Below are 230,686 nucleotides of genomic sequence, written 5' to 3'. Positions count from 1 at the left end.
TCCCCAAAGTACAAAATGCTCACTATGGTTAAAAATATTCCGAAAACCGGTATGGATATTAATAGTATCGAAGTCCGTAAAGGAATTGAAACCGATAAAATCCCACGTCGTGAAAAATGCCAGGGGTAATACCGCTATACCTAATACAATGCTGTAGAGTAATATGCTTACCTGAAAATTAACAGCCTGCTTACCGTGATGCTCCACAAAGGAAGATGTCTTTTTATTGGACATCCAAAGTACCAGCGGCAGCAAAAAATTTCCGAAAGGGACAAAGTACTTGGAAAAGGTAGAAGCATGTATAAGCGCTGCTACGTTTTTATGATTCTGAGTGATAGTCGATTCCATAACCTATTATTTTCTTATGCAAATATATATCTAAAAAAAGGTATTATGCAAAACATAGTACTGTAAATTAACATAATATTAACATTTGCAGTCATGTTGTAACCAGCTAATTTACCGGTTTTTATATGCTTTCTGCTCCGTTTACGCATGGTTTGGCTTAGGGGTAAGAGCCCGTGAACATTAGGTTTAACCTGCTTGTGGTTGATGATATATTTGTCTCGGGAATATTCCCGTAACAATATTTTCAATATCTTGTAACATAAAAACAGATATATGGAAATCAGCCCTAAAAAGTTGAATACGTTCACCATGTTCAAACTACCTTCAGCCTGGTTTTGCGGTGTCCGCGTACGGCATATGAATGAAAAGAGCTGTGTGGTAACCGTGCGTCACCGCTGGATTAATCAAAACCCTTTTAATTCCATGTTCTGGGCCGTTCAGGGTATGGCGGCAGAATTGTCTACCGGGGCGATGGTGATGTCCAAAATACAGGCAACCGGGAAAAAAATATCCATGCTGGTGGCCAATAACAATGCCAATTTTTCCAAAAAGGCAAAAGGGAGGATTACCTTTACCTGCAATGACGGCCAGCTTATTGAAGAAGCCCTGCATAGAACCATTGAAACAGGAGAAGGGCAGACTTTCTGGATGCAATCTGTAGGTACCGATGAAAAAGGAGACGTGGTTTCCACATTTAATTTTGAATGGACGGTGAAGGTGAAGTAGTTCTGGAAGGACCGACCGGCAGGTTATGGAGTTTGGGCGGTGATGGATGCTGCCGGATTTGTGATTATATCTTTTCCGAAGGAAAATGTATCGAAGCAACCGGGGTTTCGATACAATCGCCTTTGGCGATCACTCAACCACCTCTGTGTAGTCCGGATACTATGAAAAGGACTTAAAAAAATATACAGAGAACGATACATAGCTAAAACAGAGGTTGCTGAGTGCCCCAGCGAAGCGAAGGGTGTATCGAAGCGACCGAATAGAATCAATCCCTGCTACTGTCAAAAGAACGTTTTCCGCCAAGTATTTCAAAGAAGAGTTTGAAATCGGATATCAGGCTCCAGAGGGGATATTTGAATGTTGCAGGCTTGTTTTTTTCGAAAAAAGCATGACCGATCCATGCAAATCCGTAGCCCACTACCGGAACAAAAAGCCATTGCCAGCTACCACCGGTCGCAATAAAAATAACAACCAGGGCAAAAACCAAGAAGGTACCGGTGAAATGGAGAATACGACTGGTTTTATTCCGGTGTTCCGTAAGGTAGAACCTGTAAAATTCCGGGAATGATTTTATCCTTTCTTCCATGACAGAAAAAGCTTGAAATAGCTTTAAAAGGTACGAAAAAAACGATAATATGTACACATTCAGTCTGTTATTTTTCTAGGGATACCCTTGGAAAGCCTTGCCAGAAGTTCGTAGTTGAGCTGGTCACTATATTCACTGAATGATGCTATGGACATATCGTCCTGGCCCTGGGGACCGATCATCATTACTTCATGTCCTTTTTTAAGGTTGGTAATTTCAGAGACGTCCACGATCATCATGTTCATGCCCACAGTACCAATTACCATACATCTTCGACCGTGTATCAGCACCCGTCCCTGGTTGCTGAGAGAACGGCTGTAGCCATGGGAATACCCCACGGGCACCACGGCGATCTTCATTTTCTGCCGGGCCATGAACGAGGTGCCATATCCTATAAAATCCCCGGTTTTAACCTTTTTAATGCTCATGACCTCACTTTTCCAGGAAATGACCCTGTGCAAGGGGTCGGTTTTGATCTTTCGCTTGTTCAGAAAACTGACAAAGGTCTCCGGGCTGGGCCATAATCCGTATTGCATAATACCTATTCGCACCATGTCCATACGGGTTTCCGGGTACACCATTGCGGCGGCAGAGCATGCTGTATGCCGCATTTCCGGGGTAAGTCCTTCCGTACCAAACAGGCTGTGTATTTTTTTATAAACTTTTATCTGTTCCGTAACCCGGTAATAATTGGTTACACTTTCCGCCCCGGCGTAATGTGTGCAAAGCCCTTTGAATTTAAGATGTTCTTCTTCTTTTTGCAACAACCGTATGAGCCCGGGTATTTCCCGTATACCGAACCCGGTACGGTTCATGCCGGTCTCCACTTCGATATGTATCCCCGCTTTTTTGTTTAATTTCTTTGCTGCCCTGATGGCTTTTTGCAGCCGGTCCTTTTCAAAGACAAAAAAGGAAATGTCATTGGCAACGGCCCAGGATATGGCATCGTCTTCCATAAATCCCATAATCATGACCTCCGTAGTTTTTTTCGTGACCTCTTTTACCTTTCTGGCTTCGTTGGAATCGAAAACGGAGAAGTGATCTATACCACAGCGGGATGCCATATGAACAAATTCCTTTATACCATGACCATAGGCATTACCTTTGACCACAGAAGAGATCTTAACATCCCGGCCGAAAGTTCTTTTCAGGAAATACAGGTTTTTTTTCAGAGCGGAAAGGCTAAGTTCTATAGTGGAATTGGTGTGCATGTTATCTGTGAGAAGTTACTTTTTGAATTATTTCATAAAACATTCGTACACCTACGGAAATTACCCCGTCCGGAAAATCGTAATCCGGATTGTGCAGGGCAGGGGTGTTTTCTCCTGCTCCCAGCCCGAACAGTGCTCCCGGATATTTCCTGGTAAACAATCCGAAGTCTTCACCCCAGCCAAAAGGCGTGTCTTTTTCATACAGGTCAAACCCCTGTTCTTTGGCTACTTCACGTATCCATTGCGTCGCTTTCGGATGATTTTCATTTGCGGAAAATTCCTGGGTCCAGGAAATATCTTCTTTCAGCCCGTATTGTTGTGCCGTGTCCCTTACGATCTTTTCGGCGGTTTTGGTCGTGTTTTCCATCCGGTTGTTGTCTTTACAGCGGATGGTAAAATGGACTTCGCCTTCTCCGGCGGAAATACCATAGGCTTTTTCTCCCATCCGGAAGTGTATGGGCGTTACCTGGCAGAAGTCGTCCGAAGCTATATCCGGCTGTACCAGGGCCCGGAATTTCCTGATGATATCGGCAATAGCATAGGCGGGATTAATACCTTTTTCCGGCTCGCCCGCATGTGCCGTCTTTCCTTCCAGCACAATGACGATACTATGGACCGCCGGGGTAAACACTCCTTCTTTAATAACGATCTGCCCCTCGGGAAACGAAGGAAGGTTGTGCAGGGCAAAGACGTAATCCGGATTAATATTTTCAAACCCTTTGTCGGCAAGAACGTTCTTTGCTCCGTTACCATCCTCTTCCGAAGGCTGGAACAGCAGGACGACCTTTCCCTTTTCCGGGCGATGGCGGTGCATGAGTGTGGCCAATCCGGCAACCACAGCCATATGGCCGTCGTGGCCGCATTTGTGGGAAACACCCGGACTTTCCGAACGATGAGAAAATGTATTGACTTCGGGGATAGGCAAAGCATCCAGTTCACAACGAATGAGTATCGTTTTTCCTTTTTTTGCTCCTTTGTAAATGGCGGCTATACCGGTCCCGCCCAATTTTTCTATAACCTGGTCCGGGACGTATTCACGGAGGAAGGACAGGATCGTTTTTGCCGTTTTATATTCTTTTCCGGATACTTCCGGATGGCGGTGAAGATATTTCCGGAGCCGGGTAAGTTTTTCCGTATCGGTTTGGATTTCGGTTATCATAAAGGATGTTTTTTCAGGAAGGACCTGGGGGCAATCGGATGCCGGTCCCACTAAAATAACAAATTAAGAGAGAACGGGGCAAGGATCGGGAAGAAAAGTCAGTTTCCCGTATTTTCGGGTATCAGCAGCCCGTATTTTCGTGTTTTTTCCGTATTTTATTGGCAAACAAATACTTTTGCTATGAAAATATCCCTGAAAAATCTCAAACAATTTATATTGCCCATCCTGATCTTTATCGCTTCTCTCACCATTTCCATACTAAAAACCACATTTTACGATATGGGAATGGAATTGGGAAGGATAATGGAAAAAGCGGGAGCTATTCTGCTCATTGCGAGTTTTGCCTGGGCGGCAATAGTGGCTACAGGTATCGCGAAAAAGATATTTCTGCGACATACGGACATAACCGTGGCAGACAATTTACATTCCCGCAAACTCTATACGCAATATACTATTATCGAAAGGATTATCGTGTTTATTGTCATTCTTGTAGCTATAGCCCTGGTACTTATGTCCTTTGAGAATATCCGAAGGATAGGTGTCAGTATTTTTGCATCTGCCGGGGTAGCGGGTATCATACTCGGCCTTGCGGCGCAGAAAGTTTTCGGTTCCATGCTTGCCGGTCTGCAAATAGCCTTTACCCAGCCTATACGGGTGGACGACGTGGTAATTGTAGAAGGCGAATGGGGGCGTATAGAAGAAATTACGCTTACTTATGTGGTCATAAAAATATGGGACCTGAGAAGACTGGTGGTGCCGTCTGTTTATTTTATTGAACACCCTTTTCAGAACTGGACACGCACAAGTGCAGAACTGCTGGGTACGGTCTTTATCTACACCGATTATTCCGTGGATTTTGACCGGATCCGGGAAGAGCTTACACGGCTCCTGGAAAGTTCGCAATTATGGGACGGTAAAGTAAATGTACTTCAGGTCACCGATGCTAAGGAAAACAGGGTAGAGGTACGTGCCCTGATGAGTACCCGGAATTCTTCGGATGGCTGGGATCTGCGGGTATACGTCCGCGAACACCTGTTGCTTTTTCTGCAAAGGGAATTTCCGGACAGTCTTCCCAAGACCAGGGTGTATGTGGAGAATGATAAACCGGAACGTCAGAATGCCGGTACGGGATTACCTTCCTGACCGGAGATCAAAAAAATTTTAGTATATGACAAAATTAGATTTTGGCACTATTTGTCGGAAAATCAGTTTTACCCTAGCCCTAAAGGGAACCCGATTTTCCTCGATTTCTCCCTTTAGGGCGGGGGTCAAATCCCGAAAGCTTTCGGGAGAGGAAAATCCTGCGGAATTGAATTTTGTCATATACTAAGCAAAAAAATACTTGTCAATTTTTCGGTTGCAGGCCGGTACCGTATTTCGTCCCTTTGCTTTAAAATGGAAATCATGAGCAAGTACGAAAAATTTTTACGGTTACATCATCAGTCCGTACCTTTACTTCTCGGGAATATCTGGGATGCAAAAAGCGCTGTTATAATGGAACAACAGGGATTCAAAGCCCTCGGGACATCGAGTGCTGCCATTTCTCATATGCTGGGATATGAAGACGGAGAAAACCTGTCTTTTGACGAATTGCTGTTTGTGGTAAAGCGGATCGCCGCAAAAACCAGCGTACCATTATCTGTCGATATTGAAGGAGGATACGGAAGGAAGATATCCGAAATCATCGGGAACCTGGACAAACTCCACGCATTGGGAGTTGTAGGGATAAATATAGAGGACTCCCGCGTGGAAAAGGAGAGAACATTGCTTCCTGCCGAAGATTTCAGCGATCAAATCCGGGAAATAAAAGCATACCTGGACCGGAAAGATATGAATATGTTTATCAATGCGAGAACAGATACTTTTCTCCTCGGAATTCCCTCCGCCCGGGAAGAAACGTTGAGAAGGATCAAACTATACGAAGATGCGGGAGCAGACGGGGTGTTTGTACCCTGTATTGTTAAGGAAGAAGATATACGGCGTGTTGTATCTGCTACCGCTCTCCCGGTGAATGTCATGTGTATGCCCGGCTTACCTCCTTTTGACCTGCTGGCCGGATTGGGGGTCAGGCGGATAAGCATGGGAAATTTTGTGCATTCCCTGTTAATGGATATATTTAAACATCAGGCAGACAAAATACGAACGGACGGTTCGTTTAAAAACATATTCGAAAATGCTGGTCACGGAGAATAATAAAATAGAACGGTTTTACAAAGCCCTTATAGAAAGGGATAGCAGTTATCTGGGAACCTTTTATGTGTGTGTAAAGACCACGAGGATATTTTGTATTGCTACCTGTCGTGCCAGGAAGCCCAAACAGGAAAACGTATTTTTCTGCACTTCTGCCAAAGATGCCCTGTTGCACGGTTATCGCCCGTGTAAAGTATGTTGTCCTACGGAGAATGTAGATGAACCTCCCGAAGATGTAAAAGAACTGATGCGGATGACCGCGGCAAATCCTGAAATGAAAATTTCGGATGGGGACATTCGTCAAATGGGATATACCCCGGAAAAAATACGCAGGTGGTTTAAGAAACACCACGGCCTTACCTTCCAGGCATACCAGAGGATGATCCGGGTAAACACGGCGTTTGTCGAATTAAAAAACGGTAACCGGGTAACGGATTCTGCTTTCGGTTCGGGCTATGAATCCTTAAGCGGCTTTGGTTCGGCATTTAAAAACATCTTCGGAGTTCCCCCGGAAGACGCTTCCGGAAGAAATGTTATTTATATGCACCGGTTTACCACACCGCTGGGACCTATGTTTGCCTGTGCTACGGATGAAGGTCTTTGTCTTCTTGAATTTACGGACCGCAGAATGCTGGAGTTTGAGTTCCGGGATCTGTCCAGCCGGCTGCGGGCAGTTATTATTTCCGGCAGTAATGTCCACCTGGAATCTACAGAGCAGCAGGTAAGTGAATATTTCAGGGGAGAGCGAAAAGAATTTGATATACCCCTGCTAACTCCCGGAACGGATTTTCAGCAAAAAGTATGGCAAAAGCTTATTGAAGTACCTTATGGAACTACCAGTACTTACGGGCGACAGGCTGTGGTTATAGGGCAGCCCACTGCTACCAGGGCGGTGGCAAGGGCAAACGGCTATAATCGCATATCCATTATTATCCCCTGTCACCGGATAATCGGGGCGGACGGACAGTTAACCGGTTACGGGGGAGGTATTCCCCGAAAACAATGGTTGCTGGAACATGAAAAACAAAGCAAATAAATGGCAGGAGCTGTAACAATTTTATTTTTCTTTATACTTATATTGTATTAACCTTAGAAATAAAACCAATGACAGCACACGAAATTGATTACCATATTTACGGCGAGGAAATGCAATATGTGGAAATAGAGCTGGACCCGCAGGAAGCCGTTGTTGCCGAGGCAGGCAGCTTTATGATGATGGATAACGGTATAAGTATGGATACCATCTTCGGAGATGGGTCTAACCAGGAAAAAGGAGTATTGGGAAAACTGTTCTCCGCCGGAAAGCGCTTATTGACCGGGGAGAGCCTTTTTATGACCGTTTTCCTGAATGCGGAAACCGGAAAGAAAAAGGTAAGTTTTGCTTCTCCCTATCCGGGAAAGATCGTTCCCATAGATCTTACCAATTACGGTGGTAAATTTGTATGCCAGAAGGATGCTTTTCTCTGTGCGGCAAAAGGAGTGAGTGTCGGGATTGAATTTTCAAAGCGCCTGGGGAGAGGTTTCTTTGGGGGCGAAGGTTTTATTATGCAGAAGCTCGAAGGAGACGGTATGGCCTTTGTTCATGCCGGAGGAACTATGGCTAGAAAGGAACTTGCCCCCGGTGAGGTTTTAAAAGTAGATACGGGTTGTATTGTAGGCTTTACCAAAGATGTGGATTATAATATCGAATTTGTAGGCGGAATAAAAAATACGGTTTTCGGGGGTGAAGGACTTTTCTTTGCTACGTTACGTGGTCCCGGAGTGGTCTATGTACAATCGCTTCCGTTTAGCAGGCTTGCCAGCAGGGTATGGGCAGCAGCGCCACAAGGAGGAGGAAAGGATAAAGGAGAAGGAAGTGTACTCGGTGGTCTCGGAGATATTATCAGTGGGGATAACCGGTTTTAAAAATGTGGTAATTGGTTAATGAGGTAATTTGATTGGTCTCAAAAATAATTCAAACTATATACTTTAATTTCTAAAAAGTATAGGTTAGGTTGTTATTTTGTTGATTTTAAGAGTGTTGCCTAAATAACTCAATAACCCATTAACCAATAACCAAAAGATAATTTTATCGTTCGTCAAAACCTATGGATGTCAAGGTGATAGTAGTTTAGTTACAGACCGGTCAATGATTTTCATTATCACATTAACTAATTATCAAATCGGCACATTAACCCGTTTATTTCGTCACCCTTACGGTGTCCGGTACCAGTCCGGTATAATCACCACCATTGCGGATAACATCCCGTACAATGGAGGAACTGATATACGATTTTCCGGAAGAAGTAAGCAAAAACACCGTCTCTATTTCTGATAATTTCCGGTTGGTATGCGCAATGGCTTTTTCAAATTCGAAATCTGCCGGATTGCGTAATCCTCTCAGGATAAACTGGGCGTTTATTTTTTTACAGAAATCCACGGTAAGCCCTTCATATGTCATTACCTTGATATTGGGAATATCCCGGAAAGCTTCGGCTATAAACTGTGTTCTCTCTTCAATGGAGAACATATACTTTTTTTCGGCATTGATGCCTATGGCAATAACAAGTTCATCAAACAAGGTGAGTCCCCTGGTTATTATATCGTAGTGTCCTAAGGTAATGGGGTCGAAAGACCCCGGAAAAATAGCTCGCTTCATGGTTTCCGGATCGGAGTTATTGTCTTTTTCTTATTCTAAATATAACTATTTTTTCAGAGTCTCTTCCACCGCATTGTTAAAAAGTTCTTCCAGGGAGATTCCCGCGACACCTGCCTGCTGTGGTAAAATGCTTTCCGCGGTAAGTCCGGGGATCGTATTTATTTCCAACAAGTGCGGAATATCGTTTACAATAATGTACTCGCTCCGGCTGAAGCCCTTTAATTTCAGGATCTCGTAAACCTTCTTCGCTATTTCCGACACTTTTGCGGCCATTTCATCGGATAATCGTGCCGGGGTTATTTCCTGGGACTGCCCGAGATATTTGGCATTGTAATCAAAAAAATCGTTTTCCGAAACGATTTCCGTAATAGGGAGCACTGTGGTTTTTCCCTGGTACCGAATAACCCCTACGGAGACTTCTGTCCCGTCGAGAAAAGATTCTATGATAATTTCGTCATCTTCCTTAAAGGAATATGCTATTGCATTGAGGAGGTCTTCTTCCTTATGTACTTTAGACACCCCGAAGCTGGACCCTGCCCTATTGGCCTTTACAAAACACGGGAGACCTATTTTGGTCACGATATCAGCGGTATTAACAGCATCTCCTTTATTGATATAGAAAGAAGTGGCACATGGAATACCATAAGCTTTCAGCACGGAGAGACAATCCCTTTTGTTAAAGGTAAGGGCAGCCTGGTAAAATCCGCAGGAAGTATGCCGAATGTTCAGGAGGTCCAGGTAAGCCTGAATGTAACCATCCTCCCCGGGTGAGCCGTGTATGGCGATGAAAACACCGTCAAAATTTATCTTTTCACCCTTCGGCGAAATGCTGAAATCGTGTTTGTTTACCGGGAATTCGGCTTCATTATCGTCTACATATACCCATTTATCTCGAAAAATGTGGATACGGAAAAGATTGTAAACTTCGCGGTTCAGGTGTTGGTATACTACGTTACCGCTTTTTAGGGAAATCAGGTACTCACTGGAATACCCTCCCATCAGGATAGCAATATTTTTTTTCATCGGCTACACGAAAGAGTTCCGTAAATTCGTTTAATCAAAAGTATCATTAATAAATCAAAAGATAAAAAAACTTTTCGGATTAAATTTTGGCGGAAAGTTGGAAGCATGAAGTTAAGAGTTAGAAGATTTTACCGCGCCTTTCACACAATACGTCCGTACTTCGGACTCTTGGATTCGGGCTCCTAACTTCAATCAGTTTTCATATCTTTGTCAACTAAATAAAGGACATGAGTATTTTTAAATTCCTGGGGAGCAAAACTTTTCTGACCCAGATTATAATAGGAGTGGTGGTATTGGTAGCATTGGTTCTCCTTGCATTGCAATGGCTGAAGATCACTACCAATCACGGTGAGTTTGTCACTGTGCCCGATCTTTCCAAGAAAACCCTGAATGAGGTCAAGGAGACCCTGGAGAATGCGGACCTCCGTTTTGAAGTGCTGGATTCGGCCAATTTTAATCCCGGGTATCCCAGGTATTCCGTTATAGAGCAGGAACCCATAGGTGGGAGTACCGTAAAACAGAACAGAAAGATATACCTTACCATAAACCCTTCGGGATACCGGGATGTAAGTGTACCCAATATCATACAGGTTACCCGGCGGAATGCGGAATCTATGCTCCGTGCCGTAGGACTGGAAGTCGGAAGGGTGGAGTATATAGACGAGATAGGTAAAGATATGGTTTACTATATACAATACCAGGGGAAAAAGATCGCCCCCGGAGACCAGTTTCCCAAAACAACTAAAATAGACCTCGTATGCGGGAACGGGGGAGAAGAAGAGCGGAAAAAAGAAGAAGCGGCAAAAGCGGCTGAAGAAACGGAGGAAACAAATAACGAAGGCGATGACGGAGCATAACGATATTGAAGAGCAGGATGACGAATTATACGAACACTACAATTTTAAGGCAGGAAAAGGACAGGAACCGCTTCGGGTAGACAAATTTTTGATGAACTTTATAGAAAATGCAACCCGGAATAAAATCCAACAGGCGGCCAAGAACGGTAATATATGGGTTAACGGAACAGCTGTTAAATCTAATTATCGCGTCAAGGCCGAAGATGAGGTAAAAGTACTGTTCGAACACCCGCCGTACGAGTACCTGCTTACCCCCGAAAATATTCCGTTAGATATCGTTTATGAAGATGATGAGCTGCTGGTGGTCAATAAACCGGCAGGTATGGTCGTACATCCTGGTCATGGTAACTATAGCGGAACGCTTATCAATGCCCTTGTCTATCATTTTGAGCACCTTCCGAAAAACAGTAACGAACGTCCCGGACTGGTTCACCGCATAGATAAAGATACCAGCGGACTCCTCGTTATTGCCAAAACGGAACAGGCCATGACACACCTGGCAAGACAGTTTTTCGATAAAACCAGTGAAAGAGAATATGTAGCCCTGGTGTGGGGTAATATAGAGGAAGACGAAGGCACGGTGGAAGGACATATAGGCAGGCACCCTAAAAACCGTTTGCAAATGGCGGTTTTCGAAGACGGTGCACACGGTAAAGAAGCCGTGACCCACTACAAAGTAATAGAACGGTTCGGTTATGTTACCCTGGTGTCCTGTAAACTGGAAACCGGGCGTACACACCAGATACGGGTGCATATGAAGCACATAGGACATACGCTCTTTAATGACGAACGTTACGGAGGAGAAAAAATACTCAAAGGGACCACCTTTACAAAATACAAACAGTTTGTAGATAATTGTTTTAAAACATTACCACGCCAGGCCTTACATGCCAAAACCCTGGGCTTTGAACATCCGGTCACCGGCAAGTTTATGAGTTTCAATTCTCCCCTTCCGGAAGATATGATGACGTGCATTGAGAAATGGCAGAATTATGCCCGGCATATGGAATTGTGATTTTTACAATTTTAGTATCAGAATTTGTTAGCGTTTTCCTATTTTTACATGAACCCTAAACAATTAACCACCCCATGAAAAAAACACTTTTTTCTCTGGCAGCGCTTATGCTTGTTTTTAATTCCTGTAAAAAGAAAGAACCCGTAGACATTGTAGTTACCAATGCCAATGTATATACGGTAAACAATGCTTTTGACATAGCCGGATCTTTTGCTATAAAAGACGGAAAATTTGTCGCTGTAGGCAGTGTAAAGGAAATAGGAGATAAGTATTCCGCAAGGGAGATCATAGATGCAAACGGAAAAACCGTGATTCCTGGGCTTATAGACGCCCATTGCCATTTTTACGGACTCGGACTTAATCAACAGAATGCGGACCTCAGAGGAACGGCAAGTTTTGATGAAGTAGTACAAAGGATCGTTTCTTTTCAGCATGAAAAACAACCGGAGGTAATTTTCGGACGGGGGTGGGACCAGAACAACTGGAAAATTAAGGAGTTTCCGGAAAAAGACATACTGGATTCCCTGTTCCCGGATATTCCCGTAGTACTGGAGCGTATTGACGGGCATGCCTATATTGTAAACGACAAAGTATTGCAAATGGCCGGTGTAGACGGGCAAACGGTTTCGGATAACGGAGAGATAGTAATGAAAGACGGGGAACCTACGGGGGTCTTGATTGACGGCCCTATGGCCCTTGTAGATGCCGTGCTCCCCCCGCCGAACAAGGAAACGCAGATACGGGCATTGCTGGATGCGCAGGAAATATGTTTCAGATTCGGATTGACCACGGTAAATGACGCCGGACTCACCCGGCAAACCATAGAGCTCATAGATAGCTTACAACGTATGAATGCCATGGATATGCGTGTGTATGCCATGGTGAGTAACAATAAAAATGATGTCGTTTACTTTTTGTCCAGGGGAGTTAAAAAAACCGATAAACTGCATGTAGGTTCTGTAAAGGTATATGCAGACGGTGCTTTAGGATCGAGAGGGGCAGCCCTTAAGGAACCCTATACGGACAAACCGGGACATTACGGGGCTATAGTAACTCCTGTCGCCGATATCGAAGCACTTGCTATAAAAATAGCCTCTTCGGATTTTCAGATGAATACCCATGCTATAGGAGATTCTGCCAATGTTGCCGTATTGCGTGCATATTCCAAGGCATTGAAAGGGAAAGAGAACAGGCGATGGAAAATAGAACACGCGCAGGTGATAAGCCCGGAAGATTTTGATTATTTTAAACAGGGTATCATACCTTCCGTACAACCCACACATGCCACCAGTGATATGTACTGGGCTCAGGACAGATTGGGTAAAGAACGTGTAAAGGGAGCATATGCTTATAAAACACTTCTGGACAAAGCCGGTATTATAGCACTTGGAACCGACTTTCCGGTAGAACAGGTCAATCCGTTTTACACTTTCTATGCGGCGGTGGGACGAAAGGATCTCGAAGAATATCCTGACGGAGGGTTTCAGATCGAAAATGCACTGAGCAGGAAAGAGGCCCTGAAAGGTATGACCATATGGGCGGCGTATTCCAATTTTGAAGAAGAGGAGAAGGGAAGTATAGAAATCGGTAAACTGGCCGATTTTATCATTCTGGACAAGGATATTATGCAGGTACCCCTGGAAGAAATCCCCGCAACAAAGGTGGAAGGAACTTTCATAGGAGGGAAGAAGGTGTACTAAACCATTCCTGACTTTTTTCGTGCATATCAAAAATCCGCTTATATTTGTAAGAAGCTGTATGTGATTTATGTACGACCTTCCGGATATAAGAAAACATTTCCAACCCCTTCAGCCTGCTGTGGGAGGTAAGGATTCGGGCGTTACTTATACTGAACTTTTCCCGCATTTACACCTGGGGAGTTATATTTACTGCTACTGGGAACTGAAAACTACCCGAAAACCGAAAGCCCCTTTCGCATATAAAGTGGTAGCCGATGCCTGTACAGATATATTTTTTGAGGTGGAAAATCCGGAAGAAATGTTCGTTATGGGCTTTTCCACCGATTATACCGAATTTCCACTTGACGTTAAATTTCGTTATATCGGCATCCGTTTTCTGCCCGCCGCATTTCCGTTATTATTTCGTATAGGTGGTGGTGAGCTCGCCGGACGGGTAGAAGCATTACGGTATCTTTTACCTCACCTGTTTAACGGATTGATACCCCGTATTTCCGATAATATGACTTTTTTCGAATATGCGGAAGTATTCGATTGTTATTTCAGGGAAGTAGTGGGGGTGGCAAACCTGAATATAGACCACCGTTTTTTCAATGCCCTGGATATTATAATTAAAAAGCAGGGTATACTACAGGTACAGGAAGAACTGGATACGGGGATCAGCCCGAGACAATTGCGTCGCCTGTTCGATTTTTATATTGGAAGTACACCCAAAACATTCAGTAAGGTGGTGCGTTTCCAGAATATTCTGCAAGCTAAACCTTCCATACAAAGTCTGCGTGGGAACAAGTTGTTTTTTGATGCCGGATACTATGACCAGTCCCATTTTATCAAGGAATTCAAAAGTATGTATGGGATGACGCCTTCCCTGGCCCGGAAGTTCCGGCCATAAAAAAATCCGGAAAATTTCCTTTGCTGGAAAATTCCCGGATTTTCCGGGTATAATTAAAAAAAGCTCTATCTATCTTTCGCTGATCGGAACCTTGACTCTTGTGGTATCCCATCCCAAATACATATCGGCGCCGTTATCTCCGGGTTCGAAAGTAATGGAAAAAGCTTCCAGCGATTTACTGTCCCTATCCACAGGAACCGTAGTCCTGGCTATATCGTTGGATTCTTTATAATCAAAAGCTCCCCATACATCCGTATCCTTGTTCAGGATAACCACCCATTCTTTTACTCCCGGAATGGAGAACAGGGTATATGTGCCGGCTTCAACCTCTTTATCTCCGAACATAACGTCTTTGAAAAAAGTGATCTCCGTAGCTTCATTAGCTCCTGTACGCCATACCTTGTCAAAAGGTACGAGGGTCCCGAAAACCGGTCTGTCTTTTTTCAAGGGCCTTCCGTAAACGACTTTTGCGATAGGCGGGGCTTTTCGGTCTGTGCGGTAATACGCTATATCACATGGACTTTTGTCCAGTCCGCTGAATTTTTGTGCATTGGCTTCCGGAGCAAAAATCAGTGCCACCACCAGTATCAATAAGCTGATATATTTCTTCATAACAGGAAAAATGGATTTTTAAGTTGTTATGCTCTAAATTAGCAAATCTTTTTGAATCTCGCCCCGATGATCCGGAAACTTTGGGATATTTTTATAAGTTGTAGGAAATAACCTGTTACGATGATAAAGCCTGGTCCAGGTCCGCAATAATATCCGCCACGTTTTCCAGTCCTACCGAAACCCTTACCAGTCCGTCCGTTATACTCACCTGCAAACGATCTTCTTCACTGAGTTTACTGTGTGTGGTAGATGCCGGATGTGTTACTATGGTCCGGGTATCTCCCAGGTTAGCGGACAGTGAGCACATTTTTATGGAATTCAGGAATTTCCTGCCTGCTTCCACACCGCCTTTAACCTCAAAAGCGACAATACTTCCGCCGGCTTTCATTTGTTTTTTGGCCACTTCATATTGCGGATGGGATTTGAGGAAAGGGTATTTTACCCAGTTTACCCGAGGGTGATCTTCCAGGAATTCCGCCACTTTAAGTGCGTTTTCACAGTGCCTGTCCACACGTACCGCCAGGGTTTCCAGGCTTTTGGACAGTATCCACGCGTTAAAAGGGGACAGGGATGGCCCGGTGTTACGGGAAAAGAGGTAGATCTCCCGGATAAGATCTTTTTTCCCCACCGTAACACCTCCCAGTACACGGCCTTGTCCGTCTATAAGTTTGGTAGCGGAATGGATCACCAGGTCGGCACCGAATTCTATGGGATTCTGGAGATAAGGTGTAGCGAAACAGTTATCGATAACCAGGATAAGGTTGTGTTTTTTTGCTATTTCACCCAGTAGTTCCAGGTCCAGGATATCTACTGCCGGATTCGTCGGGGTTTCCGCGAAAAGTATTTTGGTGTTCTGTTGTATGAGCGATTCTATCTTTTCAGTTTCGTCTACCCTGAAATAGGAAGTATTGATGTTCCACTTCGGTAAAAATTTGGTGAACAGGGTATGGGTAGAGCCGAATACCGACCGTGCAGCGACAATATGGTCACCGCTGTTCAGCAGGGCGGCAAAGGTAGAGAAGACGGCAGCCATCCCGGTAGCGAAGGCATAACCGCTTTCCGCTCCTTCCATTTTACATATTTTATCTACGAATTCGGATGTATTGGGGTTGGTAAACCTGCTGTAAATATTTCTTTCTTTTTCCTCTGCGAAAGAAGCTCTCATGTCTTCCGCGTCTTCGAAGACAAAACTGGAAGTAAGATATAAGGGACTGGTGTGTTCCAAAAACTCCGTTTTTTCTATTCGCGTGCGAACGGCGTCGGTTTCAAAATGGGATTTACTCATTATCTTATGTTTTATTTTTATCTGTTAGGGATGTCTTTTTTATAAAATATTTTCAGCAATACGGTCTATTTGTTCTGTAATTACGGCTACATCTTCTTTAGTAGTCATCCAGTTTACAAAAGCTGCCCGGATACCTTTTTTCCCTTGGTATACCGTTGGGGTCATAAAGACTTTCCCGGTGCGGTTGAGGGCAGTTAGGAAAGGATGGACTTTCTCCTGGTTTTCTTCCCTACTCAGTGTAAAGCATACGGTGTTAAGCCGTATTGGGGCCAGCAGTTCAAATTTAGGGTTTTGTGTTATAAAATCTCCTAAAATCCTTGTCATTTCCACGGAATTCTCTACAATGTACCTGTAGCCTTTTTTACCGTAAGCCATCAATGTAAACCAAACGGGAAGGGCCTTGAGCCTCCTGGAATTCTCCGGCAGAAAGTTGAGGTAGCTGAAATTTTCCATGGGGTCGCCCAGGTAAGGGGCATCGGAATTCTGAAAGGTCTCTGCCTGTAACAGGTTATGCTCCTTACGTACCAGGAAAAAGGCATTTTCGTAAGGTACATTCAGCCATTTATGGCAATCTACGGTAATACTGTCTGCTGCTTCCCAGTCTTTGAGCAGGTGTTTGTACGTCGGGGAACAGGCGGCAAAACCACCGAAAGCGGCATCAATATGCCACCAGAAAGTATACTTTTTCCGCAGTTTCCCGATCGCTTCGAAATCATCAAAATCTACGGTATTTACCGTTCCTGCACTAGATATCAGTATAAATGGATCACCTTGCAGAGCCCGGATCTTGTTTTCCAGGTCATCCGGGTCTATGGCTTCCCGGTTTCCCTCCAGGGTATTTACTTTCAGAATATTCCTGCTTCCCAGTCCCAGCATGGCCAGTGATTTTACGGAAGACGAATGCGGAGTAGCCGTTAGTATATGCACTTTGTTCCGGACACCGTCTTTGGCATAGTCTTTCCCCAGTTGTTTGCCATACCACTGTCTTGCCACGGCCAGGCAGGTGAAATTGGACATGGTAGCGCCGGTAACAAAACCACCGAAAAAGTCGGAGGGAAGACTAAAGAGGTCCAGTGTTAATTGTATGGTTTCTTCTTCAATGACAGCCGAAATATCGCCTTCTCCTTTGGTTACCTGGGTATTCTGGTCATACACCGTAGCCAGCCAGTCACCTGCTATGGATGCCGGGGTGGAACCCCCGGTAACAAAACCCAGGTACCTGGGGCCGGAAGAGGCGACAATGAGAGGTTCGAGCCTGGTGTTAAATTGTTCCAGAGCCTTTGCCGAGCCAAGTCCTTCTTCGCTCAATTGTGGTAGTTTACCAACCTCAAAAGTTGTGGATACCGGCCTGTGCCGCAGATTGTCCAGGTAATCCGTAGCCTGTGCTTTTACTTTGTCAAGTATGGCATCCAGCCCGGTGAGGTCCTTATGTAAATACTGGTACATGAAATCGTTGCTTTTTTGTCTATATCCTTATCCTGTATTATTCTCCACGGTCCGCAAGCCGGAGTATATCTCCGAAGACTCCCCTGGCCGTTACATTGGCCCCTGCACCTGCTCCCTGAATGACCAGTGGTCTTGTGCCGTAGGACTCGGTGTATATTTCAAATATGGAATCTGAACCTTTTACCTGGCCGAGAGCGCTTTGTTCGGGTACGGAAACGAGTTTTACTTCCAGGATACCCTTGTCCTGCTGCAAGTCGCCGGAAAGCTCCCCGATATAGCGGAGTACGTGACCGGGTTCCTGTTTTGCCTTTATCTCCGTGTAAGTATTGTCCAGTTCTCCCAGGCTGGAGAGAAAATCCGTTGCTTTTCCTTCGCGAAGGCCCGAAGTTTCGGGGATCAGGTTCTGTATCCTGATGTCTTCAAATTCGTTGTGCAGGTCCAGTTCCCTGGCCAGGATAAGGAGTTTCCTTCCCACATCGTTACCCGAAAGGTCTTCCCTGGGGTCCGGTTCGGTAAATCCTTTGTCTATGGCTTCCTGCAATACCTCGCTGAAAGGCCTGTCTTCCACTGAAAAGCTATTGAAAAGGTAACTCAATGATCCTGAGAATACGCCTTTGATCCCGGTGATATTCTCCCCGGAAAGGTGGAGTAGTTTTATGGTATCTATAAGTGGCAATCCGGCGCCTACATTAGTTTCGTAAAGGTATTGTTTCTGGTTTTTGTCCAGGGTTTCCCTTAATTCTTTATAGAAACTGTAGCTGAGTGTGTTAGCGATCTTGTTGGACGAAACTATATCAAACCCGTTATTGATGAGTTCTATATAATTTTCCACAAAATCCACACTGGCTGTGTTATCTATGGCAATGAGGTTTTCCAGGTGATGTGTTTTGGCGTATTTAATAACGGCATCAGCACCAGAGGATTGGTCACTGTTGCCAATAACTTCTTTCCAGTTGTCTCTTATGCCGTTTTTGTCCAGGAGCACCTTTTTGGAGTTGGACACGGCAAAAATATTCAGACGTATATTCTTGCGCTTTTCGATACTGTCGGCTGACGAAAGTATTTGTTCGATAAGTGTTCCTCCTACCAGTCCGTGACCGAAAATGGCGATATTGATCTTTTTGGAGATACCGAATATTTCCCCGTGTATGACATTCAGGGCCTTATGCAGACCGGATTTTTTTACGACCAGGCTGACGTTCTTCCCGGTTACGGTGTTGTTAAACAGCAGGGGGACAACCTGGTTTCTTATCAAGGCATTGTATGGCTTGTGAAACGTGCTGAGGTCCTGCCCGACAATGGAAATAACCGATACATCATCTACCGCGGATATCTTGTTGACGTCTTTGGAGTAGAAGTCTTTTTCAAATTCTTTTTCCAGTTCCACGATAGCCTTGGTAGCGTTTTCCGCATCTACTACGAGCCCGATCCCCCTTTCAGAAGATCCCTGTGAAATAATGCTCACACTGATATTGCTGTCACCAAGCGCCCGGAAGATGCGCGCATCTACTCCTGCTTTTCCGAGAAGCCCTCGTCCTTCCAGGTTAAGCAAGGCCACATTTTCCAGTACGGATAACGATTTAATACCTTCTTTATTGGGTTCGGAAGTAATGAGCGTACCTTTGTTATCGTTGTTAAAGGTATTGAGTATCCGCAGCGGGATGTTCTTTTCAATAAGCGGGATAATGGTTTTGGCGTGGAGGATGGTGGCGCCGAAATTGGCCATTTCATTCGCTTCGTTATAGGACAGTTGTTCTATACGCTGTGCATCGGGTACCAGTTCCGGATTGGCGGTGAATATACCGTCTACATGTGTATAGCTTTGCAGTTCTTCCGCGTCCAGGAAGTTAGCTATAAGGGAAGCTGTATAGTTGCTGCCGTTCCTGCCCAAGGTCGTGGTCTCATTTCTGGCGTTGGAGCCGATAAACCCGGTGACGATGTTTACCGTATCGTGATTGTGTTCTTCGAAATGCGCGAGGACATTCTCCTTGGAAAGTTTTTCCAGGGGCTGGGCATTTCCGAATTTCTCATCCGTTTTGATGAGTTTTCGGGTATCGGTAAACAGGGCGTTAATGCCTTTGTGTTTTAGTACTTCCGTAATGAGCTTAGCTGAAATAACTTCTCCTTTGGAGAGTATCTGATCTTTTATTTTGGAGCTGTAATCTCCCAGCAGGCCTACGCCTTCAAACAATTTTTCAAGCTTGGTGAATTCCTCGGAAAAATCCACATAGTCAAAATCAGCTTGTTGATAGGCTTTGAAGGTTTCTAATTGTGGAATGTAATCCTCTCCTTTTCCAGCTTTTTCTAGTATTTCTTCCAGTTCATTAGTGGCATTACCCCGTGCGGAGACTACCACGGTTATCCTTTCTCCCTGTTCTATTTTGTCTTCGATAATGCGCAGCGCATTAGTAATGCCTTCTCCGTTAGCCAGCGATTTACCGCCAAACTTCAATACTTTCATCCTGTTGTTTTTTCCTTTTTGAAATATTCCTCCTATGAGTTTTTCCAGTTGTTCGAATTCTATTAAAAAAGCGTCATGCCCGTGCACGGAATGTATCTCGCCGTAGGTAACCCTGTCGTGGGCCTGTGCCAGTTGTTTGTGCGTCTCCCGGTTTTCTTCGGCTGTGAAGAAGAGATCGGAATCCACTCCTATGATGTGAATGTTGGCATTTATAGATTCCAGCACATTGAAATGCTCTTTGTGCCCCCTGGTCACATCTATGGTTTTTAACAGTTGGTTCATCAGCCTGTATGCGGCAACCTGAAAGCGTTCCTGTAATTTATTGCCGTGATGCAATAGCCAGCTTTCTACATTAAAAACCTTAAGTTCCTGGTTAGTGGTCCGGTTGAAACGGGTCTTGAAAGACTCCGGTGTACGGTAACATAACATGGCATGCATACGTGCATCGTGTACGGGTTGACGGGAATTTACCAGGAATTGCTCCTGTACCTGGCAGTTGGCAATAAGCCAGTCCGTTGATTTCCAGTCTGAAGCAATAGGAATGAGATGTTCGGTAATATCAGGATTCAATACAGCCATTTCCCAGGCAATACCACCTCCCATAGACCCCCCTATCAGGGCAAAAAGTTTTTCGATACCCAGTTTTTCCAGACTTGTAAGGAATATCCTCGCTATGTCACGGGCTACGAAATCCTTGTAATTGTCTATGACAAATCCGTCATAACCATTACCGGGGACATTGAAGGCAAGAATGGTATAAATGGAAGTATCTATGCCTTTGCCTTCGCCAATAAGGTCTCTCCACCAACCTGTCTCCCCGGCAACATCAGAATTTCCGGTAAGCGCATGGTTGACCAGTATTACCGGGGCTTCTCCCAGTGTTCTTCCGAAAACCTGGTAAGACAGCGGGATACGTGGCATTTTCACACCGATCCCGGTGATAAAACCTGTAATTTCAAGCTTATTTAAATTGCTTTTCAATGTAACCGTTTTTTTATTTGTATGCTATATGTTACCAGAAAAGCTATTACGGAAAGTAATTACCCTGTAAATCGTGTTTAATGTAAAACACGGGGTTATCTTTCCCCATTCGGGGTAGAACGTAGCACCTTCTCCATGAGGGAGGGTTGCTAAGGCTTCAACGGGTCTATTCCCTCAGCCTTTCTTGATAACATATGAATTATTTTTCTGAACTTTTATTTCTACGCGCCATTACGGAGCATTGAAACGAAGGGCAAAGTAATGGAATAATAATGAAACAGGCAATACTTTTATATCAATTTTTATATTTCGGAACAAAAGAAACCAGATTAAATGGTACCGAGTATTTTATCCATGATCCATGCCGTATGTACTGCCGTCGGCCCTGTAGAAGGGTGTACGGCTTGTCCTTCCAGGTGTTTCTTTATATTTTTTACGTGATATAACTGTATGTTTTCCGGGTGGTTGATAAAAAGTTCCTGCGTGCCTTTATCGTTACTCAGGACAACAGGAGCCTCATCAAAGACCGAAAATGTTACTTTCCCTTTACTGCCAAGTATTTCCACCTTGTCCTCACGGGTATGACAGCCGAAATTCCAGCTTCCGGAGCCGGTAATGCCGTTTTTGTGCAGCCAGCATGCTGTCATGGCATCCTTTGCAGCGTAAAGTCCCTGTTGGTTAAGACTTATACCGTGTACGTCTTTGATATCGCCGAGGATAAAGGTAAACAGGTCCAGGCCGTGGCTCGCCAGGTCGTCGAAATAACCTCCGGGAGCTATTTGTACATCGGTACGCCAGTTGTACGCGCCGGAAAGATCCTGCTCGTTCGGTGGTTTGCTGAGGTGCCAGTTTATATGTCTTATATCGCCTGCCTCACCATTATCCAGCCATGTTTTTATTTGGAGGAAACGGGGCAGAGAGCGCCGGTAATAGGCTACAAACAAAGGTATCCCTGCTTTTTCAAAGGCTTCCTGAATGGCCAGACAGTCCTGGTAGGAAGGGGCAAGGGGCTTTTCTATGCAACAGGGTTTGCCTGCCGCGGCTACCCGGAGCCCGTAGTATTTATGTGTATCGGGGGGCGTAGCGATGTAAATGGCATCAATTTCATTATCATTGATAAGTTCGTCCGCATCTGTGTAATATTTTTTCACATGATGGCGTTGAGCATAATCACGGACCTTGTCCGCATTGCGCCGCATTACGGCGGCCAGTTCGAACCCTTCGGTCTTGCTATAAGCAGGCCCGCTCTTTTTTTCGGTGACATTGCCGCATCCAATGATGCCCCAGCGAAGGAATTTATGCATTATTTCTTTTTATTTTCTATAAATTTTAGTCACTGATTCACGGATAGCAGGATTAGTTCTCTAACGGTATCCTTAAGCCTTATCCTTTTTGTCCTGTCTCTTTCTTATTTTCCTTTTCTTCAGCCGGCCCTCTCATGTGTATGATCAGTCCGTTGAGGAAATTTCGCAGAAACTGATCGCCACACTCCATGTATTTGGGATGGTCTTCTCTGCGGAAAAGAGCCCCCAGTTCGGATTTGGATACGTTGAAACCAACCAGTTTCATGATTTCCACGATGTCATCATTGGTTAACTTCAGCGCTACCCGCAATTTCTTTAAAATGTCGTTATTGGTCATGAGTTGTTGTTAAATATTTAAAAAGTATTATTTTCCTGTCGCAGTCTCTATGGTGAACAATTCGGAAAACGCTATCGAGGCCGTTTTGCGATCAAAGAATGCCGAAGCAATACCCAGGCTTCCGGCTTCCACCTGTTCCCTGATAAAAGGGTTTTCACGCATTATTTTTTCTTTGGAAAATTCGAGATTAAACCGGGTAATGGCATCCGCTATATCTTCAGGGTCCTTGTTTTTTAGATCTTCTTCACTGAATTTTTTTGAGATCAACGCATCCTCGATCAATGGTTTTAAATAAGATTCCGTTCCGGCCAGATGGGCTTCAATAGCTTCTTTTACAAAGGAGTTTCCGGAATTACCCATCAGGAGGATGAGTTTTGCACCCTGGTTACGGCAAGCTATTTCTATACTGCGGATAATGGGAGCACTTACCGCGTTTCCGGCGGATCTGATAGGCACCAGGTCGCCAATACCGGTATTGAGGAGCATGTTTAAAGGTTCTCTGAGGTCAATACAGTTTACGACTACGGCAAGCGGACAAGTACTGAGGAAGTCGGTAAGTTCTTTGTTTCTCAGCCGGCGGGAGATAAGGTTACCTTTAACGTAACTCTTGTTACCTTCTTTTAAATAATTCAGAATTTCCCCCGGGGATGACTTCAATATGGCTTTTTCGAGGTTTTTGCCCTCGAAATCGATTTCTTCACCTTTATCATAACTTTCCTTCAGGCCAATTATATTTACATCGATCTGGTGTTCCCTGGCAAAAGTACTTTCGAAATCCCGGAGAATTTCTACTACATCCTGGTCTATATAGCTGGAAAAAGTAGCGTCAATGATCACCTTACTGTTGTCGGGAACACTCCAAAGCGCATTTTTAATAGAAGCCCGGTTAAGGAAGGAAACCTCGTTGGAAAGTTCGAGTTTAATGGCTTCACCCTGCATGAACCTGGTGTTTTCGATAAAGAACGGATTGTAATAATTGTTCCGTAAAAGAAAAAAAACACTTAGTGCCGAACCGATCAATACACCTATAAGTACATCTGTTAGCAGAATGGCAATAACGGTGGTAACAAACGGCAGGAACTGGCTCCAGCCCTTGGCATACATTTTCCGTAACAAGGAGACAGATGCCAGTTTATATCCCACTACCAATAATATGGCAGAGAGTGAAGCCAGGGGAATGAGATTGATAACGGAACTTATAAAAAGTACGCTCAACAGCAAGAGGAGAGCGTGGAGTATGGTAACGAGTTTGGTCTGTCCCCCGGCTTCTATATTTACCGTACTACGCACGATTACCGAGGTAATGGCAATTCCGCCGATCAGGCCGGATAGGGTGTTGCCAATGCCCTGGGCTATAAGTTCCCGGTTCGGAGGTGTTTTTCGTTTGTGCGGATCTATATTATCTGTGGCTTCGATGTTCAGCAAAGTAGACAGGGAAGCTATAATGGCAACGGTTATTGCCGTAGTCCAAATCTTCATATTGCCTATGGCACTGAAATCCGGGGTTGTAATGAGGGAGGAAAGATCGTCTACCCTGGGAATACTTACAAGATGAACACTGTCGAGATACAAGCCCGGAAAAAGATATTTAAAAATAAAGTTCAGGACAACACCGAGAATAACCACGATCAGGGCCGGGGGGATCAGTTTGAAATTCTTTAAGGGTGTCTTTGCCCAGAAAAGCAATATAAAAAGAGAGATCAGGGTGAGAATAATGGACCCGGGGGTGAAGGACTTGAAAAAAAGTGTAATGATTTTCCATGCGTTGTCCAGGTAATCTTCTGAAAAACTTGAAAAACGGTCATGGTCGAGCTCCATGCCCACGGCGTATTTGAGTTGCGAAAGGATAAGAATGATACCTATGGCAGCCAGCAGTCCTTTAATAATGCTGGTGGGGATATAATCGGCGATAAGACCGGCTTTCAGGATGCCGAAAAGTAATTGAAACAGTCCTGCAATGACCAGTGCGGTCAGAAAAATATTAAATCCGCCTAGGTCCTGGATAGCAAGGAATACCACAGCCGAAACACTGGCAGCCGGTCCGCTGACACTGGTCCCGGATTTACTCACCGTCCCGATAACAAGTCCGCCTATGACCCCGGAGATCAATCCCGAAATGAGAGGCGCTCCACTGGCCAGGGCTATCCCCAGGCATAAGGGAAGCGCCACGAGAAACAAGACAATACCGGCAGGAATATCCTTGTTCAGGCTGGAAAATAACGGGTTATGGGATTCTTCCCGCCCGGGCCTGTTGACAAATTCTTTTAAATTAGGTAGTTTTCTCAAGTCAATTTCTTTTCAGCTACAAAGGGAAAAATTTTTCGTTAATATATCGTTTTTTTCGCGAATAATACATGCTATCTGCAAAGGAACTATACCTTTATTTTTAATTTTTACCGGGTTTGACTGCAGTTGAATATCGGTGAAAGTACGAAAATAAAACCCGGTAAATTTCAATTTACTATAAATGAGTTGTTTAGGTTGTGTGTTGTTTGGAAATATTGTAAATTAACTCTTTCAATCACTTACCAAATACTTTAAAAGATGAAAAGAAGAATTTTCACCGCCCTTTGTGTTATTTTGATGGTTTTGGGGATGCAAAACCATATCGTAGCACAGGAAAAGGAAGCAATTTCTGTTTCCGATGACCCACAGGCAGCCATGATGGAAGCCTGGAATGCTTACCGTACCCCCGGAAATACACATAAAATGCTCGCTGTGGACGAAGGTGAGTGGGATGCGGAAATAACTCATTGGGCAGATCCTTCCGCACCACCTCAAAAGGCAAAGGGTACGGAGACTTGTAAAATGGTTATGGGAGGGCGTTACCTCAAAATATCCTTTAAAGGGGAATTTATGGGAGAGCCCTTTAACGGACTTGGATTTATGGGATATGACAATGCAAAAAAGGAATTTTTCAGCACCTGGATAGATGATATGGGCACCGGGATTATGGTAATCCGGGGAACTTCAACTGAAGAAGACAATAATACTTTGGAAATGAAGGGTACCATGGTTGATCCTATGACCGGAAATGATTTAAATATCAGAGAGGTGATCTCCCGGGTTGATGAAAATAACCGTACGATGGAGATGTTCATGGAGCATAATGGGACGGAGATGAAAACAATGGAAATAAAATACAGCCGCAAAAAATAGATGTTGTTTTTAGATATTGTGCTCATTCTGGCCGGATTGACCTCTGCATTGATGGCCGGACTCTTTTACGCTTTCAGTATTGCCGTGAACCGCGGTTTGGAACAGCTGAACGACATGGAGTTTGTTAAAGCTATGCAGTTTATAAATTCCCGGATACTGAATCCTTTGTTTTTCCTGGGTTTTTTGGGTGCGCCGCTATTATTGTTGCTGGCCACGGTCCTTCATGGAGAAGAAGGAGGAAAACCATTTGTTTTCCTGCTTGCTGCTACCGTACTATATCTTATAGGCGTATTTGGTGTTACGGTAGTAAAGAATGTTCCTATGAACACCAAACTGGGGAAATTCATCCCGGAAACGGCTTCGGAAGAAGAAATTTCCGGGATGAGGACGGCTTTTGAAAAGCCCTGGACGCGTTGGAACCATGTTCGTACTGTGGCCTCTTGCCTGACCGTGATACTGGTTCTTATCGCGATTTATTTTTCCGGATGTATTTAAAGAAGTGAAATAGCGACTTTATCTACGGCATTTATAGTGAAATCCAGATCCTCATAGCTCAGGGCATCATTAAGGAACCAGCTTTCGAACGCGCTTGGCGGCAGGTGAATGCCTTCGTTCAGCATGCCGTGGAAGAATTTTTTAAAATTATCATTATTTCCGGTTGCCGAACTGGCGAAATCTTTTACTTCTTTGTCCGTAAAGTGTACAGATATCATGGAGCCCATCCGGTTGATGCGATGGGGTACTCCGTGTTTGGTCAGTATCCTGGTGATACCTTTGTGGAGGTACAGTGTTTTTTCTTCCAGGCTTTTGAATATTTCCGGGTTTTTGTCGAGTTCCGAGAGCATGGCCAGTCCCGCACTCATGGCAAGCGGATTACCGCTAAGGGTACCGGCCTGGTATACCGGGCCGAGCGGGGCCAGGAGGTCCATAATCTCATTTCGGGAGGCAAAAGCCCCTACGGGAAGTCCGCCGCCTATAACCTTACCAAAGGTGACTATATCGGCCTTTATGTCAAAGACTTCCTGCGCCCCGCCCCCGGCAAGACGGAAACCTGTCATTACTTCATCAAAAATTAGCAATGTACCGTATTCATCACAAAGAGACCGGAGCCCTTGCAGAAAACCTTCTTCAGGGAGTATACACCCCATATTTCCGGCAACGGGTTCTATAATGACAGCTGCGATCTCGTTCTTATTGGCTTCAAACAGCGTTTTTACGGATTCGAGATCGTTGTAAGCAGCCAATAGGGTGTCTTTAGCCGTTCCCTGTGTAACCCCGGGGCTATTGGGAGAACCAAAGGTAACCGCACCGCTTCCGGCCTGGATAAGGAAAGCATCGGAGTGGCCGTGGTAACAACCGGAAAATTTAATGATCTTTTCCCTGTCCGTGTATCCCCGGGCCAATCGCACTGCACTCATACAAGCTTCTGTACCGCTGTTTACAAAACGTATTTTATCGATATTCGGCACCATAGAAACCGCCAGCCTGGCAATTTCTGTTTCTGTTTCGGTGGGCATACCGAAGGAAGTACCTTTTTCTGCTTTTTCGGTTACCGCTTTGATTACCGGTTCGTGTGCGTGTCCGAGGATCATTGGTCCCCAGGAAGCAATATAATCGATGAGCCGGTTGTCGTCCGCATCATATAAATAGGCTCCCTTCGCCCTGTCTATAAAAACAGGGGTTCCTCCGACGGATTTAAAAGCTCTTACGGGAGAGTTAACGCCTCCCGGTATATATTTTTCGGCTTCTGCAAATAATGAGCTGCTTCTTTGATATATCATGTTGTGTAATTTTTTCTTTTTTGGCTGCCTTTCCCGGTTGGGCCACGTGGCCCTTTCCAGTTGAGACCCACAACCGTGCGTCTTTACTAAAATACTATCGTATTTTTAGTTCCTGGCCTACGGCGATATTGTTGTTTCTCAGTCGATTTGCTCTTTTGAGGGCCTCTACGGTCGTATTATATCTTTTAGAAATAGAGTATAACGTATCACCACGACGAACAATATGTCTTTTGTTGTTGTCGGAAACTACCTGTTTCCTTCTTCCCGAACTGCCGAGTACCTGCTCGTCATAGGTGTATAACCGGTACTTATCTATTAGACTTATGAGTTTTTGAGGATAGCGGGGATCGGTAGCATATCCTGCTTTTCTTAGTCCTTTTGCCCATCCATTATAATCGTCTTTACGGAGATCGAACAAGGAGGCATACCTGCTCCTGCTGGTAAGGAAAAGGGAGTGGTCTCTGTATGAGGCCATGGGATGATCGTACTTCCGGAAGCATTCCCCTTTTTCATCATCATCATGATATTCCATGCCGCCGGACCAGCCGGTGTGGCATTTAATACCGAAGTGATTATTGGTTTTCAGTGTCAGTTCTCCCATACCCGATCCGCTTTCCAGGATACCCTGAGCGAGGGTAATACTTGCCGGGATACCAAATTCCCGCATTTCGTCCTGCGCGATGGGAGCGAACATTTCGATGTATTCTTCGGTAGAACCTATCCGTATGCGGGTAAAACCTGTACTTTTGGTATCGTCATATTTTTTTACCGGTGTTTTGGGCTCTACTCTTACCGTTTTGGTTTTGTCCGCGTTTCGTTTCCTGGCCGCTTTTTTCTTGGAACCACAGGAAGAGGCCACCAGCCCCAGAATGATAAGTGCAAATAATATTTTTCGCATGCGTTTGTTGGTTATCTTATTGTCCTTTTATGCCAGGTACAGGATCATAAATATTGACTTTTATCGTATTAGGGGCAGTTTCTTTTTTATCAGCGCTGTATTCATTCCGGGAATTCCCTGTAAGCCCCCGGTATGAATGGCAAGCACTTTCGAACCGCTCTTAAAATAACCGTTGTTTATGAGTTTTAGTATACCATATAGCATTTTACCCGTATAAACCGGATCCAGCGGAACTCCGGTTTTTTGTCTGAAATCGTTTATAAAACAAATCAGCTCTTTATTTACTTTGGCATATCCGCCGAAATGGAATTCATTTTGTAAACGCCAGTTCTCTTTCTGCGCAAATTTACGAATATCATCGGTTAAAAAATCACCTTTCAGAGCCGGGAATCCCAATACTTTCTGATTTTCTCCGGAACTATTGATCAAACCGGCTATGGTACCGCCCGTGCCGACAGCACAACAAATATAATCGAAACCGGTATCTTCAGTTCCCAGTATTTCTTCACAACCCTTTACGGCAAGCCGGTTGGTGCCTCCTTCGGGGAGCAGGTAAAAAGGCCCTGATTCTTCCTGTAATTTTTCCAGAAATTCCGGAGTATCCTTCTTGCGAAAATCGGACCGGGAGACGAACTTTAACCTCATGCCTTTCTTTCGGGCAAAGCTGAGCGTGGGATTTTCATCCGCTTTTTCCTCAAGTTCTTCCCCTCTGATTACACCAATAGTCCCAAAACCGTATTCTCTGCCTGCGGCTGCGGTCGCGGCAATATGGTTGGAATAGGCCCCGCCAAAAGTAAGAAGGGTATGGTGATTTTTCTCCTTAGCTTCCAGTAGATTGTATTTCAATTTTCGGAATTTGTTTCCCGAAATCAACGGATGTAAAAGGTCTTCACGTTTTATTTCCAGCCTTATATTCTTTTGCCGGAGGATATCCAATACTATTTCCTGGTTCAAAATATATTTGTTAGCGATACAAATGTAGGGAAGAAGGAGCAGGAAGCAAAAAAGAGAAAAACCCCGGATAGAGATCAGTTTTCTAGACTTCCGGGGCTTTTCCCGATGATAATATTCATATTTTATTCATCTTATCGAAAGACTCCACGGAATTCCGGTGCAAAGAGTCGGCCCTGCGCATCATGTCCCGGAATAATTTGTGCCGTTGTTCCATGCTTTGGCGGAACAGACTGTCATTACTGAAAGGATGGAGGAATATAGAATCGGAGGGAAAGGAATTGAAAAAATCTTCTCCGAAGGCGTCCGGTATACCGGCGCCGAAGTTTTGCCGGAAATGATTCATCAGGCTGTCCATAGTTTCGGGAGACAGTTCTTTTCCGTCCGAAGAGAACGACCAGGTATAGGTAGAGTCCATATGGATAACATTGCCGTTTTCGTCTACCTCTTTGTTTACTTTCCAGCTTTCCTGTGGTTTCGGATCACTGGTTTTAGCTTGTTCCTTGTTATACAGGTCTGAATTATTGCTTTTGGAAGTTTCTTGTCCGCTACAGGAAACCATTGCGAACAGCACTGTGCACAGAAAAATAAATGGTCTCATTTTTTTAAGTTTTTTGCTGAAAAATACAGCAAAAAAAGTGCCATCCGGGTGTTAATGACCGTTAAAAATATAGCGCAAAAATTGCCAGGGATTCCTGCTTTTCAGATAGTCATTATTAGTTTCATTGGCATAAGCTTCTCTTTCGAAACTGATATTCTTGTACGCGATGTAAGCGCTGCGGTATTTTATCAGTCCGATGAGCCATTCTATGCCGTAAACCAGGTAGAAAGGAAGGATCAGAAGTTCCAGCTGTTGCCGCAAATGAATCCTTTCGTGGTTAAGAAGTACTGGGTCATCTTTCAGTTCCGGCGTTTTGAGAAATATTACGGGCCAGAGTGTTAAGCCGACATAGCGTTTGGGGAACAGGTATTTGGAAATTAAAATCATACGTAGCTTTCAGGAATGGAATCAAAAAATTACCTTTGTAAATATAACAAGATATGTGCCAAAATAGTGTACCTCTGACAAATAATTAGCAGAGTCAGGAAATTGGTCTTGTCGATTTTTCAGGATTTGATTAAAAAAATTATTCCCATAGAAGAAGGAGATTATTACCTGTCGCCCGAAGGGTATAAAGTGTTTACGGAGCAGTATCACCGCAAAAGAGGGTATTGCTGCGAAAGCGGATGCAGGCACTGCCCTTATGGATATGATAGAAAAACCAATAAAAAACGCTGATGGACAGAGGTAATATGCAATATAAAATAAAAATTGCCTATACCCATCACAGGGTAGATATACGGTATCCCTAGCTTTTTGTTTACCGGTCCGTGATCTTTACGGAACGTTTTTGTTATTCTGAGCAATAATCTTATTATCTTAATTACGAATACTTTACATTTAATACGGTCCGGGCAAGGTGTGTTCGATCATACCAGGTCGCACCGTTAAATCTTATTATCCTATGACATTTCAAGAACAAATATCAGTAGGAATTCCTATGGAATTACCCGCTACCCAAACATACGATCCCGGCGTAAATCACGCTCCGAAACGCAAGGACATACTCACACTCAAAGAAAAGAAACTTGCATTGCGAAATGCGCTGCGCTATTTCGATAAAAAGCATCATGCCCTTTTACTACCGGAATTTGCGGAGGAACTTGAAAGGTATGGGAGGATCTACATGTACCGTTTTCGTCCGGATTATCCTATGTATGCCCGTCCAATAGACGAATATCCGGCGAAATGCCGTCAGGCTGCAGCTATAATGCTGATGATACAGAATAATCTGGACCCCGCAGTGGCCCAACATCCGCATGAACTTATAACTTATGGCGGTAACGGGGCTGTTTTTCAGAACTGGGCGCAATACCGGCTGGTGATGAAATATCTGTCCGAAATGACAGAAGAGCAGACCCTGGTTATGTATTCCGGCCACCCGCTGGGCTTGTTCCCGTCACATAAAGAAGCCCCGAGAGTGGTGGTTACCAATGGCATGATGATACCCAACTATTCCGCACCGGATGACTGGGAACGGTTCAATGCGCTGGGGGTAACCCAGTACGGGCAGATGACCGCGGGAAGTTACATGTATATAGGTCCCCAGGGAATTGTGCACGGAACAACCATTACGGTAATGAATGCCCTGCGTAAAATAGGAAAAAGTCCTTCCGGTCCCGGAGAAAAAGGAACAGGAGCGTTGTTTGTTACTTCCGGACTGGGAGGGATGAGTGGTGCGCAACCCAAAGCCGGTAGCATTGCGGGATGCATAACCGTTTGTGCGGAAGTTAATCCCAAAGCCGTACATACACGGCATTCCCAGGGCTGGGTAGATGAGGTTACGGACGATCTGCACGTTCTTACAGAACGGGTAAAAAAGGCAAAGATGGCAAATGAAGTGGTTTCCATAGCTTACCAGGGCAATGTGGTTGATGTATGGGAATATTTCGATAAGGAAAATGTACACATTGACCTGGGTTCCGATCAGACCTCGCTGCACAATCCCTGGGCAGGAGGATATTACCCGGCGGGACTCCCTTTCGAAGAAGCCAATACAATGATGGCAGACGCCCCGGAAAAATTCAAAGAGCATGTGCAGGAAAGTTTAAGGCGCCAGGCGGCTGCGATAAACAAACATGCGGTACGCGGAACCTATTTCTTTGATTATGGCAATGCCTTTCTCCTGGAAGCATCCAGGGCAGGGGCGGATATCTGGGCTCCCGGAGGTAAAGAAGTGGGACCGGAAGAAAGAGAGTTCAGGTACCCTTCTTATGTACAAGATATCATGGGGCCCATGTGTTTTGATTATGGTTTCGGACCTTTCCGTTGGGTATGTGCCAGTGGTAAACCGGAAGATCTTTCCCGTACCGATGCCATTGCCTGTCAAGTACTGGAAGAGATACGACGTCATTCTCCGGAGGAAATACGGCAACAGATGGCCGATAATATCCGGTGGATACAGGGAGCGCAGGAAAACAAACTGGTGGTAGGGTCACAGGCACGTATTCTCTATGCGGATGCCGAAGGAAGAATGAAAATAGCAGAAGCATTTAATAAAGCGATAGCCGTAGGAGAAATAGGAGAAGTAGTTCTCGGACGTGACCATCACGATGTGTCCGGGACAGATTCGCCATATCGGGAAACCTCAAATATTTATGATGGTTCCCGCTTTACGGCAGATATGGCCATTCATAATGTGATAGGTGATAGTTTCCGTGGGGCTACCTGGGTAAGTATTCACAACGGCGGAGGTGTCGGTTGGGGAGAAGTAATCAATGGCGGATTCGGCATGGTTCTTGATGGTACAAAAGAAGCTGCAAACCGTCTGAAATCCATGTTGTTCTGGGACGTGAACAACGGTATTGCAAGACGTAGCTGGGCACGGAATGAAGAGGCTGTTTTTGCTATAAACAGGGCTATGCAGATGGAGCCGCGATTAAAAGTGACACTTCCCAACCGGGTTGATGATACGCTTTTAGAAAATATTTAACAACAGGGAACAGTGTGTTTGTGGTGAAACCAGAGTGAAAATTTGTATTTTTATATGTGAATCGGATATTGCCGTAGAAATGCGGGCAAAGTCTAAACAAGATTAATCTTAAAAAAAGCAATATGAAAGCAATAAAACTATTACCGGTACTTTTACTGGCAGTCGTTACAGGGGCTTGTTCCTCGGTCCGGGTGGCTGCCGATTACGACAAACACGTGAACTTTAACAGTTATAAGACTTTTGCCTTCTTTAAACCAGGAATAGATAAAGCCGAAATATCTGACCTCGACAAAAAGAGGATACTCCGGGCTATCGAAACCCAGTTGACCACCAAAGGGATGATCAAATCGGAGAATCCGGATATGCTGATCAGTATATTTACCACAGAGAAAGAACGAGTGGATGTTTACAACAACTACGGCTGGGGCTGGGGTTGGAATCCTTACTGGTGGGGCATGTCGTATCCCAATGTATCTACCTCTACAGAAGGATCACTCTTTATCGATTTTATCGATGCCGGAAAGAACGAACTGGTATGGCAAGGTAAAGGTACCGGCTACCTGACCGATCGGATGGATAAGAAAGAAGAACGTATCAATGAGTTCGTACAAAGTATACTGGAAAAATATCCTCCCGGAATGGAAATAGCAAGTAATAAATAACCACGGATAAAATAAAATTTTTGAATAGATCCCCTGCAATCTCCTGCGGGGGATTTTTTATGCTTTTATTTGTTTGGAAAACGATCTGTTGTGTTAGAAAATGTTGCGATAATGTTATTTCGGGGTGTTTTTTGATTATAGTATAGGTGTTATTGAGTTAAAATATTATATTTATTGCTGTAAATAAAGAATTTGTTTAATGACATCGAAGCAAAGAGCAACAGCTTACTGGAAGGAAAATATTAAATACCTCTGCATTCTTCTTTCTATCTGGTTCCTGGTATCCTACGGAGCAGGAATACTATTCAAAGATCTTCTGAATCATATTCGTATCGGCGGTTTTGAACTTGGATTCTGGTTTGCCCAGCAAGGAGCCATTTATGTTTTTGTGATCCTCGTTTTCGTATATATCCGTTTGATGAACAAACTGGACAAGAAATACGGGTATGACAAGTAAGTCGCATAACTGTATGTATCCCTGTTAGACTAAATCTCTCTTTTTCCATTTTCGGGCTGTATCAAACGTGTCCCGGGATAAAATTCGGCATAGTACTGTTTTTATGCTTCTTTGTTTGCAAAACACATAAACCCAACCAACCATGAGTGTACAGATCTGGACGTATGTCCTTGTTGCCGTTTCATTTACCATTTACATTGGCATAGCCATATGGTCCCGTGCGGGATCTACAAAAGAATTTTATGTGGCCGGAGGAGGGGTTTCCCCACTTGCCAACGGAATGGCCACCGCTGCGGACTGGATGTCCGCGGCCTCTTTTATATCCATGGCCGGTATCATTTCCTTTATGGGATATGACGGGGCCGTATACCTTATGGGATGGACCGGAGGTTATGTACTCCTGGCATTGCTCCTGGCTCCTTACCTCAGAAAATTCGGTAAATTCACAGTCCCCGATTTCATTGGCGATCGTTATTATTCCGCTACGGCACGTACGGTAGCGGTTTTATGTGCTTTACTGGTGTCTTTTACGTATGTGGCCGGGCAAATGCGTGGTGTGGGAGTCGTATTTTCCCGCTTTCTGGAAGTAGATATCAATACCGGGGTAATTATAGGTATGGTGATCGTGCTTTTTTATGCGGTGCTGGGAGGAATGAAGGGAATAACCTATACCCAGGTGGCCCAGTATTGCGTTTTGATTTTTGCCTTTATGGTGCCTGCTATTTTCATTTCCATTCAGATGACCGGGAATCCTGTCCCGCAACTAGGTATGGGAGATACGCTTGCGGACGGCTCCGGAACATATCTTCTGGATAAACTGAACGGCCTGTCCGAAGAACTGGGTTTTGCCAAATATACTGATGGTACCAAAAGCATGGTGGATGTCTTTGCCATTACCCTGGCCCTGATGGTCGGAACAGCAGGTTTGCCCCATGTTATTGTGAGGTTTTTTACAGTTCCGAAAGTAAAGGATGCCCGGAAATCGGCCGGATTGGCATTGCTTTTCATTGCTATTCTATACACGACAGCGCCGGCGGTTTCTGTCTTTGCAAGGACCAATCTGATAGAGACAGTCAGTGATCGGGAATATGCGGATATGCCGGAGTGGTTCACAAATTGGGAAGCTACGGGATTGTTGATGTTTACAGATAAAAATAAAGATGGCCGCATACAATACCTGGCAGATGAAAAAGCTAACGAACTTCAGATAGATAATGATATCATGGTGCTGGCCAATCCGGAGATTGCGAGATTGCCTAACTGGGTGGTGGCCCTGGTTGCGGCGGGAGGACTTGCCGCAGCGCTTTCCACCGCGGCAGGATTGTTGCTGGTGATCTCTACTTCAGTAGCGCATGATCTGATAAAAAAACAAATAAGACCTGATATTTCCGATAAAACAGAATTGTGGATAGCCAGGGGGAGTGCCGCACTGGCCGTTATCGTAGCGGGATATTTCGGTATTAACCCTCCGGGTTTTGTAGCTGCAGTAGTAGCCCTGGCATTTGGACTGGCTGCTGCTTCGTTCTTTCCGGCGATTATTCTCGGGATTTTTTACAAGCGAATGAATAAGGAAGGAGCAGTGAGTGGAATGATCGCGGGCATATTGCTTATGTTGTTTTATATGATGAAATTCAAATTTGACATGTTTGGCGGAGGTAGCGAAGAAGACTGGTGGTTTGGTATTTCCCCGGAAGGGTTCGGCATGGTGGCCATGATCGTCAATTTTATCGTTGCCCTGCTGGTGAACAGGTTTACTCCCGAACCTCCGCAAGAAGTACAGGAGATCGTGGAAAATATCCGTATTCCGGGTGGAGCGGGAGATGCGGTTTCACACTGAGTCATAACCCTGGAAACATGGTTGTTTTATGAAAAATATTTACAGATCGTAAATTGTTCGGATGACAGTTAAGATTATAAGATAAAAATATGCCTGAAGAAGATTTTAATTATATATTTGATATGTTTTTGCATTTTTAGACGGTAAAATAGCAAAAAGCGAATACAATTAATAATGCGATGTCAACGATAAGGAAACCATCAGGATGGTTCCGTTCCGCACATTCTTCGGATACGATATCGTTCAGGTCCGGCCTGTTCCTGGTCCCTGCGGTTGGCATTGATAGAGTGCAACTATAAAAAAGAAAAAACTGACTATGGGTGTTTACGAAGTAAAAAGTTTGGAACAATATTTTAAGGTTTACAAAAGATCGGTCCGGGAACCCAGGAAATTCTGGTCTAAAGTAGCTGAAGACTTTGTTTGGTACAAAAAATGGGATAAGGTACTGGAGTACCGACTCGAGGAAGCAGAAGTAAAATGGTTTGTAAACGGAAAACTCAATATTACTAAAAACTGTATAGATCGTCACCTGGCAAAACGCGGTGATAAGACCGCTATTATTTTCGAACCTAACGATCCGAACGAACCCGCAGAGCATATAACCTATAATGAACTGTATAATAGGGTATGCAAGATGGCCAACGTTCTCCGGGAACAGGGAGTGGAAAAAGGGGACAGAGTATGTATTTACCTGCCTATGATTCCCGAACTGGCTGTTACGGTACTGGCCTGTGCGCGGATCGGAGCTGTTCATTCTGTGGTTTTTGCCGGCTTTTCGGCATCTGCCCTTGCAGCCCGGATACAGAACTGCGAATGTAAGATGGTCATTACTTCCGACGGTGGATTCCGTGGAAATAAAACCATAGACCTGAAAGGAATTGTAGATGATGCCCTGGAATCTTGTCCTACTGTTAAAAAGGTCTTGGTGGCCAAACGTACCAATGCGGATATTCCTATGAAGGAAGGCAGGGACGAATGGTTGGCACCCTTGCTTGAAAAAGCTTCCAGCGAATCCATTGCAGAAGTCATGGATGCCGAAGACCCGTTGTTTATTCTTTATACTTCGGGATCTACCGGAAAACCCAAAGGGATGCTGCACACTATCGCAGGTTATATGATTTACACGGCATATACCTTTAAAAACGTATTCCAATACGAAGAAAAAGATGTGTTCTGGTGTACGGCGGATATAGGCTGGATTACCGGGCATTCTTATATTTTATACGGCCCCCTTGCCAACGGAGCTACTACAGTGATGTTCGAAGGAGTGCCTTCTTATCCCGATTACGGAAGGTTCTGGGAAGTGGTGGACAAGCATAAGGTGACACAATTTTACACGGCACCGACGGCTATCCGCGCCCTGGCAAAAGAAAGCACGGACTGGGTCACCAAATATGACCTTTCTTCATTAAAAGTACTGGGATCTGTAGGGGAGCCGATCAACGAAGAGGCATGGCACTGGTATAACGATCACGTGGGGAATAAAAAATGTCCTATCGTGGATACCTGGTGGCAAACAGAGACGGGAGGACTTATGATATCGCCCATCGCATTTGCAACACCTACCAAGCCTACATATGCTACACTACCTTTGCCGGGAGTACAGCCGGTACTGATGGATGATAAAAGGAATGAAATAGAAGGAAACCAGGTCGTAGGGAGCCTGTGTATCAAATTTCCGTGGCCTGCTATGGCCAGGACCATCTGGGGAGACCATCGCAGGTATAAAGAAACGTATTTCTCCGCTTATCCCGGCAAGTATTTTACCGGTGACGGAGCGCTCAGGGACGAGGTAGGATATTACAGGATTACCGGGAGGGTGGACGATGTGGTGATCGTTTCCGGTCATAACCTGGGTACGGCGCCTATAGAAGATGCTATAAACGAACACCCGGCGGTGGCGGAATCGGCCATCGTAGGATTCCCGCACGAAATTAAAGGGAATGCGCTTTACGGCTTTATCATCCTCAAGGAAACGGGAGAAACCCGGAACAGGGAAAACCTTACCAAAGAGATCAATCAGTATATCTCCGAACATATTGGTCCTATTGCAAAACTAGATAAAATTCAGTTTGTAGATGGTCTGCCCAAAACTCGTAGCGGTAAGATCATGAGACGTATACTGCGCAAGATCGCATCCAGGGATACCAGTAATCTCGGGGATACCTCTACTTTACTCAATCCGGAAGTGGTGGAAGATATTATAGAAAATGTAGTCTGATCATAAGAGCATGCGATGGTATTGTCTCTGCCATCCGCATGCCTGGATTTTTATCGCTGTAATTAAACCGTTTGCCTATGACTAAAACGATAGGCCTGATAGCAGGACCCTTATTGTTTACCATTTTGTTGCTCACTTTGCAATTCAATGCCCTGGAGCCCGGTGCCCCGCAGGTGGTAGCCCTTGCTGCATGGATGGTTATCTGGTGGATTACAGATGCGGTTCCTCTTCCTGTAACGGCCTTGTTGCCCCTGGTGCTTTACCCTGTTTTCGGGATTTTTACCATGGAGGAGGCTGCTGCACCTTATGCCAGTCCTATCGTATTTTTATTCATGGGGGGCTTCCTCATAGCCCTGGCTATGGAAAAACAAAACCTGCACCGTCGTATAGCCCTTAATATACTCAAGATTACCGGAACCAATGCTAATGGCATTATCCTCGGTTTTATGCTGTCTACCGCTTTTCTCAGTATGTGGATATCCAATACCGCCACTGCCGTAATGATGCTCCCCATTGCATTGTCTATTGTGAAACTTCTGGAGGAAGGAAAATCAGATGAACAGGAAAAAGGGTACAGGCGCTTTAAACTCGGCCTGATGCTGAGTATAGCTTATGCGGCAAATATCGGGGGAGTAACTACTATTGTGGGAACGCCGCCCAATGTGGTTTTCGTGGGATTTATGAAGGAGTTTTACGGGCAGGAAGTAGAATTCGGACGATGGCTGCTTATCGGGGTCCCTGTTTGTTTTATTATGCTGCTTATAACCTATCTTATGATCACCAGGGTACTTTTTCGGCATAAACTGGGAAGACTGGATGGTTCCGGGGCTTTGGTGCAGACAAAATTAAGGGAGTTGGGGAAAATGAACCTGGCGGAAAAACTGGTAGCTATAGTATTTTTCCTGACCGCCAGTTGCTGGGTCTTCAAGTCACAGATCAACGGTCTACTGGGTGGGGCTTATCTCAATGATACTATAATTGCGATGGGGGGAGGAATACTCATGTTTGTGATGCCGGTGAAACTTAAAACACACGAATACGTACTTAACTGGAGCTATACGGAAAAATTGCCATGGGGAATCCTTCTGCTGTTCGGAGGGGGGATATGTCTGGCCAAAGGCCTGGAAAGTACGGGGATTGTGGAATTTATGGGGAACCTGATCGCGGGGGACGGAAGTATGCCTTTATGGCTTCTTATTCTTCTGCTAACAACATTTACCCTGTATGTCACTGAACTGATGAGTAATGTAGCCCTGATCGTTATTTTTATGCCTATTGTGCTGGGTATAGCAAGGACATTGGATATCAACCCGATGTATCTGGCCGTTCCTGTGGCTATAGCCTCCAGTTGTGCCTTTATGATGCCTATATCTACACCTCCTAATGCCATTGTGTTTTCCAGCGGGTATATCAAAATGTCCGATATGGTCAAAGCCGGATTTTTTCTGAACCTGATTAGTGTGATCGTTCTGGTTATTGTGGCATTGACCCTGGTGCATTGGGTATACGGATAATATTATTCTTCCCAGGGAAATTCCTGTCCAGGTAAATATAATACATCAAAAAGAAAACGGCCAGCGCGCCAAAACTGTGCCATAGCCAATGTGTTCCCATGGGAAAGAAGTCCGAACGGACATCCAGGTACCTGTAGTATATGGCCAGGGAGAAGCTGAAAACAGCCAGGAGTACCCACAGTCCGTACAGGAATTTTGTGAAATACAGGTACAAAGCTATCGGTAAAATAATGCCCAGGGCAGCGGCAATATATCCCACAGATATGGAAATACTTCCCGGTAAGCCTACAAAACGTGTACCGAACATCAGTAATAATACCAAAATTAGCAAGATTAGTCTTGACCAGGGATTTTTACCGGCCTTGATGCAGAAGTAGACGGAAGTGGCCAGACATAGCAGTAGAATAGGGACCCAATCCAGTAATAACCATATTTCATGACTCCTTGTAGCGTGATAAAGGGTGCCTCCTATAAATCCGATAAACAGCACGGGAAGTATAAAAGCCAGGAACAAATGCTGCCGGTAATTTCTGTGGATCTTCCATGTAAAATAAATAATGATGGCCAGGAAAATAAAATTGCTAAGGGTATTAAACGGCTCTACAGGCAATCTTCCTTCAATGGTTTCCCGGTATATGGGTCCGCTGTCTTTAGGGAAATCGGATATAAAAGTAAGGATGTTCATCATAACTAAGGTAACAATAGTTTGAAGTATGTTATACGGAAAAAGCGGTTGATTTTACCATGCTGAAATTACGGAAATATCCTTTATGTTATAATATCAAAGCAGACTTAAAGGAGTTCCTTGGTTTTGTAGATACCCTTTTTTTCCAGGCGTGATAATATTTTAAGAAATACCAGGGCCGTGATATAGGCATCGCCTGTCGCTGTATGACGATCGTTCTTGGCTACATTGAGTGTGTCGGCCAGTTCGTCGAGAGCGTAGTTTTTGTTGTAGTCTATAAGGTTGGAAGTTATTCTGGACCTGGTATACAGGGTAGAGGTATCCAGGACCCGGTTTTTTAGTCTTGGCAGTCCGAGACGTTTAAGGGCCGTGTTAATCATGGTGAGGTCAAAATTTGCGTGATGAGCCACGAGAATAGCGTTACCGACATATGCGAGGAATTGTTTGACAGCTTCTTCTTCACTGACAGCTTCCACACGCTGATCCTCACGGAGTAAACCATGTATTTTTACTGTTTCAGGATTAAACGTATCTTGTTTTATATATACTTCTAAAATGCCTGCTATGGAGATCGTGTTTTGTATAACGGGTACCGCTCCTATACTCAATATTCGGTCACTCTTGTAGTTAAGCCCGGTGGTTTCTGTATCCAGGACCACAAACCTGGTATCCGTAATTTCCGGTTTGGGTTTGTCGCGGAAACGCTGCTCGTAAGCAACCCAGTAATCGGGGTAATCCGTATGTTTTTTTTGAAAGAAACTAAACATTTTTTTTCGTTTTTCCGATTTAACCTGTTTTAAAACACACTATCGCTATTTTTTCATCATTCCTGTTGGTCGTGAAAAATATATAGCGGTTTCCACCGTCCTTAATACCGAACTTTTTCCGTATCTGTGCAACGCTTTCCGGAAAGTTTCGGGTAGTAATGTTGGCCTGGCTGTTGCTCAGCATCTTTTTTAAGGTCTTTTTATTATTATAGGTATACAGACCTGTAATACGAAAGCTCCTACCCGGAAAATCCGGATAAAGCTCTTCGGAGGTGTACAGGTGGGAGTGCCGGTGTAACTTTCCCAGGCCTGTTTTTTCGGAGAGCGATTTAAAACCTCCCGATTTCAGTATGGCCGCATTCGGTTCGTAAAGATATCGGAGCGGGAGTGAATACGATACTTCCGCATGGCTTTCTTCGTCTTTGGTGAAATCAAATCTCTTTTCATCTCCTCCCGTGATGTTTACGGTTTTCAGGATGCAGTTTCCGGAAAAGCCTTTTTGCATTATCCAGAGTAATTCTTTTACCTCATTGTTTACCGCTACTACATGCACTTCTTTTACAAAACGGAGTTCCTGCAGGCCATTGGTAATATCCAGGATAGGGGAGGTTTTGATAAGAATGTTTTCGGAACGGGCGAAAAGCTGGTCCAGATGTGCCGGGATATCCGGAAGGCAATCGGCAAGCATAAAGACCTTTCCTTTTGCGTCATTTCTCCGGGAAGGGTCGGCATAGATCCAGTCGAATTGCATTGCGTTTTTTTGCAAGTAACCGATACCATCCCCGGAAACCGTAGTAATGTTTTTTATTCCCAGTACTTCGAAATTATGGGATGCTATTTCCGATAGTTCCGGGTTCATTTCGCAATGAATAACCCGGTCGAACTTCTCCGCAAAAAAGCGGCAGTCCACACCAAAACCTCCCGTAAGGTCGATAAGCGTTTTGCCATAAACAAGATCCGCTTTGTATGCTGCTGTTGTCTCTGATGAAGTTTGCTCTATCGACAGTTTCGGAGGATAATATATACCGGGAGTGCGGAACCATAAAGGTAGCTTTTTTTCCGCCTTTTTTCTGGATTCCAGCTGGTTGGCTATATCCTGCATGCTTACATCCTGAAAAGGACTCTTTTTTAACAGGAGTGACACAATGTCAGTATTGTGGTTTTTTTGTATAAAATATTGTATACCAGTATTTAATATTTTTTTATTCAAAGCTTTACTATAAGTTTTTAGTCAATGACTTAACAATCTTATTTTCAGCGAGAAATTCCTTTAAAATTACCTTTATAGCGGTATATGCAGGCACAGCAACGATCATTCCGCTTACCCCGAAAAGTAATCCTCCTATGATGATGATGAGAAAGATTTCCAGGGGGTGCGATTTTACGCTGTTGGAGAAAATTAAGGGCTGGCTGACAAAATTATCGATAAGCTGACCAATGACAAAACCGATAAGAACATAAATACTTTTAGGTAATATCACGGTGCTGAAATCTTCTCCCAGGTTACCTGTCATTGTGAGGGTGATCATCAGTGCTCCACCTATAAGGGGACCGATATAGGGAATGAGGTTGAGCAGGGCACAAAGGAAAGCGATAACTATGGCATTTGGAATGCCCAGGATAAGCAGAATAATGGTGTAAATGATAAACAGTACCAGTATCTGAAAAACCAACCCGATAAAATACCTGGATAGCAGATTTTTTATTTTCTCCATGGATCTCCTGGCTTTTTCTTCCTTATCATCGGGCACAAGGGTAAAGACCGATGCGTCAAATAGCCTGCTGTCTTTCAGGAAAAAGAAGGAGATAAAGATTACGGCAAACAGTCCTGCACCAAAATTGCCGAGGGTGCCTACGAAAGAATTGAGAAAGTTCGGAATGGCAGATATACCCAAGCCGGAAAACAAATTGGAATCCTGGATGGACCGTGAAACATCTATTTGCCGTATAGCCAGGTATTCGCTTATCTGCCGGTACAGGTTTTCCAGATTTTTCTGAAGTTCATTGATGTTGAGGAGCGATAAATTGTACCCTTGTTGTATAACGAGAGGTATGAACATAGCTATTAGTCCGACAAGAATAGAGACCAGCAGCGCCATGGCAATTACAACGGAAATCGTATTACCGAATTTCAGTCTGTATTTGAAAAAACGTACTATAGGTCTTCCTATAAGTGATATGACCACAGCAAAGGCAATGTATATCAATACGGATTGTATTTTGTAGAGAAAAAAAGATAAAACAGCGATACCGGTCAGTATGCCTACAGCCCGGAGTATACCGTTCGCAATAATTTTTGAGTTCATTATAGATGTTTTTTGTGCTTCTCCGGAAAGTCAGGACTTCCGTCGGAAAAAGTAAATGTAACAATTTTCCGTTTTAGAATAAATAAAAAGGTAAGCAAGGTGTACCTGTTCTAAGAAACTGTTTAAGTTTCCGGACATACAGGAGAGGAATAGATATTGCATTGCAAATGATTGGGGAGCATAAAGACAAAATACTTTCCGTCATGTAGAAAAAGAAGGAGACAGATTTTTTACGGAAAACAGCTTTTTTATATCTTTATACACTAAAATACAGAAACATGGCCTGGATACGATATATATTGTCCTTCATTTTGTTTGTACTCATGGGAATATTCACGGCCTTCGGCCAGGAAGAAAACCTTGCAGTACAGTGGTTAAGCTGGGAAGAGGCTATTGAAAAAGCGGAAAGAGACAATGTGCCCAAAAAAATATTTGTAGATGTATATACGGACTGGTGCGGATGGTGTAAAAAGATGGACAAAAATACTTTTGCCAATCCGGAGGTTGCAACTTACATGCGCGATAAGTTTTATATGGTGAAACTGGACGGGGAGGGTAAAGAAGATATAGAATATAACGGTCGTACCTTTAAGTTTGTCGAGGCGGGCAGAAGAGGATACCACGAACTGGCAGCAGCATTACTTCAAAATCGTTTCAGTTATCCTACGGGAGTTTTTCTGAATGAAAAACAGCAGCTGCTTTCCCCCGTGCCCGGTTACCAGGGCCCCGATAACTTCCTCAGGGTAGCCAGATACTTCGGAGATAATATCTTTGAAACAACTCCCTGGGAAGAATACAAGGATAGTCCCGGTAAATAGTCATTTTCTTTTATAGGTTAATGTAATTTCTTTCGCTATTAACGTAAAGTTTAGTTTTAATTGGAAATAAATTGTTAAATTTACTTCAATGTCAAGGCTTTACTACTATGGTTCGAATTTTATGCTGTGCTTTTTTTCTTGTCTTAATAACAGGTGCCTGTAAAAAGGATGTTGCAACGGATACGTCGGCACCACTGGAAACGGTTCTTTCTTCGGACCTGCCCAAGATACGAAAGGTAATGGATGACCCGGATGTATATGGAGTCCAGATTGTTTTTTCGCGTATCACCAATGACTCTTTGGGTAAGCCTGTTTTTGAAGATTTTTTTTATCATGCAGATGATAGCGTATATTTTTATCCCGCGAGCACAGTGAAATTTCCCATGGCGATATTAGCTCTCGAAAGGGTGAAGGAAAAGAAATGGATGAACCGTAATACCAGGTTTTATCTGGAAGAGGATACGGTAGAAACTACAGTGGCCGAGGAAGTAAAGAAAATATTTGCCGTAAGTGACAATGAGGCTTTTAACCGCCTTTTTGAATTCCTGGGGACGGACTATATGAACCAGAAGATGGAAGATAAGGGATTGACGCCTTTCCGACTTTCCCATCGTCTATCTGTCGAAGATGCCGCGAATATAGCCACCAGGCCGATAGTAGCTTATAAGAACGACACTACGCTGGTACAATTGTTCTCCAGTTATAATAGAGCCCCGGACTCCCTGAAGTTAAAGGAAGTGTTCAAAGGAAAGGGGTATATGAAAGACAGTGTGCTTGTGGAAGAGCCCATGGATTTTTCCCTGAAAAATTACTACCCGGTAAAAACGCTTCATAACACGATGAAAAGGCTTATTTTTCCTGAAGTATATCCGGAGGAACAGCGTTTTGACTTAAGGGAAGATGACCGTAAATATTTGCTGGCGGCCATGAAGGCAACGCCTGCCCAGGCCGGTTATGATGCCGGAACATACCCGGATAGTTTTGATCGTTTTTTTCTTTATGGTGATACCATTACCACGATTCCGAAACATCTGGAGATTTACAATAAGGTCGGGTATGCTTACGGGACCCTTACGGATTGTGCATACATAAAGGACAAGGATAGCGGAGTGGAATTCATTCTTACCGCTACCGTACTGGTTAACGAAAATGGTATATTCAACGATGGCGTTTATGACTATGAAAAAACCGGCCTGCCGTTCCTGGCGGAGTTGGGCAGGCAGATCTATAAAAATGAATTAGCTGCCAGGCCATAGGCACATCGGCAGTAATTACCTTATTTTCTATTATATCACCTTGGTTTTGCCGGGAATGGCATGCGGATAATATCCGTCATCTCTGGGCAGTACTTTAGGGTTTGCATTCCAATCTAATTGATCCGGCATTAGGCTTACTTCAGAATTCAGTGCATCCTCCCAGTTAATAATCTTACCGGAGTAGGAGGCATACCTTCCCATAATAGCGGTCATGGTACTTTTCGCGGCATTTTCGGCATCTGCGAATTTATATTCACCTTTTACGATAGCAGCAAAGAGCTCGTCGTGTTCCTTCTGGTACGGATTAGGGTTGTTCTCCCCGTTGTGTTTATACAGCTCGTTGCCTTTGGTATCCCAGATAACTCCATGATTCCCCGCATGCATAAACGTACGTCCTTTAGTGCCCTGGAAGCTCTCGTCCACACGGTTATGGGCCCCGGGGAAATGTCTGCATTCACTATGTATAACGGTACCATCGTCGTAAGTAAACAATATAACATGATGGTCATAAATTTCCCCGTTATCTTTTCCTGTTCGTACGAGGCGCCCACCCGTACCTTCGGCTTTTACAGGGTAGCTGCCTTTAACCCAGTTGGCCACATCTATATTATGTACATGTTGTTCCACAATATGATCGCCGCATAACCAGTTAAAGTAATACCAGTTACGCATCTGGTATTCCATTTCGGTTTGGCCAGGTTGTCTTTCACGCACCCATACGCCGCCGCCGTTCCAGAATACCTGTCCGCCTACGATGTCCCCAATGGCACCGTCGTGTATTCTTTTTACCGTTTCAATATAATTATCCTGGTATCTTCGTTGTAAACCGACAACCACGTTTAGTTTTTTTGCTTTGGCTTTTTCCGCAACTTCGAGCACCTTACGGATACCAATGGCATCTGTGGCCACGGGTTTTTCCATGAACACCTGTTTGCCCTGGTTTATGGCTTCTTCAAAATGATAGGGACGGAAGCCGGGGGGAGTGGCAATAAGTACCACATCTGCTTCTTTGATAGCATTTTTGTAAGCATCAAAACCTACAAATTTCCTTTCTTCCGGAACATCCACCTTTTCCTTACCGAATTTCTTCAGAATTTTCGAGTGACTGTCTTCCAGCTGATCTTTAAAGGCATCGGCCATGGCAACGAGTTTCAGGTTATGACCGGTCTCGAAAGCCTGGAAGGCAGCACCTGTGCCCCGTCCTCCGCAACCTATAAGGGCTATTTTTATAACATCGCTTCCGGCAGCATATGCCCCCGGAATGTTAAGTGGGTTTAACATGGTAGCACCGGCAGTGGCCAAGGCGGCAGTTTTCATAAAATCTCTGCGACTATTTGTATTGGATGGTTTCATAAGAAAGGTATTTGTTTAACGGTTAACATAAGGTTGAAATTCAGAATTTATTAGTAATCTTCAATGGGTTCCTGGTTGTAATAAGCCATAATCTCTTCTTTGGAAGGCGGATTTAAGGGGCGTACTACACGAATTCCCAGGAAAGGAGCTTCCGGGAACCACCAGTTGCTTTTCGGCATTTGCGGATCTATCTGTTTCCAGGAAGGAGTGGAAGCGAAACGTCTGGCTGATCGGAGATCTTCGGCTTTACTCTTATAGCTGCCGCCACGTATAGAACGGGGATAAAGTTCGGTTGCTTCGACAACGGGATTATCTGTGGTTTTTCCCGCAAATTTCTGGTAACTATCTTCCGCGTACTGGTCAGCCGTCCACTCCATTACATTGCCCAGTATATCGTATAGCCCCCACGGGTTAGGCTTTTTTTGTCCTATGGGGTGGGTTTTATCCTCACTGTTGCCCGCATACCAGGCATAATCGTCAAGTTTTTCCGGGGAATCACCAAAAAAGTAAACAGAGGAAGCCCCGGCGCGGCAGGCATATTCCCATTCCGCTTCGGTAGGTAAACGATAGAATACACCTGTTTTTGCATACAACCATTTACAGAACTTTATGGCATTATACTGTGTCATCCCTATGGCGGGCATATTTTCCTTTCCCATGCCAAAGGTCATATCCAGGTAAGGAGTGGTAGGACGGGATACGGCATCTACTTCATCCGTGATGGGGCTGTCACTCATGGTTTGTTCATAATCCTTGTTGAGGAACATTTCATAAATATCCCAGGTAATTTCATGGGTTCCCATCCAGAAAGGGGATATTTTCACTTCATGCCGGGGGATTTCGTCTTCGCGGTTTACAGCGCTATTTTCTGGGCTTCCCATATTGAAAGTCCCTTCCGTTATGGGGGTCATATCAAACGAAACAGAGGCTCCGGGAATGTTTTGGGTATAAGGGTCAAATTTGTCTTTTCCTGATTTTGGGGTCCATGATGTTATCGTGAACATTATTACGGAAAGCCCCATGAAAAGGAGGGAGGCATAGATTCGGCTACGGAGCATTTTTGGTTTAGATTAATTATAATTACTTGTAAGTTCTCCGAATATTATACAATTATTCTCTCTTTTTTTAGGAATTAACATTATTTAACAAAAAAACAGGTTCTGTTAGGAATACGACTTATACTACATTGCCTGTTCTCAAACCGGAGACAGGTTTTTAAAGCGTTTTTACCTTATCCTGGAGTGCTTTTATTTCATCTCTCAGTTTTGCAGCCTGGAGGAAATCCAGGTCTTTAGCAGCTTTTTCCATAGTTTTTCGCTTTTCGCGGATTATTTTTTCCACCTGGTCTTTGGATGCATATTCCATACGTGGTTCTGCTGCGGATGCCAATCCGCTTTGTGTATCGTTATAATACACTTCGGAAATCGGACTTTTGCCCAGGTTGTTGTCTATCCTTTTGTTCAGGGCTTTCGGAGTGATATTATTGACTTTGTTGAATTCTATTTGTTTTTCCCTGCGATAATTAGTCTCATCCATAGTCTTTTGCATGCTGTTGGTTATCTTATCGGCATACATAATGGCTTTTCCGTTGAGGTTCCTTGCTGCACGTCCCACGGTTTGGGTCAGGGAGCGGGCACTTCGGAGGAAACCTTCTTTGTCGGCATCCAGGATAGCTACTAGAGATACTTCCGGCAGGTCAAGCCCTTCCCGGAGGAGGTTTACACCTATGAGCACGTCAAACAGGCCTTTTCTCAGGTCCTGCATAATTTGCACGCGTTCCAGGGTGTCCACGTCACTGTGAATGTAACGGCACCGTACCCGTATTCTTGTCAGGTATTTCGAAAGTTCTTCTGCCATACGTTTGGTAAGGGTGGTCACCAACACACGTTCGTCTTTTTCTACCCTTATCTGTATCTCTTCCACCAGGTCATCGATCTGGTTCTGGCTGGGGCGTACTTCGATCACCGGATCCAGAAGGCCGGTGGGACGGATCACTTGCTCCACATACACACCGCCGGTTTTCTGAAGTTCATAATCTGCCGGGGTGGCGCTTACATATATAACCTGGTTTTGCAGGGCTTCGAATTCCTCGAATTTCAGCGGACGGTTGTCCATGGCTGCCGGTAAGCGGAATCCGTATTCCACCAGGTTTTCTTTACGGGAACGGTCCCCGCCGTACATGGCGTGTACCTGGGGGAGGGTAACGTGGCTTTCGTCCACGACCATCAGGAAATCTTCCGGAAAATAGTCCAAAAGACAGAAAGGACGGGTTCCTGCCTCACGACCGTCCAGGTAACGGGAATAGTTTTCAATACCGGAACAGTACCCCAGTTCCCGGATCATTTCCAGGTCAAAGTTGGTCCGTTCTTCCAGGCGTTTTGCTTCCAGTTGTTTGCCTGTTTCGTTAAAATAGGTAACCTGTTTTACCAGGTCGTCCTGGATATGCTTAATGGCATTCTGCAATACGTCCGGGGAAGTGACAAATATATTGGCGGGATAGATATTCAGTTTTTCGTACTTTTCCAGTATCTGGTTTGTCTGCGGGTCAAAGGCTTCGATATCTTCTATTTCATCGCCAAAAAAGTGAATGCGAAAAGCATTGTCCGCATAGCCGGGAAATACATCTACCGTATCGCCTTTGATACGGAACGTACCGCGAGTAAATTCTCCCGTGGTCCGCGAATACAAACTCTGTACGAGCTGATGTAAAAACCTGGTTCGGGATATGACCTGGTCGCGTTCTACGGGAATGACATTCTTCTGAAATTCCACGGGGTTACCTATACCGTACAAACAAGATACGGAGGCCACTACCAGGACGTCCCTTCTTCCGGAAAGGAGGGAAGAGGTAGTGCTTAACCGTAGTTTTTCTATTTCCTCATTAATAGAGAGGTCCTTTTCAATATAAGTTCCGGTAACGGGAATATAAGCTTCCGGCTGGTAGTAATCATAGTAGGAAACAAAATATTCCACTGCATTGTCCGGGAAAAACTGTTTGAATTCCGAATAGAGTTGTGCCGCCAGGGTTTTGTTGTGGGCAAGTACCAGGGTAGGACGTTGTACTTCCTGGATAACGTTGGCAACTGTAAAAGTTTTTCCCGATCCCGTAACTCCCAGTAACGTCTGGTATCTCTCTTGGTCTATGATCCCCGAAACCAACTGTCTTATGGCTTCCGGCTGATCCCCGGTCGGTTGGAATTCTGATTTTACATGGAATTTCATAGGGTAAATATACAAACAAAGTCGGAAATTTAAGCCTGATATTCCGAAGATGAAAAGGGAAAAGTTTTGGGTTTTTTAGTTTGTGAGTTGTTAGTTTTGGAGTTGGTTAGTACAACCCGTAACTTTCTAGCCTCCCCCCAAAAAAAACAAACTCCCACCGAAGTGGAAGTTTGGGGCTAAATCAAACACAATCTCAAAAATGAGAACTTGAAAAAATAGAATACACAGTTTGTTGTCTATGAAACAAGTTTCTCTGTATTCTGTAATAGTAACGCTCTTTTTTGTGTGATATTTTGTGAAGGGTCAAAAAAAATGTAATTTTTTTGACCCCTGTAATATGAAAATCAAGTTAAGTTTTGATTATCATTATTTTAACCTCTTTTTTAGTTTTGTTTTTTATTTCAATACAAAGCTAATCCTTGCAAAAAGAAAACGTCCGCCAATACCAAACTGCTGTGCCCGTCGTGACCAGTCGAAGCGGCCACTGCTCCTGTTGGCTTCTATGGCCCGGTCCGGATAGATATCGAACAGGTTATTGGCTCCCAGGGTAAGGGTCAGTTCTTCTGTGAATTTATAGCCTACGGAAAGATCGGTTACCAGTTTGGTACCGAATTCCTGCTGGTTTTCAATGATATTAGTGGCCTCCGTGACCTTTCCGAAGAAAACATTTCTCAGAAATATGTTGAATTTATTAGTGGACAGGTTGTTGGTCAGGTTGATCTTGGTCCTGGGAACAGCTTCTTCGAGATAGATACGGCTTTCTTCCGAAAAATAGGTGCCTACCTGTTGGGCTTGCTCTAGTATGGGGGAGGCTTTGATATCACCGACCCTCCTGGTTTGGGAGAAGGTGGCGGAAAGATCGTTTTTCAATTGCAGATTTTCACCCAAAAAAGCTTTATGGGTAACTACCACATCCAGCCCTTTGGACTCTGTATTAATAGCGTTAGCAAAGAATGCAGCCTTTGAGGCATTGACCTGATTGAAGTATATTTGTAGTTCTTCATTATCACCGGGCTCGAACTGACCGGTATACACGATTCGGTCGTCTATAGCTACAAAGTAACCGTCTACGGTAATACTTATGTTGGCATCCGGAAGTTTTGCGGTAAAACCGACACTGATACTTTTAGAAGTTTCTTCCTTCAGTTTAGGAATACCAAGTAATTTGGCCACACGGCTGTCATTAGAAAAGGTACCTACTTCCTGCGGATTTCCCTGGTTGTCAAAGATGGTAGAAGTAGAATTAAAATAAAGCTGGTGCAGGGAAGGTGCACGGAACCCGGTGTTCAGTGCGGCACGCAGGTTCAGGTTGTCCGTAGCTTTTACACGGGTGGCAACTTTAAAGTTGATGGTCGATCCGAAATCCGAATAATTCTCAAACCTGGTAGCAAAGTTGACCAGGAACTTTTCGGTAAAATCGGCTTCTACATCAAAATACCCGGCTATACTGCTCCGGTCACGAGACAAGGCGTTGGTCTCCGTAAAACCGGGAAACACCTGGGAACCTCCAGGTCTCTCTTCTCCGAAGAAATCTGTTCTTGAAGTTTGAGAATCTGTTGTAATCGGCATGCCATTTACATCATACTTAGCATACGAGGCGAGTTCTCCCTCGGTGATCTCGTAGTTTTCAAAACGGTGTTCTGCTCCGAAAGCTACGTTAACCCCTGCAAAAACATCTTCGAAGAAGCGGTTTATGTCCAGGTTGGTGGTGTTTTGTGCGAAGGCAAATCCCCCGGCATCGAAACGGGTAGGGGAAGCATTCAGCATGGAGGCGTTGGAAGTGTTGGAAATTTCATAATCAAAGGAGTTTTTTCCATAAGTATTGCTGAAATCTACATTCCAGTCGCCTATTTTTCCTTTTATCCCCGCAGAGAGAGAACGGTCTTTGATCTTGGAGTTGATCTCCGGGAGAAAACCATTGATATACGCCGGGGTATAGGTCCGTGACTCATTGGGCATACGGTAGAATCCGGCAGAGTTCCCGTTCCTGGAGCTGATCCCTGCAAAGGAATAGAGTTCCGTACCGTTATCGTCTAACGGAAGGGAGAAATTGGCCATAAACCGTCCGCCCCGCAATGCGGATTGCCCGACGCGCATGTTAAAGTCCGTGCGATTCATGCCCCTGGCAGCAAGTTCCTGGTCGGTTACATCTGCATCTAAAATACCCTGCAAGTCCTCTATACTATTGGCAGAGGCTATCTGACCTTGTAATTCCGAAGAAAAGTACGGGACTTGTGCACCGTATTGTTTTATGGCGTCAACATCGGTAAAAAGATTGCTAATGTCATAATTGCTGGCATTAGCTACATTTTCTATGGCATTGTATGCATTAAAAACAGAGCCTTCCCATTCTTTCATCCGGTTATAATCATCCCGGTAATCAAAGTCCCCGGTAAAGTTTATGTAACCACCCTTGTCTCCCAGGGCCAGGCCGTAATTTGCGCTTATATTGGTTGTAGCACCATCTACACCCCCGGTCTGTTCTTCGGCATTTTTGGAAAAATTCGCGCCGGTTGTGGCGATTACGGTAAGTTCGTTTACGCTTTTCTTTAATACGATATTGATAACCCCGGCAATAGCGTCCGAGCCGTATTGTGCGGCGGCACCGTCACGCAGGACTTCAATGCGTTCAATGGCCGCAGCCGGAATGGCATTGAGGTCGGTCCCGACATTACCTCTTCCGAAAGTACCATTGATGTTGATAAGAGAAGAAGTATGCCTTCTTTTTCCATTGATGAGTACCAGAACCTGGTCCGGTCCGAGTCCTCTCAGTGAAGCCGGGTCTACGTGGTCCGTTCCGTCCGAGATGGTTTGGGTATTGGAGGAAAAGGAGGGAGCAACGTAATTGAGGATCTGGTTCAGGTTTACCTGTGGTCCTTGTGAAGTAAGTTCACTCACATCAATAACATCTACCGGTACCGCGGTTTCGGTGGCTGTCCTTGCCGGGTTCCTTGACCCTACGACAACTACGTTTTCCAGGGCTACCCCCGATTCCAGTTGCACGTCCAGGTCGGAAGAACTTACGGTGATCTGTTTGCTTTCAAAACCGACGTAAGAAAATATAAGGATATCTCCGGCAGATGCATCTATAGCATAATTTCCGTCAAAATCTGTAGTACTGCCACGGGTTGTTCCTTTAACAGCAACTGATACGCCTATGAGTGGCTCCCCGGAATCATCGGTTACAGTTCCGGTTACCGTCATATCCTGGGCAAAACCATATGTAAAGCATAAAAAAAGACTTAAAATTGGTAGGATTTTCTTCATAAGTAAAATTTTTAGTGTTAGTACTACCAAAAATATGTTAAATAATTGTAATAAAATACTTTTTAAAATATAAAATATAATCTTATTTTCCGTGTACGTAGCTGATATGGCATATATGTGTGTTATGTATTTAAGGTGGAGAGATCTTTAATTTAGTATACAAGGAAGTGCGATAGTATATCTGAATTAATCTATCAGGAATGGATTATAAATTAAAGATTGTCATAGGATGGACGTACAAGATGAAGAAAATTATATGCCCCTCCTTTAAAATATTTAGGCGTTTTCGAGAATTACCACAAGTAATCCTTTGGTTTTTATATTTCTATGATTTCGAGTAAGGCTTTCACGATTTTTGTTTTCTGACATAAAATGGGAGCATATGACAATTGTCATTTTCTGCCCGGATGGATCATCGCATCTTTAGCGCTTATTCTCTATTAAAACAGCGAAACAAGGATGAACAACCAGACATTGCATACTTTTCATATTCCCGTAATGGGACTGGCATTTACCATAGACACACCTGTTCGTGTAGCACAATACGGGATTGATTCGGTGATATCTATCGTGGATGATGAGCTTGTAGAACGCATGAATGCCTTTTACAGTAAAAAGTTCAATTTTCCTTACCGGGAAACGACCAAAAAGGTACTGGATTACCGGGCAAAACGAATTACCAATTACCTGAACCTCGTAGAAAACATAGTACAGCAAAAATTCAACACATTTAAGCAGGAACTGGCTACGAGCAGTTCCGTGCAGGAGTATTTCCATAGTATCTTACCGGATGGGAACAGTATAAAGAAAAGACTTCAGGAGTTAACGGAAGGCGGTATGATTTTAAAGGAAAGTATTGCAGAATACCTGAGCAAAGTATTGTATCCCGGGGCTATTGATGTCAATATAATGACTAAAGTAGATAAAGAGAACTATAGCAATGGAGAGGTGCTACCTGTCGAATTCAACGATGCCCATGCAGCGTTACGGGGTTTTGCGCAGAGCAATTTGAATTCGTCGCTGATCCTTTCCGCGGGGATGAATCCCCGGTTGTACTCTTATATGGAGAATTTCGAAGATTTTTTTCCGGACACGGACGGAAACCTGAAAAAGAAAATTGTTTTAAAGGTAAGCGATTTCCGGTCGGCCCAAGTGCAAAGTCGTTTCCTGGCGCAAAAGGGATTGTGGGTATCGGAGTTCCGTATCGAGTCCGGGCTCAATTGTGGCGGGCATGCCTTTGCCAGTGATGGCTATTTGCTGGGGCCTATCCTGGAAGAGTTCCGGGAGAAGAAATCACAACTGGAAACTTTGGCATACGAAACGGTTTGTAAAGTCCTGGAAAGTAAAGGGAAGATAATCCCCGCGGAACAACCGGAATTAAAGATTACCGTACAGGGAGGAGTGGGAACTGCCGGGGAGCATCAATTCCTGCTAGATTATTACCAGGTAAATAGTGTAGGGTGGGGATCTCCTTTTTTATTGGTAGAGGAGGCTACGGCAGTAGATACGGAAACCCGGAACCTGCTGACGAATGCCATGGAAGAAGATCTGTACCTTAGTGAAATCTCACCTCTTGGCGTTCCGTTCCATACTGTAAAGAACACGACCAATCAACAACTAAGGGATGCCCGCATTGCCAAAAACAGGCCGGGAAGTTCCTGCCCGAAAAAATACCTTGCCCTGCAAACTTTTAACGGGGAAAAACAAATTTGTACGGCATCGCGTAAATACCAGGAGGCGCAATTGAAGGTCCTGGATATGGAAGTCCTCTCTCCCGCAGCTTACCGGGAAGAGAAGAACCGGATTACGGAGAAATCCTGTTTGTGTGTCGGTCTGGCCAATGCTGCCTACCTGGAGAATGACCTTCCGGTAAAAGGGGAAACACAAGGTGTGGTTATTTGTCCCGGGCCGAATATCGCTTATTTTGACAAGCAGGCAACCCTGCAGGAAATGGTGGGGCATATTTACGGGAGGGAAAACCTCCTGGCTGCGAAAAACCGTCCGCATATGTTTATCAAGGAACTGGAATTATACCTGGAAGCTTATGAAAAGGAGACAAAAGAGACTAAAGAACAGCCTTCTGTTCAGGCAGATAAAAAGGTGAAACGCTTTAAGGATAATCTTTCGGAAGGGATTACGTATTACGAAAAACTTTTTTCCGGAATGGATATTCCGGAAGAGAATAGAGTAGAAATATTGAAAAGCCTTGCGGACGCGAGGGTAAAAATGCAGGAAACGGAAGAGATTTTAACGTCCGGAAGACAATAGGCGAGGTAAAACTAAGGATAACTTATCGAAACCTGTTTTCATTTAGTTTTTTGAGGTACGCAAGGTATTTCTGCTGTGACATTCGACGCTCTGCTTCAGGTTTTTTGATATAAATATCTGGTTTTGGGTTTAATGCTATATCGGTAACTTTATAAAATAACTTACCATCTTTATGATCCGCTATCAGCTCTAAGGTTAAACCTGGTAATCCCTGAAGATATTGAATTCCGAACGATGTGGCAATGTCCGGGGTGTACCAGGCCTCTACAGGAGTCATAAACCCCATGCCTGGCTCTTGTTCCGAATCTATAGTGGCGGTAGCTTTGTAGCAAGTATATTTTCCTATTTTTTTAGTTTCTTTGGTTAATATCCAGTTTACTTTTTCCATATCTACGATTACTTCTTTGGTAAAGAAATTTTGATAGTACTTTTCTCCTGTTCCCAAATTGACATAATAAACGTTGTCACTTCGTCCGACGCTTCCAGTACGGTTATACCCAAATCCTAAACTGCGTTGTTGTTGCAAATCATATTCACATTGGTATAAAGCTTCTTTACCATTAATATATAAGATGAAATTCATTGGACTCGTAGAACGGATATCTTCCAAATGGGCATTTCTGCTAAATTCTGTAATGGTAGTATCTTTGATCAAACGATCATGGAAATCCGTATTGTCCAGGGTTACTTCATAAGTGATTTTTGCTTTGAGATCTTGAGCAAGGGAGAAATGCAGGGAGACTAATGCGATGAGCGGGAGGATAATTTTTTTCATGGTGTATATTTAAAGTATGGTTTATATAGAATTACAGATATCCGCATGGAGAAAATAATGCATTTCCACCCTCAAATTCTTTGCCAAAGACAATTTTTGGATAGCATATAGCTCGTTTTTTTGTTCTTTGAGAAAAGTGAAAATCGGGTTTTGAGACGGATCTGTCGGAATCCGGACGAAGAGTTATAGATAGTACATAACTTTAAAGTTTCCGGGGGATAGTATTTTTCAATAATCAACTTTATTCTCCTTACTGCTCCATGCTTCAAAAACCGGCAGTGCTTCGTTACGTATAATGTTTTCAAAGATTATTTGACGTGATGTTATGGCTTTGTCCAGTTCGTCATAGATATACTGGTCGTCAAAACCTATTTTGGCTGCATCTTCCCGGTTGAGTGCGTAATATACTTTTTGCGGCCTGGCCCAGTAAATGGCACCGAGGCACATGGGGCAGGGTTCGCATGAGGTGTATATGACACAACCTTCAAGCTGGAACGACCCGAGTTTTTCGCATGCTTTACGGATAGCTGTTACTTCCGCATGAGCGGTAGGGTCGTTATGCGAAGTCACCTGGTTATATCCTTCGGCTATAATCTGGCCATCCTTTACTACAACAGCACCGAAAGGCCCCCCGGCATTGGCATTCATACCTTCCCCGGCGAGGGCAATGGCTCTGCGCATAAAATTTTTATCTTCTTCTGTCATATATATCCTTTCTTGCAGGAGTAAATGTATAAATTTCTTGTGTTGGACACCAGGTGTTTTTTACAAAAACAATACTTTGACAAAGGCTTTTTTTAGAGAAAATAAATTCCGGCACGATCTACTGGTCAGTCTTTTTCAAAAGAAGTTGTGGTCCCTTCATAGCTTATAGGATTTCTTTGGGTACTGTTTATCATGAGCATGGTCCTTTTATTCGGGTACATTTCAAGGATAACGTTAAAGGATTCACTGTTTTTTCGGGTCTTGAACTTAATCCGGTACAGTTTTTTCTTCGCTATATAATTCATTTCCCAATCCGAAATTTTCGTATCAAATTTTATACCTTCTCCATCCGGATTATAACCGCCTCCCATTTGTCGTTCTCCGAAATAGGGCAGCTCGGCTTTTACCGAATCTCCTTTGATCTCCAGGTAATTCGGGTTTCCAATAAGGTTAATGCGTTGTGCGTTGTTCATGGGGCCAAGGAGTATGCCAACCTGCATCATGGCATTGGTGGCCATAGGATATGCCCAGTTGTTGACGATCCTGATTTGTTTTTGCTTTACTAGGGAATCCAATGCGGTCAGGGCACCGGAATCGGAAGTGTTATTTTTGGTTGCGCCGCAACTACTGATCATGACAAGTAACAGAAGACTTGTAAAATAATGAAGATGTTTCATGTGGCAACATATTAAAGATGCTATACAAGTTAGGAAATTATCCGGTATTTATCATTATGTCTACTATCCAATAATTAAAAAAGTCCCGGTCAAGGGACTTTTGAAGAAATTATATATTACAAATGATCACTATTGTTGTCATCGGTTTCATATATCGAACGAAGCGATTTAACCGGAGGGGAAAATTGTACTTCCCGCAATACCTTACAACCGCTTATTCCTATGCGTATGGCCCTTACCTGTTTTATTCGAAGGAAGGTTATTTGCCTCCCGGATAAGCTGAAAAATATGGTCCGGGCGCACTACTTCATAGTCTTCGTTGAGGGATTCGGATACATTTTTAAAGCTTGTGGGGGTTACGTTATTCCAAGGCTGTGCCTGTATGATAATAAAACGAGGTTCGTTACCGCTCCAACCGGATGCGGCACTGGCAATATGGTCTTTCATGGCCTGTTCGTTGGTGCAATAGTTACAGGAAAGCGCCATTCCGGGAAGGTCATTGTCGTAAATGGTAAGTCCTCCCCCCGTATTCTGGGCCGTTAAACCGAGTAGGGAAGGGGCAAGGGAGGCAAAGGTTTGACCTACGTTCTGGTCAATGCCCCCGGTAATGGTGTTCCAGATGGTAATCACCCGGAAACCGGCGCGTTGGTTATAATCTTCGGTCTTGATAACAAACTGGTTCAACAGATTCTGGCTGGGCCAGTTGTTAGGATAGGTATAGCCGTACCCGGAGGGACCGGAAATGAGGTTGTCATTGTCGGTTGCACTTTCGTAGTAATAGTTAAGTGCCCCCGGCATGGCATCGAGCATGGCCGGCGAAAGTGTCCACCCGATCGGAACGGAACCACGATCGGAATTCCCCCATATCTTACGCATAAGGTGTTCAACATACTGTAAGTTATCGCCATCGCTTATAATGAAAGCCACATAGAGTTTATTTTGCAATGCGGGTTTCGGAGGAGCAGGTTTCACATTTATGGTCCGGGGCATACCGCTATGCACTGTGAGGTTGGTGGCCCAATCGCTGGCAATGGTGGTAATACCATAGGAAGAAGCCCTTTGTACCCCCGGTTCTTCTTCCGGCCACCAGCCCATGTAATTGGCCCCGTCGGGCATGGAAGAGAAGAAACTGTTTAACAGTTCGCTTTCCCCGCTTACTTTAGGATCCAGCCATATTACCGCAGCCCCCAGTGCCGTGGCGTATTCGCGCAGTGCGGCTTTATGTATGTCGGGATTCAGACCTATTAACAGGCGCTGGTCCAGGTTTGGCCAATAGGTGTCAAACATGGTTTGATATACCTGTAGCTTACTGCTGAACTGTCCCCGGAGATCGACCAATATCGGTAAGTTATACGGTGCGGACGTTAAGCGTGACAGTAGTAAAGGCGAAGCAATAAGTGCTCCCTGATCTTTGGCCAGCATGGTTGCCAGGTTTACGGTATGTATCTGTGCAGGGTCATAAACAATCAAACCGGATATCTCGTTACCATACTTGGTAATCAGGTCCCATTTGTCCGCTGGTTCATTCCAGTCCAGGCCCAGGGACTCCAGCCAGGTGTATTGTCCTTCTGCAAAGGCATCACCTTCATAGGAGAAGATGCGGGGCTGAGTTTTGTTTACTATACCTTTCAGCGAAGCAAAAAGGTACATTTCGGCAGAAGAACTGTTTTGCCGTACGCCAACCCAATCTACCTTCGTATACGAGGTTCCATGCCAGTAGACTCGTAATTCTGTGGATTGATTGTCCGCAGGAATGGTAAAGGGCAGCGTAAAGTTCGTGTAGTTGCCCGCAACGGGAAACTGTGTACGGGTAATGGTCTGTGAGGCCAATACCTGCCCGGTTGTGGCATTCCTGACATCGATATCCACTATGGGATCATCATTGGCGGTATTGTTGTCTACCTTCATCCGGAATTCGGCTACGTTAGGGCCTCCGGGGAGGCTCGTATCGTAAGGGCCGTAAATCATATGCTGGTTGGCTTCGTCGATCCCCGTCTGGCAAAGCCAACCGTCACTTTCTAAGCGCCCGGTATTGTGACTGAGTTCCGATCCTTCACCTTGCCAGCGCGAAGATGTTTCACGAAGAATAATCAGGTCCTGCGTTTGAGCCGATGCGGGAAAGGAAGGAAGGAGCTGGCCGGAAGGCCACGTTACCTGGGCCGTTGTTGGAAGGGCTACTAGCAAAAACAGCGGCAGCAATACAACTGCCATTTTCATAGAAAATTTGGTTGGTAGGTTCATAGGTTAAAGTTTACTGTTATTGGGTTTTTGTGTAAGGTTTTTCGTAAATATAAGAATTTATGATGAAAGTTTGCTGGTTATTGTTCAAGGTTTGGAACGCTGTGGTTTCATTGAAACTACTTTAGTTTCCATATATTTTAGCCACGGATAGACGGAGATGGAAGGTGTCTGGTCTACGGATTATGGGATAGCTTAACCTTGACGTATGTTTGCAGGGAATGCTGAGCTATCGGGCATTCGTAATGCCCTTACGGGCCATTGCAAAAAGGCAATATATTTTGATTGATAACATCCATTTAAATTCCTGCTCCTGACATAGTGTTGTCACAACCCTGTTCTATATTTGCTCAGAACTGTAATATGATGACCTATGATTAATTCAGCAACCGAAACCTTTTACCCGGGCAATGGGCGGCAATGGAGAGCATGGTTAGAGGAAAACCACGACAGGAAAGCATCGGTCTGGCTCATTCGTTATAAAAAGAAATCCGGTATGCCCACGATCTCCTGGAGTGAAGCCGTGGATGAGGCGCTGTGTTTCGGATGGATTGACAGTAAAGCAAAACCTATTGATGATGAGAAATATATGCAGTTTTTCTGTAAGCGAAAAGCCGTTAGTACGTGGTCCAAAGTGAATAAAGAAAAAGTCGAAAGGCTTATTGCGAACGGAAGTATGACCGGGGCAGGGCTGAAAAGTATAGAAATTGCAAAACAAAATGGCTCCTGGGCCATTTTAGACGACGTTGAGGCACTTATCATTCCTGAGGACCTGGAGGAAGGATTTACAACTCGACCCGGTTCGAAAGACTTCTTTTTAAGTTTGAGCAAATCGGTTAAAAAAAATATTTTGCAGTGGCTTGTACTTGCAAAACGGGAAGAGACCAGGCAAAAGCGCATCAGGGAAATTGTGGAAAGTGCTGGTCAAAAGTTTAAACCCAGACCATTCAGATAAGTAAAAAACAGAAGATTTATAATTGACTAAAAGCTGTTATTTCCCTTTCAAAATAAATCTTTTTTTTCTTCCGGATGATTTTTTACATCACAATAGTAAACTCTTCTTGCAAATACCCTAACCATCAGAGAGTCGTTCAGGGTTTACTTTGACACACACTACATCCCTTGTTTTTAGGCTATATTTCTAATTCATCATAACCGCTTTTTAAAATAAACGAAAGCATTTTAAATCTTTGATTAGCTTCTATGGTATTGGGAGTGTGCCCGGGAATAATCATACAATCGCCATTTTGTAGATACGTTGATTGTTCGTTGATAACCACTTCGGCTTCCCCTTCGATAATCTGGATAAATGTTGCAAAGGGTGTTACTTTCGGGATATAGACCTTACCATAGTCTATAGCCAGGGCCATGATGTTCCCGGTTTTTTGATTTAGAATATGTTTTGTGACTATGGTGTTTGAAACATAATCCACCTTATCTTTAATTTTAAAAGCTATTAATTTTTTAAATTCATCATTTTTCATGGCCCTGTACATTTTTGGTGAATATGGATTATTCGGACCTTTTAGAGTTTTTCTTGTCTGCTTTGGCCTGCTTTTTTTCTTTTGCCGTTTTTGTGGCAGGAGTCTTGGTATTCTTTTGTGAACCCTTTTTTTCTTTTGACATGATTTTCGATATTAAATTGTTAATTCTCCTTTGGAGAAAATTAAGGTGAAAAGTATAATTTCTGTTACAGAACTACTATTATAATTTACATATATCACAGGTTTCGGAAAACAAGAAAAGAACAGTCTGTTTAAGTACTGTCCTTTTCATGAAAGTTAGATTTTAACTAACCTCGATTATATTAAGAACAAGCCTGATGGTTTGTTTTTAAAATACCTATAACTTCATTGCGGTTTTTTTCCAGCCGGGTTTCCAGTCTTTTGAATAAATCCGTTTCTTTGCCGGTTTCAAATTTTACATCTTCGCTGGTAAGTTTCGGATATTTTTCTTTTAAGGCAGTGGATTGTTTTCCCCAATCGCCTTGAACCTTAAAGAGTTCACTTGTTTTGTTCACTCCCTGTTTATTTCTGTTTTCCATGAGATTGTAATTTTAATACGTACTTCATTGTACTAATACAAAGATGACACTAATACTATAGGATATGTTACACAACTAAAACAGAACGTTACACATGTTACAGGTTTTCCAGGTTACCCTTTCTTTTTTCGCCGAGTTTTTTATAGAATGAAGGAGAATGCCCGGTTACTTTTTTGAATTGGTTAGACAGGTGGGCAACACTACTGTAATGTAGCCTGTACGAGATTTCGGTGAGGTTTAATTGGTCATACAGTATAAGTTCTTTTGCTTTCTCTACCTTATGTTTAATGATAAAATGTTGTATGGTTATACCTTTGACTTCTGAAAACAGATTGGATAAATAGATGTAATTATAACCGAGTTTTTCACTGATGTAATCGGAATAGTTTCCTTTGGGAATTTCTTCGGCATAGTGTATCATTTCTATGATAACACTTTTTATTTTATCGACAAGGATACTTTTTTTATCATCCAGCAATTCCAGGCCTGACATAGCTAAGTTTTCCTTCAGTTTTTGTATCTGCTCATCCGTTATTTCATCCTTGGTTTCTATCATACCAAGTTCAATGCTTATATGGTTTAATCCGAGTTTTTCCAACTCTTGTTTTACCATAAGTTTACATCGCAAACTCACCATATATTTTACATATAATTTCATCTGTTCTTTTTTATTTAGCTCACTTATTGTTTATTTCATAGTGGAGATCATTAATGTGCTTTGCAATTGCTTTTAATAGGTAAGATGAAAACCGAAGATTAGCTAGACTGAACCACTGCGTTAGGTTTCACGAACTCCATCATATAAAATCAAAATGTCGTGAGTAATGCCCAAAGTAATTATGTCGTCCCGAAAGCTCTCGGGAGGGATGACAATTTTATTTATGGGCATTTCATGAACAAATGTGAATAGGATAAGTAATTTTAATCGGAATCTATCAACTTAACAAGCATAGTCTAAGGTCACGATATTTGAATTTCAGTGTGTTGATCCGTATTCCACCTATAAAATACATGATTTTTTGTGCTTTTTTGACAAGTTTTGAAGTGAGAATTACTATAAATATAAACTTTATATGTTTATGAAGCCTTTCCTGTTGCCAATTTCTGTAATTCCTGATTTTATGCGCAATAAAACCCCGGCAATAATTTTAAAGTTATTGCCGGGGTTTTGTCTTTTTTACTTTACTGACTTTCTGGATTCAAAATTCCTCCTCCAAAATGCTAATGATATACATATCTTTTGCACTTTATGTACAAAAAGGGTTGAAGAATTTTGATGTATACCATAGGCAGGAATTTTTTCGTAAGGGTTTTTACCCCAGATCGCCTATTCCGCCAATAAGACCTAAAGTGAGTGTTACAATGCTGCCTATTACGGAAACAATTCCACCAACTACTCCGGTAATTGTACCCAGAACCCCTGTTATCAATCCAATAACCTGGCCGAGGTCTACGCCTCCGTTAATGGCTTGTAATTCACCGGAATTCAATTCCTGAACACCATAATTGTCTAAACTTTTCATGATACATAAGATTTAAGTTACACATAAAATTAATTATTCATTCAAAGCAATATTTGACCAATAGGTGAAATGAACTTTTATTCCGGAATCTATTAGTCTCCCGGAACTTCCGGACCTGCGATCAGGAGTCGTTTAGTTCATATACCTCCCAGGAGTCCTCCCAATAGTCCGGTAACAAGGCTTACTACAGTTCCTATAATACCTGTTACCAAATTGATAATCCCGTCCAGGCCAACTAGTCCTCCGTTGGTTTCACGTAATTCTTTTGCATTCAGATCTTGAACGCCATAATCTTTTAAATTTTTCATAATAAGTAAGATTTAAGTTATACAAAGAAATTTTATACTAAGATTTTTAGTATATCACAGATTAAGGTTGTTATACCTTTTTTGTTTTTTCCGGAAGCCGACCAGGTTTATCCCTGCCCGTTGAGAAAATCATTCACATAATCTTCTACGGCCGCTATTGCGGCATTCATAAAACTCAGGACAATGTCCAGAATTCCGTTTATCAGTTCTAAGGCATCTCCAATGGAGACTCCACCATTAATATTCTGTAATTCTACTTCATTCAGTTCCTGAACTCCGTAATACTCTGATTTTTTCATATCCCATAGAATTAAGTTAGACATTCATGCAAATTTGGAACACGGTATTATTTTACGACTTTAGATATAGGATATTTTTTCAATTGAAAAAATATCACATTCAATGAATTGTAAAATTTATAAAATCTAAAAAAAAATCTTTTTGGTGGTAACGTATCACTTTCTCTCCGTTCACAGGTATTTCCCGATTTCATCTTTTGGTCATATCTGTCGGAACGGGGTCTTCTAAGAGGTATGAAGTGGCAATGAGTCAGGCATTAAATTGAAATATATCTTAAAGGTACCACGATTCACTGCACAAACCTTGCAGTATGGTGTTTTTTATAGAGATTTTGTTTTTATTAGAAATGTGTGGATTACAGTTTATATGGCTCGATCTGTCGTTCATTTCCGCATTGCTCAAACCAGTGTGGGGGAGTCTTAAATTAATATTTTAGTTATTTTTTGCTTTAAAACAGTTCAGGTTATAAAAATCTAAAACTTTCCAAACTTCACTATTTGAAAATTCTTTGTTTTCGACTTTTTTAACCAGTTCGGGACAATCTTTAAAATAGGTCTTTATGGATTTTTTAAATCCTTTTGCCAAAGGCAAACCTTTGGTGTATAAATGTTCTACGTGATTACTTGCCCCTTGTCCCACGTAATAACTATATCTAGGAAAGTTAATATTGTAATATACATTTCTGCTGAAGCCAACGCTAATTTCCTTTCCGTTGTCCAACTTTATGTTTTGGACATATTCTTTTCCGATTATAATAACTGGTTCCGGACTATAGGAATTTGATAGAATACGCTGTTCATAAATACGAACATATAGACTTAAACTATCAATGGATACTATTTCCAGAACCTCTGGGAATTTTTTATCATCTATATATTTATACCTGAATTTTCTGTAGTAGTTTTTTTCCAGGATATCAATTCCTATAGCTTCTTTAGGTTTGTACGTTCTGTATTTTAACGTGTCATTTCCGAATTTGATAGAAACGACAGAAGATATACCGCTAATTTCTCCGGTTCCTTTAATTTTTGTACTGTCTTTTAAAATTAATACGGCTTCTCCTTTTTGCCCGTAAACTAAATGACTCGAAATGACAAAAAGAATCATTAAGGTTCGGAAGAGTATTTTTTGTTTCATTTTGAATCTTTGTGTGGTGCAAACATTTTGTATGATGGGTATTTATTTTACTAAAATATGCATCCGTGGGGTTTTCATCCAATATTATGGATACGTCCTTTTAATTTACGCTTATTAAAATCACTTACCCGTCTTATATCTTGCTGATTGATTATCGTATAAGAAATAATGGGAATCAATAGAAATCCACCTACAATATAAGTAGTGTAGTGTCTTCCGGAAGTATTGATTACCGGAATTATTAGTAAAAAAGCCAAAGGAGTTCCTATAAATAAAATGATAGCAGTGATAACTAAGGCTGTTTTAGAAGTTTTGGCATAGAATGTATCAACGTGATAATCTGCTTTTGTCTTACACTTTTTACAAGTCAGTGATTTTGTTTCTCCTTCGCGCATGGCAAATTCAACCCGAGTATGGGTATATGTTCGGTATCCGATTTCCTCTGAACAACAGGTACATTTTACGTAAACTTTCATATGATAAAGAGTTTGGTTTGTGATATAAAGGTACTTATTTCCACTTTGCTCAAACGAGCTCTGCATATATACTGAAAAACCAAAGACTCCCTGGCGCTCGTTTGCAACGAGTGCCGATTTACCTGGCATTTGTAATGCCCTTTCTTGCATGTTGCAAACGCTTTTTACAATGGGGGATGTCAACTTTACACCGGGGGATGCCTACTTTACATGGAGGGATACCAACTTTATACCGGGGGATGCTAACTTTACTTGGAGGGATGCCAACTTTACTAATAGGGGTGTCTACTTTGATTATGGGGATGCTTACTTTAGCTATAGGGACGTCCACTTTATTCCCGGGTATGCTTTCTTTTCTGCATACATTCCGAAAAAAACAAAGACACAAAACAGGCGAAAAGTTGTTTTGTGTCTTTGGTATATGATGTATAGTTGAAAGCGGATGTTTACAGGTCGCGTTTTTTGAGCAGAACATAAGACCAGTAGATAAACAGGGAGATCCAGACGAGTACAATGCCTACTTCATACCAATGTACGGCATAATCCCTGGAAAGTTCTTCACCCATTTGGCTGGCGGCTGTCCTTACGGCCGATAGTCGCGTCCAGGGTTCTTTGATGAGGTTGCTCATAGCATTCAGCGGAAAGAATTGAGCCACAGCCCCGGCGATAGTGCCGTCTGACTGCCAGCGGATGACCATGTAGAAAATCCCTTCGAGGATCTGCCACAGGATCAGGAAACCTAGCGCAAAAGCCGATCGTTTGATCAGGATGCCCAGGAAAAGACAGAATGAGAAAAAGCCCACCAGCTTTATAAAATAGGCCAGGAGGTATTCCAGGTCGGAAAAGATGATGGACACTTCGTTAAAATCGGAATATATAAGCCCCAGGATCATGGACACTGCAAAGATAAACACTGTGGATATGGCGGCAAAGCTCAGGACAGTGAGGAACTTGGAGTAAATAAACTCCCATTTGCTGAGGCCGTCGATCAGGTTTTGTTTAATGGTCTTATTGCTGTATTCGTTGGCGGTCATGGATACGATAACGATGGCCAGGAATAGTTTTAAAAAGGCCGCTACGTAGGTGTTGAAGTGCCAGATGTAGGGGAAATTAAAAATACCCTGCTCGGCCAGGTGGAATTTTATGGGGCCGATATCAAACTTAATAGCGGCGATAAGGGCTATGGAAGTCAGCAGCACAAAATAGGACACAATAAGGAACTTACTGGCCCGGTTGTTCCACAGTTTTATGAATTCTATCTGTAATAAACGAAGCATACTTTTATAGTTTTTTAGTCTTTTAGTTTGTTAGTTCTTAGTGTTAGCCACTGATACACTAATGTTTTTTTAGTTGTCCCTTGCGGGACTTTTTTTGAGCGTTTATCATAGTAGTTTGGAGATATTCTTTTATCATGGGAATGGTGTTTTTTACGATCATCTCAAAAAATTACCAGCCAGATTCCTTAATAACTCAGTAACCCATTAACTCATCAACCCACATCAACTTCCCGTAAGTGCCAGGAACTGTTCTTCCAGGTTTTCCTTACGTTTTACAAGATGGGAGAGGACAATACCGTTGTCGAACATAAAACGGTTAAAGGTCTCCGCTTCCATGGGTTCGTTGAGAAAAGCGGTAATGAGGTCGTTCTCTTCCTTGATCTCCCGGAAGGCAGGATTGTTTTGCATCAGGGTGATAGCTTTTTCCCGTTCCGAGCATTTGAATTCAAAAAAGCCATGACTGGCAATCATCTCATCTACCCGTCCGGAGTATAGTTTTTCTCCCTTGCGGAGTATGACCACATGAGAGCATACTTTCTCTACTTCGTCCAGCAGGTGAGAGGCCAGGAGAATGGTGGTGCCGTTTGCCGCAATCTGTTTGATGAGTTGTCTTATCTGATGTATCCCCTGCGGGTCCAGTCCGTTGGTCGGCTCGTCCAGAATGAGTATCTCCGGGTCGTTGAGCAGGGCAGAAGCTATGGCCAGACGTTGTTTCATTCCCAGCGAATAGGTCCTAAACTTACTGTCTTTACGATCTGCCAGGCCGACCACTTCGAGTTTTTCCTGTATCTTTTCATAAGGCACTCCCTTGATCTTACATACCAGCTCCAGGTTTTTTTCGGCGGACATGTACGGGTAGAAATTAGGCCGCTCAATAATGGCGCCTACTTTTTTAAGGGCATTGTGCGTAGACACTTTTCCCTCGAACCAGTTGAAATCTCCCGAAGTCTTATTCACTACATTCAGGACAATGCCCAGGGTGGTGGATTTTCCGCTGCCGTTTGGCCCCAGGATGCCGTATACATTCCCTTTTTCGATGGTAAAAGAAAGATCGCGCACCGCGGTGAGATAGCCGAACTTTTTGGTGAGGTTATGAATGCTTAAAATGGTTTCCAAAATATATGGTTTTTAGGTTTTTCAGTACATGACAAAATCGGTCCGGGAAGATTTTCCGACAACCGATTGAAAACAAATTTTCTCATGAACTAAAGTCTTTATAATAAACATGACGGGTAAAGTACGATTTTGTTACAAGCCTTCGCAGAATTTCCGGAATTTTTTTTCGCACACTGTTGTCGTATCCTACCTGAAAAAATGTGTAAGTTTGAATACAGAATCCTTTTATACCAAGCCGATGTCCGAAGAGAAGCTCATGTCGAAGAAGAAACCCGCCTACCCGGTAACGGAACAGTTGCACGGGTACCTGAAAGAATATAACCGGGATATTAAGATACCCATCTTTTATGATGACCTCCTCCGGTTTTCCGGTTCTGTGGTGGTGTACGATAAAAATGATGAAGATACCCTGTGGATACGTGTCTTTTACAATGAATTTGACCGTGAGGAGATAGACATGAGCCTTAAAAGGGTGTATTCCATCCTGCACTCGGACGGTAGCGATCGTATTTTACAGTTCTTGAATGTAGATGCCATAGATTACTGTACATTCGGTAACTCCAAACCCTTTCGCGTTAAGGTCCGTAACGTGCTGAACGACAACTATACCTATTTCTACGTAAAAAAAGCCGATGCCTCCCGTATATACGGCCTGGAACTGGAGCACATGCTCTCACCGTACAACCTGAACTTCCTGGTGTACAAGGATACGCTTATAGAAGAGCATATAGCAGGCATTCCCGGCGATGTGTTTATCAAGGACTTCCTGCCCAATTGCACGGAGATGGAAAAAGCGCAGATCGCCAAAGAGTTCGTAAAGTTTAATGAGCGTTGTATGATACGCCTGCTGGGCGATATGCGGTCGTATAATTACGTCATCGTATCTACCCATGACTTTGATCATGTAGTGTACCGCATCCGGGCCATAGATTTTGACCAGCAAAGCTTTGAAGGTAAGTTTAAGGTATACCGCCCCCAGTTTTTTAAGGAGAACAATACTATGGTAAACATGGTGCGCGACAAATTACAGCGAAGTTCGGTAGACCAGTATAAGGTTGAAGAGCGGTCCATCGTAGCCAAAAGGCTTATCAGTTACAACGAACGGATGGAAGAACTGCTTTCCTGTGCGAAGAACGACACCCTATCCGTCCCCGAAAATGTGGAAAGGCTAAAAATGGAGATCCTGCGTTTTGTACAGGATGTGGAATTTAAAAAAGCTACCAATATGGGACAGATTCTCGAAGCCGCCCTTGATTTCGTAAAACGTAATTATGAGGATATCAATACCAGGGGATTGTTTAGAAGGAAGACTTAATGGCTAATAGAAAACTCCCCAATAAAAAAGAGTGAACCCGTAAGTTCACTCTTTATAGGATGTGTTTTTGTCATCTACTAAAATAGTATGCTATAAAAGCCGCTATCTAACATCTACTTAACTCTTCTCTTCCCGGTTGAAGTACACCAGGTAGTAATACATCTGCTTTTCTTCGTCCCAGCCTTTTTCCACGAACTTTTCGGCGGATTCGGGGTTTACGAAGTCCATTTTTATCTGGATGTTGGTATCCAGGTTAATGACGTTCTTGATTTTCTTTCGCGCTTCCGTAACCGCTTTGTTAGCTATGGGGAAGCTGGATACGTCTTCGATATGGTATTTTGGTCCTTTTTCTACTTTGTAATGTTTGAACTCGGGGATAAGTTCCGGGTTGTCCATGACTTCGTTGAGGAAGTTGGTTTCTTCGAAGTCGTCGTTCTTTGCAAAGTGATTTACGGCACGGTTCATAAACATCACTTCCTGTTTTTTGTCTTCTGCCGGAAGCACTACGTCTTTGGCAAAGTCCTGGCAAAATTTCAGGTATTTTTTGGTGATGAAATTTTCGTCCGTAAGCGCATCTACACCCAAAAAGTTTTCCAGCCAGTACTTGGTGTCGTAACGGTTGCTGTCTACGGAGAGGATTTTATAACCTTCTTCGCGATTGGTATTGAAGATGATACAACCTTTATCCAGTTTGTTGATATTAACGCCCTGCTGAATAACAATATCCAGGTTGCTTTCTTCTTCGCGGAACTGCAGGAAGTCGTGCTTTAATTCGCTTTTGAAAACACCGATGGCATCGACCTTCTGGTTATCCAGCACCATATCGCTGAAATGGGCCACATACACTTCCCCGCTTTTAATGTGAGGATGGTTGGACTGGTCAAAAAGATGGGTGGCGATTTTTTTGGAGTTTTCATGTACGGTTGCCGGTTCCAGAAATATATTGGAAATAATTTCAAACAACGGGTGGAATTCCACATCTACCTCGTTGGCAAAACGAAAGTAGTTCTCTTCCTTTTCCCGGAAAGGTTTAAGGAAGTATTCCTTGAGTATCCCTGTAATCTCATCATTGAGAAGATAGGGTTCACGCGAAAGGAATATGCCTTCGTTTCTACTTTTATTACCTACCCGGTGTACGGAAAGGCTTTCTATTTGAGAAGGATACAGGTTCAGCATATGGTTTTATCGTGTTGTTTGCCACGAATCCATTGTTTTCGGATGGAATATCGGTGGCGATTGTAGATTTTGTTAATGTGTTAACGTGTGTTTATTATTTTAGTCATAAGTCGGAGTTTTGCTGTTACCTGGCCCGTTCTCCATAACTCCATAACTCCATAACTCCCAACTCCTCAACTTTTTCAATTCCAGTTTTCGTCAAAGTCCAGGTTATCATAGTCGTCTATGTCCATGCCGAAGTCGTTAAAATCATCGTTCACGCCTTCCTCGGACTCAAATTGCTTTTCGGGTGGGAATTCCGGAAGCTGTCCGTGGGCGAACAGGAGATTGGGGTAGGACCTGCCGTCCTCTTTCCCGGCGATATCCGCTAGTTCGACAAAGAAAGTCCACATGTTCAGAAAGTCATATACGTAGATAAGCCTGTTATTTTCTTCGTTTACGACATCTGCCAGTGTAGTTTCGCCCATCAGGCGAATATCTTCCAGTCCGTCGCCCATATCAAAAAGAGCAATTTCCTCACCCTGGTGCCATTCTTCGTTACTGAGATAGAAAGAGGCCATCTCCGAACCTTCAAAACCGAAAGCCTGGGTAATGGTATTGTGAAACTCCTCCATGGAATCCCCGGATTCTATTTCTACATCTCTGAAAACGTCTTCTTCTGCATCTAATATTATCCTGAATTTATAAATCATATCTTATAGGTTGTATTTCTGTGTGTTATGTACGTTCCTGCCATTGAAATGGTAACTTTTGAGCCTGTAAAGTTACAAAGATTTCGCTGCATGCCGCGTATCGAGCAACAGATAATACTGCACCCCGAACAGAACGGATGCCAGGACTAGGTGCAAGGGCTGCGAAGCAAACGGAAAATCTAAATAGGCCATAGTCACACCGCTGATGATCTCCAATAAAATTAGTAGCATCACCCAGTTTACACGGACAAAATGCAGTTGCCTGCTACGGTTGAGGATAAACAGGAATACATTAACGGCCAGCACCAGTATGGAAAAAGAACGGTGTATGTAAAAGTCCAGCCCCGGATTTTGGAGCCACAGGTCGCGGGCGGTATCTCCAACTATTTTTACCTGTTCGTCTACAAACTGCCTTACTTGCGTACCCAGTACTACCTGTATGAGCGTGAGGAAAAGGGCCAGCCGGATGAGATTGGTGAAAAGCCTGTCTGTCTTATACTTGCTTTTAACCACCCTGGTAAGGTGGAGGATATACAGGATAAGGGCTACGATGGCCAGTGCCATAACCATGTGAATGGTGATCTTTACCGGAGCGAGAACGGAATACACGACGGTAGCCCCTAACCAGGCCTGGAAGCCCATACCGAAAACGGTGAGCCAGGAGAGCAGGGTGACGCTGCGTTTTTCTTTCCAATAAACAAAGGAAGCCACAGCCATAAAAAGCGTAGCCATCCCGGCAAGTGCCCCGCAAAGCCGGTTGATGTATTCTATCCAGGTATGTTTGGGATTAAACACCGCATAGTTGTGTTTGGTGTATAGTGCCCAGTTGTCAGGATTGTAGGTGCCGGAAGCCGTAAAATTGGTTTTTGCGACCTGCAACGATTCGTTCCGGATGATAACCTGTCCTTTTTTATACGTTTTGTCCGCATGCCACAGCAATTGTGATTCTTCCGTAGGGGGAATGTAATACCCGAAACATTTGGGCCAGTCCGGACAGCCCATGCCGCTCCCGGTCATACGGACCAGGGCACCGGCAACGATAACCATGTACACGAGGATAAGCGTCGTTTTGGTTATGGTTCTGAAATTCTTTTTAAGCCACACGCGCATGTTGTTGTTTTTATGTGTTTACCACGATATTTAAGAACGGTGTTTTATGGATTGGATTATGTTTTTTCCGGTATTTGTTAGTTGCCACGGATACACTAATGATTTATATGGTTCCTTGCGGAATGTTGGTCAGGGGCCTTGCTTTCCGGGATAAGCTCCCTTTTTTAACTTTATTGTCTGCCTAAATAATTCAATAACCAAATTAGCTCCCAAACTTCACAACTAAACCACCTTATTCTCCCGGTTCTAATCCCAACTCCATGCCCTTCTTCAGCATAAAGTCGCGGGCGGCTTCGTATTCGTTGGGGATTTCCCCTTCCAGGATAGCTTCTTTAATAGCTTCTTTGATAAGGCCTATTTCACGGGAAGGTTTCAGGTTAAAGGTTTTCATAATGTCCTCTCCGCTTATGGGTGGCTGGAAATTACGGATATGGTCGCGTTCTTCCACTTCCACGATCTTTTGCCTGACGATCTGGAAATTATAATGATATTTTTTGAACTTCTTTGGATTTTTGGTAGTAATGTCCGCTTCACACAAGGTCATAAGGTCTTCTACATGATCGCCGGCATCGAATACCAGGCGGCGCACGGCAGAGTCCGTAACCGTATCCTGTGCCAATACAATGGGCCTGGAGCTCATTAACACCATTTTCTGAACGAACTTCATCTTTTCATTGAGCGGCATTCTCAGCCGTTTAAAGAGCTTGAATACCATTTTGGAGCCTACGAATTCATGTCCGTGGAAAGTCCATCCTATTTTTTTGTCAAATCTTTTGGTGGGGGCTTTCCCTATATCGTGCAGGAGTGCCGCCCACCGGAGCCACAGGTCGTCGGTGTTTTCGGATATGTTGTCTACCACTTCGAGCGTATGCCAGAAGTTGTCTTTATGCCGTTGTCCTTCTTTTTCTTCAATGCCTTGCAGCCTGGTGAGTTCGGGGAGGATAATGTGAAGAAGTCCGGTTTTGAAAAGCAGGCTTAGACCGATGGAAGGTTTGTCGCATTTGAGTATTTTGTTCAATTCGTCTACGACACGTTCTTTAGATATGATCTTTATCCTTTCTTTGTTCCGGGAAATGGCTTCGAGCGAATCAGGAAAGATCTTAAAGTTTAATTGCGAAGCAAAACGAATGGCCCTGAGCATCCGCAGCGGATCATCGGAATAGGTAATATCCGGATCGAGAGGTGTGCGTATCAGTTTTTGTTTCAGATCGTCAACGCCCCCGAAAGAGTCCAGCAGATCGCCGAAACTTTCTTTGTGTAAGGACAGTGCCAAAGCATTGATGGTAAAATCGCGACGGTTCTGATCATCTTGCAGGGTACCGTTTTCCACAATGGGCTTACGGCTGTCCGAACGGTAACTTTCCTTTCTTGCACCTACAAACTCAACTTCCAGGTCGTTCCAGCGAAGCATGGCCGTACCGAAATTTTTAAACACCTGTACTTTAGGTTTCTTCGGCAATTTTCCGGCTACTTTTTTGGCCAGTTCTATGCCGCTGCCTATGGCGACGACATCAATATCTTTGGGAATATCGCGCTGCAACAGGTAATCCCGTACAAAACCGCCTATAACATAGCTGTCCACATCCAGCTCGGCAGCGGCTTCTGATATTACCTTGAAAATATCCTGTTGTAATGCTTCTTTATAATTCTGTACAGTCACCTTAAATTCTTTTTGTGTTGCCACGGATGCACTAATGTTTTTTGTGGTCCAGCAGGTCTTTGTGAAAATTGGCTAATAAAGCCAACCGGACACTTTTAAATAATTAATACATTGTGCCGTATGAGTATCTTGTATACTCTCTACACATTTGATCTCCAAAACTATTTTATCGAATACGACAAAATCCGCATAAAATTTATGGGGTAAAACAATATCTTTATAATTTACCCTGTACTATTTTTCCCTTTCAAAGGGAATACCTTTAGATTTAAATTCGTGTTCGATGGCATCTTTATAAACAATTTCGGAAAAGCCATGTCCCAAATGGTTATATACTTCGAATAATGTTCCGATGATCGTATAGCTTTCTTCTTTAAAATTAAATCAGCCATGTTGGTGTGATTGGTTGGTGAATATACTTCATCCTTTTTAATTTTCCTGACAAGACTATAAGAACTTCAGTTCCTCGTTGCCGCCAGGCAGAAAAACAAAAACATCCGTGCATCCGTGGCAAAAAACTACTTCCGGATGATCTTTACGACCCCGTCTTTACTGATCTTAATGATAGAAGACGGCTGACCTCCTTTGTTTTCGCGGTGCAAATTTACTACATAGTCTACACCTTTTAAAATTTCGTCACTTATTTTGGCATAGGATTGCGGAGTGGGTGCGCCGCTGATATTTGCCGATGTGGAAACCAGCGGTTTCCCGAATTTACGGATGAGCCGTTGACAGAAGGCATCGGATGCCACTCTTATAGCAAGGGTATTGTCCGGTGCTACCAGGTTGGGGGCGATGCCAACGGGATTGTCATAAATAATGGTTGTGGGTCTGGTGGCAAGGTCTATGATATCATAGGTGACATCCGCTATTTCCGGAATGTACTTTTCGAGCATAGGAACATCGGATACCAGGCAAATGAGTGCTTTGGCATCCGGTCTTTTTTTTAATGTATACACTTTGGCAACGGCTTTGGCATTGGTAGCATCGCAGCCTATTCCCCATACGGTATCGGTTGGATAGAGGAGGAGTCCTCCTTCCCGGAGTACAGATACGGCGTTGTTGATTTCGTCTTGCATTTTACCGGATACTATTGTTTATTATATATTACTTTTGACAGATTGCTAATGGTCTTTAAACAGTGTTATGCCAAAATGATTGGCCAGGGCCTGCCATTGTTCCCTGTTCTTGTCCTGCCGGATGTTTTGTTTTTTCAGACTTACTCCTTGCGTTCCTATGATCGGGATCACTTCCTTATTATATCCCATTACTTTTGCCGATGGCGTATTATTCAAAAGGGACATGGCTTTAAACCACAGGTCGTCCGCTTTCGGAGAAAGCTTTAAAAACAACTTTTCGTCAGTCACGGATGGGTGAAAACTATCCGGAGGATATAAAACGCCTGAGGAACCAATAGGTAGAACAGCCTTTTTATCGATCCCCGAAACATCTTTGTAATTCCAGTTTTTGTAGGGAAGAACATTGCCGTCGCGGTCATACCGGATAAGCCTTGTTGTAATAGCTACTACGGTTTCCGGTTTTTTCAGGTGCTCGTCGTATAATGTCGTAAGCCAGTCTTTCGGGTAAATAAAATCATCATCACAGGTTACGATAACCTTGTCCGGGAAGGATTTTAAAGATTCGACCAGCTTCAAATGCGGACAATCGAGTGTGGAGAACCTTACCTCAAAAATATCTCCTTCCAATACTTTCAGACTGTCAGGGAGCTGGTTTTTCAGAGATTCATGGAGCCACAAAATAATTTTTTGAGGCCTGGTGTCCTGCGTTAAAATGCTTCGTATGACAATATGTAGTTTATTCAGACGGAAAGGGATGGTGGTCAGCGAAACGATCACCGGAATTTCTTTTCCTGTTTTATGCCTAAGTTTGTTGGCCGGTATGGCACGTAATTTTAAGGTGTGGTATATGGAAGGCGGTATTTCCTTGACTTTCATACGTTGTAGTTGCTTAATTATAAGGATGATACAAGCATTTTTTCGCTGCATGCCCGGTTATAGTGTGAATTTCAGACGATTTGTACATCAATTACTTTTGTTTGTGTTGTAGCAGCCATAATTTTATATACCGGGACATTACGCCATAGGAATTTATATAGGCGCTTACAAATCCTGGAAAACGATCCATGAATCCTCTTTTCAGAATGTATTCACTGAAGAAGCGGAAAGACGGTTTTATCAGGATGTGAAATAGGTTTGCTTTTTTACCTTTGGCAAACATTTCTCTGGCTTGTAACCATGCATAGTGATTTTTTTTTCCGATAAAATGATCGAACCCCCGGTAGGTATAATGCAGGATATAGTTCTTCAAGGCTCCTGTCTTGCCTTCTACGACCAGATTTTCATGTACCAGTTTGGTGCCGAATCTGCAATATTTCTTGTGGAACAATAAGGTTTTAGTATCATTTTTGGCAGTACCGTACTTCATTTGCCTTGCCATGAATATACGTACTGTTCTTATTTCATAAGCGGCACAGGGTTCCTCTTTTCCAAGCTCCGATATTATTTCTTCCCGGAGTCCGGGATCAATAACTTCGTCGGCATCCAGGATAAATATCCAGTCATTTTTTGCCTGGTCGATAGCATAGTTTTTCTGGCTGGAAAAGTCATCGAATTTTCTTTGATAAATACTTACCGTATGTTGTTTGGCAATTTCCAGAGTGCGGTCATCACTGAACGAATCAATAATCAGTATTTCATCGGCAAATGTTGCAGATAAAATAGCCTGTTCTATAAATTCTTCCTCGTTTAAGGTAGGTATAATGATAGTGAGTTTCGTCAATTTTACCGATTTTTAGTCAGATTTAAGGCAAAGATATATATCTGTATTCATACTTTTGCCTTTATATAGATAAATCGAAAGCATGAGTAACAAGACGATTTCGGTGATTATTAGCACCTATAATGCTGAAGCCTGGCTTGAAAAGGTGTTGTGGGGGTATAATATGCAAACGTTTAAAGACTTTGAGATGGTCATTGCCGATGATGGCTCCGGACCGGGTACCAAGGTGCTTCTGGAACGGATACAACAGGAGGTTTTTTATCCTATAGTACACGTCTGGCAGGAAGATGACGGTTTTCAGAAATCGAGGATACTCAATAAAGCCGTGGAGAAATGTTCGGCAGATTATATTGTAATGAGTGACGGGGATTGTATTCCGAGAAATGACTTCCTGGAAGTACACAACAGGTATAAGGAAAAGGGGTATTTCCTTTCCGGAGGGTATTTTATGTTACCCATGTCCATATCTGAGGAGATTTCGGGGGAAGATATCGAAACCGGACGTTGTTTTGATGTGAACTGGTTGAAGGAACACGGGTTGAAATCTTCTTTTAAGAATAATAAATTGACTTCCGGAGGTTTTAAAGCTACATTTTTAAATGCTATAACTCCGACGGGAGCAACCTGGAACGGGCATAATTCTTCCGGGTGGAAGGATGATATTGTAGCGGTTAACGGTTTTGATGAACGCATGCAATATGGCGGGCAGGACAGGGAACTGGGGGAACGCCTGTTTAATTACGGGATTAAAGGAAAACAGATAAGATATAGTGCCATCTGCATACATCTCGATCACGCCAGGGGATACAAAACCCCGGAATCTATCGCAAAAAACCAGGCTATACGACAACACACCAGGGGCAGCAAAAGTAAGTGGACACCTTTTGGTATTAAGAAAGAGAATTAGATAATGGAAAATTATAAAATATTGGTGACCGGTGCGGCCGGTTTTATAGGGTCGCATCTTGCGGAACAATTGGCCGCCGAAGGACATACGGTTTACGGGGTGGATAATTTTTCGGATTATTATGACGTGGCGCTGAAAAAAAGGAATGTAAGAGATATCGAATCTGCCGGAGTTATTTTTACGGAAGCAGATCTTACGGAGCCGTTAACAAACAAGTTGCCCGGGGTTATGGATTATATATTCCACTTTGCTGCACAACCCGGAATATCCCCGGATGTTTCCCTGCAGGAATATGTAAGGAACAATATTTTTGCTACGCAAAACCTGTTACAATGGACAGAAGAAGAAAATGAAAACCTGCGCTTATTTGTCAATATAGCTACTTCATCCATTTACGGAAAGGAGGCCACCCTGCCCGAGACGGCTGTTCCCGAACCTATTTCTTTCTATGGGACCACAAAACTTGCGGCAGAACAGTTGGTACTGGGAGGACAGCGCGTTGGAAAGGTCAATGCATGCTCGCTCCGGCTATATTCGGTTTACGGACCTAGAGAAAGACCGGAAAAACTTTACACCAAACTGATCAAATCCATTTTCGAGGAAACATCATTCCCGCTTTTCGAAGGAAGTGAAAAGCATTCGAGGAGTTTTACCTATGTTGGGGATATCGTAGCGGGAATAGCTGCCGTGATAGGAAAGGAGGATGTAGTGTCCGGAGAAATTATCAATATTGGTTCGGATAAGGAATATACTACCAAAGAAGGCATAGAACTTATAGAAAAGATCATCGGGAAAAAAGCGAAAATAGAAATTACCCCGCCACGTCCGGGAGATCAGTTGCGTACTACGGCCCTTATTGATAAGGCCCGTAAGCTGTTAGGATATAATCCTGCGACCTCTTTTGAAGAAGGACTTACCAGACAGGTAGAGTGGTACCGGAATAATTTTCTCTAGCGGTACGATGTGAAAGAAAAAGCCCAAGCTAAAAACAATAATATGAAAGATAATTTTTCCGGACATGCCGATGCTTACTCCAGGTTCCGTCCCGGGTATGACTCGGAACTGATATCTTACCTCGTTTCGCTAACCAGACAGCAGAAATGTGCCTGGGACTGTGGTACGGGTAATGGTCAGCTTGCTGTAAAGCTGGCGGGTTATTTCGAAGAAGTATACGCTACGGACCTCAGTGAGAACCAGATAAAAAATGCGAAACAAAAGGAAAATGTCCGGTATAAAGTAGAAAATGCAGAAAAAACAGGTTTTACCGACGGACAGTTCGACCTGATCACCGTGGCCCAGGCTATTCACTGGTTTGATTTTGCTGCATTTTATGCCGAGGTAAGACGTACCTTGCGGAAAGACGGGGCATTGGCGGTATTGGGCTATGCTCTTCTTCAGGTAGATGAAAGTACGGATAGGGTGATACAAAAGCTGTATTCCGATATTCTCGGGACTTATTGGGACCCGGAAAGAAAATATATAGACGAATTATACCAAACCATTCCTTTTCCATTCCGTGAAGAAAAAACTCCGGAGTTCCGGAGTGAATATCGGTGGACCCTGGAACAACTCTGCGGTTACCTGGAGACCTGGTCGGCCGTAAAGCACTATATCAGCAAAAATGGTAAGGATCCCGTTGCAATGATCTATAACGAGCTGAAAGAAAGCTGGGAAAGCCGGGATACCAAAACCGTTACTTTCCCTATTATGCTTCGTGCAGGCCGGATAGACTGATCTGGGTTTAACAGGTCCCTAGTATTCCGAAGAAAAATGCAGCTTTACTGACGGGTATTTCTGTTGTGTCATTTGTATGGAAAATGAGGAATCTGCCAGGAATACCAGCTGTCCTTGTTTATCCGTAGCCAGGAATTTCTGTTTTACTCTTTTAAACTCGGCAAATTCTTCGCTTTTCGGGTCTTCGGGCTCTACCCAGCACGCTTTGTGAATAGGGAAGTTTTCATAGGTGCATTTGGCCCCGTATTCGTGTTCCAGGCGATATTGTATAACTTCGTATTGCAGTGCCCCAACGGTACCAATTACTTTACGTCCATTAAGCTCAAGGGTGAAAAGCTGGGCTACTCCTTCGTCCATCAACTGATCTATTCCTTTCATCAATTGCTTGGCTTTCATCGGGTCTGCATTGTTGATATAGCGGAAGTGTTCCGGTGAAAAACTCGGAATTCCTTTGAAATTGAGTATTTCACCCTCCGTAAGTGTATCTCCTATCTTAAAGTTCCCGGTATCGTGCAGTCCCACGATATCTCCTGCATAGGAAATATCCACGATTTCCTTTTTTTCCGCAAAGAAAGCATTTGGACTGGAAAACTTCATTTTTTTGTTATGCCTTACATGTAGATAAGGCGTGTTCCTCTCAAAAGTACCGGAAACGATCTTTATAAAGGCCAGGCGGTCCCGATGTTTGGGGTCCATGTTAGCGTGTATCTTAAAGACAAAGCCGGAAAAAGTTTCTTCATCCGGCTTAACCAGGCGCTCTTCACTTTGTTTAGGCCTCGGAAAAGGGGCTATGTCTATAAAACAATCCAGCAATTCCCGCACTCCGAAATTGTTTAATGCCGAACCGAAAAATACAGGCTGTAATTCGCCTTTCAGATAGGCATCGCGGTCAAACTCCGGATATACTCCATGTACGAGTTCCAGGTTTTCCCGTAATGAATCTGCTGCATTCTCCCCGATGATGCCATCCAGCTCCGGATCTTTTATATTGTTAAAAGCAATAGTTTCTTCTATGTTCTTCTTGCTGTCCCCGCTAAAGAGGTTGATGTTTTTCTCCCAGATATTGTAAATGCCCTTAAAGTCATATCCCATACCAATAGGGAAACTAAGCGGGGTAACCTGCAGGCCGAGCTTTTGTTCCACTTCGTCCAGAAGATCAAAGGCGTCTTTTCCTTCCCGGTCGAGTTTGTTAATAAAAACGATCATCGGAATGTTTCGCATACGGCATACCTGTACCAGTTTTTCCGTTTGTTCTTCGACTCCTTTGGCAACGTCTATTACTACAATAACACTGTCCACTGCTGTGAGGGTGCGGAAGGTATCTTCGGAAAAATCCTTGTGCCCCGGAGTATCCAGGATGTTTATTTTCTTGTCTTTATAGTTGAAGGCCAGTACGGAGGTGGCAACAGAAATACCTCTTTGTCTTTCTATTTCCATAAAGTCGCTCGTAGCTCCCTTTTTTATCTTATTGCTTTTTACGGCTCCCGCTTCCTGGATAGCTCCTCCGAAAAGAAGTAGTTTTTCAGTCAATGTAGTCTTTCCGGCATCGGGGTGGGATATGATACCGAATGTCCTCCTTTTGTTGATCTCTTTAACTAAGCTCATAGATTCTTCTATTGTGGTTGCAAAAATAGTATTATAATACAAACCATTAAAGGTTGACAGGGTTTGATTTTCAATATTCCCCTTTCTGTTTGTAAAAATCTGGTAGCCTGTTTCTTTCTTTTTTAGCTGATAAAAAAACAGTATGCAGAATCGCATATTGAAAGTTTAGTTTTATATTAGTGTTCTGAAAAGTGTCTTTTGGAGAACTTTTTGGGGTGCAATAGTGCATATTCGGGCGATAAAATGTGAAATTATGAGGAAAAAACTACTACTGTTACTTCTTTTGGGAATCACCTGGTCTTACGGACAGCAACGTACTGTTGCAGATCGTTATTTTGAAAAACTGGCTTATGTAAAATCGGCAGATCTTTATGCAGCCCTGGTCAAAAAGGGAGATTCATCCATGCACGTACTCAGCCGTTTGGGAGACTCTTATTATTACAATACCAATATGAAGGAGGCGGAGAAGTGGTACGATATATTATTGTCCAAATACGGTGAAGAGGTTAAACCGGATTATCTTTTCCGGTATGCACAGTCCCTGAAAGGTAATGAAAAGTACGATGAAGCCATGAAATGGATGAAAGCTTCCGCCGAAAGAGGAGGTAGTGATCCGGAAATGCTACGCCTGCTGGAAGAAGGGGATTATTACACCCGTCTTACCAACCCTAAAGCCCGTTTGTTCGGCAATGTGCATAACCTGGCCATGAACACGGAATATTCGGATTTCGGATGTTTTATCTTTGGAAACCGGTTCTATTTTGCGTCTACACGACCGTCCAAAGGAAGGACCAAGATATATGACTGGAACAAACAGCCATTCCTTAATATATACGCAGGGAACCGAATAGGTAATGAAGTAGACGAAATTTATAAGCTGGAAGGGGAGATCAATACTCAGTATCACGAAGCTACTATGGTGATTACAAACGATGGTAAAACGATGTATTTTACCAGGGATAATTCGGATAACGGAAGGAGGTCCGAAAAGGATGAAGAAGGGACGGTGCACCTGCAATTGTACAAAGCGATCCAGGATGAAGAGGGAAAATGGGGAAGTATCACCGAACTGCCTTTTAACAATGTAAGTTATTCCGTAGGTCACCCGGCCTTAAGTCCTGATGAGAAGAAACTTTATTTTGTTTCGGATATGCCAGGCGGATACGGTGTTACGGATATTTATGTGGTAGATATCCAGGATGATGGAAGCTACAGTGAACCACAAAACCTGGGGAATACGATTAATACCAGGGGAAGGGAAATGTTCCCGTTTGTAGACAAAGACGGGGTGCTTTATTTCTCCTCTAACGGACATCCCGGTCTCGGTGGACTGGATATTCAGAAAAGCGAGCCGCAAAGTGGTGGGTTTGGTAAGGTGGAAAACCCTGGCGTGCCTATTAACAGTGCCCTTGACGACTTTGCTTTTATGATGAATGAAGATAATACGGAAGGGTACCTGTCTTCCAATAGATTGGGAGGTAAGGGCGATGATGATATCTACCATTTTACCGCAAGGGAATGTATGGTCACCATAAGGGGGACTATTACAGACAGTCGTACAGAAGAACCATTGGTTGAGGCATCCGTTAGACTCATAGAACCCGGAGGTGGTGTAGTGGCAAAAGTACTGACCGATGTAGACGGTATGTACCGTTTAAAAGGGGATTGCCTGGATGGTGTGTATACCGTTGTGGCCGAGCAGGAAGATTACCGTTCCGGACAGAAAGAGGTAAATGTAAAAGGGAAAGAAGAGGTGAAAGCGGATATAGCTCTTACACCACTTATTATAGCAGACGAAATTGTAATTAATCCCATCTATTTCGATTATGATAAGTGGGATATTCGTCCTGATGCGGAGTATGAACTGGAACATATAGTAAGCGTTATGAACGCACATCCGGAGATGGTTATCAAAATAGAGTCGCATACCGATTCACGGGGAAATGACACCTACAATGAAAAACTTTCCGATAACCGTGCCAAAGCTACCCGCGATTATATCTATTCCAGGGGTGTTGCCAAGGGTCGTATAGAAAGTGCTATAGGCTACGGGGAGAAACGATTACTGAACAACTGTGCCAACGGAGTGGACTGCACCGAAGAAGAGCACCAGATGAACAGGAGGTCTTCTTTTATCATTATTAAGAAATAATAGAGATAAAAAAGTGAAAAAAATCGATATGATCTAAGTATTAACCATTCATTACAAAACGAACAAAGCTATCTTTTACAGGTAGCTTTTTTGTTTGTAGCCCGGAAAGAAAAAGATTGCCGGGAAACTTAAAACAGTTTCTTAGTGTCATAAAGTAAAATCAGGTAATCCTAGTGCTGTGTGCGGGGGGGTACGGTGGTAAAGCGTACCACAAAGCCTGGGGTGAATTTAATGATAAGCTGAATTCCTGATCCGGGCCACCGGTACCTGGAATTTCCGGACTTTGTACTTTATAAGTAAAGGAGTACCTTTGCACAAAATTTTAAAAAAGCAAATGGCAACAAACAGAACATTTACCATGATTAAACCCGATGCGGTAGAAAACGGGCATATCGGGGCTATTTTAGAAAAGATCACAGCTGCGGGTTTTAAGATCGTAGCTATGAAATACACACAACTAAGCAAGAGAGATGCGGAAGAGTTTTATGCTATCCATAAAGAACGTCCCTTTTTCGGTGAACTGGTAGATTTTATGACCAGGGGGCCTATTGTAGCTGCAGTACTGGAAAAAGAAAATGCCGTTGAGGATTTTCGTGCGCTTATCGGTGCTACCAATCCGGCAGAAGCTGCAGAAGGGACCATCCGTAAATTATATGCGACTTCCATTGGAGAGAATGCTGTACACGGTTCGGACAGTGATGAAAATGCCGCTATAGAAAGTGCATTCCATTTCGCCGGAAGAGAAATATTCTAAATGCTTGTAAATAGTATATAGTATAGAAAAAAATCCCCGAAGACAGGAGGTATTGTTAAAACACGGTACTTCCTGTTTTGTGGGAACCGTGGCGGGTGCCCTATCGCAATACCAGTTTTTTTACCAGTTCTTTCCCCAGTTCGTCATTGATCATCTTTACAATTTTCTCCCTGCCATAGCTGAGTTCTTCCCTGAGTACGGAAGACGTAAGATTTATATACAGTGTATCCCCTTTTAGTTGTATATCCGCGGTGTAGTTGTTAATGCCGCTACCCATAAGTTGTTTCCAGGCATCCCGGACATCGATCTTGTCCATCCCCGATTGCAGTCTGTTTTCTTTTATAAACGCTTTCAGTGCTTCCGATAGAGGTATATGTTCGCTATGTCGCTTTGCCATTTTGCGTTTTTCTGTTTATTTATTGGGTAATTGCGTGTTGACTAAATAACCAAGTAACCTTATAAGTATGGCAATTTATTGCCGCTCCCTAAACTCTGGATTTATTGTCCAGAGCGGTTTGGTGTCTTTTTTATTGCTGTCATTTGCCCGGATTTATAGGCTCGAACCGTTTGTAAAAGTAGTTTAAATTATCCGTATTCCGAAGTATAAGCCGTTCTTTAGTTGCCTTTATTACCTTTTCTTCCCACTGGCTGAGTGAGGTGTGATAATGCAGTGAAATATAGTCATCCTCGACGGTTATCGTAAAACTTTCCCGGTCATCCGAAGCATAAAAACCACCATCGAGACGAGGTTGCAGCTTTTTGCGGAAGCCACTGGTATCTGTCGTTATTTCAATATAATCTATAGTGGTGTTTACCTTGTATTCTTTTTCCTGTCCGTCCGGGAATTCGACTTTTTCAATTTCCCAATATCCGTTTATGTCCTTTAATTGCTTCTCAGGGCTTTGTGTACAGCCCCATGCTATAAAAAGTATAAAGAAGAGGGTTGTGGTTCGCGCCTTTATTTTTTTGCCGGGTATATTCATCCTGCTCATAATCGGAACATTTTATAAGTTTGATGGGTTTCCTTTACCACGGCTTCTGTCCGGTCTGCATGGGTATCACTGATAAAGAGCTGCCCGAAGTTTTCATCCATGAGCTTTACAATTTGTGCCACCCGGTTTTCGTCCAGTTTATCGAAAATATCATCCAGCAGCAGAATGGGGGTTACCCTGGCCTGTTGTTTTATAAAATCGAACTGGGCCAGTTTCAGGGCTATCAGGAAAGACTTTTGTTGTCCCTGGCTGCCGAATTTTTTTACCGGGAACCCTTCGATTTCAAAACTGAGGTCATCCCGGTGTATCCCGGTGCTGGTATATTGCAGGGCCTTGTCCTTATTTATGGAGGTACTGAGCAACTCGTTCAGCGGTTGTTCCGATAGCTGACTGCTATAAGATATGTCTACATTTTCACCGTTGGCCGAAATGGCATGGTACCGCTCCCGGAAAATAGGGATGAACGCTGCCAGGAAATGTTGGCGGATGCGGAATACTTCGGTCCCGTAAGTGTGTAACTGGTCATTGTATATAGATAAGGTATCGTAATCGTAGGTGTGGTTAAGGGCGAAGTATTTTAACAGGGAATTGCGCTGGGCAAGCGCCCTGTTGTAAAGGATAAGCTGAGTGAGATAGTTCTTGTCGGACTGTGAAATAACACTGTCTATGAATTTTCGCCGTGTTTCGCTCCCTTCTATGATGAGGTCACGGTCGGCCGGGGAAATAATGACCAAAGGCAAAAGCCCTATGTGGTCCGATAATTTTTCGTATAGTTTGCCATTGCGTTTAATAGCCTTCTTTTGTCCTTTTTTCAGACTGCATATAATATGCTCCTGAAGTTCTTCTTTTTCAAACTGGCCGTCGATGACAAAAAATTCCTCCCCGTGCCTGATATTTTGAATGGCAATAGGATTGAAATAACTTTTTCCGAAGGAAAGATGATAAATGGCATCCAGGATATTGGTTTTTCCGATGCCGTTATTACCTACGAAACAATTGATCTTTTCGTCAAATTGAAAATCTTCCGAACTGAAATTCTTATAGTTAACTAATGATAGGTTTTTTAAAAACATTCCCTTTTAAGCTGTGGTTCTTATTGTTGTTCGCTGCCCGAAAGTTGCCTAAACTAATGAAAATAATCGAATAAATACACTTCCATATATCAATAAAAATTATATTTTTGCGGCACAAATAAAGTCTGAAGATGGCAACGTACAAGAAACGAGGAGATAAACCACAAAATAAAAAAGAGAAGAAAGAATTAGAAGAATCGAACAGCACAACAGCCGAGGTATTTGGTACGCTGGACGAAAGCGCCTCCAGGACCGAGGCCTGGGTAGCCAGGAACCAGAAGTACATACTTATAGGTATAGGAGTGGTAGCTGTAGCGGTACTCGGATTTTTGGGATATCAGGAGTTTGTGAAGAAGCCTAAGAGCATCGAAGCGGCCAACGAGTCTTTCTTTGCACAACAATATTTTAACGAGGCGGTAAACGGAACCAACAAAGATTCGCTTTATACGCTTGCCCTTAACGGTGCGGAAGGAAAATACGGCTTCCTGGACATTATAGACAAGTATAAAGGCACGGATGCCGCCAACCTGGCCAATTACAGCGCGGGGATGGCATACCTGAACATGAATAAATACCAGGAGGCTATCACTTATTTGCAGGACTTCTCTACGAAAGACGGGGTTCTGGGGCCACTGGCCAAAGGAGGTATAGCAGATGCATTTATGCAGTTGGACCAACCAGAGGAGGCCTTGGGCTATTACGAAGATGCTTTTGCTGCTGGTAAAAATGAATTTACGACGCCGAGATTTCTCTTTAAGGCAGGGATTACTGCTCAGGAGCTGGGACAAAAAGAAAAGGCCCTGAAATATCTCAACCGGATCAAGGATGAATATCCAAACTCGGAAGAAGGCAGAACGATAGATATTTACATAGGAAAGTTGGAAAGCTCCAAATAAATATGGCTACCGAAAATAAGAACTTATCACACTACGATAAAGCAACGATCCCAAATGCGAAACCTTTTCGGTTTGGGATTGTTGTTTCGGAATGGAACGAAAATATTACCGAGGGACTTTTTAACGGTGCCCGGGAGGCTTTGGTAGACTGTGGCGCGTTAGCGGAGAATATAACCCGGTGGAATGTGCCCGGTAGTTTTGAACTCACTTTCGGGTGCAAAAAAATGCTGGAGACCCGCGAGGTCGATGCTGTAATAGCCATCGGTAGCATTATCCAAGGAGAAACCAAACATTTTGATTTTGTATGCAGCGCGACGGCACAGGGTATTAAAGACCTGAATGTAAAATATGACCGTCCGGTAATTTTCTGTGTACTTACCGATAATAATATGCAGCAGGCCATAGAGCGCAGTGGTGGAAAACATGGTAATAAAGGTACCGAAGCTGCTATCGCCGCTATAAAAATGATTGCCCTGGGAGAATAATCTCCGGTAAATAGCTGCAAATAATTAGTGTATGCGGGAGTGGGGCAAGTCCCTGACCACCCGTTATCCTTTGCTGCTTCAAAAATTTAATCGCCGTCTACTTACATTTTTGTAGTATTTTCAGTAATTTTGGGGGTATAGAGTTATGGGAGTATTTAAGACGCGCAAAAATAAGAAGTTCAATTATATCCCTCGTTACTATAAAAGTGACAAGGAAGGGAGCCCTTTTCAAATGGAAGGCCGTTTCGAGAAATTCCGCAGGGCTACGGGGGATAGTAAAGGACTCAAGAACAAAATAAACAATGCCCTGGAGGATATGAAAGGCAATCCGGACCGCAGGGCAAACAGGACCGTACTTATTATTGCAATCATTTTAATCCTCCTGTTCCTTTTTATCATCGATTTTGACCTAAGCATTTTCACCTTCAAGATATAATGGCAGATATCATACAGCTTTTACCGGATCATGTTGCTAACCAGATTGCGGCAGGAGAGGTGGTACAAAGGCCTGCTTCTGTGGTGAAGGAACTCATAGAAAATGCCGTGGACGCCGGTTCTACGGAAATCAAACTCATTGTAAAGAATGCCGGAAAAACTCTGGTGCAGGTAGTAGACAATGGCCTGGGAATGAGCCCTACAGATGCCCGGCTCAGTTTTGAACGGCACGCCACTTCCAAAATACGTTCGGCAGAAGACCTTTTTCAGTTGGGAACCAAAGGTTTCCGGGGAGAAGCCCTGGCTTCAATTGCGGCCATTGCGCACGTAGAGATGCATACAAGGCCGCGTAATGAAGAGGTGGGTACAAGAATACGTATGGAAGGCGGTAAAATCATAGAACAGGAAGCCGCTGTTACCGTAGCAGGTACTTCCATAGCAGTGAAAAATTTGTTTTTTAATATCCCTGCAAGGAGGAATTTCCTGAAATCGGATCAGGTGGAGCTTCGTCATGTTATAGATGAGTTTCAGCGGATTGCCCTGGCCCATCCGGATGTCCATTTTGAAATGTATCATAACGGCAATGACCTTTTTTCGTTGCCTGTCTCGAATTACAGACAGCGTGTGGTTGGCATTTTTGGAGGTAAGACGAATGAAAAACTGGTGCCTGTCGGAGAAAATACAGAAGTGGTCAGGTTGTCCGGTTTTGTCTATAAACCCGAACACGCGAGAAAGAGCAGGGGAGAGCAGTTTTTTTTTGTAAACAATCGTTTTATTAAAAGTCCGTATCTGCATCATGCCGTAGTGTCCGCATTTGAAGGACTCATAAAAGAACAGGCACATCCCGGATACTTTTTGTTCCTGGAGGTAAACCCGGCTACGGTAGATATCAATATCCATCCCACTAAAACAGAAATTAAATTTGACGATGAGCACACCCTTTATGCTATATTGCGATCGGCCATAAAGCACAGTCTCGGACAATTCAATATCGCCCCGGTACTGGATTTTGATAAAGATGCAGGCCTCGATACTCCTTACGAATATAAAAACAAACCGATACATGTCCCTACCATTGAGGTGGACTCCGATTTTAATCCTTTCCGGGATGAGGAAGAAAATAAAATTTCCTTTTCCGGCGGTAGCGCGGCAGGTACTTCGGCAAAATCCGGGGATAGCAGGCCTTCATGGCAAAGTTTCGGGAAACAGGGAAAGCAATCCGAATGGGAAAGCCTGTATGTGGGACTGGGAGCGGAGAATAAATCGGGACCGGATGATTTCAGCTCTGTAGAAATCGAATCGGAAGAAGTGGGCAGAACAGTCGAAAGGCAAAGCGGAAAGTTATTTGACGATACACGGGATAACGGACCTTCGTTTACCACTTACCAACTCCATAAAAAATATATTGTTACCACGATAAAATCCGGTATGGTGATCATTGACCAGCACCGGGCGCACCAGCGGGTACTGTACGAACAATTTCTAAGACAAATGACCGTTAAGGAAGGGATAAGCCAACAGCTGCTGTTCCCTATTGTATTGTATTATTCGCCTACAGATATGGCCCTGCTTAAAGAATTAAGGGATACACTGGAATTTATCGGTTTTGCCATTGACAAACTGGAGGGGGAAGAAATTGCCATTACGGGTATTCCGGCAAGTGTTTCCGAAAGTGAAGTAAGCATTATACTGGAGCAACTGATAGCCGATTTTAAAGATGAAATACCGGACAGTAGTTTTTCGCAAACCGACAGACTGGCAAAATCGCTGAGTAAAACCCTTGCGGTACGAACGGGAGAACTGCTGAACGAAGCTTCGCAGGAAGCCCTGGTGAACAACCTTTTTGCCTGCAAAGAACCTAACGTATCACCTTTTAACCGGCCCACGTATATAACCATAACCGTAGAAGATCTCGACAAAAAATTTTTATAAATGTACAGAATAACAGAAGCCATTAAGCACCTGCTGATCATAAACGTACTGTTTTTCGTAGCGACGCAGTTGTATCACGATCAGATGATTGAATTATTTTCCTTATGGTTCCCTAAAAACGAGCATTTCAGATTATGGCAGATCGTTTCACATATGTTCATGCATGGCAGCTTCATGCATATCTTTTTTAATATGTATGCCTTGTGGGCCTTCGGATCTCCGCTGGAGCAGATGTGGGGTCGCAATAAATTTATCTTTTTCTATTTCTCTGCCGGGTTGGGAGCTGCACTTATTCATACGGGTGTAGGGTACTATCAGTTTAGTGAAGGATTAAAAGCCTTGATGCATGCGGGGATTAAAGAGGAAGACATATTTGCACTACTTCGCGAAGGGAAATATAATGACTATTGGTATCAGGTAGCGCCTAAAGGTACTATCGATAACTTTTTGAGCAGCTATATACAACCTGCGGTAGGGGCTTCCGGCGCGATATATGGTATTTTGGTGGCTTTTGCCATGATGTTTCCCAATGCGGAATTGTTTCTTATTTTTGTTCCTATTCCCATCAAGGCGAAGTATTTTATCCCGGTATTGATAGGGCTGGACCTCTTTTCAGGGTTTACGGGATATTCCCTTTTCGGAGGTGGAATAGCACATTTTGCACACGTAGGAGGGGCCCTGTTCGGCTTTATTATGATGTGGTACTGGAAGAAAAACCAGTTTAATAACAATAGGTGGAATTAGCCGGGGAAGTTTCGTAGTCTTTGAGTTAATAAAGAGAAAGAGAGGTCATGTCTGCCTGCCTAATGGATAATATCGGATGCAGAGTTGTATGGTAGTGCAACCTTCCGTATGGAATTAAAGGCTTACGGGAAAAGACAAATAAAAACGTGAGAATATTCCTAGTTTTTGATCGGAAGAACGATAGGGGTTGCAACGATTTTAGATGGCAGTTAAATAAAGGAGTCTAAATTTTGAATGGTATATGAGTATCAGCAGCGATATAAAATATAAATATTCGACGCTAAATATAGCGGAGAAGCTCATTGTGATCAATGTACTGGTCTTTATTCTTAATATACTTCTGGTATTTTTGTTTCAATTGCCTTCAGACTTTTTTATCCGGTGGTTTGAGTTACCGAAGAGTTTCGGTAGTTTTATCAGTCAACCGTGGTCTATTATAAGTTATGCCTTTTTTCACGCGGGTTTTTCCCATATTTTCTGGAACATGCTGCTGCTTTATTTTTCCGGACGGATATTTCTGAACCTTTTCGGGGGCAGACGTTTTTTAAACGTTTATTTCCTCGGGGCCATCACGGGCGGGCTCGTTTTCATGATCAGCTATAACCTGTTTCCGGCATTTGCGGGTATCAATACAACACTTATAGGAGCTTCGGCCGCGGTTATGGCTATTTTGATATTTGTCTGTACCTATATGCCAAACCAGGAAGTACGATTGTTTTTCCTGATTAATATTAAGCTCTGGTATGTAGGCGTGTTTGCGGTACTGGTAGACCTGGTACAGATTCCCATCAGTAATGCGGGAGGTCACCTGGCACACCTGGGAGGTGCTTTGCTGGGGTTTGTTTATGCGAAAAACCTGTATAATGGCAGGGACATAGGTTCCGGATTTGAACGCCTGATATCGGGAGTGGTAAACCTTTTTAAACGAAACCCGCGCACACCACTCAAAACAGTACATCGAAATAAAAAATCAACGGCTTCCGGGAGAACTTCCTACACGGATAAGGACGATCGCCAGCAGAAAATAGATGAAATACTCGACAAGATCAGTAAGAGCGGTTATGAAAGCCTTACCAAAGCGGAAAAAGATTTCCTGTTTCAGGCGGGGAAAGATTAGTATAGATAATTTACAATGTAGGACAATCGCCGTATTTCATCACATCTTTAATATTTCAACACGAACGAGCAGTGAAAAAACTGGGTTTCCTCAATAAAGTCATTTTTTTTATGAACACCGTTTTTGCGGTGTTGTTGTTACTGTCTTATGTGTTGCCCTATGTCTTTCCAAAGCGATTTCCTCTTATATCTGTGTTAAGCCTTACCGTCCCCGTTTTTATAATCGTCAATACGTTTTTTGTGCTCTATTGGCTGATACAGCTAAAACGACAGTTTATGTTATCTCTTGTTGTACTTTTAATAGGGTATAAATATGTAGGGGCCATGTACAGGATTTCAGGAGAGCCCGAAAGCAGTGATGGAGGAGTAAAGCTGATGACGTATAACGTACGGATATTCAATGCATATGGTTGGCTGGAAGGAGATATACCGGAAAAGATCATGGAGCTTGTCAACAAGGAAGCCCCGGATATTCTTTGTGTACAGGAGTTTTATTATGAACAGGAGGACGCATTTAATAAAAACTATCCGTACCAGTTCATTAAGTATACCACGTTGAACAATCGTACCGGGCAGGCTATATTTTCGAAATATCCCATAGTGGAAAGGGGTTCCCTGGAATTTCCGAAAACGGGGAATAATGCCCTTTATGCGGATATTGTAAAAGGGAAAGATACGGTGCGTATATACAACCTGCATCTCGAATCCCTGCATATTGTACCGAGTAAGGAGCATATCTCCGTGGAAAATCCCGAAATGCTTTACAAACGTATGGGGAATGCTTTTGCATTGCAGCATCGCCAGGTGGAGATATTCGATGAGCACCGGCAGAAATGCCGGCATAAAATGATCGTTGCCGGGGATTTTAATAATACACCTTATTCCTATGTTTACAGGCAGATAAGAGGGGAGATGAAGGATTCGTTTATCGAAATGGGAAGTGGTTTCGGCAGGTCTTATGATTTTGACTATTTTCCCATACGGATTGATTTTATCCTGTCCGATCCGGATATGAAAGTTACTGCATATAAGAACTATTCGGAGCGGTTGTCCGATCACTACCCGGTTATGGCTACTATTCGCCTGGGCGAAACCGCATCGGACAAGAAGGAGAAATAATTGGAGATAGCTTAAATACTTACCTCATGACAAAACCTGTGGTTACTATAGAATATTGCCCTAAATGCAAATGGTTGCTTCGCGCGGCATATATGGCGCAGGAGTTTTTATCTACTTTTGAGGAAGAGTTGGGAGGAGTGACCCTGAAGCCCGGTGAAACAGCGGGTATATACCGGATCTATGTGGATAATCAACTGCTGTTTGACAGAAAACGTCACGGGGGCTTTGCTGAGATCAAAGAGTTAAAGCAATGGCTGCGCGACCGTATTCAGCCCGGAAAAGACCTGGGACATATTGATAAGGTATGATCTTCTGGTTTCAGGGCATTAGAAGGCAATCTGCCGTATCTGCCAGGATATGCAGTAAAAGAGCAAGTCCGATAATACGTGTGGGTTTCCAAACAAATAACAGGATATACAGGGCTATGGCAATATAGCTGTGCAACAGGTGAAATCCTACACTGCAACGGTTGGGGTCAAAAATAGGGTCAGCCAGGAGATGATCTACGTCAATTAAGATCCCGGCGAGGAGAATTATACTTACTTTTATAAAATTCGGCCTGTAAAACCAATAAGCTACCAGTAAGGGAAAAATAAAATGCAGTCCGTAATGGATAATGAATCGTAACATTTATTGGTCTCAAAAAGCGTTAAAACTATGCTCTTTAGTGCTCCTGATTGGCTTCTAAAAAGGTTATATTCCGGGTTAATAAGTTGATTGAGTTATTAAGTGTTGCCTGTATGACCTGATAATTTCTTCAGCTCATGAACTAAAAAAAATCATTGCAAACGAAACCTATGGATTTTAGGTTCATCGTATTTGTTTTTTCCTTTTCCGGATAAAGCCGTAAATGATCCATCCAGCCAGAATAATAATAAAATACTTAAAGTAGGAAACCGGCTTGCCTGAGCCATTGACCGTAGTAAATACCCTGTCCCAGCGGACACTTTTACTTGTTTTGTCCCAGCTGAACCAGACGAACACCGGTTTTCCCACTACGTGGTCAAACGGTACATACCCCCAGTAACGGCTGTCTATGGAATTATCCCTGTTATCGCCCATCATCCAGTAATAATCCTGCTTAAAAGTATAGGAATTTGCAGGTTTTCCGTTGATAATGATTTCGTTCCCTTTTATTTCCAGGGTATTGTTTTCGTATTCCTGTATTACCCGTTTGTACAATGGTAGATTTTCCGGTGTCAGTGCGATAGTCTTACCCTTTTCCGGAATATATATCGGACCGAAATTATCTGCGCTCCATTTGCCGTTCCGGGAATTCGGAAAAATACGGGGATTGGGTGTGCCTGCAGGTTCGATTTGTCGTTCTACACTTTCTACATTAGGACTTTTAGCCAGACGCTGAGCGCTTTCTTCGGTAAGGGCAATAAAGAAGTAGTCGCCGTTGGACATTCGTCCGAAATTATCGGTAACATTAAATCTTTCATACATATAGGCCCTGCTGAGGTCACTGCCATTGGTCTTCACGGTATAGGAATACTGTGTCCTGGCGCGGTCGGGCAATTGGGTCTTTTTTCCGTTAATATAGACATAGCCGTCTTTTATTTCGAGGGAGTCACCGGGGATGCCGACACATCGCTTTACCAGGTTTGTTTTTTTATCTATGGGTTTGTAATAGTTCCTGTCCGGGTGAAAATCATTCATATCCCGCAGCGTATCTGCAGGTTGATTGAATACTACAATTTCATTGCGTTCTATCTTCTCGAATCCCGGAAGCCGCATATACGGCAGCTGGAATTTATTGGCCACGGAAGTATTTTTTTTGGAGATGTCGTCATTGAACAGGTAGGACTTGATTCCCAGTCCCGGAATGGTATCGTGTACCATAGGCGCGGCAATGGTAGTCATCGGGACCCTTGCCCCGTAATGGAACTTGCTTACAAACAAAAAATCACCTACCAGAAGGGATTTTTCCAGAGAGGAAGTAGGTATCACATAAGGCTGCATGATATAGGTGTGTACCAGCGTTGCGGCCACAATAGCAAAGAGAATGGAACTTATCCATTCGCCTGAAGCCGTTTTGGGCTTCAGGCTTCTGTCTTTTATGTAGGATACCTCAAGAGCGTAATTGATGTAATAAATATACAGTCCCAGGGTAAGTATGGCCAACCAGGTATCCGTTGTGGAATTCCTGCCGAAACTTCTGGCGGTCTCTACCCAGATCACCGGGAACATGATGAGGTTTATGATAGGAATGAACAGCAGAATAACCCACCACCACGGCCTGTTGATAATCTTCATCAATATAACGGCATTGTATACGGGGATAAGGGCTTCCCATGCTTTTCTTCCGGCTTTTTGATATAGTTTCCATGTTCCGGCGAAATGAACGAGTTGCAGAAAGAGGAAAAATAAGAACCAGCCTGTTGCAGTCATGTGAAGGAAATACTTTACTAGGTTTGTTATGTTTTAAGAGTGTTAAAATACACAAAAGCGTTACAGTTAATCGCAAAGTTAACGCATGTTTAACAAACTGTTCCGGTGTAGGTATGAAAAATCTAAAATAAATCCATGGCAGGGATCCGGTTATTTTTCAGGTATTTTGCAGGATTTTATCAAAGGAGCGGAGTGAACATAGGAAATATCTTGTGGATTCAGAGCAATGTCTCCCGTATCGCGGGTGGTACGGACAAGATATGGACGGGGAGGAGGGGCTGTTTTTTCTTTGCGGAACCTCCTGGCTAATAATCGGTCCGCCTTATAGGCTTCCATTTCCCAGGGTGCTTGTTTGTTGTATATGTGGGTATAGTGTTTTTTGCCGGCCCAGATAACATGGTCTTTATCCAGGACAATGAGTTCTTGTTTAGCGTATTGCTTTACATGTATCATTTCATGGGCAAGTACGAGCCTGCGGCGGATGGCATCTAACCGGGGATCAATACGGATAATGATGTGCCGGTAGCCATTGGACTGATAGGTGTTTTGACAGAAAGTGACTCCCTGCATGCCGCTGGGGATATGCCGGGTATAGTATACGGTTAAATGTATATTTTCGCGAATATCCAGGTACTTCATGTATTGTCGGACCTCGTGTTTAACAACTTCGGGATCATCACCGTATTTTACCAGGATAACAGGCTGGGAGTGGGACAGCAATACAGGCAAAAGGCAGAACAGGAAATATATGATGAATGGATGCATAACGGACGTTTTTGATTGGAATACTGATACGAAAATATCTGTATTCCATCACCGTTATTTCCATAAAGGGACAAAGGGAGAGGTTAGGGTTCTATACCACAGTAAAACGACCTTAAATGCCGCTTGTCATACCCGAATAGTTATTTGGAGCAGTAAAACGTCTGTTAGTATCTTCGATGTGATTTGTAAACAGGGAGGACTATACCGGAGGGAGGATCTGGGTTTCCAGATAGCTAAGGGCGTTAGGCCCTTCGTTGAAGATGAGGTCCAGTATGCTGAGGTTATTTATAAAACCGTGTTTTTCTCCGAAAACCTGGGTGTAGGGTTCAAGGGTGGCTTCCGGGGCTTCCTTGGCATTTACCATACACCTGTAATCAGCTATGCCGGATACTTCCTTTTCATAGGCAGATGTCTTATCGTATTCCGGATTTACCTGGAGGATATCACAGATAAAGTGGATGGTCTCGAAGTTTAGATCCATCAGGAATTCGGATTTTTTCCCGAAAACAGGAGCGAGGTCATCTTCGTAAAATTCGAAAAAAGGTGAGGTTCTGTAAGCGGTTTGCAGTGTTTTCCAGTGTTGTTTCCGCCAGTTAAAGTTATTTTCTATACGAATATCCCTGTATTTCTGGTGGTCGCCCGTTTTGCTGTGTTTCACGGGAATGGTGAGTAATTGTTTTCCTCCCGGTCCGTAAACATACATCCGGTTGCGATAGGTCTGCTTCTGAAAATTATCCTGTATTTCAAAAATTACCCGGTGGTTTACTAGGGTAACCATATGCATAATTGAGGGAAAGTAAGTAGGGTGTATGAGTATCTTTTGTTCCATAAATAAAAAAGATACCGGGAACGGGGTATGTACAGTTCCCGGTTCGTTATTATTTTTTTCGTTTCTTGAGTATAAAGCTGAATATCACCCATGCAATTGCGATAATCAATACATATTTCAGGTATGAAACAGGCTCTCCCGAACCACCTACCGTTGTGAATACCCGCTCCCAGCGTACCTTTCCGCCCTGGCTGTCCCAGCTCATCCAGATAAATACCGGCTTGCCTACGATATGATCTTCCGGAACATATCCCCAATACCTGCTGTCTTCGGAGTTATGGCGGTTATCCCCCATCATCCAGAAGTAATCCTGTTTAAAGGTATAGGAATCCGTTTGTTTGCCGTTAACGAATATCTGTTCTCCTTTTACTTCGAGGGCATTGTTCTCGTATTCTGTAATGATCCTTTTGTAAAATGGGAGGGCTCTTGTAGTGAGTGCAACGGTTTTTCCTTTTTCCGGAATGTAAATTGGTCCGAAATTATCCCCGCTCCATGTGGTCTCCCCGGTATTTGGGAAGATACGGGCATTAGATCCGCCACCCGGCTCTATGCGTCTTTCCACACTTACTACATTAGGGGTTTTTTCCAGGCGGAGCGCACTTTCTTCGGTAAGGGAAGTGAATTGATACGCACTGTTCCCTACCCGGTAAAAAGGGTCTGTTACTCCAAACCTTTCATACATGTAAGCCCGGCTTAAATCACCTCCTTTGGTGTTTACAGTATATGAATATTGTGTTTTAGCCCGGTCGGGTAGTTGAGTTCTTTTTCCGTTAATATAAACATAACCATCCCTTATTTCCAGGGAATCCCCGGGAATACCGACACATCTTTTTACGTAATTGGATTTTTTGTCTATCGGTTTCCGAATGTCCCGGCTCCGGTGGTCGCCAAAGTAGCGTACGGTGTCCGTAGGCCAGTTAAATACGACAATTTCGTTTCGTTTTATTTTTTGCAGGGCAGGAAAACGAAAGTAAGGCAGTTGTGGTTTGTTCAGATATGATTTGATCTTTAACCCGGGAATGGTGTCGTGCACCATAGGTGCGGCAACCGTGGTCATAGGGGTCCTGGCACCATAGTGAAACTTACTGACAAAAAGGAAGTCGCCTACCAGCAGGGATTTTTCCAGGGAGGAAGTAGGTATCACATAAGGCTGCATGATATAGGTGTGCACCAGTGTTGCGGCCACAATAGCAAAGAGAATGGAACTTATCCATTCGCCTGTAGCCGTTTTGGGCTTCAGGCTTCTGTCTTTGATGTGGGATACCTCCAGGGCGTAATTGATGTAATAAATATATAGTCCCAGGGTAAGTATGGCCAGCCAGGTATCTGTTGTGGAATTCCTGCCGAAACTCCTGGCGGTCTCCACCCAGATCACCGGGAACATAATGAGGTTTATGATAGGAATGAACAGCAGGATAACCCACCACCACGGCCTGTTGATGATCTTCATCAGTATAACGGCATTGTATACGGGGACAAGAGCTTCCCATGCTTTTCTTCCGGCTTTTTGATATAGTTTCCACGTTCCGGCAAAATGAACCAGTTGCAGTACGAGAAAAAATACAAACCATTCTATTGCTGTCATTGTTATTTTATTGAATGTTGTTTTGTTGCTTATTCCGGGGGCAGGAATGTGTTATTTCCGGTGCAAAATACGCAAAAGGTCATGGAAATTGTTGTTCTAATCGAGATTTAATACATCTTTCATGCTGAATACCCCGGTTTTTCCGATGATCCATTCTGCTGCGATAACCGCTCCCAGGGCAAATCCTTCCCTGCTGTGTGCGGTATGGGTAATTTCGATATCGTCTACTTTTCCGGAGTAACGTATGCTGTGGGTTCCGGGTACGTTTTCTATGCGTTTTGCCGTTATCGGTATTTCATTGGCACCGGCCTTGTCCAGTTGCCACCCGGTTTTGGAGCTGTTTTTTATAATACCTTCGGCAAGAGTTATCGCCGTACCGCTGGGAGCATCGAGTTTTTGCGTGTGGTGGATCTCTTCCATGCTTACCTGGTATTCCTTCAGGTTAGACATCATTCTGGCCAGGTATTCGTTTAGCTGAAAAAAGATATTTACCCCCAGGCTAAAATTAGAGGCGTAAATAAATGCACCTCCCTGTTTGTGGCAAAGTTCTACGGCTTTATCATAGTTGTCCAGCCATCCGGTAGTGCCGGAAATAACGGGCACACCGTTTTCCAGGCAGGAAGTTATGTTTCCGAAAGCCGCGGAAGGAACACTGAAATCTATGGCGACATCGGCAACGGCAATGTCCTGTGCCGTAAATTCATTATCTATTTTCGCTACGATCTCATGGTTACGGGAAATAGCAATTTGTTCTATCATTTTTCCCATTTTCCCATATCCCAGTAATGCTATCTTCATTTTTTACTCTCAGTTTAGATTTTTTATTTTGGACTTCTGTTTTTTAGTGCTTGCACCAAAACACGGATATTTTTATCTTATACCGGATAACTCAATCCCGGGCATCAAAAATTAAAACTCAATGTTAACCCGAATGTTGTACCTGTGGAAAAATCATTGGGGACAATGAGCGGGCGAAGGGTGAGGTCCTGGCTTATATTGTGTTGTTTAAGGTGTGCATCTACATTGGCATCAATGATATTCAGGGCGTATAGTCCAATCGTGATAAGAAGGGACAGGTCTTTGTACCTCTGGTAGTATTCCTGGGCCCTCCGGAGGGCATCCATGGATACATCCGGGCTTCCGTCTGCATTGGGGACTCCGTCAATATCATAGAACTCGTCATCCGAAAATCCGGCCAGCCTTCTTTTATAGGCGTTTCTGTATTTGTGATACTGATCTTTATTGGATATGTAGAAATACAGCCCTGTACCTATAGCACCATAAACAATGGGTACTTTCCAGTATCTTTTGTTGTATATCTGTCCGAGTCCGGGCAATATCGCAGAGTAAAATGCAGCTTTACTGGGGGATAAAGGGTCTATGGTATAGCTTTCGTATAAAATAGTGTCCTGTATCGCTTCGGGTTTTTCTGTATTCACAGCATCTTTCGCCTCCTCTTCCTGCTTGTCCTCCTGTGCGGATAAAGGGTGATACGCTGTCAGCACAAGAGTGAAAAGAAAAATAAACATCCACATCTTCTTTCCGCAGAACACATCCGCAGGTATATCCGGCTTTCCCATAGAATAATAATACCCGTCAACAATCCGGCACGCAGTGTCCGAAATACGGTACCCGGCGCTTACATTTCGGGATGATAATTGGCTTTTGGTACTTGGCATTCGGTACTCGTTATTTTTTGTATCCCGGCTCTCTTTTTACCCGGAAAACGGTTTTGATCTGTGCTTTGTACTTAAACGGGTATTCTTTATTTAAAGAGTTTGGTCAGGCGGATGAAATCTTCACGGGAATGAAAAGGGATAATCAGTTTCCCTTTGCCGTTCCTGGATATCTTAACGTCTACTTTAGACGAAAAGTATTCGGTAAGATCTTCCATTTTATCATCGATATATGTGGGCAGTTTACCGCTCGAAGCATCAGGAGCGGTTTTATTGCCTTTTTCCTGGAGGCTTTTTACGAGTTTTTCTGTTTCCCTGACAGAAAGGGTATTGGAAATGATCTTTTCGTAAATGGCCAGTTGGATTTCTTTATCTTCAAGGTTAATCAACGCTCTGCCGTGTCCCATGCTGACAAATCCGTCGCGCATTCCTGTCTGGATTATGGGATCGAGTTTCAGCAAACGGAGGTAATTGGCAATGGTAGAACGTTTTTTTCCTACCCGGTCACTGAGCTGCTCCTGGGTAAGTTGTATTTCATCGATAAGACGTTGGTAGGAAAGTGCAATTTCTATCGGGTCCAGGTCCTGTCTTTGTATGTTTTCCACCAGCGCCATTTCCAGGGATTCCTGGTCGTTAGCAATACGAATATACGCGGGTACGGTAGCAAGCCCAACAAGTTTGGAAGCGCGGAAACGTCGTTCTCCCGAAACGAGTTGATACTTGTTAAACTCTATTTTTCGTACGGTAATGGGCTGTATAACTCCGAGCTCTTTAATAGAGCTGGCCAGTTCCTGAAGGGTGTCTTCGTTAAAATTGGTACGTGGCTGAAAGGGATTGACCTCAATGGATTCTATATCTAATTCAACAATATTGCCAACTACTTTATCCGCATTTTTATCCGAAGCCGTTTGTATGTCATTCTCCGGGTCTTTTAATAATGCCGATAATCCTCTTCCTAATGCTTGTTTTTTCGTTGCTTTTGCCATTAAACCGTCTGCTTATTCTTTTTAATGATTTCGTGCGCCAAATTTAAGTAATTTGCCGCTCCTTTACTGCTTGCATCATAATTAATAATGCTTTCCCCGTAACTTGGGGCTTCACTCAAGCGTACATTCCGTTGAATAATGGTTTCAAAAACCATGTCGTTGAAGTGTTTTTGGACTTCTTCCACCACCTGGTTGGAAAGGCGGAGCCGGGCATCGTACATGGTCAGTAAAAGGCCTTCGATATCGAGGTCGTGGTTGTGGATTTTCTGCACACTTTTTATAGTGTTCAGCAATTTTCCCAATCCCTCCAGGGCAAAATATTCACACTGAATAGGTATGATAACCGAATCGGCTGCCGTAAGGGCGTTCAGGGTAAGCAGTCCCAGGGAAGGTGCACAATCTATAAGGATATAATCGTATTTATCGCGGAGCCCTGCCAAAGCTTCCTTAAGCATATATTCCCTGCGGTCTTTGTCTACCAGTTCAATTTCGATGGCAACCAGGTCTATATGGGCCGGGATCAGGTCTAAGTTTGGGGAATCGGTACCTATAATAGCATCTTTGGCATCCATGGTGTGTTCCAGGAGCTGGTAAGTGCCCACTTCTATTTCTTCTACATCCAACCCTAGCCCGGACGTGGCATTGGCCTGCGGATCAGCGTCGATAAGGAGAACTTTCTTTTCCAGGACGCCAAGGGATGCAGCTAGATTAACGGAAGTAGTTGTCTTGCCCACACCGCCTTTCTGATTCGCAATTGCTATAATTTTACCCATGTAATTTTAATTGGATTTAGACAGGTAAAAATACAACTATTTCCGGGTTTTGAAAATGAAAATTGTTAACAGCCTGCCGGGCGTTATTGTCTTTTTGTGTGATTACTTCCTTAGTTGCCTGATGTTTACTGTGTATAACGGATACTTTCCTCCGTTACGTATGTTTTTCTGATCTGGAAAATCGTATTATTTGGAGTTTTTCCGGATCATATTTTCGAGCATGTCCCACATCTCTTCGGGGATCTTTTCAAGTATGTTGAACTGTCCGGCGCCTTTCAGCCATTCTCCTCCGTCTATGGTAATGACTTCACCATTCAGGTAGGCGGCAAAATCGGAAACGAGATATGCTGCAAGGTTAGCCAGCTCCTGGTGATCTCCCACACGCTGTAAAGGCACTTTCTTGGCGAGATCAAATTTTTCTTTAAGTTCTCCCGGAAGCAACCTGTCCCATGCTCCTTTGGTAGGAAAGGGGCCGGGGGCTATGGCGTTGAAACGGATGCCGTATTTTGCCCACTCTACGGCAAGGCTGCGTGTCATGGCCAGTACTCCGGCTTTTGCCGTGGCACTGGGTACTACATAAGCCGAACCGGTCCAGGCATAGGTGGTAACTATGCTGAGTACGGTAGTGTTCTTTTGCTGCTGGTCTATCCAGTGTTTACCGAATGCCAGAGTACAGTTTTTACTACCCTTCAGTACGATGTCGATAATGGTATCAAAAGCATTGGCGGAAAGCCTTTCAGTAGGAGAGATAAAATTCCCGGCAGCGTTGTTCAGCAGTACATCCACTTTGCCGAAGGCGTCAATAACCTGCTGTAGCATGGATTCTACCTGCTCGTAATAACGTACATCACATTGTACAGCCAGACAGGTACCGCCTGTTTCTTCTTCGAGCTCTTTGGCCGTATGCTGTAATTTTTCCAGGTTGCGGGAAGTTATGGCTACTTTAGCGCCCAGTTCCATGAAATATTTCGTCATGGCTTTACCCAGACCGCTACCGCCGCCGGTTACTACAATATTTTTACCTTTCAGGGCATCGTCGCGAAGCATTTTATCGGTGTACATGATAGACTTGTTTTTGTAAAGATACAAAAGTTAGTATGCGCGCATAATAAAAAATCCTTAAAAAAGTGAGTTACAGTAAAACCGGAAGTGGTTTAGTCTTGTTTGTGGTCGTGTTGATTTCAATTTTTCCCAGGGGCATTTGTAATGCCCATAAAAGAAAATTAAATAAAAGTACTCCGGTGGCTTCGGTACAACAAACTAATCATTCAACTATCCATGCTGGCCATTCCGGTGAAATCTTCTTTTTGATGTTTTGCAGCCTCTGTGCAGAAGAGCACGTGTTGCCTAATTTTTTAATTTCAATCAATGACAATGTGTGGAATTATGGCGAACTTTACATTTGAGTAAAAAATAAATTAAACGTTACCAATATGCTTACAGAAATTAACCCAAAGCTACCGATGCGAAACAAAGCAATAACAAGGGATTTTTATTTAAATAAATTAGGCTTTAGTGAATTCGGGGACGCTGATTTTGACGGATACCTGATGGTGCAGAGAGATAATGTTCAGATTCACTTTTTTGAATTTAAAGAACTGGACCCCAAAGAAAACTATGGGCAAGTCTATATCAGAACAGATGATATTGATCGTTTTTTCCAGTCTTTATTAGAGTATAAAACAACTATACATCCCAACGGACATTTACAGACCAAACCCTGGGGACAAAGAGAGTTTTCAATCCTTGATCCGGACAATAATTTACTGACCTTTGGGCAAAATGGCGGATAAACGAACAAACGGGAATTAGGATATTCCTTCATCGGCACCTGCCGGGGCATAGTAGAGACATGTGCCGGTATTCCTGTGTTCGGGCTTTTTTCGCTAAGCTTTTATAAACTTCTACAAGCCGGTGGTTTCCATACGCCCGTTGCTGCGCTTGGGCACTCAGCCACATCCGTTTTGACTTTTATAGTATAGTGAAAACAAACTTGTACAGCCCAGGTAGAGGCGGTGTTCCGGCTCTGCCGGAATGTAGGGAAGCCTACATTTACATTGTATAATTGTAGGAGGGGGTAGTGAAAAATTTAAAGTTTGTACTTTTGTGGACTAGAAAAGAGGGAGAGGCTACAATTATCCCTCTATAAGAATTTTCTATTGGAAATAATCCAGACTTTTCCCAAACTCTGAAAATAGAAGATTTTTCGGTAAGGTCTTTTCAATACATGTTCGTTAAACATATTCGTAAACAAGCCAAAATAACAACCGATAAATGGAAAGGTTACAGGCCTATTGCAAAGGCTAATGATATCATGTAAATAGAAAGCAACAAGGGGGGTAAACTTTAGAGCAATCCATACGATGATTCATCAAATTAATCTTGGATTAGAACAACCTATTCTTGGGTAAATGCCTTTAACCCTAACCGATATTTTAATGAATTTTGTTTTAGAATTAATCGATCTCAAAGTAAGGGTACAATATTCAATAACTTAATAACCAAAATGGTCTATAGAGAGAAAATATATCACAATGAAATTATATGCAGCTAAATACTGGCCTCTATATATCTAATCTTAAACACCTTTTCATTTATGCAAAAAAACTACACTATCTTTAAAAATATAAAGAAGTTTTCTATAACTATTTTTACTTTCCTGCTATGCTGTACCGTACAAGCCCAGACCGCCAAAGGCCGGTACATCCAGGCATCCATAGGCTATGGGATATCAGTACCATATGACGATGTAGATACGGACGGTTCCGGTTTTTACGCACAGGGAGAATACCTGTTTAACCTGACTGGCTGGCTCGGCTTAAGGCCCTATGGCGGGGTTATTTTTACCAAAACAAGCAACAACGACAGTCCGCAGCGGGAGCCGGATTACAAGGTAACGTCCAACGCATTTCTTATTGGTGGCAAAGTACGTGTTACAGCGCCCATTCCGTGGGGGGGCGTATGTAGAGGGCGGTATAGGGGTCTCTTTGGGTTATTTTGAAACCTATACGGCAAAAAAGAGCGGAATTTTGTTTCATATTCCTTTTTCCCTGGGCCTGCAATTTGGGGTAACCATAACTTTGATATCGGATTTACTTATTATTTTTATCCTTCTGCCGAGCAGGTTTCCGGGGCGGCAGCCTTTGGGTTGTCTTTCCCGGTGGATTGAGATGGCTTCCGTGCAATAGAGTTCAAATCGTAAAACATGCAATAGTTATTCATCAAAAATAAAAACCGTGATAACAAAAAAAATAGCAGTTTTATACCAGGCACAATTACCGCCGACCAAAGATGGAATTCAAAAACCGATGAAACCCACCGGTTATGCTGACAGCGGGGCAGATATAGCCTGTGAACTTCTGAAATACGGGGTGCAGGTTGTCACCCCGACGGAGCATCCGGATACGGAGCGGGACAAAGATTGGGTGTTTCCCGATACCAGGAGTGGTATAGAACAAGCTGTAGAAAAAGGGGCAAACGCTTTTTGGCTGAACACGGTATTGTACAGGAACCATCCTGTAACGCATTTTGCAGATCAGGGCTTTCGATTTATTGGACAACTACCGGAACAGGTAGACGTATATGACGATAAACAGTATACCAACAAGGTTTTAAAAGAACACAGTATTCCTATACCTGGAAGCGAGGTGATTTACAGAGACTACCTGGCCGGATACTTACTGGAAATAGACTTTCCGGTGGTAGTAAAACCCATCAGGGGTAGGGGTAGCCAGGGAGTTACCCTGGTAGACAATAAAAAGGAACTGGATCTTCGGCTCCGACAGATGTTTTCCAGCAAGGAATTCGGTGACGCTGTTTATATAGAAGAATATTTGTCCGGGCAGGAAATAACTATTACTGTAATGCCCCCGGGAAGGTATACGATAAGTGGCCGGGTAGAACAGTTTCCGGAGCCCTGGTGCCTTCCGGTAGTAAAAAGATTTAATCATTATAAGGGCATTGCCCCGTATAACGGGTTGGTAGCGGTGATGGAGAACAGCGCGGTACTGAATGACGACGAACTTCAGTCGGCCGAAATACATGAAGCTTGTACCCATTGTGTAACAGCAGCTAGGCTATTGCAAATCAAGGCAGCGATAAGAATAGACTGCCGTGCGGACAGATCGGGTCGCTATTTCCTGTTTGACCTCAATATGAAACCCAACATGACCGGCCCTTCCCGTCCGCAAAGAAAAAACCAAGATAGCCTTACCCTATTGGCTGCACGGAAAATAGGCTGGACTTATTTTGACCTGCTGAAAAACATGGCAGACCAAAGCTGGGAGGCCCGCTCGGTATTTTAAAGGGTTATATTGATTTACAAAAGCTTATCTTGCACAGAAGTGGTTGAGTGACGGCCTTCCAGGCCGTTGTATCAAAACCACCGGGCACTACCCCAGGTACTTTAACAAAGATGTGGAAATATCCGAAGCTTTTAACTGCCGGATGGCGTGGTTTTTTATCTGTCTTACCCGTTCTCTCGTCAGGTTCATCCGGTTGCCGATATCTTCTAACCGCTCGGGAGCTTTTCCCTGGAGCCCGTAAAACTGTACCATAACCTCCCTTTCCCTTGCCGAGAGTGTTTTGAGCAGGTTGCCGATATCCGATCGCAATGATGCGTCCATCAGGCCCCCGTCAGGATCGGGGGAATCCGAGGATTTTATAACGGCATATAAGTTACCGCTCTCATTTTCTCCTTCGTCGAAAGGAGAATCCAGGGAAAGGTTTCTTCCGGAGTTTTCAAGGCAGGTCTCAATTTCGGAAATGGAAATTTCAAGAAACTCAGATATTTCTTCAGGCGAAGGTTTCCGCTCAAAGGCCTGTTCCAGGAATAAGGTAGCCTGGTTAATTTTACCGATAACCCCTATCTTATTTAACGGAAGCCTTACAATTCGGGAATTCTCATTAATAGCTTGTATCATGGCCTGCCGGATCCACCATACCGCATAGGAAATGAATTTGAACCCCCGGGTTTCGTCAAATCGCATCGCGGCTTTAATGAGCCCCAGGTTCCCTTCGTTAATAAGATCGGAAAGTGGTAACCCCTGGAATTGATACTGTTTGGCCACCGAAACGACGAACCTGAGGTTCGACCGGACCAGGGTATTTAAGGCCTGTTGGTCTCCTTGCCTTACTTTTACAGCCAGTTCCACTTCCTGCTCACTTGTTATCAATGCTATTTTGCCAATATCTTGCAGGTATTTGTCCAGCGTAGAATCTTTTCTGTTCGTGATTTGGCGGGATATTTTTAATTGTCTCATAGATGTCTTCTCGAAATAGGTAAAATATTATAAGCGGTTATCATTCGGATTTTTTCAGGGAGCCATTACTGCTTTCAGCTGTTTTCGGGCGTTTATCATTCCAGATAATGGTCTTTAGAATACTTTTCTTCTAAGAGGTATATTGCTTTTAAGTGGCGATAGAAAAGGTTTCTGAATGAATTTTTATATCCTTTAAAGGTACTCTTTAAATTCCGTATAAACCTGTTTATTTCCGAATTACCTTTAAAAACATTTTGATATGACCATAGAGCGGTCTTAATATATTTACTTATTTCAGCCACGGATACACGGATGTAATAATAAATTATTTTACAATTATTCCTGTATCCGTAGCAAACAGGTTAAACTTCCGATCGAGGTATACTTTGTTGTTTATTTTAAGAATGATAACCATTTCGGGTTGTCGGGGTCAAAGGCCGACGCACTTTTGAGTTCCAGATTTATTTGGCTGATTGTGTTCTGTTTAACTACGACGATTTTGGGTTTTAATGTGGTTAGGAAAAAGCAGATAGAAAGGCACGGAAGGTTTATGATACACGGTTATGCAAGCTGTTTTGCTGTGGTATGTGGTAACGTTGAGGATATGGCTGCCGTTATTGGAAATGTTGCTGGGCAATTTCCCGGATGCTTACCGTATTGTAGCCTGGCCGGCCTGGGTGCCGAACCTTATTGTGGCCTATTTTATTGTGAAGAATAAAAGCGCAGTGAAAAATGATCTGAGATTTAAGGAGAAGGTGAAAATACAGAGATAACAGGATTAGTTTTCCAGACTTAAGAGATCGGGACAAATCATAGGAAAACGGACTTTTGTGCTACTGAGGAAAGCAGCCTTATTCAGGGATGCCCAAGTTTCAATTCCAAACTCATTAACTCCGAACTCCATCCCGATATATATCGGGACTAAAAAAACAACGGGTAATATTTTTTTTGAGTTTTTAAGACACCTTTGTCCTACGATTTGGTTCCGGATAGCCTTATATTCCGGCAGATATGTCTACCTTTGTGTTACATTTTTATAAGCCGGGTGTGCCCTGGTTTATTTCTTTTTCCGGATATTTTCTTTCTGAGGTAACCCACTTGATTTAGAGTCATAAACCTAGTGAAGAAGGAGAGAGAAATAACAGGTTTATTTCCGGGATTACGACCAACCTTTTCTTTGCAAACAGATAAGCAAGTATGTCTTTTCCCTTTAAAGGTAGTACTTTCAGGGCTTTCGGAAACCGTAATTACACATTGTTCTTTACAGGACAGTCCATATCCAGGATGGGCATGTGGATGCAGCGCACAGCCGTCATTTGGGTGGTGTACAGTATTACGCATTCTCCTTTTATGCTTGGACTGACCCTGTTTGCCGAGCAGTTTCCTTCGTTTCTCTTTTCTGCACTTGGCGGTATCGTATCGGACCGCTACAATCGTTATAAACTCATATTGCTTACGCAGTCTCTTTCCATGGTACAGGCAGTTGTTCTTACGGTGGTAACCTATACCAGCCACGACTCAGTCTGGGCCCTGCTCGTACTCAGCGCCATATTGGGGACTATCAATGCCTTTGACGTTCCGGCAAGGCAGCCCCTGGTACATGAAATGGTAAACGAACGGGAAGACTTGCCTAATGCTCTGGCGCTGAACTCATCACTGACCAATCTCGCGAAAATGGTAGGACCGGCATTGGCAGGTATTGTATTATCCGAATGGGGCGCGGGCACCTGTTTCTTAATAAATGCCGTAAGTTTTATAGCAATAATTGTATGTCTTCTACTGATGAAACTTCCCCCTCAACCCGCTCCGCCTATGAAACAGAAAGTGGGTAAGGAACTTAAGGACGGTTTTCAATACCTTTATAAAACTCCGGAAATCGGTTTACCGTTACTTATGCTTGCCCTGGTGAGCTTACTGGTACTACCATACCGCACCCTGTTGCCCGTATTTGCAAAAGTTGTTTTTGAGGGCGATGCCACGACATACGGGTATATTATGGGCTTCATAGGGTTGGGAGCGATTTCCGGGGCATTTTTTCTCGCTTCACTGAAAGAGGGGAGCAGGTTAAAAAGAATACTTGCGGTAAACACTGTAATTCTGGGAATATCCCTGTTGCTTTTTTCACAGGTAACAAACTTTCCTGTAGTGTTGTTGTTTGCCGTGCTCATCGGTTTCGGGGCCATGGCGCAGACCACCGTGTGCAATATACTGGTACAGACAAAATCAAAACCGGAGATGCGGGGCAGGGCCATGAGTTACCAGGCCATGGCTGCTTTTGGGATGATGCCGCTCGGAGGATTGCTCATAGGTACCATATCCGAACATATAGGAGCCCCCGCAAGTTTACTTGTACAAGGAGGTATTGCATTACTTATCGTATTCGCTTTTTCCCGTTTTTTGTGGAAGAAAGAAGAAGGAGAAGATGTTTCCTGAGTAAAGTTTATGGTACGTAACAGGCTTACAGACAAGGAAATGTCCCCGTGATACATAATTATGGCACGGATTTGTCGCAGACATATGGAACTTTGTCAGTAACTTATATCTTTGTATGGAGACTTTGTTTCCCAGGAATATAAAACTGTTTTAAAGAAGAGTATTTACCAAAAAACTAAAAAAATGATACGATCACTCCCCGCCGTTTTATTCGTTATACTATGTTTCGGAGCATTGCCCGCAGCATTTGCCAGGGATTTCTACCAGCTTACTATTTATGAATATTCCACCGGCGAACAGGAAAAGCAATTGGATGCTTACCTGGAAAACACTTACCTGCCTGCCCTGCACCGTAATGGAATAGCGGATGTAGGTGTGTTTAAACCCGTTGCTTCCGGAGAGCAAAATGAAAAAAATAAAATATATGTTTTTATTCCGTTTAAGACCAAGGAGGAATTCTTCGGACTGGAAGAACAATTGAATAAAGATGAAGCCTATCTTTCATCCGGTACCATGTATCTGGATGCCGCTTTTAACAACCCGCCTTATGACCGTAAGGAAGTTATTCTTTTGAATGCTTTTGAAAAACATCCACACTATGAATTGCCGAAGCTAAGTTCGCCGAAGGAAAACCGTGTATACGAGTTGCGGAGTTATGAAAGCTCCACGGGGAAATTATACCGGAACAAGGTAAAGATGTTCAATGACGGTGATGAGGTGGGTCTCTTTAAAAAACTAGGCTTTAATGCTGTTTTTTACGGAGAGGTCATTTCGGGGAGTCACATGCCCAACCTAATGTATCTGACTACTTTTGAAAACAAAGCGGCGCGTGACGATCACTGGGAAGCCTTCGGAAATGATCCGTATTGGAAAATACTCTCGGCAAAACCCGAATACCAGAATAATGTGTCCAAAATCGATATCCTGTTTTTACATCCCGTATCGTATTCGGATATCTGATACGGGAACAAAGGATGAGTAAAAGAGTTTTTCTTGTGATTTTTCCGGGATCATTACAAGAACCCGGTTAAATTGTCTGTACTTAAATCCTGTGTTTTATGATAGAAATAAGAAAGGCAGAATCCGACAGGGATTATAATACCGGGGCGGAATTGTTTAAAGAATATGCCGCTTATATAGGGATAGACCTGGAGTTTCAGAATTTTGCCAGGGAAGTGGAAGACCTCCGAAGCCAGTATTCTGCTCCGGAAGGTGCCCTTTTGATCGTATCCGGTGCGGAAAGTACTGCCTTGGGATGCGTGGGCATCAGAAAACTGGAAGATAATATCTGTGAACTTAAACGAATGTACCTGAAACCTGAAACCAGAGGACAAGGATTGGGTCTGGAATTAATGAATAAAGCGCTCCGTACCGGGAGAAAGTTAAAATATGAAAAGATGCGCCTGGACACCCTGGCAAATATGGAAGCGGCCATAGCACTCTACAGGAAGGCGGGATTCTATGAAATAGCGCCTTATCGTTATAACCCGATGGAAGATACCGTATATATGGAAATCCTGCTCAGGTAGTTATTCGCCGTGGTGTGTACCGTAGCTTCCCGGGAGAAGCTACGGCCATAATACCTATTATAAATTTTTGAGAAAGTCCATATACTTCAGCGTGCTTTCTTCTATTCTTTCCGGTGTACCGTTGTGCTCGGTGCCGTAGAATGCGAAGAGCGGGCGATAAGCTGCCCGGATATAGGCAAAAGTGAGCTCGAGCGGGGCTGTAAGCTGTGCCAGGGTATATTTGTACCTTCCCGAAGACCTGTAATCTTCTTCTTCAATACCGGCAGATATGGCCAGGGCTACCTTTTTACCGGCCAGTTTGTACGGACTGCCCTTTCCGTAGGCCCATCCGTGGGTAAGTACATCGTCCTGCCACTGCTTGAAAAGGGGAGGGGAACTAAACCAGTAAAAGGGAAACTGGAATACAATGGTGTCGAATTTTTCCAGTAACCGCTGTTCACTTTCCACATCGATCTTCCCGTCCGGATACCGGGCATAGAGATCGTGTACTGTATAGGTTTCAGGATATTTTTCCAGTTCGTTTATCCAGCGTTTGCTGACTGCTGAACTTTCCGGATGGGGGTGAATGACTATAACCAGTTTTTTCATGTTGTTTACTTTCGGTTTTTTAAATTATACTTTTAGTTCAGTAATAAGAGACAGAATACCTGCGTGTCAAACCGGGTTTTCTACGGGAGTAAAATTACAAATTGAGCTATGTATTACGTATATTAGCAACCTATTGTATGGTACAAACAAAAATGTAAGTATGGGTAAAGTCAAGAAAACTTCTACGAATTACGAGAACAGGCAAATACTTGATGCGGAATGTGAAGAGATCTACGCTGCCAATCTCATAGGCGGACGATGGACTATAGCCATATGCTGTTACCTGGCCGGGGGAAAGCTGCGTTTCAGCGAGCTACGCAGGCGAATGCCGAATATTACGGAACGCATGCTTACCCTGCATTTGAGGAAAATGGAAAACAACCGCCTGGTAAAGCGAACCGTATATGCCGAAGTACCACCACGGGTAGAGTATGAGCTTACGCAGATCGGAAAACAACTGGTACCCATACTGGACATGCTGAAAAAATGGGGAGCTAAGCACAAAGAAACGATAGAATAGACCCCTTCGGACTGCAAGGTCGGAAGCAAGAAGACCATGAAATGGCCACAGTTATGGAGTGTTAACTAAATAACCTAATAACCCACTAACTTAATAACTTGGTACTAACCCATTCTGGCAATAAGCACCTTTTTGGCTTTGATCTCTTGTTCAGCTATTTCTTATTCCTACACTCCGCAGGTTCTAATAGTTTGTACTGTAAAAATCAAAATACTTACAGTTGGTTTTTACTTCGTCATAAAAAGAGGTATGGCTGTATTCTTTGAGTAATTGAAAATAATTGCGGTATCCGGATGTTTTTATCTCCATGCGTCGTGTTTTCCTGGCTTTGTAATCCAGGTTCTTCAGGTTATTCAGCTCCGGATCGTTTTGCGTACTGTAAAAGATACCCTGCTCACATTTGGAAGCGGCAAAGAGAATTCTGGCTTTGAGTTCATCATCACCGGCTTTATCGAGTGCCGGTTTCAGGTAAGTAAGGGGGTGGTCAAAGTTGTCTTTAAACCAGGGATTCCATCCGTAGTTTTTGAAATAAAGGATATATTTGGGGGACTTTTCTTCAAAGTGTCCGCTCCAGTCGGGATAATTGTGAAATTTGGAGTTGTTTGCGTTGGAGTCACTGAACGTTAATATATTGCGATAATAACCTAAAAGGGATGTATTGAAAAAGAAATTTCCCAGCAGGTAATTTGCCTTTGCCGCTTTCTCGTTATTTTCCTCTCCTTCTTTTTTCAGCCGGATAAGTATTTCTGCAAGTTGCTTTTTATTCATGGAAGGGGGAATAAAGGTAAATTCATTCAGATAATCGGTTTGCATCACCTGGTCCTCCGGGCATTGGAAACACTCTATGCGATTATAACCGAATATGTGGCTCGGAATATTAGAAAATCCTTCATAGGAAATGGCATCCCCGTTTGTGATCTTCCCGTATTCGGACAAAGCTTTTTCCGGCTCCCCTTTCCACAGGAATATATTCCCTTTCATATGGGCTGCATAACTGTCCAGGTCAAACCCGGCTTTCTGTACGTATTTCTTGGCCTGGTAGTCGTATTCCACCGGGGGAATACGCTTAACGAGCATCTGTTCAAACGCATTTTTATTCTGTTTGTGATAAAGTTCTTCTATCGCAGTGAGAATGTCAGGGTCCGGGTTATATTCCAGGGCGGTAACGGGGTTTTGAAGTAAAAATGCTTTGGCATAGTCTTTCTGTAAAAAGTAACGGTTTGCCAGCACATCGGTTATAAAACCGCGTGTACCATCGGAATCTGGTGAGTAGTACGCATTAACCGATGTTTTCGTATCCAGTACATCCCCGTATTTTTTCATTAATGTCTCTTCGAAATCTCCGGTGATCTCCGGTTCTTGTGTTATGGCGATCAGCATAGCCAGCCTGTCTTTCTGACTGAGGATCTCTGCTTTTTTGGTCCTGACCTTTTCCAGGTGATCTCCTGCTGCCTGGTAATCTCCCCGGATAAAGTACAGCCATGCAGTGGTCAGTTGCCAGAATTCCTGCTCGCGGACTTTGTTGTTCTGAGCCTGCTGTAATGCACTTTCAAGGGCTTGATTCAGAAAAGGTTCGGCGCTAGTATCCATGCTCAGGGGAAGACGATGATCTTTAAGTTCTTCCATACAATCCGGATTTCTGTATGAGCAATAATAATGCGTGGGGAAAAAGTTCCTTTCGAGCTGGTTAACCGCTCTTGCCATGAGTACTTTGGCTTGCGGAGCATTCGGATCGTTTTGTATGATCTTGTTAAAAGAAGACAGCGGATTGTTGAAATCGCGATACCCGAGAAGCATGTACAAATCATTTTTCTCCGTTGTATTTCCCGCTTTGGACAACAGTGCCTCAAAGTCGAGGTCGTTGGTCACACGCATGGAGGAATAGGCTTGTTCCTTGCGGTTTTTGGTGTGAGTAAAGAACCGGAAGAAATCGTAATGTGCCTGCATGTAGTTTCCAGCGCCTCTTTCGGCGCCCCCTTTCTGGTCCAGGGCGTAATAATACATGATCGGTTTGTAATCCAGGCTTTCCACATGAGTATTAAAATAAGCTATGGCTTCCCCGTATTTCTGATAATAATGGGCAAAACGGACCAGTTGATAGCCGTAACGGAGTTTAAGGGCCTTATCGGTTTCCGCCTGCCAGCTTTTTTCCAGAACATTGATTACTTTGTCATAATCCAGTTCTTCTACTGTGTGTTCCGGGGTATTGCCCCAGTAATACCTGCGGTCTCCTTTAACGGCCATGTACGGTTCCAGGTATTTTGCATAAGCCAGGTATAATAATGCCTGTTTGTGCTTTTTTATGAAGTTCTTGTCGATGAACCCCAGTTTTTTGTCGGTTACTGTATTTTCCTGTGCCAATGCCCGGAGATCTTCTCTTCCGGACTGAAACACCAGGTAAAGGGCCTGTTCGTAGGATATATCGAGGTACTTCTGCCAGTCCTCGATGTTTTCATTTTTTTCCGTACCGTCCGTTTTGCCCGGCGTGTAAAAGCTACTGTCGTAAGTGAGCAAAAAAGCCTGGTATTGAGGTTCCTCTATGTTTTCCTGTGCAAAGAGGTTATAATAAGTATAGTCTTCCCCGAAATCACCTGCGCAATAGGAAACGGCATTGTTGCCGGGAGTATGTGCCGATAAGGCATGGGAGAAGGAGACCATTAAGAATGAAGTAGATAATAATAATATTTGTTTCATAGTATTACGGTTCGTTTTTAATATTTACCTCCCGACAGCTTACAGAAATAAGAGTAGGCGTGTATGGCACTTTTTATCGGTGTTGGTTAAATGATTTTCTACAACCTCACAGTTTGTATCCGAAGCTAAAAGTAACATATAAGAAGCAAACAGGAAATACTGAGATTCCGGTATTTTTTATTGAAGGTCTTCCGGGGAAAATCGCGAAAGGAACAGGCTGTCCAGGTGATAGTACACATAGCTGTAGGGCCTGCGGATCTTTTTATCCAGAAAGGTCCTGGTCTCTTGCAACAACTCCGGAGATATGGACTCAATACGAACCTGGAAACTTTTGTTTAAATACATGCCCCGCAAAAAAGTATCCTCCCGTACTTCATAGGAGCGCCCGCCTGTCTTTTGGTAAGTTTCTTCCGGGAGTTCCTCTTCCGTGACACCGTTGACGAGCTTTGTCCTGCCCAGGTGGTTGGTGACTACGGCCCAGGAATAGAGGGGAAGAGCTATGTCAAGATCCAGGGGATAATCTTCGATGCTTTTCAGGTAATCTTTTAAAAGGGGAAGATCAAGAATAGAATTTCTGCCGTTGTTTTCCACAGGATTGGATGTGGCATAGGCCATAAGGTATGCCTTGTCTGCCGGAGGCACCCCGGTTTCGTCGCGATATTTTACCTGGTGGAGCCGCAGGGTACAGCTGATCTTTTTACCGGAGATGTTTTGCAGCGTTGTCAGAAAACGGAAAAAACGATCCCTGGTGCTGGCCGTCCAGTCACAGTCTATTTGTATTTCTTTGAGGTCACCTAATTGGTTGTCCGACATTATTTTCCGGATCAGGACAAAGACGTCTTTTGCCAGTTTATCCGTATCCGTAGTAGCTATATGTGTTAGGGTACGATTGGTGATAAAGACTACAGGAACATAGTCCGCATGCAGCGCTTTTGCATCAAAGGAGCGGATTGCTGCCTGTGGTTGGGGCGTTCCTTTCTGTATATCCACATCAAATAACCGAAGGTATAGCCGGGTAGCTCCGAGTTGCTCGAAAAACTGCTTTTCTGTCTCCCCGATATGGGTTTTGCTTTTCCAGTAATAAAACTGGACCGGATGTGTTGTTCTTTCCTTACACGACTGAAGGAAGAAAACACCGATAAGGGCTAATAGGAGAACAAGACGCATGTCAACACTTTGTGAATATTTGGTTCAATAATACGAAAAAGTACGATGCGGGAGAGATTCTTTTGTGGAAGAATACGTATTTGTTTATCCTGTACGGGGAAATATTGATTTGGAATAACAATACAGCGGACCGGGATTTTTATATAAAAATAAAGGAGTAAGCTGTCAATAAAAAAACCCCCTTACGGGGGTCGTGCTAAATAAAACCAAAACTAACCTTGTAACACTACACAAATATATAAATAATTTCTTACATATAATGTAAATTATACTTTAAAAATTATAGATAAATATTATTTTAATGTAAAATCAGCTGTTTTGACCTTTTTTTCTTAGTCTTTAAACATGAAGAAAGGTTCTCTGGTGCCCATGTCTTCCCCGGGAAATTTGTCAATATGTAATTTCTTTATAATAAAATAGGTAGTATTGAAATAACATAAGAATTTATTATTGTTAAATATAAATTATTTCGTCATAAATTGAAGGGGGTAGGTATTACCGAAATCGTTTTCGATAAGAGATGAAATGTAAATAGGATTTTTCTGTTTGGCGATACTTTATATATTTGTGTTAACGTAAACATTGTTGTAATGTATTTTTAAACACCAAAATTATAAATACTTGTCAATAATTTTAGATTTTTATATTTAAATATTAATTCGCATATTAGTGTTTTGGCAACACTTATATCTTGCATTTATTAATAAAAGACGATTTTTCCTGTATTATCCTTTTTAATTTTTTCTAATTATGTAAGTATTTACAACAGTATTGAAAGAATTATTTTTAACAACCAATCAAAATTTAATTTTATGAAAAAAACTGGATTTAGTGCCCTTAGGGCATTATGGCAGAATACGATTTGTATTTTGTTAATCAGCAGCGCAACCGGATTGTTGTATGCCAGGGATGTTTCCTCTCCGGCAGAAACCGGAGTGGAGAGTGTCCCGCTTTTTCTTTCGGTAACCGGGCAGATAACTGCCCAGACCGACGGAATGCCTCTTGCGGGGGCAAGTGTTATGGAAAAAGGCACAACCAATGGGGTTGTAGCCGATTTTGACGGAAATTATTCCATAGAAGTTTCCGGCTCGGATGCGGTCCTCGTAATATCTTATGTAGGATTTAAAACTAAGGAAGTGGCTGTAGACGGACAGGAAGTTGTGAATATAGTGCTTCAGGAAGACCTTGCACAACTCGATGAAGTCGTTGTGGTGGGCTATGGCGAACAGAAAAGAGAAACAGTTACGGGGTCCGTTGCTACCATTCAGAGTAAAGACCTGGCAAAATCGCCCACAGTGAACGTTTCCAACGCTATTGCCGGACGTATGCCTGGGGTGATTGCAACCCAGGACAGCGGGGAACCTGGGGCGGACGATTCCAATATCCGCATCCGTGGTAGTAATTCTTTCGGGGATAGCAGTCCCCTGGTGGTTATAGACGGGATCCCTGCGAGGGAGGGAGGTTTTTCAAGGCTGAATCCAGCCGATATAGAAAACATATCCGTTCTGAAAGATGCATCGGCAGCGATTTACGGAGCACGTGCCGCGAATGGGGTGATTCTCGTAACTACAAAAAGGGGGAGCGATGGCAAGCCCAGGCTCAGCTATAATTATAACCTCGGGTTTTCACAGCCTACCGTTATTCCCGATGTAGCCAATGCAACACAGTATGCAGAGATGCGAAACGATCTGGAAGTATATAAATTGCCGGTATCCGAATGGCAGGGTGCGACTACCGCTTTTCAACAGAGCGGAACCTATACCCGTCCCAATGGAAATACGGTGACAGCGCCTTTCATGCCTGATGATTTTCAAAAGTTCCGTGATGGTTCCGATCCCTGGGGGCATCCGGATACGGACTGGTTCGATGCTACTTTTAAAGACTGGTCCAAACAGGAAAGGCACAACATTCAACTTACCGGGGGAAATGAAAATATGAAGTTTCTTACTTCCCTTGGATACCAGAAGCAGGATGCATACTACAAGAATTCCGCGACCAACTACGAGCAGTATGATATACGTATAAACCTGGACGCAAAAGTAAACGAATACATTACGACTCAGATAGGAGTATTGGGAAGACAGGAAGACAGGAATTACCCGACAAAAGCGGCAAGTGCCATATTTCGTATGCTGATGCGGGGTAACCCCACTCAACCGGCTTTCTGGCCCAACGGAATGCCGGGACCGGATATTGAATACGGAGAAAACCCGGTGGTCATTACTACAAACCAGACCGGGTATGACAGGGACAGGAGGTATTACTTCCAGACCAACGGAAAAGTAGAGATAAAAATTCCGTGGGTAGAAGGACTGAAATTCACAGGAACTGCTGCCATAGATAAATATATTCAGCAGAAAAAGCGCTGGGAGACCCCCTGGTATCTTTATACCTGGCAGGGAGAATATGAAGAAGACGGGGAGACTCCGAAACTGGTGGCGGGTAAGCGCGGGCCTGCCGAGCCCAATCTCAGGCAGGAAAACCAGGATCAGCTGAACATATTGCTGGGAGGTGTACTGACTTATGATCGTAAGTTCGGAGATCACGAACTCAACTTTCTTGCCGGGGTAAACCGAGAGACCATAAGAAATGACAATTTCTTCGCTTTCCGGCGTTACTTTATTTCCACCGTTATTGACCAGATGTTCGCGGGTGGCGCAGCGGAAAGAAATAATGGGGGAGATGCCTGGGAAAGGGCACGTCTCAACTACTTCGGAAGGGTTGGCTATAACTATAAGGAAAAATACCTTGCCGAATTCCTATGGCGATACGATGGCTCCTACATGTTCCCCCAAGACAGCCGATACGGTTTCTTTCCGGGAGTTATGCTCGGATGGCGTATCTCCGAAGAGAATTTCTGGAAAGACAATGTGGAATTCGTAAACTACCTGAAACTCCGGGCTTCCTGGGGACAAATGGGAAATGATAATATCTATTTCGATGCCAATGGAGATGGCGAACAAACACTACAGGAATACCAGTATTATTCTACTTATGGCTTCGGTTCTTATATAGTTGATGGAAATGTGACAAGTAGCCTGTTCGAAAGCCGCGTGCCTAATACGATGATCACCTGGGAAGAGGCAAATAACTACAACATTGGATTGGACGGACAATTGTTTAACGGAAGGGTGAACTTCGAACTGGATATGTTCCTGAACAAGCGGAGCAGTATCCTCTGGAGGAGAAATGCTTCGGTGCCGCAAACGACCGGGATGACACTTCCGGCGGAGAACATCGGTAAGTTAGAGAACCGCGGATGGGAATTTAATATCGGGTATAACGGTACCGCAGGGGAAGTACAGTATAACGTTAGTGTAAACGGAGGATATGCCAAGAACAAGATCAAGTTCTGGGACGAAGCTCCCGGCGCCCCGGAATGGCAACGGTCTACCGGAAGTGCTATAGATGCCGGACTGTACTATCTTTATGATGGTGTATTCCGTGATGAAGAAGAGATAGCCAACAATACCCTGGATTATAGTGATATTACCAATACCCTGAGACCCGGGGATATGAAGTATAAGGATTACGACGGGGACGGAAGGATAACCCCCGATGACCGGGTGCGCCGAGACAGGAATAATCAACCGACATTTCAGGGAGGTCTTAACCTCGGTGCACAGTATAAAGATTTCGATCTTTCCATTCTCTTCCAGGGAGCAGCAGGAGGTGAACTTCGGGTAGGGACGGACGAATCCGGGGCCATAGGAAATTATCTGCATGATTTCTATGAAAACCGCTGGACGGTCGACAATCCCAGCAGTGTACACCCCAGGATTACCGATCGCAGCGATCAGTACTATTCGTTCGACAATACGTACTGGTTGAGGAGTACGAACTATATCCGCCTTAAAAACGTGGAATTGGGCTATAACCTTCCTGCGGAAATAGGAGATAAAATAGGGGTGAGTAACTTTCGGATATACCTGAGCGGACTCAACCTGGCTACGTGGAGCAAAATAAAAGTACTGGATCCGGAATCCGTGAACTCCATCGGACATTACTATCCGCAGTCCCGTATTGTGAACATGGGAGTATCCGTAACCTTTTAAAACCTTTTGCAATGAACACTTCAAGAATAAAACAAATATATATGTACGTGTTTGTCGCACTTTTTGCGACAGCATCGTGTAGCGATGATTTTGTAGATACCAAACCACTGAATGAAGTTGAGGATTCCGAAGTATGGGCAGATGAGGGCTTGTCCGAGGCGTTCGTCATTGATATATACAACGGTTTCGGACAAGGTGGCTTTGACGAGGAAATGCTGGCTTCCGCCTCGGACGAAGCACTATTCACTCATTCAGGCCGGGGATATAAAGAGTTTAATGGTGCTAATTCGAATCCCGCCAGCCAGGGGTGGATAAGTGGTAATTATGAGTGGGAAAACATGTATAAGCGTATACGGGCCACTAATATTGCCTTTAAAAACCTCGAAGAACCGATGTTTGACAATCCGGAACTCGTGGAAAGGCTCAAGGGAGAAGCACATTTTCTGCGTGCGTTCTTTTATCAGCAGTTGTTACGGTATTACGGGGCGGTACCCTTAATAGAGAAGGTATATGAACTGAGAGAAGATGATTATACTGTTCCGAGGAATACCTATGAAGAATGCATCAATTTTATTGTCGCAGATTGTGATGCAGCAATAGAATTGCTGGACGGACAACCTACTGCAGTCGGAAGAGCGACAAATATTTCGGCAATGGCTCTGAAGGCTCGCGTGTTATTGTATGCAGCAAGCGACCTGCACGACATTCCTACCGCTTCTTCCAATTCTTCCGTAATTGCAGGATACTCGAATCCCGAATATCTGGGGTATACTTCCGGAAGCAGAGCCGAACGATGGGAAAAGGCCAAAGCCGCCGCCAAAGCAGTTGTGGATAAGAATATGGGATATATGCTGAACTTGTCAGACCCTGTAACTCCCGACGAAGGAAAAGAAAACTATGTAGCCCTTTCTCTAGGGGGGGGGAGCTCCGTGGCCGATCCATCCGCAGGAATAGAACTGCTTCTCGGCAGGTATTTTGTAGATGAAAAAGACGAAGGAGGAGCCTATGTGGGCCGAAATAACGGGCCGAACGGTTATCACAACTGGTCTGGTAATACCCCCACCCAGAACCTGGTGGACGATTATGAAATGATTGATGGCAGTCGTTTTGACTGGGAGAATCCGGCACATGCCGAAGCTCCGTATGATAACCGTGATCCCCGTTTGTATGCCAGTATCCTGCACGATGGTGCGGACTGGAAACCCAGGACGGATGACGTCACCGAGAGAGACACGGTAAACCAGATACAGACAGGGCGGTATGAAGTGATTAATAATGATGGAGAGAAAGAAGTGTTTTATGGCCTGGATACCAGGAACAGTCCTATTGAAGACTGGAACGGTAGTTATACCGGCTATACCATGCGTAAATTTGTTGATCCCAACCCGGCCATTGTAGACCAGAACACCAGACAACAGATCCCGTGGCCGGTACTGAAATATACCGAAGCGGTTCTGAATTATGTGGAAGCCTGTATAGAACTCGGAGAAGACGATGAAGCGCGGAACTGGCTCAATAAAATACGTTATCGCGTGGGAATGCCGGAAATAACCGACTCCGGTGATGCCCTGATGGAAAGGTACAGGAACGAACGCCGTGTGGAACTGGCCTATGAAGAGCATCGTTTCCATGATGTCAGGAGATGGATGATAGCTGCCGAAACCGTAGGAGAGCAGGTGCGTACCATCAGTATATTCGGCGCTTTAAAGCCGGATGCTGATGTACGTGTATACCACTATGATCCGGATAGTTATGATTATACCTATTCTCCTCAAACCCTTGATCCCGGAATTGAAAACAGGACTTGGCTGGATAAAATGTATTTCATCTCCATCCACCGTGACGAAATGAACCGGAATGACAAATTGGTTCAAAATCCGGGTTACTAGCATGTAGAAAAACCCGATCGGATTCGGACAATACGGGCCCTCCTGTTGTTATTTTCAGGTAAGGGTCCGTATATTTTGTGAAAAACCAGTGGTTTTAAACAAATGGTTACCATTATTGTATTTTACGACTCCCTGAGCGGATAAGGCTTTTTATCTATTTGTTTATCTTTGAAGAAAAGGATCAATCAAATTTAATTTTAAAAAATCAATTTATGAAAAAACTGACCACGGGGATTTTAGTACTGGGTGTGTTGATGGGTTGCAAGCAGCCTGCCCCGGTAGTGGAATTCTCCGTTAAAAATCCTATGGATACAGATCGTTTTTCGGAAACGATAAGTATAGCCCCGGAAAAATTTTCCGCACTAACTGCTGCTGTCGGCATGGATAGACTTTTTATTGTAGATAAAGTCTCCGGAGATACCCTGGTAACCCAATTACTGGATGGTGATTCGGACGGAACCCCGGATGAACTTCTCTTTCAGGTTGACCTGAAAGGCGGAGAAGATAAAAAACTGGTAGCGGGAATTGCGGCAGAAGGCTGGAAGCCACCACAGGGTGAACTATCCACTTTTTCGCGCTTTGTTCCGGAGAGGACCGATGATTACACTTGGGAGAACGATCGTGTGGCCTTCCGCACATACGGTCCGGATGCCCAGCGGAGAGTAGAAGAGAATTTACCGGATGGCACCTTGTCCAGCGGTATGGATGCCTGGCTGAAGAGAGTGTCATATCCCATTATAAATAAATGGTACAAGAACAACGATGAGAAAAAAGGAGCATATCACATTGATTCCGGAGAAGGTTACGACCCGTATCATGTTGGCTCCAGCCGTGGTGTAGGCGGTACGGGGATCTGGATTAAGGATTCGTTGTATACCTCCAGGAACTTTACCGGTTATAGAACCATTGCAACAGGGCCGATACGTACTGTATTTGAACTGCAGTATGCTACATGGAATGCCGATAGCATAGCTGTAAAGGAGACCAAACGAATAAGTCTTGACCTGGGGTCCAATCTCAGTCATTTTGAGTCTTCCTTCGAAAGTGATGAACCATTACCTAACGTAACCATAGGACTTATGCTCCATGAGAAAGAAGGGAAAGTCAGTACAGATAGGGAAAACGGGTGGTTCAGTTACTGGGAACCGATGGATGGTTCGGAACTGGGTGTAGGTGTGGTTATAGATCCGGCATTAATAGTTGATTATAAAGATCACCGTGTGGAGTATAAAGACGGAAGCCAGTTATTAATCATGGCTGATGCAAAAGATAAAAAAGTATCTTATTACGCAGGTTTCGGATGGGATAAAAGTAAGCAGTTTGCCGCAGCAGAGGAATGGAATGCCTACCTGGAAGATTTTACAGAGAAACTAGCAAATCCTGTGGAAGTCAAGTTTGCAGCGAACGAAAAATAATCTAAATCGACAGTACCTTAATGCCCCGGCATTTTTTTTAATGATTTTTACAATCGATTGTATTATTAAGCTCTCATTTAAACTTTTTTAATTGAAGCGGAAAACAGCAATTTTTGCCTCATAAGCAGGCTTTTTGAACAAAATAGCAGCGTTACGTTGCAAGAAAGAGTTCATTATAAAGGTATTAAAAGTATAAATCCGGTATGCATAAAAAACTTAGTTTATCTCTTCTGGTACTATTGATCTTGTTTCTTCGTGCTTCGGGCCAAGAGCCGCAGGAAGTCCGTACGTATTTTGTAAACAGCTTGGTAAAAATAACATCCCCGGTACTGGAAGCGATAAGCAAAAACGAGTTGAAAAAGACCATGCCAGTAGAAACCACTGCCAATCCCTGGGGAGACCGGAAACAGGTGACCTACCTGGAGGCGTTTGGCAGGACCCTTTCGGGAATGGCACCCTGGCTGGAACTTGGACCAGACCATACTCTAGAAGGAAAGCTTCGGGAAAAATATATTCGTTTGGCGCTGAAAGGTATACAGCATGCTGCCGACCCGGATTCTGCCGATTTTATGAACTTTACGGAAGGTGGGCAACCCCTTGTGGATGCCGCCTTTTTTGCCCAGGGCTTGCTACGTGCCCCCACACAATTATGGGAAAGACTGGATAAACAAACACAGGCGAATGTATTAACTGCCCTCAAATCTACCCGGGACATTTCCCCGGCCTACAGCAATTGGCTGTTGTTTACCGCGATGGTAGAGGCTGCCCTGTTGAAATTTGAAGGAAAAGCGGATATGGTCCGTATCGAATATGCCCTGAACAAGCACAAGGAATGGTATCTCGGGGACGGTATGTATGGCGACGGTCCCGATTTTCATTGGGATTATTACAATAGCTATGTCATTCAGCCCATGCTGCTCGACATAGGTGCTGTTCTGAAAGAAAAAAGCAAGGCTTCGGGAGACGATAAGTACAAACGGTTTCTGCACGACTACTCTTTGTTTACAGAACGGGCCCAACGCTATGCGGCAATACAGGAAAGGCTGATATCCCCGGACGGAACTTATCCCCCCATTGGCCGTTCCCTGCCATACAGGTATGGCGCTTTCCAGGCTTTATCACAGGTAGCCTTACTGGAAAAGTTACCGGAGGGAATCGCACCTGCACAGGTACGCTCGGCCCTGCACGCGGTAATAGAAAGACATCACCAAGCCCCGGATATGTTTGATGAGAACGGATGGCTCACCCTTGGATTTTACGGTCGTGATCCGGAGATCGCAGAAGGATATCTTTCAACCGGCAGCCTGTATTTGTGTACGGAAGTGTTCCTGGTCCTCGGGCTGCCTGCGGATGCCCCTTTCTGGACCGATGCCCCGGCTGACTGGACGCAAAAGAAGATATGGAATGGAGGAAAAGCTTCACGGGACCATGCATATTATCCGCAAAAAGATAAAGAACCGGACTGGGAAACTGTAATAGACAGCACTTCTTTCAGCGATTATAACAATTTTGAAAAACACTGGAACTATCTGTATCCCTGGGGTAGTGATCACAATGGTTCTGCCCGGATGTATGCGAGCCCGGAAAACCGGGAACAATTAACGCTAAACGATAATGTTCTGCAAATCAAAGCGACTCCCGTAGAGAAAGACGAAGGAAAGAGCAGTAGTTCGCCGTATCAGAAGATACGATACCATTCCGCAGCCATACATGCCAAACACCATATTACGGTAAGTAAGGAATACCCGGTATACAAGGTATCCGGAGAGTTCCGGGGCCCGACAGTAAAGGGAACATGGCCGGCTTTCTGGCTCACAGCGGTAGATGGCTGGCCACCGGAAAGTGATATACTGGAATTTAAAGGAGATCCCTATAATTGGCAAAATACCTTTATTACCCCGAAGGAAGTTTCTACAATTAAGAAACATATCCCTTCGGCTATGGAAGCATGGCACACTTACACGGCTATACTGAAACGGGTAAGCGACAAAAATGTTACGATAGCGTATTTTATAGACGGGGAAAGAACAGGCACACACCGGGCGAATTTTACGGGAAAACCGCTTTGGCTGATCATCAACCTGCAAATGGAAGGTTCTTCCGGTTCACCCGGACCCGGAGCGGAAACTTACTATTATGCGAAAAACGTAACAGTACAACGATCGGGATCATTATAAAAAAGAAAAATGATGATAGTTTTTAACTATTACAGGGAGAAGCGCCTCCATAGAAAAAAAATGATCGGTACAATCTGTACCCTCTTTTTTCTTTCGGTAACCATTGCCCAGAATGTACAGGAGACCGTTGTAGGGCAGGGGTGGGCTAATAATTCGGTGAATGCGGTAATATTCCGGAAAAACTCTCTGGTAAATTACAAAGGAAAGCAGTTTACGGCTTATTATGATAAAGATGGTTTTCTGGTCCTTGGAACGCGACACCTCGAAGATACGATCTGGGCGGTACGGAAAACATCGTATAAAGGTAATGTAGCCGATGCCCATAATTCCATAAGTATAGCAATCGACGGGGAAGGATATCTGCATGTGGCATGGGACCATCACAATACCCCGTTACGATATGCGCGGGGCAGGGAGCCTTTTAGCCTGGAACTGGGAGAAGAACTTGGTATGACCGGTATTGAAGAAGATAAGGTGACATATCCGGAGTTTTATGCATTGCCCGGGGGTAACCTGCTGTTTTTTTACAGGTCCGGCGGATCTGGCAGGGGTAATATGGTAGTGAATACTTATGATGTTTCCCGGAAGGAATGGAGGCTTCTGCACCGTAATCTCATAGACGGAGAAGGTCAGCGAAGTGCTTACTGGCAGGCCTATGTGGATAGTCAGGGGATCATACATCTTTCCTGGGTATGGAGGGAGACCTGGGATGTAGCATCCAATCACGATTTATGCTATGCCAGGTCCCGTGACGGTGGCGCAAGCTGGGAAAAATCTACTGGCGAAAAATATGAATTACCCATTACGAAATCAACAGCAGAATATGCCTGGAAAATCCCTGAAGGGAGTGGTCTTATCAACCAGACATCCATGGCAGCCGATGACCGTGGTGTCCCTTACATAGCAACCTACTGGAAGCAGGACGGAATACCGCAATACCAGGTAGTATATAAAGAACGTGAAAACTGGAAAAGGCGTATCACCGGATTTCGGCAGACACCTTTTGAACTGGGTGGTGGCGGAACCAAGAGAATACCTTTGTCCCGTCCTCAATTACTGGTTACTGAAGAAGGCGGAAAGGTATTACTTCATATGCTTTTCCGGGACGAAGAAAGAGAAAACAAAATATCCCTGGCAAGTACAAGTGTTAATGATGGTAACGAATGGCAGGTATACGACCTTACTTCGTCGTCCGTCGGGCAGTGGGAACCTTCCTATGATACGGAATTATGGAAAACCGGGAAACAATTACACCTTTTTGTACAGGAAGTGGAGCAGGCGGACGGGGAAGGGCTCACGGAAAGACCGGGAACTCCCGTACGGGTACTGGAAGTGCCGTTAGAGAAATATATGGACTTAACAGATAAAAAGACCCTTATAAAACAATAAACATAAAGACATGAAAAAAATAATTCTTTTAATGTTTGTAATACTGCTGGCTATCCCGGTATTCGGGCAGGAAAATAGTGATAATCTGTATCTGACAGCAGACCGGGTATTGAAAAGAGCAGTTGTTCAGTATAAGCATATGATGACATTGTTGCCCGATGATAAATTCCCGAAAACTTATTTTGAGGAAACAGATAAACTGGAGACCAGTGATTCCGGATGGTGGTGCAGTGGTTTTTATCCCGGTGTCCTTTTGTATTTATATAAAAATACGGGAGATGATTCTCTGAAAAAAGAAGCGGATCGTATTATGGAGGTACTCGCCAAAGAGCAGTTTAATACAGGAACACACGATCTCGGTTTTATGATGTTCTGCAGTTTTGGTAATGCGGAGAGCATGACGCCTTCACCGGCCTATGAAGAAATATTGATGAACAGCGCCAAATCGCTTGCCTCCAGGTTCGACGAAACCGTTGGGTGCATACGTTCCTGGGATTCGCGTAACGATGACTTCCTGGTTATTATAGATAATATGATGAACCTGGAACTCCTTTTCTGGGCGACGGAACACAGCGGGGATTCAACCTATTACGACATAGCGGTAAGGCATGCGGACACTACCATGAAAAACCATTTCCGTAAAGACAACAGTTCTTATCACGTACTTAATTATGATGTGAATACCGGAAAGGTCAAAGAAAAGAAAACCGCCCAGGGCTTCTCCGATACATCTGCGTGGGCGAGGGGGCAGGCATGGGGACTTTACGGATATACGGTAATGTACCGGGCAACAGGTAAGCATAAATATCTTGACCAGGCGGTAAAGATCGCCGAGTTCATGCTTAACCATCCCCATCTGCCCGAAGACAAAGTTCCTTACTGGGATTTCGATGCGCCTGATATCCCGGATGCTTTGAGGGATTCCTCGGCAGGTGCTGTTACAGCGTCCGCCTTATTGGAACTCAAGGACTATGTAGAAAAAGATAAAGCTGAAAAATACGCGGCAAATGCTCAAAAAATACTTCATACCCTGGCTACGGAAAATTACGTAGCTTCCGAAGGGTCTAACGGGGGATTCCTGTTAAAACACGGAGTAGGGCATATGCCTCAAAAATCTGAAGTAGACGTACCGCTTACTTATGGAGATTATTATTTTGTAGAAGCATTGCTCCGATACAAGAACGAGGAGGATAAAAGGGGGGCAGACTAAAAGAAAACCCTTATTTAGTTGAGTGCAAAGGGGGCGCAAAGTTTAAATGTGGGAATATATACCCGGAACTTCCGGGTGGAGGTAAAATTCACCATATTATAATGCCCCCGCATCGCCCCGATAGGGGATGTCAGCAGGCACCCGGAACTGTATGAGTGGGATTCTCCCGGTTTTAACACAGGTTTTTTACCTATCACTCCCTCACCATCCACAAATTCGGGGTGGTTTAGTGAATCGTAGATCTGCCAGTGTCTTGAAGTGAGCTGTACCGAATCCTTACTCTGATTCTCTATGGTGATCTTGTAACCGAAAGCAAAATGCATCCTGTAGTTCTTGAAGAAAGTACCTTCAAAACTGGTGATTACCGAGATTTTTATGCCTTTGGTTATTTGTGTGATCATATAAAAAAGCTTAAAGTAGTATAACCACAATGCCGGGTTGTTTACAGGTGCGAATATGGTATCCCTCCAAACAAAAATACAAATTTTAGTTTTATCTGATTCAATTTGCGAATAAAATTTTCATCCGGCATCCCGTTAAGACAGACCATTTAGTTGGAGATGTTTACCGAGGTGCCGCTTCCGATACCTATAAGACTGTCGTACATATCGCCGAAATTGCGGTAATATACCAGTACGAGATAATTGTTCTCCGTTTCAAAATGATTACCGTTTATGGTGGTGTAATCTATCCCGTCCGGCCCGGCCATGACGAACTTGTAGTTGTAAAACCCTTGTTTAAGACGAATTTTAACCTGTAGTCTTTCACCGCTTTCGTCCAGGGTCATTCTGTTTTGCCCGGTAAGCCGATAGTTGTTGAATTTTCCGTATACGTAAACTTCATTGAGTCCCATTTCCTGGGCGTATTTCAAACTGAAGTGGACGTCGGCATAGTCCGCTTCCGTGTCATTGTCACTATCATTTCCATCCAGTGTTCGTATCTCAAAATCACCGTTGATGTCCGGGTAATAGGTATAAGGCTTATCCGTCTCTATCGTATTGGTGAACAGATAGGTATTGTATATATCGCGTAGTTCAATACCTGAGATCGTATTGGAAGAAGCTCGTATTTCCTTGTTGTCGAAATACAGGTATTCATTACCACCGTCAAACGAAGTCTCTTTGTCGTATTTGTAAATTAACTGGTTACCGGAGTAGAACTGAGGCTTGATCCCGGTGATCGCCGTATTCCAGTTGTGATTTTGTAGTATAACCACCTTTACTTCCTGTTGCGGGTTGACCAGGGTCTGACCATTGGTGTTTATGGTAAGCTGTACAACTTGTTTTTCGGCAATTACAGCCATTTCCCGGGCTCTTTTCAGCACCACGCCTACCGAAACTATGTCTTTGTAAATAACAAAACGCCTTGAAAACATCAGTTTGTCGTTATTGTCGTATATCTTAAGGATATAATTGCCTGAGAGTTTTAGTCGTGTTCGGGAATTGGGTAATGTGAGGTCGTAGTGCGAGTAAGGCTGCAATGTGGTCACCGAATTTCTGTAGTCCTGTATCCTTTGGTTGTCCACACCATCCAGGAATTGCGATTTGAGCAGATCCGAAGGAGTCCAGTCGGCATTACAGTGCACGATACGATAATAATAATCTGATTCTCTTGCCCGCAGGTCATCAAAAGACAGAGTGAAAGCTTCTCCTGACATTATTACAGGAAACTGATCGTTGCTATTATTCCCGTCACTTTTGAAAACGATGGACTTAATATATTCCGGCGGTTCTACCTCGTGTTCTGCCTGAGCAAAGAGACCGGATAGGGTTAAAGACATGATTGCCAGGGGCAGGAGGAAATACTTTTTTCTGTGCATCATGCGGTAAAGATACACAAAAAATGAGATGGAAGATGCGTATGCCGGTTGCTGTACTTTTCTTGTTTGTCGGGAAGAATATCCGGGAATTGTGATGCTATGGACTATATGTGGTTTGTAGTGGACAGCTTTTTTATAACACGACTTCGGTCAAGATACTTCGGTCTTTTCTGACGGCATTGTTTTGGGGTTTATAATCAAAAGGGAAGTATTTGTTTAGAATGAATATAAATAACAAAAACTGTGCTTTGCCTTAGATAATAAATACTCTATAAATTTATAAATTTGCATGAATTTTTGAATAACCTATTTTTCAAAACAATCCAATTGTAACATGTCCAATGACATTCGTATCAGAAAAGGTTTAAACATCAATTTGAAAGGGGAGGCGGAAAAAGTAGTTTCAGAGGCCCCGAGAGTTAAAACCTTCGCACTAAAGCCCACGGATTTTCACAACACTACTCCTAAAATGGTTGTGAAAGAGGGAGAAAAAGTAAAAGCAGGTGATGTTATCTTCTATTCCAAGTACAACGAAAAAATAAAATTCGTAGCTCCCGTCAGTGGTATACTCACGGAAATCCGAAGAGGTGCTAAGCGCAGGATACTCGAAGTGGTGATTGAAGCCGACAGCCAGGATGTATATAATGATTTCGGAGTTAAGAATCCGGAACAGCTTTCCGGGGAAGAGATAAAGGCGTTTTTACTGGAAAGCGGATGCTGGCCTTTTATCCGGCAACGTCCCTATGATATAATTGCTAATCCGAACGATACTCCGAAAGCTATCTTTATTTCGGCCTATGCAAGCGCTCCGCTGGCGGCTGATATGGAGTTTGTACTTCAGGGCAGGGAAGAAGATTTTCAGGTAGGGATCAATGCTGTGACCAAATTGACGGCAGGGAAGACCCACTTGTCAGTAGGTAAAGGCTCTTCTTTTTTTGGTAATGTGAAAGGAGTGGAGATTCACCGGGTTTCCGGTCCGCACCCGGTAGGGAATGTGGGGGTGCAGATACACCATATTGATCCTTTGAATGCAGGAGAGCGGGTATGGGTGATCAATCCCGAAGATGTGGCGATCATAGGTAAATTGTTCCGTACCGGTAAGTTTGACGCTACCCGTATGGTTGCTGTTGCAGGTTCAGAAGTAGAAAAGCCTCAGTATTACAGGGTGAAAATAGGATCTTCTGTTAAGGCTCTTGTAAATGACGATTCTGCCGATGTAAGGATAATCAGTGGCGATGTACTTACCGGGGACAAAATCTCCGGAGAAGGCTTCATCGGGTTTTATCCCAATACACTAACCGTAATCCCGGAAGGAAATGACTACAGGATGTTAGGATGGTTGCCTTTCAAAGACAATAACATACCGAGTATGCATCATACTTCTTTTTCATGGTTATTCCCAAAGAAGAAATATAAGGTAAATACCAACCTGAACGGTGAGGAGAGGGCGTTGGTAGTTACCGGAGAAATGGAAAAGGTAATGCCGATGGATGTTTATCCCATGCAATTGCTAAAAGCTTGTATGGTAAACAACATCGAAAAAATGGAAAACCTGGGGATTTACGAAGTAGCCCCCGAAGACTTTGCACTGGTAGATTATACCTGTACTTCCAAGATCGAAGCGCAGGACATCATCAGGCAGGGACTGGATTTAATGATTAAAGAAGTTGGCTAATATATAAGCTATGAAGTTTTTAAGAAATAAAATAGATCAACTGAAGAAGCCCTTCGGAAGAGGGGAGAAATGGGAGAAGTTCGCACCCGCGATCAATGCGTTGGATACGTTCCTTTACGTGCCCAACCATACCACTAAAAAAGGAGCACATATCCGCGATGCGGTAGACCTGAAGCGTACCATGATTACCGTGGTAATTGCGCTTTTACCGGCCCTGATTTACGGTATTTACAATACAGGATATCAATACCTGTATCAGTTGAACGATGGCGATGTGGCTTTTATGGACGCATTTACACACGGTCTGTGGAAAGTACTTCCTATAATTGTAGTATCTTATGGAGTAGGTCTGGCAATAGAATTTGTTTTTGCCATATACAGGGGACATGAGGTGAACGAAGGTTTCCTGGTAACAGGACTGCTGGTTCCCATGATAATGCCTGTGGACATTCCTTTATGGATGGTAGGTCTTTCTGTTGCATTTGCAGTATTGATCGGAAAAGAAGCCTTTGGCGGCACGGGTATGAATATTCTGAACCCTGCTTTGGTTGCCAGAGCTTTTGCTTTTTTTGCTTACCCCACGTTCATGTCCGGAAATAAAGTATGGGTTTCGGAGGCTACCAACGTAGACGCGATTTCAGGAGAAACTATCCTGGGAAGCCTTGCTGCCGGTCACGATGTGCATTTCAGCATGTTTGATATGTTTAGCGGAGCTATTCCCGGGTCAATCGGGGAAACATCCACACTTTTTATCCTGATAGGAGCAGCATTGCTCATTTTCACCGGGGTAGGAAGCTGGAGGATCATGCTCGGCGCCGTTATAGGAGGAACCATTATGGGGCTGTTGTTTAATCTTTGGGGAGCCAATGCATTAATGAATTTCCCTTGGTATCAACACCTGATAGTGGGTGGTTTTGCTTTCGGTGTGGTGTTTATGGCAACGGATCCCGTTTCTGCGGCACAAACGACCACAGGGAAATGGATATATGGTATACTTGTAGGGCTCTTCTGTATTATGATCCGGGTGTTCAACCCTGCATATCCGGAAGGCGTAATGCTTGGTATACTATTGATGAATGTTTTTGCGCCGACCATCGATCATTATGTTGTGGAAGCTAACATAAAAAGAAGAAAGAAGAGATTGGCCGCCTCTAAACAACTTAAAACTGCTTAGTGATGAACCGAGAGAGTAATATATATACATTTATCTTTGCTATAGGGATGGTGGTAATTGTCGCATTTCTGCTTGCTTTCGCGGCAACTTCCCTCAAACCGAAGCAGGACGAGAATGTAAGGAAAGAAAAAATGCAGAATATCCTGAAATCCATAGGAGTAGATGTGGAAAGGGAAGCTGCTGAAGGAAAATATAAAGATTATATTAAGGAAGAATTGTCTTTGGTATCTGATGGTTCCGTAGATGAGAGTTCTGATGCTTTTAATATAGACCTGAACAGAGAGTTGAAACTTCCGGTTGACAAACAGCATTTTCCTATTTACATAGCGGATGTGGAAGGAGAAAAATATTATATAGTACCTTTGAGGGGAGCGGGGCTTTGGAACGCTATATGGGGCTATGTTTCCCTGAAAGATGATTTGAATACCATAATAGGTGTTACTTTTGACCATGCCGGTGAAACCCCCGGTCTGGGAGCGGAAATTACCCAACCGTGGTTCCAGGCACAGTTCGAAGGTAAAAAGATATTTGACGAAAGCGACGAGCTTGTTGGCGTGCGTGTTTCAAAAAGCAGCGGTGCCAAAGGAGATAATGATGTGGACGCTATTTCCGGAGCAACAATTACCGGAAATGGAGTAACAGCAATGATAAAAGAACGTTTGTCACACTACCTGCCTTACTTTAAGAAACAAAAAACTCAATTAGCACTAAATTAATTGCCATGAGTAAAAAAGAAAAAAAATCACCCATAGTTCTGTTTGTTTCCGAAGAAAAAGAACCGCTTTTTTCTAAGAAGAACAGACAACTGGTATCCGATCCGTTAAACGATAACAACCCGATTACCGTACAGGTGTTGGGTATATGTTCCGCACTCGCGATCACCGTTCAGTTGAAGCCCGCAGTGGTAATGAGTCTTGCGGTATTGGCGGTACTGGCCTGTAGTAATGTTGTTGTATCTTTGATCCGTAACATGATTCCCAGCCGTATCCGTATTATTGTGCAACTTGTTATTGTTGCTTCCCTGGTAATTCTGGTAGACCAGGTACTGAAAGCTTTTGCCTATGATGTAAGTAAACAGTTATCTGTATTCGTCGGTTTGATTATTACCAATTGTATCCTTATGGGGCGTTTGGAGGCTTTTGCCCTGGGTAACGGTCCGTGGAAGTCTTTCCTTGATGCAATAGGTAACGCCGCCGGTTATGGTTTTATCCTTATCGTAGTGGCTTTCTTCAGGGAATTGCTTGGTTCCGGTAAATTATTCGGTATGGAGGTATTAGGTCATAAAGGGGTTACTATGGCAGAATCAACAGGATTGTATGCTCTCGGATATGAAAATAACGGGTTTATGCTGTTCCCGCCTATGGCTTTGATAACCGTTGGTATCTTTATTTGGATGCAACGCTCCAGGAACAGAAAATTAATAGAAAAAGAATAGGGACAACAACACCCTTGTAAAAATCAGAAACATGGATTACGTAAATCTTTTTGTAAAGAGTATCTTCATAGAGAACATGATTTTTGCCTACTTCCTGGGCATGTGTTCTTATCTTGCGGTATCCAAAACCGTAAAAACAGCCGTAGGTCTCGGAGCTGCCGTTATTTTTGTATTGGCAATTACGGTTCCTATTAACTATTTACTGGATAATTATCTCTTGAAACCCGGAGCTTTATCCTGGATGGGCGAGAGTTATGCGAATGTGGACTTGAGCTTTCTTAGTTATATAATGTTTATTGCGGTGATTGCTTCTATGGTACAGCTTGTGGAGATGGTCGTGGAAAAATTCGCTCCAGCGCTTTACGGAGCACTTGGTATATTCCTTCCTCTTATTGCGGTAAACTGTGCGATCCTCGGAGGGTCATTGTTTATGCAGCAAAAAGACTTCGGAGGTGTGGGAGAGTCTGCTATATACGGAGTAGGTTCCGGTATAGGTTGGTTCCTTGCCATATTGGCTATTGCTGCTATCCGTGAAAAAATCACCTATTCAAATGTTCCCAAACCTTTGCAAGGATTAGGAATAACCTTTATTATTACCGGGTTGATGGCGATAGGCTTTATGAGTTTTATGGGAATTTCATTATAAATTGTTTTATATTTAAGATATGGATTATTCAGTAATCTTAGTGAGTATTGTAGCATGTGTGTTATTGATCCTGGTATTGGTTATTATCCTTTTGGGAGCTAAAGCCAAATTAGTGCCGTCAGGACCGGTATCCCTGCATATCAATGGCGAAAAAGATGTTGAGGTTTCTTCAGGAGGTACGCTTTTGTCTACCTTGGGAAACAATAAAATATTCCTGCCATCTGCCTGTGGCGGCGGTGGTACCTGTATTCAATGTAAGTGCCGGGTGCTGGAAGGAGGAGGAAATATACTTCCTACTGAAGAACCACACTTTACCAGAAAGGAGATAGCTGAAGGCTGGCGTTTAGGTTGTCAGGTAAAAGTAAAGCAGGATATGACCATAGAAGTTCCGGAGGAAGTATTCGGAATTAAAAAGTGGGAAGCTGTTGTGGTCAGAAACTATAACGTAGCTTCTTTTATTAAGGAGTTCGTTGTTGAGATTCCCGAGGATATGGACTATCAACCCGGAGGTTATATCCAGATCGAAATTCCCAAATGTGTTGTAGAGTTTAAAAGTATCGATATTACTGCGCACCCTAAGGAACACCCTGGAGAACCTGAAAAGTTCAAAATGGAGTGGGATAAATTTAACCTGTGGCCATTAACAATGAAGAACGATGAAACTGTGGAACGTGCTTATTCCATGGCTTCTTACCCCGCCGAAGGAAGAGAGATCATGCTTAATGTTCGGGTGGCTACTCCGCCGTGGGATCGGGCTAAGAACAATTGGATGGATGTGAATCCCGGTATAGCCTCCTCTTATATTTTCTCCAGAAAGCCGGGAGATAAAGTAATTATTTCCGGACCTTACGGAGAGTTCTTTATCAATCCTTCGGAAGCGGAAATGCTATACGTAGGCGGAGGGGCAGGTATGGCGCCTATGCGTTCGCACCTGTACCACCTGTTCAAAACCCTGAGGACCGGTAGAAAAGTGAGTTACTGGTATGGAGGACGTTCTAAGAGAGAGTTGTTCTACCTGGATCACTTCAAAGAACTGCAGGACGAATTCCCTAACTTTAAGTTCTATATAGTATTATCAGAACCACTTCCGGAAGATAACTGGAAAGAAAAGAAAAACGTAGATGATGCCGAAGGAGACGGATTCCTCGGATTCGTACACCAGGCAGTGATAGATCAATACCTGAACCATCATGAGACCCCGGAAGATATAGAGTTCTATTTCTGCGGACCTCCGTTGATGAACAAAGCGGTTGAGAAAATGTGTGATGACTTTGGTGTGCCGCCGGAGAATGTAAGATTTGACGACTTCGGAGGATAAACTCATCAGAAGAACGATTATAAAGAAACCGATGTAATTACTGCATCGGTTTTTTTGATTTGTATGAATACCCTACACGTCTACCGGTTTCTGGAATTTTTGTTCAACACACAATTCTCAAAATTCAAAAAAATAACATTTAAACCGGTTATGGTTATATAATCGTTATTTTTGTGGCGTTCTATTTAAAAATCATTGAAAATATGAATGCAAAAATATTACTTAGCTTTTCATTAGCCTGCGGATTGTTATTTTCCTGTGGCGATGAAAAAAAAGGGAAACAGGAGAAAAAAACAGAAGTATCGGAAAAGAATTTTGATTATGTTGTAGATCAATTTGCCGACCTTCGTGTTCTTCGTTACGAGATACCGGGTTGGGATAACCTGAGTCTTAAAGAACAGAAACTGGTTTATTATCTCACCCAGGCCGGCCTTTCCGGAAGGGATATTATGTGGGATCAGAATTACAAACACAATCTTACCATACGAAAAGCCCTGGAACATATTTATCAAATCTATGAGGGAGATAAGACTTCAAAAGACTGGAAAGCATTTGAAGTATATCTGAAACGTATATGGTTTTCCAATGGTATTCATCATCATTATTCCAACGACAAAATAAAACCCGGTTTTAGTAAAGAATACCTGGATGCTCTTTTGAAGGAAACAGGGACAGAACTTGACGGCGCTGTTGTGGATATACTCTTTAATGATGTCGATACGAAAAAGGTAAACCTGGATACTTCCAAAGGCCTGATAAAAGGGTCAGCAATAAATTTCTATGGAGAAGGGATCAGTGCGGATGAAGTTGATGCTTTTTATTCGAAAATGAAATCTCCTGATCCTGCAAAACCACTTTCTTTCGGCTTGAATTCCAAACTGGTTAAGGAAAACGGCAAACTGGTAGAAAAGGTCTGGAAAAGCGGGGGAATGTATGGGGAAGCGATAGATAAGATTATTTATTGGCTCGAAAAAGCGAAAGAAGTAGCGGAGAATGAAAAGCAGGGAGAAGCCCTGGGACTGCTTATTGAATATTACAAGACAGGTGATCTTCTGACCTGGGATGACTATAATGTGGCCTGGACCGAAGCAACGGAAGGTAATATAGATTATATCAATAGTTTTATAGAAGTATATAACGACCCTAAAGGATATCGAGGATCTTACGAGTCTATCATACAGATCAAGGATTTTGAAATGTCCAAGAAAATGGAAGTTCTTGCGCATAACGCACAATGGTTTGAAGACAACTCCCCGCTGATGCCGGAACACAAAAAAGCAAATGTGGTAGGAGTGTCGTACAAAACGGTTGTCGTGGCAGGTGAGGCAGGAGATGCATCACCGAGTACACCTATTGGGGTGAATCTTCCTAATGCCAACTGGATACGTGCAGCACACGGTTCCAAATCCGTTTCTTTGGGAAATATCATAGAAGCTTACGGGAATGCCGGAAGCGGTGATCGCTTAAAAGAATTTGTCAACGACAAGGAAGAACTGGAACTCGCTAAAAAATACGGAGAATTGGGAGGGAAGTTACATACCGCCCTTCACGAAGTTATAGGACATGCTTCAGGGAAACTAAATCCGGGTGTGGGAGAAACCAAGGAAACCCTGAAAAACTATGCTTCAACCCTGGAAGAAGGAAGGGCGGACCTGGTAGGGTTATACTATATTATGGACCCTAAAATACAGGAACTTGGCCTGGCTGATGATTATCGCAAAGTAGGGATGGCTGAATATGACGGGTATATACGAAATGGTTTGCTCACACAGCTTGTTCGTCTGGAACCCGGCAAAGATGTGGAGGAAGCACATATGCGAAACCGTCAATGGGTCTCTGCCTGGGTCTACGAAAAAGGTCAGAAAGATAATGTTATCAAAAAGATAAACAGGGATGGTAAGACTTATTACAATATTAAAGATTACGATAAATTAAGAGAATTGTTCGGGGAATTGTTACGAGAAACCCAGCGTATTAAATCCGAAGGCGATTACGAAGCCGCAAAAGTGCTTGTGGAAGGTTATGGTGTAAAAGTGGACCAGGCAGTGCACAAAGAGGTTCTGGATAGGAACAAAGCATTTAAATCCGCTCCTCACAGTGGTTTTGTGAATCCGGTACTGGTGCCGGAAACCAATGATGCCGGGGAAATTACCGCAATTAAAGTAACACAACCCCAAAGCTTTGAAGAACAAATGCTGAATTATTCCGAAAACTACGGATTTTTACCACTTAAAAATTAAACAGTGTCTTGAAGTAAGAGACTTATCAGCAGAAAAGCCTTCCGGATTCGTTCGGAAGGCTTTTTTTATGGTGTTTGCTTGCTATTTAGTGTGGTAATTTATCTTTGAGCAGTCCGTAGACAAAAGTTCCGGCCAGGGCACCCAGGATAACAATCCCCATACTCCAGAAACCCGCTCCGAAGAGAATGTACATAGGTCCGGGACATGCCCCCGCCAGCGCCCATCCCAGCCCGAAGAGAATGCCTCCGGCAAGGTAGCGCGTAAATCCTTTCTCTTTATCCGGGATTTGAATGACCTCTCGATCCGTGTTTTTTATTTTTCTCCGTTTGTAAATTTGAATGCCTATAACCCCGGTACCAATGGCTACCATAATAATGCCGTACATATGAAAGGACTGAAAGTGGAACATTTCATATATCCTGTACCACGAAACAGCTTCGGATTTAGTAAGAACAATACCGAAAAAGATACCTATGAGCAGAAATTTGATATATTTCATAAAGTTTTTTCTGTATTAAAAGATTAACGGAAGTATAAAATGAGACATTAGCAACCCACCCAGGAAAAAGCCGATAACGGCTATCACCGAGGGTAATTGCAGGTTGCTTATACCACTTATGGCATGCCCGGATGTACATCCCCCCGCATACCGGGCTCCAAAACCTACGAGGAAGCCTCCTCCCAATAATATAAGAAGGCCTTTTGGGGTCAAAGCATGCTCCATACCGAATATGGCACCAGGCAACAACCTGCCTTGTGGTGCATCGATATTCATCTGTGCGAGTTGTGCAACTGTTTCCGGGTTCAGATTTACGCCACTGCCGTCCGAGAGGAAGTGGACCGTAATAAATCCACCTATCATGGCGCCAAGTACAACTACAAGGTTCCAGCGCTGGGCTTTCCAGTCGAAACGGAAAAAACCGGAATATTTACCACTGCCTAAAGCGGAACAGAGGGTACGCAGGTTCGAAGACATGCCAAAATTTTTACCCATGTATATAAGCAGCAGCATTACCGCTCCTATGAGTATCCCTGAGAGGTACCAGGGAAAAGGTTTAAATATAAAATCCATAGTCCGTATATAATTGTACTGCAAAAATACGCACAACTTTCCGGAACTTTGTAACCGCGGTTACACAAGAGCGAAGAGTGACAACAAACCCTGGTTTTGAGCAGGGAATCCCTTTAAAATAAGTATCTTTGCCGCATGGAAATTCTTAGTGAACAGGAATTGCATAACCTCGCTATGAACGTTGTCGGGAAAGACCTGGAAGCGAAGGGTTTTGAGTTTGTTGCAGTGAACAGTAAGCTCAAAAAAGATCCCCAGTTTGTCTGTCTGAAGGACAAGAAACTACATTTTGTAGTAGTAAAAGCCGTCCTTTATCCTGAAAATCCCAAAGAGATCGATGTGGTGTATATGGAGATTGTCCGAGAGCATGCACTTAAGTTCAAGGCAAGGACATACTATGCCGGGGTGGGCATAGCCAATGCGGAAAACTATGAAGAACCGGTTGTAAAAGACCGTAATTACGTAATAAACTATGATGGTATTCGGGAAATTGTTTAGAATAGCAACAGTTGTATTATTGTTGAGCTCTGGATTTACAAGCTGTCAGCCTGCAAAAAAAACTGAAACAGTAGTTATCCACGGGGAAGCCCAGGGAAGTACCTACACCATTCGCTATATCACGGATCGTGCGGGAGAAGACCTGAAACCAGCTATAGATTCCATATTACTTTCAATAGATATGTCTATGTCGGCATACCGTCCGGATTCCGATATATCCAAAATCAATGAGGGGGATAGCACTATAGTGGTCGATGAGAATTTCAGGAATGTATTCCTGACTTCACAACGCATATGGAAAGAATCCGAAGGGAATTTCGATCCTACTGTTGGTAAACTGGTAAGGGCCTGGGGATTCGGACCGGATCATCACCGTATACCGCTAGACAGCGCCAAAGTAGACAGCTTACTGCAATACAGTGGTTTTAATAAAGTGTCACTTACCCCCGAAAATATGATCCGTAAGAAAAACCGGGATATTTATTTTGACTTTAATGCGATAGCACAAGGTTATACCGTAGACGTTATCGTCGATTTCTTTCTGGATAGAGGAATAGACAATTTTATTGCCGAAGTTGGAGGAGAATTGGCAGCACACGGAAGAAATACGCTGAAAGACCGTGACTGGATAGTAGGGATAGACGATCCGCTACAAGCCGAAGAAGAACGTTCTTTTATAGCCAAGATCCGTCTCAGGGATATGGGAATGGCCACTTCCGGAAATTACCGAAAAACCATTACGGACTCTATTACGGGCGAAAAATATGTTCATACGATAGACCCGATAAGCGGGTATACGAAAAAGGGGAATGTGCTTAGTACGACCATCCTGGCGAAAGACTGTATGGATGCCGATGCTTATGCCACTACTTTTATGGTAACGGGATTGGAAAAGGCTAAAGAATTCCTGAAAAAGAAGCCCGATGTACACGCGTTTATCCTGTATTTGGATGAAAATAACGAAATGCAGAGATATATGACAGACGGGTTTAAATCCCTGATCACGGATTAAAAGAATTCAGGGGGCAGAATACGGGAGGCTAGATCTTCCTATTTGAAACAAACAGGAATGATTTCTCCAGGAGCTAAAACATAGTGTTGTACTGCTTCCGGGGCAAGTTTCCCGGTATAGTCTACTTCTTCAACCGTAAAACCTATACTGCGGAGTTTGTCAAAATAATCCCTGCCATATACTCTTACATGATCGTACTGGCCGAAAATAGCCGCTCTTTCCCTGGGGTCGGTTATGGAATCATCTTCAAAAGTGTCTTTGCGCTTAAGATCCTGCGGTATCTGGAAAATACCCATTCCTCCGGGTTTCAGGACACGATATAGTTCGTGCATGGCCGTGGTGTCGTCCGGAATATGTTCCAGGACATGATTGCAGAAGATCATATCAAAACTGTCATCTTCAAAGGGCAGGTTACAGATATCCGCCTTTATATCAGCCAGGGGGGACTCCAGGTCAGTAGTGGTGTATTCGAGGTTTTGCTGTTTGCGGAAGCGTTTGTAGAACGCCTGTTCCGGGGCAAAGTGCAATACCTTTTTAGGGGCGGTGAAAAAATCCGTTTCATTTTTAAGGTAAAGCCACAGGAGCCGGTGCCTTTCCAGGGAAAGTGTACCGGGAGCCAGGACGTTCTCCCGTTGTTTTTCATACCCGTAAGGGAGAAAAGATCGATAACCTTTACCATCTATAGGATCGGTATAGGTATTGCCGCGCATAGCAACAGCCATTACAGGGCTTACCCAATAGCTAGCCCGTATAAGCCAGGGCCTGGGGATAAAACGCAATATGGCTTTAAACAAGCTTTTCATTACATTGGGCTTTCGGAAAAAGAGGGAGTGGAGTACATGGAAAATGACATATTACAGTACCAAGGCCTCTTTCCTGAATTCGTCTTCTTCGTTACTTTGAATTCCCAGGGCTTCGTAAATGTAAGCAAATGTGGAAAGCAGTTCGGGTTTACCGTCTACAATAGCCACATCGTGTTCAAAGTGCGCACTGGGTTTACCATCGGCAGTGAGGATGGTCCAGCCGTCCCTCAATTGTTTGATGCGTTGTGTTCCCATATTAATCATGGGTTCGATGGCGACTACCATACCTTCGATGAATTTCTTTCCCCGTCCCCGTTTGCCGTAATTGGGCATTTCCGGATCTTCGTGCATTTTAGAGCCCAGCCCGTGGCCTACCAGTTCGCGTACTACACCATAACCATGATTTTCGCAGTATTGTTGTATGGCAAAGCCCACATCGCCAACCCTGTTACCGGCATGGAATTGTCTGATGCCTTCGTATAGTGATTCTTTGGTGATACGGAGTAACTTCTTTATGTCATCACTAACTTCACCTACCTCAAAAGTATAGGCGTGGTCTCCGTAGAAACCATTTTTTATCGCACCGCAGTCAATGGAAATAATGCCTCCTTCTTCCATAGGAGTGTCGTTCGGAATACCGTGAACTACCTGTGCATTTGGGCTCATACAAAGTGTATTCGGAAAGTCGTACAATCCCAGGAACCCCGGTTCGGCCCCGTGATCGCGAATAAATTCTTCCGCCAGTTTGTCGAGATATAAAGTCGTAACACCGGGTTTTACTTCCCTGGCCAGCATGCCCAGCGTCCTGGATACGATCAGGGCGCTTTCACGCATCAGTTCTATTTGTTCCGGTGATTTTATCTGTATCATTTTCTTCTTGTTTTATAGGTTGTCCGCAAAAAAGAGCAAACTGTACTGTGGCGCAAAAATAGGAATTAATATGGAAATATTGATTGTTTAGGGTTTCCGTTGCGGGTTTGAAGTTCGGAGCATACCTGTAACCCGGGATAACCAAAAGCCTGAATCTCATTAACGGATAATATCGGTATCGACGGGAACATATCCGAGGTGTCGGCTTAAAGAAAGAACCTGACCCTTGTGATGAAATTCATGAGTAATGACGTGGGTGAATAGTTGCAAGGCCGAAATACTTCTGGTTTTACCATTTATGCAAATGGAAATATCACGGTTAAAGTCCGGGATATGGCGATTAAGAAACTCTTCCATAAGCATATCGATGTCCTTGTAAAAAAGCTGAAGTTCATCTACGGTAGCTACCGAAGTGTACGGAGTGGGCACCTTCACTTTTTGCAATGCGTGTTTTCCTATCCATAATTCATAAGTATTGCCTGTGTGTACCAGCAGGTTTCGAATGCTCCCTTTACCGAAAGAGCTGTTCTCTTTCGTAAAATCCTTTTTGGAAATACCGGTACAGTATTTAAGTAATATCTCCCGGGATTCCTTTACCAGTTCGTATTGGGTTTCGATGATGTTTTTCATGGACCGTAACGGATTTAGACAGGTCTCCGGTGTTTTTTCTTCCTTTTTTCCAGGTAGGCATCTACGGAATACCTTCCGGCATGTACAAAATATATCAGGAAGGCCACAACAAGCATGTGGATGGCAGGAGCTGTTTGTAAATAAGGATCTCCGTGCCATAAATGTACCCATACAATAGCAACGAAGAAGTTAAGAAGCATTAAAAAGCTTAAAATCCTTACCTTGTATCCGATGATCCAGCCAATACCCGCAAAAAACTGGGCATAGACGGAAAGTATGGCACATAGTAAAGGAAGAGGAAAACCATTATCGGAGAGAAAATCACGAAATTCCAGCATTCTGTCCCAGTAAGCGATGTTATCCGTAACACCGTATATCAACCGGAAACCAAAAACCAGACGTATTACCAGCAGGGCGATATCTCTTCGTTTCTTTCGGTTCATAGAAATCTAAAGGGGAGGTTAGGGTGTTTATACTTCATAAAGATAAGAATTAATAAAGAATAGCAATACAAGTAAAGAAGAGCGTAGTACTAAACAAAATTCTTTTTATATTTAACCATAAACCGTATTATATGGAAAAGATAAAAACTTCGGAGTACAGGATAGAAAAAAACATTCGGTTACAAGATATACCTACCTTAAACACTCTGGAAGCAACAGAGGAAGAACTGGAAAAGTCCTTATCTAAAGAGCGAAAAAAACTGGCTAAATTTCAGAACCGGATGTATGCTCACGGGAAATACGGGGTGCTGATTTGTATTCAGGGAATGGATACTGCGGGGAAAGACAGTCTTATCCGCGAAGTTTTTAAAGATCTCAATGCCCGCGGTGTGGTAGTATACAGTTTTAAAACCCCCTCGATGCTGGAATTGCGGCACGATTACCTGTGGCGGCATTATCTCGCATTGCCGGAGCGGGGAAAATTCAGTGTGTTTAACCGTACGCATTACGAAAATGTACTGGTCACACGAGTCCATCCGGAATATATCCTGAATGAAAATATTCCGGGTATTGAAAATGTGGACGATATAGGGGCCGAATTCTGGGACAATAGGTTTGATCAGATCAATAATTTTGAAAAGCACGCAGCAGAGAACGGTACCTTGATCTTTAAGTTTTTTCTTCATATTTCCAAAGAAGAACAACGGCAACGTTTGCTGCGCCGGTTGAATAAAAAGAATAAGAACTGGAAGTTTTCTCCCGGCGACCTGGAAGAGCGTGAACTTTGGGACGAATACCAGAAATATTATGAAGAAGCCATAAACCGTACTTCTACCGCACATGCTCCCTGGTATGTGCTTCCTGCAGATGATAAAAATGCCTGCAGACTTATCCTGGCAGACATATTGTATGACGAACTTAAAAAGTACAAAGAAGTACAGGAACCCGAACTCGATGAAAAGACCAGGGCTAACCTGGAAGATTATAAAAAACAGTTGGAAGAGGAATAGGGTATTGTGAGCAATAGTTCTTACTTTTGAATCGTCGGGGTAGAAAGGCAGGAAAGGTAGACACCGTTTCCGTATTTTCTCACCTTACTTGCTTTTCCGGACATCATTTTAATCCTAAACCACCTGTTTCAAGTATGAGAAAATTGATTTTTTTAGTCTTTTTGATATCATCTGTCCTGGTTTTCGGACAAAGCAACGATGAGAAACAAATAAAGGCCATATATGATACCGCCTTATTAAATGCAAAGGGATATGACTGGCTGGAATACCTGTCCAACCAGATAGGAGGAAGGCTTTCCGGTTCCCTGAATGCTGAAATGGCTGTAAACTATACCAAAAAACAACTGGATTCCCTCGGACTGGATAGCGTATGGCTGCAACCCGTAATGGTCCCGAAATGGGTGAGGGGAACTCCCGAAATAGCCTACATAGAAACATCGCCCGGAAAAACTACGAATGTCCCGGTATGTGCACTTGGAGGTTCCGTAGCCACTTCGGCCAGTGGCATTAAAGCGGAAGTCGTGGAAGTACAGGGAATCGATGATCTTAAAAAACTGGGAAGAGAAAAGATAGAGGGAAAGATCGTCTTTTACAACCGGCCCATGCAGGCCAACCTGATACAAACTTTTGAAGCCTATGGCGGATGTGTGGACCAGCGTTATGCAGGGGCCATGGAAGCCGGTAAATTTGGTGCGGTCGGGGTGATAGTGCGTTCCATGAACCTTCGTCTGGACGATTATCCGCATGCCGGGGCCATGAGTTATGGCGATACGCCGGTATCACAGCGTATCCCCGCAGTGGCGATCAGTACGAACGGAGCCGAGTTGCTGAGTGGTATGCTGAAACTCAATCCGGATATACGCTTTTACCTTAAGCAAACCTGCCGGCAGTACGAAGATGTAAAATCCTATAACGTTATCGGCGAGATAAAAGGAAGTGAACGTCCGGACGAAATAATGGTCGTAGGCGGGCACCTGGATTCCTGGGATCTCGGTGATGGCGCTCACGATGATGGCGCTGGCTGCGTACAAAGTATGGAAGTGCTGCGGCTTTTAAAAGAAACCGGGTACAAACCAAAACGAACACTCCGTGTAGTATTGTTTATGAATGAAGAAAACGGACTTCGGGGAGGAAATAAATATGCCGAAGAGGCCAAAGCGAAAAATGAAAAACACGTATTTGCTCTTGAAAGCGATGCGGGCGGGTTCACCCCGCGCGGATTCAACCTGGATTGTAATGATCAGCAGTATACACTTATAAATAGCTGGAAGCCCTTATTCGAACCCTATCTGATCCATCTTTTTCAAAAGGGACACGGTGGTGCGGATATTGGTCCGTTGAAAGGAGACGGTATTGTTCTGGCCGGATTGATGCCGGATTCACAACGGTATTTTGACCACCACCATGCAGCCAACGATACTTTCGAGCATGTAAACAAACGCGAATTGCAGTTAGGGGCAGCTACTATGGCTTCGCTGATTTACCTGATGGATAAATATCTGAAATAGATTGACAAAGTCCCGAGAGGTTTCCCGGGAGCTTTTGTGTAAAGCATATTGCTCCCCGTATACCTCTCGGTGTGGCCTTGACAAACTAAAGGACAAATCCGGAACACCTGGCAATCTCTATAACTTTTAAAATTGAGGGTTTTCCGGCCGGTTTTTATGTCCCCGTTTTTTATAAAACTGTATTTTTTATCGATATGGGAGAGTATTCGCAATACATTTCACAAACTTTACAAAATCTTTTAGAAAACGGTTATGGACAGGACGAAAATATTTGATAGTTTTGTGAATTAGCTATAATAGCTTGTGCTTTTTATTAAAAAAATGTTTCTATTATTGAAAAAAACAGAAATTATTAAGTACAAGTTAATTTTTCTTTTATATTTGTGTAATCGATTGCATTAATCAAAAATACATTTCTACAAATGACTACATCAGAATTCAGATATGCGGCCAGTCCGAAGGACGCAAAAACGTATGACACACAAAAACTGAGAGATGAATTTCTAATCGATCCTGTTTTCGCGGAAGATGAAATAAAACTTACGTATTCCATGTACGACAGGTATATTGTGGGGGGTGCCATGCCGGTGAAAAAAGACCTGGTTCTGGAGACTATACCTTATCTAAAATCCGAAAACTTCCTCGATCGCAGGGAAATGGGGGTGATCAATGTAGGTGCAAGCGGTAAAGTACTTGTGGACGGGGTGGAGTACATCCTGGATAAAAAAGAAGCCTTGTACATAGGTAAAGAAAGTAAAGAAGTTATTTTTTCCGCTTCCGGTGAAGGGCAGCCGTTCTTTTATATAAACTCGGCCCCGGCGCATAAAAAATTCCCCACCAAAAAAGTAGGTAAGGACGAAGCAGAGGTCATTTCTCTCGGTGATGACAAATCGGCAAACAAAAGGATACTCAATAAGCTGATCGTAAACAGTATAGTGGAAACCTGCCAGTTGCAAATGGGATTGACAGAGCTCGTGGAAGGCAATATATGGAATACCATGCCGGTACATACCCATGAAAGGAGGATGGAAGCCTATTTCTATTTTGACCTTGCAGAGGGGCATGCCGTATGTCATTTTATGGGACAACCACAGGAAACCAGGCATATATTTATGCATAACCACCAGGCGGTATTGTCGCCCGAATGGTCAATCCACTCCGGGGCCGGGACTTCCAATTATTCGTTTATTTGGGGAATGGCGGGAGAAAATCTTGACTACGGAGATATGGATGTGTGCCCTCCCGACGCAATGAAATAAAATAAAGAATCAATAAAAAGGTCGTGCGACCGGAAATCTCTTCGGGTAATGATCGTTCCGGGAGGTGATGGTTTGTGTGGTCCGATTAAAATACAATATTGTATGGATTTATTCAGTTTAAAAGACAAACGTGCAATGATTACCGGAGGGACGCATGGTCTGGGAATGGCCATGGCAGAAGGACTCGGTGAAGCAGGGGCGGAGCTGGTGATAACCAGTACTACTCCTTCCAAACTGGAGAACGCCCTGAAACATTACAGTTCCAAAGGATATAAAGCTTCAGGGTATATTTTTGATGTTACGGACGAAAAGACTGCTGCCGAAAATGTAGAAAAGATAGAAAAGGAAGTCGGCCCTATTGATATTCTGATCAATAATGCAGGGATTATTAAACGCGAACTGGCATTGGATATGGCCGTGGAAGATTTCCGCAGGGTTATAGATGTGGATCTCGTAGGCCCTTTTATTATGAGCAGGCTGGTGGCAAGAGGAATGGTAGAAAGAAAAGCCGGGAAGATCATCAATATATGCTCCATGATGAGTGAACTGGGAAGGAATAATGTAAGCGCTTATGCAGCGGCCAAAGGGGGCTTGAAAATGCTTACCCGTAACCTGGCTACGGAATGGGCCAAATATAATATCCAGGTAAACGGTATTGGTCCGGGCTATTTTGCCACATCTCAGACCGAGCCTATACGTGTGGACGGTAATCCGTTCAACGAATTTATTATCAATCGTACCCCCACCGGCAGATGGGGCGATCCGGAAGACCTGGCAGGGACCGTGGTTTTTCTGGCATCAAAAGCAAGTAATTTTGTGAACGGACAGATCGTTTACGTGGACGGAGGTATACTTGCCACTATAGGAAAGCCTGCTAATGAAAAATAAATAAACAGGAGGTCACAGGAAGAAGTCTAAACCTGTTTACAAATAAAGGTAGAACATATTCAGACAATAACTTACCATGAGTTTTATTAAGGATGAAAGCTTTTTATTAAGCAACGATTACGCAAGGGAATTATATTTCAACTATGCGGATAAACAACCTATTATCGATTACCATTGCCATTTGCCTCCCGACCAGATTGCGGAGGACAAGGTTTTTGAAAACCTTACACAAATATGGATATATGGCGATCATTACAAGTGGCGTGGAATGCGTACCCTGGGGATCAATGAAAAGTATATAACCGGAAACGGAACAGATGAGGAGAAATTCCGTGCATGGGCCAAGACAGTGCCTTATACTCTGCGAAATCCCCTGTACCACTGGACACACCTGGAACTCAAAAGGTACTTTGATATAGAGACATTGCTGAGCGAAAAAACGGCGGATGAGATATACCGACAGGCCAATGAAAAACTGAATACACCCGAATACAGTTGCCGTAACCTGTTGACTAAAATGAATGTGGAAGTGGTATGTACCACAGAAGACCCTACGGATTCCCTTAAACATCACCAAAAACTGGCCGGAAGTGATTATGCCGTGAAAATGACCACCTCTTTCCGTCCGGACAAGGCTATTATGATTGCTGATGACGGATTTAACGATTATGTGGAAAAACTGGGGGAAGCAGCCGGAATGGCTATCGGAAACTATAACGATCTTCTGGATGCCCTGAAAAAAAGGATACAGTACTTCCACGACAACGGAAGCAGGGTTTCCGATCACGGTCTGGAACAAATATACAGTGAAGACTATACCGAAGCAGAAGTAAAAGCTATTTTCGAAAAGAAAAGAAGCGGGAAAACCATTACCCGTGAAGAAGCTTTGAAATTTCAGAGTGCTGTATTGTACTTCCTTGCGGAAACTTACTGCGAATTCGGTTGGGTGCAACAGTTTCACCTGGGAGCCCTGAGAAATAACAACAGGAGAATGAATAACCTTCTAGGACCCGACACCGGGTGGGATTCTATCGGTGATTTTACGCAATCGGTAGCGTTGTCCCGTTTTTTAAATAAACTGGATAGTAAAGATAAGCTTACCAGGACTATTCTGTATAATCTTAATCCTGCGGATAACGAGGTTATGGCAAGTATGATAGGGAATTTTAATGATGGTAGTGTTAAGGGAAAAGTTCAGTTTGGTTCTGCCTGGTGGTTCCTGGATCAGAAAGACGGGATGACCAAGCAGATGAACGCCTTGTCCAATATGGGACTTATCAGTTGTTTTGTAGGGATGCTTACCGATTCGAGAAGCTTTCTGTCGTTCCCGAGGCATGAATATTTCAGAAGATTGGTATGTAATCTCTTCGGAGAAGAGATCGAAAACGGAGAACTGCCTGCGGACATGGAGTGGATAGGAAAAATTATTTCGGATATCTGTTACAATAATGCCAAAGATTATTTCGGATTCTGAAGGATAATAACAGACAAAACCAATTTTGGGATTTATGAAGGAGATGGCGCGTAAGAGAAAGTAAAGATTGCTATCTTGCCAATAAAATAGAGTTTTATGGATAAAACGGTTACTTTCGGAGAAGTACTCATGCGGCTGTCCCCGGAAGGATATAAAAAGATAAGCCAGAGTAATAAATTGGAATTTTACTTCGGAGGGACCGAGATGAATGTAGGTGCCTCACTGGCGAATTTCGGTAACGAAGTAAAACATGTTACCTGTGTTTCCGACGATATTGTGGGACAGGCGGCTATAGGAACGATGAAACGTTATGGCATAAATACTTCCGGGGTAATAAAGCGGAATGCACCTCTGGGATTGTATTTCCTCGAGGTAGGTGCCGTGATGCGGTCCAGTACCATAGCATATAACAGGGCTCATTCCGCATTTGCCGGAATACAACCCGGTATGGTGAACTGGAAAGAAGTGCAGGAAGGCGCCGGTTGGTTTCACTGGACGGGGATAACTCCGGCAATATCCGAAGGGGCCTGGCTAACACTGGAAGAGGGACTGAAACAGGCCCGGAAGAACGGAATGAATGTAACTGCGGACCCGACATATAGGAAGGACTTGTGGAATTATGGCAAAGATGCCCGTAAGATATTGGCCGGAATGCTGGAATATTCGACGATTTTTATCGGTGGTGTCAATGAGATCAATGAAATACTGGGAACAACGTATACGGGAGATAAAGATGGTTTCATCGAAGCTGCCAAAGAATTGTTGCTCAGGTTTCCAACCATAACCAAGGTTTTTGACAAAGTGAGAAACGGTGGTAATGCCTCCTCACAGAAGATAAACGCCAGGGCCTGGAACGGAAAGGAATACCTGGAAACCGAAACATTAGAGGTCGCTCATGTCATAGACAGGATAGGGACCGGAGATGCCTACGCTGCCGGACTTATCTACGGATTGCAACATTTCGACGACCAGAAAACCATAGAATTTGCCAATGCCGCCTGTGCACTGAAACACACTGTAGAAGGGGATGTAAACCTGGTATCGGCAGAGGAAGTTTTAGAAGTGATGAAAGGTAATATATCCGGTAGGATAAAACGATAATAATAACTGCAATAATCTGATAACACAATAATAGTTTATGTCCCGATTTACAAGAATATCCGTAGCGTTAAGGATGAAGGAAACCGGTATCGTGCCGGTATTCTATAATAAGGATACGGAAGTGTGCAAAGCGATTTTAAAGGCCTGCTATGATGGCGGTGCCAGGGTTTTTGAATTTACCAACAGAGGCGATTATGCGCACGAAGTTTTTGCAGAACTCAATAAATATGCAGAAAAAGAACTTCCGGAGATGATACTTGGAGTGGGGTCTGTGGTAGATCCCGGTACCACCTCGCTTTATCTGCAATCGGGAGCTGCCTTTATAGTATCTCCCGTGCTAAACCCTGAAATGGCTAAAGTATGTAACCGTAGAAAGGTAATGTGGTCTCCGGGCTGTGGATCCCTTACGGAGATTTCCTATGCCGAAGAACTGGGTGCCGAAGTCGTGAAAATATTTCCGGGAACACAGGTAGGAGGACCTGAATTTGTAAAAGCCGTGAGAGGCCCTTTTCCGTGGACGAGTATTATGCCTACCGGGGGAGTAGAACCTACGGAAGAAAATCTTTCCGCCTGGTTTCATGCCGGGGTACATTGCGTGGGAATAGGTTCTAAACTCTTTACGAAAAATACGGATGGCAGTTTTGACCTGATGGGAGTTACCAATACGTTGAAAGCGGTTATAGCTATAATAAATAAGGTGAGAAAATAAAGGATATGCACTAAAGAGGTTGCAAAAAACAGTCATTAATCAATCAATCCTGCCCAAAAAATGATAAGAAAACGAAGTTTAATAAAATATACTGTCCTTGCCCTGATATTCACTCTCTTTTCTTCTTGTCATGAAGCTGCTAAGGTGAAAGTAATAAAACTGGGACATGGCCTGGATGCGTCACATCCGGTTCATGAAGCTATGACTTTTATGGCAAAACGGCTTGCGGAGAAATCGGATGGTAGTTTGCAGATAAAAATATACCCCAGCCAGCAGTTGGGAACGGAAAGAGAATGTCTGGAACTGCTACAAATAGGAAGTCTGGGAATGACCAAAGTTTCGGTGGGTGTACTCGAAAATTTTGTTTCTGATTATAAGTTATTCGGTTTGCCGTTTTTGTTTCGCGATAAAGCACATTCTCACAAAGTTCTGGACGGAGAGATAGGAAAACAGCTTTTGGATGCCAGTGTGCAGGTACGATTGAAGGGAGTTGCTTTTTACGATGCGGGAAGCAGGAGTTTTTATACTAAAAAACCCGTACATAAACCGGAAGATCTCAAAGGATTAAAATTACGGGTTATGGAAAGCCAGACCGCCATTGATATGGTGCGCAACCTCGGAGGGTCGCCCACCCCGATTTCCTGGGGAGAATTATATACGGCTTTGCAACAGGGTATTGTAGACGGTGCAGAAAACAACCTGCCCAGTTTTTACCTGTCACATCACTACGAAGTGTGTAAGTATTACATTGTCGATGAGCATACCAATCTTCCGGATATGCTGCTCATAAGTACGACCATCTGGGATTCTTTGAGCGATCAGGAAAAGAAATGGCTTGAAGAAGCGGCCAGGGAATCCGTTGTATATGAAAGAAAGATATGGGAAGAGGCGGAGAACCACGCACTTGAAGAAATCAAAAAAGCAGGAGTGGAAGTCATATATCCGGATAAGGAACCTTTCCGGGAGAAGGTTTCCATAATGTATGAGAATTTTAAAAAGGACGAACACCTGAAAGAGATCATAGAAGCCATTCAGGCAGAATGAATCTGATCGATCACGTATAAATCAAGTCAATCAATTTTTATTAAAAAACCAACTTAACGGATTATGAAGAAAAAAATAGATAAGTTACTGGGAGGCTTTCTCGTGGTACTTCTCGCCATATTGGTAGTGGCTGTTTTATGGCAGGTTTTTTCCAGATATATACTCAATGCACCGAGTTCAGTGACTGAAGAAATTGCCAGGTTTTTACTTATTTGGGTGGGTATTCTTGGAGCAGCTTATTGTTCCGGACAACAAGATCACCTCGCCATAGAAATATTACCTCCTAGGCTGAATGAAGAGAACAGGATAATACTCAGAATATTTATTAATGGTCTTATAATGTTATTCAGTGTCCTGGTGTTTATTATAGGTGGGGCCAGATTGGTATATCTCAATCATATCCTGGGGCAAAGTTCGGCAGCATTACATCTGCCGTTGTCCTACGTTTATTCTGTTATCCCGTTGAGCGGTATAGTCATACTGATTTATAAGTGGATAGAAATAAGAAACCCCAAAAAATATTTCATATGATTACCGAGATACTTATACTTCTGATATCGTTTGTATTGTTGTTGGCCATAGGTGTTCCGGTGGCCTGGAGCATAGGTATATCCAGCCTGGTAACCATGCTGGTTACCATAGACTCTATTCCGGCTTTTACTACGGTAGCCCAGCGAATGGCTACCGGACTGGATAGTTTTGCGTTGTTGGCCATTCCTTTCTTCGTACTGGCAGGCCAGATTATGAATCAGGGCGGTATAGCCGAAAGGCTTATTACATTCGCCAAGTCACTTATTGGGTCATTGCCTGGGGGCTTGTCTTATGTAAATGTGGTTTCGGCAATGTTGTTCGGGGCTATATCCGGTTCTGCATTGGCCGCAACCTCTGCCATAGGCGGTATACTCGGACCACATATGGAAAAAGAAGGATATTCCAGGGAATTCAGTGCGGCCCTGAATGTGACTTCTTCTACAACAGGACTGGTTATTCCTCCTTCCAATATCCTCATCGTATATTCATTGGCCAGTGGCGGTGTTTCCATAGCGGCGCTGTTTCTGGCAGGATATCTCCCCGGAATTCTTATGGGACTGGCCCTGATGGCAGTTGCGGCAGTATGGATAAGACGAAAGAAATACCCGGCAGGAGAAAGGTCAACAATAAAGCAGATACTCACCTCTTTCCTGCACGCATTTCCCAGCTTGTTTTTACTGGTTGTGGTTATCGGAGGAATAGTAGCCGGTATATTTACGGCTACCGAGGCATCCGGGATTGCAGTATTGTACAGCCTGATACTTTCCTTCGTATATAAGGAAATGGATTTGAAAAAACTACGGAAGGTTTTTCTGCGTTCCGTGAGAACCAATTCCATAGTGATGCTGCTTATAGCAACATCCATGGCAATGTCCTGGGTGATGTCCTATGAAGATATCCCTCAATCCGTAAGTTCGGCTATGCTCGGGCTTAGTGATAATAAGTATGTCATTCTTCTAATGATAAACCTTATATTATTAGTTGTCGGGATGTTTATGGATATGACCCCGGCAGTACTGATATTTACCCCCATATTTTTACCCGTGGTAAAGGATCTGGGAGTAGATCCGGTACATTTCGGGATAATGATGGTAATGAACCTTTGTGTGGGACTTTGTACACCGCCGGTAGGATCGGTCCTCTTTGTCGGTGTAGGTATTGCACAGACGACCATTCAAAAAGTGATAAAGCCTCTGGTGCCACTTTTCATAGCCATGTTTATAGTGTTGTTACTGGTCACCTATATTCCGGAAATATCCACCTGGTTGCCAGGTCTTATGGAAGATTAGCCAGGCGCTATGCAATTGTTATGGACTTATAACGGGTACAGGAAGCATAGTGTAAATAATTAAAGTGTTTTTTTAACACAAATAAAACCGGTATAGATTTAAAACCGGAAAGGATCATCAATTAACGAAAAATAAACTAATTAAAATCCGGGGTAACCGGACTCTCGTCCGGTCTCCGGAATAAGGGAATAAACGGATTTAAAACAGATGAAAAAACTGGATAGGAACAGTCAGGGACTCGAAGCAAAGTTCCCGGTGAAGGTAGTACAATTCGGAGAAGGTAATTTTTTGAGAGCCTTTGTCGATTACATTATAGACAAGCTGAACGAAGAAGTGGATTTCCGTGCGGGAGTCGCGGTGGTCCAGCCGTTGGAGAACGGATTGGTAAAACTTCTTAACGATCAGGATGGATTGTATACTTTGTTTATGAGAGGAGTACAAAAAGGCGAAGAGATTCAGGAAAAAAGATTGATATCCTGTATTCAACAGGGTATTGATCCGTATGCCGGTTTTGATGCTTACCTTGATCTGGCTAAAGAGGAAGAACTTCAGTTTGTTATTTCCAATACCACGGAAGCCGGGATAGCTTTTGAAGAAAAAGACACGCCCGATATGCAACCACCTTCCTCCTTTCCGGGGAAATTAACGGTGCTGTTACACCGCAGGTTCAAACATTTTAACGGCGATCCGGCAAAAGGGCTTACGATCGTTCCGTGCGAACTTATCAATAACAATGCCGACGCCCTGAAGGAAGTTATACTAAAGTATGTGGATATATGGGAGCTTGGCAGCGAATTTAAAAACTGGATAGAACAGCACAATAGTTTTCACAATACACTGGTAGACCGAATTGTTCCCGGGTACCCCAAAGATCAACTAGGTGAATTCCAGGGACAGTTGTCTTATGAAGATAAACTTATGGTATCTGCCGAGACTTTTTTGCTGTGGGTTATAGAAGGTAAAGAAGAATTGACAGCAAAGATACCGCTGGACAAAGCTGGCCTGGACATAAAAATAGTGGATAGTATACAGCCCTACCGTACCCGTAAAGTACGTATACTGAACGGAGCACATACGGCTATGGTGCCGTTTTCGCTCTTGTGTGGTAACGACACTGTAAAAGAAACAATAGACGGTGAGTTTACGGGCGATTTTGTAAAGAACGTAGTGTTCGAGGAGATCATCCCGACCCTGGATATGGACCAAGCGGAACTCCGTGATTTTGCAGAACAGGTGATGGATCGTTTTCGGAATCCGTTTATAAAACACCGACTGGCAAGTATAGCGCTTAACTCCGTTTCCAAATTTAAGGTAAGGGTACTGCCAAGCCTTACGGAATATTACCGTAGAAAAGGGGAACTTCCTGCAAACCTGGTCTATGCCATGGCGTGCCTGATCCGCTTTTACAAAGGGAAATGGAAAGGTGCCGAACTTCCGGTACAGGACAGTAACGATATCGTAAAGACTTTTGAAGAAGCCTGGGCACTTCCCGGATATAGGGAGACGGTAAGGCACATACTCGGCAATGCGGATTTCTGGGACGAGGATCTGACGAAAACGGTCCCCGGACTTGAAGATGCCATAACTACCGCCCTGGAGAATATCGAAGAATACGGTGTGGAAAAAGGCTTGGAGAAGTATAGAAGAACAACTGTATAGATGAAGGTCCGGGAGAAATGGGTTTAAGGGCACGGTAAAATCCATTTCTCTTGTGCCGGACGCAGTTGCACAGAACTAAAAATTGGATTGAAGATGAAAACGAAACTAATTAAGGTAAACCCGGAAGATAATGTAGCCGTGGCTCTGTCAGATCTGAAGTCAGGCGAAACAGTGACTTTCGAAGGAAGTGATATCCGGGTGGTATCCGATAGCAAGGCGAAACACAAAATAGCACTTACGGACCTCGAAGAAGGAGACCGGATATTGATGTATGGTGTACTTGTAGGAAAAGCCAGTGAGTATATTCCAAAAGGCGGTCTTTTAACCACGGAAAACGTAAAGCACCAGAGCGGAAAAGTTTCCGGAAAAACGGAAACCACTCCCTGGAAAGCCCCCGATGTAAGCCGGTGGAAAGACAGGACTTTCATGGGATATCCCAGAGAGGACGGACAGGTAGGAACAGCCAATGTATGGCTCTTTTTTCCTTTGGTATTTTGCGAAAACCGGAATATAGAGTTACTGAAAGATGTTTTCGAAAAGGAATTGTCCTACTACAAGACCAACAGCCAGAGGCTCCTGCTTCGTAGCCTGATAAGCGGGGATGCCAAAGAAACCCCGGTTATGGAAGAAGAGCAGGGCACAGGGATTTTTGATAATATAGAAGTCAGGTTTATCACCCACCAGGGAGGCTGCGGAGGTATCCGGCAGGATTCCGTGACACTGGCCAGGCTTTTGGCAGGCTATGTGAATAACCCGAATGTGGCCGGTGTAACCGTACTTAGTCTGGGATGCCAAAACCTGCAGATAGATATTTTTCAGGAAGCGGTAAAAAAGATCAATCCCGATCTCAAAAAGCCTATTCTTATTTACGAACAACAAAAGATGGGAACCATAGAGGACATGCTGAACACCATAATCCGGGAATCTTTTGAGGCGATCAAAGCTGCGGATAAAATAAAGCGGGTACCGGCACCTTTGTCTAAGCTTAAAGTGGGACTGGAATGCGGAGGCTCTGATGGGTTTTCCGGTATTTCCGCCAATCCCGCACTTGGCTATGCTTCCGATCTGCTGGCTGCCCTGGGAGGATCTCCCATACTTTCCGAATTCCCGGAATTATGCGGGGTAGAGCAGGAACTCGTTAACCGTTGTGTGGAAGATGAGGATGCGGAAAAATTCCTGGCCCTGATGAAGGCCTATGAACAGTCGGCCATAGATGTCGGTTCCGGTTTTGATATGAACCCTTCTCCCGGCAATATCAGGGATGGTCTTATCACCGATGCTATGAAATCGGCCGGCGCGGCTAAAAAAGGGGGGACTTCTCCTGTAACCGCCATTCTGGATTACACGGAATATGTGACGAAACCGGGGCTTAACCTGTTGTGTACCCCGGGGAATGATGTGGAAAGTACAACAGGACTGGCAGGTTCCGGAGCAAATATTATTGTATTTACTACCGGACTGGGAACACCTACAGGTAACCCGGTTACCCCGGTCATCAAAGTTTCTTCCAATACCGAACTGGTACGTAAAATGCCCGATATTATCGATGTGGATACGGGAGCTGTGATACGGGGAGAGAAGTCTATTGAAGACATGGGAGAGGAAATGTTCGAATTTATTATTCGCGTGGCAAGTGGCGAAGAAAAAACAAAAGCCATGCAGCTCAACCAGAATGATTTTATTCCCTGGAAACGAGGCGTATCCTTGTAATAAAGAACCGAAAACTAACAGAGATACCCAACTGGTTATTGTAGGGCATCTCTGTTAGTTTATACTTCTTTACCTGCCTTGCCTGTCCGGTTAGAAGAATCCCGAATAATAAGTTGAGGGGAAAGTACTACTTTCTTTTCGATGGCCACCGATACTTCCTCGTCGATCTGTTCAAGAAAAACCCGTGCGGACATCTTTCCCATTTTTATAGGAGTCTGGTCTACAGTAGTCATCGTAGGTTCCGTATATTTCGTGAAGGATTCATTACTGAAACCCGAAATACAAATATCTTCCGGCACTCTTATGCCTGTTTTTTTCAGCTCCTGTACTGCCCCGAGAGCCGTAAAGTCACTGGAAGAGAATATGGCATCCGGAGGTTCCGGAAGTTTCATCAGCTTTTTTACTGCTGCCGTACCCGATTCCACCTTACTGTTTGTCTGTACTATGTAGTCCTTGTTATAGGGGAGGTTATAGTCGGTCAGCGCCTTCAGGTAACCATTGTAACGATCTTTATAGATTTCCAGGTTAATATTTCCCATAAAGTGTGCTATGCGTTTACACCCCTGCCTGATAAGATGCTCTACGGACATGTAAGCACCGTTAAAATCGTCGATAGTAACCGAACTTACCCCGGGAAGATTCTTTTTACGGTCAAAGAACACCAGGGGAATGCCCTTTTGCAATACCCGGTCTATATGTAAAGTATCTTTGGTCGTTTTGGAAACGGACATGAAAATACCATCTACCTGGGCATTGAGCAGGGTATTGATGTTCTGGACCTCGCTTTTGACATCATCGCGGGTCTGACATATGATAACGTGATATCCGTGCGGATATAGTTCTTCTTCGATACCGCGTATTACGGAAGAAAAGAAACTCCGGTCCATATAAGGCACGAGTATCCCGACCGTATTGCTTTTACCGCTTTTAAGGGCCAGAGCAAGGGTATTCTGTTCGTAATTCATTTCCGCGGCGGTCTTCATAACCAGCTCCCGCGTTTTAAGACTGATCTTCTGATTGTTATTCAGCGCTCTGGAAACTGTGGCTGCGCTGATATTTAATTTTTTGGAAATATCGTAAATGGTAACCTTGCTCATCGGTTTTGCTATCTTAATCTTTGTGTCCGTTCTTACCTAAGTGACAGGTTATTATCAGGACAAAGATGCATAAAAAAAGTTAATTGACAGTTTGGGTTATGGTCTTCTCCTATTTGCATTCCCGGTTGGGTATTGCATTGACCACTTTTTTTTCAATCATAAGCAAAAAAAGTTTGTGTATATTGCGAAAAGACATAATTTAGTGTAATCGATTACAGATTTTTTTCTAAATATAATGAATTCTTTCAAAATGAAGTACAGGATCACTACAGTTTTATTATTGTTCAGTGTTTTTTGCGCAATCGGGGCTACGGAAGATAAGGTATTTGACTTTGTAGTGGACAAAAGCGGTGGAGGGGATTTCAAAACAGTAAGGGAGGCTATAAATGCCGTACCCGATTACAGGAAAAAGGAAACAAAAATATTAATAAAGAACGGGGAATATAAGGAGAAACTTGTATTACCGGCTTCCAAAACCAATGTTACATTTGTAGGAGAGAGTATGACTTATACTATACTTTTCTATGATGATTACGCATCTAAAAAGAATATTTTCGGGGAGGAAATGGGAACTACCGGATCTTCTTCCTTTTTTGTTTTTGCGGATGATTTCAAGGCCAAAAATATCACATTCCGGAATAGTGCCGGACATGTAGGGCAGGCAGTTGCCGTACGGATAGAAGGTGACAGGGCCTTTTTTGAAAATTGTAAATTTCTCGGTAACCAGGATACGCTTTACCTGCATGGCAAAAAAAGCAGGCAATATTATAAGAACTGTTATATAGAAGGTACTGTCGATTTCATATTCGGCTGGTCTACGGCGGTTTTTGAGAGTTGTGTGATAAATTGTAAAGGGAAAGGCTATGTTACTGCCGCTTCTACCCCTGAGGAATCCGAATACGGTTTTGTATTTCTCAACTGTAGGATTACAGGGAGGGGGAGCAGTACTTTCTATCTGGGCAGGCCCTGGCGGCTGTATGCCAAAACGGTTTTTATCAATTGCTACCTGAGCAGACATGTAGATCCGGAAGGCTGGCATAACTGGGACAAGCCGGAGGCCAAGCTGACGGTATTTTATGCGGAATATAATTCAATGGGGCCTGGAGCAAATACAGAAGAGAGAGTACCGTGGTCCTGCCAGTTGTCTGATACGGAGGTGGAAAATTACACCGTGGAAAACATATTAAAAGGAGAAGATGACTGGAACCCGGAAAAAATAAAATTGTAAACAAAACCAAAAACTTTATTACATAAACAATGCTCAGAATAGACCGAATCAAGTTACTAGCGCTGTTTCTGGTGCCGACTGTTGTATCTACTTTCGCAACTAAAGCATTGGCCCAGAAACCCGGGGATACGGATGTCTACTCCGGTATAGAATTTAAAATGCCCAAAGTAAAAGAACCCCGTTTTCCCGATTATAAAGTTAGTATTGAGTTTTTCGGAGCCGAAAGCGGCGGTGCTGTGAAAAATACCGAGGCATTTGCCAATGCTATCGATCACGTGTCTGAAAAAGGAGGCGGAACGGTTGTTGTTCCCCGGGGGATGTGGCTTACCGGGCCTATAACCCTTAAAAATAATGTGGAACTGCATGCGGAAGAAGGCGCACTTGTAATCTTCAGTGATGATTTCAACGATTATCCACTGGTAAATACCAGTTTTGAAGGACTGAACACGTACAGATGCCAGTCACCGATCAACGGACGCAACCTGGAAAATATAGCCATTACGGGAAAAGGTATATTCGATGGTAGCGGAGATGCATGGAGACCGGTAAAATCCGGTAAAATGACTACAGCCCAATGGAAGAAAAAAGTACAATCCGGCGGTGTGCTCAGTGATGATGGCAAAATATGGTACCCTTCCGAAAAGTCGAAAAGAGGAGATAGTAAAGATAATTTTAACGTGCCGGATTTTAAAAGCAAGGCCGGGTTTGAAACGGTGAAGGATTATTTACGGCCTGTTATGGTTAATCTCGTAGCGTGTAAAAAGGTATTGCTGGACGGACCTACCTTTCAGAATTCACCGGCATGGAACCTGCATCCGCTGATGTGCGAAGACCTCACGTTACGTAATCTGACCGTAAGGAACCCCTGGTATTCCCAGAATGGGGACGGGCTGGACCTGGAATCCTGTAAAAATGTGGTTATCTATAACAACTCTTTTGACGTTGGAGACGATGCGATCTGTTTTAAGTCGGGAAAAGACCAGGATGGCAGGGACCGTGGTATCGCAACCGAAAATGTTATTGTTAAAAACAATATAGTGTATCATGCGCACGGGGGATTTGTCATTGGAAGTGAAATGTCCGGCGGTGTGCGTAATGTGCATGTGAGCAATTGCACTTTTATCGGGACGGATGTGGGGCTGCGTTTTAAGAGTACCCGCGGACGGGGAGGTGTTGTGGAGAATATCTATATTTCCGATATTGATATGAAAGACATCCCCACCGAGACTATCCGGTTCAATATGTTCTACGGTGGTAATTCTCCCTTACTGGAAGAGGACCAGGATGCGGAAACGGAAGCCAGGGATGACAAGCGGGAACCGGTAACCGAAGAAACCCCGGTATTCCGGAATATCTACATGAAAAACATCACCGCGGTAAATTCGGAAACAGCGGCCTTTTTTATGGGGCTCCCCGAAATGAAACTGAAGAACGTACGCCTGGAAAATGCTTATCTGGAAACCAAAAAGGGGATTACGGTAATCGATACGGATGCTCTTTTACTGAGAAATGTTACCATTGTGAATAAAGAAGGAGTGCCGCTAACCGTGTATAATGGGAAGAACATAGAATTCAAGGATGTAAAAACCAATAAAATTCATAAAATCTCGCTGAAAATATCCGGTAAGGAAAGTGATGCCATTTCTATCGAATCCGGTAACATTACAGAAGATAAAGTCTCTTATGGCCATAACAATTCCGAAAATATCTTAAAATTTAAAAAATAATGTGCCTCCGCCTGCCGAACAGGATATTATATAATGAAAGGTTATATAAATTGGGGATATGGAGGTTTGAGACGGATATTTTAACATAAGGGAAAGTACTTCCGGATATAATAAAAATCATTGTTTCCATATCGGGTGACTTAACCGCATATTTTATAAATTTGCACTTTTGAAATTACGAGTAATGTCCGATATAAAAATTAAGATCAAAGACAGGGAAGGTGTGGTACACGAATTGGATGCGCCTACCGACATGGCCATGAACATCATGGAATTGTGCAAAGCGTACGAACTACCGGTAGAAGGTACCTGCGGAGGGATGGCCATGTGTGCTTCCTGCCAGTGTTATGTGCTCTCCGGGCATTCTCTCCCTGAAATGGGCCCCGATGAAGAGGCAATGCTTTTTGAAGCGTTTTACGTAAAGGATAACAGCCGTCTGGGATGTCAGTTACCTATTACCGAAGATATGGACGGACTGGAACTGGAACTCGCCCCGGAATCCTGAGTCAATGTGCCGATTAGTTAATGGAACAATTAGCAAATTTGGTAATGAATTATAATTAAATAATAATTGACTCATTATCAAATTTGCTAATTGGCACGTTCTAAGCCAATAAATTTTCCCTGGCTTTTGTAATTTCTTCTTCAATGGTATCCCACAGTGCTATACGCATTTGCAGGGCGGTTATTGCGGCTTCGCCGGCTTCCTTCCATTTTTGTTCGTTGCCTTCACAGAGTTCATCTACCATCTGAAGCGCCATGGGGCCGTGCTCATCCTGGTCCAGTTCTATATGGCGTTCGAAATAATATACCAGTTTGTCTATCCCGAATTCCGGGAAATTCTGTTGCATTTCCCGTAAAATGGCTGTAAACATTTCCGGAATCAGGTCTTCTCTTCCAAAAGTAAAAGCAGAAGCTATCTTATGAGGTTTTCCCTCTTCGATAAGGAAAAAAGTAAAATTCAGGAAATCCTTTACCGCCTGGGGCAAAGCACTTAGTTTAATGTCAACCAATATGTTTTTCAGGGATAACAAGTCGGCTATGAAGTTTTCTATCCTGGAAGTATCCGCCTGGCATTCTTCCATGGCTTCCAGGTACATTTCATAATGGCTCAGGTGTTTCCCTTCCTTATTGATATCGGTTTCTTCCGCCAGGACGATCTCGTTGACGAGATAACGCAACTCCGGGGCCCCGGTAGGTATCCACGGTGTTGTCGTACATGTCAGTTTTTGTTGCAGGGCCTTTAAAAGAGACATGAAATCCCAAACGGCAAATACATGATATTCTAAAAAAAGTCTCAGATCGTCCGGTTGATTGATATTGTTATAAAGCGAGTGGTGCAGAAGCTGGTTTCGTAGGGGGGCAATCTCGGCTTTTATATTCTTTATCATAAGATTTTTTGACAAAGTTAATAAACTAATTGGCTTACCCGTTTAAGGAGTACTGATTTAACGAATAATTTAACCTGGCCACAATTAGTTTTAAAAAAACAAAGCACTATATAATAATAAGCTGTATATGAGTAATGTGTAATGTACAAAGACCTGGCGAATATATAGGTATAGTGATGATTAAAACAATAATTTTAGTAAATTTGCGCTATGAAAAGTTTGGTTAAAGATTCACCTTTTTCAGTAAAGATCAGTTTCCATAGTCTGTTGGATTTCTATGAGGAACAAGCCCGTAGTGATGATGAATTTATTGCTATGAAGGCCAGAAAAATACTGGAAGTCCAAAAGCCTTACCCTGAATTACGCGAAGGTTTTACCGACGAAAAACTTCTGGACAAGTATGCAGATGTTATAAACATGCTGCTCCGTGATACCTTTTCTCCGGCACTCACGAACAACGAAATAAAGATAGCGGCTATCCCCTTTGAAAACGTGATTTTCAATGCAACGGAACGCTTTAAGAAAATTGTAAGGGAAGCAGGAGAAGGTTTTGATCTTAAGCTGAGAAATATGAGTGAGGAGAACAAGTACATCATGGCGTGTACCGTAATCCTTAAATTCTACTACAATATAAATGTCAATTTCCAAAGGCCCATTTTTTACGATATTCCGGATGCTAACAATATAATAAAGCACTATCGCATATTGTACAATGCCGATTACATGGATATTTTCCCTACGGAAAAGGCCAAAGAAATTACACAAGAAGATATCGAGGAATTACTCAACAATTTCGAAGATCTGAAGCTGTGGAAAGAAAAATTTCCCCCGGAAAGCTGGATTCTCAAAGGTTTCGGAATATGTAACATGTACGACGCTACCGTGGATAATGTTATTTCCGACCTGAAAACCACTTTACTGGGTATCAATAGGGATAATGAGGTGAATTTCGTTAATGATTTTCAGAAAATATTCAGTTCCCTGTATGGTATTCCCGATCTGACGGTTGGTTTTTGTGCGTACAATACGGACGAAGAAAAGTTTGAACGTCGGCCGGATAAAGAACTGCACAGTTTTATTATGGGTGAGGAAACGGAGATTTCCGGAGACGTTGCCCTGTGTAAATCTACATGCAAAAAGTTGCTGCAGGAAAAAAAATACTTTGCCATAGCCGATGTGGATAAGTATTATGAAAAGAATGAAAAAGATGCTTCTTTCCGAAACCTGAAGAAACAGGGAATCGGGAGTGTGATATTTGCCCCGATAGTGGCAGATGACGGGGCGCTTTACGGTATCATGGAACTCGGGTCACCCCGGGTCCTGGAACTGAACAGCGTCAACGCGCAAAAGCTTGAAGACATCATGCCTTACCTTATTACTGCCATTTCCAGGGCAAAAATAGAAGAAGTCAATCAGCTAGAAGCCATTATACAGCAGGAATACACTTCTATTCATCCCAGTGTAAAATGGAAATTTGAAAAAGAAGTACATCATTACCTGAAAAGGCAGGCTAGCGGTATTACGGCCTCCCTGCGGGAAATTGTGTTTAACTACGTATACCCTCTTTACGGACAAATAGATATAAAAGACTCATCGAAAGCGAGGAACGAAGCCATACGAAAAGACCTCATAATACAACTTTCCCACGTAAGTAAGATACTGGAGAAAGCTATAGAGACTGAGCATTTGCCTATCTATGAGGAAATCAGTTTTCGTTTGAACGAGCATCTGCAGGAGATACTGGATGTATTGAATGCCGGTAGTGAGCAGAATGTACTCGATTTTCTGAAAGAAGAGATACATCCTTTCTTCGATCATCTGAAAGGCCTTAATATAGATATAGCAAAGGAGATCGATGACTATCTTAACAGCCTCGATCCGGTACACGAAGCGATATATGACCATAGAAAAAACTATGATGAGTCGGTAAATCTCATCAATAAAAAACTGGCATCCGTGCTGGACCGGAAACAGGACGACGCTCAGACCATGTTCCCTCATTATTTTGAACGGTATAAAACCGATGGAGTAGAACATAATATGTATATAGGAGCTTCGATCGCCCACAGGAGGGTGTATAATGACATATATCTGTATAACTTAAGGTTGTGGCAGTTGCAGATCATGTGGGAAATGGAGAACGAATATTATACCTTACAAAAAGAGCTCCCGATAAAACTCGATGTGGCTTCTCTGATCCTGGTATACAATTCCCCGCTTTCCATCCGTTTCCGTATGGATGAAAAGCAGTTTGATGTGGACGGCACCTACAATGCCCGTTATGAGATCATCAAAAAGCGTCTGGATAAGGCATTGATCCGCAACTCGGAAGACAGGGTTACCCAAAAAGGAAAAATAGCCATCGTTTATTCCGGTAATAAGGATGAAGAAGAATACCTGAGATATATTCGTTTCCTGCAAGCCAAGAAATACTTCAGTGAAAATGTGGAAATACTCGAACTGGAAGAACTTCAAGGCGTAAGCGGTCTCAAGGCCCTGCGTGTGGAAGTCCTTTATAAAAAAGGAAAAGACACCAAAGTGTACACATACGAGGATCTGATGAAAGAAATAGCTTCCTGACGGAGTTAGGATGATCCCGGTTTAGTAGCCATAATTAACATAATAGGTGGCAACACCGAAGGCCAGTACCGATACGATGATCCCTATGAGGAATATGGTATATGTAATGCGCAGTAAACGGTATTTTTTATCCAGTACCTTGCCCAGGTAATACAGGTCTTTGGTCAGGGAGTTGTACAGGTATTCCTTGTCTTCTCTTATATCTTTCATGGCTTCTTCGTATTCGTCAAGTTCCATTTTGTGAAAATTACCGAAGAACAACAGGTTGACCTTTTTGTTTTTTACGTCCTCCCTGGAAAACTTTCCGCCGGTTATATTAGGCCTGGTAGCCAGAACAGAGAAGGCGATGGAGGCGACACTAAACCCTACGAAGAGGATAGTAGGAATAAGTAAATAGGAATTACTGGCCTTATCCAGTTTTGGAATAAGGGTAGACAGGGCCAGTGATATAATAATGGCATTTACGGACAAGAGGATATTGGCCTTGCTATCGGCAATATTGCTCAGGTTGGTATGATTTCTCAAGGTCACCCGGAACAGGGTTTCTACACCTCTTTCGGGGGTTTCCGCTTTTTTCTTTTTACGTTTGAAATCGGCTTTTTTCAGTTTATCCCTATCCTTTTTTTCCAGGAGTTTTCCCAGGTTTTTTTTGAGTTTCAGCAGGTTTTTGCTCTTTTGCGGCTGCCAGGTGGCAATAGCATGTGCAGTGTAAAATTTATGATGTTCCTCAAACATGAGTATGTTGGCTTCCACCCATTCGATATCCGTATAGTTTTTTCCATGTAACAAACGAAGCTCTTCTCGTAACAGGTCGGATATTTCCATGTAGTTTTTGGACGCAAAATGCGAGAAATCAGCATCGCAGATGATCTTTTGCAGTAAGCCGGAAGGCTTACCGTACTTTTTGGTAATCAGGATACATTCTTTTACAATGGCAATACGATCGTCCGGATAATTTCTTTCCCGGAGAAAATCTTCCGCGATCCCGGCACTTTCTATCTCATGATCGTTAGGGTTTTTGATATATCCCGTATCGTGAAACCATCCCGCTATCTGGAGAATTTCGCTTTCATTTTCGTCCAGTCTTTCTGCAGCTACGAGTTCATTGATATGTTTAACAACCCGTTGTGTGTGAGTATAGTTATGATAAAAATAATGATTAGGTAACTGCTCGCTCAATATTTTTAGTACGTAATCCTCGACCTGTCGGAGAATTGTATCCATAATTTACTTAAATTAGTTAAAAATTAAAATTAGTGTTTTTATTGTTATGATAAAAATTAAAAAGATTGGTTTGTTATGGATATTGGGGGCTGTTGTCTACTCTTGTGCTACATATAAGCCCCAGTATAAAACAGTTTCAAAAAATACGACTATCCCCGATCCGGGCGATGTGTCCCATACCTTTTATTTTATTGGAGATGCCGGAAATTCTCTTATGGGAGAAAAGTCTGTGGCACTACAGGCTTTCGAAAAGGAAATGGAGACGGCGACAGAAAATAGTACGGTTGTTTTCCTGGGAGATAATATTTACCCGTCAGGAATGCCTGAAAAGGAAGAAAAGGGCAGGAAACTGGCTGAGTACCGTATAGATATCCAGGCCGGAATAGGGAAAAAAATCAAGGGAAAGACCATCTTTATACCAGGTAATCATGACTGGTATTCCGATGGGCTAAAAGGGGTGGAGCGCCAGGAAAAACACGTGGAAGACATTCTGGGCAAAAACTCGTTCCTTCCGGAGGACGGATGCCCGTTAAAAAGAGAAAAGATCAATGATGAGGTAGACTTGTTACTGATAGATTCCGAATGGTTCATTGAAGACTGGAACAAGCATCCCACGATGAATGATGACTGTGATATCAAAACCCGGGAACAATTTTTTGAAGAAGTTGAAGGTTATATCAATAAATCGCAGGGAAAAATATTATTGATAGCGATGCATCATCCTTTGCTGAGTAACGGTGGACATGGCGGTCAGTTTTCGCTGGATAAGCATTTGTATCCTGTAGGAAATAGCATACCATTACCGGTAATAGGTTCGCTAATGAACTTTATCCGTAAGACCAGTGGTATTTCTCCGCAGGATATTCAGAGTAAACCCTACCGGGAACTCACAGACCGGTTGTTTACCCTTGCACAGCAGACAGACAATGTAGTGTTTATCTCGGGGCATGAACACAACCTGCAATATGCCGTAAGCCGTAATATTCCGTTGATAGTAAGTGGCTCCGGGTCTAAAACAGCACCTTCAAGTATTAAAAAAGACGGGGTTTTTTCCTATGGCCGACAGGGATATGTGAAAATGAGCGTCTTAAAAGATGGAAGAGCTATAGCTGAATTCTACGGTCAGGAAAATAATTTTGCCGACCCGTTGTTCCGGACAGAGGTCATGCAGATACCTTCGGATACTTTGCACAGGGACCTTCCGACTGACATTCCTGAAACGGTAAAATCCGGGATATACGAAAAAGAAGAGGTACACAAGGGAAAGATGTATTCCGCCATTTGGGGAAAACACTACCGTAAGGAATATGGAAAACGTATAGAAGCCCGGACCGTATCCCTGGATACGCTTTACGGCGGATTGACACCCATACGGGCAGGCGGGGGCCACCAGACCAATTCCCTTCGTATGGAGGATAGAGAAGGAAGACAATATATGATGCGGGAAGTACGCAAAGGGGCCCTGCGCTTTTTACAATCCGTGGCATTTAAAGACCAGTATATACAGGACGACCTGGAAGATTCCTATACCGAAGCCTTGGTGATGGACTTTTATACGACTGCTTTCCCATATGCCGCACTCACCGTCGGAGAATTGTCCGACGCCATAGGAGTACTGCACGCCAATCCCGAATTGTATTATGTTCCGAAACAAAAAGCTCTCGGACGTTATAACGATAGGTATGGAGATGCTTTGTACCTTATCGAGGAACGGGTAACGGACGATCATGGGGAGGTCGCCAGTTTTGGTTATTCCGATAAGATCATCAGCACTACCGATATGTTGAAAAAATTAAGGCGAAGAGACGAGAACACTACGGATGAGCGCCTTTACATACGTTCCAGGTTGTTCGACATGCTCCTGGGAGACTGGGACAGGCATGGCGACCAGTGGCGCTGGGCCGAAGCTGGAGAAGAGAACGGTAAAATTTTTTATAAGCCGGTACCGAGAGACCGGGACCAGGTCTTCTCCGATTTCGATGGGCCGTTCCTGAAGCTGGTGACCAGGATGATCCCGGGAGTGCGGATGATGCAAAACTATACCCCGGAAATACGAAGTCTGAAGTGGTTTAACGTAGAACCCTTTCCCCTGGATATGGCTATCCTGAATGCCCATACGCTCCGGGATTGGCAGGAAGAAGCAGATTATATAATGCAGCAGATCGATGAAGGAACGGTAGAGAGGGCTTTTTCTTATCTTCCGAAGGAGCTGGACCCGAAAATAACAGAAGAGGTAAAATCCGTGCTTTTACAACGAAAAGAGTTCCTGCCTCAGATAGCTGAAGAATATTATTATTTACTGAAAAAGAACCCCGTAATATATGGTACGGATAAAGATGACTACTTTGTTATCACCCGTGAGAAGGGAGGGATGACCAGGTTAGAGGCGTACCGTATTATCCAGGGGGAGAAAAAAGAAAAATTCACAGATATTACATTTAACCGGAAAGAAACCAAAGAAATATGGTTGTATGGCCTGGACGATAAAGATGTTTTTGAAGTCGGCGGGGAAGGTGATGCACTGATTCCGATAAAGATCATCGGGGGACAAAACAATGATGTTTATAAAATTAACAACCGGAAGAAGATAAAAGTCTACGATTACAAATCTAAAAAGATCACCCGGGAGACCCCGGTGACAACAAGGCTCACCGACAATTATAATCTGAATACTTACGATCCCAAGAAAGTAAAAACCAATGTGGGGCAGCTTTTCCCGGATTTCGGATTTAATCCGGATGACGGGGTAAAACTCGGGCTCAAATATACCTTTATCGGTAAAGGTCTGCGGCAGGACCCCTATACCCAGAAACACAGTATAAAAGGAGGATATTATTTTGCTACCAAAGGTTTTGATCTCGGCTATTCCGGAGAAATACTGAACGTAACGAATAATTGGCGCTTTGCTGCCGATGCCTTCTTTACCAGTCCGCTTTTTGCAGTAAACTACTTCGGTTATGGTAACGAAAGTGAAAATCCGCAAGACGACCTGGGGATGGATTACAACCGTGTACGGATGAGTAGTTTCGGCGTGTCCCCCAAACTGGCCTGGGAAGGATACCTGGGCGGATACTTTAAGATAGGGCCTGTTTTTGAAATGATAGAAATAGAAGAGACTTCCGGGAGATATATTAATGAAACGGCAGTGAATGCCGATATCTTTGAATGGCAAAAATTTCTGGGAGCGGAAATGACCTATGGATATTCCAATTTCGACAGTAATTCCCTGCCAACTCTCGGTATGCAGTTCGATCTTACTACCGGCTATAAGACCAATCTGGACAACAACAGGGATTTCTTTTATGTTATTCCGCAGGTACGTTTTACCGCTAATATAGATACAAGAGGTAAAATAGTGTACGCCACAAAATTCAAAGCACAATTTAATACGGGAGATGAATTCGAATTTTATCAGGGAGCCGGTATCGGGGGGATAGACGGATTACGCGGGTTCCGGAACCAACGGTTTATAGGGCGAACATCCTTTTATAATAATAACGACCTGAGGTTTACCCTTGCACAGTTCCGTACAGGGCTTTTCCCAATGACCCTGGGGACATACGGAGGCTTTGATTACGGAAGGGTATGGGTAGCAGATGATAACTCGGGCCAATGGCACAACTCCGTGGGAGGAGGACTGTACCTCAATGCGATTAATATGTTTACGGCCAATTTTTCATATTTTAACTCTAAAGACAGTAACCGTTTTGCATTTGGATTAGGGTTTAATTTTTAATACCGTCCGGTTTCAGTTCATAAAGGTTCCTTCCCGAGCTTCCCTTGGCTTCATCGCTGATAAGCAGGGTATGGTTGTCCATAAAGCACAGCCCCTCCTTTTGGGAGGAATGGCCGAGTTCCACGACTTCTTTGATGTCCGCGTGAAAGAAATTGTCGTCCGTAAAGCCCGAAAACAACCATACCTTGTCGTATCCTAAAAGCGCCACGGTCTTTTCGTCCGGGGAAATGGTAGCGGCTGTTATTCTGCACCCTTCATCATCAGTGCAAAATATATATTTGCCGATAAGTTCTGCCTTGTGATGTCCTTTCCGGGCAGGGACCTTGTACAGAAAAGAAACTCCGTCAAAAGGACTGGTCCGGTTTTTTGTGAACAGGTAAAAATACCCGTTCAGAAAAAAGAAAGCTTCGGCATCATAATATCTATGCTTTGCTTTAGGAGGAAAGCTTTTTTGTTCCGGGTAATAAAACGTTATTTTTTCAGCTTCGATCTCTTTTCCCTCTATTGTGTTGGGGTTTGGAATTTTATAAATGGTAAGGTCTTTCCGTTTATTGCTGTTGTTGCCAAAATCACCGATATACAGATTATTGTCCTTGTCTTTCGTGATTTCTTCCCAATCCGTGTTCTTTGCTTTTTTCAGTTTGAGTTCTCTTCGCATTTTTCCGTCAAAACCGACCTGGTATATATGATCTTTGTTCCCCGAATCATTTATACTCCATATCGTACTGTCGCGTTCAATGATTTCTATTCCCGAGTTTTCTTTCAGTTCTTTCGGTAATCTGGCCAGAGGTTTGAGTTGTCCGTAATTCGGGTTACAACCAATAACAAAAGCATATATTAAGGGAAGAATAAGCTTTCTCATGGGGTAAAATTAATAAATTAAAGTATTTCCTGACAAGATTTTTGATGCAAACCGCGGCTATCGTTACCGGAAAGGCCTCATGACGGGTTAATGCGGATAGAAGCAGGTTAGAACTGAAGGGTTCTGCCTGATAGTAAATTGTGGTTAATCAGGTTAAAAGAGATATGTTTTAATAATGGTCACGTATATGCCGTAACAGGGTTTCCATCCGTTTTTTGACCTCCCCGGTAGGTTGCATATAGTGATTGTTCATATAACTGAATATCAATACTCTTCCCGATCTGGTCAGGAGATATCCGCTGAGGTTGTGATTATTGCTTAAAGTACCGGACTTGGCGTAAAGGTAGGGTATGCCGTTTTCACCTTTGTAAAACCCTTTCAACGTTCCGGATTGCCCTCCTGCGGCAAAAATGCGGAATAATCTTTCACGGGGCTGTTCATGGTATAGCCTGTTCAGTACATAAACTATGGATTCCGGGGTAAACAAGTTGTACCTGGATAGCCCGGAGCCATCTACCCACCGGGGCTTTTGCGGAATACCCGGCAGAAACCTGTCCAGAACATAATCTATCGCCTTTTTACCGTTGAGACTGTCCGAAACGGCAGCAGCGGACATGAGCAATATCTGTTCGGCGAGAAAATTATCGCTCACATACATCATTCTTTGATAGAGACTATCGGCAGCAATTTTGCTGTAAAGGGTTTTTTTGGTAGTGGGAAGTGTGGTGTGTGCAGGATGAATTTTCTTTTTCAGGGTGTCGGATAATAACTGGCGGGTGAGATCCGGGCTTAGTATAAAAGGAATTTCGAGGGTATCCCTGAGATTTTGTGGTATATAAAAAGTGTTTTGACGCAGGTTTCGGGGCCGTTGCGGATCTGCATGACCTTTCAGGGCATTTTGAAAATATTCGGGAACAGCTTTTAGTTCTCCCCGGTTTTTATAAACCGTTAACACATTGCCATACATGGGGAATGCGCCTCTTTCGGGAGAATAGTAATACGGATAATCACCCCAGGACCATCCGGGACCAAACCGGTCGTCGTAAAAATTATCGGAATATAAAGCTATCGGTTCTTCACGTTTTTCCAGAAAGTCGAGAACCGACCGGTCCTTAAAGTACGAATGCAGGAAAGCAGGATTTCCCGTACCTTCTATATATAAAGTGTCTCCTGATGTGGCATAATGAAGGGCCGGTATGGAATCAGGCAGAAGCTGCAGGCCGGTATAGAGGGTAAATATCTTGGTATTGGAAGCAGGAGTAAAATACTTGTCGGCCTGATAAGTATATAACATTTTGTCCTTAACCGGATCATAAAGCGCGAAACCTGTAAACTGCCGGTCAAAAAAATTGTCGTCAAAATATTTTTTAACACGGATGCCTTTAGAGGCACCACACCCGGAGAGAATAAAAACAAGGACAAAAAGGAACGGAAAGATTTTACGATACATAGTCAGTAGGTTATTTTAACGGTGATTTGTATTGAAAGTTATGTAATTTTTTGTTTTTCCGGACAGGGGATGCAATAATTTTAAAGGGACACCATAATATTTATGATTTATCTGCCGTTTTATTAGTCTGGAGGCTAAAATCCCAGGCTTTAGTAGTGCAAAAATATGGCCTGGTTATTAGGTTGATTAGTATCCTCTGACTAACTAAAGAGTAAATTCCCCGGCCGGGCAGAATTATTTATCAATACCTCCTCACCTTTTTAATGCTGAAGGGGGATGGATATGGCCCGATGAAAATGGCTGTAATGTAAAAGTTAAAGAGTTAATAATTTAAGGAGGATAACCCTTCCGAAAGCTTATATTTGTTTTACGGCATGGGATTTGTATCCGAAACTCTATGAAAAAGAAAACAAAGTACATTTTTTTATACCTTTTTCTTTGCCTGGCAGGTCATATGTACGGCCAGGTAAAAGTTAGCGAATTCATACAAGCTTCCAGGCTTGCGGAGCCGGAAGACGGGAAATTGATCTTCGTCGATTTCTGGGCTACCTGGTGCAAGCCCTGTATTCATGTCAGTAAGTATGTGGAAACACTTCAGGAACAATTTCCGAATGATTTTTATGCTGTTTCCCTGACTAAAGAGTCTAAAGACGTGGTAATGCGTTTTATGCCCAAGCACCCTTCCCGGTTGGCCATTGCATTGGATAAGGACGGCGAGACTTTTTTGAAACACGGTATTACCGCATTGCCTTATGGGGTATTATATGACGGCAGGGGAGAAATAGTATGGAAAGGACATCCGGCAGACCTCACCGAAAACAGGTTACGGTCTTTTATAAAGCGGAACCGCCACAGGGGAGGGAAGCGTTTTTCGGAGATAGTGGATGTTTCCGCGGAAATGGATCAGGAAGGAACTCCTTCGGTGATGTATCGTCCCGAACAACCTGTGGAAGTCTTTATCTCCGGAGGGAAATCCGGACAAAACCTGATGTACGAAAAAGGGGAATACACTTATTTCGGAGGAAAGACGGATGAACTGGTAGCTTTACTGAAAAAAGTATCGGCAATTCAGGTAGAAGTCCGTGAAGATAAAAACAACTTTACGGAAGTTTATGCCCTGACCGGGATATGGAAAAATGATCCGGAACAAATATTGAAGTATGTTTATGACAAATCCGGAATTTCCGAGCATGTTCTCAATAAAGAAGGAGAGGTATACCGATTGGAGGTCAACGATCCGTCCGGGTTATGGAATGCCGATCAACTGGATTGGGGAAGGGATTCCCCCAGGTTCCTGGTAGATGATATGCAGATACAGGCAGATAATGTTACTTTCGGGGACTTTCTTACTGAACTCGGCAGTGCCCTGGGGATTCCTGTGGTAAGTTCTTATGAAGATCATGTACCGCGCGACTGGAAGCTGCAATATCGCTTTTTTGATCTGATGAAAGATCAGTTAAAAGATACGTATGGCATAGATGTGATAAAAGACATCGCAGTTTACAAGGTTATTATACTGCGGTAAGGATTGAGGGTTTATATGCCTAACCTTTTCCTTCTCCTCATCAGGTTGCTGAATTAAAAGGAGGAGTAGTGGTTCTTCATCCACTCTTTGAGGATGTTCCACCCGTCCTTTGGTTTTGTTTCATGTTGCCTGTTATAAAATAACCGGAATAAAATATCCCGGAAATGATATTTATCCGTATTTCCTCCGGCTTATCTAATACTAAAAAAGACTGCCTTTTCAGACAGTCTTTAAATAATGTTATGGGTATCCTTTGTTATTAGTTACCTAATATACGGAATTCTGTTCTTCTGTTTTTTTGATGTTCGGCTTCGGAACATTCCACATCGTTTGAGCAACGGTTTACCAGCCTGGTTTCACCATAACCCCTGGCGATGAGCCTGCTCCTGGAAATACCTTTGGAAACGAGGTAGTTTACTACGGACTCGGCACGTTGCTGGGACAGGGCCATGTTGTAATCGTCATTACCCCTGGAATCGGTATGGGACATTAATTCTATGCTCACATTCTTTTCCTTCAGGATAGGGAGCAATCTTTCGTCAATGATCGTTTTGGAGTCGGGGGTAAGCCTGGCACTGTTATATTCATAGAATATAGGAAGTATGGTAGGATTGAGCAGTTTACAGTCAATTTCCTCCCAGGTAGTAATACCACCTTTTTTCGTCAGTACGGTTTTGGTAACCGTAGAGTATTCTGCCGGAACATTAATGCTGGTGGTAGTAGCAGGTGTTTCTACAACTTGCCTCGTTATGGTAGCGTATTCCGCAGGTATTTCCACTTCATCCATACGGGCGGGTTCCTTGATCACTTCTTTGGTGTAAGTAGCATTTTCTTCCGGAACCGGGACATTGTTTGTTCCCGCATCTTTTACCAGTGTAGTAATAGCTACATCCTGGCTTTGAGGAGGATATTCTACAAAACATGCGGTAATACAGTCTTCTTTATTTGATGAAGGACAATCTTCGAGAGTCTGGTATTCCCATCCGGAAGTCTGGGGATACACTTCAAAGGTCTTGGTGTCATCACCAAAAGAAGCAGGTACAATTTCCAGGTCGGTCCTTCCTTCTTTTTCGATGTAGGGAACTTCAACGGTTTCATATACGGCAGGGACATATACCAGTTTTTTACTGGCCTCTTTGACCAATACGCGTTCTTCAACGGTTTTGTACGTAGCGGGAACCACTTCGAGTTTGGAGTAAGCAGGATGGATCTCTACTGTTTCTTCCACTTCTTCAAACTCATCTTTGGTAATACATTTTACGTAACATTTACCTGGGTCCGGGTTTTCGGGCAGGCCCTGTGCGGCCGCACCAAAGGTAGCTGCGAAAAAAACGGATAACAGGAGGAAATTTGTTTTCATATTTAATCTTTTTATGGATTTGTTTTTGACCTAATAATTGTCACCTTCTCACAAAGGTACTTGTTAAAATTAACACTTTTTTTTGATTGTCGCAAATAGGAGATTTTATCGACTAAGTGCTGTGTTTGTACGATTAAATGTGTATAATGATTGTATTCGACTGTTTTATAGGTGTATTTAGGTGTTTTACCTGAAGATTGGTGTTAAAAAATTAACCGGAAAATAACGCAATTTTAATGAAAGAAAATTATTAAATGCTGTATTGTGCTCTGAAAAGTGTGTCCAATGGGCGTGAAGTGAGCGGGAAGAAGGTTCTATTCCGGATTCTTTCGGATGATCTTTTACTGTTCGCTATTGATCTTTTTGTTCTTCGGCTAAAGCTTTTCCCGCAAGTTTGGAAGCAATAATACTTATGATAAGTATTTGCAACCCGTGATAAATCATAAGCGGGAGCAGGATGATTCCTCCGGTACTCATCTTGTAAAACAACACCTTAGACATTACGGTGCCGTGAACAAGCGATTTTTTAGACCCGCAGAAAAGTGCTGTAATGCGGTCTTCGCGGTTGAAACGAAGTATCCCGGAGAGAATATAGATAAGTCCGTAAGCTGTAAAGAAAAGGGAAAGGACAATACCGATCAGGAGCAGTATATCGTGCCACTGTATCTGGTTGAAGATACCGGAATAAAAAGATCCTGCAAAACTTTTATAAACGATAAGCAGAATTATACTCTTGTCGAAAAAACTGAGTTGTTTGCTGTACCGGTTGGCTATCCTTCCACCCAGGGGTTGGAGTAAGATTCCCAGGATTACCGGAATAATAACTTCAATAGCCAGCTGCGTGTATATATGCCCGAAATCCATATCGGTATTCGCTTGTTCCAGGAAAGAGGTTATCCACAAGGGGGTGATAAGTATACCGATGATCCCGGAAAGGCTGGCGTTGAATATTGCCGCGGGAATATTGCCCTTAGCCATAGATACCATGACTACCGATGAAGATACCGTAGAAGGCAGTGATGCAAGGAAAAAAACGGCAAGCCATAAAGTATGCTGTTCGGCATTTTGCATAAAAGGATAAAAAGGCAGTACAAGCAGGGGGAACAAGACAAAAGTGGACAGTTGTACTACCAGATGTAGCTTCCAGTTGTTCAGTCCTTTTTTTATCTTGTCCGGGCTTAGTTTTAATCCGTAGAAAAAGAAGATAAGAGAAATCCCTATGCTGCTTATGGTCTTTATGGGGAAGTTGCTTCCTTCTATTCCCGCTTCCGGAAATAAGTAGGCAGTAATAATACTTGATATCAGGGCAAGTACAAATGGGTCCGTTTTGAATCTCATAGCATTTTTTTAATGATGTAAAAATAGATAAATGATAGGTTCGGGGGCAAATGAATACCTCTTGTTTTCTCCTAAAAGCAAAAGTCCTATATTCGCAATTGGTAAAAAAACAAGTATGGATATTGCATTTATAGTTATAGGTTTGGTCCTGCTGGTATTTGGAGGGGATTGGTTGCTTCGCGCTGCGGTAGGAATGTCTTTACGATTACGTATTCCCCGAATGGTCATAGGGATGACCGTGGTGTCCTTTGCTACTTCCGCTCCGGAATTAATTGTAAGTGTAAAGTCCGCCCTTGACGGATTTCCGGATATTGCGTTGGGGAATGTAGTGGGGTCCAATATAGCCAATCTTGGCCTGGTACTGGGACTTACGGTCTTACTGTCTTCTATAACTGTTCAGAAAAGTTTTTTTAAGACAGATTGGCCGTGTATGATGCTGGCCTCACTGTTTTTTTACGGTTTTATCTTTTTTGACGGTGCCCTACAGCGCTGGGAAGGTATAGTGTTATTTACGCTGTTGATACTGTTTATCCTGTTGATGTTCCGTAACAAAAGTGATAATGAAGTGCCCGACGAAGTATCCGAGATGGCCGATAAGATTCCCGGAACAGGAAAAATACTTCTTTTTCTGCTGGTCGGAGGAGCTGCATTGTGGGGAGGTTCGGAGTTATTGATACGCGGGGCCGTAGGTATGGCCGAATACTATGGGGTGAGTGAACGGGTAATTGCTGTTACCGTAGTTTCCGTCGGTACCAGTATCCCTGAACTTGCGGCTTCTATAATGGCGGTATTGCGAAAAGAAAAGGCTATATCCCTCGGTAATCTTATAGGTTCCAATATCTTTAATATTCTGGCGGTACTTGGTATCACAGCCATGATAACACCTATACAGGCAAAAGATGCGAGACTTATAAACAGTGATCTGTATTGGATGCTGGGCTATGCATTTATAATATTACCACTGGTGTTTATGCCTAAGAAAATGAGACTGGGAAAACCGGAAGGAGTTATTCTGCTGGGTTTCTATATAGCCTTTGTTTATCTTACGCTGTAAGCTCTGTTTGAAAGGATTGTGCTTGACAATTACACGTTACTCTACAGACCAAGATCAGCAACAGCAAACGGGGTGTTTCTATTCGTCCTGTATCAAGGGAAAGATAGAAAAGAAGGTAATGATATAACATAAAAAACGCCGGCAATCAAAGAAAGTTAGCCGGCGTTTTTAATTATACACAAAAAACAGAATTATTCACTGTTGCAATTTACACGGCAACAGCGTTACTTACTTCAACGGATTTTACCGTTTTGATGATTCTTGCTGCAATTTTATACGGATCACCATTAGATGCCGGTCTCCTGTCTTCCAGCCATCCTTTCCAGCCACGCTCTACGGTTCCGATAGGAATACGTATGGAAGCGCCACGGTCAGATACTCCGTAGCTGAAATCGGTGATAGAGGCAGTTTCATGCTTACCGGTCAGTCGTTGGTCATTATAAGCTCCGTAAACCTCAATATGCTCGGTAACTACAGGGCGGAATGCTTCACAGATGCTTTCGTAAGCTTTTTTATCACCACAAGTTCTCAATATAGAGTTAGAGAAGTTGGCATGCATACCACTTCCGTTCCAGTCGAGTTGTCCGAGCGGTTTTGGGTGCCAGTTTACTGAAATACCGTATTTTTCACAAATTCTTTCGAGGAAATAGCGGGCTACCCATATTTGGTCACCGGCTTCGGCAGCGCCTTTGGCGAATATCTGGAACTCCCATTGTCCGGCAGCAACCTCTGCGTTGATACCTTCTACATTAAGTCCGGCTTCCAGGCATACGTCCAGGTGCTCTTCAACGATCTCTCTTCCGTAAGCGTTGTTGGCACCAACGGAACAATAGTATTGTCCTTGTGGTGCAGGATAACCGTTGGCAGGGAAACCGAGAGGTTTGTTAGTTTCGGGATTCCAAAGGAAATACTCCTGCTCGAAACCAAACCAGAAGTCATTGTCATCATCATCTATACTAGCTCTTCCGTTAGAGACGTGTGCAGTTCCGTCAGGGTTCAATACTTCACACATTACCAGGTAGGCATTTTTTCTCTGCGGATCGGGGCAAATAAAAACGGGCTTTAGCAAACAGTCGGAAGAATTACCTTCTGCCTGTTCTGTTGAAGAACCGTCAAAAGACCATATTTCACAATCTTCCAGTTTACCGGAAAAATCACTAACGATTTTTGTCTTACTCCTTAAGCTCTGCGTCGGTACATAACCATCTAACCAAATGTACTCAAGTTTAGCTCTGCTCATATCATTTCATAATTTAAATTGAACACTAAATATATGTCGGTATAGTGGTGTAAAATTAATATTTTTTTTTATACTATGTAAACTTAATGGGGGTTGTGGGGTTTGTAACAGATTATTTTTGAATATACCCTATTAAAAAAAGGGGGGTGTTGAATATTATTTATTTTATATAATGTCTTTTTGATTAATCTTTAAAGTAATTTAATTTTAAAACAAAAAAAACTTTAATTGTGGTATCGGGGGGTTAAAATATAACGGATTGAGTTTTTTTTGTTCAAACCGGTATTTGTTGCCGGGGGTGTTCAAAAAAAAGGCATTTTTGTTGCGGTATTTTTATATATTTGGGTTCAAATACAGAAATGGGAAAGATCAGCTCCGGATGGTTTTTACAGAAAAAAGGAAGTCAATGGTTCTCAGAGGTTAAAATCCCTGAAACTAGGAGAGTGAAATTTTTGTATATATAATATGGTGTAAAAAACGAAACAGAACAGAAACAATAACCAATAAAGAAATATGGCAACAATCAGATTTATGGCTATTCAGGAAACTTTTGGCAGAACGGCAATTCCGGTGCAGGAGACAGTAAAGCGCTCGGAGTTGTTCGGAGAAAATGTTTTCAATGAAACGGCGATGCGGCAATTTATGACGAAAGAAGCTTTTGTCAGCGTCATGAATGCCATTGAATTTGGAGAAAAAATAAACCGGAAAATAGCAAACCAGGTAGCTGCGGGGATGAAAGACTGGGCACTTTCCAAAAATGCCACACACTATACGCACTGGTTCCAGCCCCTCACCGGGGCTACTGCCGAAAAGCACGATGCTTTCTTTGAAACCATAGGTGGAGGAATGGCAATGGAGAAATTTGACGGAAGTCAGCTGGTACAGCAGGAACCCGACGCATCCAGCTTTCCCAACGGAGGTATCCGTAATACTTTCGAAGCCCGGGGATATACGGCATGGGACCCTACCTCTCCGGCGTTCATTTACGGAGGGACACTTTGCATTCCTACGGTATTCGTAGCTTATACGGGAGAGGCCCTGGATAACAAAGCGCCGCTTTTAAGAGCGTTACAGGCAATAGACAATGCAGCCACCGACGTTGCAAAATATTTTGATAAGAACGTAACCAAAGTTACCGCAACCCTCGGCTGGGAGCAGGAATATTTTCTCATAGACAAGGCTCTTGCCTATACAAGACCGGACCTTATTCAGGCAGGAAGAATGTTGCTGGGGCACTCTGCAGCAAAAGGACAGCAGCTGGATGATCATTATTTCGGATCTATCCCTAACAGGGTGGTGAACTTTATGCGTGACCTGGAGATCGAATGTATGAAACTCGGGATTCCCGTAAAAACACGTCACAATGAAGTAGCGCCAAACCAGTTTGAACTTGCACCTATTTTTGAAGAAGCAAGTTTGGCTGTGGACCACAACTCCCTGTTAATGGACGTAATGGACAAAACAGCGGACAGGCATTACTTTAAGGTGTTGTTTCATGAAAAGCCGTTTTCCGGTATCAACGGTTCCGGAAAACACAACAACTGGTCGCTGGCAACCAATACCGGTATAAACCTGTTGGGTCCCGGAAGCACCCCGATGAAAAACCTGCAGTTCCTTACCTTCTTTATCAACACCATAAAAGCGGTAAACGAATATGAAGAACTGATCCGTGCCTCTGTGGCTTCGGCTACAAATGACCACAGGCTCGGAGCTAATGAAGCGCCCCCTGCTATTATATCCGTATTTATAGGAGAGCAGCTTACCCGGGTTCTGGACGAACTGGAAGATGTGTCTACCGGTAAACTGTCTCCCGAGGAAAAAACCGACCTTAAACTGAATGTTGTTGGGAAAATTCCGGAAATATTGCTGGATAATACCGATCGTAACAGAACTTCTCCCTTTGCTTTTACAGGAAACAAGTTCGAGCTTCGTGCCGTAGGGTCCAAAGCCAACTGCGGTAAGCCGATGACAGTCCTCAATACTATTGTGGCAAAACAGCTTATCGAATTCAAGAAAGAGGTGGATGCCCTTATCGCCAAAAAGAAACTGAAGAAAGACGAAGCGATATTTAACGTACTGCGTGAATATATCAAGTCCTCAAGAAGAATACGTTTTGAGGGAGACGGGTACAGCGCAGCATGGGAAAAAGAAGCCACACGCCGCGGACTCAGTAACAATAAGACCACGCCGTCGGCACTTAAGGCTATGGTATCGAAGAAAGCCATTTCCCTGTTCGAAGAAATGAAGGTGATGAGCAAAGTGGAGGTAAAAGCACGGCACGAAATAGAACTGGAAGAATACACCATGAAAGTGCAGATAGAAGGCCGGGTACTGGGCGATATTGCACGAAACCATGTTATTCCTACAGCGATCCGTTATCAGAATATCCTTATTGACAACGTTAAAGGACTCAAAGATGTTTTCGGTACCAACTTCAAAAAAGTAGCGTCTGAGCAATTGGATCTTATCGAAGAGATTTCCGAGCACATTGCCGAGATCAATTCCAAGGTCACAGCCATGACCGAAGAGCGTAAAAAAGCCAACGTTATTACCAGTGCCGAACTTAAAGCGGAAGCATACTGCGAAAAAGTGAAGCCGTACTTTGATGAAATACGATACCACTGCGATAAACTGGAACTGCTTGTGGATGACGAGTTATGGACCCTTACCAAATACAGGGAACTTCTGTTTATCAAATAACACAGATTTTAAACTTTGCCCGACGGGGAGATTTTGCAAAAGCAGGGTCTCCCCGTTTTTTTATAGAAACATACGGGTGAAATCCGCGATAAAATCATCCGGGATCAGCATGAAATTATGTATTTTTGCGCCAAACGACATTATTTATGAGTTCTTCGGTAAGTAAGAGATATTCCCGGAGAGGCGTTTCGGCCTCTAAGGAAGACGTACACAATGCCATAAAAAATATCGATAAAGGACTTTTTCCCAAAGCCTTTTGCAAGATAGTTCCCGATTACCTCACCAACGATGAAGAAAGCTGCCTGATCATGCATGCGGACGGGGCGGGGACCAAATCGTCCCTGGCATATCTGTACTGGAAAGAAACAGGAGACATTTCCGTGTGGAAAGGGATTGCCCAGGACGCACTCATTATGAACATAGACGATCTGTTGTGTGTAGGTGCCACAGATAATATATTGCTGTCTTCGACCATAGGCAGGAACAAAAACCTGGTGCCCGGCGAAGTGATCTCCGCGATCATAAACGGCACGGAAGAACTCATAGCTGAACTCGCCGAGTTCGGAGTTAAAATACATGCTACCGGTGGAGAAACCGCCGACGTAGGCGACCTGGTACGGACTATTATCGTGGATTCCACAGTAACAGCCAGGATGCCGCGAAAAAATGTTATTGACAATGCCAATATAAAAGCTGGCAATCTTATCGTAGGGCTGGCCTCTTTCGGGCAGGCAAAGTACGAGAAAGCTTATAATGGTGGTATGGGGAGCAATGGCCTTACCTCGGCAAGGCACGATGTGTTTGCAAAGTACCTTGCGGAAAAATATCCCGAAAGTTTCGATCCGTCCGTACCCTCCGATCTGGTATACTCCGGTGGGGTAAAACTTACTGATCCGGTAGAAGGATCACCGTTGGATGCCGGAAAACTGGTATTGTCTCCCACAAGGACCTATGCGCCTGTCATCAAAAAAATATTGAAAAAATACACTCCCGGCGATATCCACGGCATGGTACATTGCAGTGGCGGGGCGCAGACCAAGATTCTCCATTTTGTAGAAAATCTGCATATCGTAAAAGACAATCTTTTTAAAGTTCCCCCGCTGTTCCGGCTCATACAGCAGCAATCGGGTACGGACTGGAAAGAAATGTACCAGGTATTTAATTGCGGCCACCGGATGGAACTCTATGTAGATGCGGAAATAGCAGAAGATATCATTGCTGTTTCGAAGTCTTTCGGGGTAGATGCACAGGTTGTGGGAAGAGTGGAAGCCGCGGACCACAAAAAACTTACTATAGAAAGCGAATTCGGGACGTTCGAATATTAGTCTGATAAAAATATCGTAATTTTGCCAACCGAATGAACCACAGGTTTATTGACGATGGGTACGGGAACCAAATACCGGAAGTTGCCGGTCGTCAATCTAAAATCGTAAATCTAAATGTTAGACAGGTTAAACATAGTAAAACAGCGTTTTGATGAGGTTTCAGATCTTATCATACAGCCCGATATCATAGCCGACCAGAAGCGTTATGTGCAACTGAACAAGGAGTACAAGGACCTGAAAGGCATCGTGGATAAACGGGAGGAATATAAGGCCGTACTGGATAATATTGCCGAAGCCGAAGAGATCATTGCGGATGGCAGTGATGCCGAAATGGTGGAAATGGCAAAAATGCAGTTGGAAGAGGCCAGGGAGCAACTCCCTGGATTGGAAGAGGAAATAAAATACCTGCTTATCCCCAAAGATCCGGAAGATGTTAAAAACGGCATGATGGAGATCCGTGCGGGTACCGGTGGCGACGAAGCGTCCATTTTTGCTGGCGACCTGTACCGTATGTATACCAAGTATTGCGAGAGCCGAGGATGGAAGGTTAATGTAGTGGATTTTAACGAAGGCACTTCCGGAGGATTTAAAGAGGTCATATTTGAAGTTAACGGCGAGGATGTTTACGGAAACCTGAAATTCGAAGCAGGGGTACACCGCGTACAGCGTGTGCCGCAAACCGAGACACAGGGACGAGTACATACCTCGGCGGCAACCGTGATGGTGCTTCCCGAAGCGGAAGAATTTGATGTGGAACTGGATATGGGCGATGTGAAGATCATCCGTACGACATCGACCGGGCCCGGAGGACAATCGGTAAACACTACCTATTCCGCGATCCAGTTGCAACATATTCCCACAGGGATAGAAGTGCGTTGCCAGGACGAAAAATCCCAGCATAAAAACCTCGAAAAAGCGATCAAGGTATTGCGTTCCCGGTTGTATGAAAGAGAACTTGCCAAGAAACAGGAAGCTGATGCAGTGAAGCGGAAGAGTATGGTTTCAAGCGGGGACAGGAGCGCCAAAATACGAACGTATAACTATCCGCAGGGAAGGGTTACCGATCACAGGATAGGGCTGACACTTTACGACCTTCAGAATATTATAAACGGGGACATCGGCAAGATCATCGAAGAATTAAAACTTGCCGAAAACACCGAAAAACTGAAAGAAGGCGACGTATTTTAATCAAAGCATAAATACCGTTGAACAAACGAAAATATAAGGATATATAAAACAGTGATGCCGCACCGCAAGTATTTTGAAGTGCGGCATTTTATTAACCATACGATACGGCATGACAACACAAGAACTGATACAACAAATACACCGGAAGAGATCCTTTCTCTGTGTGGGGCTCGATGTAGATTTGCAAAAGATCCCTGCGCACCTGCTGGAAGGAGAAGATCCCATATTTGCATTTAATAAGGCAATTATCGATGCTACCTGTCATGTAACCGTTGCCTATAAACCCAACATCGCTTTTTATGAAGCCTACGGAATAAGAGGCTGGGAAGCCTTGCGGAAGACGATAGATTATCTGAATGAAAATCATCCGGAAGTGTTTACCATAGCCGATGCCAAAAGAGGTGATATCGGCAATACTTCTGCCATGTATGCCAAAGCATTTTTTGAAGATCTCGGGTTTGATTCGGTTACGGTAGCCCCGTATATGGGAAAAGATTCCGTAGAACCTTTTCTGGAATTTGAAGACAAGCACACCATATTACTTGCATTGACCTCTAACCATGGGGCTTTCGACTTTCAGACGAAAGATGTGGAGGGTAAGGAATTATATAAACAGGTACTGGAAACTTCCGGGAAGTGGAAAAACAGTCATAACCTGATGTATGTGGTAGGAGCTACCAAAGCAGAATACCTGGAAGATATCCGGCGTATTGTACCGGACAGTTTTTTGCTGGTACCCGGTATTGGCGCACAAGGAGGGAGCCTTGAGGAAGTTTGCAAATACGGCATGACCGATAATATAGGTTTGCTGGTGAACTCTGCCAGAGGTATTATATATGCTTCCGGCGGAACGGATTTTGCCGAAGCTGCAAAAGCAGAAGCGGAGAAAATACAGTCGGTAATGGCTGCCGTTATGCCCTGATAAACCCCGAAAAGTCTGATTTCATTGGTTATTAAAGATCAGTTACAGCGGAAAATTATTCTGGGAAAAGTACCAAAACGCATTGTGTCTTTGGTACCTTCCCAGACAGAATTGCTATTCGATCTCGGACTGGAAGATAAAGTTGTGGGAATTACTAAATTTTGTGTGCACCCTTATCACTTCCGGTCCCTTAAAACCATTGTGGGGGGGACTAAAAAGGTGAAGTTTGACCGGATCCGGGAACTGCAACCGGATATTATCTTATGTAATAAAGAGGAGAATACCAGGGAGATGGTGGAGGAACTGGAAAAAATAGCGCCTGTACATGTTTCGGATATTTTTACCATAGACGATTCCCTGGAACTGATCCGGGAGTACGGGGAAATATTCTCTTGCCGGATGGATGCATCCCGTGTTATTAATAAAATAGTATATAGACTCCGGGACTTCCGGGAATATGTAGCGTATAAACCCGTACTGAAGACAGCCTATTTTATCTGGCGTGAACCCTGGATGGTGGCAGGAGCAAATACTTTTATAGATCATTTACTTACGCTGAACGGCTTTAAGAATATATACGGAAATAAAGAGCGCTACCCGGCGGTGGAATTAAAGAAAATGCGGTTGGAAGGAGACCCTGAGCTGGTTTTTCTCTCATCAGAGCCTTACCCGTTCAAAGAAGAACACGCATTCGAAGTCGGACGTTTTACCCATCATGCCAAAACAGTATTTGTAGACGGAGAGATGTTCAGCTGGTACGGATCCCGTCTTGTAAAAGCTTTCGATTACTTCAAAATGCTAAGAGAGCGGTTATAACAATGTTCGCTCTCGGAGAAGTGCAGGTTTTATGCCGGTGGCTTCGATACACCCTCCGCTTCGCTGGGGCACTCAGCCACCTCTGCTTGAGTTATAGTAGCATTTAGTGATTCCTGTTAGTGTCTTTTACTAAATATACAGACGGCACAGAGGTGGTTGAGTGATTGCCGATAGGCAATTATATCGAAATCACCGACTAGAACCACCCGGTTTGGCTACTGCAAAATCGTATGAAATAAAAAAAAGGGACTGACGCCCCTTTTTCTAAACTAACTAACTCAAATAATCATTAATAAAAGTTCACACGAACACTACAAAATTCAGGATTTAAATTTCTATCCGCGTTAATTTTATATTAGCAATTTATTAAATAATATAGATGTAAAATAATTAATTAATATATAATTAACATTTTAAATGATGTTAAATTAATTATTGTTAGTTTTTTAGATATTTCAGCAAAGAAAAAGTATTTTTTACAACACCTGTTTGATATATATGTATTTTTTAAGGGGTTTTAGTGTCTGAATGATAAAAATAATGGGTAAGATACTGTGTTAGGTGATAAAAAAATAAAATACCCCTCAATAAATGAGGGGGTGTATGGTTATTTTAACGATCCTGCAGTGCAAATACACGTTTTAACAGGTCGGTTGTCCTTGCAGTCGTTTTATTTCGGATTTCTTTTTCCTCTACGGAGATCATGGTAAAGACTCCTTTAAGTGCTTCCTGGGTAACGTAATCCGTAAGATCGGGGTTTACGTTATTGGTAATGGGCAGGGCATTGTATTTGTTGATTATATTACTCCATACCTCGGTAGCGCCAACCCGGGAAAGCGAATTATTGATAACCGGGGAAAATTTACTGTAAAGTTGTTTCTCCGTATTGTTTTGCAGGTATGCCGTAGCTGCATTGTCCGCTCCGAGAAGAATATTTTTAGCGTCGTTGAAAGAGATGTTTTTCACGGCATTGACAAATATGGGAGTGGCTTCTTTTACTGCATCTTCCGCTGCCCGGTTAAGGACCTTCAGTCCTTCATCTGCCAGGTTGCCCAAACCGATATCCCTGAGCGTTTTGTCTACTTTCTGCAATTCGGCAGGGAGGAGGATCTTTACCATCTGGTTTTTAAAGAAGCCGTCTTGCTGCGTGAGTTTGCTTACCTGTTTTTCAATACCGAGATCCAGGGCCTGGCGCAGTCCGGAAGCAATTTCTTCGTTACCGAGCGTTGTTGACGCAGGTAACTGGTTTACCACCTGTTGCAGTTCCGCACAGGAAAAAATTAGAAAAATACCTAATACGTAGATCGCTTTTTTCATGTAGTATCTGTTTTTATAAAAGAGAATAAAAACAAATGTACTATGAAAAAACAATAGTCTTATTATTGTGAGCCATTACTTTTCGGGAGATGTGGAGTTTAACCGCACGGGCCAATACTATTTTTTCCAGGTCCCGTCCCTTCATTACAAGGTCCTCAATGGAATGTGCATGGGTTACCCTGGCAATGTCCTGTTCTATAATGGGACCCGCATCGAGTTCTTCCGTAACATAGTGACTGGTGGCCCCTATGATCTTTACCCCCCGCTTAAAAGCGGAATGATAAGGTTTTGCCCCCGGAAATGCCGGGAGGAAAGAATGGTGGATATTGATGATCTTATGCGGATAATGACTTATCAGTTTTTCCGATACGATCTGCATATAGCGTGCAAGTACGATGAAATCCACACTTGCTTCCTGCAACAAACGCAATTGTTCTTTTTCCGATGCTTCCTTGTTATCGGGGCCTATCGGTATGTGGTGAAAAGGAATACGAAAACTGTCTGCCACAGATTTCAGGTCTTTGTGATTGCTTATAATAAAAGGAATAGTTACGCCGAGTTCCCCCGAATTATACCTTCCGAGAAGGTCGTAAAGGCAATGGTCATATTTGGAAACGAATATGGCCATTTTCGGTTTGAGCTCATCCGTATGAATTTCCCATGACATACCGTATTGTTGCGCTATCTGGTGACCGAATTCATTTTTAAAATCTTCCGGCGAACCCGGAAATTCGGCAAACTGGCTTTCCAACCGCATAAAAAATACACCGTGTTCCATATCCACATGCTGGTCGATGTAAATGATATTGCCGTTTTTCTTGTAAATAAAACGGGTTACCGAAGCTATAATACCTTGTGTGTCCTTGCAGGAAATGAGTAATGTGATTTTGTGCATACCTTTTCGGGGCTTTAAAACTTGTTTAACCCGGGTTAAACAAGCACTTATGGGAAATCTAAAATAAGTCAAAAATGGCAAGGATTTTTAACATTACTTTTAAATTACAAATCTTCTTAAAAACAGTATGTTTTTTAATAAATCCGTAAATTGCACAACGAAATAAGCACTTTTGTTGCAAATGAAACAGAAGTAGTCGGGAATTTCCCGGTTTCCATGGAACATTCCGAAGTGTATTTGAGCTAACGGGACTTAAATCATAAAAAAGTGAACACAGAAACATATAAACCTAAAAATAAAGTAAGGATAGTTACTGCAGCTTCCCTGTTTGACGGGCATGATGCCGCTATCAATATTATGCGGCGTATTATCCAGGCGACCGGAGTGGAGGTCATTCATCTGGGGCATGACCGGAGTGTGGAAGAAGTGGTGAATACGGCCATACAGGAAGATGCCAATGCCATAGCCATGACTTCCTACCAGGGAGGGCACAATGAATATTTTAAATATATGTACGACCTTCTTCAGGAAAAAGGGGCCGGTCATATAAAAATATTCGGTGGGGGTGGCGGTGTTATCCTACCGGAAGAGATCAGGGAGTTGCACGAATACGGGATAACACGTATCTATTCTCCGGATGACGGCCGCGAGATGGGACTACAGGGAATGATCAATGACCTGGTAGAAAAAGCCGACTTTCGTTCTCCCGCTTTTCAGAACGGGCAGGAAGTGACATCAACGCTGCATGACAAAGATGTAAATACCATAGCGCGCCTTATTTCTCTTGCGGAAAATAACCATGAAGAGTTCGAAAGAAGATTTACTCCCGGAAAAGGGAGTAAGATTGTACCTGTCCTGGGGATTACCGGAACCGGGGGTGCGGGGAAGTCAAGCCTTGTGGATGAATTGGTACGGCGCTTTCTGGCAGATTTCCCGGAAAAGACTATCGGCATACTATCCGTAGACCCTTCCAAAAGAAAGACAGGAGGGGCACTGCTGGGCGATCGTATTCGCATGAATGCCATTAACAATCCAAGGGTGTATATGCGTTCGCTGGCCACAAGACAGTCTAACCTGGCCTTGTCCAGGCATATTGCCGAAGCTGTAGATGTGCTCAAAGCAGCGGAGTATGACCTGGTGATACTGGAAACTTCCGGTATCGGACAGTCCGATACGGAGATCCTCGATCATTCCGATGTTTCCCTCTACGTGATGACACCTGAATTCGGAGCGGCAACGCAACTCGAAAAAATAGATATGCTTGATTTTGCCGACCTGGTGGCCATTAATAAATTCGATAAACGAGGTGCCCCGGATGCCCTTCGCGATGTGAAGAAACAATACCAGCGGAATCATCAGTTGTGGGATGCCGGTCCGGATACGCTACCGGTTTACGCGACCATTGCCTCACAATTCAACGATCCCGGTATGAACATGCTCTACAAAAATGTAATGGATAAAGTAGCGGAGAAAACCGGGGCAGACCTGAAATCTTCTTTCGAAAGGCACGACGAAATGAGTGAGAAGATATTCGTCATTCCACCTAAACGTGTCCGTTATCTATCGGAAATTGCTGATAACAACAGGAATTATGACCAGGCCGTGGAAAAGCAGGTTGCAGTAGCACAGAAACTTTACGGTATATGTATGGCTGTTTGCAGTGTTGTAGATGAAAGCGATCCGTTTCCCCTGGTTACGAAGTCCGGTCTGGACGGAGATGAATTGATGGAAAGAATAAAAGAGGAGGAGAAGAAGTCCTTCCTGAAACTGTTACTGGCCGAATTTGACCGGGTGAAAATGGAACTGGACCCGCATTACTGGGAGATCATATGTAATTGGGAAAACAAAACGGACCGCTATAAAAAACCGGAATATGTATTTAAAGTAAGAGACAGGGAAATACGTATTAAAACACATACACAATCGCTGTCACATACACAGATACCCAAGGTGGCCTTGCCCAAATACACGGCCTGGGGCGATATTCTTCGCTGGGTGCTTCAGGAAAACGTACCGGGAGAGTTTCCGTATACTTCCGGACTGTATCCGTTTAAAAGAGAGGGAGAAGACCCTACCCGTATGTTCGCCGGGGAAGGCGGACCGGAACGTACCAACCGGCGTTTTCACTATGTGAGCCTGGGGATGGATGCCAAGAGGCTTTCCACCGCATTCGATTCGGTTACCTTATATGGAAATGATCCCGGGCACCGTCCGGATATTTATGGTAAAATAGGTAATGCCGGGGTTTCTATCTGTTGCCTGGACGATGCTAAAAAACTGTATTCCGGGTTTAACCTGGCCGATCCGAAAACTTCGGTAAGCATGACCATCAACGGCCCGGCGCCTATGCTGCTCGGTTTCTTTATGAATGCCGCAATAGATCAGCAATGTGAGATATATATCAGGGAGAACGGCCTTGAAGCACAAGTAGAGAAAAAGCTTCGGGAAGTTTATGACGATAAAGGATTGCCAAGACCACAATACAATGCTGCCGGAGGAAAAAAAGAACTACCCGAGGGTAATGACGGCCTTGGTTTGTTATTGCTGGGAATTACGGGAGACCAGGTGCTTTCCGCGGGAGTATATAACGAAATAAAACAACGAACACTATCTCAAGTAAGAGGAACCGTGCAGGCGGATATCCTTAAAGAAGACCAGGCGCAGAACACCTGTATTTTTTCCACGGAATTCGCATTACGTCTTATGGGAGATGTGCAGGAGTATTTCATTGAAAACAATGTGCGTAATTTTTACTCCGTATCGATCTCAGGATATCACATTGCGGAAGCCGGGGCCAATCCCGTTACACAGCTGGCCTTTACGCTTGCCAATGGCTTTACGTATGTGGAATATTATATGAGCAGGGGTATGGATATCAATAAATTCGGGCCTAACCTGTCGTTTTTCTTTTCCAACGGTATTGATCCCGAATATGCGGTTATAGGCCGTGTTGCACGGAGAATATGGTCCAAGGCCCTGAAGTATAAGTACGAAGCCAACGAAAGGGCACAGATGCTCAAATATCACATTCAGACCTCCGGGCGTTCCCTGCATGCACAGGAGATTGATTTTAACGATATTCGTACCACTTTACAGGCATTGTACGCTATTTATGATAACTGTAATTCGTTACACACCAATGCTTACGATGAGGCGATAACCACACCCACGGAAGAAAGTGTACGCCGGGCAATGGCCATACAACTCATTATTAACAAGGAGCTCGGATTGGCAAAGAACGAGAACCCTGTTCAGGGGGCATTTATCATTGAAGAACTGACAGACCTGGTGGAAGAAGCCGTACTTATGGAGTTCGACCGCATTACGGAACGGGGAGGAGTTCTCGGAGCAATGGAAACCATGTACCAGCGCAGTAAGATACAAGAAGAAAGTCTGTATTACGAAAACCTGAAACATACCGGGGAATTTCCGATTATCGGGGTAAATACCTTTTTGAGTTCCAAAGGCTCGCCAACTGTAATTCCCGGGGAAGTCATACGGGCAACCGAGGAGGAAAAGCAGTTGCAGATACAAACGGTAGAAAACCTGAAAAAGACCAAAGGGAAGAGAGTGGAGGCGGAACTGGAGAAAGTTCAGAACACGGCTATTGAAAATGGTAATATCTTCGAGCAATTGATGGAGGCTACCAAGGTGTGCTCTCTCGGGCAAATTACGGAAGCATTGTTTGAAGTAGGCGGACAATACAGGAGAAATATGTAAATTTGTGGTGTATATAACCCCAACGATACGAGTACATGAAATCATTATTTTCCGAATTGTTTGCATATAACCTGGATTGTAACAAAAGACTGATAACCGCTTTTCTTACAGCCGGAGAAAACGTACCTGACAAAAGCAAAAAACTGTTTCACCATATATTAACGGCACATCACGTATGGAACGCCCGATTGAGTGGTATAGCCTCAGAATACGGGGTGTGGGAAGCCATTCCCGCCGGATTGGTAGAAAAGGTAAATGAAGAAAACCATATCCTTACCGGAAAGATATTACGACAAAAAGATCTTTCGGAAATTATCAATTATAAGAACAGTAAGGGAGCCCCGTATTCGAACAACATCCGTAATATTCTGTTTCATGTGGTCAATCACTCTACGTATCACCGCGGACAGATAGCTATGAATTTCCGGGATTCCGGGTTGGAACCCCTGGCAACGGATTATATTTTTTATAAAAGATAAATCCAACAATATGACAGTGCCGGTTTCAACTTTCCACTTTCTTTGCCGGAATTATTGCCACGACACTTCCTGTAACAGGCTTCCTGATATGGTGGGAAAGAAGGAAGAAGAAAAAGAAATAGAAAGAAGACAAAGGCAGGGCGGGAGGTCGCTTTTGTAAACTTTATGAAGGGCTTGTGGCCTCCACGTATTTGTAATTCCACAGTTAAAAAGTTACCAGTTACTCCGTTGTGTTCGGTTTTGTCCCCAGGTCGTTGATAAATCCGTCGAGGCTTTCGTCTTTCTGAAGGTTCAGTTTCTGTTTGAGCCGGTAGCGGGCCATCCGGATACTTTTCGGGTCGACATTCAGCTTTATGGCAATTTCCTTGTTGGTAAGCCCCATGAGGATATAGGAACAGTATTTAAGATCGAGGCGGGTCAGTTTGTTTTCCGCTTTTTGCTGAAGGCCGGCAATGAATTCGGGATGTATTTCGGAAAATTCGGCTTTAATATCATCATAACCTTTGTCCACCTCATAATTTTTGGAGATCAGGCGGTTGATTTGCCTGCGTAGAGGATCACCGCTGTCCAGTGCGTTGAGTTTCTCTTTGAAGTTTTGAAGAAGGGTATTTTTTTCCTCTACCTGTAAGGTTCCGGCCAAAAGCTCTTTTTCCAGCCGGTCCAGGCGTTCCTGCATAAGTTCGCGTTCAGCCTCCAGGCGGGCGGTTTCTTCGGCTTTTAGGCTGGCCTGGAGTTCCGCTTCATGCTTTTCACCGGTCAGTAGCAATTGTCGTTGCTGGGATGCCTTGAGTCTGAAATGATATGAACGGAACAGAAAAAACAGGGCCATCACCCCGGCAACGATCAGGATTAAATAATACCGGTTCAGTTTTTTGGTAAAAGCGTTTTCTTGTTGGGCAGCTACGAGGGCGAGTTCTTTCTTTTCGGATTGGTATTGTGCCTCCAGTTGCTGGGCAATGGAGAGCTTTTCCTTGTCAAACAACTCCTTGTCAAACCGCATGTACTGTTTGTAATAATCCAGGGCTTTGGTGTCATCGCCATTTTTTTCGGCCACCCGGGAAAGAGCGTTGGTGATACGCGATTTGACCAGGACCCCACTGGTACTATCGGAAACTTCGCTTAATGCCATAAGCAACAGGTTCTCGGCCCGGCTGTAATCACCTTCTGTCAGGGCAAATTCACTTAATATCCCGTAACTGTTGGCAATGATTTCAGAATGATTGGCTTCTCTTCCCAGGGTCAATGCCTTGTTGAGGTATACTTCGGCGCTGTCTTTATATGAAGGCGGATAAAATTCAAAATAAAGATTAGCCATATTCAGAGCGGCTATTCCCCCGGTGCTCCGCATGGTGATCCGTTGTTGGAGGGAATCTGTCAGTTTCAGTACCAATGTATTGTAATATTTTGAAGAATCCAGCAATTGTTGCCGGTCCGGGGCTTTGCGGAAGCGGTAAAGATAATTGACCCCCATACTGAGGTATGCGTTGGTTATAGCGTCGGGATCACCACTCTTCAGGGCGGCATCGCGGCAAAGCCTGGTGTAATGCAACTGCTTCTCGGGATTTCCCCAATAGGCATGTATGGCGGCAAGGTAATGGTAGATGTTGCTTTTGTAAAGAGGGGCATTCTCTTCTTCAAGAATACGAAGTGCTTCCAGCATATATTGATAGGCCTTGTCGGTGTTTTCCACGATATGTTCCAGCCATCCCTTGCGAAAACGCACAAGCCCCTGAACGATCTTGTCCGGAGTACGGGAGGCATACCATTCAGCACTGTCTATGGCCTGAAAGGCAAGGTTCAGGCTGTCTTGTTGTACATACAGGGCCCCCAATCTTGCCTGTACCAGTGCACCGTATCGTCCGTCTTCTTCCCGTTGGCTAAGTTGTTGTGCTTCCCGGGCTATTTTCAAGGCTTCATAAAGCTTGTTCTGAGAGGCTGTTATCCTGGATAGCTGTTCCATTGCTTCTATACGTTCCCCGTTTGGAGTCGCCGGTTTGTCTACAATGGTTTTCAGGGAGTCAATAATTACGGATTGCGCCTGTATCCCAGATGGGTGGAATAAAGTGATAAAGGAGGTTATAAAGCAAATAAACAACGATTTATCCATTCAATAAAGGTATAAACAATTACAGGTCCTTTTGCCAAAGATACAAATTTCGTAGACGCTTTGTAGACGTTCTTCCGATAAGCTGTAGTCGCCGTGTATGCAGCTGAAAATTGTTTCGCGGGGTCTGGCTTTCTAAATTTGTCCCTGAAGTTTTTAACCGGAATTATTAATCATAAAATCATAATGATCATGAATGCCAGGACCATTTCAATCGTATCGTACATTACTATCATCGGATGGATCGTCGCTTATTTACAACATAAGGGAAGCGAACAAAAAAGCGCGCTTGCTTCTTACCATCTCGGACAGGGACTTGGGGTATTTATTTTTGCCGTTATTCTGAACATCATCCTTAGTATAATTATCCGGGTAGTTCCTTCATTAGGAAGCATCCTTTCATTGGTGGGTTTTGTGCCGCTTATTTTGCTCATTTTCGGAATCATTGCCGCGGCTAACGAAGCGCTGAAACCGGTTCCGCTGATCGGGAAATTTTTTGAAGGGAAGTTCAACTTTTAATTGATACGGAATAAGCTGTTTGGGTAAAAGAGGAGGATTATTGTGTGGTCGTAAGATTTACAATGGAATAGCTTTTTAAAAATATACGATGAGGACATGGATAAACAGTTTGTGTAGTTTTATATTACTATTTGCCCTGATGGGATGTAATTCTGAAAAAACTAAAGAGTTTGTATGGGAAAAAGAGATAGCACAGCTCACCGGTAAAAACCTGGATAAATGGCTTCGCCAGGCGCCGTTCTCCAATGAACTTGTTCAAACTGACGCAAACAAGCTGGTATTTACCAACGCAGAGCAGGTTTTTCCGTTTATGGCGCGCTATAAAAATGCTGTAGGAGAATTGCATAAGACTTATAACGACCCTGACAATCCCATTTACCAAAAGAAGACTGTCTTATACCAAGACCCGCAGTGGGGCGACTTGTTTGTAAATGCCACGTTGCTGTACGATGACCAGGAGGTTTTCCTGGATCGTTCTTACAGTACATCCGGAAATGTGATTTTAGGCGGAGCGGATGCTGCGATGGATATCCACCACGCTACCTTGTCGGAAACAGCTGTTTTTGCCCGGACTAGCGACTATAAAACGGGTGTTTACTGGGCCCGGATATCAGACAAGGACTATCTTTTGGGTTTCTATCAAAAGGACAGGCTCATCTTTGAAACGGTTATCCCGCTCCGGGCAACCGATACATTGGCCACACTGTCCAAGCTGAATGCGGTAAATGAAAAGTTGGGACTACATATCGCGGAGTGGAAGGATGCAACAGTACAGCAACTGAAACCGGCAAATACCAAAGAAACGTTTTGGAAAGACCCTTTTGTGGGGATTTATATGGATAAAAGTTCAACATTGAACAAGGTTCATCTCAAAATGAGGGATACACCTTTCCAACAGGCACAAAAGATCGTAAAAGGCGGCTATTACTTTAGTTATGATACACCAAAAGGCCGGGTAACACTGTTTACAGTTTTGAAAGGCACCGATCAGGACCGGATTGGTTTTGATGAAGAACATCAACAGCTGAATTCCTATAAGCGACAGGGTCAAGTGGTCTATTATAAAGAAGAACAGGTTAAAGGGCGGATAAAAGGGGTTGCCAAAACCTATTTTGGACAGGACCAATACCTGGAGCTGAATTTTGAATATCCCCAAACCGATCAGGAAGCCCGGGAATATATTCACGGCGTATTGAAAAATATAATGATTTTCAGGTATTTGTAAGGAAACTCCTTTAGATAAATAACAGTATATGCAGTGTAAAGTTCATGTCATCTTTTTTATAGCCTGTTTATGGTGCGTTTTTGTACAGGCGCAAACTATTATCCGGGTGGCCCCGAATGGTAAGGGGGATGGTTCTTCCTGGGGTCAGGCGAGTAGCATTGAGGATGCCATAACCAACGCATCCCGTAATGATAAAATATGGGTCAGGCAAGGTACATATAAAATAAAGTCAACTTTGCAGATTAATGAAACTTTGGAGATATACGGCGGATACTCCGGAACGGGAAACCAAAGAAATCCGGCTGTTTACCCAAGTATTCTTAGCGGTGATAAAAAAAACAGTATCATTAAGACAGACTATTTTACAAGTGATATGGTTTTTGACGGCCTTACTTTTGAAGATGGTTTTGCCAGAACCGGAACCCACGTAAATGATGTTACGGGAGGAGGAGCATTATACTTAAGCGGGAATGGGACGAGGATCAATAATTGTATTTTCCGGAATAATACTTCAGCAAACAGAATAGGCTCCGGGGCCATTTACCTTTGGAGCACGGATAATATTGTTATTGAAAATTCGGTATTTGAAAACAATCGTGTAATCCGGAATGACAACAATGAAGGCGGTAATATTGGAGGTGGGGCAATGCATATACGGTTCGGAAAGAATAATCAGATTAAGCATTGCAAATTCATTAATAATTCATCGTACTATCCCGGTGGAGCAATCTATGCCTGGGGAGAAAATGCCACGGTTATCGACTGTTATTTTGAAAATAATCACAGCGATGATATAGGTGGAGCTATCTATGTGAATTTTGATGACCTGTATGTATCCAATACTGTTTTCCGCAGTAATAACTCGAAGTTGAGGGGAGGTGCGATATATAATAATTTCGGGACAGTTAAAGTAGTTAACACCTTATTTGACAAAAACACTGCTTCGGATGTAGGGGGAGCCATATATAATTCGGAAGGAATTGATATAGCCAACACCACTTTTGTAGATAATAACAATACTGCTGTAGTTTTTCACTCTTTTTCTTCTGATGAGGAATATACCCATATTTATAACAGCATCCTTTACAACAACAAAGCGGCCGGGAAATTTGCTCCGGATATTGCCCCTGCATACTCCAACTCGGATTTCTCCGGTCTTGATGTCAGGAGAAGTATTTTACAGAAATATTCCGGTGGTACGAATAACCTGGTAGGTGTAGACCCGCTCTTTGTTAATAGCAGCAACGGGAACTACCGTATCCGGCGTAACAGTCCGGCTGCAAACGCCGGGAATACCGCATTATTCAACAGGGTATCCGTAACCCCTGCCGGTTCTTCAAATGATCTTTACGAAAACGAACGCCTTATTGGCAATAAAATCGATATGGGCGTGCACGAATTACAACTGCCGGGCTGCACCACAATTACAATTCCCGCGAACGGAGCGGTTGATGTTGCAGTGAATACTGACATCTCATGGGAGGCGGTGCCCAAAACTACGGGATATACTATTTCAATCGGAACCACTTCCGGCGGAACTGATGTCATAGACGGGCAACAGGTCACGGGAACCACCTTTGAACTTCCCGTTCACCTGGAAGTAAATACCACCTATTTTGTTTCGGTTATACCCTATAACAGTGCCGGTGAAGCTATCGGCTGTAGTGAAATAAGGTTTAAAACAGAAAAAACGTCCAGTGTAGTTAATTGTACATCGATAACCAACCCGGTTAACGGAGCCGAAAATGTGCCTTTGGATACAAATATTACCTGGGAAGAAGTTGCCAATGCCGACGAGTACTACATTTCCATAGGAACTACTTCCGGCGGTACGGATGTCGTGAATAAGGAATCTGTAACCGGAACAACCTACACTCCGGAAGTGGACCTGGAAGAGAACACCACCTATTTCGTAACTGTAACCCCGTATAACAACGAGGGAAGTGCTGAGGATTGTACCGAAATCAGTTTTGCTACAGAAACCTTGAGGCCTATCCCGGGCTGTGCGACGATTGTAACCCCGGAGGATGATCAGGAAGATGTCCCCCTGAATACAGATATCATTTGGGAGTCAGTCTCTGAAGCCGACGGCTATTATATTTCCATAGGAACTACTTCTGGCGGTACGGATGTCGTGAATAAGGAATCTGTAACCGGAACAACCTACATTCCGGAGATTGACCTGGAAGAAAATACCACCTATTTCGTAACTGTCACCCCGTACAACAATGAAGGAAGTGCTGAAGATTGCACCGAAATCAGTTTTACCACAGAAACGCTGACACCTCCTGATTGTGCTGTGATCACCACGCCTGTAGATGGAACTACCTATCCCGCTTATGAGGGTATGGGCTGGGAAGAAGTGGAAGGAGCCGAGAGCTACCGGATTTATATGGGCACTACTCCGGGCGGTACGGATGTGGTGAATGGACTGGAACCGTGGGAGGATTTTGAAGACCCTGAGTCGGGCACCTATTATCTTAAGGTAATTCCTTATAACGAGGCAGGCGAGGCCATGGGTTGCGAAGAGATTAGTTTTTCGATAGTGGAACCGACGCCTCTTCCCCCCGGCTGTACCACAATGACTTCTCCGGCAGATGGCGACACGGATGTTCCGCTTGATACGGAAATTACCTGGGATGCGGTTGGAAGCGCTTCCGGTTATCACATTTCTATAAGAACCGATGCCGGCGATATTGTGATAAATGAAGAGCCGGTAACCGGAACCAGTTATAACCCGGCAACCGATTTTAAAGAGAACACAACCTACCACGTCAGTGTAGTACCTTTTAACGATAACGGAGAAGCAACTGGTTGTGGCGAAATCAGTTTTACTACGGAAACTTTACCGAAACCGCCGGGCTGTACCGCGATGTCCGATCCCGTCGACGGTGCTGTGAACGTTCCTGTTGACACCAATATAAAATGGCATGCTGTCCCCGAAGCCGATGGCTATTACCTCACCGTGGGGACTTCGCCCGGCGGTACGGACCTTGTTGACAACAAAGACGTAGGCAGTTTCACGGTTGACCTTTTTATTGGTGACTGGCCGGCAAATACAACCATTTACGTAACCGTAACCCCGTACAACTCCGCAGGAAGCGCCACTGGCTGCCAGGAAGAAAGTTTTACCACGGGGGCCCTTGCCCCCAAATGTACCACCTTATCCAACCCGATTGACGGTGCAACCGATGTTTCTGTTTCTGCCAATATGGAGTGGAACGCAGTAACCGAAGCCGGGGGGTATTATCTTTCCGTGGGAACAGCACCAGGTGGCACAGACATCGTAAACAATGAAGATGTGGGCAACACCACGGTTTACGATCTGCACAACGACCTGCCCGGGGGCACTCGGGTTTATGTAAGTGTAGTTCCGTACAACACCGAAGGAGAGGCCGAAAACTGTCAGGAGGAAAGTTTTACTACGAAAACATTACCGACACCACCGGGTTGTACAACAATCATCACCCCTACAGACGGTGCTCCCGATGTGGCCACAGATACCGATATATCCTGGAACACCATTGCTGATGCCGATGGGTACCATATTTCAATAGGTACCACTGCCGGGGGGACAGATATTATCGACAATCAGCAGGTGTCCGGGAATACCTATAACCTGACTTCCGAATTGGAAGAAAATACGATTTATCACGTCCGTGTAGTTCCCTACAATGGCGAGGGAAGTGCTTCGGGGTGTGCCGGGATCAGTTTTACCACCGAAACGCTGCCAACCGTCCCGGATTGTATCACCATCATAAGCCCAACCGACGGAGCCGCTGATATTGCTGTCGACACGGATATAACCTGGGATGTTGTTACTGGCGCCGAGGGATACTATATTTCAATCGGAACGGCTCCCGGTGGCACGGATATGGTGAACGGTCAACAGGTAACAGGTACGACATTTAATCCGGTTGCTGATTTTGATGTGAGTACTACCTATTACGTCACCATAGTTCCATACAACACCCAGGGAAATGCTACGGGCTGTACCGGGACCAGTTTTACCACGGAAGCTCTTTCGACACCTCCGGATTGCACCACAATAACCAGTCCGGATAACGGGACCGACAATGTGGCCCTGGATGCCGGTATCACCTGGAATGCTGTTGCCGAAGCAGCGGGATACTATGTTTCCATCGGAACTGTTTCCGGCGGCACGGATGTGCTGAACAATCACCAGGTAACCGGCACCACCTTTGATCCGGCTACGGATTTTGATGAAAACACAACGTACTACATCACAGTAGTTCCCTACAACGCTCAGGGAAGCGCTACCGGCTGTACCGAAACCAGTTTTACAACGGAAATTTTGGCGACAGCCCCTGACTGTACCGTTATAACGAGTCCGGCTGATGGCGCGTTCGATGTAGCTACAGACACTGATATATCCTGGAACACCATTGCTGATGCCGATGGGTACTACATTTCAATGGGTACCACTGCCGGGGGGGCAGATATTATCGACCATCAGCAGGTATCCGGGAATACCTATAACCTGACTTCCGAATTGGATGAGAACATTACCTACTATATGACAATCACTCCATACAATACACAAGGAAGTGCTTTCGGATGTCCGGGAATCCGTTTTACGACCAAAACGGATTTTGATATTGATAAAACAAAGTACGGTTTTTCTCCCAATGGCGACGGGATCAACGACTTCTGGGAAATAGAAGGCATAGAAAACTATCCTGACAATACGGTTTCCGTATACAACAGGTGGGGGGATATGGTGTTCCGCATGGAGGATTATGACAACCATTCCAATGTGTTTACAGGAGTTGCCAATAAACTCACCGGATTAGGTGGCGGCAGGTTACCTTCGGGGACCTATTTCTTTGATATGCTGCTCCGGGACGGGAATGATCTGAAAAAAGTAAAAGGATTTTTGGTTTTAAGACGCTAAGATGAAGAGTAGAAAGAGATATAAGTTTACGTTGTTCCTGGTGATATGGGGCCAGTATTTTGTTTTTGCCCAGCAAACGGCTTTATTTCCCGAATATAACTACAATCCTTTTATTATTAACTCTGCTTATACGGGGATGGCCTCGGGTGCGGAGGCAACGCTCAGCCATTACGGATATATCAATAGTGTCGAAGGAAGCCCGAAAAGTTTTTCCCTGAGTTTTCATTCGCCCGTATCCCAGGGAAAAATGGGACTGGGCGCCGCAATCTCCCGGGATAAGATAGGGGTTACCACAAACACTCACGCCTTTGCAGCTTATTCTTATAAAATATTTTTCGATTATAAAAGTGACCGGCCCGACTGGCAGATCTACAATCAGAATGTGCTTTCGTTCGGATTAACCGCCGGGGTGCGCCAGCTCAACGATAACCTGCTGGAACTGGGAATTGTGGATGATCCTGAATTTTCCGAAAATATCAATGCAACCATACCTATGATCGGTGTTGGCTTTTTATACAACTGTGCCGATTTTTATGCCGGGGTTTCAGCCCCAAATATTTTAGGTGATAAACTGGCTTCGAGGGATGACCTGAACCTGTCGAATCCCGTTTACGGATATTTCGGCTACCGTTTTTTTGCAAACCGGTTTGACGAGATCGTAATAAAACCCAATATGTTATTGAAGTACGAAGATGGAGCCCCCATGCAAATAGATGTTAATCTTGCCACGAGCTTCGGGAACAAATTTGAGATCGGGGCCGGGTACCGCAGCAGTTCTTCCGCGAATTTTCTGGCAGGGGTCTACCTGTTTCGGCATTTCAGGCTTATTTATCACTATAACGTTGGACTGAAAAACACTTTATTAGGGAACAGTCATGGCATTGTGTTGTCGTATTCTTTTGGTAATGAGTATTTTTAATAAGAAGAAAATAAGGGTTAATGAAACTGATTTACTCAGAATAATTGTAAATACATATGAAATCAACCGCTAAAATATCGCTGTTACTCTTCATAGGATTAACCTTTTTGTCTTGTGATCAGACATCACCCCGAAAATATGTGGAAGTCACAGTTTTAAATACCAATCTGGTGACAAGCAGGTATACTCCTTCGTTTTTTGAGGAACTCCGGGAACTGGAAAAGCAGGGCCGTATTGCCGTGTTTAAAGATGGTGAAATGAAAAAAGGCACTGCTGAGGAATACGTTATGCAAAATGCAATAGCTCCTGTTGACGTATCCATAAAGAAAGTCAAAGAGTTAGAGGTGAAAGACGATACTCATGATCTGATCGCCGCTTCCCTGGATGTATTGCAATACAGTAAAGAAGTTTTTGAAAACGAGTACAGGAATATTGCAGAGATGCTTGATACGAACAGATCACAGGCAGAAATAGATTCGGCCATTCATAAGTTGTTTCGGACCTATGACCGGGAGATGGAAAAGAAACTCAGGCACCTGGATGAACTGGCCATTCCCTATGCAGAGAAGCATAATATCCCGTTGAATTTCAGGTAGGCTTCCTTTTTTTTATAATCAAACGAAGATCTTCCTGTGCCAAATAAAGACAGGGGACAATAATAAGGATAATTGAGGTGGCAAATACAATCCCGAAACCTAACGAAATGGCCATCGGAATAAGATAAAATGCTTGTGAGGAGGTTTCCAGGATAATCGGGGTAAGCCCTCCGAAAGTGGTTAAAGTAGTTAACATAATAGGGCGGAAACGCCGTATCCCGGCCTCGTGAATGGCTTCATAGGCTGATTGGTCTTTTCGTATACCATTGGCGTAATCGATCATGATAAGAGAATCATTGACTACAACACCGGCCAGGGCTATCATTCCCATTAAACTGACCAGTGAGAGGTCGTAACCGAGAATAATATGGCCAATCACAGCGCCGACTATTCCAAACGGAACTGCCGAAAGCACAATAAAGGGTTGAACGTAATTGTTGAACGCCAATGCCAGCAACGCATAAATAAGCATAAGTGCCATGGAGAAGGTTCCCCACAGCGAATTTGTCGATTCCCGCATATCGGCCTGGCTCCCTTCAAAGGTCCATGTAAGCCCCGGATAATCGGCCCGTAACTGAGGAAGTACTTCGCCCTGTATGGCGGCCAGGACCCGGCTGACGGCATTGGCCGGTTCGGCGTCCATTCCTACATTTACCACCCTTCTTCCGTCCCGCCTGTTAATGGAGGTAAATGCTTCTTTTTCTTCTATTTCCACCACATCCAGCAGGGGGACTTCCACACTATCCGTTGTCCGGATGATGAAATTTTCCAGGTTTTGTATATCCTTACGTTCTTCCAGCGGTAACTTTACCCGTATTTCCACTTCGTTATTACCCCGTAGCTGCCGCATGGCAAGTGCACCGAAAAAGGCGTCCCGTACCTGCCTGCCCACCTGCGATGAGGTTAACCCCAGGTTTCTTCCTTGTGGCAAGAGCTTAAAATCGTATTGAACCTTGCCCTTGTCGAAATTGTCACTCACATCACGGGTATTTTCAAAAGTTTCCATGCGTTCCACGAAATCCTGGCTTGCTTTTTCCAGGACTGAAATATCCGTATGGCTCAAATCTACACTGATATCCTGGCGTGCACCACCGGGTCCGCGTTCGGCTTCAAAGGTAATCTGGTCCACGCCGCGTATGTCCCCGATATTATCTCGCCAGATAGCAATAAGTTCTGCTGCGGTCATATCGCGTTCATCAGGCGGACGCATCACGATCTCGACATCGATAAAATTCTGTCCGCGGACATTGGTTTTTACGCCTTTTGCCACTTTATACAAATCGTTTTCCGAAAACATTTTGCGGGTGGCTTCGGTGACTTCCTCGGCTACCTCTGCGGCCTGGTCGGGCGTGGTGCCTACCGGAAGCCGGATTCCCGCTTCGATTTCGTCGGCTGCGATTTCGGGCATTAAGATCATTCCCATATGATCGCTGTAACCAAAGCTTCCCACAATGAGTAACAAGGCCACCGCGGCTGTCAACGTGATGTAACGGAACCGAAGGCACTTATCCAGAAAAGGGCGATAATATTTCTGGATGATACGGTCGAATCTCCTGGCGAACCTGTCCTGCGCATTTTCAAGTTTAAGGAGAATGCCTTTTTTCTTTTTCTTCCCGATATGCCCCAGATGGGAAGGTAAAATAAAGAGGGCTTCGATCAGCGAGATCAATAGAATAACGATGACCACGGCAGGAAGGGGCCACCAGAACTTACCGGTTTCCCCGGGGATGAGCAATAGCGGTATAAAGGCGATAACGGTAGTAAGTATACTGAACAATACCGGTCTCGACACATCTTTCGTGCCTTGTATGGCAGCCTGCATAATACCCATGCCTTTCTGGCGGTATTCATATACATTTTCCCCTACTACAATAGCATCGTCCACCACGATCCCCAAAACTACCAGAAATCCGAACATAGATATCATATTGATACTAACGCCTATCACGGGCAGTAACGTTATTCCGCCGATAAAAGAGACCACCATACCGATCATTACCCAGAAAGCAAGCCGGTATTCCAGGAACAGGGTTAAAATGACCATGACAATGACGATTGCCATTAAACCGTTTTCGGTAAGTAAGGAAAGCCGTTCGCGATAATCTTCGGCCCGGTTGCTGTCAATGCGGTACTGGACACCGGGGGGTAACTGCAAGTCGTTCAATATGTTTTTTACCAGCTTTTCAATATCAAGCGGCGATTGATTTCCAACTCTGAAGATCTCCATATCTACAGCTGCTTTTTGATTGAACTGGCCGTGAAATCCGGTTTCTTCAAATCCGTCGGTAATAATAGCTATGTCCCTTAATTTAACATGTGCTCCTGCCGGGGAAGAGGCAATGGTTATATTGCCGAACTCTTCCGCCCATTGTTTGCGTTCCTTCAACCTGAGCAGGATCTCCCCCGAGCTGGTTTCTACTGCCCCCGCCGGAACATCCCTGCTGGATTGCTCGATGATATTGGCAACCTGCCCCAGTGTCAGCTGATACTGGCGTAGATTGTAACGCGGAATTTCTATACGGGTCTCGTAATCCGGAACATTGTTTAAAGTGACCTGGGTGATTTCGGGCTGACTTAAAAAGCGGTTTCTCAGATGTTCGGCCAGTTTCCGCAGGGTCCAGATATCGGTATCTCCGTATAAGGAAACCTGCATGACATCGCGCTGGCGGTCCTGTAAGACCACTTCGGGCTCTTCGATATCATCCGGAAATGTCCGTATCCGGTTCACGGCCTGGTCGATGTCCTGGAATGCTTTCATCCGGTCTGTCCCGGCTATCAGTTCGATAGTTACGGTTCCCGAACCTTCCCCTGCCGTGGACACGATTTCTTTGATGCCCTGTACCCCCCTGATGGATTCTTCAACCGGCAACAGGATGCCTTGTTCCACCTCTTCGGGTGCGGCCCCGGGATAAACTACACTGACTTCAACAAAATCCAGCTGAAACTGTGGGAAGACCTCTTTTTGTATGGAAAACATGGTGTAAATGCCACCTCCTACCAATAAAAACATCAGCAAATTTGCGGCAATGGGATGGTGCGCCATATAGGCGATGATGCCATTGCTTTTTTGTTTATGAAGGTGTTGCTCTTCCACAAGTACTCTTTTTACGCTGTTTTTTAATCGGCGATCGAATCTTTTTCGGTTCGCAGGAGAACTCCGTCACTTACGGTGCTGATATTCGTGGTCACGATCTTTTCTCCGTCTTGTATGCCGTCGGAAATATATACATGGTGGGCATCGATCAACCTGATATTTACCTTTCGGATTTCCAGTTTTCCGTCATGCATGACCCAAACGGTCTGGTTGCTCCGCAGGTGATTGCGATCCAGTTTTACTACTTTTTCTATTTTATCCCCCTGGATATAGGCTTCCACAAATTCGCCGATAATGAGTGTGGGGATGTTTTGGTCCGGGGCTTCAATGCCTAACGGATCGGGAACTTTGACCAGCAAACGGGCCAGACGGGTTTGTTGATCCAGTGCCCCTATTTTTTTGTGAAGGTAGCCCGTTCTGGTTTCATTTTTTTCCCAGGATGTTTTGTTGCTGATTTTCACGATAGCTCCCTGTTCTTTATCCGCTGAAGGGAAGGACAGCCATTTTAGTTTATTGATAGGCAGGCCTACTTGTACCCAATAATAGTCCACTCCTACGAGTCTTCCTAAATTATCTCCCGGGGCAACCAGGGAGCCGGTAGTAACATTCTGTGAAATTACCTGGGCATCGAACGGTGCGTTTATACGGGTTCGCCGTACGTTTAATTCTGCCTGGTTAACAGCAGCCCTGGCAGCTTGTAACTGGGCTTTTACAGCACTTAACTGGGGCTGCCGCAATACGAGCGATTTTTGCTTATCGGATAACGAGTCGGTGCCGACCAACGCGAAATCCTGTTCGGCAATGTGCTGCCGGCCCATTTCTATGGTTAGATTGGTTTCGGCCTGAAGTAATTCGCTTTTGCGTAGTTCCAGTTGATTTTCATAATCCGAAGGATCTATTTTTAACAGCAAGTGCCCTTTTTTAACCAAACCGCCGGGAACAAATGCCGCGGCACGTTGAATGACCTGTCCGCTAACCAAAGGACCCAGTTGTATGTCTTCTACAGGTTGTACCGTTCCGGTTGCCACAAACTCCGGGATAAACGATCCTTCTTTAACCGTTTCCACACTGACCAGCATGGCCGTTTTTTTTGTGGCCGCTTCACTCTTTGCCGTGGGTTCCGTAGTAAAAACCAGGAAGATTATGGTTACGGTAACCAGCAGAATTAATGTACAAATAATCAGGATTCTCTTTTTACTCATAATCTTTTGGACTAATTCGGAGTGTTTGTGTTAGCTTCGTTTTCCCGGCCGGTATCAAAACCACCCGCCAGGGCCCGGTATAAATTAATTCGTATTTCGTATAATTCCTGTTGTGCTTCCAGCCAGTCGCGCTGTAACTGTTGTTGTTGTTCCAGGGCAAGCAAAACATCAAGGTATGCTGTAAAGCCGTTCAGGAATTCGATATGTAATTGCTTGTTTACTTTTGCTGCCATGGTCAATCGGTTATCCAATACATCCAGGCGTTTAAACTGGTTTTCTTCCCGGATCAATGCATTTTCAACTTCCTGAAAAGCGGTAAGTACGGTTTGTCCGTATTGATAAAGTTGCTGCATTTTTACGGCTTCTGTCCTGTCTACTTCCGCTCGCAGCCTTCCCCAGTATAAAATAGGAGCCAACAGGTTTGCTCCGAGTGTATAGGCCCAGTTTGAAAATAACTCGCTGTATTCATTAGATCGCGCCTGCATGGAGAGGTTTAATGACAGCCGGGGGAATTTGTTCCTGACAGCCGCGGCCATGTCACGATCGGCGGCGAGTAATAAATTGTGTTCCCGCTGTATGTCCGGCCGTCTTCTGACAAGTTCCAGGGGGAGTCCGGTGACAGGAAGGTCGGGAAGTTCGGGTAATGAATCCCGTAATTCTGTAATAAACCCCTGGGGAGAAGTTCCCGAAAGAACGGCGAGTTGGTTTTTGAAAACACTTAAATTGGTCTCATAAATAATATGTTGATCTTTGGCTTCTTCCAGTAGCTGACGCTGACGCAGGATATCCACTCCTTTTATTTGTCCCCCTCCGAAACGGGCCCGGATTAATTTAATGATTTTCTGATTGGTCTCAATTTGTTCCGAAGCCAGTTTCAATTGTTTTTGAGTGGTAAGGAGTTGAAACCAGACTATTGCGATCTCGGCAGACAGGGTCATGGCTGCAGCCTGATAATCGTAATACGATGCCCGCAGCCTGAAATCTTCAGCTTCCAGATTGGTCCGTATCCTTCCCCATAAATCTACTTCATAACCGGCTGAAAGCCCTAACTGTGTATTTTCCCCACCGGCAAAATCGGGTTTGGGCCGACTGATTGCCGTTTGTGCGCTGGCATCAATATCCGGGAGTAAAAAAGTGGATTGTGTTTTGCGGATGGCCTCGGCTTCTTTTAATTGATACCAGATGCTTGTCAGGTTCATATTATTGGAGAAAGCACTGTCCATTAATATATTTAGTTGTTTGTCCCGGAATGCTGTCCACCATTTATCGGGCATTACCGTGTGTCCTGTCGATGAAAAACTTTCCGGTTTTTCTATAGGCGCCTCGACAACCTTCATTTTAGGAGAACAGCATACAAAACCTGCCATCAATAAAATGAATGCTGGAAATTTTAGCGGGGATGATATGTCTGGGGAATACGATATCAATGGGTAAATATTTTTGAGAAACGTCCTGAAATTACTACAGGCCTTTTAAAAGTAGAGTTTTTTGCTTAGTTGACCAAATATCAATGAGATAAGGTGGAAGACTGTTTGGATTCTGGTGTTCGTTTGTAACAGGAATCCATTTTATCCGGCATTTGCGATGCTTTTTATGGCGCATAACAAACCCTTTCGGTAGCTGGGGATGGTTGAAGCTAAGACAGGCCCCTCGTTTCCGCGATGCTCGGACGAGTACCGGTGGGGATAAACCTGTAATCGGGTGGCTTCGGTACACTTTCGTTTTTGGACGGAAGTACTCAGCCACCCCATGCCCATTTCAATTACTCCAGGGGCCAGTTTCTTTCTAAAAGCGTTACAGCTCTCCCCCTTTGAGGGGAGACACAGGGGAGCGCCCTCTCAAATAACCCAATCAACCGGGAGGTGCCGTAAGCACGATAATGTTTTATGCCGGTACGGTATCATCCTTAGCAGGAATAGTATCGTTCCGGCTCATAGGTAAACCCCGGCCATGTGCCCTGGGTTTCATTGTTGGCCGAAACCATATGGTTTCGGCTGCAAACCTATTTGTTGTCAATGATCGTGCATTCATTTTGCCCGGCTACGGTATCGTCTCCGTTAGTCACGATATGGTTTTGACTGGCCACGGTATCGTTTCTTATGGTCACGTATCTGTTTCGGCCGGCTTGCGTATCGTCCACATTGGTTAGGGTATGGTTTCGGCTGGGAACGTGTCTGTTGCTAATGACGGTGCATCCGTTTGGGGTGGCCACGATATCGTTTCAACTTCACACCTGTTTGTTTTCAATGATTTTGCGTTCGTTTCGACTGGTAACGTTACTGTGGCCAGTTGCAACCAAACGGTTTTTTCTTTTTGCCTCCTGACTAATACCCCCTATTTGTTTATACCCTTTAGCTTTGGCTACTTCCAGGTGTAGCCTTACCCAATGGCTGGCCCCATAACAGGTAAGGAACTATTATTCCGGAGAATTAAGGCGCTTTTCATCGTTTTATCGGCTTCGGTCGGTTCGTCATCGTCGTCATCAATAAGCCACATTAATCCGCCCTTTAAGCGTGTACTTAAATAGGTATATAGCATGGGCTGGGCCAATGTAAAGTTCAGAATGCTCATAATGTGCCTTGGGACACTACCTTTTTTGCGTTGTCCTTTAATCCAACGCATTAGCTCTATGTAGGAGTTTTGGGCATTCCGGTAGTTTTGTATGGGAGCAGTGGCAAACATGGAAAAATACCGGCCAATGGGGTGCCTCTACAGGGCGCTTCTCCCAAAATTACTTTGTGTTTGTTGAGACCGGTCTATAGCGACTTCAAATTTTTCCATAGCTTTGAGTTCAGCTTCACTTTCTGTAAGCCCTTCAGCCAGGAATTTTGCTTTCCATCCGGTATATACCGGGACCATACCCATCACACCGGCCATATCACCCAGCTTGACATTCATCATAAGGAAATTTTGTATGGCATCGTAAGCCCATTTAAGTATTTTGAACTTTTAAGAAGGTGTTTGGCATCTTTTAAAAAACTCACAGGGCTGTATCCTCTCAGGGCGTATTTACCTTTCGGTAAAAAAGCAATGGCATTCGTGGCAGATATGGTCTGTGTTAAAGCAATTTTAGGTTTTATAGCGACCTTCAGAGGGGAAGTAAATTGATTAAAATCAATTTTAATAAGAGATATTTGTGCAAAATATCGAGAGAATATCGGGATACATATTTTATGTAGATATTACTGATTACGACGTAATTGGTTGGATTTTAAAACAATAAAGGGAGCAAAGCTCCCAGTATTTTACAAAATTCGTGCGCTCGAGAGGATTCGAACCTCCACACCTTACGGCACTGCCGCCTGAAGACAGCGTGTCTACCAATTTCACCACGAGCGCATTTTATGAAAGAACTCCTTTTCTCAAAAAGGGTAGGCAAAAGTAAATAAACTTTGGGAATTCACAAAACCATATTTTAAAACATTTTGGAAATAATTCTCAAAGTAATGTATATGTATTTTCATCATCGTATTGTTTCGCAAACATTATTTTATGACAAATAGTAATAAGGCCTGTTTGAACGTTTGTCTCATGCATCGCAGATACCAGGGGAGATGAACAGGTTGAAAAAAGAGGTGTATATTTGATGATCTAAGAATTTCGAAAAGGATGTATTACCGGGCAGTTTGGAAGTATTTTTTGGACGTTAATATGTTTAACCTGGCATTTTCTATATTTTTTGTATTTGCCTTTGGAGTAGTTTCCGGCATACTCGTTTTTTGTTCTTTTGGTACGCTGATCGGTTTTCTGTGTTTTCAATACTTTAAGCACGGGGAATATTATGCCTACTACAATTTAGGGTTTACAAAAGCAGCTTTGATAAGGAGAGTTTTGGGAATAAATGTAGTTATATCGCTTGTCTTATTTTTTCTGGTAAGGTGATTTATAATGGAGGTAAACACATTGCAAATAGATATGTTGTCCAAATCTTTCGGGAAGAAACAAATCCTTTCCGATATCGGTTTTACATGTTCGACAGGAGAAATTATAGGTGTTTTCGGGAGAAATGGCGCGGGAAAGTCCACATTACTGAAAATTATTTACGGAACTTTAAAAGCGGATCGTATTTGTATTAAGGTTAATTCGAATAGTGTGAAAGCCCGCAATATCATACCCTCTAAGAAAATAGCCTATTTGCCTCAAAACACTTTTTTGCCGAAGGAATTGAAAGTACGGGATATTATTCCGTTCTTTTTTCCTGAGGGAGAGCAACAGGACAGGTTATTCTACTCTCCTTTGGTTGTAAGATTTGAAAACCTCCGGGTTGGAAAATTATCGCTGGGGCAGCTGCGTTATCTTGAAGTACTGCTTATTGCAAATCTCAAGCACCCTTTTGTGATGCTTGATGAACCATTTTCCATGATAGAACCGATATACAAGGATGCTATTAAGGAGATGCTGGTAGCATTAAAACAGACCAAGGGAATAATTTTAACAGATCATTACTATAAGGATGTTCTCCAGGTAAGCAACAGGAATTTTCTTCTGAAAGAAGGCAAGAAAATAGAAGTGAATGATATACATGACCTTGCCGGGAATGAATATTTAAAGAGATGATTTATACTGAACAGGTCATAAAGATATCTGAACACCGGTCAAAACTGTCATTTCGGGTGGAGTCCGGAAATATACCGACATGGTACTGAGGCTTCCTGACTTCACCCGTGCTGACATCTAATAAGGAACAGGTTGTTTTTCAAACCTAATATTTTCAATTTTGCAGGTATTTATTCCCTTTCCCAGAAAGGAGGAGGGGTGATCCCTAACGCCCGGAGATATACATAACCTTGTCCGCGATGATGGATTTCATTGTCCGTAAAGTAAAGCAGGGTACCGTAGATGTTGTTTTCATACATCCCGAAAGCGAGGTCCTTTTCCTGGAAGCGTCCGGGGGGTATTTGCGGCCATAAAGTGTTTATCTGTTCGGTGACCTGGTCCCAGAGTTCCAGGATCTCTTTTTTAGTCTTAGGTGTAGGCATATCATCCAGGTTTTCCCATTTTCCGGAAACGACACCTTCTATTCCCGGTCTGGCTATTTTTATCAATTCCATGGCGAGTTCGGAAAAGGGTCTCATGCCTCCTATGGAGAATGAATAGAGTTCTTTTTCCGGAAATGCTTCTATAACCCGGCGGGTTAATCTGCGATGCCCTTGCCAGTGTTCGAGGAAGTTTTCCGAATGAATTACAGGAGCGGTAAGTGTGGTGCTTTGAGCATTGTTGTTTTCCATGATTTTTAGCTTTTAATTTCTATACCACAAAGTAAATGACAGGTAGTGACAGCCCTATGTCAACAGGAAAATAATTTTTTCATACTATTGTTATTGTAGCGCGAAGAGGTTTATATTTTTGTAATTGAGATGGTTGTGTTTCTGTGCTTATGGTTAAGTATCGGTAAACCCATAAACAAAACGATGCCTTATTTGGGAAAAGTGATACATTGAACCGGGAAAAAGATTGATCTTAAAAAAGAAGAAAGGTATTATGGCCGGAGATACATATGACACGGTAATGGATTGTAAAGAAATCTCTTTGGTACGAAAGGGATTTTCTGTACTGGACACCATCAGTTTTCAATTAAAAAAAGGAGAGAACCTGGCTATTACGGGAGTTTCCGGGGCCGGTAAGACTACCTTGGCCAGGTTGCTTGCGGGAAAAATTAAACCGACTTCCGGAACGTGTAAGATAAAAGTGTCCGCCGTGCAAATGGTGGAGCAGCAGGACCAGTTCCTCTCCGTTTCCGGCAGGGGGAATACACATTACAGCCAGCGTTACGAGGCACAGGACACCTCCGGTATGCCCGATGTCCGTGAATATTTGTACCGTGTCCGGAAAGATGCCGGGGCTACGGAAGAGGAAGTGAACCGGGCTATGGAGCGCACGGAGATAACTCATATTGCGGACAGGAAACTTTTACAGCTAAGTAACGGGGAGCGAAAGCGTACCCAACTGGCGGCCGTTCTGCTCCGGAAACCACAGATTTTAATACTCGATCAGCCCTATGTGGGACTGGATATACATTCCAGGAAGCGACTGGACGATCTTTTACTCGATCTGTCGCAAACGACCACCCTGGTATGGATATGCGGGGCAAACCAGGTCCCTGCTTTGGCAGATAAGGTGCTGGAACTGGAAAAAGGGAACGTAAAGAAATTTACGGAACGAACAGCATATACCTTTTCTCCGGTAGAAGCAATATCCGCCCCCAACGGTTTTCTGCTTGACACGTTACAGGTACCCGGAGAAAAGAAAGCCTTCGATATTATTGTGGATATGGAAGATGTTAATGTAAGATTGGGAGGAAAGCATATACTCAAAGAGATCAACTGGCAGGTAAAGCGCGGAGAGCAATGGGCACTGGTAGGGCACAACGGAGCCGGAAAAACAACGCTTCTGAGTCTGATCACAGCCGATAATCCGCAGGGATATAGCAACAAACTTACCCTGTTTGACCGCAGAAGAGGAACGGGAGAGAGTATATGGGACATTAAAAGGGAAATAGGTTTCGTATCCTCTGAACTTCACCTTTATTTCTTACGGGGCAGGGGTATTTTCAATACGATCCCGGGGATAGACGATGGCGGACGGGAGGTATACAGTACCCTGAGCTGCCTGGATGTTATTGTATCCGGGTTCAACGATGAGGTAGGGCTCGTAACACAGCCCTCGGAATACCAGTTGCACATAGCCATGCAATGGCTTGAGATACTGGGACTGGAACGATTGGAAAAAAGTCTTTTTGCCCATGCGTCACTAGGAGAACAACGATGTATACTGCTGGCCCGGGCGCTGGTTAAATTCCCTTCCCTGCTTATCCTGGATGAACCCTTGCAAGGGCTCGATGAGCAGCAAATAATGTATTTTAAGGCCCTGCTCGATCAAATATGTGATACGCTAGGCACTACCATGATCTTCGTATCGCACTACAGCGGGGAAATTCCCGATTGTGTAAGTCACATCCTGGAAATCAGTGGAGGAGAAGTAGTCCGTAAAGAGCCCGTTAACTGATTTTTAACACCGTAGACAGGTGATTGTTGCTTTGCAAAGGTTATATTTATAATCTAACAAAAAACAATCAACCCGATGTTAAAGAAGATATTCATTCCGTTGAGCATGGCGGTCTTTTTGTCCGGATACGGTCAGAAAATCAAGGATGACATTAAACAGATCCTTCCCGAAGGAGAACATGCTTTTACCGTCGTCCACTTCAGTAAAAAGGAACAGCAAGGTACTGTCGAAATCCGACAAAACCCGCCTTATGCGGGACATAGAAATACAACAAAAGTCACACTGTCGGGAGAACAGGCGGAAAAAATATTTAACGGCAGAGATACGGAGGGGGCAAACGAAATGGTTATATATACCGGGAAAGAGAAATACACGGTAATATGTAAAGATGACATCATAACCTTTGTTCCGGAGCGTGATTCGGTCTCCTTCGCCGTAGACTGTGCTACGGGTGAATTTATTTCGAACGATCGTAAGGTCATGATGAAAAGGGAAAAAGTGGATGTTCGGTCATCAGACAATATCTTCGGAAGCCCTTGGGAAGGATACCGGTGGGAATCACCAGAGGGCGATTTCTCAGGGTATGACTTTACGGTAGGCAGACTCCAAAATAATGGTAAGGTTTACATAGAAATACGGACCCCGGAAGATATGCATTACAGATTGTTGTCCAGCTGATACTATATAAAAATAAAAGAGGCTTTTTGGGCCTCTTTTTGGTTACGGTCTTTTTATTGTTTTTCAACATTGTAAAAGTTATAATCAGTCATAGGTGCATCCGTAAAACCCAGGTTACGGCCTATGGTAATAACCTGTCCCCGGTGATAAGTGCTGTGGTTAACACAATGCATTACATATTCGAAGCCCGGAAAGTCAGAACGGAACCACGGGCTTTCAATAAGGATTTTTTCTTCTATGTTTTCTTCTACCAATGTATGGATATAACTGGCTAATTCTGAAGATTGTTTGAGAACTCCCGTAAAGGTATCTTCCAGTGTTTCCTTAACTTCTTCAAATGTTTTTGGAGGCTCCTTTTTTAAAACAGAAAGCCAGTATCTTTCGGTTTGCCTGATGTGTTCCAAAGTAGGTCCGATCCCGGGAAAGCTGGAAGGAACATGTTGTTTCACAAGGTCTTCGTCTTTTGTTCTCAGCCACTCCACGAGCTTTGTATTAGCCCAGAGATTGTAGTTGACATAGTTCTGTGTAAGTAAAGAGATGGTAGTTTTCATAATTTATTATAAAGGTTTTGTTTGTTTATTATCTGGTTCAAAGATAAGGGCACTGTCTGCCAACAGAATGTCAGTAATAAATGGTTTTTCCGGAAAAAATACCACCATACATTTTTTTGATTGTAGTATGGATGCGGGAAAATAAAAAAGGTTGCCTGATAATTCAGAGGCAACCTTTAGAATTTTATATAGGGTTTACGGAATTATTCTGCGAGTTCCGTGATCTCTACGTCAAAAACAAGATCGGCATTCGGTGGGATAACTCCTCCGGCTCCCGCTTCACCATACGCGAGGTGAGAAGGGATAAAGAGCCTTACTTTGTCTCCTGCGTTCATCTGTAAAAGTCCTTCCCTGAAGCCTGGGATAAGGGGAGAGTCCGGGCCGTAGAGCATGGGTATGGGAGCATATCCGCCTTTTTCTTTACGAACCTCGTTTACCGTACCGAATTTCTCCACGATACTAAGTTCATTGGAATCGAACAGTTTCCCGGTATCCAGGAACCCGGCATAATTAACTTTTACATATGTGCCTTCCTGTGGTTTTTCTCCGTTTTCAGCTTTGTTCAGGTACAATATTTTCAATCCGCTGGGAAGTTCTTCCGCCTTACCTATCTGGCTCTCGAACTCCCGAACCAGGGCTTCGGCTGCTTTTTTAGCTTCTTCTTCCCGTTTGTTGATCTTGTCGAAATATTCGGTCATTACCTTAACGGCATCAAATTTTTTGGCTTCTTTACCGTTCCGGATGATGGTTACCTTATTCATAACCACATCTTCCAGGGGTTTGTTACCATCGGGAGAGGTTTTTACATTGGCTATGGTATCTACGACTTCCAGGCCTTCCACAACTTTACCGAACACCGTATGCCTTCCGTCCAGGTGAGGCGTTGGCACATGGGTAATAAAAAACTGGCTGCCGTTGGTACCCGGTCCGGCATTGGCCATAGACAGTGTTCCTTTGCTGTCGTGCCTGAGCGTGTCCACGATTTCATCCTCGAATTTATACCCGGGACCAGATTGGCCGGTACCGGACGGGTCTCCGCCCTGTATCATAAAATCTTTTATGACCCGGTGAAAGGTGACACCATTATAAAATTTCTTATTTTTAAGGCTGTCTGACACAAAGGGACTGGTCCCTTCGGCCAGAGAGATAAAGTTAGCTGCCGTTACCGGGGTTTGTTTGTAGTGTAATTGGAGGATCATTTCTCCCTTATTGGTCTCTATATCGGCAAAAATACCGTCTCCGAGATCAGAATGCCTGGTACTTTTACACCCCAGGGCAACCAGGACAAGAAGCAAAAAAGCTGCATTGATTTTTTTCATGGATATTAATGTTTGTGAATTTGGTTTTGCGTTGTAAATTTTATGAATTCATTTAAACTTTTGATACTTGAATAAACTTATTGTATATCCCCGGAAGTATTCCCCGTAGTCACACTGTCCCGGGCAGTTTCCAGGATGTCCAGCAGGGTTATTGTACTTTTTACGGGAATGTTGACCCCTATCCTGTTTTCGTCACCATGATAGCCAAAAGCCAGGGAAGAAGGGAACATGAAAGTAGCGGTTTCTCCTTTTTTCAATAGTTTGACTGCAGTCCTGAGCCCCGGGAACAAATCTTCTTTGTCTACTTTAAAACGAACCTGTCCGATTTCTTCTTTACTGTAAATAATGCTGTCATTCAGGTAGCGGATATCGTAGTTAATGAGTATAAGATCATCTGGTTGTGGCATATAGGCGCCCATACTGTCTTTTTGCTGATAATAATACCAATAGCCGTTTGGTGAGGACCTATAGACGTGTACACTGTCCTTTCGTATAAGTTCCTTAATTAGTACCTGTTCTTTTTCCAGCAGTTCCTTATTCCGCTCCACGGATTTCCGGAAAAATTCCCCGGTTTTTACAGCTACGGGTCTTCGGGCTTCGGGTTCTTTGCACCCGGTGAACATGAAAAGGGATAACAGCAGGGTACAGAGAGGCCGGGTAAAGGAATGCTTGTTTAATTCATCCGGTATCCGGAAACTCGCTATGTTTTTTTTACCACACCTCATTTTGTCAATTCCTTTTTATACTCCTCCAGCAGTTTCGTGAACTTCTGAATGGTATCCTCCATAGAAAGATCGCTTCTTCCCCCGGAGGCATTGATATGTCCACCGCCGTTAAAGTGTTTTCTGGCCACATCGTTGACAGAGAAATCCCCGACGGAACGCAGGGAGATCTTGATAAAATCTTCCTGGGTATCCTCAAGAAATATGACCGAAAACCGAACGTTTTTGAGCGATAGCCCGTAATTTACAAAACCTTCCGTGTCCCCTTTTTTAAAGCCGAATTGCTCCAGTTCTTTCCTGCTCAGGGTAATATATACCGTGTTGTATTTTTCCAGGAGCACGAGATTTTTTAGTGCGCATCCCAGCAGGTGTAGCCTGCTTAGTCCGTTGGTATCATAAACGGCACTGTGTATATCCGAATTTTCCGCTCCCCTGTCCATAAGATCTGCAACCACCCGGTGGGTGATGCTTGTAGTGGAAGGAAAACGGAACGATCCTGAATCCGTCATAATTCCGGTGTAAAGGCAGGTGGCTATATCTTTGTTTATTTTGTCACGATGGCCCAGGGTGTCCATAAAATGATAGATCATTTCACAGGTAGATCCCATTTTCGGATCGGAATAGATATATGTGGCGTAATCGTCAGGTTGTTCGTGATGGTCTATCATTACAAAGGCAGCCTTACTGTTTGCCAGGGATGGTTTCATATCTTCAACACGGTCCAGTGAATTGAAGTCCAGTGTAAAAATAAGGTCGGCATTTTCTATAAGTGCCTTTGCCGTTTTTCTTTTGGTGTCGAATTTCAAAACACTCTCGCTCCCCGGCATCCATTTCAGGAAATCCGGGTATTCGTTGGGAGATATAACCACGACATTGTGCCCCAGAAGATTCAGGTAATGATATACGGCCAGGGAAGCACCTATAGCGTCTCCATCCGGATTTTTATGTGGAACAATAACAATGTTCTTTGACGAGGCAAGTACATCCCCGAGCTCTTGTATGTTTGTATTCATAAGGGGCTAAGATACGATTTATCCCGATTTTTTGTCAAAAATAACCTGAAGTTATCCGTAGCGGAAGACCGTTTGCCGTAAAAACCATAACATTCGGTTAATACGACATATCGTACATTTGTTTTTTCTTGAAAATAACGAATAAATGAGACGATTATTTTTACTCCTGTTCCCCCTTTTCTTTATAGCATGTCAATCTGCAAAAGAAACGGTGTCTACAATTTCCGGACCGGACTATGTTATTGCATTCGGTTCGTGTAATAACCAAAGGCTGGAAAATGTACTTTGGAAAGAAGTGTTGAAAAACGATCCGGCAGTATGGATATGGGGCGGGGATAACATCTATTCGGATACGGATAGTATGGAGATAATGCAAGAGCATTATAAGAACCAGTTGGCACAGGAAGATTACAGGAAGGTGAGGAACAAAACGAAAATACTGGGCACCTGGGACGACCACGATTACGGACTGAATGACGGGGGAGAAGAATTTCATGCCAAACAGGGAACCCAACAACTCTTTCTGGACTTTATGGGAGTGGCCGAAAACGATCCCCGGAGAAACAGGGAAGGGGTATATCATTCGGAAATATTGAAAACGCCGAAAGGAACAATAAAGATCATCGTACTGGATACCCGGTATTTCCGTTCCGGACTTACGGAATCTCGGGAAAAAGGAAAGCGATATATGCCCGGCATTTACGGGGAAGGTACGATGCTCGGAGAGCGGCAATGGCAGTGGCTGGAAAAGGAGCTTGCCGGTTCGGATGCCGATTTTAACCTGATCGTAAGCAGTATCCAGTTTTTATCCGGGGAGCACGGCTTTGAAGCCTGGGCCAATTTTCCGCATGAAATAGACAGGTTACAGCAACAAATATCCGATTCCGGGGCCAAGGGGGTGATCGTTCTCTCGGGGGACCGTCACATATCCGAGTTTTCCAGGGCGGAAATAGCGGGTCTTTCTTATCCGTTGGTGGATTTTACCAGCAGCGGGTTAACACACTCTTATACACAATTTACCTCCGAGTACAATCCGTACCGGGTTGGGGAAGTGGTTTCGGATATCAGTTTCGGACTTTTACAGTTTGATTTTGATAAAAAACAGGTAACCATGCAGATACGCGGCAGGGGGAATAAAGTTTTAGGGGAATTGGTACAGAGGTACTAGGTTTGTCCTCCTAATTGTTTGTTTGCAATCGTTCTATTATTTTCATACATTCCACAGCTTCCTTTACATCATGGACCCGTAATATATGTGCCCCTTTGAGTAATGCAATGGTGTTTAGCGTGGTAGTACCGTTCAGGGCTTCCTGCGGAGTGTTCCCCAGGAGTTTGTATATCATCGACTTCCGGCTAATACCCGCGAGGACAGGCAATCCGAGGTTGTGCAGTAGTTCAAGTTTGTCCATCAGTTCGTAGTTGTGGGCAATGGTCTTGGCAAAACCGAAACCGGGATCGATTATAATATCGCTGATGCCTGCTTTTCGGGCTTCAGCTACTTTTTCTGAAAAATAATAGAGGATTTCTTTGGTAATGTCATCATACTGCGGATTTTGCTGCATGTTCTGGGGTGTCTCTTTCATATGCATCATAATATAAGGTACACGTAATTTGGCTACGGTAGGGATCATTTCGCTATCCAGGTTACCCGAAGCGATATCATTTATAATGGCTGCCCCTTCTTCCACACATGCCCTGGCAACGGCGGCACGGAAAGTATCGACCGATATACGAATATCCGGAAATTCTTTTACCAGTAGAGAAACGACCGGAACAATGCGGTGAAGTTCTTCCGTTTCATCCACATGCTGCGCTCCCGGGCGGGAACTGTAGGCACCGACATCAATAAAAGTGGCCCCTTCGTTTAACATCTTTTCCGTGCGGCTAAGAATATCGCTTTCGTCCTTGTATTTTCCGCCGTCGTAGAAAGAGTCGGGAGTAATGTTGAGTATTCCCATGATTGCGGGAGTGGAGAGATCGATTAATGTTCCTTTACAGTTTATGGTCATTGTTTTCCGGTTTTGAATGTTGTCATGACAACATAAAAATTATTCGTGTATTCGTGGTAAAACCCACTTTCAGTCTACTGCAAATCTATGGATTTTACGCCGGTGATTTAGTCTGTCACCAGACAGAAAACAACAAAAACATCCGTGTATCCGTGGCAAAATAGAGAACAAATAATTAAAAAACATCAAAGATACTTTCTCTACTGCGGAATGAAATTTCCTTTCAGGAGTTGAGCAATTCAAAAAATTAAGCGAAATTTACGCAAAATACAATCAACAGCATGCAGGATACTTCAAAACAATACGACGAAGTGATTGCCACTTGTCGGGAATTGTTCGTTAATAAAATGAAGGATTACGGGAGCGCTTGGCGGATATTGCGGCTGCCTTCCCTTACCGACCAAATATTCATCAAGGCCCAGAGGATACGTAGTTTGCAGGAGAAGAAAACCCGGAAGGTAGATGAAGGAGAGGCTTCGGAATTTATAGGGATCATCAACTATTCCGTGATGGCACTTATCCAGATCGATAGAGGCATAGCCGATCAGCCCGATCTCCTTGTAGATGAGGCTGCTGCGTTGTATGATGAAAAAATAGGAGAAACCAAGAACCTCATGGAGGCCAAAAACCATGATTACGGTGAAGCGTGGCGCGACCTGAGAGTCAGTTCTCTTACCGACCTTATCCTGCAAAAATTACTGCGCGTTAAACAGATTGAAGACAATGAAGGCAAAACCCTGGTGAGCGAAGGTATCGGGGCCAATTACCAGGACATGATCAACTATGCCGTCTTTGCATTGATATTATTACAGGAATAAATACCGGGGTTCACAGGAAACCAAATCTATAATTTACCTTAGTACATGACAAAAATCGGTTTTGCACAATTTATCGGAAAATCAGTTTAACCCCTCCCGATAATTATCGGGACTTTCGGGAGAGGGATTATCGAAATTCAATTTTTGTCATGTACTAAAATAATTTACATAACGCAATGAAACCGGCATGACTAAAATAATCCTTAGACCGCGGCACAATGATTATTTTAGTCAAGGGGTTACATGCGACCGTTGAAAACGCAATAAAAGTGAACACATGAAATATATCATAAACTTCTCCAGAATAGTCGTCGGTTTTTTATTTATCATCAGCGGAGCTATAAAACTGAATGATCCGGTAGGATTTTCTTTTAAACTTGAAGAATATTTCGGTGCGGATGTCCTTAACCTTCCATTCCTCACGCCATACGCACTGGGCATAGCCCTTTTCCTTGTGGTACTGGAAGTGTTGCTTGGCGTCATGTTGCTCCTGGGCTATAAACCGAAATTTACGGTATGGACCCTGTTGCTTATGATCGTATTCTTTACATTCCTGACATTCTATTCCGCTTATTTCAATGTGGTTACCGACTGCGGTTGTTTCGGGGACGCCATAAAGCTGACACCCTGGGAATCTTTCAGTAAGGATATTGTGTTGCTACTGTTCATACTGGTATTGTTCTTCGGGCAAAAGTATATCCGTCCTTTTATATCGGTGAAAACCGGGGCTGTAGGTACGGTTATAGCTTTGGTGATCTGTGTTTTGTATGCCAATCACGTGCTCAATCACCTGCCTGTGGTGGATTTCAGACCTTATAAAATAGGGGCCAATATAGAAGAAGGTATGATAGTTCCCGAAGGCGCTCCCAAACCGATCTATGAGTATTCCTGGAAATTCCGGGTGGACGGGGAGGAGAAGATTATAAAGACCAATGGCGATTATCCTACGGTAGACGGAGAATTTATAGATGTGGAAACGGAGGAAATACAAAAAGGTTACGAACCCCCCGTACACGATTTTACCATAGAACAGGAAGGAGAAGATTATGCGGAGGAAATGCTTGCTGAAGATAAACTTATTATGGTTATCGCTTACGACCTTCGTAAAACCAGTCCCGAGGGTCTGGAAAAAATAAAAGCAGTGACCGACAGGGCTATTGCAGATGGATATAAGGTTATCGGCATGTCCGCTTCGGATGAGAAACTTACCCGGCCGGCACAAAAGAAATACGGACTCAATTTTGAGTTTTACTTTACGGATGCCACAACTTTGAAGACTATAGTTCGCTCTAATCCGGGAATATTGAAACTCCACCGGGGCACCATAGTACAAAAACTGCATTTTAACGATGCGGAGGCGTTGGAAACGAAGTAAAATATAGCCGGGCTCTCAAATATTATATTAAATTTGTAAGGTTGTCTTTTTCAGAAGAAAGCTACTTTCTTTTTCGGGCAAAAATGACAACTACTTTCTCGGGCCGGTAGAAGTTTAAGGGCCCTGATCGATAAAACTCGTTTAAACGGGTTCATAAAAATAAAACTGCTATGAAAAAGAACTTTATGGTCGTATTTTTTACGGCCTTTACGCTGGTGCTCTCCGCTCAATCGCAGGAGTTTTCTGAAGAAGCCCTGGAAGACGTATTTCTCACCGTGGAAGGAAAAGATATCACTTTTTCCGAAATACTGGAAGCTAATCAGGGAAAAACATTGTTTATCGATGTCTGGGCGTCCTGGTGCAAGGACTGTATTGAAAGCGTCCCAAAGCTGAAGGAGATCAACACCAAATACGACGATGTTACTTTTGTTTTTCTGTCGCTCGATCGCAGTGTGGAAGGTTGGGAGAAAGGAAGGGAGAAATATCACCTCGATTACGGACAGCATTATTTTATCAAAGCCGGCTGGAAGGGAAGCCCTTTTTGCCAATCTATTAAGCTGGACTGGATACCCAGATACCTCGTGGTAAACCCGGAAGGCAAAATAGAATTATTTAAAGCTATAGAAACTGATGATACGCAATTAATAAATACCTTAAACCATACCATAAAATGAGAAAAAAGATTGTTGCCGGAAACTGGAAAATGAATAACGATTTGGGACAAACAGAGGAATTGTTGTCCAAACTTCTCAAAAAAATGCCCGATACCGAAGCGGAGGTCATGGTGGCCCCTGCTTTTACCAACCTTCGGGTTGCTTTTGACACGCTGAGCCAGAGTGCCGTGGAGGTTATTGCGCAAAATATGCATTTTGCCGAAAACGGGGCATATACCGGTGAAGTATCGGCAGAAATGCTGAAAAGTGTAGGGGTACGGACCGTAATACTCGGTCACTCGGAAAGACGTGCCTATTTTAACGAAACCGATGAAACACTTGCCAAAAAAGTAGACACTGCCCTGAATCACGATATGACTATCGTATTCTGTTTCGGAGAAGAACTGGAAGACCGCAAGGGAGGAAAACATTTCGAAGTAGTTGAAAGTCAGCTTAAAAAAGCCCTTTTCCATCTCAAAGCCTCTGCCTGGAAGGATATTATCCTGGCATACGAGCCCGTTTGGGCTATCGGTACCGGGGAAACAGCTTCGCCCGAACAAGCACAGGAAATGCACAAATTCATCCGCGAGACCATTGCTTCCAACTACAGCGAAAAAGTGGCCGACGGTGTATCTATTCTTTACGGGGGCAGTGTAAAACCCGATAACGCCAAAGAAATATTCTCACAACCCGATGTGGATGGTGGCCTTATAGGCGGCGCTTCCCTGAAAGCCAAAGATTTTATCGCTATCGTAGATGCGATTTAGAGTTACAGGTTTCAGGTTGCAAGTTTGAGGTTAACCCTAAACATGCAACCTGAAACTTACAACGAATAAGAAAATGGACACATTGTATATTGCCTGCGATTTTAAGGTTAAACCGGTACAACCGGGAACGGAAATTCTTATTGCTGAGTTAGGGGAAGCTGGATTTGAGAGTTTTGTCGAAAATGAAGAGGGAGTTATAGCCTATATTCAGAAAAGTGAATGGAAACCCTCTAGCCTGGAAGATATCTACATTCTCAAAAGCGGGGAATTCGATATAACTTATGAGGTAGATGAAATCGCCCAGGTAAACTGGAATGAGGAGTGGGAAAAGAACTTCCAGCCTATAGAAGTAGACGGGACATGTACGGTAAGGGCCCCGTTTCACCCGGTACCCGCAACCGAATTCGATATTATCATAGAGCCCAAAATGAGTTTCGGAACGGGTCACCATGAAACCACCCATATGATGATACAGCACCTGTTGCGACTAAACCTGAAAGGGAAAAAAGTGCTGGATATGGGGTGCGGAACGGGAGTGTTGGGTATACTGGCGGAAAAACTCGGAGCTTCTGCGGTCGATGCCATAGATATAGACAATTGGTGCTATCTGAATTCACTGGAGAATGTAGAGCGAAATCAATGTAACGCCATTTCCGTCTATGAGGGAGATGTCAGCTTGCTGGAAGGGCGGCGTTACGAGGTGATTATAGCCAATATAAACCGGAATATCCTGTTGAACGATATCCCCGCTTATGTAGCTTGTCTGGAACCAGGAGGAATACTTCTGCTCAGTGGGTTCTACAAAGACGATATCCCTGTTATAAATGAACTTTGTGTGAAATTTTCATTAAACATTATGGATGTTCTGGAGAAAAACCATTGGGTTGCGGTGAAGTACGGCGATGCGGAGCTGTAACCCGGTAGCTTCGGTACATCCCGAACGTAGTTCGGGACACTCAGCCACCTCGTTTTGTGAAACCTACCCCGGAATTTTAAACCTGGAACCATTAAATGTTGCAATTATGGTTTTTTAATGCGTTTGCCGGATAGGGCTGACGAAGACAAATTTCTAAAATAAATTTTGTGTAATTTTGTATAAAAGTCGTTTACATCTTATCTTTATGACAATGCATACGGAAGAAAACATATATTTGAGAGAAGACACCTGTATGCCCGGAGATAAAAAAGGGGTATTTTATGCCTCTACCCGGGAAGAGACTTTAGAAGAGGTATTGGTGGAAGAGGATGTGCTGAAGCAAAACGAGATAGTCCTCTACAACGATGATGTCAACACTTTCGATCATGTGATAGAAACCCTGATCGATGTGTGCGATCATACCCCCGAACAGGCTGAACAATGCTCCATTATTGTACATTATAAAGGGAGATGTACAGTAAAAACAGGGGCTTACGAAGACCTGAGACCACGGTGTTCCATGTTGCTGGATGCCGGACTGAGTGCGGAGATCGTATAACCATTACGTTTTACTTTTTCTCCGGAGCCTGTAATACCTTGAACAACCCGAAAGACTTGAAAAGGTGGAATAATCCTGGCAGGATAAGCACGGAACCTGCGAGGAGAGTATAAGCTATGGAATTAATTACAGTTTTCCCCGCTATATTTTCGTAAATGCTTACCGGACCTTCCGTGGTGATGATCAGGGAAGGAAAATTGGACTGTACCCAGGCACCCAACATCAGGAATACCTGTAATGCTACAATGATCCTTATAACCACTTTTTTACCTTTGGCGAGATAAATCCATATGGGTATGAGGAGTGAAGCCGCAATGATAACCAGTACAACACTGAATGCATTGTCAAAGAAGTGATCTATAAAAACCTCTTCCGCATAAAAACCGTAACCAAAAATAAGCAAGGAACTCAACGCAACCGATATATTGGCCTTCCTGGCCTTTTTAATGAATAACCTTTGCTCTTCACCGGAAGTTTCACCAACCAGGAATACAGCAGATAAAAAAGCGACGAGTGAGGTGACAAAGACACCCATTAAAAGGGAGGTAATATTAAACCAGGGAGAAATATAGGCTTCGACAAAATTGTGGTTCTCTATTTCCTCTACCGGGATAAGTTTTCCGGAAATAAGAGCCCCGGCACTCACACCAAGTAAAAAAGGGGTTATGATACTGGAATACTGGAAGAGCTTGTTGTAAACGTTTTGTGAACTATCGACTACCGCATCGTAATGACGGAAAACAAAAGCTGTTCCTCGCACCACAATACCAAAAAGCAACAGGGTAAGCGGAATGTGCAATTGCGTGGTAATAATATAGTAGTAGTTTGGAAAAGCAATCCACATGATAACGATGACGATGATAAGCCATACGTGATTCGCTTCCCAGACAGGACCTATGATCTGGTATGCTATTTTCTTGGTCACTTTCTTGTTTTCCCCGGAAGACAGTAATTCCAGTATACCCACGCCGAAATCCGCTCCGCCGAATATAAGATAGAAATATACCGAAACAAACAAGAACAAAAATACTACTGCAGTCATTACGAATTATTTTGGCGGTTAAACACAGTGATCTGTCTGCCCATCAGCCAGCCGACAGCCAGGGCGAGCAGAACATACATGAGGATGAATATGAAGAGACTGTATTCGATACCGTCTATCGGGGTTACGGAATCCTTTGTCCGCATAATGTTGTAAATCACCCAGGGTTGCCTGCCCACTTCAGTAACTATCCACCCGGCCTCTACGGCAATAAAACCCAGGGGAGCGGCAAGGGCAAACATCAGCCAGAACCATCTTTTCCGGAGCAGGGACTTCTTTTTTCTGCTGACAAAAAACACAACAGCCAGCAATGCCAGTAATGTGCCAAGACCTACCATAAGCTGAAAAGCGTAATGCGTAATAGCCACCGGGGGCAGGTTTTCTTCCGGAAAGTCATTCAATCCCTTAACTTCCGCATCAAAATCGCCAAAAGCCAGGAAAGAGAGCATTTTCGGGAGTTCTATTTTATGGGTAACCTCTTTTTTCTCTTCATTGACTATTCCCCCTATATACAGCGGCACCCCTTTTCCCGTTTCGTAATGGGCTTCCAGGGCTGCGAGTTTTACCGGTTGCCTTACTGCTATGTCTTTAGCGGAAATATCCCCGCTCAGTGGTTGTAATATGGCGGCAATGGCACCAAAAGATATGGCAATGGTAAATGCCTTGCGATGTATGGCAATATTTCTTTTGAGATATATCTGCCAGGCGTGTATTCCCGCTACGGCAAATCCGGTGGCGGTAAAGGCGGCGAGGACCATGTGGAGTGCCTGTGAAAACCAGGCTTCGTTAAACAAGGCTTTAACCGGATCGATATTCAGGAATTCCCCGTTGACATATTCGAAGCCAGAAGGCGAGTTCATCCAGCCGTTAGCGGAGACTACCAGTATACCCGAAGCCACGCCCGATATGCCGATGATAAGCCCGGTAAACCAGTGAAACCATTGGTTTTTTATTTTTTTCCATCCGTAGAGATAAAATCCCAGGGCAATGGCTTCTACAAAAAAAGCCGCGCCCTCCAGGGAAAACGGCATGCCTATGATGGGGCCTGCGTGCAACATGAATTTTGGCCAGAGTAAACCGAGTTCAAAAGACAGGATCGTCCCCGATACTGCCCCCGTTACAAAAAAGATGGCTACCCCTTTTTGCCATGCTTTGGTCAGGGACAGATAAGCCTTGTCTTTTGTCTTCAACCATTTGTAATGAGAGACTACCATAAAAAAGGGCATGACCATACCAATACAGGCAAAAACGATGTGGAAGATCATTGAAACGGCCATTTGCAGACGGGCTGCGTCGAGTGTTTCCATAGGAGGGAAGTTTACCATACAAATTTACGGCTTTGCAGGCATAAGTCCCTCCGGAAATGTGTTAAAGATACTTGCCTTAGTAAGACAATCCCGGTGTTTTTTTCAGGTATTGATCCGTATTGAGCTGCATGAGTAAAAACATGGCTACATCCGCTTTGGATATTTTGAGGGTAACCGTTCTGTCGTTAGGAGCAAATCCGTGCCTGAAGTCGCCCGTAGCTTGCCCGTTGATAAAAGCGCCGGGCCTTACCAGGGTCCAGTCCAGATTACTTTCCATAACATATTTTTCCTGTAGTTCATGGTCTTTATATGCACCTTTAAGATACCAGCCGAACATAATATGTTTCCAGAAAAAGTTGAGATTGTCCCTGCTGTCACCGGCACCGAGTGTACTCTGGCATATCAGCCGTTTTATTCCTTCGTTCCGCATCCCTTCTATAATATTCCGTGTGCCCTGCGACCGCACGGTACCTTTTCTGCCCGAGCCGATAACACATAGTACGGCATCATGATCTTTTACAGCCTTTCTTACGGCTTCCTTATCCAGGATATCCCCTTCAAAAACACTCAGGTTACGGTGTCGAATGTCCTCCAGGTTCTTTTTGTCGCGGGTAAACGCGGTGACGATGTAACCCAGGGTAAGAGCCTCCAGTACCAGGGGCTTACCGATGTTGCCTGTAGATCCGAAAATAACGATTTTCATAATTTCTTGTTTTTTGTTCAAAACTACAGTACTAGGTCGACCGTTAATAGAATGAACCCGACATGGAATAAAATCATTCCCCGGTAAAAACAGTGAGAAAATCGGAGGGAGTATAGCCAGTGAATTCCTGGAAGGTACGGATAAAGTGTGATTGATCGGCATAACCGTTGTCGTAGGCGATATCGGTAAGTTTCATATAATCTTTGGACTGTAACTGTACCATCGCCGACCGGAACCGGCATATCCTGGCGTACAATCGGGGAGAAACTCCTACATGTTCCCGGAATTTCCGTTCAAAGGTCCGTTCGGATATCTGCATATCGTTTTGCAGTGCTTTTAAAGATAATTCCCCGTTATTCTGTAACAGGCGGGAGGTAGCATGAGAAAGCCTGTTGTCCGTTATTATCGGTTGTTGTCCGGCCAGACCAAGAAGAAAACCGGTCATAATTTCCAGGCGTTTTTCAGTAGATGCGGAAGTGGAAAGTTGTTCCCGGACGTATTTTACGTTTGCAAACGGCAGGAGTTCAAAATCGATACAACTGTCTGTGAGTTCACTGGCATGAATACCAAACAGGGAACGTATGATATGCGGGTACAAGATGAAAACAAATGCACGGACTTCCCCATGCGTGAAAATATGTATGGGTTTTACAGTCTGACCGTAAAGGAAGAGGGAAGATATTTTTTTATCGTTCAACATGATATCCTCACTGGAATCGATATACATGATCCCAGGGCAGCCATCCGCAAAAAAAGGCATGTCGTTATCCAGGTGTTCCGGAACAGATTTATGGAAAGACAACACCGATTTTACATAAGGGCGGAGCGTTTCCGGGATCGTATATGTACTCTTGTCTTCCATAATATTCAGGCGTAGGGAATTCCTTAGTTTGGGAGTTTGTTAGCCACTGATTCACGGATTAGCTATGAAAAGTGATTAGGGGACAACATGAATTAACTTTCCCATACTGAATATACATAAGAAAACTTAAAGCTACAATCAAAAAATGGATATAATGAGGAAAAGAAAAGAGCGGGAGACGAGGTTCCCTTCGGCTGGGCTCAGGATAAACTTCTCACCTCGAAAAGACCTTGAATCAAAAATGGTTATGGGGGGAAGGGTAATCTAAAAAAAGAGCGGGAGACGAGGTTCCCTTCGGTTGGGCTCAGGATAAACTTCTCACCTCGAAAAGACCTTGAATCAAAAATGGTTATGGAGGGAAGGGTAATCTAAAAAAAGAGCGGGAGACGAGGTTCCCTTCGCTGGGCTCAGGATAAACTTCTCACCTCGAAAAGACCTTGAATCAAAAATGGTTATGGGGGGAAGGGTAATCTAAAAAAAGAGCGGGAGACGAGG

Annotated in this window: 201 protein-coding genes, 1 tRNA gene, 2 pseudogenes and 1 riboswitch (1 of these 205 cut by a window edge); of the genes and pseudogenes, 102 read left to right on the top strand and 102 right to left on the bottom strand. The window is 43.7% G+C overall.

The window, feature by feature from the left end:
• Nucleotides 1-348, bottom strand: partial view of a DUF4870 domain-containing protein gene (locus ACVBDY_RS11945; RefSeq protein ID WP_447175714.1) — the 5' portion only. Its footprint begins 123 nt before the window's first position; the window shows 348 of its 471 coding nt (coding positions 1-348); its start codon is at nucleotides 346-348; its stop codon lies beyond the left edge, outside the window.
• Nucleotides 349-621: 273 nt separating this feature from the next.
• Here ACVBDY_RS11945 and ACVBDY_RS11940 point away from each other — a divergent pair, with 273 nt between their 5' ends.
• Nucleotides 622-1,074 carry a DUF4442 domain-containing protein gene (locus tag ACVBDY_RS11940; RefSeq protein ID WP_447175713.1) on the top strand — a complete coding sequence of 151 codons (453 nt, stop codon included), beginning with the start codon at nucleotides 622-624 and terminating at the stop codon, nucleotides 1,072-1,074.
• Nucleotides 1,075-1,339: 265 nt separating this feature from the next.
• On the opposite strand, the gene ACVBDY_RS11935 is transcribed toward ACVBDY_RS11940, so the two are convergent.
• The 3 genes from ACVBDY_RS11935 to ACVBDY_RS11925 are packed head-to-tail and all read right to left on the bottom strand — an operon-like array spanning nucleotide 1,340 to nucleotide 4,030.
• Entirely contained in the window at nucleotides 1,340-1,660 is a 321-nt protein-coding gene (locus tag ACVBDY_RS11935) for an Mpo1-like protein (RefSeq protein WP_447175712.1), read from the bottom strand.
• A gap of 59 nt (nucleotides 1,661-1,719) precedes the next feature.
• Complete coding sequence (gene alr, locus ACVBDY_RS11930) at nucleotides 1,720-2,871, bottom strand: alanine racemase (RefSeq protein ID WP_447175711.1); 1,152 nt, start codon at nucleotides 2,869-2,871, stop codon at nucleotides 1,720-1,722.
• Between the two features lies 1 nt (nucleotide 2,872).
• Nucleotides 2,873-4,030 carry an amidohydrolase gene (locus ACVBDY_RS11925; RefSeq protein ID WP_447175710.1) on the bottom strand — a complete coding sequence of 386 codons (1,158 nt, stop codon included), beginning with the start codon at nucleotides 4,028-4,030 and terminating at the stop codon, nucleotides 2,873-2,875.
• A gap of 180 nt (nucleotides 4,031-4,210) precedes the next feature.
• Between ACVBDY_RS11925 and ACVBDY_RS11920 the strand changes: the two genes are divergently transcribed.
• The 4 genes from ACVBDY_RS11920 (at nucleotide 4,211) to ACVBDY_RS11905 (ending at nucleotide 8,125) form a co-directional block, all read left to right on the top strand.
• A complete protein-coding gene (locus ACVBDY_RS11920; RefSeq protein ID WP_447175709.1) occupies nucleotides 4,211-5,173 on the top strand; it encodes a mechanosensitive ion channel family protein in 963 nt (320 codons plus the stop codon).
• 261 nt (nucleotides 5,174-5,434) lie between these two features.
• On the top strand, nucleotides 5,435-6,223 hold the full coding sequence (locus tag ACVBDY_RS11915) for an isocitrate lyase/PEP mutase family protein (protein ID WP_447175708.1): 789 nt from the start codon (nucleotides 5,435-5,437) through the stop codon (nucleotides 6,221-6,223).
• Nucleotides 6,204-7,256, top strand: coding sequence for a bifunctional transcriptional activator/DNA repair enzyme AdaA (locus ACVBDY_RS11910; RefSeq protein WP_447175707.1), 1,053 nt, complete (start codon nucleotides 6,204-6,206; stop codon nucleotides 7,254-7,256). The genes ACVBDY_RS11915 and ACVBDY_RS11910 overlap by 20 nt, the downstream gene beginning before the upstream one ends.
• 68 nt (nucleotides 7,257-7,324) lie before the next feature.
• A complete protein-coding gene (locus ACVBDY_RS11905) occupies nucleotides 7,325-8,125 on the top strand; it encodes a TIGR00266 family protein (protein ID WP_447175706.1) in 801 nt (266 codons plus the stop codon).
• Nucleotides 8,126-8,399: 274 nt separating this feature from the next.
• On the opposite strand, the gene coaD is transcribed toward ACVBDY_RS11905, so the two are convergent.
• Both coaD and ACVBDY_RS11895 read right to left on the bottom strand, forming a co-directional pair.
• On the bottom strand, nucleotides 8,400-8,858 hold the full coding sequence (coaD, locus tag ACVBDY_RS11900) for a pantetheine-phosphate adenylyltransferase (protein WP_447175705.1): 459 nt from the start codon (nucleotides 8,856-8,858) through the stop codon (nucleotides 8,400-8,402).
• 45 nt (nucleotides 8,859-8,903) lie between these two features.
• Nucleotides 8,904-9,881, bottom strand: coding sequence for a D-alanine--D-alanine ligase (locus tag ACVBDY_RS11895; protein WP_447175704.1), 978 nt, complete (start codon nucleotides 9,879-9,881; stop codon nucleotides 8,904-8,906).
• A gap of 227 nt (nucleotides 9,882-10,108) precedes the next feature.
• On the opposite strand from ACVBDY_RS11895, the gene ACVBDY_RS11890 reads away from it, so the two are divergent.
• From ACVBDY_RS11890 to ACVBDY_RS11875, 4 genes are all read left to right on the top strand, one after another.
• Nucleotides 10,109-10,738: a PASTA domain-containing protein gene (locus tag ACVBDY_RS11890; RefSeq protein WP_447175703.1), complete on the top strand. Its 630-nt coding sequence runs from the start codon at nucleotides 10,109-10,111 to the stop codon at nucleotides 10,736-10,738.
• The gene (locus tag ACVBDY_RS11885; protein WP_447175702.1) at nucleotides 10,725-11,753 is read left to right on the top strand and encodes an RluA family pseudouridine synthase; all 1,029 of its coding nucleotides are present in this window, start codon (nucleotides 10,725-10,727) and stop codon (nucleotides 11,751-11,753) included. The genes ACVBDY_RS11890 and ACVBDY_RS11885 overlap by 14 nt, the downstream gene beginning before the upstream one ends.
• 74 nt (nucleotides 11,754-11,827) lie before the next feature.
• Entirely contained in the window at nucleotides 11,828-13,453 is a 1,626-nt protein-coding gene (locus ACVBDY_RS11880; RefSeq protein ID WP_447175701.1) for an amidohydrolase, read from the top strand.
• Nucleotides 13,454-13,520: 67 nt separating this feature from the next.
• Nucleotides 13,521-14,342 (top strand): AraC family transcriptional regulator, encoded by an 822-nt coding sequence (locus ACVBDY_RS11875; protein WP_447175700.1) that lies wholly within the window; start codon nucleotides 13,521-13,523, stop codon nucleotides 14,340-14,342.
• A gap of 69 nt (nucleotides 14,343-14,411) precedes the next feature.
• On the opposite strand, the gene ACVBDY_RS11870 is transcribed toward ACVBDY_RS11875, so the two are convergent.
• The 7 genes from ACVBDY_RS11870 to ACVBDY_RS11840 form a co-directional block, all read right to left on the bottom strand.
• Nucleotides 14,412-14,954 (bottom strand): DUF2911 domain-containing protein, encoded by a 543-nt coding sequence (locus tag ACVBDY_RS11870; RefSeq protein WP_447175699.1) that lies wholly within the window; start codon nucleotides 14,952-14,954, stop codon nucleotides 14,412-14,414.
• A gap of 115 nt (nucleotides 14,955-15,069) precedes the next feature.
• The gene (locus tag ACVBDY_RS11865; RefSeq protein WP_447175698.1) at nucleotides 15,070-16,239 is read right to left on the bottom strand and encodes a trans-sulfuration enzyme family protein; all 1,170 of its coding nucleotides are present in this window, start codon (nucleotides 16,237-16,239) and stop codon (nucleotides 15,070-15,072) included.
• A 39-nt stretch (nucleotides 16,240-16,278) separates the two neighbouring features.
• Nucleotides 16,279-17,685 carry a pyridoxal phosphate-dependent decarboxylase family protein gene (locus tag ACVBDY_RS11860; protein ID WP_447175697.1) on the bottom strand — a complete coding sequence of 469 codons (1,407 nt, stop codon included), beginning with the start codon at nucleotides 17,683-17,685 and terminating at the stop codon, nucleotides 16,279-16,281.
• Nucleotides 17,686-17,722: 37 nt separating this feature from the next.
• On the bottom strand, nucleotides 17,723-21,127 hold the full coding sequence (gene thrA / locus ACVBDY_RS11855) for a bifunctional aspartate kinase/homoserine dehydrogenase I (protein ID WP_447175696.1): 3,405 nt from the start codon (nucleotides 21,125-21,127) through the stop codon (nucleotides 17,723-17,725).
• A 92-nt stretch (nucleotides 21,128-21,219) separates the two neighbouring features.
• A riboswitch (SAM riboswitch) is annotated at nucleotides 21,220-21,321 on the bottom strand.
• A 135-nt stretch (nucleotides 21,322-21,456) separates the two neighbouring features.
• On the bottom strand, nucleotides 21,457-22,431 hold the full coding sequence (locus ACVBDY_RS11850) for a Gfo/Idh/MocA family protein (protein ID WP_447175695.1): 975 nt from the start codon (nucleotides 22,429-22,431) through the stop codon (nucleotides 21,457-21,459).
• Between the two features lie 79 nt (nucleotides 22,432-22,510).
• Nucleotides 22,511-22,768, bottom strand: a complete 258-nt coding sequence (locus ACVBDY_RS11845; protein ID WP_447175694.1) for a DUF1456 family protein — start codon at nucleotides 22,766-22,768, stop codon at nucleotides 22,511-22,513.
• A gap of 27 nt (nucleotides 22,769-22,795) precedes the next feature.
• Nucleotides 22,796-25,054, bottom strand: coding sequence for a bifunctional SulP family inorganic anion transporter/carbonic anhydrase (locus ACVBDY_RS11840; protein WP_447175693.1), 2,259 nt, complete (start codon nucleotides 25,052-25,054; stop codon nucleotides 22,796-22,798).
• Between the two features lie 258 nt (nucleotides 25,055-25,312).
• Between ACVBDY_RS11840 and ACVBDY_RS11835 the strand changes: the two genes are divergently transcribed.
• A complete protein-coding gene (locus ACVBDY_RS11835) occupies nucleotides 25,313-25,927 on the top strand; it encodes a DUF1579 domain-containing protein (protein ID WP_447175692.1) in 615 nt (204 codons plus the stop codon).
• Nucleotides 25,928-26,422: an anthrone oxygenase family protein gene (locus ACVBDY_RS11830; RefSeq protein ID WP_447175691.1), complete on the top strand. Its 495-nt coding sequence runs from the start codon at nucleotides 25,928-25,930 to the stop codon at nucleotides 26,420-26,422.
• On the opposite strand, the gene hemL is transcribed toward ACVBDY_RS11830, so the two are convergent.
• The 5 genes from hemL to ACVBDY_RS11805 form a co-directional block, all read right to left on the bottom strand.
• A complete protein-coding gene (gene hemL / locus ACVBDY_RS11825; RefSeq protein ID WP_447175690.1) occupies nucleotides 26,419-27,708 on the bottom strand; it encodes a glutamate-1-semialdehyde 2,1-aminomutase in 1,290 nt (429 codons plus the stop codon). The two genes, ACVBDY_RS11830 and hemL, sit on opposite strands and share 4 nt — an antisense overlap.
• A gap of 94 nt (nucleotides 27,709-27,802) precedes the next feature.
• Nucleotides 27,803-28,606: a glucosaminidase domain-containing protein gene (locus tag ACVBDY_RS11820; RefSeq protein WP_447175689.1), complete on the bottom strand. Its 804-nt coding sequence runs from the start codon at nucleotides 28,604-28,606 to the stop codon at nucleotides 27,803-27,805.
• Nucleotides 28,607-28,666: 60 nt separating this feature from the next.
• Nucleotides 28,667-29,560 (bottom strand): 1-aminocyclopropane-1-carboxylate deaminase/D-cysteine desulfhydrase, encoded by an 894-nt coding sequence (locus ACVBDY_RS11815; RefSeq protein WP_447175688.1) that lies wholly within the window; start codon nucleotides 29,558-29,560, stop codon nucleotides 28,667-28,669.
• A gap of 115 nt (nucleotides 29,561-29,675) precedes the next feature.
• Nucleotides 29,676-30,158 carry a hypothetical protein gene (locus tag ACVBDY_RS11810; RefSeq protein ID WP_447175687.1) on the bottom strand — a complete coding sequence of 161 codons (483 nt, stop codon included), beginning with the start codon at nucleotides 30,156-30,158 and terminating at the stop codon, nucleotides 29,676-29,678.
• Nucleotides 30,159-30,209: 51 nt separating this feature from the next.
• Nucleotides 30,210-30,545, bottom strand: a complete 336-nt coding sequence (locus ACVBDY_RS11805) for a hypothetical protein (RefSeq protein ID WP_447175686.1) — start codon at nucleotides 30,543-30,545, stop codon at nucleotides 30,210-30,212.
• A 129-nt stretch (nucleotides 30,546-30,674) separates the two neighbouring features.
• Between ACVBDY_RS11805 and ACVBDY_RS11800 the strand changes: the two genes are divergently transcribed.
• The 5 genes from ACVBDY_RS11800 to ACVBDY_RS11780 all read left to right on the top strand — a co-directional run bounded on the left by ACVBDY_RS11800 (nucleotide 30,675) and on the right by ACVBDY_RS11780 (nucleotide 36,046).
• The gene (locus tag ACVBDY_RS11800; RefSeq protein WP_447175794.1) at nucleotides 30,675-30,836 is read left to right on the top strand and encodes a C1orf53 family protein; all 162 of its coding nucleotides are present in this window, start codon (nucleotides 30,675-30,677) and stop codon (nucleotides 30,834-30,836) included.
• A gap of 226 nt (nucleotides 30,837-31,062) precedes the next feature.
• Complete coding sequence (gene hutU, locus ACVBDY_RS11795; RefSeq protein ID WP_447175685.1) at nucleotides 31,063-33,090, top strand: urocanate hydratase; 2,028 nt, start codon at nucleotides 31,063-31,065, stop codon at nucleotides 33,088-33,090.
• Between the two features lie 122 nt (nucleotides 33,091-33,212).
• The gene (locus tag ACVBDY_RS11790) at nucleotides 33,213-33,752 is read left to right on the top strand and encodes a DUF4136 domain-containing protein (RefSeq protein WP_447175684.1); all 540 of its coding nucleotides are present in this window, start codon (nucleotides 33,213-33,215) and stop codon (nucleotides 33,750-33,752) included.
• Nucleotides 33,753-33,951: 199 nt separating this feature from the next.
• The gene (locus ACVBDY_RS11785) at nucleotides 33,952-34,209 is read left to right on the top strand and encodes a DUF4212 domain-containing protein (protein WP_447175683.1); all 258 of its coding nucleotides are present in this window, start codon (nucleotides 33,952-33,954) and stop codon (nucleotides 34,207-34,209) included.
• A 142-nt stretch (nucleotides 34,210-34,351) separates the two neighbouring features.
• Entirely contained in the window at nucleotides 34,352-36,046 is a 1,695-nt protein-coding gene (locus ACVBDY_RS11780) for a sodium:solute symporter family protein (protein WP_447175682.1), read from the top strand.
• 136 nt (nucleotides 36,047-36,182) lie between these two features.
• Here the strand turns inward: ACVBDY_RS11780 and ACVBDY_RS11775 are convergent, their stop codons facing one another.
• A complete protein-coding gene (locus ACVBDY_RS11775; protein ID WP_447175681.1) occupies nucleotides 36,183-36,326 on the bottom strand; it encodes a hypothetical protein in 144 nt (47 codons plus the stop codon).
• Nucleotides 36,327-36,362: 36 nt separating this feature from the next.
• Here ACVBDY_RS11775 and acs point away from each other — a divergent pair, with 36 nt between their 5' ends.
• Nucleotides 36,363-38,267 (top strand): acetate--CoA ligase, encoded by a 1,905-nt coding sequence (acs, locus tag ACVBDY_RS11770; protein ID WP_447175680.1) that lies wholly within the window; start codon nucleotides 36,363-36,365, stop codon nucleotides 38,265-38,267.
• A 77-nt stretch (nucleotides 38,268-38,344) separates the two neighbouring features.
• Nucleotides 38,345-39,781: an SLC13 family permease gene (locus ACVBDY_RS11765; protein ID WP_447175679.1), complete on the top strand. Its 1,437-nt coding sequence runs from the start codon at nucleotides 38,345-38,347 to the stop codon at nucleotides 39,779-39,781.
• On the opposite strand, the gene ACVBDY_RS11760 is transcribed toward ACVBDY_RS11765, so the two are convergent.
• From ACVBDY_RS11760 to ACVBDY_RS11745, 4 genes are all read right to left on the bottom strand, one after another.
• Nucleotides 39,741-40,469 carry a hypothetical protein gene (locus ACVBDY_RS11760; RefSeq protein ID WP_447175678.1) on the bottom strand — a complete coding sequence of 243 codons (729 nt, stop codon included), beginning with the start codon at nucleotides 40,467-40,469 and terminating at the stop codon, nucleotides 39,741-39,743. The two genes, ACVBDY_RS11765 and ACVBDY_RS11760, sit on opposite strands and share 41 nt — an antisense overlap.
• Before the next feature lie 104 nt (nucleotides 40,470-40,573).
• On the bottom strand, nucleotides 40,574-41,233 hold the full coding sequence (locus ACVBDY_RS11755; protein ID WP_447175677.1) for a 3'-5' exonuclease: 660 nt from the start codon (nucleotides 41,231-41,233) through the stop codon (nucleotides 40,574-40,576).
• A gap of 19 nt (nucleotides 41,234-41,252) precedes the next feature.
• Complete coding sequence (locus ACVBDY_RS11750; protein ID WP_447175676.1) at nucleotides 41,253-42,377, bottom strand: class I SAM-dependent methyltransferase; 1,125 nt, start codon at nucleotides 42,375-42,377, stop codon at nucleotides 41,253-41,255.
• A 73-nt stretch (nucleotides 42,378-42,450) separates the two neighbouring features.
• Complete coding sequence (locus ACVBDY_RS11745) at nucleotides 42,451-43,539, bottom strand: AI-2E family transporter (protein WP_447175675.1); 1,089 nt, start codon at nucleotides 43,537-43,539, stop codon at nucleotides 42,451-42,453.
• A 278-nt stretch (nucleotides 43,540-43,817) separates the two neighbouring features.
• On the opposite strand from ACVBDY_RS11745, the gene ACVBDY_RS11740 reads away from it, so the two are divergent.
• Together ACVBDY_RS11740 and ACVBDY_RS11735 are read left to right on the top strand one after the other, a co-directional pair.
• A complete protein-coding gene (locus tag ACVBDY_RS11740; RefSeq protein ID WP_447175674.1) occupies nucleotides 43,818-44,357 on the top strand; it encodes a thioredoxin family protein in 540 nt (179 codons plus the stop codon).
• 107 nt (nucleotides 44,358-44,464) lie between these two features.
• Entirely contained in the window at nucleotides 44,465-45,613 is a 1,149-nt protein-coding gene (locus ACVBDY_RS11735) for a serine hydrolase (RefSeq protein WP_447175673.1), read from the top strand.
• A 30-nt stretch (nucleotides 45,614-45,643) separates the two neighbouring features.
• Here the strand turns inward: ACVBDY_RS11735 and ACVBDY_RS11730 are convergent, their stop codons facing one another.
• The 4 genes from ACVBDY_RS11730 to ACVBDY_RS11715 form a co-directional block, all read right to left on the bottom strand.
• Nucleotides 45,644-46,966 carry a Gfo/Idh/MocA family protein gene (locus tag ACVBDY_RS11730; protein ID WP_447175672.1) on the bottom strand — a complete coding sequence of 441 codons (1,323 nt, stop codon included), beginning with the start codon at nucleotides 46,964-46,966 and terminating at the stop codon, nucleotides 45,644-45,646.
• Nucleotides 46,967-47,016: 50 nt separating this feature from the next.
• Nucleotides 47,017-48,024, bottom strand: coding sequence for a formylglycine-generating enzyme family protein (locus ACVBDY_RS11725; RefSeq protein WP_447175671.1), 1,008 nt, complete (start codon nucleotides 48,022-48,024; stop codon nucleotides 47,017-47,019).
• 157 nt (nucleotides 48,025-48,181) lie between these two features.
• Nucleotides 48,182-50,188 carry an excinuclease ABC subunit UvrB gene (gene uvrB, locus ACVBDY_RS11720; RefSeq protein ID WP_447175670.1) on the bottom strand — a complete coding sequence of 669 codons (2,007 nt, stop codon included), beginning with the start codon at nucleotides 50,186-50,188 and terminating at the stop codon, nucleotides 48,182-48,184.
• Nucleotides 50,189-50,584: 396 nt separating this feature from the next.
• Nucleotides 50,585-53,455, bottom strand: a complete 2,871-nt coding sequence (locus ACVBDY_RS11715) for a TonB-dependent receptor (protein WP_447175669.1) — start codon at nucleotides 53,453-53,455, stop codon at nucleotides 50,585-50,587.
• Between the two features lie 459 nt (nucleotides 53,456-53,914).
• On the opposite strand from ACVBDY_RS11715, the gene ACVBDY_RS11710 reads away from it, so the two are divergent.
• Entirely contained in the window at nucleotides 53,915-55,723 is a 1,809-nt protein-coding gene (locus ACVBDY_RS11710; RefSeq protein WP_447175668.1) for a hypothetical protein, read from the top strand.
• 22 nt (nucleotides 55,724-55,745) lie between these two features.
• On the opposite strand, the gene ACVBDY_RS11705 is transcribed toward ACVBDY_RS11710, so the two are convergent.
• The 4 genes from ACVBDY_RS11705 to ACVBDY_RS11690 all read right to left on the bottom strand — a co-directional run bounded on the left by ACVBDY_RS11705 (nucleotide 55,746) and on the right by ACVBDY_RS11690 (nucleotide 60,121).
• Nucleotides 55,746-56,498 carry a GLPGLI family protein gene (locus tag ACVBDY_RS11705; protein WP_447175667.1) on the bottom strand — a complete coding sequence of 251 codons (753 nt, stop codon included), beginning with the start codon at nucleotides 56,496-56,498 and terminating at the stop codon, nucleotides 55,746-55,748.
• A 228-nt stretch (nucleotides 56,499-56,726) separates the two neighbouring features.
• Nucleotides 56,727-57,203 (bottom strand): nucleoside deaminase, encoded by a 477-nt coding sequence (locus ACVBDY_RS11700; protein ID WP_447175666.1) that lies wholly within the window; start codon nucleotides 57,201-57,203, stop codon nucleotides 56,727-56,729.
• Nucleotides 57,204-57,328: 125 nt separating this feature from the next.
• Nucleotides 57,329-57,880, bottom strand: coding sequence for a DUF4251 domain-containing protein (locus tag ACVBDY_RS11695; protein WP_447175665.1), 552 nt, complete (start codon nucleotides 57,878-57,880; stop codon nucleotides 57,329-57,331).
• Between the two features lie 204 nt (nucleotides 57,881-58,084).
• Complete coding sequence (locus ACVBDY_RS11690; protein WP_447175664.1) at nucleotides 58,085-60,121, bottom strand: hypothetical protein; 2,037 nt, start codon at nucleotides 60,119-60,121, stop codon at nucleotides 58,085-58,087.
• Nucleotides 60,122-60,491: 370 nt separating this feature from the next.
• Between ACVBDY_RS11690 and ACVBDY_RS11685 the strand changes: the two genes are divergently transcribed.
• The gene (locus tag ACVBDY_RS11685) at nucleotides 60,492-61,073 is read left to right on the top strand and encodes a YdeI/OmpD-associated family protein (protein WP_447175663.1); all 582 of its coding nucleotides are present in this window, start codon (nucleotides 60,492-60,494) and stop codon (nucleotides 61,071-61,073) included.
• A 178-nt stretch (nucleotides 61,074-61,251) separates the two neighbouring features.
• On the opposite strand, the gene ACVBDY_RS11680 is transcribed toward ACVBDY_RS11685, so the two are convergent.
• The 10 genes from ACVBDY_RS11680 to ACVBDY_RS11635 form a co-directional block, all read right to left on the bottom strand.
• Nucleotides 61,252-61,602 carry a cupin domain-containing protein gene (locus tag ACVBDY_RS11680; protein ID WP_447175662.1) on the bottom strand — a complete coding sequence of 117 codons (351 nt, stop codon included), beginning with the start codon at nucleotides 61,600-61,602 and terminating at the stop codon, nucleotides 61,252-61,254.
• Between the two features lie 323 nt (nucleotides 61,603-61,925).
• Nucleotides 61,926-62,162, bottom strand: a complete 237-nt coding sequence (locus ACVBDY_RS11675) for a hypothetical protein (RefSeq protein WP_447175661.1) — start codon at nucleotides 62,160-62,162, stop codon at nucleotides 61,926-61,928.
• 97 nt (nucleotides 62,163-62,259) lie between these two features.
• A complete protein-coding gene (locus ACVBDY_RS11670; RefSeq protein WP_447175660.1) occupies nucleotides 62,260-62,820 on the bottom strand; it encodes a helix-turn-helix domain-containing protein in 561 nt (186 codons plus the stop codon).
• A gap of 655 nt (nucleotides 62,821-63,475) precedes the next feature.
• Entirely contained in the window at nucleotides 63,476-63,685 is a 210-nt protein-coding gene (locus ACVBDY_RS11665) for a hypothetical protein (RefSeq protein ID WP_447175659.1), read from the bottom strand.
• 137 nt (nucleotides 63,686-63,822) lie between these two features.
• Complete coding sequence (locus ACVBDY_RS11660; RefSeq protein ID WP_447175658.1) at nucleotides 63,823-63,993, bottom strand: hypothetical protein; 171 nt, start codon at nucleotides 63,991-63,993, stop codon at nucleotides 63,823-63,825.
• 107 nt (nucleotides 63,994-64,100) lie between these two features.
• The gene (locus tag ACVBDY_RS11655) at nucleotides 64,101-64,292 is read right to left on the bottom strand and encodes a hypothetical protein (RefSeq protein ID WP_447175657.1); all 192 of its coding nucleotides are present in this window, start codon (nucleotides 64,290-64,292) and stop codon (nucleotides 64,101-64,103) included.
• Nucleotides 64,293-64,725: 433 nt separating this feature from the next.
• Nucleotides 64,726-65,430: a hypothetical protein gene (locus tag ACVBDY_RS11650; RefSeq protein WP_447175656.1), complete on the bottom strand. Its 705-nt coding sequence runs from the start codon at nucleotides 65,428-65,430 to the stop codon at nucleotides 64,726-64,728.
• Between the two features lie 74 nt (nucleotides 65,431-65,504).
• Nucleotides 65,505-66,056, bottom strand: a complete 552-nt coding sequence (locus tag ACVBDY_RS11645; protein ID WP_447175655.1) for a hypothetical protein — start codon at nucleotides 66,054-66,056, stop codon at nucleotides 65,505-65,507.
• Between the two features lie 296 nt (nucleotides 66,057-66,352).
• Entirely contained in the window at nucleotides 66,353-67,183 is an 831-nt protein-coding gene (locus tag ACVBDY_RS11640; RefSeq protein ID WP_447175654.1) for an ABC transporter permease, read from the bottom strand.
• Between the two features lie 222 nt (nucleotides 67,184-67,405).
• Nucleotides 67,406-68,299, bottom strand: a complete 894-nt coding sequence (locus ACVBDY_RS11635) for an ABC transporter ATP-binding protein (protein WP_447175653.1) — start codon at nucleotides 68,297-68,299, stop codon at nucleotides 67,406-67,408.
• A gap of 238 nt (nucleotides 68,300-68,537) precedes the next feature.
• Between ACVBDY_RS11635 and ACVBDY_RS11630 the strand changes: the two genes are divergently transcribed.
• On the top strand, nucleotides 68,538-69,614 hold the full coding sequence (locus ACVBDY_RS11630) for a hypothetical protein (protein ID WP_447175793.1): 1,077 nt from the start codon (nucleotides 68,538-68,540) through the stop codon (nucleotides 69,612-69,614).
• A 117-nt stretch (nucleotides 69,615-69,731) separates the two neighbouring features.
• On the opposite strand, the gene ACVBDY_RS11625 is transcribed toward ACVBDY_RS11630, so the two are convergent.
• From ACVBDY_RS11625 to ACVBDY_RS11590, 8 genes and pseudogenes are all read right to left on the bottom strand, one after another.
• A complete protein-coding gene (locus ACVBDY_RS11625) occupies nucleotides 69,732-70,790 on the bottom strand; it encodes a nucleoid-associated protein (protein ID WP_447175652.1) in 1,059 nt (352 codons plus the stop codon).
• Between the two features lie 182 nt (nucleotides 70,791-70,972).
• A complete protein-coding gene (locus ACVBDY_RS11620) occupies nucleotides 70,973-71,482 on the bottom strand; it encodes an IS1096 element passenger TnpR family protein (protein ID WP_447175651.1) in 510 nt (169 codons plus the stop codon).
• A gap of 72 nt (nucleotides 71,483-71,554) precedes the next feature.
• The gene (locus tag ACVBDY_RS11615) at nucleotides 71,555-72,592 is read right to left on the bottom strand and encodes a COX15/CtaA family protein (protein WP_447175650.1); all 1,038 of its coding nucleotides are present in this window, start codon (nucleotides 72,590-72,592) and stop codon (nucleotides 71,555-71,557) included.
• Nucleotides 72,593-72,824: 232 nt separating this feature from the next.
• A complete protein-coding gene (locus ACVBDY_RS11610; protein ID WP_447175649.1) occupies nucleotides 72,825-74,276 on the bottom strand; it encodes a CCA tRNA nucleotidyltransferase in 1,452 nt (483 codons plus the stop codon).
• A gap of 48 nt (nucleotides 74,277-74,324) precedes the next feature.
• A pseudogene (locus tag ACVBDY_RS11605) lies at nucleotides 74,325-74,576 on the bottom strand (GxxExxY protein).
• 194 nt (nucleotides 74,577-74,770) lie between these two features.
• Complete coding sequence (locus tag ACVBDY_RS11600) at nucleotides 74,771-75,331, bottom strand: L-threonylcarbamoyladenylate synthase (RefSeq protein ID WP_447175648.1); 561 nt, start codon at nucleotides 75,329-75,331, stop codon at nucleotides 74,771-74,773.
• Between the two features lie 45 nt (nucleotides 75,332-75,376).
• Nucleotides 75,377-76,207 carry a glycosyltransferase family protein gene (locus ACVBDY_RS11595; protein WP_447175647.1) on the bottom strand — a complete coding sequence of 277 codons (831 nt, stop codon included), beginning with the start codon at nucleotides 76,205-76,207 and terminating at the stop codon, nucleotides 75,377-75,379.
• Between the two features lie 91 nt (nucleotides 76,208-76,298).
• On the bottom strand, nucleotides 76,299-77,051 hold the full coding sequence (locus ACVBDY_RS11590) for a glycosyltransferase family 2 protein (RefSeq protein WP_447175646.1): 753 nt from the start codon (nucleotides 77,049-77,051) through the stop codon (nucleotides 76,299-76,301).
• Nucleotides 77,052-77,133: 82 nt separating this feature from the next.
• On the opposite strand from ACVBDY_RS11590, the gene ACVBDY_RS11585 reads away from it, so the two are divergent.
• The 3 genes from ACVBDY_RS11585 to ACVBDY_RS11575 are packed head-to-tail and all read left to right on the top strand — an operon-like array spanning nucleotide 77,134 to nucleotide 79,692.
• Complete coding sequence (locus tag ACVBDY_RS11585; protein WP_447175645.1) at nucleotides 77,134-77,958, top strand: glycosyltransferase family 2 protein; 825 nt, start codon at nucleotides 77,134-77,136, stop codon at nucleotides 77,956-77,958.
• 3 nt (nucleotides 77,959-77,961) lie between these two features.
• On the top strand, nucleotides 77,962-78,912 hold the full coding sequence (locus ACVBDY_RS11580; RefSeq protein ID WP_447175644.1) for an NAD-dependent epimerase/dehydratase family protein: 951 nt from the start codon (nucleotides 77,962-77,964) through the stop codon (nucleotides 78,910-78,912).
• A 42-nt stretch (nucleotides 78,913-78,954) separates the two neighbouring features.
• Nucleotides 78,955-79,692, top strand: coding sequence for a class I SAM-dependent methyltransferase (locus tag ACVBDY_RS11575; RefSeq protein WP_447175643.1), 738 nt, complete (start codon nucleotides 78,955-78,957; stop codon nucleotides 79,690-79,692).
• An 18-nt stretch (nucleotides 79,693-79,710) separates the two neighbouring features.
• Here ACVBDY_RS11575 and ACVBDY_RS11570 read toward each other — a convergent pair whose 3' ends face one another.
• The gene (locus ACVBDY_RS11570; protein WP_447175642.1) at nucleotides 79,711-81,297 is read right to left on the bottom strand and encodes a peptide chain release factor 3; all 1,587 of its coding nucleotides are present in this window, start codon (nucleotides 81,295-81,297) and stop codon (nucleotides 79,711-79,713) included.
• Between the two features lie 253 nt (nucleotides 81,298-81,550).
• Between ACVBDY_RS11570 and ACVBDY_RS11565 the strand changes: the two genes are divergently transcribed.
• The gene (locus tag ACVBDY_RS11565) at nucleotides 81,551-83,449 is read left to right on the top strand and encodes an OmpA family protein (protein WP_447175641.1); all 1,899 of its coding nucleotides are present in this window, start codon (nucleotides 81,551-81,553) and stop codon (nucleotides 83,447-83,449) included.
• 334 nt (nucleotides 83,450-83,783) lie between these two features.
• Nucleotides 83,784-84,203, top strand: coding sequence for a nucleoside-diphosphate kinase (locus tag ACVBDY_RS11560; RefSeq protein WP_447175640.1), 420 nt, complete (start codon nucleotides 83,784-83,786; stop codon nucleotides 84,201-84,203).
• Nucleotides 84,204-84,303: 100 nt separating this feature from the next.
• On the opposite strand, the gene ACVBDY_RS11555 is transcribed toward ACVBDY_RS11560, so the two are convergent.
• From ACVBDY_RS11555 to recF, 3 genes are all read right to left on the bottom strand, one after another.
• A complete protein-coding gene (locus tag ACVBDY_RS11555) occupies nucleotides 84,304-84,600 on the bottom strand; it encodes a DciA family protein (protein WP_447175639.1) in 297 nt (98 codons plus the stop codon).
• A gap of 139 nt (nucleotides 84,601-84,739) precedes the next feature.
• Nucleotides 84,740-85,195 carry a lipocalin-like domain-containing protein gene (locus tag ACVBDY_RS11550; RefSeq protein ID WP_447175638.1) on the bottom strand — a complete coding sequence of 152 codons (456 nt, stop codon included), beginning with the start codon at nucleotides 85,193-85,195 and terminating at the stop codon, nucleotides 84,740-84,742.
• Nucleotides 85,192-86,268 carry a DNA replication/repair protein RecF gene (recF, locus tag ACVBDY_RS11545; RefSeq protein ID WP_447175637.1) on the bottom strand — a complete coding sequence of 359 codons (1,077 nt, stop codon included), beginning with the start codon at nucleotides 86,266-86,268 and terminating at the stop codon, nucleotides 85,192-85,194. The genes ACVBDY_RS11550 and recF overlap by 4 nt, the downstream gene beginning before the upstream one ends.
• Nucleotides 86,269-86,399: 131 nt before the next feature.
• Here recF and ACVBDY_RS11540 point away from each other — a divergent pair, with 131 nt between their 5' ends.
• From ACVBDY_RS11540 to ACVBDY_RS11505, 8 genes are all read left to right on the top strand, one after another.
• Entirely contained in the window at nucleotides 86,400-87,164 is a 765-nt protein-coding gene (locus ACVBDY_RS11540) for a tetratricopeptide repeat protein (protein ID WP_447175636.1), read from the top strand.
• Nucleotides 87,165-87,166: 2 nt separating this feature from the next.
• Nucleotides 87,167-87,649: a 6,7-dimethyl-8-ribityllumazine synthase gene (gene ribH / locus ACVBDY_RS11535; protein WP_447175635.1), complete on the top strand. Its 483-nt coding sequence runs from the start codon at nucleotides 87,167-87,169 to the stop codon at nucleotides 87,647-87,649.
• A gap of 145 nt (nucleotides 87,650-87,794) precedes the next feature.
• A complete protein-coding gene (locus ACVBDY_RS11530) occupies nucleotides 87,795-88,085 on the top strand; it encodes a riboflavin synthase subunit beta (RefSeq protein ID WP_447175634.1) in 291 nt (96 codons plus the stop codon).
• Entirely contained in the window at nucleotides 88,085-90,016 is a 1,932-nt protein-coding gene (gene mutL, locus ACVBDY_RS11525) for a DNA mismatch repair endonuclease MutL (RefSeq protein ID WP_447175633.1), read from the top strand. Before ACVBDY_RS11530 ends, mutL begins: the two co-directional genes overlap by 1 nt.
• Complete coding sequence (locus ACVBDY_RS11520; protein ID WP_447175632.1) at nucleotides 90,017-90,760, top strand: rhomboid family intramembrane serine protease; 744 nt, start codon at nucleotides 90,017-90,019, stop codon at nucleotides 90,758-90,760.
• Between the two features lie 241 nt (nucleotides 90,761-91,001).
• On the top strand, nucleotides 91,002-91,877 hold the full coding sequence (locus ACVBDY_RS11515; RefSeq protein ID WP_447175631.1) for a rhomboid family intramembrane serine protease: 876 nt from the start codon (nucleotides 91,002-91,004) through the stop codon (nucleotides 91,875-91,877).
• Between the two features lie 71 nt (nucleotides 91,878-91,948).
• Nucleotides 91,949-92,995: an endonuclease/exonuclease/phosphatase family protein gene (locus tag ACVBDY_RS11510; protein ID WP_514360663.1), complete on the top strand. Its 1,047-nt coding sequence runs from the start codon at nucleotides 91,949-91,951 to the stop codon at nucleotides 92,993-92,995.
• A gap of 26 nt (nucleotides 92,996-93,021) precedes the next feature.
• Nucleotides 93,022-93,303 (top strand): Rdx family protein, encoded by a 282-nt coding sequence (locus ACVBDY_RS11505; protein WP_447175629.1) that lies wholly within the window; start codon nucleotides 93,022-93,024, stop codon nucleotides 93,301-93,303.
• A gap of 10 nt (nucleotides 93,304-93,313) precedes the next feature.
• Here ACVBDY_RS11505 and ACVBDY_RS11500 read toward each other — a convergent pair whose 3' ends face one another.
• The 10 genes from ACVBDY_RS11500 to ACVBDY_RS11455 all read right to left on the bottom strand — a co-directional run bounded on the left by ACVBDY_RS11500 (nucleotide 93,314) and on the right by ACVBDY_RS11455 (nucleotide 103,068).
• Nucleotides 93,314-93,625: a DUF6122 family protein gene (locus ACVBDY_RS11500; protein WP_447175628.1), complete on the bottom strand. Its 312-nt coding sequence runs from the start codon at nucleotides 93,623-93,625 to the stop codon at nucleotides 93,314-93,316.
• Between the two features lie 180 nt (nucleotides 93,626-93,805).
• Nucleotides 93,806-95,389, bottom strand: a complete 1,584-nt coding sequence (lepB, locus tag ACVBDY_RS11495; protein WP_447175627.1) for a signal peptidase I — start codon at nucleotides 95,387-95,389, stop codon at nucleotides 93,806-93,808.
• Nucleotides 95,390-95,539: 150 nt separating this feature from the next.
• Complete coding sequence (locus tag ACVBDY_RS11490) at nucleotides 95,540-96,154, bottom strand: hypothetical protein (protein ID WP_447175626.1); 615 nt, start codon at nucleotides 96,152-96,154, stop codon at nucleotides 95,540-95,542.
• A 199-nt stretch (nucleotides 96,155-96,353) separates the two neighbouring features.
• A complete protein-coding gene (locus ACVBDY_RS11485) occupies nucleotides 96,354-96,983 on the bottom strand; it encodes a WbqC family protein (RefSeq protein ID WP_447175625.1) in 630 nt (209 codons plus the stop codon).
• Between the two features lie 49 nt (nucleotides 96,984-97,032).
• Nucleotides 97,033-98,568 (bottom strand): signal peptidase I, encoded by a 1,536-nt coding sequence (gene lepB / locus ACVBDY_RS11480; RefSeq protein ID WP_447175624.1) that lies wholly within the window; start codon nucleotides 98,566-98,568, stop codon nucleotides 97,033-97,035.
• 96 nt (nucleotides 98,569-98,664) lie between these two features.
• On the bottom strand, nucleotides 98,665-99,366 hold the full coding sequence (dapB, locus tag ACVBDY_RS11475; protein WP_447175623.1) for a 4-hydroxy-tetrahydrodipicolinate reductase: 702 nt from the start codon (nucleotides 99,364-99,366) through the stop codon (nucleotides 98,665-98,667).
• 104 nt (nucleotides 99,367-99,470) lie between these two features.
• On the bottom strand, nucleotides 99,471-100,097 hold the full coding sequence (locus ACVBDY_RS11470) for a DUF5683 domain-containing protein (RefSeq protein WP_447175792.1): 627 nt from the start codon (nucleotides 100,095-100,097) through the stop codon (nucleotides 99,471-99,473).
• A gap of 236 nt (nucleotides 100,098-100,333) precedes the next feature.
• Nucleotides 100,334-101,230 (bottom strand): ParB/RepB/Spo0J family partition protein, encoded by an 897-nt coding sequence (locus tag ACVBDY_RS11465; protein WP_447175622.1) that lies wholly within the window; start codon nucleotides 101,228-101,230, stop codon nucleotides 100,334-100,336.
• A complete protein-coding gene (locus ACVBDY_RS11460) occupies nucleotides 101,230-102,003 on the bottom strand; it encodes a ParA family protein (protein ID WP_447175621.1) in 774 nt (257 codons plus the stop codon). The genes ACVBDY_RS11465 and ACVBDY_RS11460 overlap by 1 nt, the downstream gene beginning before the upstream one ends.
• A 186-nt stretch (nucleotides 102,004-102,189) precedes the next feature.
• Nucleotides 102,190-103,068 (bottom strand): SDR family oxidoreductase, encoded by an 879-nt coding sequence (locus ACVBDY_RS11455; RefSeq protein ID WP_447175791.1) that lies wholly within the window; start codon nucleotides 103,066-103,068, stop codon nucleotides 102,190-102,192.
• Nucleotides 103,069-103,436: 368 nt separating this feature from the next.
• On the opposite strand from ACVBDY_RS11455, the gene ACVBDY_RS11450 reads away from it, so the two are divergent.
• The 4 genes and pseudogenes from ACVBDY_RS11450 (at nucleotide 103,437) to ACVBDY_RS11435 (ending at nucleotide 106,307) form a co-directional block, all read left to right on the top strand.
• Entirely contained in the window at nucleotides 103,437-103,796 is a 360-nt protein-coding gene (locus tag ACVBDY_RS11450; protein ID WP_447175620.1) for a bleomycin resistance protein, read from the top strand.
• A 395-nt stretch (nucleotides 103,797-104,191) separates the two neighbouring features.
• Nucleotides 104,192-104,557, top strand: a pseudogene (locus ACVBDY_RS11445) (transposase); the annotation flags it as partial.
• A gap of 42 nt (nucleotides 104,558-104,599) precedes the next feature.
• Nucleotides 104,600-105,004 (top strand): hypothetical protein, encoded by a 405-nt coding sequence (locus tag ACVBDY_RS11440; protein ID WP_447175619.1) that lies wholly within the window; start codon nucleotides 104,600-104,602, stop codon nucleotides 105,002-105,004.
• A gap of 235 nt (nucleotides 105,005-105,239) precedes the next feature.
• Entirely contained in the window at nucleotides 105,240-106,307 is a 1,068-nt protein-coding gene (locus tag ACVBDY_RS11435) for an ATP-grasp domain-containing protein (protein WP_447175618.1), read from the top strand.
• A gap of 87 nt (nucleotides 106,308-106,394) precedes the next feature.
• Here ACVBDY_RS11435 and ACVBDY_RS11430 read toward each other — a convergent pair whose 3' ends face one another.
• Nucleotides 106,395-107,264 carry a sigma-70 family RNA polymerase sigma factor gene (locus tag ACVBDY_RS11430; protein ID WP_447175617.1) on the bottom strand — a complete coding sequence of 290 codons (870 nt, stop codon included), beginning with the start codon at nucleotides 107,262-107,264 and terminating at the stop codon, nucleotides 106,395-106,397.
• Between the two features lie 563 nt (nucleotides 107,265-107,827).
• On the opposite strand from ACVBDY_RS11430, the gene ACVBDY_RS11425 reads away from it, so the two are divergent.
• The 4 genes from ACVBDY_RS11425 (at nucleotide 107,828) to ACVBDY_RS11410 (ending at nucleotide 111,226) form a co-directional block, all read left to right on the top strand.
• On the top strand, nucleotides 107,828-108,037 hold the full coding sequence (locus ACVBDY_RS11425; RefSeq protein WP_447175616.1) for a DUF2306 domain-containing protein: 210 nt from the start codon (nucleotides 107,828-107,830) through the stop codon (nucleotides 108,035-108,037).
• Between the two features lie 424 nt (nucleotides 108,038-108,461).
• Nucleotides 108,462-109,697, top strand: coding sequence for an MFS transporter (locus ACVBDY_RS11420; protein WP_447175615.1), 1,236 nt, complete (start codon nucleotides 108,462-108,464; stop codon nucleotides 109,695-109,697).
• Between the two features lie 183 nt (nucleotides 109,698-109,880).
• A complete protein-coding gene (locus tag ACVBDY_RS11415) occupies nucleotides 109,881-110,657 on the top strand; it encodes an NIPSNAP family protein (protein WP_447175614.1) in 777 nt (258 codons plus the stop codon).
• A 98-nt stretch (nucleotides 110,658-110,755) separates the two neighbouring features.
• On the top strand, nucleotides 110,756-111,226 hold the full coding sequence (locus ACVBDY_RS11410; RefSeq protein WP_447175613.1) for a GNAT family N-acetyltransferase: 471 nt from the start codon (nucleotides 110,756-110,758) through the stop codon (nucleotides 111,224-111,226).
• 57 nt (nucleotides 111,227-111,283) lie between these two features.
• On the opposite strand, the gene ACVBDY_RS11405 is transcribed toward ACVBDY_RS11410, so the two are convergent.
• Nucleotides 111,284-111,814, bottom strand: a complete 531-nt coding sequence (locus ACVBDY_RS11405) for an NAD(P)H-dependent oxidoreductase (protein WP_447175612.1) — start codon at nucleotides 111,812-111,814, stop codon at nucleotides 111,284-111,286.
• A 160-nt stretch (nucleotides 111,815-111,974) separates the two neighbouring features.
• Between ACVBDY_RS11405 and ACVBDY_RS11400 the strand changes: the two genes are divergently transcribed.
• Nucleotides 111,975-112,334 carry a winged helix-turn-helix transcriptional regulator gene (locus ACVBDY_RS11400; protein WP_447175611.1) on the top strand — a complete coding sequence of 120 codons (360 nt, stop codon included), beginning with the start codon at nucleotides 111,975-111,977 and terminating at the stop codon, nucleotides 112,332-112,334.
• A gap of 183 nt (nucleotides 112,335-112,517) precedes the next feature.
• Here ACVBDY_RS11400 and ACVBDY_RS11395 read toward each other — a convergent pair whose 3' ends face one another.
• Nucleotides 112,518-115,028, bottom strand: coding sequence for a hypothetical protein (locus ACVBDY_RS11395; RefSeq protein WP_447175610.1), 2,511 nt, complete (start codon nucleotides 115,026-115,028; stop codon nucleotides 112,518-112,520).
• 177 nt (nucleotides 115,029-115,205) lie between these two features.
• Entirely contained in the window at nucleotides 115,206-116,195 is a 990-nt protein-coding gene (locus ACVBDY_RS11390; RefSeq protein ID WP_447175609.1) for a hypothetical protein, read from the bottom strand.
• Between the two features lie 812 nt (nucleotides 116,196-117,007).
• Between ACVBDY_RS11390 and ACVBDY_RS11385 the strand changes: the two genes are divergently transcribed.
• From ACVBDY_RS11385 to ACVBDY_RS11360, 6 genes are all read left to right on the top strand, one after another.
• Nucleotides 117,008-120,250, top strand: a complete 3,243-nt coding sequence (locus tag ACVBDY_RS11385) for a SusC/RagA family TonB-linked outer membrane protein (RefSeq protein ID WP_447175608.1) — start codon at nucleotides 117,008-117,010, stop codon at nucleotides 120,248-120,250.
• An 11-nt stretch (nucleotides 120,251-120,261) separates the two neighbouring features.
• On the top strand, nucleotides 120,262-122,139 hold the full coding sequence (locus tag ACVBDY_RS11380) for a RagB/SusD family nutrient uptake outer membrane protein (protein WP_447175607.1): 1,878 nt from the start codon (nucleotides 120,262-120,264) through the stop codon (nucleotides 122,137-122,139).
• Between the two features lie 212 nt (nucleotides 122,140-122,351).
• Nucleotides 122,352-123,554, top strand: coding sequence for a BT3233 family polysaccharide utilization protein (locus ACVBDY_RS11375; protein WP_447175606.1), 1,203 nt, complete (start codon nucleotides 122,352-122,354; stop codon nucleotides 123,552-123,554).
• A 203-nt stretch (nucleotides 123,555-123,757) separates the two neighbouring features.
• Nucleotides 123,758-125,731, top strand: a complete 1,974-nt coding sequence (locus ACVBDY_RS11370; protein ID WP_447175605.1) for a DUF2264 domain-containing protein — start codon at nucleotides 123,758-123,760, stop codon at nucleotides 125,729-125,731.
• Nucleotides 125,732-125,740: 9 nt separating this feature from the next.
• Nucleotides 125,741-127,120, top strand: coding sequence for a BNR repeat-containing protein (locus tag ACVBDY_RS11365; protein WP_447175604.1), 1,380 nt, complete (start codon nucleotides 125,741-125,743; stop codon nucleotides 127,118-127,120).
• 10 nt (nucleotides 127,121-127,130) lie between these two features.
• The gene (locus ACVBDY_RS11360) at nucleotides 127,131-128,330 is read left to right on the top strand and encodes a glycoside hydrolase family 88 protein (RefSeq protein ID WP_447175603.1); all 1,200 of its coding nucleotides are present in this window, start codon (nucleotides 127,131-127,133) and stop codon (nucleotides 128,328-128,330) included.
• A gap of 14 nt (nucleotides 128,331-128,344) precedes the next feature.
• Here ACVBDY_RS11360 and apaG read toward each other — a convergent pair whose 3' ends face one another.
• Together apaG and ACVBDY_RS11350 are read right to left on the bottom strand one after the other, a co-directional pair.
• The gene (gene apaG / locus ACVBDY_RS11355) at nucleotides 128,345-128,731 is read right to left on the bottom strand and encodes a Co2+/Mg2+ efflux facilitator ApaG/CorD (protein ID WP_123214137.1); all 387 of its coding nucleotides are present in this window, start codon (nucleotides 128,729-128,731) and stop codon (nucleotides 128,345-128,347) included.
• Nucleotides 128,732-128,880: 149 nt separating this feature from the next.
• Nucleotides 128,881-130,152, bottom strand: coding sequence for a type IX secretion system plug protein (locus ACVBDY_RS11350; RefSeq protein ID WP_447175602.1), 1,272 nt, complete (start codon nucleotides 130,150-130,152; stop codon nucleotides 128,881-128,883).
• Nucleotides 130,153-130,483: 331 nt separating this feature from the next.
• Between ACVBDY_RS11350 and ACVBDY_RS11345 the strand changes: the two genes are divergently transcribed.
• From ACVBDY_RS11345 to ACVBDY_RS11315, 7 genes are all read left to right on the top strand, one after another.
• Nucleotides 130,484-131,824 (top strand): Na(+)-translocating NADH-quinone reductase subunit A, encoded by a 1,341-nt coding sequence (locus tag ACVBDY_RS11345; protein WP_447175601.1) that lies wholly within the window; start codon nucleotides 130,484-130,486, stop codon nucleotides 131,822-131,824.
• A gap of 10 nt (nucleotides 131,825-131,834) precedes the next feature.
• A complete protein-coding gene (locus tag ACVBDY_RS11340) occupies nucleotides 131,835-132,998 on the top strand; it encodes an NADH:ubiquinone reductase (Na(+)-transporting) subunit B (protein ID WP_447175600.1) in 1,164 nt (387 codons plus the stop codon).
• Between the two features lie 2 nt (nucleotides 132,999-133,000).
• Nucleotides 133,001-133,714, top strand: a complete 714-nt coding sequence (nqrC, locus tag ACVBDY_RS11335) for an NADH:ubiquinone reductase (Na(+)-transporting) subunit C (RefSeq protein WP_447175599.1) — start codon at nucleotides 133,001-133,003, stop codon at nucleotides 133,712-133,714.
• A gap of 5 nt (nucleotides 133,715-133,719) precedes the next feature.
• The gene (locus ACVBDY_RS11330; protein WP_447175598.1) at nucleotides 133,720-134,433 is read left to right on the top strand and encodes an NADH:ubiquinone reductase (Na(+)-transporting) subunit D; all 714 of its coding nucleotides are present in this window, start codon (nucleotides 133,720-133,722) and stop codon (nucleotides 134,431-134,433) included.
• Between the two features lie 31 nt (nucleotides 134,434-134,464).
• Nucleotides 134,465-135,079 carry an NADH:ubiquinone reductase (Na(+)-transporting) subunit E gene (gene nqrE / locus ACVBDY_RS11325; protein ID WP_447175597.1) on the top strand — a complete coding sequence of 205 codons (615 nt, stop codon included), beginning with the start codon at nucleotides 134,465-134,467 and terminating at the stop codon, nucleotides 135,077-135,079.
• Between the two features lie 19 nt (nucleotides 135,080-135,098).
• Nucleotides 135,099-136,397, top strand: coding sequence for an NADH:ubiquinone reductase (Na(+)-transporting) subunit F (gene nqrF, locus ACVBDY_RS11320; RefSeq protein ID WP_447175596.1), 1,299 nt, complete (start codon nucleotides 135,099-135,101; stop codon nucleotides 136,395-136,397).
• A 203-nt stretch (nucleotides 136,398-136,600) separates the two neighbouring features.
• Complete coding sequence (locus tag ACVBDY_RS11315; protein ID WP_447175595.1) at nucleotides 136,601-138,637, top strand: dipeptidyl-peptidase 3 family protein; 2,037 nt, start codon at nucleotides 136,601-136,603, stop codon at nucleotides 138,635-138,637.
• Between the two features lie 85 nt (nucleotides 138,638-138,722).
• Here the strand turns inward: ACVBDY_RS11315 and ACVBDY_RS11310 are convergent, their stop codons facing one another.
• Together ACVBDY_RS11310 and ACVBDY_RS11305 are read right to left on the bottom strand one after the other, a co-directional pair.
• Nucleotides 138,723-139,136, bottom strand: a complete 414-nt coding sequence (locus ACVBDY_RS11310) for a DUF6691 family protein (RefSeq protein ID WP_447175594.1) — start codon at nucleotides 139,134-139,136, stop codon at nucleotides 138,723-138,725.
• Between the two features lie 15 nt (nucleotides 139,137-139,151).
• Complete coding sequence (locus tag ACVBDY_RS11305; RefSeq protein WP_447175593.1) at nucleotides 139,152-139,709, bottom strand: YeeE/YedE family protein; 558 nt, start codon at nucleotides 139,707-139,709, stop codon at nucleotides 139,152-139,154.
• A 135-nt stretch (nucleotides 139,710-139,844) separates the two neighbouring features.
• On the opposite strand from ACVBDY_RS11305, the gene ACVBDY_RS11300 reads away from it, so the two are divergent.
• The gene (locus ACVBDY_RS11300) at nucleotides 139,845-140,204 is read left to right on the top strand and encodes a DUF8840 domain-containing protein (protein ID WP_447175592.1); all 360 of its coding nucleotides are present in this window, start codon (nucleotides 139,845-139,847) and stop codon (nucleotides 140,202-140,204) included.
• Complete coding sequence (locus ACVBDY_RS11295; RefSeq protein WP_447175591.1) at nucleotides 140,179-141,216, top strand: FAD:protein FMN transferase; 1,038 nt, start codon at nucleotides 140,179-140,181, stop codon at nucleotides 141,214-141,216. Before ACVBDY_RS11300 ends, ACVBDY_RS11295 begins: the two co-directional genes overlap by 26 nt.
• A 38-nt stretch (nucleotides 141,217-141,254) precedes the next feature.
• Here the strand turns inward: ACVBDY_RS11295 and ACVBDY_RS11290 are convergent, their stop codons facing one another.
• The 4 genes from ACVBDY_RS11290 to ACVBDY_RS11275 form a co-directional block, all read right to left on the bottom strand.
• Nucleotides 141,255-142,019, bottom strand: a complete 765-nt coding sequence (locus ACVBDY_RS11290; protein WP_447175590.1) for a class I SAM-dependent methyltransferase — start codon at nucleotides 142,017-142,019, stop codon at nucleotides 141,255-141,257.
• Nucleotides 142,020-142,070: 51 nt separating this feature from the next.
• A complete protein-coding gene (map, locus tag ACVBDY_RS11285) occupies nucleotides 142,071-142,889 on the bottom strand; it encodes a type I methionyl aminopeptidase (protein ID WP_447175589.1) in 819 nt (272 codons plus the stop codon).
• Nucleotides 142,890-143,048: 159 nt separating this feature from the next.
• Complete coding sequence (locus ACVBDY_RS11280; protein ID WP_447175588.1) at nucleotides 143,049-143,519, bottom strand: DinB family protein; 471 nt, start codon at nucleotides 143,517-143,519, stop codon at nucleotides 143,049-143,051.
• A 14-nt stretch (nucleotides 143,520-143,533) separates the two neighbouring features.
• Nucleotides 143,534-143,962, bottom strand: coding sequence for a DoxX family protein (locus ACVBDY_RS11275; protein WP_447175587.1), 429 nt, complete (start codon nucleotides 143,960-143,962; stop codon nucleotides 143,534-143,536).
• A gap of 131 nt (nucleotides 143,963-144,093) precedes the next feature.
• Between ACVBDY_RS11275 and ACVBDY_RS11270 the strand changes: the two genes are divergently transcribed.
• From ACVBDY_RS11270 to ACVBDY_RS11215, 12 genes are all read left to right on the top strand, one after another.
• A complete protein-coding gene (locus ACVBDY_RS11270) occupies nucleotides 144,094-144,972 on the top strand; it encodes a PPK2 family polyphosphate kinase (RefSeq protein ID WP_447175586.1) in 879 nt (292 codons plus the stop codon).
• Nucleotides 144,973-145,106: 134 nt separating this feature from the next.
• Entirely contained in the window at nucleotides 145,107-146,480 is a 1,374-nt protein-coding gene (locus ACVBDY_RS11265) for a M20/M25/M40 family metallo-hydrolase (protein WP_447175585.1), read from the top strand.
• A 422-nt stretch (nucleotides 146,481-146,902) separates the two neighbouring features.
• Entirely contained in the window at nucleotides 146,903-147,739 is an 837-nt protein-coding gene (gene kduI / locus ACVBDY_RS11260; protein ID WP_447175584.1) for a 5-dehydro-4-deoxy-D-glucuronate isomerase, read from the top strand.
• 102 nt (nucleotides 147,740-147,841) lie between these two features.
• Entirely contained in the window at nucleotides 147,842-148,627 is a 786-nt protein-coding gene (locus ACVBDY_RS11255; RefSeq protein ID WP_447175583.1) for a gluconate 5-dehydrogenase, read from the top strand.
• Nucleotides 148,628-148,703: 76 nt separating this feature from the next.
• Complete coding sequence (gene uxaC, locus ACVBDY_RS11250) at nucleotides 148,704-150,101, top strand: glucuronate isomerase (protein ID WP_447175582.1); 1,398 nt, start codon at nucleotides 148,704-148,706, stop codon at nucleotides 150,099-150,101.
• A gap of 96 nt (nucleotides 150,102-150,197) precedes the next feature.
• Nucleotides 150,198-151,202, top strand: a complete 1,005-nt coding sequence (locus ACVBDY_RS11245; protein WP_447175581.1) for a sugar kinase — start codon at nucleotides 150,198-150,200, stop codon at nucleotides 151,200-151,202.
• Nucleotides 151,203-151,239: 37 nt separating this feature from the next.
• On the top strand, nucleotides 151,240-151,911 hold the full coding sequence (locus tag ACVBDY_RS11240; RefSeq protein WP_447175580.1) for a bifunctional 4-hydroxy-2-oxoglutarate aldolase/2-dehydro-3-deoxy-phosphogluconate aldolase: 672 nt from the start codon (nucleotides 151,240-151,242) through the stop codon (nucleotides 151,909-151,911).
• Between the two features lie 60 nt (nucleotides 151,912-151,971).
• A complete protein-coding gene (locus tag ACVBDY_RS11235; RefSeq protein WP_447175579.1) occupies nucleotides 151,972-152,955 on the top strand; it encodes a TRAP transporter substrate-binding protein in 984 nt (327 codons plus the stop codon).
• Between the two features lie 63 nt (nucleotides 152,956-153,018).
• The gene (locus tag ACVBDY_RS11230) at nucleotides 153,019-153,486 is read left to right on the top strand and encodes a TRAP transporter small permease (protein ID WP_447175578.1); all 468 of its coding nucleotides are present in this window, start codon (nucleotides 153,019-153,021) and stop codon (nucleotides 153,484-153,486) included.
• Entirely contained in the window at nucleotides 153,483-154,775 is a 1,293-nt protein-coding gene (locus ACVBDY_RS11225; protein ID WP_447175577.1) for a TRAP transporter large permease, read from the top strand. The genes ACVBDY_RS11230 and ACVBDY_RS11225 overlap by 4 nt, the downstream gene beginning before the upstream one ends.
• Nucleotides 154,776-154,982: 207 nt before the next feature.
• Entirely contained in the window at nucleotides 154,983-156,434 is a 1,452-nt protein-coding gene (locus ACVBDY_RS11220; protein WP_447175576.1) for a tagaturonate reductase, read from the top strand.
• Between the two features lie 93 nt (nucleotides 156,435-156,527).
• Nucleotides 156,528-158,144, top strand: a complete 1,617-nt coding sequence (locus tag ACVBDY_RS11215) for a UxaA family hydrolase (RefSeq protein ID WP_447175575.1) — start codon at nucleotides 156,528-156,530, stop codon at nucleotides 158,142-158,144.
• 59 nt (nucleotides 158,145-158,203) lie between these two features.
• On the opposite strand, the gene ACVBDY_RS11210 is transcribed toward ACVBDY_RS11215, so the two are convergent.
• Nucleotides 158,204-159,241, bottom strand: coding sequence for a LacI family DNA-binding transcriptional regulator (locus tag ACVBDY_RS11210; RefSeq protein ID WP_447175574.1), 1,038 nt, complete (start codon nucleotides 159,239-159,241; stop codon nucleotides 158,204-158,206).
• 235 nt (nucleotides 159,242-159,476) lie between these two features.
• Here ACVBDY_RS11210 and ACVBDY_RS11205 point away from each other — a divergent pair, with 235 nt between their 5' ends.
• From ACVBDY_RS11205 to ACVBDY_RS11195, 3 genes are all read left to right on the top strand, one after another.
• Nucleotides 159,477-160,469, top strand: coding sequence for a pectinesterase family protein (locus ACVBDY_RS11205; protein WP_447175573.1), 993 nt, complete (start codon nucleotides 159,477-159,479; stop codon nucleotides 160,467-160,469).
• Nucleotides 160,470-160,498: 29 nt separating this feature from the next.
• Nucleotides 160,499-162,196: a glycoside hydrolase family 28 protein gene (locus tag ACVBDY_RS11200; RefSeq protein ID WP_447175572.1), complete on the top strand. Its 1,698-nt coding sequence runs from the start codon at nucleotides 160,499-160,501 to the stop codon at nucleotides 162,194-162,196.
• A gap of 184 nt (nucleotides 162,197-162,380) precedes the next feature.
• Nucleotides 162,381-162,701, top strand: coding sequence for a 2Fe-2S iron-sulfur cluster-binding protein (locus tag ACVBDY_RS11195; RefSeq protein WP_447175571.1), 321 nt, complete (start codon nucleotides 162,381-162,383; stop codon nucleotides 162,699-162,701).
• A gap of 100 nt (nucleotides 162,702-162,801) precedes the next feature.
• Here the strand turns inward: ACVBDY_RS11195 and ACVBDY_RS11190 are convergent, their stop codons facing one another.
• Nucleotides 162,802-163,587, bottom strand: a complete 786-nt coding sequence (locus ACVBDY_RS11190) for a DUF3050 domain-containing protein (protein WP_447175570.1) — start codon at nucleotides 163,585-163,587, stop codon at nucleotides 162,802-162,804.
• Nucleotides 163,588-163,797: 210 nt separating this feature from the next.
• Here ACVBDY_RS11190 and ACVBDY_RS11185 point away from each other — a divergent pair, with 210 nt between their 5' ends.
• Nucleotides 163,798-166,167, top strand: a complete 2,370-nt coding sequence (locus ACVBDY_RS11185) for a GAF domain-containing protein (RefSeq protein ID WP_447175569.1) — start codon at nucleotides 163,798-163,800, stop codon at nucleotides 166,165-166,167.
• A gap of 21 nt (nucleotides 166,168-166,188) precedes the next feature.
• Here ACVBDY_RS11185 and ACVBDY_RS11180 read toward each other — a convergent pair whose 3' ends face one another.
• Nucleotides 166,189-167,391 (bottom strand): Pycsar system effector family protein, encoded by a 1,203-nt coding sequence (locus tag ACVBDY_RS11180; RefSeq protein WP_447175568.1) that lies wholly within the window; start codon nucleotides 167,389-167,391, stop codon nucleotides 166,189-166,191.
• Between the two features lie 46 nt (nucleotides 167,392-167,437).
• Here ACVBDY_RS11180 and ACVBDY_RS11175 point away from each other — a divergent pair, with 46 nt between their 5' ends.
• Entirely contained in the window at nucleotides 167,438-171,127 is a 3,690-nt protein-coding gene (locus tag ACVBDY_RS11175; protein WP_447175567.1) for a metallophosphoesterase, read from the top strand.
• Here the strand turns inward: ACVBDY_RS11175 and ACVBDY_RS11170 are convergent.
• Together ACVBDY_RS11170 and ACVBDY_RS11165 are read right to left on the bottom strand one after the other, a co-directional pair.
• Nucleotides 171,117-171,989 carry a YjiK family protein gene (locus ACVBDY_RS11170; RefSeq protein ID WP_447175566.1) on the bottom strand — a complete coding sequence of 291 codons (873 nt, stop codon included), beginning with the start codon at nucleotides 171,987-171,989 and terminating at the stop codon, nucleotides 171,117-171,119. The genes ACVBDY_RS11175 and ACVBDY_RS11170 overlap by 11 nt on opposite strands.
• A gap of 169 nt (nucleotides 171,990-172,158) precedes the next feature.
• A complete protein-coding gene (locus tag ACVBDY_RS11165) occupies nucleotides 172,159-173,439 on the bottom strand; it encodes a D-alanyl-D-alanine carboxypeptidase (protein WP_447175565.1) in 1,281 nt (426 codons plus the stop codon).
• A gap of 397 nt (nucleotides 173,440-173,836) precedes the next feature.
• On the opposite strand from ACVBDY_RS11165, the gene ACVBDY_RS11160 reads away from it, so the two are divergent.
• On the top strand, nucleotides 173,837-174,964 hold the full coding sequence (locus ACVBDY_RS11160) for a TlpA family protein disulfide reductase (RefSeq protein ID WP_447175564.1): 1,128 nt from the start codon (nucleotides 173,837-173,839) through the stop codon (nucleotides 174,962-174,964).
• Nucleotides 174,965-175,223: 259 nt separating this feature from the next.
• Here the strand turns inward: ACVBDY_RS11160 and ACVBDY_RS11155 are convergent, their stop codons facing one another.
• Both ACVBDY_RS11155 and ACVBDY_RS11150 read right to left on the bottom strand, forming a co-directional pair.
• Entirely contained in the window at nucleotides 175,224-176,324 is a 1,101-nt protein-coding gene (locus ACVBDY_RS11155; RefSeq protein WP_447175563.1) for an OmpA family protein, read from the bottom strand.
• A gap of 351 nt (nucleotides 176,325-176,675) precedes the next feature.
• Nucleotides 176,676-177,662 carry a bile acid:sodium symporter family protein gene (locus tag ACVBDY_RS11150; protein ID WP_447175562.1) on the bottom strand — a complete coding sequence of 329 codons (987 nt, stop codon included), beginning with the start codon at nucleotides 177,660-177,662 and terminating at the stop codon, nucleotides 176,676-176,678.
• Between the two features lie 115 nt (nucleotides 177,663-177,777).
• Between ACVBDY_RS11150 and ACVBDY_RS11145 the strand changes: the two genes are divergently transcribed.
• Complete coding sequence (locus ACVBDY_RS11145) at nucleotides 177,778-178,716, top strand: calcium/sodium antiporter (RefSeq protein ID WP_447175561.1); 939 nt, start codon at nucleotides 177,778-177,780, stop codon at nucleotides 178,714-178,716.
• A gap of 208 nt (nucleotides 178,717-178,924) precedes the next feature.
• On the opposite strand, the gene ACVBDY_RS11140 is transcribed toward ACVBDY_RS11145, so the two are convergent.
• Nucleotides 178,925-179,956 (bottom strand): glutamine synthetase beta-grasp domain-containing protein, encoded by a 1,032-nt coding sequence (locus ACVBDY_RS11140; protein ID WP_447175560.1) that lies wholly within the window; start codon nucleotides 179,954-179,956, stop codon nucleotides 178,925-178,927.
• 513 nt (nucleotides 179,957-180,469) lie between these two features.
• Here ACVBDY_RS11140 and ACVBDY_RS11135 point away from each other — a divergent pair.
• From ACVBDY_RS11135 to ACVBDY_RS11115, 5 genes are all read left to right on the top strand, one after another.
• Nucleotides 180,470-182,656 (top strand): glutamine synthetase III family protein, encoded by a 2,187-nt coding sequence (locus ACVBDY_RS11135; protein WP_447175559.1) that lies wholly within the window; start codon nucleotides 180,470-180,472, stop codon nucleotides 182,654-182,656.
• Nucleotides 182,657-182,802: 146 nt separating this feature from the next.
• Complete coding sequence (locus ACVBDY_RS11130; RefSeq protein ID WP_447175558.1) at nucleotides 182,803-183,981, top strand: AIR synthase related protein; 1,179 nt, start codon at nucleotides 182,803-182,805, stop codon at nucleotides 183,979-183,981.
• 114 nt (nucleotides 183,982-184,095) lie between these two features.
• A complete protein-coding gene (gene prfA / locus ACVBDY_RS11125) occupies nucleotides 184,096-185,169 on the top strand; it encodes a peptide chain release factor 1 (protein WP_447175557.1) in 1,074 nt (357 codons plus the stop codon).
• Nucleotides 185,170-185,278: 109 nt separating this feature from the next.
• Nucleotides 185,279-186,091 (top strand): orotidine-5'-phosphate decarboxylase, encoded by an 813-nt coding sequence (gene pyrF, locus ACVBDY_RS11120; RefSeq protein WP_447175556.1) that lies wholly within the window; start codon nucleotides 185,279-185,281, stop codon nucleotides 186,089-186,091.
• A 24-nt stretch (nucleotides 186,092-186,115) separates the two neighbouring features.
• Nucleotides 186,116-186,907, top strand: coding sequence for an ABC transporter substrate-binding protein (locus ACVBDY_RS11115; RefSeq protein WP_447175555.1), 792 nt, complete (start codon nucleotides 186,116-186,118; stop codon nucleotides 186,905-186,907).
• A 612-nt stretch (nucleotides 186,908-187,519) separates the two neighbouring features.
• Here ACVBDY_RS11115 and ACVBDY_RS11110 read toward each other — a convergent pair.
• A complete protein-coding gene (locus ACVBDY_RS11110) occupies nucleotides 187,520-188,224 on the bottom strand; it encodes a DUF4197 domain-containing protein (RefSeq protein ID WP_447175554.1) in 705 nt (234 codons plus the stop codon).
• A gap of 40 nt (nucleotides 188,225-188,264) precedes the next feature.
• Complete coding sequence (gene purU, locus ACVBDY_RS11105; RefSeq protein WP_447175553.1) at nucleotides 188,265-189,119, bottom strand: formyltetrahydrofolate deformylase; 855 nt, start codon at nucleotides 189,117-189,119, stop codon at nucleotides 188,265-188,267.
• Nucleotides 189,120-189,386: 267 nt separating this feature from the next.
• On the opposite strand from purU, the gene ACVBDY_RS11100 reads away from it, so the two are divergent.
• The 3 genes from ACVBDY_RS11100 to ACVBDY_RS11090 are packed head-to-tail and all read left to right on the top strand — an operon-like array spanning nucleotide 189,387 to nucleotide 193,478.
• Nucleotides 189,387-192,839: a methylmalonyl-CoA mutase family protein gene (locus ACVBDY_RS11100; protein ID WP_447175552.1), complete on the top strand. Its 3,453-nt coding sequence runs from the start codon at nucleotides 189,387-189,389 to the stop codon at nucleotides 192,837-192,839.
• Between the two features lie 35 nt (nucleotides 192,840-192,874).
• Nucleotides 192,875-193,318: a DinB family protein gene (locus ACVBDY_RS11095; protein WP_447175551.1), complete on the top strand. Its 444-nt coding sequence runs from the start codon at nucleotides 192,875-192,877 to the stop codon at nucleotides 193,316-193,318.
• A 10-nt stretch (nucleotides 193,319-193,328) separates the two neighbouring features.
• Entirely contained in the window at nucleotides 193,329-193,478 is a 150-nt protein-coding gene (locus ACVBDY_RS11090) for a hypothetical protein (RefSeq protein ID WP_447175550.1), read from the top strand.
• Between the two features lie 60 nt (nucleotides 193,479-193,538).
• Here ACVBDY_RS11090 and ACVBDY_RS11085 read toward each other — a convergent pair whose 3' ends face one another.
• Complete coding sequence (locus ACVBDY_RS11085; RefSeq protein WP_447175549.1) at nucleotides 193,539-195,425, bottom strand: helix-turn-helix transcriptional regulator; 1,887 nt, start codon at nucleotides 195,423-195,425, stop codon at nucleotides 193,539-193,541.
• Nucleotides 195,426-195,614: 189 nt separating this feature from the next.
• On the opposite strand from ACVBDY_RS11085, the gene ACVBDY_RS11080 reads away from it, so the two are divergent.
• The 5 genes from ACVBDY_RS11080 to ACVBDY_RS11060 all read left to right on the top strand — a co-directional run bounded on the left by ACVBDY_RS11080 (nucleotide 195,615) and on the right by ACVBDY_RS11060 (nucleotide 203,596).
• Nucleotides 195,615-195,941 (top strand): DUF4870 domain-containing protein, encoded by a 327-nt coding sequence (locus tag ACVBDY_RS11080; protein ID WP_447175548.1) that lies wholly within the window; start codon nucleotides 195,615-195,617, stop codon nucleotides 195,939-195,941.
• A gap of 88 nt (nucleotides 195,942-196,029) precedes the next feature.
• Nucleotides 196,030-197,166, top strand: a complete 1,137-nt coding sequence (locus ACVBDY_RS11075) for a hypothetical protein (protein ID WP_447175547.1) — start codon at nucleotides 196,030-196,032, stop codon at nucleotides 197,164-197,166.
• 28 nt (nucleotides 197,167-197,194) lie between these two features.
• Nucleotides 197,195-202,081: a T9SS type B sorting domain-containing protein gene (locus tag ACVBDY_RS11070; protein WP_447175546.1), complete on the top strand. Its 4,887-nt coding sequence runs from the start codon at nucleotides 197,195-197,197 to the stop codon at nucleotides 202,079-202,081.
• 1 nt (nucleotide 202,082) lies between these two features.
• A complete protein-coding gene (locus tag ACVBDY_RS11065; RefSeq protein WP_447175545.1) occupies nucleotides 202,083-203,000 on the top strand; it encodes a PorP/SprF family type IX secretion system membrane protein in 918 nt (305 codons plus the stop codon).
• A gap of 56 nt (nucleotides 203,001-203,056) precedes the next feature.
• Nucleotides 203,057-203,596: a hypothetical protein gene (locus tag ACVBDY_RS11060; protein ID WP_447175544.1), complete on the top strand. Its 540-nt coding sequence runs from the start codon at nucleotides 203,057-203,059 to the stop codon at nucleotides 203,594-203,596.
• Here ACVBDY_RS11060 and ACVBDY_RS11055 read toward each other — a convergent pair.
• The 6 genes from ACVBDY_RS11055 to ACVBDY_RS11030 all read right to left on the bottom strand — a co-directional run bounded on the left by ACVBDY_RS11055 (nucleotide 203,589) and on the right by ACVBDY_RS11030 (nucleotide 211,231).
• Nucleotides 203,589-206,690 (bottom strand): efflux RND transporter permease subunit, encoded by a 3,102-nt coding sequence (locus tag ACVBDY_RS11055; RefSeq protein ID WP_447175543.1) that lies wholly within the window; start codon nucleotides 206,688-206,690, stop codon nucleotides 203,589-203,591. The genes ACVBDY_RS11060 and ACVBDY_RS11055 overlap by 8 nt on opposite strands.
• A gap of 23 nt (nucleotides 206,691-206,713) precedes the next feature.
• Nucleotides 206,714-207,892 (bottom strand): efflux RND transporter periplasmic adaptor subunit, encoded by a 1,179-nt coding sequence (locus ACVBDY_RS11050; protein ID WP_447175542.1) that lies wholly within the window; start codon nucleotides 207,890-207,892, stop codon nucleotides 206,714-206,716.
• Between the two features lie 11 nt (nucleotides 207,893-207,903).
• Complete coding sequence (locus ACVBDY_RS11045; RefSeq protein WP_447175541.1) at nucleotides 207,904-209,259, bottom strand: efflux transporter outer membrane subunit; 1,356 nt, start codon at nucleotides 209,257-209,259, stop codon at nucleotides 207,904-207,906.
• Between the two features lie 1,012 nt (nucleotides 209,260-210,271).
• Nucleotides 210,272-210,514 (bottom strand): hypothetical protein, encoded by a 243-nt coding sequence (locus tag ACVBDY_RS11040; RefSeq protein ID WP_447175540.1) that lies wholly within the window; start codon nucleotides 210,512-210,514, stop codon nucleotides 210,272-210,274.
• A gap of 87 nt (nucleotides 210,515-210,601) precedes the next feature.
• Nucleotides 210,602-210,793 (bottom strand): hypothetical protein, encoded by a 192-nt coding sequence (locus tag ACVBDY_RS11035; RefSeq protein ID WP_447175539.1) that lies wholly within the window; start codon nucleotides 210,791-210,793, stop codon nucleotides 210,602-210,604.
• 356 nt (nucleotides 210,794-211,149) lie between these two features.
• Nucleotides 211,150-211,231, bottom strand: a tRNA-Leu gene (locus tag ACVBDY_RS11030).
• A gap of 549 nt (nucleotides 211,232-211,780) precedes the next feature.
• Here ACVBDY_RS11030 and ACVBDY_RS11025 point away from each other — a divergent pair.
• A complete protein-coding gene (locus tag ACVBDY_RS11025; protein WP_447175538.1) occupies nucleotides 211,781-212,449 on the top strand; it encodes an ATP-binding cassette domain-containing protein in 669 nt (222 codons plus the stop codon).
• Nucleotides 212,450-212,619: 170 nt separating this feature from the next.
• Here the strand turns inward: ACVBDY_RS11025 and ACVBDY_RS11020 are convergent, their stop codons facing one another.
• On the bottom strand, nucleotides 212,620-213,120 hold the full coding sequence (locus tag ACVBDY_RS11020) for a DinB family protein (protein WP_447175537.1): 501 nt from the start codon (nucleotides 213,118-213,120) through the stop codon (nucleotides 212,620-212,622).
• Nucleotides 213,121-213,373: 253 nt separating this feature from the next.
• Between ACVBDY_RS11020 and ACVBDY_RS11015 the strand changes: the two genes are divergently transcribed.
• Nucleotides 213,374-214,897, top strand: coding sequence for an ATP-binding cassette domain-containing protein (locus ACVBDY_RS11015; protein ID WP_447175536.1), 1,524 nt, complete (start codon nucleotides 213,374-213,376; stop codon nucleotides 214,895-214,897).
• 75 nt (nucleotides 214,898-214,972) lie between these two features.
• Nucleotides 214,973-215,575 (top strand): hypothetical protein, encoded by a 603-nt coding sequence (locus ACVBDY_RS11010; protein WP_447175535.1) that lies wholly within the window; start codon nucleotides 214,973-214,975, stop codon nucleotides 215,573-215,575.
• Between the two features lie 53 nt (nucleotides 215,576-215,628).
• On the opposite strand, the gene ACVBDY_RS11005 is transcribed toward ACVBDY_RS11010, so the two are convergent.
• The 4 genes from ACVBDY_RS11005 to ACVBDY_RS10990 form a co-directional block, all read right to left on the bottom strand.
• Nucleotides 215,629-216,126: a DinB family protein gene (locus tag ACVBDY_RS11005; RefSeq protein ID WP_447175534.1), complete on the bottom strand. Its 498-nt coding sequence runs from the start codon at nucleotides 216,124-216,126 to the stop codon at nucleotides 215,629-215,631.
• Between the two features lie 203 nt (nucleotides 216,127-216,329).
• The gene (locus ACVBDY_RS11000) at nucleotides 216,330-217,445 is read right to left on the bottom strand and encodes a peptidylprolyl isomerase (protein WP_447175533.1); all 1,116 of its coding nucleotides are present in this window, start codon (nucleotides 217,443-217,445) and stop codon (nucleotides 216,330-216,332) included.
• Nucleotides 217,446-217,522: 77 nt separating this feature from the next.
• Nucleotides 217,523-218,170 (bottom strand): gliding motility-associated peptidyl-prolyl isomerase GldI, encoded by a 648-nt coding sequence (gldI, locus tag ACVBDY_RS10995; RefSeq protein WP_447175532.1) that lies wholly within the window; start codon nucleotides 218,168-218,170, stop codon nucleotides 217,523-217,525.
• On the bottom strand, nucleotides 218,167-219,180 hold the full coding sequence (locus ACVBDY_RS10990) for a DHH family phosphoesterase (protein WP_447175531.1): 1,014 nt from the start codon (nucleotides 219,178-219,180) through the stop codon (nucleotides 218,167-218,169). Before ACVBDY_RS10990 ends, gldI begins: the two co-directional genes overlap by 4 nt.
• A gap of 145 nt (nucleotides 219,181-219,325) precedes the next feature.
• Between ACVBDY_RS10990 and ACVBDY_RS10985 the strand changes: the two genes are divergently transcribed.
• Nucleotides 219,326-220,348: an alkaline phosphatase D family protein gene (locus tag ACVBDY_RS10985; protein ID WP_447175530.1), complete on the top strand. Its 1,023-nt coding sequence runs from the start codon at nucleotides 219,326-219,328 to the stop codon at nucleotides 220,346-220,348.
• 10 nt (nucleotides 220,349-220,358) lie between these two features.
• Here the strand turns inward: ACVBDY_RS10985 and folP are convergent, their stop codons facing one another.
• Entirely contained in the window at nucleotides 220,359-221,189 is an 831-nt protein-coding gene (gene folP / locus ACVBDY_RS10980) for a dihydropteroate synthase (protein ID WP_447175529.1), read from the bottom strand.
• A 281-nt stretch (nucleotides 221,190-221,470) separates the two neighbouring features.
• Between folP and ACVBDY_RS10975 the strand changes: the two genes are divergently transcribed.
• The 6 genes from ACVBDY_RS10975 to ACVBDY_RS10950 all read left to right on the top strand — a co-directional run bounded on the left by ACVBDY_RS10975 (nucleotide 221,471) and on the right by ACVBDY_RS10950 (nucleotide 226,277).
• Nucleotides 221,471-222,007 carry a DUF1599 domain-containing protein gene (locus tag ACVBDY_RS10975; protein ID WP_447175528.1) on the top strand — a complete coding sequence of 179 codons (537 nt, stop codon included), beginning with the start codon at nucleotides 221,471-221,473 and terminating at the stop codon, nucleotides 222,005-222,007.
• A gap of 277 nt (nucleotides 222,008-222,284) precedes the next feature.
• The gene (locus ACVBDY_RS10970) at nucleotides 222,285-223,382 is read left to right on the top strand and encodes a BT_3928 family protein (RefSeq protein ID WP_447175527.1); all 1,098 of its coding nucleotides are present in this window, start codon (nucleotides 222,285-222,287) and stop codon (nucleotides 223,380-223,382) included.
• Nucleotides 223,383-223,552: 170 nt separating this feature from the next.
• Nucleotides 223,553-224,056 (top strand): TlpA family protein disulfide reductase, encoded by a 504-nt coding sequence (locus ACVBDY_RS10965; protein WP_447175526.1) that lies wholly within the window; start codon nucleotides 223,553-223,555, stop codon nucleotides 224,054-224,056.
• Nucleotides 224,053-224,802 (top strand): triose-phosphate isomerase, encoded by a 750-nt coding sequence (tpiA, locus tag ACVBDY_RS10960; protein WP_447175525.1) that lies wholly within the window; start codon nucleotides 224,053-224,055, stop codon nucleotides 224,800-224,802. The genes ACVBDY_RS10965 and tpiA overlap by 4 nt, the downstream gene beginning before the upstream one ends.
• 73 nt (nucleotides 224,803-224,875) lie before the next feature.
• Nucleotides 224,876-225,718: a 50S ribosomal protein L11 methyltransferase gene (gene prmA, locus ACVBDY_RS10955; RefSeq protein ID WP_447175524.1), complete on the top strand. Its 843-nt coding sequence runs from the start codon at nucleotides 224,876-224,878 to the stop codon at nucleotides 225,716-225,718.
• 253 nt (nucleotides 225,719-225,971) lie between these two features.
• Complete coding sequence (locus tag ACVBDY_RS10950) at nucleotides 225,972-226,277, top strand: ATP-dependent Clp protease adaptor ClpS (RefSeq protein WP_447175790.1); 306 nt, start codon at nucleotides 225,972-225,974, stop codon at nucleotides 226,275-226,277.
• A gap of 10 nt (nucleotides 226,278-226,287) precedes the next feature.
• Here ACVBDY_RS10950 and ACVBDY_RS10945 read toward each other — a convergent pair whose 3' ends face one another.
• From ACVBDY_RS10945 to ACVBDY_RS10930, 4 genes are all read right to left on the bottom strand, one after another.
• Nucleotides 226,288-227,319: a cytochrome d ubiquinol oxidase subunit II gene (locus tag ACVBDY_RS10945; protein WP_447175523.1), complete on the bottom strand. Its 1,032-nt coding sequence runs from the start codon at nucleotides 227,317-227,319 to the stop codon at nucleotides 226,288-226,290.
• Complete coding sequence (locus ACVBDY_RS10940) at nucleotides 227,319-228,626, bottom strand: cytochrome ubiquinol oxidase subunit I (protein ID WP_447175522.1); 1,308 nt, start codon at nucleotides 228,624-228,626, stop codon at nucleotides 227,319-227,321. Before ACVBDY_RS10940 ends, ACVBDY_RS10945 begins: the two co-directional genes overlap by 1 nt.
• 76 nt (nucleotides 228,627-228,702) lie before the next feature.
• The gene (locus ACVBDY_RS10935) at nucleotides 228,703-229,329 is read right to left on the bottom strand and encodes an NAD(P)-dependent oxidoreductase (RefSeq protein WP_447175521.1); all 627 of its coding nucleotides are present in this window, start codon (nucleotides 229,327-229,329) and stop codon (nucleotides 228,703-228,705) included.
• Between the two features lie 73 nt (nucleotides 229,330-229,402).
• Nucleotides 229,403-230,191, bottom strand: a complete 789-nt coding sequence (locus tag ACVBDY_RS10930; RefSeq protein ID WP_447175520.1) for a helix-turn-helix domain-containing protein — start codon at nucleotides 230,189-230,191, stop codon at nucleotides 229,403-229,405.
• Nucleotides 230,192-230,686 lie beyond the last annotated feature (495 nt).

The organism is Sinomicrobium halophytocola (assembly GCF_052983395.1).
This window is presented reverse-complemented; position numbering and strand designations above follow the sequence as displayed.

What these genes read in the sequence shown, in the direction of transcription:
- ACVBDY_RS11085 (WP_447175549.1), bottom strand. Translation starts at nt 195,425, where the DNA reads ATGGATAAATCGTTGTTTATTTGCTTTATAACCTCCTTTATCACTTTA.
- ACVBDY_RS11690 (WP_447175664.1), bottom strand. Translation starts at nt 60,121, where the DNA reads ATGAACCTACCAACCAAATTTTCTATGAAAATGGCAGTTGTATTGCTG.
- ACVBDY_RS11470 (WP_447175792.1), bottom strand. Translation starts at nt 100,097, where the DNA reads ATGTTTATTTTTCTTTTCACTCTTGTGCTGACAGCGTATCACCCTTTA.
- ACVBDY_RS11095 (WP_447175551.1), top strand. Translation starts at nt 192,875, where the DNA reads ATGAAATCATTATTTTCCGAATTGTTTGCATATAACCTGGATTGTAAC.
- ACVBDY_RS11330 (WP_447175598.1), top strand. Translation starts at nt 133,720, where the DNA reads ATGAGTAAAAAAGAAAAAAAATCACCCATAGTTCTGTTTGTTTCCGAA.
- ACVBDY_RS11540 (WP_447175636.1), top strand. Translation starts at nt 86,400, where the DNA reads ATGGCAACGTACAAGAAACGAGGAGATAAACCACAAAATAAAAAAGAG.
- ACVBDY_RS11440 (WP_447175619.1), top strand. Translation starts at nt 104,600, where the DNA reads ATGCAAAAAAACTACACTATCTTTAAAAATATAAAGAAGTTTTCTATA.
- ACVBDY_RS11145 (WP_447175561.1), top strand. Translation starts at nt 177,778, where the DNA reads ATGGATATTGCATTTATAGTTATAGGTTTGGTCCTGCTGGTATTTGGA.
- ACVBDY_RS11565 (WP_447175641.1), top strand. Translation starts at nt 81,551, where the DNA reads ATGAGGAAAAAACTACTACTGTTACTTCTTTTGGGAATCACCTGGTCT.
- ACVBDY_RS11035 (WP_447175539.1), bottom strand. Translation starts at nt 210,793, where the DNA reads ATGATGAATGTCAAGCTGGGTGATATGGCCGGTGTGATGGGTATGGTC.
- ACVBDY_RS11630 (WP_447175793.1), top strand. Translation starts at nt 68,538, where the DNA reads ATGTCCGAAGAGAAGCTCATGTCGAAGAAGAAACCCGCCTACCCGGTA.
- ACVBDY_RS11230 (WP_447175578.1), top strand. Translation starts at nt 153,019, where the DNA reads ATGAAGAAAAAAATAGATAAGTTACTGGGAGGCTTTCTCGTGGTACTT.
- gldI (WP_447175532.1), bottom strand. Translation starts at nt 218,170, where the DNA reads ATGAGGTGTGGTAAAAAAAACATAGCGAGTTTCCGGATACCGGATGAA.
- ACVBDY_RS11065 (WP_447175545.1), top strand. Translation starts at nt 202,083, where the DNA reads ATGAAGAGTAGAAAGAGATATAAGTTTACGTTGTTCCTGGTGATATGG.
- ACVBDY_RS11775 (WP_447175681.1), bottom strand. Translation starts at nt 36,326, where the DNA reads ATGCCAACCGCAGGGACCAGGAACAGGCCGGACCTGAACGATATCGTA.
- ACVBDY_RS10950 (WP_447175790.1), top strand. Translation starts at nt 225,972, where the DNA reads ATGCCCGGAGATAAAAAAGGGGTATTTTATGCCTCTACCCGGGAAGAG.
- lepB (WP_447175627.1), bottom strand. Translation starts at nt 95,389, where the DNA reads ATGACTGCAACAGGCTGGTTCTTATTTTTCCTCTTTCTGCAACTCGTT.
- ACVBDY_RS11685 (WP_447175663.1), top strand. Translation starts at nt 60,492, where the DNA reads ATGATTAATTCAGCAACCGAAACCTTTTACCCGGGCAATGGGCGGCAA.
- purU (WP_447175553.1), bottom strand. Translation starts at nt 189,119, where the DNA reads ATGCACAAAATCACATTACTCATTTCCTGCAAGGACACACAAGGTATT.
- ACVBDY_RS11190 (WP_447175570.1), bottom strand. Translation starts at nt 163,587, where the DNA reads ATGATAAAGAATATAAAAGCCGAGATTGCCCCCCTACGAAACCAGCTT.
- ACVBDY_RS11715 (WP_447175669.1), bottom strand. Translation starts at nt 53,455, where the DNA reads ATGAAGAAAATCCTACCAATTTTAAGTCTTTTTTTATGCTTTACATAT.
- ACVBDY_RS10930 (WP_447175520.1), bottom strand. Translation starts at nt 230,191, where the DNA reads ATGGAAGACAAGAGTACATATACGATCCCGGAAACGCTCCGCCCTTAT.
- ACVBDY_RS11450 (WP_447175620.1), top strand. Translation starts at nt 103,437, where the DNA reads ATGCTTACAGAAATTAACCCAAAGCTACCGATGCGAAACAAAGCAATA.
- ACVBDY_RS11025 (WP_447175538.1), top strand. Translation starts at nt 211,781, where the DNA reads ATGGAGGTAAACACATTGCAAATAGATATGTTGTCCAAATCTTTCGGG.
- ACVBDY_RS11660 (WP_447175658.1), bottom strand. Translation starts at nt 63,993, where the DNA reads ATGAAAAATTTAAAAGATTATGGCGTTCAAGATCTGAATGCAAAAGAA.
- ACVBDY_RS11645 (WP_447175655.1), bottom strand. Translation starts at nt 66,056, where the DNA reads ATGCAAGAAAGGGCATTACAAATGCCAGGTAAATCGGCACTCGTTGCA.
- ACVBDY_RS11680 (WP_447175662.1), bottom strand. Translation starts at nt 61,602, where the DNA reads ATGAAAAATGATGAATTTAAAAAATTAATAGCTTTTAAAATTAAAGAT.
- ACVBDY_RS11935 (WP_447175712.1), bottom strand. Translation starts at nt 1,660, where the DNA reads ATGGAAGAAAGGATAAAATCATTCCCGGAATTTTACAGGTTCTACCTT.
- ACVBDY_RS11075 (WP_447175547.1), top strand. Translation starts at nt 196,030, where the DNA reads ATGAGGACATGGATAAACAGTTTGTGTAGTTTTATATTACTATTTGCC.
- ACVBDY_RS11240 (WP_447175580.1), top strand. Translation starts at nt 151,240, where the DNA reads ATGTCCCGATTTACAAGAATATCCGTAGCGTTAAGGATGAAGGAAACC.
- ACVBDY_RS11810 (WP_447175687.1), bottom strand. Translation starts at nt 30,158, where the DNA reads ATGAGACCATTTATTTTTCTGTGCACAGTGCTGTTCGCAATGGTTTCC.
- pyrF (WP_447175556.1), top strand. Translation starts at nt 185,279, where the DNA reads ATGACAACACAAGAACTGATACAACAAATACACCGGAAGAGATCCTTT.
- ACVBDY_RS11505 (WP_447175629.1), top strand. Translation starts at nt 93,022, where the DNA reads ATGACAAAACCTGTGGTTACTATAGAATATTGCCCTAAATGCAAATGG.
- ACVBDY_RS11220 (WP_447175576.1), top strand. Translation starts at nt 154,983, where the DNA reads ATGAAAAAACTGGATAGGAACAGTCAGGGACTCGAAGCAAAGTTCCCG.
- ACVBDY_RS11110 (WP_447175554.1), bottom strand. Translation starts at nt 188,224, where the DNA reads ATGAAAAAAGCGATCTACGTATTAGGTATTTTTCTAATTTTTTCCTGT.
- ACVBDY_RS10990 (WP_447175531.1), bottom strand. Translation starts at nt 219,180, where the DNA reads ATGAATACAAACATACAAGAGCTCGGGGATGTACTTGCCTCGTCAAAG.
- ACVBDY_RS11390 (WP_447175609.1), bottom strand. Translation starts at nt 116,195, where the DNA reads ATGCGTCTTGTTCTCCTATTAGCCCTTATCGGTGTTTTCTTCCTTCAG.
- ACVBDY_RS11340 (WP_447175600.1), top strand. Translation starts at nt 131,835, where the DNA reads ATGAAGTTTTTAAGAAATAAAATAGATCAACTGAAGAAGCCCTTCGGA.
- ACVBDY_RS11555 (WP_447175639.1), bottom strand. Translation starts at nt 84,600, where the DNA reads ATGGCAAAGCGACATAGCGAACATATACCTCTATCGGAAGCACTGAAA.
- ACVBDY_RS11595 (WP_447175647.1), bottom strand. Translation starts at nt 76,207, where the DNA reads ATGAAAGTCAAGGAAATACCGCCTTCCATATACCACACCTTAAAATTA.
- nqrE (WP_447175597.1), top strand. Translation starts at nt 134,465, where the DNA reads ATGGATTACGTAAATCTTTTTGTAAAGAGTATCTTCATAGAGAACATG.
- ACVBDY_RS11710 (WP_447175668.1), top strand. Translation starts at nt 53,915, where the DNA reads ATGAACAACCAGACATTGCATACTTTTCATATTCCCGTAATGGGACTG.
- ACVBDY_RS11185 (WP_447175569.1), top strand. Translation starts at nt 163,798, where the DNA reads ATGAAAAGTTTGGTTAAAGATTCACCTTTTTCAGTAAAGATCAGTTTC.
- lepB (WP_447175624.1), bottom strand. Translation starts at nt 98,568, where the DNA reads ATGACAGCAATAGAATGGTTTGTATTTTTTCTCGTACTGCAACTGGTT.
- hemL (WP_447175690.1), bottom strand. Translation starts at nt 27,708, where the DNA reads ATGATATATCAAAGAAGCAGCTCATTATTTGCAGAAGCCGAAAAATAT.
- coaD (WP_447175705.1), bottom strand. Translation starts at nt 8,858, where the DNA reads ATGAAGCGAGCTATTTTTCCGGGGTCTTTCGACCCCATTACCTTAGGA.
- ACVBDY_RS11300 (WP_447175592.1), top strand. Translation starts at nt 139,845, where the DNA reads ATGGAAATTCTTAGTGAACAGGAATTGCATAACCTCGCTATGAACGTT.
- folP (WP_447175529.1), bottom strand. Translation starts at nt 221,189, where the DNA reads ATGACCATAAACTGTAAAGGAACATTAATCGATCTCTCCACTCCCGCA.
- ACVBDY_RS11275 (WP_447175587.1), bottom strand. Translation starts at nt 143,962, where the DNA reads ATGAACCGAAAGAAACGAAGAGATATCGCCCTGCTGGTAATACGTCTG.
- ACVBDY_RS11905 (WP_447175706.1), top strand. Translation starts at nt 7,325, where the DNA reads ATGACAGCACACGAAATTGATTACCATATTTACGGCGAGGAAATGCAA.
- ACVBDY_RS11570 (WP_447175642.1), bottom strand. Translation starts at nt 81,297, where the DNA reads ATGAGCTTAGTTAAAGAGATCAACAAAAGGAGGACATTCGGTATCATA.
- ACVBDY_RS11580 (WP_447175644.1), top strand. Translation starts at nt 77,962, where the DNA reads ATGGAAAATTATAAAATATTGGTGACCGGTGCGGCCGGTTTTATAGGG.
- ACVBDY_RS11135 (WP_447175559.1), top strand. Translation starts at nt 180,470, where the DNA reads ATGGCAACAATCAGATTTATGGCTATTCAGGAAACTTTTGGCAGAACG.
- recF (WP_447175637.1), bottom strand. Translation starts at nt 86,268, where the DNA reads ATGTTTTTAAAAAACCTATCATTAGTTAACTATAAGAATTTCAGTTCG.
- ACVBDY_RS10985 (WP_447175530.1), top strand. Translation starts at nt 219,326, where the DNA reads ATGAGACGATTATTTTTACTCCTGTTCCCCCTTTTCTTTATAGCATGT.
- ACVBDY_RS11655 (WP_447175657.1), bottom strand. Translation starts at nt 64,292, where the DNA reads ATGAAAAAATCAGAGTATTACGGAGTTCAGGAACTGAATGAAGTAGAA.
- ACVBDY_RS11675 (WP_447175661.1), bottom strand. Translation starts at nt 62,162, where the DNA reads ATGGAAAACAGAAATAAACAGGGAGTGAACAAAACAAGTGAACTCTTT.
- ACVBDY_RS10945 (WP_447175523.1), bottom strand. Translation starts at nt 227,319, where the DNA reads ATGACTGCAGTAGTATTTTTGTTCTTGTTTGTTTCGGTATATTTCTAT.
- ACVBDY_RS11755 (WP_447175677.1), bottom strand. Translation starts at nt 41,233, where the DNA reads ATGTTTAGTTTCTTTCAAAAAAAACATACGGATTACCCCGATTACTGG.
- ACVBDY_RS11150 (WP_447175562.1), bottom strand. Translation starts at nt 177,662, where the DNA reads ATGAGATTCAAAACGGACCCATTTGTACTTGCCCTGATATCAAGTATT.
- ACVBDY_RS11140 (WP_447175560.1), bottom strand. Translation starts at nt 179,956, where the DNA reads ATGAGCAGAGCTAAACTTGAGTACATTTGGTTAGATGGTTATGTACCG.
- nqrC (WP_447175599.1), top strand. Translation starts at nt 133,001, where the DNA reads ATGAACCGAGAGAGTAATATATATACATTTATCTTTGCTATAGGGATG.
- ACVBDY_RS11695 (WP_447175665.1), bottom strand. Translation starts at nt 57,880, where the DNA reads ATGAAACATCTTCATTATTTTACAAGTCTTCTGTTACTTGTCATGATC.
- ACVBDY_RS11400 (WP_447175611.1), top strand. Translation starts at nt 111,975, where the DNA reads ATGGGTAAAGTCAAGAAAACTTCTACGAATTACGAGAACAGGCAAATA.
- ACVBDY_RS11485 (WP_447175625.1), bottom strand. Translation starts at nt 96,983, where the DNA reads ATGGAACAAAAGATACTCATACACCCTACTTACTTTCCCTCAATTATG.
- ACVBDY_RS11070 (WP_447175546.1), top strand. Translation starts at nt 197,195, where the DNA reads ATGCAGTGTAAAGTTCATGTCATCTTTTTTATAGCCTGTTTATGGTGC.
- ACVBDY_RS11585 (WP_447175645.1), top strand. Translation starts at nt 77,134, where the DNA reads ATGAGTAACAAGACGATTTCGGTGATTATTAGCACCTATAATGCTGAA.
- ACVBDY_RS11615 (WP_447175650.1), bottom strand. Translation starts at nt 72,592, where the DNA reads ATGCGCGTGTGGCTTAAAAAGAATTTCAGAACCATAACCAAAACGACG.
- ACVBDY_RS11875 (WP_447175700.1), top strand. Translation starts at nt 13,521, where the DNA reads ATGTACGACCTTCCGGATATAAGAAAACATTTCCAACCCCTTCAGCCT.
- ACVBDY_RS11805 (WP_447175686.1), bottom strand. Translation starts at nt 30,545, where the DNA reads ATGATTTTAATTTCCAAATACCTGTTCCCCAAACGCTATGTCGGCTTA.
- ACVBDY_RS11700 (WP_447175666.1), bottom strand. Translation starts at nt 57,203, where the DNA reads ATGACAGAAGAAGATAAAAATTTTATGCGCAGAGCCATTGCCCTCGCC.
- ACVBDY_RS11050 (WP_447175542.1), bottom strand. Translation starts at nt 207,892, where the DNA reads ATGAGTAAAAAGAGAATCCTGATTATTTGTACATTAATTCTGCTGGTT.
- ACVBDY_RS11530 (WP_447175634.1), top strand. Translation starts at nt 87,795, where the DNA reads ATGGGAGTATTTAAGACGCGCAAAAATAAGAAGTTCAATTATATCCCT.
- ACVBDY_RS11245 (WP_447175581.1), top strand. Translation starts at nt 150,198, where the DNA reads ATGGATAAAACGGTTACTTTCGGAGAAGTACTCATGCGGCTGTCCCCG.
- ACVBDY_RS11305 (WP_447175593.1), bottom strand. Translation starts at nt 139,709, where the DNA reads ATGGATTTTATATTTAAACCTTTTCCCTGGTACCTCTCAGGGATACTC.
- alr (WP_447175711.1), bottom strand. Translation starts at nt 2,871, where the DNA reads ATGCACACCAATTCCACTATAGAACTTAGCCTTTCCGCTCTGAAAAAA.
- ACVBDY_RS11785 (WP_447175683.1), top strand. Translation starts at nt 33,952, where the DNA reads ATGACATCGAAGCAAAGAGCAACAGCTTACTGGAAGGAAAATATTAAA.
- ACVBDY_RS10965 (WP_447175526.1), top strand. Translation starts at nt 223,553, where the DNA reads ATGAAAAAGAACTTTATGGTCGTATTTTTTACGGCCTTTACGCTGGTG.
- ACVBDY_RS11060 (WP_447175544.1), top strand. Translation starts at nt 203,057, where the DNA reads ATGAAATCAACCGCTAAAATATCGCTGTTACTCTTCATAGGATTAACC.
- ACVBDY_RS11465 (WP_447175622.1), bottom strand. Translation starts at nt 101,230, where the DNA reads ATGGCAAAAGCAACGAAAAAACAAGCATTAGGAAGAGGATTATCGGCA.
- ACVBDY_RS11865 (WP_447175698.1), bottom strand. Translation starts at nt 16,239, where the DNA reads ATGAGTAAATCCCATTTTGAAACCGACGCCGTTCGCACGCGAATAGAA.
- ACVBDY_RS11290 (WP_447175590.1), bottom strand. Translation starts at nt 142,019, where the DNA reads ATGAAAAGCTTGTTTAAAGCCATATTGCGTTTTATCCCCAGGCCCTGG.
- ACVBDY_RS11925 (WP_447175710.1), bottom strand. Translation starts at nt 4,030, where the DNA reads ATGATAACCGAAATCCAAACCGATACGGAAAAACTTACCCGGCTCCGG.
- ACVBDY_RS10970 (WP_447175527.1), top strand. Translation starts at nt 222,285, where the DNA reads ATGAAATATATCATAAACTTCTCCAGAATAGTCGTCGGTTTTTTATTT.
- ACVBDY_RS11405 (WP_447175612.1), bottom strand. Translation starts at nt 111,814, where the DNA reads ATGAAAAAACTGGTTATAGTCATTCACCCCCATCCGGAAAGTTCAGCA.
- ACVBDY_RS11015 (WP_447175536.1), top strand. Translation starts at nt 213,374, where the DNA reads ATGGCCGGAGATACATATGACACGGTAATGGATTGTAAAGAAATCTCT.
- ACVBDY_RS11280 (WP_447175588.1), bottom strand. Translation starts at nt 143,519, where the DNA reads ATGAAAAACATCATCGAAACCCAATACGAACTGGTAAAGGAATCCCGG.
- ACVBDY_RS11890 (WP_447175703.1), top strand. Translation starts at nt 10,109, where the DNA reads ATGAGTATTTTTAAATTCCTGGGGAGCAAAACTTTTCTGACCCAGATT.
- ACVBDY_RS11160 (WP_447175564.1), top strand. Translation starts at nt 173,837, where the DNA reads ATGAAAAAGAAAACAAAGTACATTTTTTTATACCTTTTTCTTTGCCTG.
- ACVBDY_RS11090 (WP_447175550.1), top strand. Translation starts at nt 193,329, where the DNA reads ATGACAGTGCCGGTTTCAACTTTCCACTTTCTTTGCCGGAATTATTGC.
- ACVBDY_RS11430 (WP_447175617.1), bottom strand. Translation starts at nt 107,264, where the DNA reads ATGAGACAATTAAAAATATCCCGCCAAATCACGAACAGAAAAGATTCT.
- ACVBDY_RS11010 (WP_447175535.1), top strand. Translation starts at nt 214,973, where the DNA reads ATGTTAAAGAAGATATTCATTCCGTTGAGCATGGCGGTCTTTTTGTCC.
- map (WP_447175589.1), bottom strand. Translation starts at nt 142,889, where the DNA reads ATGATACAGATAAAATCACCGGAACAAATAGAACTGATGCGTGAAAGC.
- ACVBDY_RS11380 (WP_447175607.1), top strand. Translation starts at nt 120,262, where the DNA reads ATGAACACTTCAAGAATAAAACAAATATATATGTACGTGTTTGTCGCA.
- ACVBDY_RS11650 (WP_447175656.1), bottom strand. Translation starts at nt 65,430, where the DNA reads ATGAAACAAAAAATACTCTTCCGAACCTTAATGATTCTTTTTGTCATT.
- ACVBDY_RS11520 (WP_447175632.1), top strand. Translation starts at nt 90,017, where the DNA reads ATGTACAGAATAACAGAAGCCATTAAGCACCTGCTGATCATAAACGTA.
- ACVBDY_RS11265 (WP_447175585.1), top strand. Translation starts at nt 145,107, where the DNA reads ATGAGAAAATTGATTTTTTTAGTCTTTTTGATATCATCTGTCCTGGTT.
- ACVBDY_RS11515 (WP_447175631.1), top strand. Translation starts at nt 91,002, where the DNA reads ATGAGTATCAGCAGCGATATAAAATATAAATATTCGACGCTAAATATA.
- ACVBDY_RS11600 (WP_447175648.1), bottom strand. Translation starts at nt 75,331, where the DNA reads ATGCAAGACGAAATCAACAACGCCGTATCTGTACTCCGGGAAGGAGGA.
- dapB (WP_447175623.1), bottom strand. Translation starts at nt 99,366, where the DNA reads ATGAAGATAGCATTACTGGGATATGGGAAAATGGGAAAAATGATAGAA.
- ACVBDY_RS11395 (WP_447175610.1), bottom strand. Translation starts at nt 115,028, where the DNA reads ATGAAACAAATATTATTATTATCTACTTCATTCTTAATGGTCTCCTTC.
- ACVBDY_RS11170 (WP_447175566.1), bottom strand. Translation starts at nt 171,989, where the DNA reads ATGAGAAAGCTTATTCTTCCCTTAATATATGCTTTTGTTATTGGTTGT.
- mutL (WP_447175633.1), top strand. Translation starts at nt 88,085, where the DNA reads ATGGCAGATATCATACAGCTTTTACCGGATCATGTTGCTAACCAGATT.
- ACVBDY_RS11370 (WP_447175605.1), top strand. Translation starts at nt 123,758, where the DNA reads ATGCATAAAAAACTTAGTTTATCTCTTCTGGTACTATTGATCTTGTTT.
- ACVBDY_RS11000 (WP_447175533.1), bottom strand. Translation starts at nt 217,445, where the DNA reads ATGAAAAAAATCAATGCAGCTTTTTTGCTTCTTGTCCTGGTTGCCCTG.
- ACVBDY_RS11365 (WP_447175604.1), top strand. Translation starts at nt 125,741, where the DNA reads ATGATGATAGTTTTTAACTATTACAGGGAGAAGCGCCTCCATAGAAAA.
- ACVBDY_RS11215 (WP_447175575.1), top strand. Translation starts at nt 156,528, where the DNA reads ATGAAAACGAAACTAATTAAGGTAAACCCGGAAGATAATGTAGCCGTG.
- ACVBDY_RS11360 (WP_447175603.1), top strand. Translation starts at nt 127,131, where the DNA reads ATGAAAAAAATAATTCTTTTAATGTTTGTAATACTGCTGGCTATCCCG.
- ACVBDY_RS11210 (WP_447175574.1), bottom strand. Translation starts at nt 159,241, where the DNA reads ATGAGCAAGGTTACCATTTACGATATTTCCAAAAAATTAAATATCAGC.
- ACVBDY_RS11920 (WP_447175709.1), top strand. Translation starts at nt 4,211, where the DNA reads ATGAAAATATCCCTGAAAAATCTCAAACAATTTATATTGCCCATCCTG.
- ACVBDY_RS11885 (WP_447175702.1), top strand. Translation starts at nt 10,725, where the DNA reads ATGACGGAGCATAACGATATTGAAGAGCAGGATGACGAATTATACGAA.
- ACVBDY_RS11205 (WP_447175573.1), top strand. Translation starts at nt 159,477, where the DNA reads ATGAATTCTTTCAAAATGAAGTACAGGATCACTACAGTTTTATTATTG.
- ACVBDY_RS11915 (WP_447175708.1), top strand. Translation starts at nt 5,435, where the DNA reads ATGAGCAAGTACGAAAAATTTTTACGGTTACATCATCAGTCCGTACCT.
- ACVBDY_RS11730 (WP_447175672.1), bottom strand. Translation starts at nt 46,966, where the DNA reads ATGAAACCATCCAATACAAATAGTCGCAGAGATTTTATGAAAACTGCC.
- uxaC (WP_447175582.1), top strand. Translation starts at nt 148,704, where the DNA reads ATGAGTTTTATTAAGGATGAAAGCTTTTTATTAAGCAACGATTACGCA.
- ACVBDY_RS11860 (WP_447175697.1), bottom strand. Translation starts at nt 17,685, where the DNA reads ATGTACCAGTATTTACATAAGGACCTCACCGGGCTGGATGCCATACTT.
- ACVBDY_RS11665 (WP_447175659.1), bottom strand. Translation starts at nt 63,685, where the DNA reads ATGAAAAGTTTAGACAATTATGGTGTTCAGGAATTGAATTCCGGTGAA.
- ACVBDY_RS11625 (WP_447175652.1), bottom strand. Translation starts at nt 70,790, where the DNA reads ATGCTGAACCTGTATCCTTCTCAAATAGAAAGCCTTTCCGTACACCGG.
- ACVBDY_RS11670 (WP_447175660.1), bottom strand. Translation starts at nt 62,820, where the DNA reads ATGAAATTATATGTAAAATATATGGTGAGTTTGCGATGTAAACTTATG.
- ACVBDY_RS11425 (WP_447175616.1), top strand. Translation starts at nt 107,828, where the DNA reads ATGCAAGCTGTTTTGCTGTGGTATGTGGTAACGTTGAGGATATGGCTG.
- prfA (WP_447175557.1), top strand. Translation starts at nt 184,096, where the DNA reads ATGTTAGACAGGTTAAACATAGTAAAACAGCGTTTTGATGAGGTTTCA.
- ACVBDY_RS11415 (WP_447175614.1), top strand. Translation starts at nt 109,881, where the DNA reads ATGATACGATCACTCCCCGCCGTTTTATTCGTTATACTATGTTTCGGA.
- ACVBDY_RS11820 (WP_447175689.1), bottom strand. Translation starts at nt 28,606, where the DNA reads ATGCGAAAAATATTATTTGCACTTATCATTCTGGGGCTGGTGGCCTCT.
- ACVBDY_RS11845 (WP_447175694.1), bottom strand. Translation starts at nt 22,768, where the DNA reads ATGACCAATAACGACATTTTAAAGAAATTGCGGGTAGCGCTGAAGTTA.
- ACVBDY_RS10935 (WP_447175521.1), bottom strand. Translation starts at nt 229,329, where the DNA reads ATGAAAATCGTTATTTTCGGATCTACAGGCAACATCGGTAAGCCCCTG.
- ACVBDY_RS11165 (WP_447175565.1), bottom strand. Translation starts at nt 173,439, where the DNA reads ATGTATCGTAAAATCTTTCCGTTCCTTTTTGTCCTTGTTTTTATTCTC.
- ACVBDY_RS11130 (WP_447175558.1), top strand. Translation starts at nt 182,803, where the DNA reads ATGAGTTCTTCGGTAAGTAAGAGATATTCCCGGAGAGGCGTTTCGGCC.
- nqrF (WP_447175596.1), top strand. Translation starts at nt 135,099, where the DNA reads ATGGATTATTCAGTAATCTTAGTGAGTATTGTAGCATGTGTGTTATTG.
- prmA (WP_447175524.1), top strand. Translation starts at nt 224,876, where the DNA reads ATGGACACATTGTATATTGCCTGCGATTTTAAGGTTAAACCGGTACAA.
- ACVBDY_RS11350 (WP_447175602.1), bottom strand. Translation starts at nt 130,152, where the DNA reads ATGATGCACAGAAAAAAGTATTTCCTCCTGCCCCTGGCAATCATGTCT.
- ACVBDY_RS11725 (WP_447175671.1), bottom strand. Translation starts at nt 48,024, where the DNA reads ATGCTCCGTAGCCGAATCTATGCCTCCCTCCTTTTCATGGGGCTTTCC.
- ACVBDY_RS11735 (WP_447175673.1), top strand. Translation starts at nt 44,465, where the DNA reads ATGGTTCGAATTTTATGCTGTGCTTTTTTTCTTGTCTTAATAACAGGT.
- ACVBDY_RS11345 (WP_447175601.1), top strand. Translation starts at nt 130,484, where the DNA reads ATGTCCAATGACATTCGTATCAGAAAAGGTTTAAACATCAATTTGAAA.
- ACVBDY_RS11295 (WP_447175591.1), top strand. Translation starts at nt 140,179, where the DNA reads ATGATGGTATTCGGGAAATTGTTTAGAATAGCAACAGTTGTATTATTG.
- ACVBDY_RS11310 (WP_447175594.1), bottom strand. Translation starts at nt 139,136, where the DNA reads ATGAAATATATCAAATTTCTGCTCATAGGTATCTTTTTCGGTATTGTT.
- ACVBDY_RS11315 (WP_447175595.1), top strand. Translation starts at nt 136,601, where the DNA reads ATGAATGCAAAAATATTACTTAGCTTTTCATTAGCCTGCGGATTGTTA.
- ACVBDY_RS10975 (WP_447175528.1), top strand. Translation starts at nt 221,471, where the DNA reads ATGCAGGATACTTCAAAACAATACGACGAAGTGATTGCCACTTGTCGG.
- ACVBDY_RS11850 (WP_447175695.1), bottom strand. Translation starts at nt 22,431, where the DNA reads ATGCATAAATTCCTTCGCTGGGGCATCATTGGATGCGGCAATGTCACC.
- ACVBDY_RS11270 (WP_447175586.1), top strand. Translation starts at nt 144,094, where the DNA reads ATGGAAAAGATAAAAACTTCGGAGTACAGGATAGAAAAAAACATTCGG.
- ACVBDY_RS11180 (WP_447175568.1), bottom strand. Translation starts at nt 167,391, where the DNA reads ATGGATACAATTCTCCGACAGGTCGAGGATTACGTACTAAAAATATTG.
- ACVBDY_RS11195 (WP_447175571.1), top strand. Translation starts at nt 162,381, where the DNA reads ATGTCCGATATAAAAATTAAGATCAAAGACAGGGAAGGTGTGGTACAC.
- ACVBDY_RS11155 (WP_447175563.1), bottom strand. Translation starts at nt 176,324, where the DNA reads ATGAAAACAAATTTCCTCCTGTTATCCGTTTTTTTCGCAGCTACCTTT.
- ACVBDY_RS11940 (WP_447175713.1), top strand. Translation starts at nt 622, where the DNA reads ATGGAAATCAGCCCTAAAAAGTTGAATACGTTCACCATGTTCAAACTA.
- ACVBDY_RS11420 (WP_447175615.1), top strand. Translation starts at nt 108,462, where the DNA reads ATGTCTTTTCCCTTTAAAGGTAGTACTTTCAGGGCTTTCGGAAACCGT.
- ACVBDY_RS11790 (WP_447175684.1), top strand. Translation starts at nt 33,213, where the DNA reads ATGAAAGCAATAAAACTATTACCGGTACTTTTACTGGCAGTCGTTACA.
- uvrB (WP_447175670.1), bottom strand. Translation starts at nt 50,188, where the DNA reads ATGAAATTCCATGTAAAATCAGAATTCCAACCGACCGGGGATCAGCCG.
- ACVBDY_RS10940 (WP_447175522.1), bottom strand. Translation starts at nt 228,626, where the DNA reads ATGGAAACACTCGACGCAGCCCGTCTGCAAATGGCCGTTTCAATGATC.
- tpiA (WP_447175525.1), top strand. Translation starts at nt 224,053, where the DNA reads ATGAGAAAAAAGATTGTTGCCGGAAACTGGAAAATGAATAACGATTTG.
- ACVBDY_RS11640 (WP_447175654.1), bottom strand. Translation starts at nt 67,183, where the DNA reads ATGCTTCGTTTATTACAGATAGAATTCATAAAACTGTGGAACAACCGG.
- ACVBDY_RS11500 (WP_447175628.1), bottom strand. Translation starts at nt 93,625, where the DNA reads ATGTTACGATTCATTATCCATTACGGACTGCATTTTATTTTTCCCTTA.
- hutU (WP_447175685.1), top strand. Translation starts at nt 31,063, where the DNA reads ATGACATTTCAAGAACAAATATCAGTAGGAATTCCTATGGAATTACCC.
- ACVBDY_RS11255 (WP_447175583.1), top strand. Translation starts at nt 147,842, where the DNA reads ATGGATTTATTCAGTTTAAAAGACAAACGTGCAATGATTACCGGAGGG.
- ACVBDY_RS11830 (WP_447175691.1), top strand. Translation starts at nt 25,928, where the DNA reads ATGTTGTTTTTAGATATTGTGCTCATTCTGGCCGGATTGACCTCTGCA.
- ACVBDY_RS11835 (WP_447175692.1), top strand. Translation starts at nt 25,313, where the DNA reads ATGAAAAGAAGAATTTTCACCGCCCTTTGTGTTATTTTGATGGTTTTG.
- ACVBDY_RS11620 (WP_447175651.1), bottom strand. Translation starts at nt 71,482, where the DNA reads ATGATTTATAAATTCAGGATAATATTAGATGCAGAAGAAGACGTTTTC.
- ACVBDY_RS11020 (WP_447175537.1), bottom strand. Translation starts at nt 213,120, where the DNA reads ATGGAAAACAACAATGCTCAAAGCACCACACTTACCGCTCCTGTAATT.
- ACVBDY_RS11880 (WP_447175701.1), top strand. Translation starts at nt 11,828, where the DNA reads ATGAAAAAAACACTTTTTTCTCTGGCAGCGCTTATGCTTGTTTTTAAT.
- kduI (WP_447175584.1), top strand. Translation starts at nt 146,903, where the DNA reads ATGACTACATCAGAATTCAGATATGCGGCCAGTCCGAAGGACGCAAAA.
- ACVBDY_RS11040 (WP_447175540.1), bottom strand. Translation starts at nt 210,514, where the DNA reads ATGCGTTGGATTAAAGGACAACGCAAAAAAGGTAGTGTCCCAAGGCAC.
- ACVBDY_RS11780 (WP_447175682.1), top strand. Translation starts at nt 34,352, where the DNA reads ATGAGTGTACAGATCTGGACGTATGTCCTTGTTGCCGTTTCATTTACC.
- ACVBDY_RS11235 (WP_447175579.1), top strand. Translation starts at nt 151,972, where the DNA reads ATGATAAGAAAACGAAGTTTAATAAAATATACTGTCCTTGCCCTGATA.
- ACVBDY_RS11385 (WP_447175608.1), top strand. Translation starts at nt 117,008, where the DNA reads ATGAAAAAAACTGGATTTAGTGCCCTTAGGGCATTATGGCAGAATACG.
- ACVBDY_RS11460 (WP_447175621.1), bottom strand. Translation starts at nt 102,003, where the DNA reads ATGGGTAAAATTATAGCAATTGCGAATCAGAAAGGCGGTGTGGGCAAG.
- ACVBDY_RS11200 (WP_447175572.1), top strand. Translation starts at nt 160,499, where the DNA reads ATGCTCAGAATAGACCGAATCAAGTTACTAGCGCTGTTTCTGGTGCCG.
- ACVBDY_RS11375 (WP_447175606.1), top strand. Translation starts at nt 122,352, where the DNA reads ATGAAAAAACTGACCACGGGGATTTTAGTACTGGGTGTGTTGATGGGT.
- ACVBDY_RS11705 (WP_447175667.1), bottom strand. Translation starts at nt 56,498, where the DNA reads ATGAAAAAAATTATCCTCCCGCTCATCGCATTAGTCTCCCTGCATTTC.
- ACVBDY_RS11550 (WP_447175638.1), bottom strand. Translation starts at nt 85,195, where the DNA reads ATGAGCAGGATGAATATACCCGGCAAAAAAATAAAGGCGCGAACCACA.
- apaG (WP_123214137.1), bottom strand. Translation starts at nt 128,731, where the DNA reads ATGATCACACAAATAACCAAAGGCATAAAAATCTCGGTAATCACCAGT.
- ACVBDY_RS11080 (WP_447175548.1), top strand. Translation starts at nt 195,615, where the DNA reads ATGAATGCCAGGACCATTTCAATCGTATCGTACATTACTATCATCGGA.
- ACVBDY_RS11870 (WP_447175699.1), bottom strand. Translation starts at nt 14,954, where the DNA reads ATGAAGAAATATATCAGCTTATTGATACTGGTGGTGGCACTGATTTTT.
- acs (WP_447175680.1), top strand. Translation starts at nt 36,363, where the DNA reads ATGGGTGTTTACGAAGTAAAAAGTTTGGAACAATATTTTAAGGTTTAC.
- ACVBDY_RS11175 (WP_447175567.1), top strand. Translation starts at nt 167,438, where the DNA reads ATGATAAAAATTAAAAAGATTGGTTTGTTATGGATATTGGGGGCTGTT.
- ACVBDY_RS11045 (WP_447175541.1), bottom strand. Translation starts at nt 209,259, where the DNA reads ATGGCAGGTTTTGTATGCTGTTCTCCTAAAATGAAGGTTGTCGAGGCG.
- ACVBDY_RS11225 (WP_447175577.1), top strand. Translation starts at nt 153,483, where the DNA reads ATGATTACCGAGATACTTATACTTCTGATATCGTTTGTATTGTTGTTG.
- ACVBDY_RS11575 (WP_447175643.1), top strand. Translation starts at nt 78,955, where the DNA reads ATGAAAGATAATTTTTCCGGACATGCCGATGCTTACTCCAGGTTCCGT.
- ACVBDY_RS11490 (WP_447175626.1), bottom strand. Translation starts at nt 96,154, where the DNA reads ATGCATCCATTCATCATATATTTCCTGTTCTGCCTTTTGCCTGTATTG.
- ACVBDY_RS11410 (WP_447175613.1), top strand. Translation starts at nt 110,756, where the DNA reads ATGATAGAAATAAGAAAGGCAGAATCCGACAGGGATTATAATACCGGG.
- ACVBDY_RS11005 (WP_447175534.1), bottom strand. Translation starts at nt 216,126, where the DNA reads ATGAAAACTACCATCTCTTTACTTACACAGAACTATGTCAACTACAAT.
- ACVBDY_RS11760 (WP_447175678.1), bottom strand. Translation starts at nt 40,469, where the DNA reads ATGATGAACATCCTTACTTTTATATCCGATTTCCCTAAAGACAGCGGA.
- ribH (WP_447175635.1), top strand. Translation starts at nt 87,167, where the DNA reads ATGGCTACCGAAAATAAGAACTTATCACACTACGATAAAGCAACGATC.
- ACVBDY_RS11560 (WP_447175640.1), top strand. Translation starts at nt 83,784, where the DNA reads ATGGCAACAAACAGAACATTTACCATGATTAAACCCGATGCGGTAGAA.
- ACVBDY_RS11765 (WP_447175679.1), top strand. Translation starts at nt 38,345, where the DNA reads ATGACTAAAACGATAGGCCTGATAGCAGGACCCTTATTGTTTACCATT.
- ACVBDY_RS11895 (WP_447175704.1), bottom strand. Translation starts at nt 9,881, where the DNA reads ATGAAAAAAAATATTGCTATCCTGATGGGAGGGTATTCCAGTGAGTAC.
- ACVBDY_RS11745 (WP_447175675.1), bottom strand. Translation starts at nt 43,539, where the DNA reads ATGAACTCAAAAATTATTGCGAACGGTATACTCCGGGCTGTAGGCATA.
- ACVBDY_RS11910 (WP_447175707.1), top strand. Translation starts at nt 6,204, where the DNA reads ATGCTGGTCACGGAGAATAATAAAATAGAACGGTTTTACAAAGCCCTT.
- ACVBDY_RS11740 (WP_447175674.1), top strand. Translation starts at nt 43,818, where the DNA reads ATGGCCTGGATACGATATATATTGTCCTTCATTTTGTTTGTACTCATG.